This is a genomic window from Lacrimispora sphenoides (assembly GCF_900105215.1).
Taxonomy (GTDB): Bacteria; Bacillota; Clostridia; order Lachnospirales; family Lachnospiraceae; genus Lacrimispora; species Lacrimispora sphenoides_A.
Genome location: NZ_FOIP01000001.1, coordinates 1,949,325 through 2,180,010 on the forward strand (window position 1 = coordinate 1,949,325; position 230,686 = coordinate 2,180,010).

The following is a 230,686-nucleotide window of genomic DNA, read 5'->3' on the forward strand; positions in this document are numbered from 1 at the left end:
GGGGCGGATTTAATAACAGGATTTTTCTGGAATATGTGGATGAGTAAATGAAAAGTGCTTACATGATATGCAAAAGTATACATTCCAAAAAAAGGAGGAATGCGTTATCAGGCGTAAATACGCAATATTTCTATCCACAATTATCAGCATTATCTGCGCTGTCATGGTTTGCTTTTATTTATTTTCTATTGCCAAGGTCGGCGATATTTATATTGAAAAGTCAGAAGAAGCAATCTATAACATTAAGAAAGATTTTCTAAAGGATACGGTCAATAACCTGATTTCTGAAATTGAATTAGGGCGGGCGGCTAAATCGTCACACATGGAATCCTTTATATCCAGAACATCTGATATCATTAATATGAAAAAGGATCTTCCGGACTCTGAATTCAATGATTTCTTTATCGGTTTTTTTCGGGATAATCCGGATTATAAATTTCTGACCGTGTTCGTATGGGATAATGCGGCAAATAAAGTAACTTATGACCCGGGAAATCTGGCAGGAACCACCTGGAAGGATACTCTTAAGGCCAATACCTCCGGTTTATCCTCTTACCGGGTTTTCATTCACGGAGATTATTCCTTCCTCTTTGGGATCACCAAGAACTACGTGGATGAGCTTGTTCAGGCGGACATTGCCAATGTGATCAGGAATTCTAAATTTGACGGAAATTCCTACATCTGGGTTAATGAGATACAGAATTATCAGGGAGGTAAAAATTATGCCATCCGAAGGATCCATCCCAATATGTCGGAAACAGAAGGAATCTATCTTTCGACGGATATGACTGATATCGCAGGAAATCATCCATATTTGACCGAGCTTCAGGGAATTAATACGGATGGAGAGCTGTTTTTCTCTTACTATTTCAAGGAACCAGGCAGTGATAAGATATCCAGGAAGCTGGCTTATGCCAAGCTATATAAGGATTATAACTGGGTGGTTGCCATGGGAGTGTATCTTGATGATCTTCAGCCCTATGTTGACCAGACGAATAAGGAAAGCAAAGAGCTGGTATCCAGGATTACCCTTCTTTTGGTTTTACTGCTCATTGTTATATTAATCGTCAGCCTGTTTTCTGTTTCCTTATTGGAAAAGATATATTACCGCCATGCGAAAAAGGCAATGGAATCTGAGCTTAACCAGGATGCTCTTACAAAGGCGGGGAGCAGGAGAAGCGGGACCAATGATTTGACCAATGCTTTTAAGGAATTTAAACGGACAGGCTTAAGCCCCGGAATTATGATGTGCGATGTAGATCATTTTAAAGGGATCAATGATAGATACGGCCATTCCACAGGGGATATGGCTTTGGCGGAATTTGTTAATGTAATGAAAGGGATCTTAAGAAGCACGGACAAGATCATCCGCTGGGGCGGAGATGAATTTATCATCATTCTTTATGGCATGGAAGAGAAGCATGTACTGGATTTTGGAAACAAGTTTTTGACTTCCGTTTCTTCTTTAAAAATCCTGGATCACCATGAGGAGATAGGGATCACCGTATCCATCGGCTTTTCCTTCTTTAAGGAAGGAGATGAAGATTTTCATGATGCATTAAATCGGGCGGATGAGGCCCTTTATAAGTCAAAGTCAGAAGGGCGGAATCAGGCCAATATTATTTTATAGAAAATAAGACGGGGAAAGGGGAAGACTGCATGATGACCATTTATACCGCACTGCTCCGGGGAATTAATGTGGGCGGAAAGAACAAGATAAAAATGGCTGAGTTAAGGCAGCTGCTGGAAGAGGCGGGCCTGACCCGGGTAGAGACTTATATTCAAAGCGGCAATGTTATATTTGAGACAGAGGATGGGGAAGAGGAACTAAAGGAGGAACTTGAGAATAAAATCAGGGAAAGGTTCGGTTTTTCCGTGAGCGTGATTTTAAGAACCTCCGGCCAGTTGGAACAACTGATAAGAAACTGTCCTTATAAGGAGAGTGAAAGGAAGGAAGCGGAGGCTCTAAATTCAGAAGGAGAGAGCTTTTATATCTGTCTTTTTCATCAGGCGCCGAAGGAGGCAGAAACGGAACGATTAAAGTCCTTTGCAGGGGAGCTTGATGATTACCGGATGCAGGGCAGGGATATTTATCTCCTGCTTCGTCACAGCATCCGCAATTCCAAACTTGCCGCCAATCTATCCCTCGCTGGTGGACCGGCAACGGTACGGAACTGGAAAACCATGGAAAAGCTTTATTCTCTGGTGATGGCCAGGATCTCTGGGGAGCAGCCTGGCTGCTAAAGTAATGGCTTATGTATTGTTTTTTATAGTTGGGGCAGGATCAGGCAGGGCGGCGGCAGTTTCCATATTTAAAAGATACATATGGTTAAACTTTTCAATGGCCGCCTTTTTTTGTTCCATAAGGGAATGGGAATACACATTAAGGGTGATGGACACGCTGGAATGGCCCAATAGCTCGCTGATGGTTTTCACATCCACCCCCAGCTCAAGGGCCCGGGTGGCAAAGGTATGGCGGATGGCATGAAACTTTCGGTCCTGCACGTGAGCTTCTTTTAATAGTTTCTTATAAAGCTTTTGAAAGCAGCGGGGATCTAAGGGATTATCCCCTTCAGAAAAAATATAATGGTCCGGGCTTGCATGAGAAAATCCCTGCTCCTCTGACATTTTTAACAGAAAATCCGGCAGGGGAATTTTTCTTAAAGATTTGCGGCTTTTCGGAGCACCTACCTGCAGAGATGTTTTGTTTTCACCCTCTTCAAAACGTTTGATTCTGGATACGGTCCTTGCAATGGACAGGGTGCCGGCCTCCGTATCAATATCTCCCCATCTAAGGGAACACAATTCTCCAAGGCGGATGCCTGTATAAAATGACAGGATGATCCCTGCTGCACGCTTGTCTTTGGAATTCAGTGCCGCATTTTCTATGAGCCTCTGCTCTTTTAAGGAAAAGACTTTAACCTCCTTGTCCTCCGGTTTCGGGACTTTAACCTGTTCAATTATGGAAAAACCATCTGGCGCCCCCTTTAAGATTTCTTTTAAAGCTATTTTAAAGATGGTAAGATTTTTCTTTTTCGATGAATCTGCCAGACAGGTATTTTCTCTTATGGTTTTTACAAAACAAAGGACAGAATCTTCTGTAATTTTCCGATTCTTTTCCTCTTCAAAAAAAGGAATGACATATTTATTCATGCATCGGTAATAGCTTTCATAAGTGGAGGGCTTTACCCGAATGGCGGCATCCTCCAGCCATGCCTCAAATAAGCAGCAGACATCGCCTCCATTCCAGGAAGGTTTCTCTCCAACGGATTCCTGGATTTCCTGGTGATTTTTCATCTTTTCTTTTACGCCTTTGTAGGTTCGGGAGTAGAAATACCGATACGTTCCATCAGATTTTAAACTCCTGCCTTCCCAGCGGCCGTCCTTGCGTTTGTAAATATTTTCTCCTCTTCGCGGCATAGTACAATACTCCTTTGCTTATCATATAATTATTATATGACGTTTCTAATAATGGCATATAATCCAAATATTACCAGATAATAGTTATAAAATCTTTAGATGCATCTGCATCGGCAGATATTGGCAAGTATGGTTGACTTTTCCTCTAACATCAGATAAACTGAAATTAAGAAATAAGATTATGAAAAGGAAGTGAAACAATGGATGGCAATCCTCGAAGTCCGATATGCGGCTTCAACCCCCGGTATGAAAATAAAAACCAATATACCGGCGCTTTAAGCATGCGCCCGTCCATTGTTGTTGAAACAAATGGGCTTCCTTAGCTTGTGCTTTTAACGCCGTCTATTGGGACGGCTTTTTTTATTGCTATTTTATTTTCATTGGGGAATCATAATAAAGAAAGGATGATTCCAATGAAATTCATGAGAAAGAAAATAATCAGCACTCAGATCCAGAAAAACAGAAACGACACGGAAAAAAAGCTCAGAGCATATGCGTTTCTTGAGAAAAAAAATCTCCTGTCATCCCTTTCTGCCTCAATAACAGGCCTTTCCAATGAGGAGGCCTTAGAAAGGCAGAATGAATTCGGAGCAAATGTAATCACGGCAGGAAATAAAGATACAACGCTCCACAGGCTTAGAGAGGCAGTTATTAATCCCTTTAACGTGATTTTACTTGTCATTGCGGCTGTTAATTATTTTACAGATGTCATTGCTTCCTCAAGGCCTGATTATCTTACTGTTTCCATCATCATTTTTCTGGTGATTGTCTCAAGTCTGATTGCCTTTGTCCAGAGTCAGCGATCTAGTGCCGCTGCGGAAAAGCTTTCGGAGATGATTTCCAACAAAGCAGATGTGTGGAGAGACGGAAAACTTACTGAGATCCCCATGGATGAAGTGGTCCCGGGAGACATCGTAAAGCTTTCGGCAGGTCACATGCTTCCGGCAGATGTGCGTTTCCTGACCACCAAAGACACCTTTTTGGCTCAGGCGGCTCTCACTGGTGAGTCTGCTCCTGTGGAGAAATTCGCAGATGGGGACAATAATCCCGGTGATGCTTTGACGGATTTAAAAAATATCGGCTTTATGGGCTCTAATGTGGTAAGCGGAAGCGCCACAGCAGTGGTTTTGGAGACCGGTAATAACACGTATTTCGGTTCCATGGCTCAATCTCTGTCAGGTGACAGAGCCAAGACCAGCTTTGAACGGGGGGTGGAATCTGTCAGCGGGCTTCTGGTCAGAAGGATGCTGGTCATGATCCCGGTGGTATTTTTAATTAACGGCATTGCAAAAGGAGACTGGGCCGGGGCCCTTCTTTTTGCCATCAGTATCGCAGTAGGACTAACGCCGGAAATGCTGCCCATGATTATGACCTCCACCCTGGCAAAGGGAGCGGTTTCCATGTCCAGGCATAAAGTGATCGTCCGCACTCTTGGAGCGATACAGACCTTTGGGGAGATGGATGTGCTCTGCACCGATAAGACAGGAACCCTTACCGAAGATAAGGTGGTTCTGGAAAGATACATGAATCTAAAAGGGGATGTGGATACCAGGATCCTGCGTCATGCTTACTTAAACAGCTATTATCAAACTGGCCTTAAGAACCTTATTGATCTGGCGATCATAAACCGTGCAGAGCAGAACGGACTGGAGTCTGTTTTAAGTTCTTACAGCCGCATTGATGAAATTCCTTTTGATTTTACGCGGCGCCGGATGAGCGTGGTTTTGACCGACCAAAAGGGAAAACTCCAGCTGATCACAAAGGGAGCGGTGGAAGAAATCCTGGAGATCTCATCCTTTGTGGAGATGAACGGGAGCGTTTTGCCAATGGATGAGGAAACCCGGCGCATCGCCTTGGCGACCTATGAAAAGTATAATAACGATGGTCTTCGGATCATTGCTGTTGCCCAGAAGAACGAGGTTCCTGGCATAGGGGTATTCAGCGTGGACGATGAGCAGGATATGGTTTTAATAGGCTTTATCGGCTTTCTTGACCCGCCAAAGGAGAGTGCAGGCACCGCAATTGCCGCCCTTTACGACCATGGGGTGAGAACGGTCGTCCTCACCGGAGACAGCGAGGGCGTGGCAGCAAAGGTATGCAGCAAAGTGGGCGTTGATGCCTCCAACATGATGACAGGCCGGGATGTGGAGCGGATGAATGACAAAGAGCTTTTACATGCAGTAGGCATATGTAATTTATTTGCAAAGTTATCACCCTCCCAGAAGGAACGGGTAGTAAAAGCATTCCAGAGTGCAGGCCATACGGTAGGGTATATGGGAGACGGCATTAATGATGCGCCGCCCCTGCACCAGGCCGATGTGGGGATTTCCATTGACAGCGCCGTGGATATTGCCAAGGAAACCGCCGATATCATTCTTCTGGAAAAGGATCTGATGGTCTTGGAGGAAGGCGTCATAGAAGGACGCCGCACGTTTGGAAATATCATCAAATACATTAAGATGGCGGCAAGCGGCAATTTCGGAAACATGATATCCGTTATCGCTGCCAGTCTGCTCCTGCCGTTTCTTCCTATGCTGCCGGTGCAGATATTGACTCAGAACCTGCTGTGCGATTTTTCCCAGATGGGCATACCCTTTGATGATGTGGATAAGGAATATCTAAAAAAGCCCCATAAATGGGAAACTAAGTCCATCAAATCCTTTATGACCTTTTTTGGTCCTCTTAGCTCAATTTTTGATATCTTGTGCTATGCCGTTATATGGTGGGTTATTGGCGCCAATAAAGTGGAGCTTTCCCCGCTCTTTCATTGCGGCTGGTTTGTATTCGGAACCATATCACAGGTACTGGTCATCCACCTGATCCGTACTGAGAAACTGCCCTTTGTGCAAAGCAGGCCTTCCATGCCCCTGTTCCTTTCAACATTTATTATTGCGGTCCTTGCACTGGTCATTGGATTTACAGATCTTTCCGTAGGCCTTGATATGTACCGCCTGCCGGTACAGTTTGTTCCATGGCTTGCTTTGATTCTGATCGGCTATCTTGCAGCCGTGCAGATGATGAAAAAGGTATATATTCAACGATATAAGGAATGGATGTAACGATCCTCCAATCATAGAAAGAGCAGCCGGCTTATTTTGGCCTGACTGCTCTTTTTGCTTTCTTTTTTATACTTCTCCTTCACCATTCACGTGAGCTTTAATGGCTGCAAAGCTTTCCGCGCTTATTACGTGCTCGACCCGGCAGGCATCCTCCAGTGCGGTCTTAGGAGTCACCCCAAGGGCAATCAGCCACTCCGAAAGCAAGGTGTGGCGTTCGTATATCTTTTCTGCGATTTCAAGACCTTTTTCCTGCAATGTGATGTGACCGTTTTCGTCTATCCCGATGTACCCGTTTTCCCGGAGATTTTTCATTGCCACGCTGACGCTTGGTTTGGAAAAGTCCAGTTCTTCGGCAATGTCTATGGAGCGCACATAGCCGTTGCGCTTCTTAAGCATCAGGATCGTTTCCAGATAATTTTCTGCAGATTCCTGTATCCTCATATCATCACCCTCTTTCCTGCTTTCATTGGATATTCCTTTATTTTAACATGGACCGGCACAACTTTTCAAGATGACTTCTCCTTATATTATTTTGTTACCTGATTATTTCGGTTACAAAAAAACCATGTTACCATTTTTTTTGTTGAAATATGTCAAAATTTTTATTATAATGTATTATGGTTGACTTTATCATTTTGCAGATGCCTTAAGGCGAAGCAATCGGGCTATGCAGACAAAGATATGGGGGGAGGCATATGTTCAATGTTTTTCATATAGGAGAAGAGAAGGATTTTTCCTGGAGTATGATAGGGAATATAGCAGAAGGGAGAAGGAATCTGGGGGAAGGGATGCCAGTCATGATGTACCGGCTGTTCCAGTATTCCTTAAGAAGCGAATTATCACGGAGATTCAGTGAAGATATGGCAAAAGAGCTTTTCCGAAAGGCAGGAGAGCTTTCCGGAAGAGAATTTGCTTTACATATGCTTGATTTAACTCTTCCTCTCAATGACTTTCTGGCGTCCCTGCAAAACAGCCTGGAGGTACATAAGATAGGCATTCTACGAATTGAAAAGTTTGATCCCCACACTGGAGATGTGGTCCTGACTGTTGGGGAAGACCTGGATTGTTCCGGACTCCCTGTAACGGGAGATCAAGTGTGTAATTATGACGAAGGATTTCTTTCCGGCGTTTTAAAGGAATACACGGGAAAGGATTATCTTGTAAAAGAGGTTGATTGCTGGGCCAGCGGAGCACGTGTATGCAGATTTGAGGCTAATGTCGATCAACAGGCGAAGGTGTAGTGGATGACAGAAAAAGATGCGTCTGTACTTTTGGAGCAGATTCGCAATATCATTTTAAATAAGCCGGTTTTCGGGGAGCTGGAGGAGAAGGCACAGGTATATTCAGATCTGGAGCAGGCAGTTTTCTATCTTTCTCACTGTCTTATGGAATCCAATGAGCTTCTTAAGAACCTGGCGGAAGGGAACTTAAATGTTCCTCTGCCTGATCGCCACAATTTTCAGGCAGGTGAATTAAAACAGCTTCATGCTGCTTTAAAGCATCTGGAGTGGCAGACCGAACAGGTGATCAAGGGAGATTATAAGCAGCGGGTGAATTTCATGGGGGATTTTTCCCAGGCATTTAATGAAATGGTAGTCCAGCTGGAAATAAGGGAAAATGAGTTGAAAGAGCAGGCAGATAAGATCAAAAGGTTTAATAGGCTGCTGATATTCATTATGGACAGTCTGAAGGAATGGGTTGTTGTTATAGAAGAAGAGAACGGGACGGTATTATATACCAATGATTCAGCCAGAAAGAGGTTTTATGACCCCGGAACAAGGCAATTTGCCTGCGGGGGAGAAGATTGTCCCTTAATGGCCCGCTTAAAGTCCCATACCGGCCTGGAACAGGAATTGCGGTATGAATTCAAATGCTCCCGCAATAAGACCTTCCAGGTAAGGTCCTATTCTTTGTTATGGGAGGAGAAAAAAGCGGTGGTCCATCTCATGACGGATGTTACATATCAGAGGGAAAATGAAGCCTTCTTAGAGGTCATGGCCTATAAGGATGAACTGACCGGGCTGGATAACCGGCGCAGCGGCCTGCGTACCATTGACTCTTGTATTCAAAAGGGCATTCCTTTTTCCCTTTGCATGATTGATATGGACGGGCTTAAAAATATCAATGACCTGTACGGGCATTTATATGGAGATGAATATATAAAGTCTGTTTCGCAAGTGCTGAAGGACTCTGCCCGGGATATAGACATTACATGCCGGTTCGGAGGCGATGAGTTTATCATGCTGTTTAGGGGGTGCGATGAACAGACGGCAGAGGAGAGGATGGACCTGATCGATAAGAAGCTGTCTGAACTTGCGGAGGTTTATCCGATGTCCATCAGCTATGGAGTGGTTTATGTTGAAGAGGGGGCGGAACTGTCTCCGGAAGCCGCTTTAAATATAGCAGATGAAAGAATGTACCGCTTTAAAAGGCAGCGAAAGAAGAAAAATAACGGGTTAGGCAGCAAAGGAATTTAGAAAGCTCAACTTTTCTTGTGTTTTTTATGATTTTACATTATAATGATAGGCAGGTTAAAACGAAATAGGAGCAAGAAAAGAATGAGATTTATTGGAAGCAAGACATTGCTGCTGGACCAGATTAAGCATGTGATTGATGAAAAGGCGCCGGGAGCGGAGAGCTTTTGTGATATATTTTCTGGAACCGCAGCGGTTGCCAGATATTTTAAACAGTGGTACCAGGTCTGTTCCAATGACCTGCTGTACTTTTCCTATGTGCTGCAAAGGGCTACCGTTGAGAATGACAGTGTGCCGGAATTTACCCGTTTGCAGGAAGAAACCGGGATCATGGATCCGGTAGATTATTTTAACGGCAGGGAAAAAAAGGATTTAGAAGAGCTGCCAAAGGAGCGCCGGTTTTTTCAAAATACCTATGCTCCCACAGGCGGCCGCATGTATTTAAATGACGAGAATGCTCTGCGCATTGACTTTGCCAGATGCACCGTGGAAGACTGGAAGGCTGCCGGACTGCTTAGTGAGGACGAGTATTATTATCTGGTCGCCTGCATTGTGGAGGGGATCCCTTTTGTTTCCAATACCTCAGGAACCTATGGTGCATTCCATAAAGCCTGGGAGAGGCGAAGCTACAAGCGGTATGAGCTGTATCAGCTGGGTGTGACACACAATGGAAAGCAGAACCGCTCTTTTAATGAAAACGGAGTGGATCTTTTAACACGCCTTAAGGGGGACATCCTCTATATTGATCCTCCCTATAATGCGCGCCAGTATCTTTCCAATTACCATGTCCTTGAGACAGCTGCCAGATATGATTATCCTATGGTTCGGGGAGTCACCGGGCAGCGGCCTGACGAAGGGCAGAAATCGGAGTTCTGTATGAAGAATAAGGTGGTTCCGGCGTTTGAGGAATTGCTTAAGAATGCGCAGTTTAAGCATATTATCTTAAGCTACAGCACGGACGGGCTTATGACGGTAGATGAAATTGAGAAGGCCATGAAAAAGTACGGGAAGCCGGAAACCTTCCAGATCTATGAGATCCCATACCGGAGATATAAGAGCCGGAAGGTGAAGGAAACAGAACGGTTACGGGAGCTTTTGTTCTATATGGAAAAGCAGGTGCCGCCATGTACATAAAAAGTCCTCTAAACTATACTGGGGGGAAATTTAAGATCCTGGAACCCATTTTCGAGGCGTTTCCAAAGAATATCCGCACATTTGTGGATGTCTTTGCCGGGGGCTTCAACGTAGGGATCAACGTGGATGCCAGGCAGATCGTCTGCAATGACCAGATCATGTATCTCATCGAACTGTACCAGATGTTCCGTTCCACTGACATTAAGGAAATTCTGGAGAGGATTCAGGGCCTGATCTCAAAATATGAACTGACACAGCAGAACAGGGAAGGATATTATGCTCTTCGGTCAGACTATAACAAAACGAAGGATTTAACGGAGCTGTTTGTCCTGGCCTGCTATGCGTTTAACCATCAGATTCGCTTTAATAACAGTCATGAATTCAATTCACCTTTTGGAAGGAACAGAAGCTCCTTTAATGGTAACATTGAAAAGAATTTAACGGAGTTCTGCCAGGCTCTTCACGAGAAAAACATTGAGTTTTCAAACCTGGACTTTATGGAACTGGATTATACTGGCCTGGGGCCGGAAGACCTGGTTTACTGCGATCCGCCTTATCTGATCTCAACGGGGAATTATAACGATGGGAACCGGGGATTCAAGGACTGGAAGGAACGGGAGGAGCAGGCGCTTTTAGAGCTTTTGGACCGTCTTCATAAACAAGGTACCCGGTTTGCCCTGTCCAATGTTCTTTATCATAAGGGATTGTCCAATGACCTTCTCATTGAGTGGAGCAAGGGGTATCAGGTTCATTATATTGATCATACCTATTCCAACTGCAGCTATCAGTTTAAAGAGCGGGATGCGGTTACGGTAGAAGTGCTGATCACCAATTATTAATTAAGACAATATGTTAAGACAAATTAATTATATATGTTTAAGGGAAGTCGTTATAAGACTTCCCTTTATTTGGCATGTTTTATGAAGCAATTGCCTTATGGGCAAGAGCATTGCTTTTCAATTTACTAAGCATCACCTTTACAAAATCAAGCAGGCAGATAAAGGCGATGGTAATCCCTGTAAGGACTGCAAAGTCTGTTAACGGCAAAGGTACAAACCCCATTAATCCGGCAGTAAAAGGAATATATACGAGGGCTATGGAAACAGCTATGAACAGCGCAATAGTGCCAAGCAGCAAGCGGGATGGCTTTGCTCCCTGCCAAAAAAAGTGATCTTTGCTTCTCACGGAAATAATAACCAGAAGCTGCGTGAAGTTATAAAATAAAAATAGTGTAGTTTGTGTCAAAGGTGTTGATTCTGTACCGGTAAACAGGAAGAAAAATAAATAATAAACAGCTGTAAAAGCACCCAGACCCAAAGAAGTATTTATTATTGATCTAATCTGACTTGCAGCCTGGGGGCTGCGTACTTCTTCCGGATCAACAAGATCAGAAAACACTGTCATTAAAGGCATATCCTGAATAATATTTCCAATTAAAAGCTGTATTGCCAGCATCGGTATATCCGCAGCAAAAAACACATAAAAGAATATCATGGAAAAGAAGTTGCCTAAATTTCCGATCATAGCATGCTTAATATATTTATTGATATTTACAAATATGCTCCGGCCATATTGAATCCCATCTAAAATGACCCCTAAATCATCTTCAAGCAGAACAATGTCCGCGCTGTCCTTTGCTACGTCGGTCGCGTTATGGACAGCAATAGCTACATCTGCCAGTTTAAGGGAGGGTGCGTCGTTAATACCATCTCCCTGATATCCTACGACATGGTGTTTCTTAAGGTGATTGATAATATTGTATTTTTGCTCCGGCGTAACTCTTGCAAAAACAGCGCATTCCCTTAATGCTGTTTCATATTGTACATCCGACATTCGTTCAAGATCATCTCCTGTGTAGATTTTATCGCCATCTTTTGAAAGCCCCAGTTCTCTGCTTACATATTCCGCTATTTCAATACTGTCGCCTGTTAAGATTTTAACATCTACTCCTAGTTGCCTTGCTTTGTCTATTGTGGATTTGGCTGTTAAACGAAGAGGATCGAGCAATTCCGCGAAGCCTAAAAAGATTAAATCCATTTCGTCCGTAAGAATGTCATAATCCGGATTATAATCGATCTCTTTGTAAGCAATAGCCAATTGGCGCATACCTTTTTTTCCGGATTCTGCCGCTAGCTGTTTGTAACGTAAATTTTTATTATGATTTGAAAGTTCAATAAGAGTTTCAGGTGCGCCGATAACCACTAAATATGATTTGTTATCCTCTGGATTCTGGACAACGACTCTTCTTCTTCTCTCTGCAGGGTTAAAGGGAATGCTATTAAGCTGAATCCAGCACCCTGCCTGTGCCATGATTTCTTCCGGTACATATTGTAAGAACGCCCGGTCAAAGGAACTCATATATTTTTTGTTTTCTACTTGTAAGTCTTCAATAGAGACATAGGCTAATGTTTGAAATAGCGTTTCATCTTCTGATAAGACATTGGAAACAGTAAGGCAGTCATTGGTCAGTGTACCGGTCTTATCTGAACAAAGAAGATTTATCCTGCCTAACCCTTCAATAACTGCCAGCCTTTTGACGATTACTTTTTGTTTCGCCAATTGCAATGCCCCATAGGAAAGGTTGATTGTGGTGATCATCGGCAGAGCTTCCGGCACGACGGTCATTGCCAAAGCAACAGCGAAAATTAATACTTCCCCAAAATCATTGACATTGTGAATCGTAACAGCTTTGATTGCCAGCATAAGAACAATTGTAGCGCCAATCATACGCAGCAAAGTAACACTGAATTCCGCAAGGGATTTTTGATACGGTGTTACTTTCTTTGTATCATTGGATAACTGTGCGATTTTACCCAGTTCGCTTTGATTGCCTGTGGCAAAAACTACGCACTTACAGTGGCCTCTTTCAATAACACTGCCGGTGAACAGCAGACTGTCATTTGCATCAATGGAATTATTCCCCTTACTTACAGGAATCGATTCACCTGTCAGCTGAGATTCATCCACTGAAAGGTTGTAAGAATCAATGATTATTAAATCTGCCGGAACCACATCGCCTCCCCGCAATATTACAATGTCTCCCGGTACAAGCTGGCTGGCATCTATTACGATCTGCTCATGATTCCTGATGACTAATACGTTGCGTTTAATTAACTGTGAAAGTCTTTCAATCGCTTTGCTTGAACGATATTCCTGAATAAAGCTTAAAAACGAGTTTAAAGAAACAATAACCATAATAACAGCAGCATCCGAGTGCTCCCCCATAATAACCGAAAGTCCGGCCGCAAACATTAGTATAAAACTTAATGGATTGATAAACTGCCTGCAAAAAATAATAAAGCCATTTATTTTTTCTTTTTTAAAGGTATTTTCACCGAATTGATCTAATTTTGCCTTGACCTGCATGGAATTCAGGCCACCTTCAGAAAAGTTTTCAAGTGGCATTCCAGATGCAGTGGCATTGATTTGCTCCATTTTACTACACTCCTTATTGCATTTATACCAGCACTATATTCTTTATTCCGCAACATTGTTACTGGCAGCCTAAAATGATTTATTAAATAGCAACAGCTGTTGCAATTACAGCACGTGATGTTGCAAATCCGGAACATATGCATCGTCAAAGTTTGTTAAGAATCAATAAAAAAGGCCGGTATAAAATACCGGCCAAACGGAACTATTATAAGGTTATATGGAACTCATTTAAAAGGCGGCTTACAGTCAGGGAAACCGCGATTGCATCATCTAAATAACCAATCGGAAAAACATAATCAGGGATCACATCAGGAGTAAGGATTAAGTATAATAATGCACTGCCAATAATTGGGTGAATACAGGGATCAATATCAGCGGAGCAAAACAATTCATAAAGCCTTTTTAATTGTTCAATAATAATACCCTCTCCATTCAACTCCTTAATCTTAGAATTAAAGCCAGAATGTATCAACTCTTTTCCGGCTTCTGTCTTTGCGTACTGCTCATATTTCTTTAATTCTTTTTGCATATCAACAATAACATCATCCAATTCAATGCTATATGATTGAAGAATATCCTGAATGATTTTAATGATAAATTCTGAATTTGGAGAAATATTACTGCCTACTTTAACGCCCACAGCCCGTAATAACTGTTCAATAGGCACATCTAAATACTTGGAAAATTGCTGCAGGTGATGCATGTTTGCAGCTTGTTTTCCGCTTATTATTCTTGATATACTCGACGCAGAAATTCCGCTTAGTGCACTTAATTTCCGTAAAGAGAGGGACTGTTTTGCAGCTGCTGCATTTACGATGGCTCCTAATTGTGATGTGCCTTCGTCTGGTACTCCATTTAAATCCAGATATTCTTTGATACATATCCCTCCTCTTTTATTTCATATTATATCTATATTCACGGAGAGATCGATTAATGGCTATTAATAAGATTTAATATCTTATTCACGGACACTCCGCTTCAGCCAACCGGCAGTTTTTAAGATATGAAATGCCTCAACCGCCTTACGGCAGATATTACCCAGAAAGCTATGAACATGATAGCTGAAATACACAAGCGGCATATAAAAAAATACGTTCCGGCTGAATAAACTGGATAACATAAATAAATTGCCTAATAGCGCGAAGCATAGGACAAAGCTGCAAACCAGTCCAATCAACAGCCATCGAATGCGCTGCGTATATGGTTTTGCCAACTTTGCCAGCTGGTAAAAGCCCATTATCCCTATTAGGAAGACGACCATGGTTGAAGATTCCGTTGTGGGGATATGAAAGAGAATGCTCGCTAATTGTATATAAAGTGAATTAAAAACAACTGTTATTGCAGCAGGAATTGTGTGCTCTAAAATATTAGTAAGCAGCTTTCCTTCTGGTCTGGAGTAATTTGCCTGCAGCGCCAAAAAGAATGACGGAATGCCAATCGTAAGTTCATTAATCGGCATCATTTGCAGCGGTGCTATCGGATAGGGATATGGGATAAAAATATAAATCAGGGTAAGCAGCACAGAGTAGACGGTCTTTAAAAGAAAAATCGCTGCCACTTTTTCTATGTTGTTGATCACCCTTCGACCTTCCTTTAAAACGTCAATCATGACACTGAAATCGTCAGTTATTAATACGAAATCAGAGGCGGAGCGGGCAGCATCGCTGCCGCCGACCATTGCAACGCTGCAATCGGCTTCGCGCATTGCCAGAATATCGTTTACGCCGTCTCCGGTCATACATGCGGTATGGCCATTTTTTTTAAGGCCACGGATTAACTCCCGCTTTTGCTGCGGTGTTACATGACCGAATATGGTATATTCTTCTACGATAGCTGCGTAATCAGCTTCACGTTCCACTTGGCTCATATCAATGCTTTTTTCTGACCCTGAGATTCCAGCCTTCTCTGCAACTGCTTGGACAGTGCGGGGATTATCTCCGGAAATTACTTTTAAAATCACGCCTTCCTGTGAGAAATACCGAAAGGTCTCATTGGCATTCTCCCGAAGATGATCAGAAAGAATCAAAAGAGCATGGCAGCTTAGTTCCTCTGGAAGCTTCTCTTTCGTGATAGATAGAGGAGAGTGTGCAAGGCACAGTACTCTGAACCCCAAGGCGGCCTTTGTATTGGCCTGTTCTAAAAAATCTTTATTACTGCCCTTAAATACGATATTTGGCGCTCCAATGATATAACTGCCCTTTTCTTTAAAAGTAGCACCGCTCCACTTGCGCTCTGAGGAGAAAGGTAAAATGATGTCGGAAACCCAATTTTCAGTTTTCCCAAATACTTTGGTCAATGCTGCGGCTGTTGCATTTTTGTCTTCCAAAGTCCCCATTAGTTCAGAAACGGCTAATCCTGCCTCTTTTTCAGAAACATCGGAATATGGTTCCAGCCTCTCAAACTGCAGTGATCCGTCTGTTATGGTTCCTGTTTTATCCAAACACAGCACATCCGTACGGGCTAAAGTTTCTATACTGTATAATTCCTGGACTAACGCCTTTCTTTTTGCCAGTTTAAGCGCACCAACAGTCATAGTGACACCGGTTAATAAGATCAGTCCTGCCGGTATCATGCCCAATACAGATGCTGACGAGCCAAGAACGGCAGTCTCCAGCGAATCTCCAAACAGAAAGTATTTCATATAGAATAAGGTGGTGCCAAGCGGCAGTATCACAATGGTCAAAATCAAGATAATGCGGTTTAATGTACGCAGAAGTGGAGGGACCTGCTTTTTACTTTTTTTGGCTTCCACAGTCAGAGAGTGGGCATAACTATCTTCCCCTATGGCAGTTATTTGGGCATAGCCATGTCCACTTGCCACATAACTGCCGGATAGAAGAGTATCGCCCTTTGATTTTTGAATTCGATCCGTCTCTCCGGTCAGAAGGGATTCATCTACTTCAAGCCGCTCCGAAGAAACAACCACGGCATCTGCACATACCTGGTTACCGATAGCCAGTATCACAATATCGTCGAGTACAATCTCATCTTGTGCTACTGTATATTCAGCCCCATCCCGGATTACGGTTACATGTGCCTTGGCTAATACAGATAGTTTATCTAATCCTCGTTTTGCCCTCAATTCTTGAAAAATACCCATACACGTATTGCTTATGGCGATTCCAAGAAAAAGTATGTTTTCCGGATGTCCGACAATTACAAGAATCACCGCCAGGAAAACATTGATGAAGTTGAACAGTGTAAAAATGTTCTTAGATATAATACTGGAGATTGTCGGGGTCAGACCCGTTCTTTGTATATTCACAGCCCCTGCATCGATACGATTGCGGACTTGTTCTGCAGTTAGTCCTGTACTGATATCAGGATTGCATCGCTTTAAAGATTTATTTATTATTAACCCTTTGCCTTTTCTGTCTTTCATAAGATGATCACCATTATAATTCCTATATAATTCCGTCGTTAACTGGTCCATAAGTCTTCCAAATAGGTTTCCCGTTTTTTCTGCGTGTTAAACAAACGATCCTATATAGATGTATATTACAGTTATTGTCAGGTCAATCAAAAAGCCGGCTGAATTCTATCATTCAGCCGGCATAGACAGCTCTGAAACTAATATCACTGACACCATTCTGTCCACAATATAGCGTATTCGAATGTATCCAGCCATACCGGTTCCCCGTTGCTGTTGGTTTTAAAATATATGTTTTGTAAAAGATGTCCTTCCCGTCTCATATGTAAACGTTCAAGCAGCCTCCAGGAATGGTCATTCTTTGGGTTACACATGGCTATAATACGCCTTGCCCCTAACTGTGTAAAGGCATGGTCAAGGAGAGCCTTAGCGCTCTCTGTGGCATAGCCCTGGCCCTGGTACTTTCTGTTAAACACATATCCCAATTCCCATGTATTAAAATCCTCTTTGCCCAGATACAGGTTCCCTATTAATTTTTCGGTTCCTTTCAGGCAGACCGCATAGAAAGATTCATCATTTGATCTTCTGATTACTTCTTTTTTTGCCTGGGCTTCTGAGTAAATATCATATGGTTCGAAGGCTACGGTTTCCTTGTCAGATAAGTACTCATACATATCCTGCCAATCGCTTGGCTGAAACTTCCTGATAATCAGTCTGTCTGTAACGATGTTTTCCAATTTGCCTCCCCTTTCTTTCTCTAAAATCAGCTATTATATATATTAATTATTATAGCATATCCGCAAATATATATGAAGATTTTCAACATGAATGGAAGGCATAGTTGTCCTTACCTTTCCCGTTGTACGGGTAGCCGGGCACCACATTTATTAGGGGTTACATACCGGCAAAAACAACGGGAAAACAGTTGCTCAATTATACTTAACATCATGCTTGTTCTGTGGTATTCTTGATGTATGAGGTTTACAAAATATAATACATGGAGGCGTTTTAATGAAAAGGAGAAGATGTGTTTCGATTGGCTTATTTATTGCTGTATTTTTAAGTGGTGCTAAGCCTGTTTACACCATGGCTTTTGAAAATGCAAGTGTAATACAAGAGTCGCAAAACCAGTTGTCCGTTAAGGTTTCGAAAGTGCATGAAAAGTATGGCAATGTTTATATTGGTATTAAAAACCCCGATTTTCTGAAATTATTCCAGTATGGTGACATCGTGGCTGTGACAATTGGAGGACAGTTCTTAGAGGTTCCGGTATGTTCTTCCTATAGTGATGTGGACAGTAAGAAAGTCGTAATCGTTGCATCGTCAGCGGAGGATAAAGCGAATGAGGATATCATCTTGGCAATAAATCTCGGTAGCTTTGCAGATACATACGGGACGGCTGTTAATGATAATGTAACGATCACCCTTTCAAAAAAGGGAGGATACTTAGATGAATACGAAATTCGTCAACTGAAACGTACGAACAACAGAGAGGACTATAGCAGTGATGAGGTATTTGCCAATTTCCGTGAAGTAACTTATGGCAGTATAGCTCCAGGTAGGCTATACAGGTCATCCAACCCGATCAATCCGGAAATTGGAAGAAATCAATACGCTATGCGGCTTACGGAGGCGGCGGGAGTTAAGGTTATATTTAATCTTTCAGAAACAGCCGAGGAGGTCACGGCTCATTTGGGAGCCGATACCAACGGTAATCTTGTATATTACAAGGGACTGAATGATATCGGTAATGTGTACGCGATGGGTATGGGACTTGATTCACAATCAGAAGATTTCAAACAGAAACTTGCAGTTATTTTGAGAGAAATGAGCGAAAAAAAAGGTCCTTACCTTATCCATTGCGTAGAGGGAAAAGACAGGACCGGTTTCGTTGCCGCATTGCTTGAATCCCTAATGGGCGCGAAATATTGGGAGATTAAAGATGACTATATGGACAGTTTCGTTAATTTCTTTCATGTGCCTGTCGCACCCGGTCAATATGACCGGATTGGGAACAATAACATCCTGGAGAGTATGAGACAGATGGCTGGTATTCCCAAGGGAGGCAGTCTTAAAGTGGTAGATTTGTCCAAAGCAGCAGAGAATTATATCAAGTCAATCGGTTTAACCGACGATGAAATAGAACAAATAAAAGTCAATCTTTCTAACTGAGTCAGACGAGCAGACAGGTTTAAATGAGAGCAAAAAAGGCAGGTGAATAAAGGGTATCGTACATGTCTCTCTGAGACACCCTTTAAGCATCTGCCTTTTTTGTTAATTTATAATCATGCGGTAATATGATGTCTCGAGCCCTTTAATGCTTGAGACCATTTTAATTGGATTTTACTTCTTTCCAGGCTTCATTGTAACGGGAATCCACTTCATCCCCAAGATACTTATACACTTCACTGTTCTTCAAAGAGTCCACGTCCGGGAAAACGGCTTTGTTGTTCTGCAGTTCAGGATCAAGTAAATCAAAGGCACCCTTATTTGGAGTAGGATAGGTGATGTATTCAAAATTCTTTTTGGCAATTTCAGGACGGCAGAGGAAGTCGATCCATTTCTCTGCGTTTTCCTTGTTAGGTGCATTGGCAGGAATGACCCAGGAATCCAGCCAAAGGTTGGTTCCTTCCTCAGGGATCACGTATTCTAAGGAGTAGTCGAGACCAAGGTCCTTTACTTCATTCTGGATGTAAAGCATTTCGCCGGAATAGATGACGCCTACTGCAGCCTCGCCGCCGATCATCTTATCCCTGACCTGGTCGATGACATATGCCTGAACCAGAGGTTTTTGCTTTATCAGCAGTTCCTTTGCTTCCTTGATTTCTTCCTCATTGGTGGTGTTAGAAGAGTAGCCGAGGGATTTTAATGCCACCATAAAGGCATCCCGGACGCTGTCCTGCATGAGGATGTTGTCTTTAAATTTAACATCCCAAAGGTCAGACCATTTGGTTGGAACGTCTTTCGGGTCCACCATGCTTGTGTTGTAAAGAATTCCTACGGTTCCCCAGCAGTACGGAACGGAGTATTTATTTTCCGGGTCAAAGCTCTTTGACATCTCCTGGTATCTGGGGTCAATCTCCTTTACATTTGGAACATTGTCAAAATTGATTTCAGCCAGAAGATTGTTTTCGATCATTTTCTGGATCATATAATCGGAAGGGCATACCGCGTCATATTTTACGCCTCCTGCCTCGATGACAGGATACATCTCTTCATTGGTTTCAAACATGTCATAAACGACCTTAATACCGGTTTCTTTTTCAAATTCCTGGATAACGGATTCGTCAATGTACTCCCCCCAGTTGTAAACGTAAACCTCTCCGGCGCTTCCAGACTTGGGGGCGGATTTTCCGCAGCCGCTTAAAACGGAGAGGGTAAGAGCACACAGGGAGCCGACTGCCATGATCTTAGATAAAGTTTTTTTCATGTGAATATTCTCCTATTATTTTTTTCGCTTTGGTGCAAAGTTGGTGATGAGCAACAGCACCAGCACCGTGATAAAGATGATACTTGACAGCGCGTACATGGAGGGCTTGATCCCCCGGCGCACCTCGCTGTAAATTAGGGTAGAAAGAGTATTGATGCCGGCTCCCCTTGTAAAGTGTGTGATGATAAAATCATCTAAGGACATGGTGAATGCAAGGAGAAAACCGGAAAGTACACCCGGAAGGATATCCGGGAACACCACTTTGAAAAATGCGGAGACCGATGTGGCTCCCAGATCCAAGGCGGCTTCATAAGTGCTTTTATCTGTTTGCTTTAACTTTGGCATGACGCTTAAAATGACATACGGGATGTTAAAGGTAATATGTGAAATTAAAATGGTTTTAAAGCCCAGGGAAATCCCAAAGGCGATAAATGCCAGCATAAGGGAGATTCCTGTAACAATATCCGCGTTCAGCATGGGGATGTTGGTAACGCCCATGAGAAGGGAGCGGGGGACCCGCTTCATGCCGTTAATGGCAATTGCCGCAGCGGTGCCGATAATGACCGCTATCAGAGAAGACAGGAATGCGATCAGCAGCGTATTGTAAAGGGCTGTCATAATGGTACTGCTTGAGAACAGCTCTGTATACCATCTGGTGGTAAAGCCGCCCCACTGGGTACGGGATTTGGAGCTGTTAAAGGACAGTACTGCCATGGTGGCAATAGGGGCATATAAAAACACCAGAATGATCACCAGGTAAAAATCCTGGATCATTCGTTTAATAAAAGTCTTTCCGTTCATCAGAATGCCGTTCCCTCCCCGTTCTTATCATATTTGGCAATAAGCGCCATGCTGATCAGAATGAAAATCATCAAAACCAGGGAAAGGCCGGAGCCTAAATTCCAGTTGCTTCCCCTGGTAAACTCCTGCTCGATCACATTTCCAATCAGAAGGATCTTGCTTCCCCCCAAAAGGTTTGAGATAACAAATGTGGTAAGAGCCGGTACGAATACCATGGTGATCCCGCTTACAATGCCGGGGATGCTTAAGGGAAAAAGGATCCGGAACAAAATCTGAACCGTGTTGGCCCCCAAGTCTCTGGCAGCGTTTATCACATTGTCATCAATTTTCATCAGTACGTTGTAAATCGGAAGAACCATAAACGGCAGAAAGTTGTAAACCATGCCGAGGATAATGGCTCCCGATGTATTGATCAGATTCTGGTTCGGCAGGTGGAGTGCGGTCAGAACGCCGTTTATAACACCGTTCTTTTCCAGTAATGTCTGCCATGCCAGGGTCCGGAGAAGAAAATTCATCCACATGGGTAGGATGAAGATAAAAACAATAAAGCTTCCCTGACCCATCCCTCTGGAACGCAGAACCATGGCCAGAGGATAAGCTAGGATCAGACAGAGGACTGTGCTGATAAAGGAAAGTCCCAGAGAAAGCCAAAGGGCCTTTGCATGTTCTGCCGATGTTACGGAGAGGACATTTGCCAGGGTAAAGGCCCCGGACCGGTCCGTGAGCCCGTAATACACAATCAGCGCCAGCGGAATCAGGATGAAGCCGATCATCCACATGATGTATGGGCCGGATAATAATTTTTTATTCATTGATTCCCACGGCCTCCTCATCCTCAGAAGCCGGCTTGTTCATGATCTGAATGTCGAATGGGTTCACGTGAATGCCCACCTCCTGTCCGACCGGGAACATATCCGTGCTGTGTACCAGCCATTCAAAGCCGTCGGGAGTGGTCACTTCCATCTCATAGTGGACGCCCTTGAAAATTAAATGGGTGACAATGCCTGTGAGGATCCCTTCCTCAGGAGCTACCAGGTCGATATCCTCCGGACGGATCACCACGTCAACCGGCTTATGGGATCCAAAGCCCTTATCCACACAGACAAATTTGGCATTAAAAATTTCCACCAGTTCATCCCGGACCATAATTCCGGGCACTATGTTGCTTTCTCCAATAAAGTCGGCCACAAAGGCATTTTCCGGCTCATTGTAGATGTTTTCCGGGGAGCCCATTTGCTGGATATAACCCTGGTTCATGACAACGATGGTATCAGACATGGTCAGGGCTTCCTCCTGGTCATGGGTAACATAGATAAAGGTGATGCCCAGCTCATTTTTCAGACGAATCAGCTCATACTGCATATCCTGGCGGAGCTTTAAGTCCAAAGCTCCCAAAGGCTCGTCAAGGAGAAGGACCCTTGGTTCGTTTACGATTGCCCTGGCGATGGCGATCCGCTGCTGCTGGCCGCCGCTTAAGGAGCTTACCGTGCGGTTTTCAAAGCCGTCTAAGTTGACCAGCTTTAAGGCATATTTAATCTTATCCTTTATATAGGCTTTCGGTTTATTTTTGATTTTCAGGCCAAAGGCGATATTTTCTGAAATGGACATGTGGTTAAACAAAGCGTATTTCTGGAATACAGTATTCAGCTGCCGCTTGTTGGGAGGCAGGCTGGTGATGTCCTGTCCGTCAAAAATTACCTGCCCTTTGTCAGGGCTTTCAAAGCCGCCGATGATCCGAAGGGTTGTAGTCTTGCCGCATCCGCTGGGTCCTAGCAGGGTAACAAATGCGTTCTCTTTTACCGAGAGGTTTAAATCATCCAGTACCATGGTACCGTCAAAGCTTTTTGTAATATTCCTTAAATCAATTAATGGCTGACCCATCTCCCTTTATCCTCCTGTTAAAAGCTTGGCGGGGAGCTTACCCATATGAGAGTAGCGCCGGCCTTGCTGCTTAAGTAATGTTTTTTGTCTGATACAAAGTAAAAGGATTCCCCTTTTTTAGCTTTATATGTTTTGTTTCCTATATGGATGGAAATATTACCCTGCAGTACATAGCCGAATTCCTCTCCCTCATGAGGATTGTCAGGATAAGTTTCTCCGCCGGCTTCCAGGGTGAGAAGGATCGGCTCCATCATGTTTTTCTGCGCATTGGGAATGATCCATTTGATTTCATTCTTAAGCTCTGCATCGTGTTTCTCAAAGTAATCAGATTTTCCGAAAACGATCTGTTCTTCCGGGCTCTCATTGAAGAACTCGCCGACAGAGGTTCCAAGGCATTGTAAAATATCCAAAAGGGTAGCAATGGAGGGGGACGTCAAATCCCTTTCCAGCTGGGATATGAACCCCTTTGACAGCTCTGCGCGGTCAGCCAGTTCTTCCTGCGTAAGCCCCTTTAAGACCCGAAGCTCTTTTAGTTTTGTACCGATATCCATATGCTCCTCCTTTATGTTTATGTTAAGCTGAAAGTTTACCTATACTAACTGACGATAAATATAACTAAAAAGTTTAGTAATGATAAACAAGCAGCAAAATACATTATACTGTTTTTTCATTGTATGTCAATAGTTTTTAAGGAACTTTTTCCTTAACAAACTATGAAATTTATGATATGATAGTTTTAGTTTGTACAACGAAGTTCGATTCGCCAAACAGCGCGTCGAACGGCCGATTTTCTGGATTCAGGCAGCGCATAAATTTGCCTTTATTCAGAGGATCATGCCAAGGAAGATTTCAGGAGGATATGTGTGATGAAGGGCAAGTATATGGCTTATGTAGGTTCTTATTCCTACAACGGACAGGCAAAGGGGATTACTGTATACGATGTTGATGTGGAAGAGGGCCGTTTTATTCCAAGATGCGAGGTGGAAGTTGATAATTCTTCCTATGTAATTGCTTCTAATGATGGGAAGACGCTGTACTCCATCGCGGATGAAGGAATCGTATCCTTCCGCATTCATGAGAATGGGGCGATAACAAGACTTAATTCAGCGAATATTAAGGGAATGAGAGGCTGCCATCTGTCTACCGATGCAGAGGACAGGTATATCTTTGTATCTGGATACCATGATGGAAAGTCCACGGTGCTTCGGCTGAATAAGGATGGCTCCGTAGGTGAGATCGTAACCGGAGTGTACCATAAGGGCCTTGGCAGTGTGGCAGAAAGAAACTTCCGTCCCCACGTGAGCTGTTCCAGAAGAACTCCTGACGGAAAATTTATCATGGTGGCTGATCTGGGAATAGATCAGGTTAAGATTTACCGTTTTAATGAGAACGATGAAGAAATGCTACTGGTGGATGTCCTGCACTGCGATCTGGAATCCGCTCCCAAATGCTTTCGTTTCAGTTCTGACGGAAGATTTTTCTATCTTATTTCAGAGTTAAAGAATGTGATCGATGTGTTCACCTATGAAACAGGAGAACGGCAGCCAAAGATTGAGAAGATCCAGACGGTTTTCACTGCCGGACCAAAGCAGAGCCAGCTTACTGCGGCATGCTCCATGCGCATATCCAATGATGAAAGACATTTATTCTGCGGCAACGCGGGGGACAATTCTGTTACGGTTTATGAACGGGACAAGGAAACAGGGCTTTTAGAAGCCTTATGCTGTCTTCCCATAAGCGGCAGCTTTCCCAAGGATATCTGCGTTTTTCCGGATGATAAGCATATCGCTTCCATCAACCATGAGACCGGCAGTATCACATTTTTCACGGTTGATTATAAGAAAGGGCTTCTTGTCATGAACGGTAAGGAACTGAAGGTCAATGAACCAAACAGCTGCGTGATCGTAAAAGTAGACAATTAAAACACCTTGAAGGCATACCTTAGCCCCCATAAAGCGGGTGGAATCTGCACGGAAAGCACAGGCAGGAAAGAGGCATGGCAATTGAGAGGAAACACCTTATAGGCATACCTCTATGCCCGGAAAACATGGGCAGGGAAGAGGAAAGGAGAGACATACATGGCAGGATCAACACTGGGGACAATATGGAAGGTAACAACCTGGGGGGAATCTCATGGAAAGGCCATCGGCGTTGTGCTAGATGGCTGTCCGGCAGGTCTTAAACTGGAGGAGGCGGATATCCAGGAATACTTGGACCGGAGAAAACCGGGGCAGAGCAAATTCACCACAAAGCGCCAGGAGGCCGATCAAGTGGAGATCCTGTCCGGAGTTTTTGAGGGAAAGACAACGGGAACTCCTATTTCCATGGTGATCTGGAATACAGACCAGCGCTCCAGGGATTACGGAAAATTAATGGAGGTTTACCGTCCGGGCCATGCAGATTTTTCCTTTGATGAAAAATACGGAATCAGGGATTACCGGGGAGGCGGCCGTTCCTCCGGAAGGGAGACCATTGGAAGGGTGGCGGCCGGTGCTGTTGCTGCCTGCTTTTTAAAGAGTCTTGGAATTACTGTGACCGCTTATACCAGATCCGTCGGGCCTTATGAGGTAAAGGCAGAGCAGTTCAGTATAAAGGAGCGGGATAATAACCAACTTTTCATGCCTGATAAGGAAACAGCGGCTCTTGCCTGCGAATACTTAGAAGAGATGATGGGAAAGCTGGACTCTGTGGGAGGCGTGGTGGAATGCGTCATTGACGGTGTTCCGGCCGGAATCGGCGATCCGGTATTTGAAAAGTATGATGCGGCTCTTGCAAAGGCGGTCATGTCCATCGGAGCAGTCAAGGGCTTTGAGATCGGAGACGGCTTTGGGGCTGCACGCGCCCTGGGATCCCAGAATAACGATGGATTTTGTAAGGGACTTAATAAGGGAGTGGAGAAGATCACCAACCATGCAGGGGGAATTCTTGGAGGGATCAGCGATGGTTCCCAGGTGGTTCTCCGTGCTGCATTTAAGCCTACACCGTCTGTGGCACAGTCCCAGAAAACCGTGACGCGACTGGGTGAGGAAACAGAGATCCAAATCAAGGGGCGCCATGACCCTATCGTTGTTCCTCGCGCAGTGGTAGTAGTGGAGGCCATGGCAGCACTTACCACGGCAGACTTACTGCTTGCCAACATGGCATCCAGAATGGACAGGATCCTTACCTTTTATGGCCGGCAGACTGCAGGAGAAGGAAGCTTAGAAACTTGATAAAATCCGGCATTTATGATATGTTAAATGCCGGATATATTTTACACGGGCAATGAGCCGGACGAACATGTCTGTATGTTCAGCCGGCAATGACAGAATGACAGGAGAATGATGATGAAGATTGCAATGGGAAATGACCATACGGCCATAGAAATGAAAAATTACATCAAGGAATTTGTAGAGAGCAAGGGATATGAAGTGATCGACTTTGGAACCAATTCCACAGAAAGCTGCGATTATCCGGAATATGGAGAAAAGGTTGGACGCGCGGTTGCAGACGGAGAGGCTGATCTGGGAATCGCTATCTGCGGAACAGGAGTGGGAATCTCCCTTGCCTGCAACAAGGTCAGGGGAATCCGGGCCTGTGTCTGCAGCGAACCTTATACTGCAAAGCTTTCCAGAATGCACAACGATTCCAATGTGCTCTGCTTTGGAGCCCGTGTCATTGGCCAGGAAATGGCAAAGATGATCACAGAAGAATGGCTGGATGCAAAGTATGAGGGCGGAAGACACCAGCGCCGTGTGGATATGGTAATGGATATCGAAAAAAGAAACGAATAAAATGTATTGAGAAGGGGGAAAACATATGAAAAAAATTGGATTTATCGGAATTGGTATTATGGGAAAGTCCATGGTACGCAATCTGATGAAGGCTGGATATGAGGTGGCGGTGTATTCAAGAACCAAAAGCAAGGCAGAAGATATCCTTTCTGAAGGTGCCATATGGTGCGAAGATGTGAAGGCCTGCTCCAAAGGAAGAGATGGGGTCATCACAATCGTTGGATATCCGCAGGATGTGGAAGAGGTCTATTTCGGGGAAAATGGGATTATCGCTAACGCAGACAAGGGAACCTGCTTGATTGACATGACCACTACCAGTCCCAAGCTTGCGGTGCGGATTTATGACGAAGCAAAACAGGCAGATCTAAAAGCCCTGGATGCCCCGGTGACAGGAGGAGATACTGGCGCAAGGGAAGGAACCCTTACCATACTGGCAGGAGGAGACAGAGACACTTATGACCGCTGCCTCCCTGTTTTTGAGGCAATGGGAAAGGCCATCCGGTATGAAGGAAAGGCCGGAAACGGACAGCACACCAAAATGTGCAACCAGATCGCCATTGCAGGAGCCCTCTCAGGCGTCTGTGAGGCAATGGTTTATGCAAAGGCCAATGGTCTTGACGTAGATACCATGGTGGATTCCATCGCTACCGGTGCGGCAGGAAGCGCCCAGTTAAATGCAATGGCTCCCAGGATCCTTTCCGGAGACTTTGCACCAGGATTCTTTATCAAGCATTTTATTAAAGACATGAAACTTGCGGCCGAAGAGGCGGAGGGTGCAGGTATCCGGCTTGGAGTGCTTGACCACGTGCTTTCCATGTATGAATCCATGGCTGCTTCTGGTCATGAAGAGGAAGGAACACAGGCTCTGGTCAAATATTACCAGTGGTAAAAAATATAAAAGCGCAGGCGGGGTAGCAGCTCCAGCCTGCGTTTTTACTTATTCAATATTTTTTATGGAAGGGAAATACCGGAACAGGACCTTTGCGATGATCTTGTCCTTTTCCACGAATTTATGTTTCCACCTTCTTGCATCTGCGGAGAAATTCCGGTTGTCTCCAAGCATGAAGTAACAGTCTTCCGGCACTTCATAATGAGCATCAGGCTCCGGTTCCATTGGCTCCGGAAGATAAGGCTCTTCAAGAGGCGTCTCGGAATTATTGATATAAACTTTTCCGTCCCGGATATCAATGATGTCGCCTGGAAGGCCGATGACACGTTTTACGTAATAGGTTTTTCCGGTAGGGTCATCAGGGAAATGGAAGATGGCGATATCTCCCCGCTTCGGATCGCCAAAATAATAGGACAGCCTGGAGCCAATGACCCGGTCTCCTGTCATAATGGTCTTTTCCATGGATCCGCTGGGTACCCTGCTGTTTGCGATGATGAAATTATTGAGCAAAAATGCAATGACAGCGGCGGTTATGATGATCTTGATCCAACTGATGATTTCTTCCCTCCAGCTGAACGGTTCCCGTTCTTTTGGCATGTTATCGTTCTTTTTCATATGATCTCTCTTCTTTTCCTTCATGATGGTTCCATTACAGAGTTTAAATGAGATTGATTTATAACGCAAGGGGTTTTACAAAATGGTAAGAAAATATTCACAAATACTCTATGGATTGTCCATAAAATCATGATAACATGATTCTAAGATAAAAAATTACACCAGGGGGAGCCGGATCATGGGAGGGAAATGCCGGAATCAGGATAGAACGCTTATTGCAGCTTCTGCGTTAATGTTTGCAGTTTCAACGCTGTTTCAGATACTGGCAAGAAAGGTTCCGGGATTTGGGGACTGGTATGCCAGGCGTGTTTACCGGTTTATGGTAGGAAGCATTGGAAGGCTGTCCGGGGTATTTCCCTTTGCCCTTGTGGAGGTTTGCACCTACCTGCTTATTTTGTACGCTGTTTTCTACGTCTTCGTCCACCGAAAGGAGAGGAAGAAGATTCTCATAAGAGCCGTGTTTCTCGTTACCGGCCTATTTTTACTGTTTACATTTAACTGTGGTATCAATTATTACCGGAAGCCGTTTTCCAGCTATTCAGGGCTGGATATGAGAAAGTCTTCCGTTGAGGAACTGGAACGTCTCTGCCGAGAGCTTACAGATGAAGTTAACCGTATGTGCGGAGATATAGCAAAAGATATAGACTTAAAAAGCCTGGAAAAGGAAAGCGTAAAAGCCATGAAAAGACTGGGAGAGGCTTATCCTGAGCTGGCAGGCTATTACCCGCCTCCCAAGCCCCTCCTATGGTCTTACTTCTTTTCCGTCCAGCAGCTTTGCGGCCAGTATTCCCCTTTTACTGTGGAGGCCACTTATAACCGGTCCATGCCGGATTACAACATTCCCCATACGGTCTGCCATGAGCTGTCCCACCTAAGAGGGTTCATGAGAGAAGATGAGGCCAACTTCATCGGCTATCTGGCCTGCATTGGATCTGAGGTTGATGCATTCCGCTACAGTGGGTACTTAACCGGCTGGGTTTACGCTACCAATGCCCTGGCAAAAGCAGACCTGGAAGCATACGCAGAAATCTGCGGACAGCTTAGTGAAAAGGCATGGGATGATTTAAGAAACAACAATGAATTCTGGGGGAAATACGAGGGAAAGACTGCCGAGGTTTCCAACCGGATGAATGATACTTATTTAAAGCTCAACAGCCAGACCGATGGTGTTAACAGCTATGGCAGAATGGTTGATTTAATGCTGGCTTATGCAAGGCTCAAATAAGCCCCAATTCCTGGCAGACTCTTGAAAATTACAAGACCTGGTGATAAAATATTTCCATAACGAGGGACCAGGAGGAGTCATGTATGGATGGTAAATTGTATGATTTGATGGATTGGGCCGGCATTGAAGAGATTGTATATTCAGAAGCAGCGAATCCCCACGAGATTCTGGGCCCGCACGTAACAGAGCAGGGGCTGCTTATCCAGGCATTTATTCCTACGGCTGAATCGGTGATCGTCCGGTTTAGGGAAAGCAGTAAGGAATACCCTATGGAGCTAGTGGATGAAGCCGGTTTTTTTGCGGCTCTTATACCACGCAAAATCACAGAAGCTTATACCCTGTTGGTTACTTACGATAATGGGACATCAGAAGAATGTTTGGATCCCTATTCCTTTTCAGCCTTTTATAAGTCGGAAGACATCAAAAAGTTTGAATCCGGAATTCACTACAGCATCTATGAAAAAATGGGGGCGCACCCCATGTCTGCAGGCGGAGCAGAAGGGGTATACTTTTCTGTGTGGGCTCCCTGTGCCATGCGTGTCAGCGTGGTTGGAGACTTTAACCTGTGGGATGGCAGGCGTCATCAGATGAGGAGGCTGGGTGATTCCGGCATTTTTGAATTGTTTATACCCGGCTTAAAGACAGGAGCGATATATAAGTATGAGATAAAGCATAAAAACGGGACACCCCAGCTCAAAAGCGATCCCTACGCCAATTACTGTGAGCTGCGCCCTGACAATGCTTCCGTGGTCTGGGATATTAACCAGTATTCCTGGAGTGATCAGGAATGGATGAAAAAGCGGGCAGCGTCTGATTCCAAACAAAGTCCCATGTCCATTTATGAGGTGCACTTAGGTTCCTGGCTCCGGAAGGAAGTGGAGCTTGATGAAAGCGGAGCTGCCATTGTTGGTTCCGAATTCTATCATTATCGTGAAATAGCAGAAAAGCTGGCGGAATATGTAAAGGATATGGGGTACACTCATGTGGAACTTCTTCCTATCATGGAACATCCCCTGGATGCCTCCTGGGGATATCAGGTGACCGGGTATTATGCGCCCACCAGCCGTTACGGAACGCCGGATGATTTTATGTATTTCATGGATTACATGCATAAGCAGGGCATCGGTGTGATTTTAGACTGGGTTCCGGCTCATTTCCCCAGAGACAGCTTTGGGCTTGCCAGCTTTGACGGAACCTGTGTTTATGAGCATAAGGACCCAAGACAAGGGGCGCATCCCCATTGGGGAACTTTGATTTATAATTACGGCAGGCCAGGCGTCAGCAACTTTCTTATCGCCAATGCTCTTTTCTGGGCGGACAAGTACCATGCGGATGGAATCCGTATGGATGCGGTGGCTTCCATGCTGTACTTAGATTACGGAAAAAACCCGGGGGAATGGATTCCCAATATTTACGGAGGCCATGAAAACCTGGAAGCTGTCGAGTTCCTGAAACATCTGAATTCCATATTTAAGGGCCGGAAAGATGGGGCGGCAATGATTGCGGAGGAATCCACGGCATGGCCCCGGATCACGGCTGATGTAAAGAGCGAAGGCCTGGGCTTTGACTATAAATGGAACATGGGCTGGATGAATGATTTCACCGGATATATGCAATATGATCCTTACTTCAGAAAACACCATTATGGAGAGATGACCTCCAGCATGCTTTATGCATACAGCGAAAATTTTATCCTTGTATTTTCCCACGATGAAGTGGTTCATGGAAAAGGTTCCATGTTGGGCAAGATGCCGGGAGAAACCCTGGAGGAAAAGGCGGCGAATTTAAAAGCTGCCTATGGTTTTATGATAGGACATCCCGGTAAAAAGCTTTTGTTCATGGGCCAGGATTTTGCACAGGTGAGTGAATGGAATGAAAATAAAAGTCTAGACTGGGAGATCCTAAAATATCCCCTTCATAAGCAGACGCAGGATTACGTAAAGGCTTTGAACCATCTTTATAAGAGCCAGCCGGCCCTGTACCAGATGGATTATGATCCGGACGGCTTTGAGTGGGTGGAATGCACGGATTCGAAAGACAGCATTGTATGCTTTTTAAGAAAGACAAAGAAAAAGGAGGAGACTCTTCTCTTCCTATGTAATTTTGATACAATGCACCACGAGAAATACCCGGTAGGGGTTCCCTTTGAGGGAATATATAAGGAAATATTAAACAGTGATGACAAGGCCTTCGGAGGACAGGGCCGGGTAAATCCAAGGGCAAAAACCTCTAAGAAAAAGGAGGCGGATGAAAGGCCGGATTCTATGGAAATAACCGTGGCTCCCTTAAGCATCATGGTCTTTACCTGTACCCCTGAAAAAAAGAAGCCTGCTTTGGCAGGGAAGAAGACCAGGAAGCCTGCATATACTGAAAAAGCAAAGGCTAAAAGAAAATAACTTAATTTATTCGTACATAATAAAGGATCAGGAGGTTATGAAATGATATTCTATATGGTTTCCAGTGTACTTCCGGGAGAGTCCCTGGCGGATTTACAGCAGGAGGTACAGGAAAACTTAAACCAGTTAAGGCCCAATGTCGTACTGGAAACCTTAAAGAGCTGGGCTCCGGGGCTGATTGCATTCGGGATAAAGCTTCTCATTGCTCTGTTGATTTTTTTCGTTGGCTCCAGGATCATTAAGTTCCTCAATCATATGCTGAACCGCTCTTTTAAGAGAGTGGATATGGAGGTAAGCTTAAGAAAGTTCCTGCTGTCCGTTTTAAACGCCACCATGTACTGTCTGCTTGCTTTTATCGTAGCAGGGCAGATAGGAGTGAATTCGGCTTCTATCGTGGCTTTGCTGGGGTCTGCAAGTATTGCTGTAGGTCTGGCAGTCCAGGGAAGCCTGGCTAATTTTGCAGGCGGTGTGCTGATCCTTCTTATGAAGCCGTTCCGTGTAGGGGATTATATCGTATCCAGGGATGGGGAAGGCACAGTCCATACCATTGGACTTGTGTACACGGTTTTAAACACAGGAGATAATAAGCAGGTGGTTATTCCCAACGGGACCCTGTCTAATTCTCCCCTTACCAATGTGACTGCCATGGATAAGAGGCGGCTGGATGTCCTGGTGGGGATCGGATATCATTCGGATTTAAAGAAAGCCAAGGAAGTTTTGGATAGAATTTTTCGTAATCAGAAGGGGATCTTAAAAGAGGAACCCATAGATATTTTCGTCAGCGATTTAACAGAAAATGCCGTTACCATCGGAGGGCGGGGCTGGACCTCCTTAGATGATTACTGGCCGGCCAGATGGGAAATCCTTGAAAAGGTAAAGCTTGAATTTGAAGCGGCAGGGATTGAGATTCCCTATAGCCGGATGGAAGTGCAGGTAGAAAACCGCCATTCCTGATAAAAAGGATAACCTCAAAATAATCCTTGAAAAACGTGAGGTGCACCGTATGCCAGATATTATTTTATCTGACATACGGTGCACTTTTTTTAGACTGTTCCGAAAGATTGGGACGCCTCTACTTTTTTTATTTTACCCGGTAGGTCACGGTTACCTGGGCTTCCACTCCGATCTGTCCTGGTTCCACAACCACGGATTTGGCTCCGGCTGCGGCATCTTCTTTTGCCGCAGATGTGGAGTAGCGGATATTCGGGTAGGTATTCATCTCTTCGATGTGAGCGATTCCATCCAGGGTGACTCCGCTGGCGGCAGCAATTGCCTCTGCTTTGACTTTAGCGGCTTCAACAGCCTTTTTAAGGGCATCCCTGTAGTTTTCATCGTATTTACTGGAAAGATAGTTTACGCTGTCAATGCAGTTAATGCCTGCTTCTACGCTGGAAGAAAGCATGGTACCCACCTGGTCAATGGGAAGGTCAGAAACGGTAATGCTTGTGCGCATCTGATATCCGGTGATCTGCTGGCCGGAATTATTCCAGTCATACATCGGCTCAAGGCCGTAGCTGGAGGTCTGAATGGATTTTTCATCAATTCCGGATTTCTTTAAAAATTCAATGACATTGCTTGTATCCCCGCTGTTTTTCTCCTGGCAGGCCTTGGGATCCGCGGCCTGAGAGAGCACTGCAAAATTGACCTGTGCCATATCGGGAACTACTTTTACTCCCTCTGTGCTACTTACCTGTATGGTATTGGTATCCTTATTGCTAATGGTAGTTACATTGGCTCCCGGTACGGAAGCGGTCCCTGTCTGGGCACATGCAGTCATGCTCAGCACGGCTGCGGCAATAAGAGCGGCAGCCAGCGGCTTATTCATTTTTCTCATAATTATTTCCTCCTTTTCATATTTTATATTCTACAGGAAAAATTTAGGAATTAGTATTTCTTTTCCCTTAACATTTAAGTCAAATTTCATAGGTTTTATTTACGAAAATCTGACTATGGAAAAAAGTGGGCATAAGGGATAAAAAACGATGGAAGAAAGCAAATTGTGTAGAGTAAATTGTGGAAATTGCCTAACAAAATAAATGAAAATGCAATGGTTTGACGAAAAAAGAAATTTTGGCTAAATCTATTGCATTTTTTTGTGCAATGTGTTATCTTATAGCCATAAGGTTATTGGAAACGTTACCGATATCGTTACCAAAAAGTTGGTATCCAATGATCAGGAAAGATAAAGCCTGGGAACAAGCAGGTGAAACAAGTTTCTGTATGGAAGGTATGCAGGAAAATATTGGGGGTTGAGTGGACGGATCCATCAACCGGAAGGTGCAAATGCACGGAAGGAGGATATTATGAAACTAAAAAAACTGGCAGTACTTACTCTGGCTGCGGCAATGGCAGCGGGAACACTGGTAGGCTGTGCTTCCAACAAGAAAACGGAGACATCAGGGGCAGAGCAGAACACTCAGGCAGCGGAAACCACTGCAGCAAAGGGTGATAATACGGCAGAGGCCAAAGGACAGATCTATTATCTGAATTTTAAGCCAGAAGTTGCAGACACATGGGTGGAGCTTGCCGGCAAGTATACAGAGGAAACCGGTATGCCTATGAAGGTGCAGACCGCGGCAGCAGGTACCTATGAGCAGACCTTAAAATCTGAGGTGGCTAAGAAGGAACCGCCTACACTGTTTCAGATCAACGGTCCTATTGGGTATAAGTCCTGGGCAAAATATTGCAGGGATTTAAAGGATTCCACAATCTACGGACATCTGGTTGATAAGGATATGGCTGTAAAGGACGGAGATGGAGTTTACGGCATTCCTTACGTAGTGGAAGGCTATGGAATTATTTATAATGATGCCATCATGAAGAAGTATTTTGCTCTTGACGGCGCAAAAGCAAAATCCATGGAAGAGATCAATACCTTTGATTCTCTCAAAGCAGTTGTAGAAGATATGCAGGCAAGAAAGGCAGACCTTGGAATCGAAGGCGTGTTTGCTTCCACTTCCTTTGCTCCTGGCGAAGACTGGAGATGGCAGACCCATCTGGCAAACCTTCCGGTTTATTATGAATATAAGGATGACAGCGTATCCGATAAAGATGCCCTTGACTTTAAGTATGCAGACAACTACAAAAACATTTTTGACTTATATATTCACAACTCCTGTACGGATCCCAAGATGGTAGGCGCAAAGACTGTTGAGGATTCCATGGCAGAATTTGCTCTTGGCAAGGTTGCCATGGTCCAGAACGGAAACTGGGGCTGGGGACAGGTGTCCGGCGTTGACGGAAACACAGTTAAGGAAGAAGATGTGAAATTCCTTCCTATCTACACCGGAGTAAACGGTGAGGAAAAGCAGGGACTTTGCATTGGAACAGAAAACTTCTTCTCCATTAACAGCCAGGCAAAAGAAGAGGATCAGCAGGCATCTCTTGACTTCCTGGAGTGGCTCTTCACTTCTGATACAGGTAAAGATTATGTAACCAACAAGCTGGGCTTTATCGCTCCTTTTGATACCTTTGCAGCAGATGAAAAACCAACCGATCCTCTGGCAAAAGAGATCGACCGCTATATGAACAACAAGGACTTATATTCTGTGTCCTGGAACTTTACCTCCTTCCCAAGCCAGACCTTTAAGGATAACTTCGGAGCATCCCTTCTTGAGTACGCTCAGGGCGGCAAAGACTGGAAAGCAGTAGTCGATGACATGAAGGCCGATTGGGCAAATGAAAAAGCTATGACAAAATAAGAATATAAAGTAGTTTTAAGGGAAATGGGTGAGCGCGGGGGAGATGCCTCACCCATTTTCATACAAGAAATCGATCAGCCTCAGCTCATCGAGGAGTTTTATAGAATACCCTACGGGTATACCTATGAGCCCGATAAAGAGTGGCGGGCCCTGTCCCAAAAGCATGGACAGTAAAAAAGAAAGGAGAACTGCTATGCAAAAGTCAATGAAACGGTACTTTCCAATATTTGTTCTGCCAACACTGGCTGCATTTACCGTTGCATTCCTGTACCCGTTTATCATAGGTATTTATTTATCCTTTACGGAATTCACCACAGTAAAGGATGCCTCATGGGTAGGGATTTCAAATTATAAAAAGATATTTATGGACCGGAATTTTATCAATGCACTGATATTTACCGTGAAGTTTACCATTGTGTCGGTAGTGAGCATCAATACCCTGGGGTTTTTACTGGCCTATGTCCTCACAAGAGGAATTAAAGGGACCAACCTGTTCCGGACCGTATTTTTCATGCCAAACTTAATCGGCGGCATTGTGTTAGGTTATGTCTGGCAGCTTCTGTTAAACGGTATTCTTGCAAGATTTGGGGTTACCCTCTCTTTTAACGCCAAGTACGGCTTTTGGGGTCTGGTGATCCTGATGAACTGGCAGTTGATCGGATATATGATGATTATCTACATTGCCGGGCTTCAAAATGTTCCAGGAGAACTGATTGAGGCGGCAAGGATCGACGGAGCGACCGGATTCCAGATCTTAAAGCGCATCATGATCCCTATGGTTATGCCATCCTTTACCATCTGTTTGTTTCTGACCCTGACAAATTCCTTTAAGCTGTTTGACCAGAACCTTGCACTGACCGCAGGCGGACCGGGAAGGCAGACCAGCATGCTGGCCCTTGATATTTACAATACCTTTTACGGCAGAGTGGGCTGGGAAGGGGTGGGCCAGGCAAAGGCTACGGTGTTCTTTCTTATGGTTGCGGTCATATCCCTGACCCAGCTTACATTAACGCGTCGTAAGGAGGTGGAGAGCTGATGAGCAGAAAGAGAAGAAATATAGAAGCTCAGCAAATGGAAGTGGGAAAAACCACGGGAGCGTTTTTAACGGCTGTATTATCAGTCCTTTCCCTGACATTTTTATTTCCGATTGTCCTGGTTTTCATGAACTCCTTTAAGAGCAAGCTGTTTATCAGCGATGCGCCGTTTCAGCTTCCTAAGGCGGGAACCTATGTAGGGTTTACCAATTATGTGGAAGGCATACGGAAAACAGGGCTGTTCCCGGCTTTTGGCAGATCCTTGTTTATTACGGTAGCTTCTGTGGCAGCGATTATCCTGTTCACTTCCATGACAGCCTGGTTTTTAACCAGAGTGAAATCCGTATTTACGAACGTCTTATATTACGTTTTTGTATTTGCCATGATCGTACCGTTCCAGATGGTCATGTTCACCATGTCAAAGACAGCAAATGACTTGTATTTAAACTCCATGTACGGCCTTGTGCTTCTTTACCTGGGCTTTGGTGCCGGGCAGGCGGTATTTTTATTCTGCGGTTTTGTTAAGGCTATTCCCCTTGAAATCGAAGAAGCGGCTATGATCGACGGCTGTTCCCCCATTCAGACTTATTTTCATGTGGTATTCCCCATGTTAAGGCCTACGGCAGTGACCGTCGCCATCTTAAATGCCATGTGGATTTGGAACGATTATTTGCTTCCAAGCTTGATTCTTCCCCAGGAAAAAGGTACAATACCAATGGTTATTCAGAACTTAAAAGGCGGATATGGTTCCATTGATATGGGAGCCATGATGGCAATGCTGGTTCTGGCGATTTTACCTATCATTGTATTTTATTTAAGTTGTCAGAAATATATCATAAAGGGCGTAGCTGCAGGTGCGGTAAAAGGCTAGAAAGTCTGCGATTGGCTCATTGTTTGCAGTATTAACAGAAAAAGGAGACTGATTATGCGGGAATGTGGTATGTTGCTCCCAGTTGCAAGCCTTCCGTCAAAATACGGGATCGGGGCATTTTCAAAAGAGGCATATGAATTTATAGATTTATTAAAAAAAGCAGGTCAGCAGTACTGGCAGATACTCCCGCTGGGGCCCACCGGTTATGGGGACTCTCCTTACCAGTCATTCTCCGCATTTGCGGGAAATCCGTACTTTATTGATTTAGATGAACTGGCTGCAGAGGGACTGCTTACCATAGCGGAATGCGAAGCCGTGGACTTTGGAGATGATCCGAGAGATATTGACTATGAGAAAATGTATTATAACCGTTTTCCCTTGTTGAGAAAGGCTTATGGACGGTGGAAGGAGCAGGGACATACGCCAGATGAGCCTGAGAGACATCTTGGAGAGGAAACGGCCGGTTACTGCTTTTACATGGCGGTTAAGGATCATTTTAAAGGAAAGAGCTGGATCTCTTGGGATGAGGATATCCGTCTTAGAAAAGAAGAGGCAGTTTCCCGGTATGAAAAGGAACTGTCAGATGAGATTGGATTTTATGGCTTCCTTCAGATGAAATTTGAAGAACAGTGGAGCCGGTTAAAGTCCTATGCAGGAGAACAGGGGATCAGGATCATCGGTGACATCCCCATATATGTGGCATTTGACAGCGCGGATTCCTGGTTTCATCCGGAACTGTTCCAGTTTGATGAAACCTGCGAACCTGTTGCGGTAGCAGGCTGTCCGCCGGACGGATTTTCCGCCACTGGACAGTTATGGGGAAATCCCCTTTACCGCTGGGATTACCATGGAAAAACAGGTTACGAATGGTGGATGAAGCGAATGGAATACAGCTTCCGCCTTTACGATGTGGTGAGGGTAGATCATTTCCGTGGCTTTGATGAGTATTATTCCATTCCGGCGGGAAGTGAGAATGCCGTTCACGGTACCTGGGAAAAAGGGCCTGGAATTGATATTTTCAATAAGATGCGGGAACGATTTGGGACACTGGATATCATAGCGGAAGACCTTGGCTTTTTGACTCCATCGGTTTTAAAGCTTGTAAAGGATACGGGCTTCCCAGGTATGAAGGTTCTGGAGTTTGCGTTTGATTCCAGAGAAGAAAGCGATTATCTGCCTCATAACTACACACAGAACTGCGTGGTATATACGGGAACCCATGATAATAATACCATTAGGGGCTGGTATGAAGAATTGTCCCAGGAGGACCGTCAGCTTTCCATTGACTATATGAATAACGGAAGAACGCCGGGAGAAGAGATCCATTGGGATTTTGTCCGTCTGGCTCTGGCAAGTGTGGCCAAGCTGGCGGTGGTACCGGTGCAGGATTATCTGGGCCTTAGCGCGGAGGCCAGGATCAATGTGCCTTCCACCCTGGGGAAAAACTGGAGATGGCGTATGGTTTCTGGGGAAATAACAGAAGAGATTGTGGAAAAATGCAGAAAAATTGCCAGGCTATACGGCAGGGCATGAGGAAAGGAGATGAGTATTTCTGATGGACTCCATTAATATAAAGGATATAGCCAGATTGTGCGGGGTGGGGGTGAGTACCGTATCCCGGGCCATCAATAACCATCCGGATATCAATCCAGAGACAAAGAATATGATCATGCAGGTGATTAAGGAAAACAACTATATTCCCAATAACAGCGCGCGGAATTTAAAACGTACCGATTCCAGGGCCATCGCGGTGCTGATCAAAGGGATCGGCAATCCCTTTTTCAGCAAGATGATCCGTATCTTCGAGGAGGAGATCCAGAAAAAGAAATACTCATTCATCCTGCAGAGGGTCGATGAGCAGGAGGATGAGGTTGATGTGGCTTTGGAACTGATCAAGGAAAAGAAGCCAAGGGGAATCGTGTTCCTTGGAGGATACTTTTCCCACAGCAGAGAAGAGCTGGAACAGCTAACCGTTCCTTATGTGTTAAGTACCATCGGAATGACAGAGTACTTAGGTGAATCTCCTGATTTTTCCTGCGTATCCGTAGATGACTACGCGGAAAGCTACAAAATGACGGATTACTTATGTAAACTAGGACATGAAAAAATCCTTATCCTGACTGCTCCTTCTGATGATGAGAGCATCGGCCGCCTTCGTTTGGAAGGATACAAAAAGGCTCTTTTAGATAACGGCATCACCCCTTCCCCGTCTCTGATCATATTTTCAGAGGAATGCGAGGAATGCTATACCATGGAAAACGGGTACCGGATGATGAACCGTATTTTGAATGAAAAACCGGAATTTACCGCTGTTTATGCGATCTCAGACAGCATTGCCATCGGCGCCTGCAAAGCCATCTTTGAGCATGGCATGCGGATACCGGAAGATTATTGTATAGCCGGCTATGACGGCCTTGATATTGCCCGCTATTATAACCCGTCCATCACCACCATCCGCCAGCCGGTGGAAGAGATGGCAAAGGCTACTATAAAGATCTTATTCGATGTGATTAAGAACAAGGCAGAGCATCAGAAAAAGGTTTTTAAGGCCGAACTGGTAGAAGGAGAGTCTACAAGAAAAGTTAAATAATTTCCCATGTCAATAAGCAGTCCCTCTGGATCAAATGCAAGATTATGAGTAAATCTGTCAATTGTGCTGCATTTTTACTTATTATTTGATATAATTTTATTATATCTCACATTTGATCAAGGAGGGATTTTCCATGCCTGATACCATGTTTTTCAGTCTCCTGTTAAATATTGGCCTCCTGGTGCTCATTGCCACTATGCTGACCAAAATACCCATCGTACGCAGCATGCTTTTGTACGATAAAAATTCTGCCGGCTGCACAGTATCCCTGGCAGTTATATTCGGTCTCGTCAGCATTATTTCCACCTATACGGGTGTGCACGAACAGGGAGCCATCGTTAACACCCGTGTGATCGGCGTATTAGCGGCCGGCCTGTTAGGAGGCCCATGGGTCGGTATGGGGGCGGCCCTGATCGGAGGGCTGCACCGTTATTTTTTTGATATCGGCGGCTTTACTGCCGTATCCTGTGCCGTATCTACCTTCATGGAAGGCCTTGCAGGGTGTATTTTCTCCCGCCGTTTCAAAATGGGAAAAATAGACAGCTCCGGAATCTTTCTGCTTACCGCGATTGTCGAAACGGGACAAATGGCAATTATTCTCCTGATCTCAAGGCCTTTTCCGGCGGCCATACAGCTGGTGAAGGTGATCGCATTTCCAATGATCATCATGAATGCACTGGGCATGATCATCTTTTTAGGAACCTTTAACATGGTATTTATGGAGGAAGACAGCCAGTTTGCCGAAAAAATGCGCCTTGCACTGGGAATTGTGGAGCAGAGCCTGCCCCATCTGCGTAAGGGCTTATACAGCAAAGAGGATATGGAGGCTGCTGCGGAAATCATTTACTGCTCCACGTCCTGTGCCGCCATATTGATCACGGATACCCGGAAGATTCTGGCTATGAAATCCGATACAGGGTTATGCGCCTTAAAAGGAGATTCCATCCTGGCTCCTATTCTCGCCTCTTTACATGACCGGAATTCTACTATTTTTGATTATGCAGAAAAAGATGATCCTTTTTATCCCATAGTAAAAAACCACATGATTGTGGCCGCTCCCCTGATCGAAATGGACCATATCATCGGCAGCCTGACCATGGTGGTCAAAAAGCATTGGCACAGTTCACGATCTGACTTAAGTTTTGCTTCTGAACTGGCCAGGCTTTTCTCCACTCAGCTGGAGCTTTCTTATCTGGAATACCAGAAAAAGCTGCGGCGCAAAGCGGAGTTTAAGGCATTACAGTCCCAGGTTAACCCACATTTTTTATACAATGCGCTCAATACAATTTCTTACGTCAGCCGGGAGAACGCGGACAGGGCAAGGGAACTTCTCCGCTCCCTCTCTACCTACTACCGGCAGACTCTGGAAAATGACCAGTATATGCTGAACCTGCATACGGAACTTTATCACATATCAAGCTATCTGGATCTTGAAAAAGCCAGATTTGAAGAAAAGCTATGTGTGGAAATCAACATTGAGGAGGATTTAAACTGTATGGTTCCCGCCTTTATTCTCCAGCCTCTGGTGGAAAATGCCATCCGTTACGGAGCCGATCAAATGGGAATCCGTCTGGTGTCCATTCATGCCCATGCAGACAGCGACCGGATCGAAATAGCGGTTTCCGACAATGGAACTGGATTTCCCCAGGAGATTCTTACGCGGCTGTATGCAGGGCAGAGCTATGGAGGTGTGGGACTGGAAAATGTCCATAAGCGGTTAATGAGCATCTACGGACAGGAGAACGGACTTCACATTCAAAGCTCAGAAAATGGCTCCAAGGTTTATTTTCTGATCCCCGTGGCAGTTTCAGAATTTAAGTATGTGGAAGAGCTTGCCGCAACCATAAGTCAGAAAAACAATGGAATGGAGGTATCATCATGAAAATTGCAGTGATCGATGACGAGCGTCCTGCCAGAAAAGAGCTGATCCATCAGATTTTGTCCATTCTGCCGGACAGCCTGATTAAAGAGGCCGGCAGCGGAGCATCCGCCCTGGAACTTCTTGAGGACCAGTCCTTTGATCTTCTGTTTTTGGACATTAACTTAAATGACATGGAAGGAACTACCCTGGCATCGGCGGTAAAGCGCATGCTGCCGGAGGCACAGATTGTTTTCGCTACGGCCTACTCCCAATATGCGGTGAAGGCATTTGAACTGGGGGTAAGTAATTATATCCTGAAACCCTTTGATCCGGAAAGGGTACGGCTGGTCCTAGAAAAATGCAGCCGGGATCTGGCCAGTCTGCAAAAAGAAAAGATACCGGCGGAAGACAGGTTCCCGCCTTTTCCAGCCAACCGGATGCCAATCTGCGTGAACCGTACCATCACACTGCTGGACATCAGCCAGATCGTTTATATTGAAACCTGCCTAAGAAGCTGTATCATACATACTGTTTCAAAGGATTACACGGAAAACCAGCTGCTGGGAGAATACGAAAAACGTCTGGTGCCTTACAGCTTCTGCCGTATCCATAAGAGCTATCTGGTCAATTTAAACTACATCGCAGAAATGTTTCCCTGGGCCGGCAACAGTATGGCGGTTAAGATGCAGGGATTTGAACAAAACATCCTTCCTGTAGGCAGAGAAAAAGTCAAACATTTAAGACGGCTCATCGGTATTTAAAATGCTTCCCTCCGGTTTATGACAGCCATTCTGCTTTTTGTGCATTTAGCACTTACGTTCATACAAATATCATTTATTTTTGTACATATTACTGTATAATCGTTGATAGAAATGGTTTTCATAATAGTTTACAGGAGGTATGAATATGATAAGTTTCTTTGTATGTCTGGCATTGCTGATCATCGGATTCTTAACCTACAGCAAGGTGGCCGAAAAGGTTTTCGGCCCGGATGACAGAAAAACCCCTGCTCTGACCATGACAGATGGGAGTGATTATGTACCAATGGGTACACCCAGGATTTTTCTGATCCAGCTTTTAAACATTGCAGGTCTGGGGCCAATTTTCGGTGCTCTGGCCGGAGCATGCTGGGGGCCCAGCGTATTCCTGTGGATCACCCTTGGCACCCTTTTTGGAGGAGGCATCCATGATTATATGGTGGGCATGATGTCCATGCGCCATAAAGGAGCCAGTGTTTCTGAGCTTACGGGTACATACTTGGGAAATACCATGAAGCAGGTCATGCGGGTGTTCTCCGTGATCCTTCTGGTTCTGGTCGGGGTTGCCTTTTCAACCGGTCCCGCAAATCTTTTAGCCATGCTGACACCGGATATACTTGATTCCCGGTTTTGGCTTGCTGTAGTATTGATTTATTATTTTATTGCGACATTTGTCCCTATCGACAAGGTCATCGGCAAGATTTACCCGTTTTTCGGCATTTGTCTGATTGTTATGGCGCTGGGGGTAGGAGGTGCCATTCTTTTTAAAGGTTACCATATTCCTGAAATCACCTTGTCAAACCTTCATCCGTCAGAAACTCCCATCTGGCCGACCATGTTCATATCTGTTGCATGCGGTGCTATTTCCGGCTTTCATGCAACCCAGTCTTCGCTTATGGCACGCTGCCTTACCAATGAAAATGATGGCCGTAAGGTATTTTACGGTGCAATGGTGGCAGAAGGTGTGATCGCCCTGATCTGGGCGGCTGCAGGTGTTGCATTTTACGACGGTACCGGTGGTCTTTTAACTGCACTGGGAAACGGACAATCCAGCGTGGTCTATGAAATCTGCTTCAAACTTTTGGGGCCTGTGGGTGCGGTCATCGCCATGATCGGAGTCATTGCCTGTCCCATTTCTTCAGCAGATACCGCTTATAGAAGTGCCAGGCTGACGCTGGCCGACTGGTTCCAGATGGACCAGAAGCCTGTTAAAAACCGGCTGATTCTTACCATTCCTCTTCTGGCAGTCGGCTCCGTTCTTACTCAGTTTGATGTACAGATTGTATGGAGGTACTTCTCCTGGAGCAACCAGACCCTGGCCATGATTGCGCTCTGGTCCGCAAGCGTATATTTATACCAGAGGAAACGTTTTTACTGGATCACAGTACTTCCGGCAACTTTTATGTCCGCAGTATCCTTCACTTACATTCTGATCGCGAAAGAAGGGTTCCAGCTTTCCACCGGCATTGCTTATCCGGCAGGCATCCTGTTTGCAGCGGTATGCTTTGGAGTATTCGTTTATACCTGTATTCTTGGCAAAGGCAAAGATACTTCCAATGCCTCAGAAGAGGAAAAGGCCACGGCATAATCTTTTAAGGGGTTAGAGAATTAAAAATTCCATATGAGCTTATTTAAGAGCAGAGAAATTTGCATCTTGAATAAGCTCTCTTTTTAATGTTAAGTAGAAAGACGCCAGATAGCCCTCTTATAACGTACCCTTTCTTCTGTTGATTTATAAATTTTAAACATTATCATAAAATAATTAAATTATACATACATGTGTTTTTATGGTACATTAAAGTTACTTAGAAATCCGTACCTATTGGTATACGTTTTCCGGAAGATCAATGATATTGCAGAAAGGACTTAACGTTAGTATGGAAAAGGCAAATATAAAATATGGTGCCTTTGTGCAGATATTGAGAGAAGAGCTTATTCCTGCCATGGGCTGTACCGAACCGATCGCTTTGGCCTATGCTGCTGCCGTGGCAAGGAGAACGCTGGGGGAAATGCCAGACAGAGTGGTAGTAGGGGTAAGTGGAAGCATCATCAAAAATGTGAAATCTGTGATTGTTCCTAACACAGGCCATTTAAAGGGAATTCCTGCTGCAGTGACAGCGGGTATCGTAGCAGGGAAGCCAGAGAAAGAGCTGGAGGTCATTGGGGCAGTAACGCAGGAACAGATCATGCAGATGAAAGAATTTATGGAAAGAACGGAGGTCAGGATAGAACACATTAAAAGCGGATTTACCTTTGACATTATAGTCACTCTGTATAAAGACTCTTCTTACAGTAAAGTTCGCATTGCCAATTTCCATACCAATATCGTTCTCATTGAGAAAGACGGAAACATATTGAAACAACGGGAAGCATTGATGGAAGAACAGCCATTGACCGACCGGGGTTTACTCAATATGGAGGATATCTGGGACTTTATCAATACAGTAGACATCTCGGATATCAAAGAAATCCTGGACCGGCAGATTCAATATAACTGGGCCATTGCCGAGGAAGGGCTTAGGTGCAGTTATGGGGCCAACATCGGCAAGGTTCTTCTATGGTCGTCCGGGAATGATGTTGCTGTAAAGGCAAAGGCTATGGCGGCAGCTGGTTCGGATGCCCGTATGAATGGCTGTGAATTGCCGGTCATAATTAATTCAGGAAGCGGTAATCAGGGGATTACAGTTTCCGTGCCTGTCATTGTATATGCAAAAGAACGAAAAGTCAGCGCGGAAAAAATGTACCGGGCCCTGGCTTTATCCAATCTGGCCGCAATACATCAGAAAACGCCCATCGGCAGATTATCCGCTTATTGCGGGGCGGTTAATGCAGGGGCGGGGGCAGGAGCAGGTATTGCTTATTTATGCGGAGGGGGCTATAAGGAAGTCATACATACGATGGTTAATGCACTTGCAATTATATCAGGTATTGTATGCGATGGGGCAAAGGCCTCCTGTGCAGCAAAGATCGCTTCTTCCATTGATGCCGGTATTTTCGGTTACAGCATGTACATGCAGGGGCAGCAGTTTCTTGATGGTGACGGCATCGTTACCAAAGGTGTGGAGGCCACACTTAAAAATGTTGGTAGATTGGCGAAAGAGGGTATGAAGGAAACCAACGAGGAAATTATTAAAATCATGATAGGAGAATAGGTATGAAAAAAATAATAAGTAGTTTACCTTTTAAATTACTTTTTGGGGTAGTTCTGGGGATTCTGATTGGACAGGTAGCAGGCGAACATGTCATGAATTTTGTCGTGACAGTGAAATACATATTAAATCAGGTTATTACATTCTGTGTTCCTCTCATTATCATTGGCTTTATCGCTCCTTCGATCACAAGGCTGGGTAATAATGCTTCCAAAATGCTGGGCGTAGCAGTTACCGTTGCATATATATCTTCCATTGGGGCGGCATTTTTCGCAATGACGGCCGGCTATATCATGATTCCCCATCTGTCCATCGCTACCGATGTAGACGGACTCAAGGAACTTCCTGGAATCGTGTTCCAGCTGGATATTCCGCAGATCATGCCGGTAATGAGCGCATTGGTATTTTCCCTGCTCCTGGGCCTGGCCGCAACCTGGACAAAGGCAAAGGTGATTACCGAAGCATTGGAAGAATTTCAGGAAATCGTGCTTTCCATTGTAACAAAAATTGTTATCCCTATGCTGCCTGTATTCATCGCATTTACCTTTTGTGCCCTCTCCTACGAGGGAACCATTACCAAGCAGCTTCCAGTATTCTTTCAGGTTGTCCTTATCGTCATGATAGGCCATTTTATCTGGCTGGCACTGCTTTATGCAATCGGCGGTATTTATTCCGGGAAGAATCCTATGGATGTCATCAGAAATTACGGACCTGCTTATATCACCGCCGTAGGTACTATGTCATCGGCCGCTACCCTGGCCGTGGCACTCCGCTGTGCAAAAAAGTCTCAGCCTACTTTACGTGATGATATGGTGGATTTCGGCATTCCGCTGTTTGCCAACATTCATCTGTGCGGCTCCGTTTTAACAGAGGTATTCTTTGTAATGACTGTCTCAAAAATACTTTACGGAGCCTTTCCATCCTACGGAACCATGGTGTTGTTCTGCGTTTTATTAGGTGTATTTGCCATTGGTGCCCCGGGCGTTCCAGGAGGAACAGTAATGGCATCTCTTGGTCTTATAACAGGAGTTTTAGGCTTCAGTGAAACAGGAACAGCCCTTATGCTGACCATTTTCGCATTGCAGGACAGCTTCGGCACAGCTTGCAACGTAACCGGTGACGGTGCATTGACCATGATTCTGACTGGATTCGCTGAAAAGCATGGAATAAAAAGAGAAAAAATAGAATCAGGAATTTCATAAAAACAATTCATAAAATACCCCCTTCAGCCTGATATGTACCCCCTTTACTGGACAGCACCAGTAAAGGGGGTTTTTACGTGAAATATGATTTTGTATTTAAATTAAATTGTGTCGAGCTATACAGAAATGGCCAATGGCCTGAAATACCAGCAGGAATTGGTCAAAAGAATTTTAGAAAACGAATTGTTACTTGGTCAAGAATTGCAGATATTTATGGAATTGATGCTTTAAAGCATCCTTCAACATGTAAAGAACGTACAGCTGAAGAAAGGTATTCTCTTGTAGCTAGAGTTCTAGCTGGAGAATCACAAAAAAGTGTTGCAATAATTGCTGGAATTGATTCAGGCCTATTGTCTAAATGGGTACAGATATATAAAATAAAAGGGTACGATGGTCTGTATTTAAAGAAAGGTAGACATGGTAAGGAGCCCTTCATGAAAAAAGACAATAAACCAAAAGAACTTTCACCTTCTGAAAGAGAAGAATTAATTAGATTAAGGGCAGAGACAGAGTACCTTAAAGCAGAAAATGAATCAATAAAAAAATCTATCGCCTTGAGACGAGAAAAAGAAGCTGCGCAACTCAAGGCGAAAAAGCAGCAATCATTAAGGAACTCCGAGAAAAAGGATATGCCTTAAAGCATTTATTGAAAGCTGTAGGATTATCAAAATCTACATACTATTATGAATTAAATCATGTGTGTTTTGACGTAATCAAAAATAAGAAACTTATGGATGAAATCAATAAGATTTTTGAAGACAATAAGCAACGATATGGTGTTCGCAGAGTTCATCAGGAATTATTAAATAAAGGATATTCCATAAACCACAAAAGAGTACAACGATTAATGCATAAGATGATGTTGGCCGGCAAACGACCTAAAGAGAAATACCATTCATATAGGGGCGAAGTTGGCAGAATAGCTGACAACTTAATTAATAGAGATTTTTGTACAACTGCTCCACTTCAAAAATGGACAACAGATGTATCTCAATTTAACCTGCCATGGGGAAAATGTTATCTTTCGCCTATTTTAGATATGAATACAAATGAAGTTATCTCATACGATTTGTCAAAAAGTCCAAATATGGAGCAAATATCTAACATGTTAGAAAGAGCATTTCGGAAATTTAGTAATACTGAAGGAATCATCTTTCATTCCGATCAAGGTTGGCAGTACCAACATGCGTACTATCGTAATGAATTAAAGAAATATGGAATAATTCAATCTATGTCTCGTAAAGGAAACTGTTACGATAATTGCATTATGGAGACTTTTTTCGGAAGACTAAAGACCGAAATGTTTTATGGACATGAAAAGGATTTTGGATCCTTCGATGAATTTAAGAAAGCAATAGATGAATATATAGATTATTATAATAACAGGAGAATTCAATCAAAAACAAAATGGATGCCTCCTGTAATATACAGGAAGACATCCATCAAGAGTGCCTAATCATCCAGTTGAATAATGATGTGTCCAGAAAACTGGGTACATATCAGCCGTTTCCTGGCTGCAGGGGGTATTTGAACTATTTTACAGCATAATTAACAAGGCTCATTTTTATAGCACCAGAACCAATCAATACAATTTAGTTCCGATGTTCCGGTTTCATTGAGCCGCTCCAACGATTGACTATAAGTACCAGGCGGAGGAACCATTACAGAATTGCCAGGCATCCAGTTTGCAGGAGTTACTACACCGCATTTGTCTGTTGTCTGAAGAGCAGTTAACAGACGCAGTATTTCAGAAATGTTTCTGCCGTTTGTTAGAGGATAAACCAGGATTGCGCGTATGATCTGATTCGGGTCAATGAAAAAAACATTTCGAACGGTTTCCTGCTTATTAACATCCGGGGCAATCATTCCATAAAGGTTTGCAACTTCAGCCATACGGTCGGCGATGACTGGAAACGGAATTTGAACGCCGGTTAATAAACGGATCTGATTTACCCATGCCAGATGGGAAGGGTTACTGTCTATGCTTAAACCTAACAGTTTTGCATTTAATGCTTCAAACTGGTCGTTCGCCTGTGCAAAAGCGATAAATTCGGTCGTGCATACAGGCGTAAATACATTGCTTACGGATGGAAAATATAGAAAAGAGTGAAAGAGACCTAAAAAAATGTTAGGTCTCTTTTTTATGTTTGCCCGCCATGGGCGGGCTCTAATGGGTGAAAGTCCCAAGTGCGCCTAGGCAACGAGGAAGCACATAGCTAAACAGCAAGGGTGTTCATTGTGAGGTGGAATCCGAAGGAAGCTGTAGGCAAACTCTTGGTCCGACGGACAGAAATCACATATTAGGCTCTGAAATACGGATAAGTCTGCATAAAGAGACGAAGTCCAAAAGTTGCTGGAAGTAGGAGTAAATGTGGCGGATAGATGAGAGGAAAGAGCTCGTACCTTAATCGGGGAGGTCTCACAGCGGTATCATTTGCCGAGTAACAACGAACTGTGAGAAGTCAGCATAGTCCATAGTAGTGAGGAAGTTACTGTAATGGAAATGGAGCGAAGGGACGAACAATCAATCAGTTGAAGTAGGTTCCGGCTTGTAATCAAAGCAACACCTGTCGATAACGTCAAAGGTGGCCTAGAGGAACGGGACAGAAAGGAAACAACGCATGGACACAAATAGTCTAATGGAGCAGATAGTAAGTAAAGATAATCTCAATGCGGCATATCTGCAAGTCATACGAAACAAAGGAGCCGCAGGAGTGGACGGAATGGAGTACACAGAACTGGGCGAATACCTTTCGAAAAATGGCGAAACAATTAAGGAACAGCTGAGGACAAGAAAATATAAACCTCAGCCAGTAAGACGTGTGGAGATACCAAAACCAGATGGTGGAATCAGAAATCTTGGAGTTCCAACAGTAACTGACAGATTTATCCAACAAGCAGTAGCGCAGGTGTTAACACCGATCTATGAGGAACAATTCCATGACCAAAGTTACGGATTTAGGCCAAACAGAGGGGCACAGCAAGCAGTCCTGAAAGCATTAGAAATGATGAACGATGGACATAGTTGGATAGTAGATATTGACCTTGAAAAGTTCTTTGACACAGTAAATCATGACAAACTGATGACCATAATCGGAAGAACTATCAAAGATGGAGATGTAATCTCCATAATTAGAAAGTTCTTAGTCAGTGGAATTATGATAGACGATGAATATAAAGAATCCATAATCGGAACACCACAAGGCGGAAATATATCGCCATTGATGGCAAATATCATGCTGAATGAACTGGACAAGGAAATGGAACAAAGAGGACTGGACTTTGTCAGATATGCAGACGACTGTATCATAATGGTCGGAAGTGAACTGGCTGCAAATCGAGTAATGAAGAGCATTTCGAAGTTTATAGAAGAAAAGCTTGGATTAAAAGTGAATGTCAGCAAAAGTAAAGTGGATACCCCCAAAGGAATTAAATATCTCGGATTTGGATTTTACTATGACTCATTTGCCAAACAATATAAAGCTAAGCCACACGCCAAATCAGTAGCAAAGTTCAAGGCAAGAATGAAAGAACTAACATGCCGAAGCTGGGGTGTCAGTAACTCATATAAGATTGAGAAGCTAAACCAGTTGATACGTGGCTGGATAAACTATTTCAAAATCGGAAGTATGAAAGTGCTATGCAAGAAGTTTGATAGTAACATCAGATATAGACTTCGCATGTGTATCTGGAAACACTGGAAGACACCACAAAACAGAGCAAAGAACCTTATGAAGTTAGGGATAGACAGAAGAACTGCATTTAGAACGGCATATGCAGGAGCAAGGATAGCCTATATATGTAATAAGGGTGCAGTGAACGTGGCTATAAATAATGAGAGACTAACCCGATTCGGATTAGTCTCCATGTTGGACTATTACACCGCAAGGAGTGTTTAATGTTAAGTTGATTGAACCGCCGTGTACCGAACGGTACGCACGGTGGTGTGAGAGGTCGGGGAATTTACAAAATTCCCCTCCTACTCGATACCTAACATTTCGGATAGATAAAAGCACAGTCCATCAAACAAGTGCTGGTAACACTTGGGGAGCGAATCTGGCTCATATAACAAGTGTAAAAAAATATGAAGTCATAGAGAATTATCATTTATCTAGGTAACGTTCATGAATGGATCGGCCCTATCGAAGGGAGGGAAGCGTGTGAGCAGAACTGAGTTCCGTTCATGAGTGGGATCGGCCTTATCGAAGAGAGAAGGAAACGAATTAGTGGAACTGAGTTCCGTTCATGAAAGGGATCTGTCTTATCGAAGAGAGAGGGAATGCATATATTAATATATAAAGAGAGGAAAAGCTCTTTATATTTATACCTTAAATTTATACTTTAAATTTATACAGATGGTTTATAAGTATAAAAGTATAATTTGCACCATTATAGGAGGATATTTTAATGAGTAATTTTTGTAATTGTAGGAATCATAATGAAAATTGCTGTTTTGATAAATCGCAAGGCTGCAGATGCTGCGTGGGACCAACAGGACCACAAGGTGTACCAGGGCCTACCGGACCTACTGGACCAACCGGAGCAACTGGCGCTCAAGGACCGATGGGACTACAAGGACCTGTTGGACCGATGGGACCAATGGGACCACGGGGATTTATTGGTCCGACTGGCCCGACTGGTGCCCGGGGACCGATGGGACTACAAGGACCTACTGGATCAACTGGACCAACTGGTGCAACTGGTGCCCAAGGATCTCAGGGCCCGACTGGTCCGACCGGTCCCATAGGACTTACCGGAGCAACTGGCCCGACTGGCCCGACTGGAGCTGCCGGAGCAACCGGCCCGACTGGACCTAGTGGTCTTGCCGGAGCAACTGGCCCGACTGGCCCGACCGGAGCTGCCGGGGCAACCGGCCCGACCGGCCCCATAGGACTTACCGGAGCAACTGGTCCGACTGGCCCGACTGGAGCTGCCGGAGCAACCGGCCCGACTGGACCTAGTGGTCTTGCCGGAGCAACTGGCCCGACTGGCCCGACCGGAGCTGCCGGGGCAACCGGCCCGACCGGACCTAGTGGTCTTACAGGAGCAACCGGCCCGACTGGCCCCACCGGGCTCACCGGAGCAACTGGTCCGACTGGCCCGACCGGACCTACTGGCCCGACCGGACCTACTGGCCCGACCGGACCTACTGGCCCGACCGGAATCACCGGAGCAACTGGCCCGACTGGTCCCACCGGACTTACCGGAGCAACTGGCCCAACCGGACCACAGGGAATAGAAGGACCAACAGGACCAACCGGACCGGCTGGAGGCACTGCCGTAAATAATGAACCATCAAACGCCAACCTCTATACGGTCAACCAATGCAATGGCACAATTGATATTTGGAGTGGAGCCTCCGGAAAAGAACTGGGTTCCATTCAACTGAGCTCAACACCACAGAAGATAACGATCAATCAAGTTACTAAAACTGCATATGTCACAGAACAAAATGGCTCAATTCAGGTGATTGATCTTTTCACTAACCAAATTATTGCTACCATACCGGGAACCTTCGAAGGCTCTCCTGCGATAAATACCGATACAAACCTCGTTTATGTCGGAGATAGCGGTGACGTTCTAAATGTCATCAACGGCGCCACCAATCAGTTAATCACACAAATCCCATTGGCGTCGCCGGCGACCAGCATAGCAGTGAATCCGACTACCAATCTGGTCTATGTTGCCGAAGCAGCCTCAGGCGATGTACAGGTAATTGACGCTTCCACAAACCAGATAGTTCAAACACTTACTGGATTTACGGAACTGCAAAAAGTAGCGGTAGACCCAGTCACAAACAGAGTCTATATCCTGAGCCATAATCCTAATTCTACTGAGCCAAGCAACCTGGGACTGTTGACCACTTTGGACGGAAACACCAACACAATTTTAACTCAACAGGCTTTTCCGGCAACGAGCCTGTATAATGCTGATTTAACCGTAGATCCTGTCAATCATCAAGTTACTGTAAACGGAAGCAATTACAGCGGATCTTCGATGCTATTTGATGAGAACGGAAACCTGCTTAATCTTTTTGGTCCGTTCCAATATAACGGAGGGCTTCCGGGCGGGGCAACGGTCAACCCTGAGACCGGCAATGTATATGAATCAACCTATAGCAATGGAGTACTAATCTTAAATCCAAATGGAACATCGATACAGGTCATTCCCGCTCCCTGCGTCGGAGCTATGGACATGACAAATCTTTAGCGGCAAACAAAGCGGGAGGCATCTCCCAAACGCTTTGCCAAAGGATTTATTAAAGGCTTCATCAATGACTTCATCAAAGACTTTGTTAAAGTTCTGCTAATCATGAGGTTAAACAAATAATAAATAAAACACGTCTTGAAACGAGCTTTGAAAGTCCATTCAAGACGTGTTTTTCCCATTCTTTTGGCAAATTGCTTTTGCTGCTTCCCTCTCACAACGTATCAGGTTGGAAAACAGTTCCTCTGTTTTCTCCAGCACTGCGGCATTGTCCCTGAGGACGGAAGCCTTGAGCAGGCCGTTTTTCACCGCCTGCCAACGGTTGAAATAGTCGGCGTTAAAAATTGTAAGCTCATTTAAAAGGAAGAGCTTCCGATTTTGGAGGTAATATTCATAAAGCAGTCGGCTGTGAATCAGACAATCCACATATCTGGCCGCTTTTTCGGCAACCCTGCGGTCAGTGTTTGGTTTGTTTCCGCTAGGAGGTGCAATGGAATATGTTGGTATTTTACCCGCTTCCATTTGGGAAAGCAACTGCCAAAATGAGAGAGTATCTCCCTCTGCAACATTTAAAAGCTCGGCCAAATCATCTGTTTCCAAAGAATTCTTCTGGGAACGACAAAAGCTAGTAATGTCAAATGCGTGTGTAACAATTACCTCCTGTGTCATTGGTTCTTTCTGGTTTCCGTAAGTCGGATCATAGCACAAAAAGTCATTGCCGCCCGCAGGCTTGGCAAGAAAATAGTGATAGCCGTTGAACCTGCCAAAAGACGGGGTCCAATGAATGTGAAACGGGTCCATTCCAATGATAAAATACATTTCTTTGTCACATTGTAGGAAACTGCTTTTGTTTTCTTTTGGCATACCGCAGGCAAAAACTTCCGAATGTGCGCCCAGATGGTTCAGGTTTGTAAGTAGGCGTTTGGAAGAAAACGACTTACTACAGGGATTAAAATCAAAATCGGTTTCCGAAAACAACGTTGCAAATGCGTCAATAATAGGAATACCAAAGGCATTTGCTGCACTTACAACACTGCTGTAATAGCAATTCAAGCCTGGAAAGTTGAAAAGCTTCATAGAACAGCACCTCGTGCTCTTTCTGGTAATAGTATTTAATTATATGTATATTGGCAATGGCTTGGAATTATACAACATTACTTTTTGCTGAACGAACTAAGACAATACAATTTCTCCACACTTCTAAAAGCAGTCTCTTACCCACATGCCCACAATGCCGATGACGGTTTCCACCCCGCTTCCTCACCCGACAAGGTACAGCCTTCTCTTGACCCTACCACAAATTCTATGAATTTATGGCTAGGGATTCACCCTCACGCTTCGCTCACCCGACAAGGGACGCCTTCCCTTGCTACCATAAACCCTTGCAGAATTTATGGCAGGAATAGGGCGTTACACGTCGTACCGCAGATTGCAGGCAAAGTCTGCAACTATCAAAGATTTTCGTATGTAACAAACGAAGTTTTCTATATGCCTGAGTGTTACAAAGAATGTCCATTATTAGGGAAATCCTTATTCTAGCTGGATTTTATTGTGTTACAATCTAATTTTTAAAGTATAAAAAATTAGTGGCTGTAACTAACGTGAGCAATATTATTGGGGAGGGATATCGGATAGAAGGGGGAGGCTTAATATATTTGCAAATATTAGCTTTCATGTTATAATATTAAGTGAAATATTGGGTTTTGGAGGTATAATTTGGCAAAACAATATACAAAAAAGATGATTCGGGATATGTGCATTAAAATGCTGAATGAGCGTCCCTTGAATAAAATCACAGTAAAAGATATTGTTAAAGCCTGTGATATTAACAGAAATACTTTTTATTACCATTATCCAGATATATATGCAATTTTATCGGAAATTTTCCAGTCGGAGCTTCAAAATGCCATTGATGAATATAATGATACCCTTTCATGGGAGGAAGGCTTTCTTGTTGCGGCTAAATTTGCAATGGAAAACAGAAGAGCCGTTTATCATGTATATAATTCCATGCAGAGAGAGGAATTGGAAAATTATATTTTCAGCGTTGCCGGAAATGTTATGTACCGTTATGTTGAAAGAGAAAGCGAAAGCGAAGGGATTCAAGCCTCCACCAAAGATAAAAAACTCATAGCCTCTTTCTATCAATGCGCTCTTACTGAAATGGTGCTGCGCTGGATAGGCTCAGGAATGAAAGAAGATCCCAATGTAATCATCAGACGCATCGGCGAGCTTTTTGACGGTCATATCACACTGTCCCTTAAAAGGAGTGGAAAACTTGATTTTTAAAATATTGCCAAATCAAATGGATAAAGTAAACGAACTTAAGAATAAGCAAATAGGCCGGAAAGTTAGGGTAATATTTCAAGCTGATTTTTCTGAAGCATTTGCCGCTTATGGAATTTGATTATTTTAAGGTCTAAATGCTAGACAAATAAGCCCCAGTGTTCGATTTTTGAACACTGGGGCTTATTTGTCTAATGAAAAGTTGTGAAAAAAGTTATATGATGTAGGAAATAAGGTTGCCGGCGTTCATAAAATTGAAGGGGTATTGCCTATTGTTAATACCAGGTGAACGCTCAAAACTCTAATTACAGCAAAATAACATGAAGGGAGTAACAAAAGCCTGTTTTTCATAAACGGCTTAAATATATAAAACCTCTATATTTTAGTCATTAAAATATACGGATTTTGTTGCTGTTATTATTCTAATTTTGCTATACATTACTTCAGTTAACATTTAAAATAAAAATCTTGAAAGAGGGGCTAAGAATGAAAATTAAAACTCATGATGAAAGACTTACTCTTACAAACGGCACATATCATGCTTTGGTTCATGCAAGAAAGCCGAAAGGAATCGATGATAAGAAAGCCTATTTAATCGGTACAGGCATCGGTGCCTTGGCTGCAGGCTGCTTTTTGATTCGGGACGCTCATATGGACGGCAGCAAAATTGTTTTTTTAGAGCAGCTTGATATTCCCGGAGGTTCTTTAGACGGTGCAGTTATGCAAAACACAGGTTATGTAGCACGCGGCGGCCGTGAAATGGGCCAGTGCTTCGAGGTCCTTTGGAACTTGTTCAGCTCTTTACCATCCACAGAGGATCCGAATATGACTGTATTGGATCATCTGTATTATACAAACCTGGAAGACCCCAACTACAGCAATTGCCGTATTACGAAAGAACGCGGCGTTCGCTATGACAACGGTAAATTCAATTTAGGCCAGGAGCTTGCAAAAGAACTTGCTATGTTTGTAGCAACATCCGATGAAGAGCTTGAAAACAAAACCATAGAAGACGTATTCTCCGATGAGCTTCTTGACAGTGATTTCTGGACATATTGGAGAACTATGTTTGCCTTTGAAAACTGGCACAGCGCACTTGAAATGAAGCTCTACATGAACCGTTTCATACATCATGTGGGCGGTTTGCCTAACCTTTCAGCTTTGCAGTTCTCACGCCATGACCAGTATACTTCCTTCGTAATGCCTATGGTTAAATATTTGAAGGAAAATGGAGCAACATTCAGATATGGAGTTACCGTAAACAATGTAGAGTTTGCAATTTCTCAAGAAAAGAAGGTTGCTAAAAAGATTGTTGCAGTAGATAAAGAAGGAACAGACATTTCTATGGACTTGTCGGAAAATGATTTAGTATTTATTACAAACGGTTCCATGACAGAAGGCTCCGGATACGGTGATGACAATACGCCTGCTCCTTTCAATAAAGAGCTTGGCGGATGCTGGACACTTTGGAAAAATATCGCTGATCAATGCGATGAATTCGGAAGACCAGATAAATTCTGCGGAGAGCCTGAAAAATCTAATTGGGAATCCTGTACTGTAACATGCCATGACGAAAGCGTGCCCAAATATATTGAAAAGATTACAAAACGCTCACCTTACACAGGCCGTACAGTAACAGGCGGTATAGTTACCGCATTGGATTCTTCATGGCTTATGAGCTGGACAATAAACCGTCAGGAACAGTACTACGGACAGCCTGAAAAAGACGTTGTAGTTTGGGTATACGGTTTATTCTCCGATGTTCCGGGAGACTATATTAAAAAGCCCATGAGAGACTGTACCGGCAAGGAAATCACAAAAGAATGGTTGTATCATATAGGAGTGCCTGTTGATGAAATAGAGGAGTTAGCCAATACATGTACAGCTATCCCAGTAATGATGCCGTTCATAACTTCTCAATTTATGCCACGTGAATCTGGTGACCGTCCTTATGTAGTGCCTAAGAATGCAGTAAACTTTGCTTTCCTTGGACAGTTCGCTGAAACATTGGATGATCCCGGCCGCGATACAGTATTTACCATTGAATATTCCGGACGTACAGCTATGGAAGCCGTATATGTTTTAACCGGAGTCGAAAAGGGTGTTCCCGAAGTATTTGCTTCCCGTTACGATATTCGTTATCTTCTCAGCGCAGGCGTATGTCTTCTTGACGGAGAAAAACTGGAAATAGACTTGCCCCCTCTTAAAAAAAGCAAGATTATGAAGCAATTAGCAGGAACGGACATTGAGGTAATGCTGAAAGATTGTGGGGTTTTATAAAATAACCAAAGTTGTGAAATTAGATAAAAAGGTTAAAATCCCGGTTTTTAAAAGCCGGGATTTTAATTTATAGCCAGTCAAGTTAAAAAATGTACAGATTCCGTGTAAGAAAGGTTCTAAAAGTCCTATAACGGTTTTCAATTTCGTTTACTGTACAAATAAAAGTAACAGGAGCCTTTATCAAAACGGACCTTTCCCAAGGAACCGGGATGATGAACTGTGGAAAACAGGCTTTTGTTACTTATTTGAATTTATTTGACTATTAATATAGTGCAAAGGGGAATTTTCCATGAAGGACAAACACGACATTGAACCGCGCTGTATTCCCTCAATTGAAGCCATCCAGGAGCAGTATGAAAACCATCTGAGAAAGGAAGCTTCACAGTTATTAGAGGATGAGCACAATAAAATTACAGACGGGCAAGAAAGCTTTTTCAAGGCCTTTAGAAGATTTGAACAAATAAGCGAAAGCTCTGTGGCAGATGAAATTACAGACATTGAATATTTTGAAAAATACAGGGCATATGTTGAAAAGGAAACAGCAAATCAGGGTCTGACAATAGAGGAAATTGAAACTCTTATTGAGTACGAGACTTTTTTTCTTAAATGGGAAAGGCGAGTTAGCTATGAGAGCAATAATTATTCCCATCACAGAAGTAATTCCGCTACGAGATACAGGGTTGACCGTATAGAGCGTTTAAAAAAAGAGATAGAAAAGCTTTTGGACAGCTCTGCCGAAGCATGGGAATTTTATCATACCCGTCAATTGCTGAGTGATATAAAAACTCAGCATCAGCAGGGCTTAGTAACGGTTCCTTATGTAATGGAAGCAAAGGAAAAGGTAATAGATTCTTTAAACCTTGGAATGCCGGTTTATATTGTAGGGCATTTAGGAAGCGGAAAGACCCAGCTTGCCACGGAAGCCGCCATGGACTTTTCAATACAGAATAAAATTCAGGCAGAACTTGAAGATCAATTGGAGAAATGGTATTGTGCCAATCCAAAGGCCGGGGAAAAAGAGGCTATTGAAAAATTCAAGGAGATATATAAACAGCGAAAGCAGTATTATAAGGAAATATTGACAAATGGAACGCAAGAAGAAATAGAATCTTTGCAGCCGCTCTTTATATCCGGTTCTCACAATCTGACCTATGAAGATATGTTTGTGGAGAAGACACTGACGCTCAAACATAGCTTTTCTCAAAAATCCTATAATGATTATCTGGATATGATCATCGGAGACTTTTATCAGTGGCTGCATGAAAACGAAGATAAGCTTCAGCAGATGACGGAAGAAGAAAAGCTTCAGCTTAAAATACAGATATGGAACAGCTTCTCCGATTTATTGGTTGCAAGCAACAGTGCCTTCGGTACGGAAATCAAGAAAATTGAGAAGGAAATATTAATCGCGGTAAAAGAAGGCCGGCCTGTAATTATTGACGAGATTAACACCATCGCAATGCAGAATCTCATTGGATTAAACGATATACTGCAGCACCATGCAGGGCAGACGGCTTATATTACAGGGGTAGGCCCTGTATTGATTAAGCCTGGGTTTGCATTTATAGGAACAGGAAATCTGTCTACCCAGATGGTTAATTACGAAGGCACAAACGAGCTTAACCCTGCGTTTAAATCCCGGTTTGTAACTATAGAATATAATTACGTTTCCCAGAATACCAAAGGCTCTATGGAAGAACAGGCAGACCCGGAAAAAAATGAACTTTTCAGAGTTATTATTGCAAGGCTTTCGAATGCCAACGGAACAATTCAAATTCCTAATTCCAAACGAACTCTTGAAGAGCTGTTTCGTTTTTCTCAGCTTTGCCGTGTTACCCAAAATGTATTTATGGGCAAATGGAAGGATGAAGAGCAGAAGGATTTTTCCGGCGGGGAGCTGGAGCTTAGAGAATCCGTATTGTCCATAAGAAATATTCTGCACGTTTTGGACAATTGGAATCAAGGAGAAGAAAAGGATTTAAGCAAGGCCCTGTGGGACGGATTTATAAGCTCTATCACTTATTCCGACGATCAGAATTATATTCTTTCTCAGGCGGTGCGCTTTGGCTTTTTTCCAGCCGAGGAAGGTTGGAAGATTGAAACCAAAGGCATAGGAGAATCAACCACCACTTACGACGAAATCAGAACCCGCCCTTATCGCTATGTTCGCCCCAAAACCCAGACCTTGAGCCATTTGGATGTAGTTCATATGCTTTTTGGAAAGGGGACCCAAAGAAAAAATATACCGGAAGAATTAAAGAATATTTTTCAATCGGACCTGGAAGAAACGCTGAGGATTGATGCAAAAAAATATCAGCTGCTGGATCAGAAATTATCCCATTTAGAACATTCAAAAGCTCTCATTGAGCATTTGGAGAACAAGGGAGGCTAAAATGAAGCTGAATTTATCGGTTGATGAGGAAGAATTTAAAAAGCAGGTAAAAGACCTAAGGCAAAAACTAAATAAAACTCGGGAAACAGGCATTTTAGAAGATGATTTTGAAAAATGTCTTGAAGTGCTTTCAGTTAAGGAGGAAAAGCTTCTTACGGAGATGATTCCCCATTACAGAGCATATGTAGGAAATTCAAAAGACGCCATAAAAACAGAATTTATAACAAGGCTGGGAGCCTGTGGCTTTGAAGGATTTTTACAAAGTGTTTTTAGGTTTTCCGAGGAAATGTTTATTACTGGAAGCACAGATTGTGCATTGCGGTTTTTTCAGATAAGCAAAAGAACGGAACCTTCCGGCAAGGAAAGGATTCAGGTGGAATGGAGTCCGCCTTTTAAAGATATTAAAGAAAAAATCTCGGCCTTTCACAGGCTTAATAAGAATGAAATTCTGCTTTTGGGAAGCAAAGGCGGCGGCTATTTATTATCATGCAGCAATTTTAAACAAATCCCCAATGGAAGCGGGGAAATTCATATAAAAAAGTTAGAGACAGAAACAGGAATGAGCTGGTTTGGCCAATGCCTGTCCGTAAGCAATAATTTGATAGCCGCGGAAAGAGAGCAGGAAGAGCTGGTTTTGCTGGAAGTAGTTAAAGAAAAAGAAGAATACCGCCTGATACTCCATAAAGACGCTTCTCTTCCTATTTCGAACATAATCGGAATGGAGAAAACAGGAGCTGATGATTTTGCCGTCGGCACCAAATCAGGAGAAATATATTTTATAAAACGGAACTATAATAATCTTTCTATAGTAAATAAAATTAAAATTCCAGATTGCGAAATACGCAAAATCCATAGTCTTGAAAATGAAAAGGGGCAGAAGGATACTCTTTTGTCCATAGGGAATAATGGTAAGCTTTATATCATTTCTCTTGACGGGACGGATATAAATATTCTTGATGAAGGAGATTTTCTTAAAGGGAATCTTTTTGATGCAGAGTCTTCAAAAGGAGCAGCCGTAATATTAAGCGAAGACGGAATTATATATTTGCTGGAAGAAAATTTCGGAAAATGGCATATCAATAAGGAGTCAATTATGGAAGGGGCCTTTTTTACCGATGTGCTGAAGCTTTATCCATCAAAGTATTTGCTGATGGGGGTAGAAGGCGAATTATGCACACTAAATATTAACAGAATCGATACCCCAGAAGCTTTGTGGGATTTGCCGTTATATCTGTAGGAGGGGAAGGGGCTTGCCTAATTATGATGAACAGAAGCTGATAGAAGAGTCAACAAAACATGTGGAATCCTTTTTGCAGAGAGAGCAGCGTACGTTAGCTACATTTACAGGGGATTCCAGCCTGATGTATATACCTGATCCAAAGCTTGAAAGATTTTTGTTAAATCCGTCCAAGGGCATATTATATCTTCCACTGGCTGCTTTTTTGGATAGGGGCTTAGATGAAAATAAGATTCTATGGCATATTTATTATGAGCTTGCCATGTACCCCGATTGGAAAAAACAAACGAAAGCCTATCTGTACAGAGGTAAAGCGTGGAAAAAAGAAAGAGATAGAATGACCGGATATATCCTTCATCGCATTGAGAAAGAAGGCCTTGGAGAAGATCGCGCATATCAGCCGGATATTATAACCGGATATGTTAAAAAGGAAATACTTGATGCTCTGCACAGGCTGGATAAGCTGACTTCCTTTTTAAGGGTACTGCAAATGTGCCCAGTTTACAGAGATGAAGCTAATTTTAAAAAGATAGCTGCATATATGGAGCAGACAGGCAATAAAAGGAAGGCTATTGATGAAATGCCGAAACACAGGGCATTTATCAATAGTTTTATCCTTAAGGAAATTTATAAAACAACGCCTGAGATGAAAGGATGTGGTGAGAATCCATTCAGCAAAAGGATATTGAATCAGCCTTTTTTGGATTTCATTCATTCTCAATTAGTAAGGCAGATAAACAGCGAAGAAGGTGTTTTAGAAAGAGATTCCCTGATTCGTTCTTTTATTTATCCTGTATTTGAGCAATTATGGAAAGAAGAAATAGATGCAATGGACTTTATTAAATCCCAAGGCGCATCTCAGGAACAGGTAAGTGAAAGAAAAAGCCCCTTTGAACAATCAAAAGAAGAAAAAAGGGATACATTGGAATCCACTGAGGAAGAAGTAAAAAAAATCCTTGAAGAGATGCTGGACCAGCAGGAGAAAAACAATGAAATAGTTCAAAATATAATGACTGGTAAGGTCGACTTAACATCTTACGGCATCAACCAGAATGATCAGCAGCTTTTTCAGTATTATTCAAATAAAATGAAGTCAGAAAGAGAGCAGATGCGTCAATTCTGGAGTAAACTTATTGGAGATGCCAAAAAAGAAATCAGCGTAAAAAAAGACGGGCAAATAAAAGGCAAGCTGGACGTTAACAGCTTTATTGCCGCCTATCCGGATTTTGTAGAAGCGGAGAGAAAAGGAAACTATAAAAATCTTCCCGTATTCAGCAGATACTTGCTGGAAACCCAAGCAGATAAATTGCCGGAGCGAATCGAAATTTCTTTTGTTATAGATAATTCAGGCTCCATGAATGCTGCAAAGATTGAATCTGCAAGAGAAGCGCTGGCCGTAACATTGCTGTCAATTGATGATCTGAACAGATATATTAAGCGAAATGCTGAACAATTAAACCAGAAAATAGAAGTCTTAAGTGAAACATGGTTTTTCGGAAGTCAATATTATCATATGAAAGAATTTAACGACACGACCTCCGAAGAGAAAGAATCGGCGGATATTATCCGTTCCATCGTAAGGCTTAATTCCACCGATGGCGCTACAGACGATGCAAGCTGCTTGAAAGAAATATCCGGAAGCATAACTCCTGAAGAAGAAAGGCAGCTTAAAATGGGAAAGCATATAAAGATAGTTTTTGAAATTACTGACGGAGCCTCTAGTTTTCCCGGCCTGACTAAGGATGCTGTCCAAGAGCTTTTATCGAAAGATGTTGCCCTTTACGCTTTTCAAATCGGAAAGAACAGTACAGCAAGCGAAAGAACATTTAATTTTGTATGGAATGACGGCTACAAGGAGCCTCACGGCATAATTTTAGGAGAACAAGTGGAGAAGCTTCCTAAAGAACTGCTAAAAGTCGTAAAAAAGAATATGCAGACTATTTTCAAGGGCATTGGATAAGTGAATATGAAGAATACGAAGAAAGTGCGTTTCCAGGACATGGGACCGCGCTTTCTTCGTATCAGTATGAAATCAAAAATAAAGCCGCATTGTAGGTTTTTTAAATAAAATTGCAGAAATGCTGAGATACGGCTTGTCCTGGCAGATTAAATATCAATACAAATCATATATTTAAACAAAATATAGTGTCTAAAGGTGTGAAAGTGTATTCTATGAGAGTAGTAAATGTGTATCCAGACTATAAAGATGCCCTTGAAAGAGAGAAAAGCATACAAGATACATATACAGAGCTTCAATTAATTTTCTATTATAAAGAGAGGGAGGGTAAAAAAGACAGCCCTATTTCTGACAATGGGCAGGTCATTAATTCTAAGAAGGAAGGGAATTAATTGAAAAGATATGGATGCTATTTATGCCAGACAGTCAATTGACAAGAAAGATAGTTTATCCATCGAAACGCAATTGAATTTTGCCAGGAGCATTGCAGTGGGTGAACCGGGAATATATATTGATAGAGGAATATCAGGAAAGGATGTCATTCACAGACCTGAATTTAAGAGACTTTTAAGTGACATAAAAAAGGGACTTATAAGCAGAGTATTGGTATATAAGCTGGATCGATTTACCAGGTCACTTCTGGATTTTGCAAATATCTGGGACTATATGTGCAAGTATGGAGTAGAATTCGTTTCTGTCACGGAGAATTTCGACACTTCAACCCCTATTGGAAAAGCAATGATTTTTATTATGGCAATCTTTGCACAGTTGGAGAGAGAACAGATATCAAAAAGAGTGTGCGATAATTACTATGATAGAATTGAATTAGGCCGTTGGCCTGGCGGTCCGGCCCCATATGGGTATAGTAACGCCATAATTGTGCAGGAAAATAAAAATGTATCCTCTTTGAAGCTGGACGATACTATAAATATACTGGAAGAAATCATGAAAATGCATACCTATCCTACAACAAGCCTTGGTGATATACGACGTAAGCTAACCAAGAAGAATTGCCCTGGACCAAACAGTAAAAACTGGTCCTCCACCGCCATTGCGCGTATACTACGGAATCCGGTTAGTGTAAAATGTGACCATGCCGTTTATACCTACTTTAAAAAGCTGGGTGTAAGCATTTTGAATCCATTAGAAGAATTTGACGGTAAACAAGGTGGCATGTTGGTTGGTAAACAGGGAGCTGCCAATAGGGATACTTTAAAGCCACAGGAGACTACATTCGCTATTGGTAACTGGCCTGGTTTTATAGATTCAGAATTATGGTTAAAATGCCAGCAGAAGCTTGATACTAACCAGCAAGTGGTCCCTAATGATGGACCACGTACCAGCTGGTTGACTGGATTATTAAGATGCGGAGATTGCGGGCGTGCGATTATGGTTAGAAGATATAACCGAAAGTCAGATGGTGAGACAGTCCGCCACTTACGATGTAGGGGAAAGGATTATTTGGATTGCAATATAGCTCTTGAAATGAGGATTGAAGATATTGAACAATCTGTACAAAAAGAGCTGGAGGCTCTTTTTCATAGGTGTAAGCCGACACCAATCGAAGCAGTTCATGGTACAAATGAAATCGAACTTGAACTCATCAGGATTGATGAAGCCATATCCAATCTTCTGCAAGTGCTTAAAACAAAAACGGTCAGTGCATTGACGATGGAATACGTCAATAAAGAACTGGAAGAGCTTACTGAAAAAAAGAATAAGCTAATGGATCAAAAGGCTAAGGTGATCCAGGAGTTAGTAACGCCGCAAAAAATCATATTTTCGGAACTAAACAAAGATGATAAGAGAGCAGTAGCATTCTCCTACATTGAGACAGTTGTTACATATAATGACTATATTAAGCTGGTATGGAAGAAGTAGGTGAAGATGTAACTATGGCGCACCAAGGAAAAGTTAGAAGGATCAGTAAACACCTATCCATTACCTAGATAACTGGATAGGTGCTTATTGAGGTCGTTGGCGCCATTATCTTACTTATTTTGTTATTGATCACTCAACGGCGAATAGAGTTTCCTTTGTATGACACTCAAAAAAATCGTATTCCTATTTGGGTCTATATAGGAGGTATATTTGGAATATTTATTCTAACAGGTAACATAATCATATTACCAGTCCTTGGATCGGTTTTAACTACTATGATTTTTATATTAGGACAAATGATTATGGCATTAACAATCGATCAGTTTGGAATGTTTAATTTACAAAAAAGGAAAATTGATAGTAGAAGAATTGCCGCTCTTGTGTTGACTATTATTGGAATAGTGTTTATTAAGTTCTAGTAATCTAATTCGAATTAACAGTAAGCAATTTAAAAAAATTAATACAGCAATAAAATTTAAAAAGGCAAGATTGCCATAAGGGGCATTTTAAATGGGGGCAGCCATTCAGACTGTCCCTTGTTTCGCTATTTATGTGGTTCATTAGCTTTATGATATTTTCCTCATTATAATAGTCCATGCGGATATGAATATGGTTCTATTCAACCATGTTTTTCTGCCAGGCTGTAAGATAATTATAATCCCCATTCTACTAAATACTGGTAAGCTGCCTGAATAAATTAGTAACATTTACCTGGCCGTATCCCCATATGTTATTCGGATAGGTGTATGAGCTGGACCGTGTAGCTCCTCTCATCATCAGCCGGCTGACATTGAGTCCGTTCATCGTGCTGTAATTTCCCCTCACAATGGACCACTCAAAGACCATAGAAATAATGCCGGCTGTATGGGCAGCGGCTGCCCCTGTTCCTGTTACAGAACCATATCCGCCTCCGGGAATCGCACATGTTAGCTGATAACCGGGAGCAGCAATATTCGGCTTGACAAGGCCCATTCTCGTATAACCCCTGCTTGATTCGCCAAGAATTGAGTTATTAAGGTGATTGTAAGCAGTCACAGTCAGTTGGCGCATACCGTTTCCAGGTGATGTGATGGTGGTATCCGGGGAGGAGTTAGAAAAATAGGTCTGGTTGGATATGAGACCGTTTGAAGGAAGCCAGGCATGAAAGGACAAGGGTCCATCTTTAACGCTCCTGATCCGTATATGCCAGATTCCGGGTGTTGCGTTCTGAAAACGCACAAGGATCAACTGGTCTCCAGTTTCCTCTTCAAACAAATAGTTGTTGACATAAAGGGTAGTAGGGATGAACACAAAGTTGAATATTCTGCAATTGCCGATCGCAGGATAAATCTGTTGTGTTGATTCTCCGTTTGGTGAGGATATGCTAATGGAAGCCCGTCCTAGAGAATGTGACCAGATTTCCATGGCAAACATTTTATCATTTTCCCCTATTCTTAATTCGAAGTCATTGTAATAAGGCTCTTCTGGAGTGGAATTAAAATAATGCCTTTGGCTGTTTCCCTCGTTACCGGCTGAGACGGATATGCCGATTCCGGGCTGCAATGCCAAATCATTTAGGTAACCGCTTAGAGCGCCTCTCCCATCATGGCCTCCCTGGTTGCTTCCAACGGCGAAGCAGGTAACTACTGGGCGGTTAAACCTTTTCTGTATGGTAAGGGAATAACGGAAGCCAAGCATAAGATCGGATTCCTGAAAGCATAAATCATCATCGGGAACAAAATAAAAACTTTTTAGATTCTGTTTTGCTTCCTTCAGTTTCACAATCACCAGATCAGATTGCGGGACGACTCCGCTAAAAGCCTCCAGAACGTTGGGTGTACCGGCGATAACACTTGCAATGGCCGTTCCGTGTCCTTTGATGTCCGTTGATGGAACAACGGATAGGGGGTCTTCAGAATTCAATGCGGCATTGATTGTCTCACGGCTGTACTCCGTACCAAAGGTAAACGTATCGGGAGGAGTTCCCTCCTGCTGGGTCTGGTCCCATATGGTGAGGATACGGGTCGAACCGTCGCTATTGCGGAAAGCAGGATGCTGATAATCAATACCTGTATCAATAACTACAACGATTACGCCCTGCCCAAACAGGGCTAATGCAGGATTCCGCTGCACCTCCCCTACACCGGTCTGTTCGAGATTGGCCGTAGAATTGAGAGTATATAAGGACGGAAAGGTGTGAGCAGGATACCTTGATTCACAAATGTCTATGTTGACAGTCGGGATATGCAGTAAGGAATGCCGGTTGTTCAAATATGTAATGTTATCATTGCCGAGATCTGAAGTTATTGGATTGGTTAAGATTAAATCAAAATAATTGTTATCCAAAATTTTTTTCATAGTTAAGTCTCCTGGTTATTACTTGCAGCGCAATCATGTAATAGACATAGCAGTCTAAAAAAAATGGGTTGTCTCGGCATCGATACCGGGCTGATATGCATGTTAAATGATATGGCAGAAGAGGGGAAAATATGAGTTCAAAAGTAACTGATGATACTAAATGAAATTTTAAAAAATAAGGTACGGCCAGACTTATTATGAAAATGATTAAATTGACATTAATATGATCTAGAGCGTTTCTATTTCCTGCGAAGTATAATCGATTAAGAAAAAGGGATTACTCCCTTTCCCTCATCTAAGAACCGTACATAAAGATCCCGTTTATACAAAGTGAACTGTACTCTTTATAAATGTTGGCATTCTAAGAAAATAGTGGAAAAACCAAATAAAGAATATTTGATTAAAACTCTACATTCAATTTGTATAGACAAAAATACTCCAGAATGGTATTGAATAGTTAAGTACATGTTTGCTATAATAGGAGCAACAGAATGATAAGTGAGAGTGATTTCATTGAATAAATATTATGATATATATTTGGATTTGGTAAAGGATATAAAAGAAAAGAAATATTTGCCAGGAGATTTTTTGCCTGTTGAGATGAAGTTAGTTGAGAAATATCACGTTTCAAGAGAGACGGTGAGAAAAGCTCAGGCGCTTTTGATGGAGAATGGCCTTATTCAAAAAAAACAAGGTCGCGGGGCCATTGTTCTGGATATTAATAAGCTCAAATTTGCCGGTTCCGGCCTGGTCAGCTTTAATGAAATGCAAAAACAGCAGAATTTAAAAAGTGAAACAGCCATCTTAAAAAATAAAAGGGAAAAAATTTCAGGAGAATTAGCGAAAAAACTTAATTTAAATAAAAAGACTGAAGTGCTTTCCCTTGAAAGATTGCGAAAGATAAATGGAGAAGCTGTTATTTTAGATAAGGATTACTTAATAGCTGGAATTATTCCGGAGATTCCATTATCTGCTGCACAACTTTCCATCTATAATTATATTGAAAATGTTCTGGGCCTGAATATTGGATACGCTAATAAAGAAATTAACATTGAACCTGTAACAGAAGAAGACAGAATACTGCTTGATATTCATAATGATACCCATGTGGCGGTTGTCAGAAGTGAAGTTTATTTGGAAGATACAAGGTTTTTCCAATACCATGAATCAAGGCAGCGTGTGGATACATTCCGGTTTGTAGACTTTGCAAGAAGAAAAAATATAGTGGATTTTTAAATGAAATGAGGCTATGAAAAAAATAATTATTTTTTTCATAGCCTCATTTCATTTGCTGAGCATAATATTATTCATCTTGTAATTGCTTCTCAAAAATTTTCATTTTAGAAAATACAAAGGTAAGAACAATTGTAATTGTAATGGAAGTTCCCATTGCCAGGAAATATACACCCCAATATTCCGTAAAGATAGAAAGGAAGGCAGGTAATCCGGAAATTCCGATTGATCCGGCTTTTACTCCGGCAAGTGAAACAATTCCTCCTGCAACTCCGGCACCAATCATTGATGCAATGAATGGGAAACGGTAACGTAAATTCACCCCGAAGATGGCAGGTTCTGTAATACCAAGCCATGCTGAAATAGCGGCAGATACTGCAACGCCTTTCATTTTTTTATTTTTGCAAATGAAGAATATTGCCAAAGCTGCTGCACCCTGTCCAAGGCTGGCCATTACCTGGATTGGCCAAAGTGTTGCATAACCAAGAGCCCCGATCATTTGTAAATTAACTCCTAAGAATAAATGATGCATTCCGGTAACAACAAGCGGAGACACAAGCGCTCCAAATATAACTCCGGCTATTACAGGTGAAATATCAAATAAACCAACAACTCCGTTTGTAATTAAGTTTGCAAACCACATGGTAACAGGTCCGATAATTGTAAAGGTAAAGAATCCGGTGATTAACAGTGTCAGAGGAGCAACAAAAATCAGCTGAACCATATCCGGAATTTTCTTTGATAAAAACTGCTCAGTTTTCGCTAAAAGGTAAGATGAGAATAAAATAGGAATTACTTGCCCCTGATATCCGATTTTCGCAATATTCAGCCCCAAAATTTTCCAATATTGAACGTCCTCAGGTGTTCTCGCATATTGTGCACCTGGCATTAATGCAGGGTTTATTAAAATAAGTCCAAGAACAATACCTAAAACAGGATTTCCACCAAACTTTTTAACAGATGACCAGCCAACTAATGCAGGTAAAAATGAAAATGATGTGCTGGCAATAATATTTATCATATTGGAAATGCCGGCCCAACCAGGATGAACTTCTAAAACGGGCTTCTCATAAAAAATCCCTGGATTGGCAAGAAGGTTATTTAATCCCATCAATATACCGGCGGCAACAATGGCCGGTAAAATTGGGATGAAGATATCAGCCAGGACTTTTACACCTTTTTGAATAGGGTGTAATTTTTCATTACTCGCCTGTTTGATCTCTTCCTTGCTAGCTTCCTTTAACCCTGTTTCTTTGATAAGCGCAGCATATGCTTTGTTAACCAACCCTGGGCCAACAATGACCTGAAATTGTCCATTGGCAGAAAAGCTGCCTTTTACAATTTCTATTTTTTCCAATTCTTTTGTGTCAACCGTTTTCTCATCTTTTAAAATGAACCTTAACCGGGTGACACAGTGGGTTGCGGATGTTATGTTGGAAAGTCCGCCCACCGCATTAATAATTTGTTTGACTTGCTCATTTAAATTCATAGAACAACCTCCTCCTTATTCACATACCTTTTTGAATTTGACTAGACAAATTATAAATATAATTTAACATGGCAGAATCATGTATGTCAAGAAATACTTTCAAAAAAACCATGATGTATCTAGAGTCTATTTGGTTAATTTTTCATTTTGCATAAAAGTATTGCTTTTTTGATAAATAGTGAATATAATCGTAGTTATAGATTTGTCTAGTCAAATTTAGGACGTATTGGTCTGAAAAAAATGTTTTAATTTAAGTTAAGAATAAAGGTTAAAAAAGGAGAACTGCAATGAAACCAAATATTCTATTTATGATTTCTCATGATAGCGGAAGGAAATTCAGCAATTACGGATACAAAGTAGATACTCCTGCGATTCAAAAAATGTCGGAGGAGGGAATTCAGTTTAATCAGTATTTCTGCCCAGCTCCCCAGTGTAGTCCCAGCAGAGCCAGTATCTTAACGGGCCTATATCCCCACAATAATGGAATGATGGGGCTGGCGCACTTAGGTTTCTGTATTGACGGAAGTCATACAACATTACCTAAAGAGATGCAGAAAAACGGATATGAAACAACATTGATTGGATTAAGCCATGAAACAATCAATGTGGCTCCGCCTATTGAAGAACGGGTATTTTCTTCAACTTATGATTTAGGATATGACAACTTTATTCCTGTTCCAGGTGACAGAGCTCCGAGGGTTGCAGATGAAGTGATTGCGTTCTTAGAAAAGCATAAGGGCAATCCGGAACAGCCATTTTATCTGAATGTGGGCTTTTTTGAAACTCACAGGAGCTTTGATGAGTATGCACCATATGCAGACAAACAGGAAGAAGTTAAGGTGTTTGATTTTTTACCGGATACGCCTAACGTAAGAAAAGATATTACGCTATTTAACGCTTCTGCCAAAGTGCTGGATGCTGCCATTGGAAAAATAAATCATACATTGTCAGAAACAGGATTAGACAAAAATACAATTGTTATTCTTACAACAGATCATGGAGTGGATTTTCCGGGAGCAAAAGGAACTTTAAAGGAAGCAGGTTTGGAAACAGGGTTAATCATTGTTCTGCCTGATAGGGAACAAAAAAATACTCAAAAAGAAGCACTGCTGTGTAACGTTGATTTGTTGCCAACGATTTTAGATTTAATTGGAGCCGAAATTCCTGATAATCTGGATGGAAAAAGCTTTGCCCATTTGTTGAAATCAATGGAGGATGCAGGAAGAGAATCATTTTTTACAGAGCTGACCTGGCATGACAGATATCACCCAATGAGAGGAATCAGAACCAGGGAATATAGTTATGTAAAAAACTTCGCAGACGGTCCGAAAGTATACTTGCCCATAGATTCCCATTTAAGTTTATCTGGTGTTGATATCAGAGATCAATATTATGTTCCAAATGATGAGGAAGAATTATATGATTTACAAAAAGATCCATTAGAGGAAAATAACGTGATCAATCATCCGGATTATCAGCATATTGCTGTTGAACTTAGAGAGAAAGTAAAGGATTGGATGGTTAAGACAAAGGATCCTCTTTTAAAAGGTCCTATTGCCGGTACAGGATCAAAAAGATGGGAGAAAGAGATAGAAGAGGGACGGGCATACCCTGGAAGAAAGAAGTATTATGAGCTGCACCCGGAAGAATAAGGAGTTCAATTATGAAAGATTTCAAAAAAAGTGTCGTGTATCAAATCTATCCAAAATCATTTAACGATTCAAATGGGGATGGACTTGGGGATTTAAAAGGTATAACAGAAAAATTAGATTACTTGCAGGAGTTGGGTGTAGATTATATATGGTTGACTCCATTCTATGTATCACCGCAAAATGACAACGGTTATGATGTTGCCGATTATCGAAATATTGATCCTGCTTTCGGGACGATGGAAGAATTTGAAGAAATGGTAGCTGCTGCCAGGGAAAAAAATATCGACATAATGCTTGATATGGTATTTAATCATACATCTTCTGAACATGCATGGTTTAAAAAAGCAATTGCAGGAGAGAAGAAATACCGGGATTACTATATTTTTAAAAAGAGTATAGGCGGTAAGGAGCCAACCAACTGGGTATCTAAGTTCGGCGGTTCTGTTTGGGAGCCTGTTGAAGGAACCGATGAATTTTACCTGCATCTATTTGACAAGAGTCAACCGGACTTAAACTGGGAGAATGAAGAAGTAAGAAAAGAAATCTTTGATATTGTAAACTTCTGGATTGAAAAGGGCATTAAAGGATTCCGCTTGGATGTAATTAATCTGATTTCCAAGTCTGGTGATTGGAAGGACGATCATAGGGGAGACGGAAGACGTTTCTACACAGACGGTCCAAGGATTCATGAATATTTAAAGGAATTGAACAAAGAAACATTTGGAAAATATAATGATATTATCACAGTAGGGGAGATGTCATCTACAACCATAGATCATTGTATTCGCTACTCCAATCAAGAGGAAAAAGAATTATCAATGGTGTTTAATTTCCATCATTTAAAAATTGACTATAAAGATGGAGAAAAGTGGTCTTTAAAGGATTTTGATTTTGGGGAGCTTAAAAATATCCTTGATACATGGCAAAAAGGAATGGCAGAAGGTAAGGGATGGAATGCTGTATTTTGGTGCAACCACGATCAGCCCCGTATTGTTTCACGAATTGGGAATGATAAGGAATACCATAAGCAATCTGCAAAAATGCTTGCCACTGCCATTCATATGCTCAGAGGAACTCCGTATATTTATCAAGGCGAGGAGATTGGAATGAAAAATCCTTATTTTGATTCTATTGATCAATATAAAGATGTGGAAAGCTTAAATTATCATGACATTTTATGCGCTCAGGGTGTACCAAGAGAAGAAGTTTTAAATATTTTAAGCGTAAAATCCAGAGATAACTCCCGTACACCAATGCAATGGAATAATAAAGAAAATGGTGGTTTTACAACAGGAACTCCATGGTTGTCCGTTGGGGAAAGCTATCGTTCAATCAACGTCGAAGCGGCTTTACGTGACAAGGATTCTGTGTTTTATCACTATAAGAAACTTATTAAACTTCGCAAAGAATATGATTTGATTGCATACGGAAAATATGAATCGTTATCAAAAAAGCATCCGCAGGTATATGCATATATGAGAAGTTTTAAGGAGCAGAAATTAATCGTTCTAAATAACTTCTACGGAGAAAATACCCAATTTCTATTACCGAAAGAAATAAATATAGAAGGATATGAATCTAAAATTTTATTATCCAACTATGAAGATTCTCCTAAACTTAATCGTTCTACTTCCCTGCGTCCGTATGAATCGATCTGTTATCTGCTTGACCGTTACTGCTCCAATGGGGCTTGCATGGATTCTGACTACCAAACTTAAGAAAGCATTGGCTGACAAAACTCTGGAAGTCTGGGCTCCCTCTTAAATGGTAGGCCGGGAGAGTTCTGCTGCTAATATTTGAAAAACAACTAAACCCGAAAAACGACAAAGCTAATTAATTTGGTTTTGTCGTTTATTTACTTTCAAAATATATTACCTAAAAGCGGTTCAGCATATAAACGCGACAAAACTGCTCCATGAAGCCATTCTATTTCTACGGCGGTTTTGAGTAATCAAAGCTGCCAAGAAATATAAAACACATAATAAGTAGGTAAAGCCAAAGTAATTAAATATTCACTTTTAACTTACGCCATTTTAGTTCCAAAAGGGGAGGAACATAATTTTTCATTATATTCACAAGTTCATTTGAGGCATCAAATACTATGAGAAGTTTCAGATTTGGAGTAGGTATTGTACAAGGTGCAAGGACTAAGAATTGTCCGCCATACAATGAATTGGTTTTAATGGTACAATAGTGGTGATATAATCACAGATACATATATTGTGCATTGAAGGAGAGTATCCAAGCATTATGGACGAAAGGGCGAGAAGAAGCAGAAAAAGAACGAAGGACTGTAGCATCCATCAGAAACTGGAAGTGCGTAGATCCAGCATGCCAAAACACCGAAAAAAAAGAAAATTACCATATGTAGTTCTGCTGGGACTTTTGATAGTTCTGCTGGGAGTTTATTTTGCGATCAGCTTAAAATATAAGAATGTTTTTCTGCCGAATACGACCATCGGTGGCATTCCTATTTCTGGAATGACAGTAGAAGAGGTGAAAGCAGATATTGTAGAAGACATCAGACAGTATCAATTGGTTATAGAAGAACGAGGAGGAGGGCATGAGGTGATTCTAGGCAGGGATATCAGCCTGCAGCCAATTTTTGATGGATTTTTAGAAGAGATTTTAAACGCTCAAAATTCACTGTTATGGGGAATCCGGTTAATAAAAGGAGAAAGTTATCAGTATAGCTACATGGTGTGTTATGATAAAGCAAAGTTGGAAATGGTAATCAGTATGCTGGATTGTATGAATCCGGAGCAGATTACAGAACCTGCGAATGCATATCTCTTTTTCAAAAAAGAAGAAGGATTGCAGATTGCTCCGCAGGATGAGGGGAATGCCCCGATTCCGGAACAGCTCTCTGTGGAAGTTGAGAAGGCGGTTTCCAGACTGGCAGAGCAAATCATTCTAGAGGAACTGAATATTTATAAAAAACCGGATATTTTAGCAAACAGTCCACAACTGGTCAGCCAAAAGAAAAAATGGGAGACCTATACGAACGTAACGGTTATTTACCACTTTGGAAGCAGTATAGAATTGTTGGAAGGAGATACTATCCTCCAGTGGTTAGATATGGATGATGTAGGAAATGTCATAGTTGATCGGGGGAAAGTAGAAGAGTATGTGCAGGAAATGTCTGTAAAATACAATACCGCCTATTGTGCCAAAAAACTAAAAACTTCTTACGGTCAGGTTGTTACCATTACAAAAGGACACTATGGATGGATGATTGATATGGAGTCAGAAACTGATGCATTGATGGAAATTATAAAGTCAGGAGAGAGCCGGGAACGCGAACCAATTTATAAGCAGTCAGCAGCCAGCCATGATGGACCAGACTTCGGGAATACTTATGTGGAGATGAACCTCACGGCTCAGCATCTGTTTTTTTATAAGAATGGCAAACTGCTAATCGAATCGGATTTTGTATCTGGAGATGAGACCAAAGGCTGGAACACTCCAGCCGGAGCATATGAAGTAACCTACAAGCAGATGAATGCAACTTTAAAGGGAAAGAATTATAGGACACCAGTTAGATACTGGATGCCTTTTAACGGCAACATTGGTATGCACGATGGATACTGGCGTACCAGTTTTGGCGGAACTATCTATAAGAAAAACGGTTCTCATGGCTGTATTAATCTTCCTCCGGCTGTAGCAAAAATCATTTATGAAAATATAGAAGCAGGAACGCCTGTACTTTGCTATCATCTCAAGAATACAGAAACCCAAGAGATAACTACAGATTTTACTAAAAAAACAACGGGTTCTTCTAAAAGGAAAAATGAGACGGCACCACCAGTAAAAACGAAGCCTAAGACTGCGGTCGAAATAGTTCCTTCTTCTGAAACCACACAAACTGAAAGTGCCGCGGAACAAACATCTGTGCCAGAGACGTCGGTGGTGGAGTCTGCGCCGGCAGAAACAACTGCTAGTCGGAATGAAACCATATCCTCTGATTGGATGTCAGAGGAATCTGGGAATGCAATTTTGCAAGGGCCTGGAGATGTGCAATAGGATTCCACAAACGGAGCAGGCAGCAACAGGGCCGTTGATATACGAAACAATAATAAGTCATAATATAGGAGACGACAATGCCGATTAATTCATTTGAAAACTATCCGATGTCCTGGACTCCGGACAAGCAGAAGCTGACCTTCCCGTTCTATTACTGTCTCGCAGATATGTTGGAGCAGGAGATTAAAAGCGGAAAACTGACCGCAAACACGAAGCTGCCTCCACAGCGAGAACTGGCTGACTATATGGACTTGAATTTGAGTACGATTACTAAAGCATACAAGCTTTGCGAAATGCGAGGATTGATTCATGCTATTACGGGAAAAGGAACTTTTGTCACACCTTATGCGAATGTCTCCACCTCAACCGTAGAAAAAATTGCCAAATCAAAAATCGAACTTGCAGTCATCCACCCCTTTTATGAATCCAATACCACAATCCGGGACCTAACCATTGAGATTTTGAAAAAACCGTTTTCTGAGCAGCTTTTTGAATATTCACATCCCCTGGGTGACCGGGGGCAGATTCTGACGGCTGCCCGGTGGCTTAAGCGGTCAGGTTTAGAGGCGGATGAACATAATACCATGATTGCTGCCGGAGCACAGAATGCCCTTGCAACCATCCTGTCTTCTTTATTTGAGGCAGGAGATTGCGTTGCAGTGGATATTTATACTTATCCTAACTTTATCAGCCTGGCCAATCTCCTTTATCTTCAGTTGGTTCCCATTGAAAATGATGGGGCAGGGATGTTACCGGACCGACTGGAGAATGCCTGTACGTTACGCAAAATCAAAGGCATCTACATGATGCCCGCAGGAGGAAATCCAACTAATATTGCATTTTCTGAATCTAGAAAGCGTGAAATTGGAGAAATTATCAGAAAGAAAAATTTGATTGCCATAGAGGATGATAACTATGCTGTTTTACTTGAGGAACCTTATACTCCGTTGGCACTTGAAGCACCGGAACATTGTATTTATATCAGCGGGTTGTCAAAGCCTCTTTGCCCAGGACTCCGGATTGCTTATATGCATCTTCCAGACCAATTCATTGAAATAATGGAGCAGGGAATGTTTAGCCAGAATTTGAAAATTTCATCTTTAAACATGGAAATTGCAGCAGAAATTATCCGAAGTGGCCTGGACAGGAAAATTATACAAAAAAAGCGTAAGGCAACAGTGAAAAGAAATCAAATATATGCTTCTTATTTTCCGGAAAGTAGAACCTACATGGAATCCTACTATCAGTGGTTGTATCTTCCGGAACACCGTACTGGAAGAATCTGTGAGATGGAACTTTCACGGCAAGGAATCAGCGTGTTTGGGGCAGAACGTTTTTTATGTGGAAATCAGGGAAAGACAAATGCAGTACGGGTAGCAACCTGTTCTGCCGAGAGTGACGGACAACTCCGGAAAGGACTGGAGGGGCTGAAGAACTTCATACAGAACGACCGGCTAAGGGAGGAGCCTCTCTTTATTGTATGATATAAAATGATAAGACCTGACACCGACTAAAAAGAGAGACTAGAAACGGCAACCGCTGGTTTTTAACTGATTTTTAATAATTATTTATATTAGATAGCGAACCCGCAGTAAAGACTGAAATGCTTGCCTTCACAACGTTTCCGCTATCTTAGGTTCAATTATTCAAGGCATTATATCAGAATTATGTCTGCCACATTTACACAAAAATTTGGAAAGACCCAAATGAAATACCATAAAATGGATGCTATCCTTAAAACATTATTTCTAGAACATTTTTTAAATCACTCTCATTTCGAGATATATTTTCCAACTATATGCAATGTGAAATCGCCTGGGTGAGAAAATAAAATAACCCATTGTCCTTTGAAATCGGACAGCTTAAGCGGTCCGAATGTTGTCATAGCAGTAAAATCAGGGGCATGCATGCCAATGTTAACGTTCATAACTGATCCTTGAAATTAGCTCATGTTATTATATGACAATATCAATGAGGTGTTTCGAGATTATTATCGCTTATTCCCAAGTAAGGGAAATATGGTATTCCTTTTTCCCCTCCACATAAGGGATTTCCGTTCCTTCCACAGGTTTCCCATCCACCAGCATGGAACGGGTTCCATGATCACTCTCTTTGGTATGATCCACATGGATATAATAATCCGCTCCCCTAAATTTCCGGATGGCGGAAAATTCCCCGATGGAATCCGGCAGGCATGGGTCTACGATTAATCCGTTGAAACCAGGTCGGATCCCTAAGATATACTGGGAAATACATGCAAATGACCATGCAGCCGTTCCGGTCAGCCAGCTGTTCTTGGCTTCTCCGAAATGAGCCGCATCCTTACCGGCAATCATCTGTGCATAAACATAAGGTTCTGCTTTATAGGTTTCACTGTTTTCTTCCATATAGGCCGGAGAAGTGCGCCGATAGATTTCAAATGCCCGGTTACCCCTTCCGATCATGGTTTCTGCAATGGAGATCCAGGGATTGTTGTGACAGAAAATGCCTGCGTTTTCCTTGTAGCCAGGAGGATAAGAGGAGATCTCTCCAAGGCTTTCCTGGTAACCGGTGTATGACGGCTGCAGCAGAACGATTCCACAGGCCGTATCCAGCTTCTCTTTTACACTGTCCAAAGCTTTTTTTGCATGGCCTTCTTTAATACCGATACCACCCATGACGCAAAACCCTTGTGGTTCAATAAAGATCTGTCCTTCCCTGCATTCTCTGGATCCTACCTTCTGGCCAAATGCATCATAGGCGCGTAAAAACCAGCTGCCATCCCAGCCATGTTGAATCACGGCATCGTATACTTCCTGTACAGAATTCTCTGCTTCCCCAGCTTCATTTTTTAATCCCATCAAGCGGCAAACTTCAACGTACTCTTTTCCGTATTTTACAAACATCCCTGCGATCATTAAGGATTCTGCTACTGGTCCTTCCGAGGGGCCGGTGGTTTGAAAGGATTCTCCGGGCTCCGTGGAAAAGCAGTTTAAATTCAGACAGTCATTCCAGTCAGCCCGCCCAATAAGAGGCAGACCATGGGGGCCCAGGTGGGTCCTGGTAAATTGGAAGGACCGTCTCAAATGCTCCATAAGCGGCTGGCTTTTCTCCAGGTCATTATCAAAGGGTACGGATTCCTCTAAAATACTTAAGTCCCCGGTTTCCCTGATATAAGCCGATACACCGGCAATGAGCCACAAAGGATCGTCGTTGAATCCGCTTCCGATGTCCATATTCCCCTTTTTTGTAAGAGGCTGATACTGGTGATAGGCGCTTCCATCCTCAAACTGGGTGGAAGCAATGTCGATGATTCGTTCCCTGGCCCTTTCCGGGATCATATGTACGAACCCAAGAAGATCCTGGCAGGAATCCCGAAAACCCATACCGCGGCCGGTACCTGATTCGTAATAGGAGGCGGAGCGGGACATATTAAAGGTCACCATGCACTGATACTGGTTCCAGATGTTTACCATGCGGGCTGTTTTCTCATCGGCCATGGTAACGGAGTAGTTGGAAAGCAGCTCTTCCCAGTAGTGCTTTAATGCGGCGAGAGCCTCATCAACCTGTTGGTCCGTCTTATATTTTGACAGAACAGCCATGGCAGGTTCTTTGTTGATGACATTAGGAGCAATCCATTTTTGTTCCTTAGGATTCTCTGCATAGCCCAGCACAAAGATGAAACTGGTCTCTTCTCCAGGCTCTAAATGGAGCTTTAAGCGGTGGGAGCCGATGGGAGACCAGCCGCTTGCCATGGAATTCCCTGAGGTGTTATTTTTCACCATAAGCGGCAGCTGGTTGGAGCCATATACACCGACAAATGAGTTTCTGTCCGTATCAAAGCCCTGAATATCTGAATTGACAGCGTAATAAGCGTAATGGTTGCGCCGCTCTCTGTACTCTGTCTTGTGATAAATGACCGAGCCTTCTACCTCTACTTCTCCGGTGCTAAAATTCCGCTGAAAATTGGTCATGTCATCCACAGCATTCCATAAACAGAATTCCACATAGGAGAACAGGGTAAAATCTTTTGATTCTTTGCTTTCGTTTTTCAGGATAACCTTATGGATCTCACAGGTGTCATGTAGGGGCACAAAGGCTGTAACAGTGGCAGATAAGCCATTTTTTATTCCCTGGTAGCGGGTAACTCCCAGTCCGTGCCGGCATTCATAAAAATCCAGGGGTGTCTGGGTGGGCTGCCATCCAGGATTCCAGATGGTACCATTATCATTGATATAATAGTAGTGTCCGTTGCTGTCCAGAGGGACGTTGTTATAGCGGTACCGGGTCAGCCTTAACAGCTTTGCATCTTTATAGAAGCTGTAGCCGCCTCCGGTGTTGGAAACCAGGGAGAAGAAATCCTGGCTGCCCAGATAATTGATCCAAGGAAGGGGAGTATCTGGGGTTGTAATAACATACTCTTTTTCCTGGTCGTCGAAATATCCATATTTCATAATCGAATAACCCCTTTCTGATTAGGTGATAAATTTACTTAATTCGACATTTTACGAAAACGATTAAGAACAGAATTAGTGAGATATAGGGCCATAATAACTCATTAATTTTTAAATTACAATAGGTATTTATAAAAATTAATCGTCCAATGTTTGTATATTGGCAATATTGCATAAATTAGATTGATTAAAACTATATAAATTAGATGAAAAAACAAAAATATATTGCTTTTTCTTTCTGAAAGGAGTATATTGAGCTTACGAAAACGATTAAGTAAAAGGAAGAGACATATGATTTCAATGAAGGAACTGGCACAGCACTGTGGAGTCTCTGTTGCCACAGTAAGCAAAGCACTTAATGACCAGAGTGACATCGGGGAGAGTACAAAAACCAGGATCAAAGAAGCTGCGGTAGAGCTGGGATATTATCCCAACGCAGCTGCAAGGTCTTTAAAGACAAACAGAAGCTACAACATTGGCGTTTTATTTGTTGATGAGGCCAACAGCGGCCTGACTCATGAGTATTTTGCAGCGGTACTGGAAGCCTTTAAGGTGGAGGCGGAGAAACAGGGGTATGATATCACGTTTATCAATAGTCAGATAGGAACAAAGAAAGTCTCCTATTATGATCATTGTAAATACAGAAATGTGGATGGCGTGGTAATCGCCTGTGTAAATTTTGATAACCCGGAGGTGATCGACCTTTTGGGGGGCGACATTCCCGTAGTTACCATTGACCATATCCACGAAAACTGTTCCTCGGTTTTGTCCGATAACATTAAGGGAATCCAATCCCTGATGCAATATATTTATGAAAATGGTCACAGAAAGATTGCATACATCCACGGACAGATTAATACGGCCGTTACAAAGGCAAGACTTACAAGCTTTTACCGGTTTATGGAGAGCCACGATCTGTATATTCCGGACAATTATGTATTGGAAGCAGATTATCTGGATGTCAGCCAGGCGATGGCATACACCAGGGAACTGCTGGACAGAAAGGATCCCCCCACCTGTATTTTATACCCGGATGATACGGCATTAATCGGCGGGTTAAATGAAATACGGTCGAGAAGCTTAAAGGTTCCGGAGGATATCTCCATAGCGGGATATGATGGCAACCGGATCTCGCAGCTGTTGAATCCCAAACTGACCACCATACACCAGGATACGGTCGCCATTGGTATGCAGGCCGCTAAAAAATTAATTAGCTCCATCGAGAAGTCCAAGACAACTTTTACAGAACAGATCATTGTGGAAGGAGAGCTGTTAAAAGGGGAATCGGTTGGAAAAGCAACTATATAATGATAGTTCATATCAGAAAAGGAGAGGGTAATATGAGGAAGAAAGTAGTAAGCGGATTGCTGTGTGCTGCAATGGCAGCAACACTGATTGGAGGCTGCAGTTCCAAGAGCGCTCAAAGTACTCAGAGCGGTAGTGGAACTACTGAGGCCACCAGTAAGGAGGCAACAGAAGAAAAGGGGGCTGACAGTACAGAGGGGAAAGTTGTCAATATCTATGTCTGGAATGATGAATTCAAGGCAAGATATGAGGATTATTATGCTTCCAAGCTGCCTGAAGGGTATACGGTGAACTTTATAACAACCCCCAGTGAAAACAATGCATATCAGAATGCTCTTGATGAGGCTCTGTTAAATCAGGCTGATGCAAAAGCGGATGACAAAGTTGATATGTTTCTGGTAGAGGCGGATTATATTTTGAAATATGTGAATTCCGACAGTACCACTGATTTAAAGGATATCGGCATCACGGATCAGGATATGTCCAAACAATATAACTATACCAAGGAGATCGCCCAGGATGCAAACGGTGCGCAGAAGGGGATTTCCTGGCAGGGCTGTCCTGGACTCTATATTTACCGCCGTTCCATTGCAAAGGCTGTGCTTGGAACAGACGATCCGGCAGAAGTCCAGAAGGCAATCAATGATTGGGATTCCTTTGACAAGACTGCGGAAAAGGTGAAAGAAAAAGGGTATTATATGGTATCCGGTTTTGATGATACCTATCGTACCTTTTCCAATAATGTTTCCGCTCCCTGGGTTGATGGGACTAAGGTTGTCATTGATCCTAACATGGAAAAATGGGTGGAGCAGACAAAAGATTATACGGATAAGGGATATAACCAGAAGACCATCCTTTGGGCAGCAGAATGGGCTGCCGGCCAGGGACCGGAAGGAAAAGTATTCGGCTATTTCATGCCTGCATGGGGTGTGGACTTCGTTATGGCAGGAAACTCCCTTGAAAAAGCAGAAGCGGATGGAGGAAAACAGGAAGTAGGAAATGGCTGTTATGGTGACTGGGCGGCAACCATTGGTCCGGAGTCCTATAACTGGGGCGGAACCTGGATTTGTGCTGCTAACGGAACTGATAATGCGGATATTGTAGCGGATATTATGAGAACCATTTGCTGTGATGATGCAACGATGAAAAAGATCGTAGAAGAAAAGAATGACTTTGTCAATAACAAGACAGTTATGGAAGAATTGGCAAAGAGTGATTATAAGTCCCAATTCCTCGGAGGGCAGAATCCGCTTCAGATGTACTGCGATGCGGCTGAAAAAATTGATATGAGTAAAATTTCTCCTTATGACCAGGGCCTTAATGAAGAATTCCAGACTGCAATGCATGATTACTTTAATGGGGCTGTTGACAAAGATACTGCACTGAAGAATTTTTACACCGCAATTACTGAAAAGTACCCGGAATTAAAGACAGAATAGTTATGAGCTGCAGGGCGGGGATATCCCGCCCTGTATAAAACAGGAGGTTTTGCAATGGTAAAAGAAAAGAAGGCAAAGACCAGAAAAAAAATCAGCTATGCGAAATGGGGATATATTTTTCTGATACCGTTTTTTGCCACTTATTTGATTTTCTCCTTTATCCCCCTGGTGAATACTTTTTATAACAGCCTATTTGAAAATTATCGTTCCGGATTGTCGCAGATCGGTCCTAACTTTGTAGGACTGCAAAATTACGTATCTATTTTTCAAAGTGACTTACTTAAGTATCTGGGCAATACCATGATTCTTTGGATCATCGGCTTTATTCCCCAGATTATCATTTCTTTGATTCTGGCAGTCTGGTTTTCGGATTTTAAGTTAAGGTTAAAAGGAAGCACTTTCTTTAAGACCATAATCTATATGCCAAATGTCATAATGGCGGCTTCTTTTGCCATGCTGTTTTTTGCTTTGTTCTCCGATGACGGCCCTATGAATAACCTGCTTATAAACCTGGGGATTTTAAACAGCCCTTTCCGCTTTCTGGCAACCGTTTGGGGAACCAGGGGTCTGATCGGGCTCATGAACTTTATGATGTGGTTCGGAAATACAACGATTCTTTTGATGGCTGCGATTCTTGGTGTGGATGCATCTTTATTTGAAGCGGCTTCCATTGACGGAGCAAAATCTCTGCAGATATTCACAAAGATAACCATGCCCACCATTAAGCCTATTTTTATTTATGTCCTGATCACTTCCCTGATCGGCGGTCTGCAGATGTTTGATGTGCCTCAGGTACTGACGAATGCAAAGGGGAGTCCGGACAGAACCAGTACTACCCTGATTATGTTTTTGAATAACCATCTCTACAGTAAGAATTATGGCATGGCAGGTGCCTTATCGGTAATACTTTTTGTCATTACGGCAGCACTCAGTCTGGTGGTATTCTTTGTACTGACCGGTGCAGGGAAAAAGAGAGGAGGAAAGTAATGGGCAAGTCGATGAATATAAAGAAGGCTGTTGCGTATGTATTTTTGTCACTTTTGGCGTTTTTATGCCTCTTCTTCTTTTATTGCCTGATCATAAATGCAACCAGGTCTCATCCAGAGATTTCAAAGGGATTTTCCTTTATTCCGGGTAAGTCCTTTGGTTCCAATTTGTATAACGTACTTCATAATAAGAATCTTCCGGTTGTATACGGGATCGTCAACAGTCTTCTGATAGCCGGAAGCTCTGCAGCGCTTGCGGTATATGTTTCTGCTCTGACTGCTTATGCCATTCATGCTTATGAATTCCGGCTGCGAAATGTGGCTTATCTGTTTATCGTTTTGATTATGATGATCCCCAATCAGGTAACGACCCTTGGTTTTTTAAGGATGATCAGCAAAATGGGGCTTATGGACAGTTTTGTCCCTCTTATCCTTCCTTCCATGGCTGCTCCGGTGGTGTTTTATTTCATGGTTTCCTATTTTGAGAGCAATCTTCCCCTTGAGATCATCGAATCGGCAAGAATCGATGGATCCCATGAATTCTACACCTTTAATACGATTGTAATTCCCATTGTCAAGCCGGCACTTGCGGTACAGGGGATCTTTGCATTCGTGGCTTCCTGGAATAATTACTTTGTACCCTCTTTGGTGCTGAAATCCAATGCCAAAAAGACATTGCCGATTCTGATTGCACAGCTTCGGAGTGCCGATTTCCTGAAGTTTGATATGGGGCAGGTTTATATGCTGATTACCATAGCAATTGTACCGGTAGCGATTATTTATTTATGCTTATCTAAATTTATTATCGGCGGTGTGACTGCCGGCAGTGTGAAAGGATAAAGAGATGAATTTCAAAAAAGACTTTATATGGGGGACTGCGACTTCATCGTACCAGATCGAGGGAGGCGCACAGGAAGATGGCAAAGGTAAGTCCATCTGGGATGTATTTGCCCGGGAGGAGGGAAGGATCTTTGAAGGACATACCGGAGAATTGGCATGTGATCATTACCACCGCATGAAAGAGGATGTAGCTCTGCTTGGAGAATTGGGAGTAAAAGCGTATAGGTTCTCTATTTCCTGGCCCAGAATTTTTCCAAAGGGCTGTGGTTCGTTAAATAAAAAAGGATTAAAGTTTTATTCCGATTTAGTGGATGAATTGCTGAAATACGGAATCACTCCTTATGTAACCCTGTATCACTGGGATTATCCCAATGAACTGGAGATGCAGGGCGGCTGGCTGAATCCGGAAAGTCCGGAATGGTTTGCCACTTATACGGAAGCCGTGGCAAAAGCATTGGGAGACCGTGTAAAGCATTTCTTTACGTTCAATGAACCGCAGATATTTACCTGGCTTGGATATGATAAATGCATTCATGCTCCCGGGATCAAATACCCGGTGGAAAGATTGCTTATCATGTGCCGTCATATTGCGCTGGCTCATGGAAGGGCGGTACAGGAGATAAGGAAATTGATACCGGACAGCAGGGTTGGTTATGCGCCTACCTGCGGTAATGCCTATTGGCCTGTTGATGAAACGGATGAACTGATCGATGCCGCCAGAAGGCTTCAGAATTCCTTTGGGAAAGAAGATTGGATTTACTCCTCCGCATTCTGGAATGAACTGTTTTTAAAAGGAGCATTTCATGACAGATGTAAAGAGTTGTTTGGGCCTCTGCTTCCGGTTATAACGGAAGAAGAACAAAAACTCATTAGCCAGCCTCTGGATTTTTGCGGGATGAACCTGTATCAGGGAACCTCAGTCAACCATGATAATCAGGGAAAGCTTTTGCTTGGAAAGCTCCCGGTCGGACATGGAAAGACCGGAATGGGTTGGCCGATTACGCCAAAGGCCATGTACTGGGCGGTCCGCAATTTTTATGAGACCTATCGGCTTCCTGTGATTATTACGGAAAATGGTATGTCTGCTCTTGATGTGATTTCCCTGGATGGGGGCGTTCATGACCCTGGCCGGATTGATTACCTAAAGCGTTATCTGACAGAGCTGGAGCGGGCAATTACTGATGGTGCGGATGTCACCGGGTATTTCCTTTGGAGTTTTTTAGATAACTTTGAATGGGAAAAGGGGTATGACGACAGATTCGGAATTGTTTTTGTAGATTATGAAAGCCAGACCAGGATTCCTAAGGACAGTTTTTATTGGTACCAGGATTTAATAAAGGAAACAATTCAATAATGATACGAATAAAGTGCGGTTCCAAATATTCAGGAACCGCACTTTATCTATTTTCTTCCTATTTACCTATCATACGGTATAGCTTAAGATCCTGTCTGAACCTCAGCCTGTCCGTCTGGTGCTTCCTCTTCTTCAATGCTTTCGCCCTGGGGGGTGATGGTTACATGAAGCTCATTGCCGATATTGTCTTTAGCAGTGATGTTTAAATTGTCCTTTATAAGCTCAAAGGTTACACGGCCTGTACTCCGGTCTATGGACATGGGAGCAATATCCTGGTTGTCCTCATCACAGGCAGAAATAGAGGAATAATCCACGCCGGACTGGCTGTCTTCCAAACGGAAGTAAAGAATTCCGTTTTCAACTACCTTATCCTTAATGACTGGAGGTGTGTCATCTAAAACATCCACCTGTTCATCTATAACGGTCTTCATTTTGTTAAAGCATGTAAGCTTTACTGTAAGCGTTCCGTTACTTTTAAGGACTGCAGAATAGGTCTTAAGGCCTGTTTTCGTTATCTCAACGGGTGAACCGTTTAAAGACACCTCCATGCTATTCACGGGAAGCAGGGATTTGATCTTAAGCTCCATGGTTGTGGATATATAATCGCTGCTTTCACCGATTGTAATCTCGCCCTTTGGTCTGGAAGTTACCAGAAAAAAGATCAGGCCATTAATAACGATGAAAGGAAGCACATAAAACAGAAGGACCGATAGAAAACCGTTTTTCCCCGTATCATTTCTATTGCCGGAGCGCGTTTTTCTGTGGTTTGGTCTGATTTGATTGTTATATTGGTTCATACTGATTCCTTTTCCTCCTGATGGTTTTTACGCCTATAAGCATATCAGAAAATGATGGATCTTACAAGATTATCTATTAAATCGTAATAATTTAATTTATTCTTACAGAATGCTGAGTTTATGCGTGTTTCAGCGGTATTTCCCCGGAAGATCTACCGGGGAAACCTCAAACACCATCAATAGAAGGTTAGAATTTAATCCTTAAATACAATTGTATAATAAAGAATTATTTGTTTGTTACCACAAGGGCATGTACAGCCTAAAAAAACTGTACTTTCCTGGTTAAAACAAAAACCAAAAATGTGTCCAAAAAGGTTGATTAAAAACAAGAAAAAATTCAGTTCTTTCTCTAATTCGCATGTGCTGCAATAAGTGAAAACTTGAGCATACCACATTTTACATGGTCTACGATCACAACATCTGGGGATGTCCCAATCAATTTTAAATTTATTTCTGAGTAATTCAATTTTTTCATCATCTGATTTTCCTTCTATGGCTTCTAATACTTCTTCTTTCAATTCTTCTAATGCCATTTCCTGTGATTTCATAATAATATTGCGCCCCCTTTTATATTTACTTACAATATAATAATATTCGATATAAATCTTTTTGACACAAGCCCTGCTTATACCCTTTGGATTGCGGTGATCGTATAAGGACTGTGAGGGTATTTATACATGCCTGAAGGCTATTATCTGCTCCTCTGCCTGTCCAATACCTGTGCTGGTTTACATTGAAGCAGAGCCGGCAAGATTGGGGAAATCCTGCCGGCTGTGTGAAAAAATTGTTTAAGAGTTGTTCTGTGAGGTGGGTTCAGAAGCTCTTGTCCTCTGAACCGTGTTCCATGCATAATTAGGAGGGGCATAGAACGATGATATTTTAAGTGGGACATTGCCGATATTAATGATGTTATGCCATATACCGGCAGGTACTAATATAACATAATTAGAAAATGCGAGATACTGTCCGTACAATGAGAGTTGAGTTTCCCCTAGCTGAACTAAGCCTAGACCATCTTCTATTCGTAAAATCTGGTCGTGATCAGTGTGGACTTCCATACCAATGCTCCCATGGACAGGAATGCTCATGAGAGTGACCTGTAAATAGGTTGCCGTCCATAAAGTCGAACGGAAATTATCGTTTTGCTGTGCTGCCTTATTGAGATCAATAACTAAAGAGTTCGGTCCATAGTCATAGGGGAAAGTTGGCGTATTTGCAGCATCACGATTTGAGTTTTCTGAATTAGACATGCACTTAGTCACCTTTTATATATTCTATACTAATATATGTGACATAAATATCACTGCTATTAAAAATCAGGAATTTCAGAAAAAAGAATATACGGATTTACCTGGAACCGCCAATATTATTCCTACGTACCAGGAAACAGTACCGTCATGACTGCTGATTTATATTGATGATGCAATTAGCTTCATGGTAGAATTAAGGAAATAAAGGCAATTAAGGCAATTTGGGCTTAGGAATTAGTATGCAGGGGGGATTTTATGAAATTCAAAGCTATGGAAAAGAAATATAATAATGGATATTCAGGTTTGATAGGTACTGATCGATGGCTATATTCTTTTGATAATTATATTAGCCTATATGAAATAAAAGAATTAAAGGAAATGAATGAGCCGATAAAAGGAAATGAACTCACCTTTTTTTCTTATCCTGATGGCTATAGCTACACTCCATATGAATTAGAATATGGAATTTATTATGAGCATATAATTTTTATTGAAGGTATTATATATTTCATAAGGGCGGATTTTAATATAGATCAGGTTTATATAATCAAATATATACCGGATAAGAATGTTTTAACGGAAATTGCTAATTTTGATATGAAAGATCTGAATTTATATAATATAAGGCTTGCTAAATACCCATTGATGCTTATTAGTGTTGATCATGAGTGTATCGTGTATTATCCTGAAAAATTAACAATAAAAATGGATGCCAGGGATAGCTTTATTGTTAGAGATGGGGATGTTTTTTATTTTAATCGATGGGTAGAAGAAGGCATTGATGAAAATGATAATGTAACATCAGACTATAAATATTATGACAATATAGTGAGAGTCAGTAAATCAGGAGAAGTTTTATCAATAGAAAAAGGTAACTTAAGTGAAATGCCAAATGGAGAAATGTGGATTTTATAAAAGGGGAGGCCTAATCATATGAGAAATCAGTTGAAGTTAGTTGCAGAGTCTTATGACAAAGCTATTGATTTAGGACGAAGAGGCATTGACTTGTACAAAGAACTTCCAGAATACATTACAAGTGATCCTAATTATCTTTTATTTCAAAAAATGCAGATGGATGGAATGCTTTCTGATAGTGACCGGCAAGAAATTATAGATTATTTATCGCCAGCTATAGATATGAAATTTATTGATCTTGGGTGTTGCCTAAACTTAATGTTTCGCGGCTATGATAATTGGCCATCCACATATTATGGGGTTGATATAAGCAGCAAAACCATTCAGTTACTAAACGGGTTTGTTGAAAAGCATCATTTGACCATTGGTTCTTTATATTGCGGCAGTATGCATGAAACGCCATATGATACAAACTTTTTTGACATAGGATCATGTATTGGTTCCCTCGAATATTTTAAAAAAGACTTTATTGAAAAAGCTATTACGGAAGCCCATCGTATCCTGAAGCCTTATGGGAAGTTTGTCCTTGATGTTCCGGACCTTGGAAGTCCTGAGTTTCAAATTACAATGATGATAGAGGATTACTTAGGTAGAACAGATCAATATGATATGCCATCTCAGGAATTTGAAGATATGTTGAGTAATTACTTTGTAATCGTGAATAAAGAAAAAGTAGGGCCTATGTTTCAATATTTCTTGAGTTGTAAAAAGTAATAGAGAGGTTTGCAATATCTAGTAAAACGACACTTATCCACAATATTGTGGAAACAATTGTGGATTGAGTGTTAATGTCTGAAAATACGACACTAAACTGCAAATTATTACATGCTGAAGCTTTTAGTTATACACAGTTTGGAAAGTGAGACAGTAGAAAGTGATCTGGCGCATTAACCAGATAGGTCATAAGTAAAAGGCGAGTATCCAAATAGCACGGATTCACTCGCCATTTTTTATTATTTATTAATGGGAATTTTCTTATTATTTACATGCACGATCAACAATGACAGCAGCAAGAGATGAATTGTTAATAGTGGTTATACCTATTGTAGCTGCGCCAACTGGAGTAACTACTACACGATAGTTACAGCATTCATCACAGGTTGTATCACAATCACATACAGAGAATGAGAAGGTATTAGTAAAGCCACCACCTTCAGAAAATTCAACAGGGGGTGAAAATGTCCAGATTGGTCCTACTGGAATAGGTGCCATTTGATTGCCGCATTGTTTAAAAATCTGGAAGTTAAGAACTAAAGTTGCAGAGATAGCAATGATGTTACTTGTAAATTCTAATTGAATACATGGGTGGTTCATGCATTTTGTATCCACATTTACAGTAGCTAATGTAAATGTAACTCCGGCAGAGGTATCGACAGGAATTGTTACAGTTCCTGTTGATGTACCGCATCTTAAGGATGTTCTATTAGGTTTTAAAGCTCTTTGGATTCTCTCAGATTTACAAACGCATTTTCGTTCGCTGCATTTTTGATCACAATCACAACATATTACTCTATTATCAAATCCATCACTATATTCATTGGCATTCATAAATAATCCTCCTTATCCTAATCTTACATTTTAAAGAATTTATCTATATCTTTATAGTCTATTATATTCCAAAGCCGATTCTTAGTGATTTTAGCCCTGAGGCTGATGATGAATATACAGATATGGGAAAAGGGCAGCCTAGTGAATTATGCTCTGTTAAATCGGAATTATTTGTGTTAATATAGTAAGGAGGTTTTAGAAAGATCAAAAGGAGACTCAGTATGGTCGAGAAGGCTGTTGCATTTGCAACCAAGTCCCACGAGGGGACCTTTCGGAAAGGGACGAAGATTCCCTACATCGTCCATCCCTTAGAGACGGCAGTCATCGTTGCGCTGATGGTAACGGATGAAGAGCTGATCTGCGCCGCACTATTACATGATGTGGTGGAGGATACGGGTGTTACGGAGGAAGAGCTTAAAGAAAAGTTCGGACTTCGGGTGGCTGAACTGGTTATGGAAGAAACAGAAGACAAAACTAAGTGCTGGAAGGAACGCAAATGCGCGACACTTGATCATTTAGAAAATGCTTCCAGAGAAAGCAAGATCCTTGTTTTGGCGGACAAGCTGAGCAATTTAAGAACCACTGCAAGAGACTATTTTTTAGTGGGAGATGACCTTTGGCAGCGCTTTAACGAAAAAAACAAGTCAGAACACGCCTGGTATTACAAGGGGGTCGCAAAACGCCTTACAGGTCTTGAGGAGTTTCCTGCTTATCAGGAATATATAAAATTGTGTGAAAGAGTTTTTGAATAAAATATGGACAAATACAGAAAAAAGGCAGGGCTTAATTTAAAAAAAGCTCTGCCTTCTGTTGATCCTTACGTCAGGACCCTTAAAGGGTTTTCGCCCGGTCCGCAATGTTTTTGTGAAAGTTGATGACCTGATGCTCGTAGGTCTCTTCCATGAGCGGCGAGGTGATGATGAAATCTGCGGTTGCCCTGGTGTTGGCAATGGGTATATCGTAAACCTGGGCAATACGTAAAAGTGCTTTCACATCCGGGTCGTGAGGCTGTGCGGTGAGAGGGTCGGAAAAGAAGATGACCAGGTCGACTCTTCCTTCCACAATCTTTGCGCCGATCTGCTGGTCACCACCTAAGGGGCCGCTGTTGTAGCCCTTTACGGGAAGTCCTGTCTGATCCGTGATCATCCGTGCCGTTGTTCCGGTGCCGCAGAGAGTATGCTTTTCCAGAGCCGATTTATGCTCCTTGCACCATTCGATCAATGCGTGCTTTTCGTTGTCATGAGCAATTAGTGCGATGCTTTTTTTCTTTTCCAGTGTGAATGTAATAAAGTCATTTGATAACATCCGGTTCCTCCTGTGAGCAGCAGCTTCCTGTATGTAGCTTTAGCCATAAGGCTTAGTTTGGAATGATACTCTGCAATGAATAAGTAATGGAAAGATCTTTTCTTGAATATTCTTTTTTGAAGTTCTGAATAATGCGCTTTAACACCAGCTCGCCGTTTTCATAGGTTGCCGTGGGCAGAAGCAATAGGTATTGGCTTACGCTGTAGCGGCAAAAGATATCTCCTCTGCGCAGGGATTTACGGATAGATTCTCCAAGCTCATCCATCGCCCTTGTCTGGACAGCAGGCTTTAAAAGCTCTCCCTTTAGATTGCTGATGGTCAGAAGGCATAAGAAGATGGAGTCACCGGTTCGCTGGATCGCCCTTGTTTCCAGCTGATAGATGTCCCGGAACACAGAGGGTTCACAACTAAAGGCCCCGCTGTTCGTGCCGCCCTCTGAAAGAATCTCCTGTATGGTGCTAAGATCCATGGTAATTCCATGCTTCTTATCACTGATAAGCTTGTATAGGTCCTTAAATCGAATGGACGGAGTGATGGCAAATTCGTTATAGAACATGTCAGTCACATGATGGTAATGTTCCATAGCCATTAGCTGGTTGCCGCTTTGGTACAGTGCATAGACCAGGTAATAATGAGCTTCTTCGCTATAGGAATCGATGGCAATGGCCTGTTGGCATACATCGATGATGGTGGGATAATCCTTTCTTTTCTCCAGAAGGAATAAAGTTTTTTGGATCAGTTTTTGATAAAGGGTGTGATAATAAGTGTGGATCGGTACCACCCAGGATTCCCACTCTGATTTTGGAAGAAAGTTTCCCTTGTACAGGGCAAAGGCCTCTAGACAAAGGGCTAAACGGTCATCCTCGGAAAGACCGTGGGCCTCTAATTGGGCGCACAAGTCCTCAAACTGGTCGGTATCGCAGACCGTGATAAGGTCTTTCGTCCAGCCGTAGGCTTTACGGTTCTGGAAAACCAGCTCCTGTGTGGGATATCCCAGAGGCTCTAAAAGTTTGCGTACACGGAACATTAAGGTCTTTAAGGCTCCTGCCGGGTTATTGCTGGCTTCATCTTTCCAAAACAGATCAATAAGTTCTTCTACCGGAATATCCCGACCTCGAAACGTAATAAGATATTCTAAAAGGCTCCAGGGTTTTTTTGCTTGATTATTCTGGTCTACGATCGTCCTGTCCCCCATGGATATGGAGAATCCTCCCAGCATATTTACATGAACGATAGATTCTTGGTTTTTCATATAATGTCTCCATATTAACATTTTCTTTTTTTAGTATATAGAAAAAAAGTGGAAAAGTCTAGCATTGCTTATAAAAGATTGTGATTTTTGTTAAAATACGGTATACTTAGGGAGGAAAAAAATCATTTGAGAAAGCAGGAATGAGCATGAAAAGCAAAAAATTGGCCTTTGGCGTTCTTATCATAGCCGTTATTTTTCTGGCTGTGGGTGTAGGAAAGCTCTATTCTGATTTTAAAACAAGAGATCATGCCGAACAGCAGTATGAAAGCCTTGCGGAGCTTGCAAGGGAGACTACGGCCGGGGAAACTAAGGCCAGTATCCCGGAAGCAGAAACAAGCGCTGTTTATGTTTCCCCCATTGATTTTGAGAAACTGGGAAAAATCAATCCGGATATCGTGGGCTGGATCAGGATTGAAGGCACGGTCATCGACTACCCCATTGTGCAGACGGATAACAATGAAACTTATCTGGATACGGATTTTGAGGGCAAGAAGAGCGTAGCCGGAGCCATTTACCTTGATTATGAAAGCGAACCTGACTTTTCCGGCCGGCATAACATAATATACGGGCATCACATGAAGAACGGATCGATGTTTAAGGACATCATAAAGTACAAGGATGAGGCTTTTTTTAAGGAACATCAGGATATTTATATTTATACGCCGGAGAGGGAATACCATTTGAGGCCCATCACCGCACTTTATACGGATGCCTCCCCCATCCGCAGGAAGACCGTGTTTGAAACAGACGAAAGCTTTCAGGCATATGTGGAGGAGATGACAAAGGACGGCCTGTTTCTTAAAAAGCCGGAAGAGCCGGTGAGACAGCTTTGGTCTTTTGTAACCTGCAGCTATGAGTTTAATGATGCAAGAACCATTCTATACGCCTGTGAGGTACCTAAGGGCGAAGATTAGAGGGTTATAGGCATACATACTGTTCTGTATGATCTGCAGACTGATGAAAGGAAGATATTATTATATGGGAAAATATTTTGGAACAGATGGCTTCCGCGGGGAAGCCAATGTAACGCTTACAGTGGAGGATGCCTATAAGGTGGGCCGTTTCTTAGGCTGGTACTATGGGCAGAAGAATCCGGATGAAGTATGCAGGATTGTCATAGGAAAAGATACGAGACGCAGCAGCTACATGTTTGAATACTCTCTGGTGGCGGGCCTTACCGCATCCGGAGCCGATGCATACCTGCTTCATGTTACTACAACTCCTAGCGTATCTTATGTAGTGCGCACCGAAGGATTTTCCTGCGGCATCATGATTTCCGCCAGCCATAATCCTTACTATGATAACGGAATAAAAGTAATTAACGAAAAGGGTGAGAAGCTGGAAGAGAGCGTGACCCTGGAAATAGAAAAGTATCTGGATGGAGAGACGGTCGAACTACCTATGGCTAAACGCGATAAAATCGGCCGTACCATAGATTTTGCTGCAGGAAGAAACCGTTATATCGGCTATTTGATTTCAACAGCTACCAGATCCTTTAAGAATAAAAAGGTGGCTCTGGACTGTGCAAACGGCAGCGCTTCCGCCATTGCCAAGAATGTTTTTGATGCCTTGGGAGCTGAAACCCATGTGATCAGCAATGAACCCAACGGCTTAAACATCAATACAGGATGCGGTTCCACTCACATCGGGCAGCTTATGAAATTTGTTAAAGAAGTGGGAGCCGATGTGGGCTTTGCCTATGACGGGGATGCGGACCGGTGTATTGCGGTGGATGAGAACGGTGAAGTGGTGGATGGAGATGCCATTCTGTACATTTGCGGCAAGTATATGAAGGAACAGGGAACCCTTAAGAATAATAAGGTGGTGACCACCATCATGTCAAACTTCGGTCTATACAAGGCCTTTGAGCGGGAAGGCATTGAGTTTGAGAAAACGGCGGTAGGCGATAAGTATGTTTATGAAAATATGTCGGCAAACGGAAATTGTCTGGGCGGAGAGCAGTCCGGCCATATAATTTTCAGTAAGCATGCTACCACGGGAGACGGTATCTTGACTTCCTTAAAGGTAATGGAAGTCATTCTGGAAAAGAAGGAGAGCCTTGGGAAACTAGTTTCCGAGCTTGAGATCTATCCCCAGGTACTTAAAAATGTCCGTGTCCACGATAAGACGGCGGCCCAGGATGATGAGGCGGTTAAGGCTGAAGTGGAAAAAGTTGCGGAAAGCCTTGGAAACAGTGGAAGGATCCTTCTTCGCCAGTCAGGAACAGAGCCTGTGGTACGGGTCATGGTAGAGGCCGCTGATCTGGATACCTGTGAGAAATATGTGGATCAGGTCATAGAAGTAATGAAAGAAAAAGGCCATCTGCTTTCCTAGAAGCTTGTTAAAAGAATAGAAAGTGATCCAAAGTCCGGAGAAGCTTCCGGTTTTGGTAGCTTTCTATTTTTTTGCAGGTATGCGTAATTGTAAATCAGGACAATTCATGATATGATTAAGGTCTGATGCAACAAATTGTTTTTGGGAGACCAGGAAATATGGATAATAGAGAATTTTCAAATTTAGGAGACCAGATCAGGGATTCGGTGCAGAATGCTATTGATTCCATGGATTTTAACCAGCTGAACAGAACCATATCCGATACGGTTAATTCTGCCCTGGAGGAAGCCAGGAGCCAGCTGATTAAGGGGACGGAGTTTAGGAAGAACATACCGCCCGGAAGCTTTAGCAGCCAAAGAACTGAAAAAACAGAGACATACCAGAAAACGGAGTGGAGCGGAGCATCGGTACAAAGAGAGAGCCGTGAAGACGGACCTGGATACCGGGCGTTTCAGACCAGCCGGGATGTTTTAAAAAGAACCGGTGACGGACAAGGGGAACTGGCGCAGTTAAACCAGACAGGCCGTGTATCAGGTGTTTTGTATACGGTGTTTGGGAGCATTGGTATTGGTATAATACTGATTCTTCTTTTAGTTGTCTGGATTGTGGCTCTGGTGGTGAAGCCGGTTATCTGGGCTGTGGCAGGTGCAACCTTAATCTTACTTCTGTTAGGCGGCGTATCCGGTTTTATGCTTCGCGCAGGAATCGGCATCCGGGACAGGTTAAAGAGAGCCAGAATTTATGCGAAACAGTCAGGTAAGCGGATGTACTGCAGCATTGAGGAACTGGCAGGAAACATTGGAAGATCCCGTGATTTTGTATTAAAGGACGTCCAAAAGATGATCAAGCTTGGAATTTTTAAGCAGGCATATCTGGATGAACAAAAGACCTGCCTGATCTTAAGCGAAAACACCTACAGGCAGTATCTGGAATGCCAAAAGGCACTTAAGGAAAGGGAACTGGAAGAAGCCAGAGAAAAAGAAAAGGAAGAGATTCCTTCAGAGGAAATAAAGCAGATGATGGCCGACGGCCAGAACTATTTAAGGATATTACGGGAGGCCAATGATGCCATACCGGGGGAAGTGATTTCCCAGAAGATTTCAAACCTTGAACATGTGATCCGTAGGATATTTGAATCGGTTTCCAAACATCCCGGGCGGATCGGAGAGATGGAGCGCTTTATGGAATATTACCTTCCCACAACGGTAAAACTGGTAAATGCGTACCGGGATTTTGACAGCGTGGGAACCCAGGGGGCCAATATTTCTTCCGCAAAGGCGGAGATAGAGAGAACTCTTGACACAATAAACCAGGCCTTTGAGCGGCTGCTTGATGATCTTTATCAGGCTGCTGCCTTGGATGTTTCTACAGATGCATCGGTGATCCAGACGATGTTAAAAAAGGATGGCTGGGCGGAAAGTGATTTTACAGGAGGTATGAAGAATGAGTAAGGATATTGAAGATATGTTAAAGGAAGCTCCGGAACTGACCCTGTCTCCTCTTGGGCCCGGCGGTATGGAAGAAACCCAGCTGGTGCAGACAGAAAGCGTTCTTAAAGTGGTGGAGGAAGCACCGGCAGCTGATTTAACGCCGGAAGAAGAAAGACGAGTGGCTGACTTTGCGGAAAAGATCGATTTAAAGGATTCCAATCTGATTCTTCAGTATGGAGCCGGAGCCCAGAAGAAGATTGCCGATTTTTCGGAAGCAGCTCTTGATAATGTAAAGTCCAAGGATCTGGGGGAAGTGGGTCAGATCCTGTCAGAGGTGGTTGTCGAGCTTAAGAGCATCGAGGTGGAGGAAGAAGAAAAGGGCCTTTTCGGCTTTTTCAAAAAGAGCGTAAACCGGGTGGAAGGCATTAAGGCAAAGTATGCAAAGGCAGAAACCAATATAAACCAGATCTGCAAGGTCCTTCAAAACCATCAGATCCAGCTGTTAAAGGACATTGCCCTTCTGGATAAAATGTATGATTTAAATACCACGTATTTTAAAGAACTTACCATGTATATTATGGCCGGAAAGCGGAAGCTTGCCAGGGTGCAGCAGGAAGAGCTGCCGGCACTTTTAGAGAGGGCTGCAAAAAGCGGACTTCCGGAAGATGCCCAGGCAGCCAATGACTTGTCTTCCATGCTGAACCGTTTTGAGAAGAAGCTTCATGACCTGGAGCTTACCCGCATGATATCCATTCAGATGGCGCCTCAGATCCGTCTGGTCCAGAACAATGACACCTTAATGACGGAAAAGATACAGTCGACCCTGGTGAATACCATTCCTCTTTGGAAGAGCCAGATGGTACTAGCCATCGGAATCAGCCATTCCGAGCAGGCGGCAAAGGCCCAGCGGGAAGTGACAGATATGACCAATGATCTTTTAAAGAAGAATGCAGAGGTATTAAAAACCGCAACCATTCAGACGGCAAAGGAATCAGAACGGGGAATCGTGGACATGGAGACACTTAAGAAGACCAATGAATCCCTGATAACAACTTTGGATGAAGTAGTCCGGATCCAGGCGGATGGCAGGACAAAACGCCGGGAAGCAGAAGTGGAGTTAAGCCGGATGGAAGGGGAGCTTAAGTCCAAGCTTTTACAGCTTAGCAAATAACAGGCAAAAAGACTTACAATAGAAAATTAATTTTTCTGTTGTAAGTCTTTTTTAGTCGTGCTATAATAACATAACACTTTACCGTGACACACTGTCAGAGCACGGTATGTGATTTTAATGCAAAGGAATGATGATAGATGGGGTTAGACCTGTAAAAACCACGTTGTTCATTGTCAAAAGATACAGCGTGATTTATCGACTCCAAAGCCTGTGTTAAGTTTTTTCTGTTTCAAGAACAGATTCGGCAATCCGCCGGACAAAGCAGACGATTACATAATTATGGAGGAGATAAAATATGTTGAATTATCAAAGATATAAAAGAATACCGGTAGTCACCTATCCGGAAAGACAATGGCCGTGCAATGAGATTAAGAAAGCGCCGATCTGGTGCAGCGTTGATTTAAGGGATGGAAACCAGGCCCTTACGGAGCCCATGGTTGTGGAAGAGAAGATCGAGATGTTTGATCTCCTGATCCGGTTGGGTTTTAAGGAGATTGAGGTCGGTTTTCCAGCAGCTTCCCAGATTGAATATGATTTCTTAAGGCAGCTTGTGGAACGTAAGCTGATTCCTGATGATGTGGTCATTCAGGTTCTGGTTCAGTGCAGGGAGCATTTGATCAAGAGGACCTTTGAAGCCCTTCAGGGAGTTAAGAAGGCAATTGTGCATATCTACAATTCCACTTCAACTCTTCAGCGGGATGTAGTTTTTGGCAAGGGCCGGGAAGAAATCAGGGAGATCGCCGTAAAGGGTACGGAATGGGTGAAGCAGTATATGCAGGACTTTGATGGAGAAGTGGTTCTTGAATATTCTCCAGAGAGCTTTACAGGAACAGAGCTGGATTTTGCTTTGGATATTTGTGCGGCTGTCCAGGAAACCTGGGGCGCAACACCGGATAAGAAAATTATCTTCAACCTTCCTTCTACTGTGGAGATGAATACTCCTAACGTTTATGCGGATCAGATCGAATGGATGAATACTCATTTCAAGGACCGTGACAGCATTATTTTAAGCGTTCACCCCCACAATGACCGGGGAACCGGAATCGCAGCCACGGAGCTTGCTCTGCTGGCAGGAGCCGACCGGGTGGAAGGTACGCTTTTAGGAAACGGCGAACGGACCGGGAATGTAGATATTTTAACAGTCGCATACAACATGTTCTCTCACGGGATCAATCCGGAGCTTCACATTGAGAATATTCGTGAGATCGTTGACATATATGAGCGATGCACCAAGATGGAAGTGGAGCCAAGACATCCATATGCAGGTAAGCTTGTCTTTACCGCCTTTTCCGGCTCCCACCAGGATGCCATCAACAAAGGCATGCAGGCCATGCGGGATAGAAAGAATACTTACTGGGAGGTTCCTTACCTGCCCATTGATCCATCAGATATCGGCAGGCAGTATGAGCCTATCGTGCGGATCAACAGCCAGTCCGGCAAGGGCGGCGTAGCCTTTGTCATGGATACCTTCTATGGTTTCAAGCTTCCCAAGGGTATGCATAAGGAGTTTGCAGATGTGATCCAGGCGATTTCTGAAAAGCAGGGTGAGGTTGCTCCTGAGCAGATTATGGATGAGTTTAAGAGCAATTACACGGAGAAGAAAGAACCGATCCATTTCCGCAAATCACAGATTACGGAAGCAGAAGATGATACACCGTTCTCAACAGCTGCAAAAGTCCGCTATACCGATCATGGCGTAGAGAAAATCTTCGAGGGTGTTGGAAACGGACCTATTGATGCGGTACAGAAGGGGCTTGAAAAAGAACTTGGCATTGAGATCCGAGTTCTTGACTACTACGAGCATGCCCTTGCTTCCGGTTCCGGAGCACAGGCGGCCTCCTATATTCACCTCTTAGATGTGAAGACAGGAAAAGCTACCTATGGTGTGGGAATCAGCTCCAACATTACAAGAGCGTCTATCCGCGGAATCTTCAGCGCAGTCAACCGGTTATTCTATTCATAAATAAAAGGGCCAGCCTTTGAGAAAAGGCTGGTCTTATTTTTATGTTTTGGCGGAAAACTTAAATCAGATTTTTGCAGTTGATTCCCGGATCACCAGTTCTGCGTCCAGGATCAGTGATTTTGGGGAGCTGGAGGGATTTTCCATCATTTCCAGAAGCATCTCACAGGCAGTATACCCAAGCTGCAGGCAGGGCTGGTTGACCGTTGTGATGGAAGGACAGGTCATAGTTGAAAATTCGATGTTATCAAAGCCCACCACCATGATGTCCTTTGGTACATTGAGTTTAAAACGCTTTGCCGCCCGGATGACAGCAGCTGCAAATATATCGGAGACCACAAAGAAGGCGTTGGGCCTTGGCTCACTGTTTAATAAACGGCATATGGCAGCGTAGGCCATCTGGTAGTTGATCTCCGGAAGCTGTATGATCCAGTTTTGAGGGACAGAGATTTCCGCCTTTTTTAAGGCGCTCAAATATCCCTCCTGCCGCTTTACCGCATACTTAAAGCTTAAAGGCCCATTGATGAGGGCGATCTTATTGCAGCCGCAATGATAGAGATATCCGGTGGCCGCCTCTGCAGCGGAAAAATCGTCAATGCTGACATAGGGATATCCTGCGGCGTCCTCGTTGTATTCACAGCACTGCACCAGAGGGGTGATGGCGCGTATCTGTTTTAAGTGTTCTTCCGATGCCCGGTTCAAAAGAATAGAACCGGCAGCATTGACCCGGTGGAGCAGATTGCAGAAATTGCGGATGGAACTCCGGTCCAAAGGTGATTCATTAATGAGCAGATGACAGCCATGGGCTTTTGCCGAGACTCTGGCCCCTTTTATAACCTCCTGATAGAAAACATTTTCAATTCCAGGAATATTCAGAACGATCAGCGGTTGATCTTCAATGGAGGGCGGAGCGGTGGATTCAAAGGCATATCCAAGAGCGGCCATAGTGCTTTCTACCCGTTTGGCGGTATCTGCCTTGACCTGCTCCCTGTGATTTAACACGCGGGAGACGGTGGCCGGTGAAACTCCCGCCTGTCTTGCAATTTCTTCTATTGTAATTTTTTCCTGTTTCATTCCCATGTTCTTCCTTTGCTTAGTTCTTTCTTTTGTTTATATCATGAGAGAGGCTTATTGTAAATATAAAATTTTCATAGTTATGAAAAGTTTTCAGAAAATCAAGAGTGCAATTGTGCAGATTGATTATATTATCACAATAGAATCTGGATATAACATGGAAAAACTATTAATAACGACCAAAAACTTGAAAATAAAGCAAGAAAATGTTAAAATCACCTTGAAAAAATGAAAGAAATGAAAAGCAATATGAAAGCCAATCGGAAGAGGAAGGAACATGCTATGAAGGTAGGAATCATTGGGTGCGGAAGGGTCGCACAGACAAGACACATCCCTGAATACGGGGCGCATCCCGGAGTCCAGATTGCAGGCTATTATGATTTCAACGAGGAACGGGCAAGGGAGCTGGCTGCAGTTTACGGCGGAAAGGTATATGATTCTGCAGATGCTTTGCTGGCTGACCGGGGAATCGATGCAGTGAGTATCTGTACGGCCAATCATACACATGCGGAAATTACAATCAAGGCCCTTCGGTCGGGAAAGCATGTACTTTGTGAAAAGCCCATGGCTGTAAGCCTTGAGGAATGTAAAGCAATGGTACACGCGGCGGCAGAGAACAACCGGCAGCTGATGATCGGACAAAATCAGAGATTTGCCAAAGCTCATGTACGGGCAAAGGGGCTTCTTTTAGTAGATACGATCGGAAAGGTCCTCACATTTAAGACCACATTCGGGCATGGCGGGCCGGAAACCTGGAGCATCGATGGGGCTAACAGTTGGTTTTTTGATAAAGATAGGGCTTCCATGGGAGCCATGGCTGATCTGGGGGTTCATAAGACGGATTTAATTCAATATCTTCTGGGCCAGAAAGTCGCAGCTGTGACTGCCCAGCTGCTGACGCTGGATAAGAGATACGAGTCAGGAGAGCTGATCGGTGTGGATGACAATGCCATCTGCATCTATGAGATGGAAAATGGTGCCATAGGTACCATGACAGCCAGCTGGACTTATTATGGCAGGGAAGATAATTCTACAGTCCTTTATGGGACTAAGGGGATCATGAAGATCTATGATGATCCGGAACATTCCATTTCCGTGGTTTTGAAAAATGGGGAGCAAATATTATACGATATTGATAAGATACAGACCAATGACAATCAGACAAAATCCGGGATTATTGATGCATTTGTGGATGCTCTGGAGGTGGGGGCAGAGGTGCCGGTCAGCGGGGCTGATGTATTAAGCGCCATGGAAGCTGTGTTTGCCTGCCTGAAGTCTGGCAGGGAAAAACGAAGGATCGTTATCAGGAAAAAGGGGGAAAGATAGCATGAAACTGGGATTTGTCAGTGCAATTCTTGCTGAATGGACTTTTGAGGAAATGATCGATACGGCGGCAGCTATGGGTTTCCAGTGCGTGGAAGTGGCTTGCTGGCCCCAGGGAAAAGCAGAACGCAGGTATGCGGGAGTCAGCCACATTGACGTGGCCGGTTTAACAGAGGAAAAGGCGGAGTACATAAGAAACTACTGCATAGAACGTAATGTGGATATTTCCGCCCTTGCTTTTTATCCCAACGTAATGGAAGAGGATAAGGAAAAAAGGCAGGACAATATTTCCCATCTTAAGAAGGTGATCGATGCCAGCGATGTCCTGGGCGTTCGTCTGGTGACCACTTTTATCGGCAGGGACCAGACAAAGACCGTAGAAGAGAACTTAGAGCTGGTGAAAGAAATATGGCCGCCCATTCTTGCCCATGCAGAGGAAAAAAATGTGCGGATCGCCATTGAGAACTGCCCCATGCTGTTTGGCAGGGAGCAGTGGCCCGGCGGGCAGAACCTGATGACATCTCCGGCGAACTGGGAAAAGATATTTGAGATCCTGCCCAATGAAAATCTTGGGATCAATTATGATCCTTCCCATTTTGTCTGGCAGATGATGGATTATATTAAGCCTCTTTACCAGTTCCGGGATAAGATTTTTCACGTCCATTATAAGGACATTAAATTGTATGAGGATGAGTTAAAAAAGGTGGGGACCATGGCATATCCTCTGGATTATATGTCGCCAAAGCTTCCCGGCCTTGGGGATGTGAACTGGGGAAAATATGTCAGCGCATTAACGGATATCGGTTACAACGGTTTCACTTGCATTGAAGTTGAGGACAGGGCGTTTGAGGGCTCCAGGGAAAAGATCCTTGACAGTCTGAAACTGTCTAAGAAATATATGGACCAGTTTATCATTTAGGTTAAAGCAGCAAAAATGCTTTGATAGAGAAGGAAAATGTAAAAGGAGGATCAGCAATATGAAAAAAGCAGCAGCAATTATTTTGGCGGCATTGGTGGCGGCAGCAGGAACTGCATGTTCCCAGGTAAAACCGGCAGACACCACAACAGCGGCAGCAAAGACAGAGTCAACATCAGCGGAAACTGTGAAAGAAACAGAGGCCGTAAAAGAAGGTACTCATATTTATGTTCTGACCGTACCAGAAGATCATGGCTGGACCGGTTCTGTAGCTACCTTTGCAAAACAGAAGATCCAGGAAGTAAATGAAAACGGCACTTACACCTCGGAACTCATCACCTCAGCCAATGCGGCAGAGCAGATCCGGAACATCGAGGATATCGTTTCCAAAGGAGAAAAGAACATTGCAATGGTCATCCAGCCCATTGATGATACGGTACAGTCTGCGATTCAGGGCGTGATCGATGCAAGAATTCCCTATGTGGCATTTGACCGGATCATTGACGGCGTTGCCGGTAAGGCCGTGTCCAATGTAAAAGGCGACAATTCCGGCATCGGCGCAGGTGCTGCCGCTTATTTTGTTTCCCTGGGACTTACACCGGGAGAGCCGATCTACGTTTATGAAGGCGACACTTCTTCCGTTACCACACTGCGGGATGAAGGCTTCACCAAATACTTAACAGGGGAACTGGAATTTGGCGGAGAAGTCATTAATGCAGATAAGAAATGGAGCCAGGATGACATAAAATCCATTACATATTCCGGAGCAATGAACTGGAGCCGCTCAGACACAAAAACATCCTTTGAATCCCTGATGGGAGACAGCAAAAACGCCAAGATCAAATGGTTTTATGCAGAAGATGATGAGCTTGCCATGGGAATCTTAGAGGCTCTTTCCGGAGGCGGAATTGATGAGGCAACCAAGGATACCTTCCTTTCCGGCAAACCCGTTATCACCGGCTGCGGCGGACTTGACGAACTGTACGAAGTACTTCGGGGAAAATCCTATGAGGATATCGCATCAAAATGCGGAGGCATCATGTCAGTAACCTACAGCCCATCTATGATTCAGACAGCGATTGAAGATATGGTGGATTACTTAGATGAAAAACAGGTGACCCAGGATCATGTGATCGCCTGCGAAAATGTAACATCAGAAAATGTAAATGAGTACCCATCCTTTTAGAAATAATGGTCTGAGGGACAAAAGGGGCCGTTCGTCGCTTTCGGAACGGCCCCTTTTATAAAACCGGAGGTTGAGAGATGAGTTTATTGGAAATGAGTGGGATCAGCAAGGCATTTAACGGAGTCCAGGTACTAAAGGGAGTCCGCTTAACCGTCGAACAGGGGGAGGTTCATGCCCTGCTTGGAGAAAATGGGGCAGGGAAGTCGACTTTGATGAACGTGCTGACAGGAGTATTTTCCAAAGACAGCGGAACCATTGCATTTGACGGAAAAGAGATCGATACCATCACCATCAGACAATCGGAGGAACTTGGAATTGCCTTTGTCCATCAGGAACTGAATCTGTTTAACGATTTAAAGGTCTATGAAAATATTTTTCTGGGGAAAGAGTATCAGAACAGGCTTGGAAAACTGAACAAACGAAAGATGATGGAAGAAACGGAGAGGTTATTCCTTGAACTGGGAGTTGACATAAATTCAGGTGAGCTGGTGGCGAATTTAAAGACCAGCCAGAAGCAGATGCTGGAGATTGCAAAGGCGCTGTTTTTTAAGGCAAAGCTGCTGATCTTAGATGAACCTACCACTTCCTTAAATAACGAAGAAGTAAAGCATTTGTTCAGCATAGTCAATCATTTAAAAAAGACAGGAACCTCCTTTATTTTTATTTCCCACAAAATGCCGGAGATTTTTGAACTGGCTGACCGGTATACTGTATTCCGTAATGGTGAGTTTATAGGAGACGGCGCCATTGATAAAACGACTCCGGAAGAGGTAACAGGGCTCATGGTAGGAGAGAATTATTCTGCCGGTGAGGTCTATGAAAAGAGAAAACCCGGTGAAGTGGTTCTGGAGCTTCATGATTTTTCAGGGCCTGGATTTGAACAAGTGTCCTTGCAGGTCAAAAAAGGCCAGATCATCGGACTCACCGGACTTCAAGGCTCCGGAAGCAGCGAGCTGATGCAGTGCATGTTTGGGGTTACTGAGGCTATATCAGGAGAAATGAAGGTCAGGGGAAAACGGGTGCCCTCCCATTCGATCCATAAAGCCATGGAAGCAAACATCGCCATGCTGGCATCCAACCGAAAAGAAAATTCCGTCATCCCGGACATGAATCTGCTGGAAAACATGTACCTGGCGGAGCATACCTTATCGGCACGCAGGCCTCACATTCAAAAACGGAAGGAAGAAGAGCGGTTTGAAGCGTTTAAGACCCTGTTAAATATCAAGGCAAGAAGCAGCTCAGATTCCATTCTATCCTTAAGCGGCGGAAACCAGCAGAAGGTATTTATTGCCCGATGGCTGAATACGGATGCGGATATTCTGCTGTTTGATAATCCTACTCAAGGCATCGACGTAGGAGCCAAGGCTGAGATTTATAAGCTGATACTGGAAATGGCAAAAAAGGGAAAGACCATACTCATCAATACTCTGGAAATACCGGAGATCCAGAAGGTAGCAGATTTCTGTGCTGTTTTTTACAACGGAAGAATGATCAAAATTCTGGAGCACGATGAAATCAATGATACTACGGTCATGCTGTATTCTACAAATGCTGTGAACCAGGAAATAGGAGGATAAAGAAATGAAGGCAGGAGAAAAGAAAAACGGAGTGTCCCTTGGGGTTCTGTCCAAATGGTGCGGGGAATTCAGTTTTATTATCGTATTTGTACTGATCTTTTTGGTATATGCCCTCACCAGCAACGGGCTGACCTGGAGCGGCACCATGAATATTTTCCGTCATTCGGCAGTGGTGGGAATCATTGGTCTGGGAATGGGACTGGTATGTATGACCGGGGAAATCGATTTATCGGTAGGTTCCATGCTGGCATTAAACAGCGGGCTGTCGGTCATCATGTTTAATATCACAGATCATATACTGATGACATTATTGTTTGCCCTTTTATTTGGTGCGGTCTGCGGCTTAATCAACGGCCTGCTGGTGGGATACATAAAAATGCCGGCCTTTATTGTTACTTTAGCGACCATGCTGATCTTCCGTTCCTTTGCCCAATATATCTGCCAGCATATCGATAAGGCTCTGGCAGGAGGCGGAAGCAGCGTATACCGGATGATCAAAGAACTGTCCTCTTATCAGCCGTTTTACGGCCTTGGAAACGGAAAGATCCTTACCGTTCCCATTGTGGGACTGATCCTGATTTTAATGACGGCATTATTTGTTTATATAACGACTAGCACCAAGTATGGAAAAAAGGTATATGCGGTGGGAAGCAATGCGAAGGGAGCACAGATGGCGGGGATCAATGTGAGTCTCATGAAGGTTTCCGTATTTGTTCTTGCAGGAATCCTGACAGGGCTTGCCTCCTTTTTATGGGTGGCCATGAACGCTTCTTCTGACCCGGCCACAACCGGAAGCAGCTATGAAATGTATGCCATTGCGGCAGTTGTATTAGGCGGCATCAGCATGTCCGGAGGAAAGGGCAAATGCCTGGGAATCTTATTTGGAGCCATGTCTTATACGATCATTGACAAGATCATCGTTGCACTTAAGATGGATTCTCTCATCAACGATGCAATCAAGGGTATCATCCTGATTCTGGTGATCGTGGTTCAGATCATAGGGCCGAGGATCAAGGAAAGGCTGACTAGGCATAATGAAAAGGTCTCATAAGCATTATTAACAATGATAAGAGCAAAGGAAGGGGATTTGTTGATCATACCAGTGGGGAAACTGGTATCATCAACAAATTCCCTTTTTCCATCCGGCAATTTTGCCTGGACGTTCCTACAAAAAACCGGGAGTTCGAAAGAAGAATTTGTTTTTCCCGGTGACTTTATCATAATATAACAGAAATATAGCTGGTGAAACTTTGTTAAAAAATATATAAGTATAAAAGAATGGTTTATTTTTTAAAATTATGTGATTAAAAAAGGGTTCCCAAAAGTAAACTACTTTTGGGAATCATGTTCATCTCTCAATTTTCTTCTTTGTTTTTCTATGAATATTGCAATCGCCGAAATTACAATTCCACAAATCAACATTTTGCCGATATAATCTTTATTTAATCCCCAAACTCCCCCTATTAATACACCAAGAACTATGATAACCACTCTGGTCTTTTTTTTGTAATATTCTATTTCTGACCGGCTCATGATTTTTCCTTCGTTATCGATAGGAGCATTGAAGTAGATAATGATAGAAGCAGCCAGCCAACATATAATATAAACCTTATCGCTAAAGTTTTGCCTGTAAAACAACAAGCCAGAAAAAACCGTCAAACATGATACAAAGTAGCAGCCTATTCTCGTCCTGGCATGATAGCCGCCTGCATTAACCCGTATGGGATAAAAGGCGCATGCCATTACAAACAAATCAAAGACTTGCTGCATCATGACTGCAATGGTTATATAAGAAATGTAGTGTATTAATTTTAAAAGCAAACATTCTATTCCGAAATCATAGATATCCTGCTCTGATTCTAAAATTATACCATCTTTGACCATGCTTTTTGATATGTAACCAACTATTCTTCTCATTATTTCGTCGACTTATTACACATGAAATTTAACTAAATGTTCTTTTTGAACTTTGTAACGCTCTCAGGCATTTTAGGCTGATACCCAATGCAAATACATGCTGAGTTTGCCTCCTTCTTAGATGTGGATAATGCGGCCTTTGAAAGTAAAGTTAAAGCTGTTTCTTTGAAATTTTTCTTCATTTTAATCTTCCTTTCTTGTGTAATTTATAGTTATGTTTTAATTATAGTCAAATACCATTTGCTTTCAATATGTGAAGCACGAAAGACGATTTTTTTGCACGAAGTAGGCACTTCAACTGAAAACGTTCCGTCCGCTCATTCCTACATATTTATCAATACATTACACTGGAATATTCCATTTTCACTGCTCAGATTCATAGAACCATCGTACTTTTCTACCGCGCGCTCAACATTGCTTAATCCGATTCCGTGATTTGCCCCCTTTTGAGACACCGGTCTGCCCTCATTCCATCTGTCGATGCTATTTGAAGTATTTTCAACTTTTATTGCTATCATTTCATAATAAGGGCTGATTTTTAACTTTATCCATGGAGATCCGTTCACTTGTGCACAGGCTTCTATGGCATTATCCAATAAATTACCAAAGATTGTAGTGATATCCATCGGATTCATGAAGCTTAAATCAACATTTCCTATTTCATATTGCAAATCGATATGTAGTTTTTCTGTGTTTTGTATTTTGTCATTTAAAAGAATATTTAAAATACCATTATTGGTTAGCTGTTGTGGGAGCAAAGGCTTTAAGATTGTATTGATCTCTTTAATGTAATTAATTGTCCCTTCTTTGTCATCTCCATGATACAGCCCTTCCATAACCGCTATGTGTTTGTCAACATCATGAAGTATACTAAGAGATTCCTGATGCTTCTTTTCCTGATGCAAATAATATTTATACTGCATAGTCGCCTGCTGTTCCAATAACTCCAGTTTTACCTTTAATTGATAATTATCTTCCATAAATCGTATGAAATATAAAAAATACATATCTGCAAATATAATGAATCCCATGTTGATTAACAGAATAAGACCCATACCTTCTCCCCTTATTTTCCCGAAGGAAACGCCTATTACAACCATATTCATAAAACTGTAAATGGCAATAATAAAATGAAGTACATACTGTGATTTGGTAAATTTGACTTTTTCATTTCTCCCCCATATTGGAGAAATAAAAGTATAATACATAAACAGCAAAACAAACATGGAAAATGTCATATTAAGAAAGGTTTCCACCTCCGGCTCCAATGGAGGCATACGCATTTTCCAGAACATAAAATCAAGTAAGGCTACTCCTGCGGCTTCGCACACTGCAAATACCAATACCATAATTTCCGCTTCTAAAACCCTTCGCATCGGTTTATCAAAATCATCAAAATATAAGAAATAGCTTACTAAACCATATGAAATGACCCAACTCAGCATATTTACCAATGGCCGCTGCAATAAATTGATGCCCATTAAAAATATACTGACGCCTATTTGAACGAGAAAGTAGAACTGTTTATTATGAAATGCCTTTTTATGCCTGCTGCCCATAAATTGAAATATGACGATAGTTGTAACCAGACACGAGACTATGATACCGGATAAAAATAATATATTATTTTCCATAGTTAAATACTCCTGTGAACATAATTATTTAACTGCTCTTTAAAGGCAATTACCCGCTTTTGTGATAAGGGTAATCTTTCTCCCGTATTTAAATAGACCATATCTCCTTTAACTTTTGCCACATGTTCAAAATTTACAATCACTCCGCGGTAGCAGGTTCCAAAGCCATATATTTCCATTCTCTGCTCCACATCTGTCATTGTCCCAATATATTCATACGTTTTTTTAATTGTTTTCACTCTGATTTTACGTGCGGTTTTTACATATTCAAAATAAAGAATCTTTGAAACCGATACATTAACTGCCGGATATTCTTTTTCGCCGCTTTCACTTATTTCTGTTACATTTGACAATACAATCTCGATATCATTTCCTCGGTCCAATCCTATGACCTGTACCAGCTCACTGATATGATCTATTAATTGTTCCTTTTTAACAGGCTTTGGCAAATAGGCAAATGCATGTGCACGATTAATTGCATCACTGCAGTATCCGTTAAACCCTGTAATATAAATGATCCTGACCTTTCTGTTTTTCTGGTATAGCTTCATTCCCGCTTCAATCCCATTCATTCCTCCCATAGAAATATCCAGAAAGACGAAATCAAAGCTTACAGAGGAGGCTGTCAGTTCCTCACCAGAATGAAACATTTGAATGCTGTAAAGAATTCCATGATCTTTCATAAATTCTTCTACAAGCTGTTTAATTACCGCAGCTTCAATCTGTTCATCATCGCAAATTGCTACTTTAAACATTTATCCATCCCCCTAAAGCTTTATTCTTTTGTATATAGCAAGTATATCGGTATTTTACCTCCAATAAGTTAGGTTTGGCAATTAAATCACTTATATATTTATCCTCTTGAAGGAAATAAGCACATACATTTACTTTTCTAAATGGTTTTAGTATAATGTAGACAGTTTATAAACAAGACAGGAGAAGGAAACCATGAAAAAATATGATTATGTGCTGGTAGGCGGCGGCCTTTATTCCGGTGTCTTTGCATATTTGGCAAGGCAAAAAGGGAAAAAGTGCCTTGTGGTAGAGAAGAGGGACCACATGGGCGGCAACATTTTCTGCGAGGAAACAGAAGGAATCCACGTACACCGTTACGGAGCCCATATTTTCCATACCAGCAACAAGAAGGTATGGCAATTTGTCAATGAGCTGGCAGAGTTCAATCGCTATACCAACAGCCCGGTAGCAAATTTCAAGGGTGAAATGTATAACATGCCCTTTAATATGAACACCTTCAGTAAGATGTGGGGAATATCTACCCCTGCGGAAGCAAAGGCAAAAATCGAAGAGCAAAAAGCTTCTGTAACCGGAGAACCCAGGAACTTAGAGGAGCAGGCGATCAGCCTTGTGGGCAGGGATATTTATGAAAAGCTGGTGAAAGGCTATACGGAGAAACAGTGGGGCAGAGACTGCAAGGATCTTCCTGCCTTTATCATCAAACGCCTTCCCGTTCGCTTTACCTATGATAACAACTACTTCAATGACTTATACCAGGGAATTCCCATAGGCGGATATAATGTGATCATTGAAAAGCTGTTTGAAGGCTGCGACGTGGAAATGGGAGTCGATTATCTGGAAAATAAGGAATATTATGATGGGTTAGGAGAACGGGTGATTTATACTGGAACCATTGATGCTTATTACGGATATCAGTTTGGAAAGCTGGAATACCGGAGCTTGCGGTTTGAAACCCAGGTAGTGGATACGGACAACTACCAGGGAGTGGCAGTCGTTAACTACACGGACCGGGAAACTCCTTATACCAGGATCATTGAGCATAAGCATTTTGAATTCGGAACTCAGCCTAAATCTGTTATAACCCGGGAATATTCCGTAGACTGGACCGAGGGCATGGAGCCCTATTATCCGGTAAACGATGAAAAAAATCAGGGATTATTCTTAAAATATGCGGCTTTGGCTGAAACGGAAGATCATGTGATTTTCGGGGGACGGTTAGGAGAATATAAATACTACGATATGGACAAGGTTATTGAATCAGCCATGAACCGGGCAGAAAAGGAATTGGGCTAATCCTGCATACAGGCATAGCTGTTTACTTTTTATGGCAGATATAGTACAATACTACGGAACCAGGGCTGGATTTTCCATGCCCTGAAACGTACGTAAACTGGAGGAATCTATGAACGTTGTATACGCTTCCAACGATAATTATGCCAGGCATCTGGCCGTATCCCTTTATTCCCTTTTGGATCATAACAGGGACATGGGTGACATCCATATCTTTGTTTTGTCCATGAGCCTGTCCAAAAAGACGAAAGAACGGCTTAAGTCCGTGGCAGATGGGTTTGGTCAGGAACTGACGGTCGTGGAGCTGGGAGATTTAAAGGAGCGCTTTTCCTATGAAGTTGATACGGGCGGTTTTGATTTAAGCATTATGGCCCGCCTGTTTATGGGAGAGGTTCTCCCGGAGGTAACGGACCGCGTGCTGTATTTAGACTGTGATACGGTAGTGCTGTCTTCCCTAAAAAAACTGTGGGAAAAGGATCTGGGATCCTTCCTATTAGGAGCGGTCATGGAACCTACCATATACCCTTCCATTAAGGAAGAAATCGGCCTTTTACCCGAAGCTCCTTATTTTAATTCCGGTGTTCTCCTCATTGATATGACCCGCTGGAGAGAGGAAAACGCCCAGAAGCAGCTTCTGGACTTTTACTGTTCCATGGGCGGGAAGCTGTTTGCTGGAGACCAGGATACCATTAACGGGGCGTTAAAGGGAAGGATAAAACCCTTATCTCCCCGATATAACTTTTTTACCAATTACCGATATTACCGGTACAGTCATCTGGTAAGGCTGTCTCCTGTGTATGGAAAGCTTGGGCAAAATGGGTTCCGGGAGGCAAAAAAACATCCTGCGATCCTACACTTTATGGGGGATGAAAGACCCTGGAAAGAGGGGAATTTAAACCATTACCGCAGGGCTTATGATCATTATCTATCACTTACGCCATGGGCCGGAACACCTAAGGAAAAGGGAAGCCGTCTTTATATGGCTGCTTATCACCTGATGGATTACGCCACCTTTTTATGTCCTGCCGTGAGAGATTTTGTAAGCTCCAGGTTTGGGATGCGGGTAATCAATTCCAGAAAAGGTTCTTAAAGAGGAGCGGATATGAACATTAGCTGTATCATTCTTAATTATAATGATCCGGAAACCACCATAAGCCTGGTAACCTCCATAGTAAATTATAAAACCCTGGATTCTATCGTGATCGTGGACAACTGCTCCACCGATGATTCCGTATCAAGGCTTCAGGCGGTTGCGGGCGGAAAGGTCCATCTTATCTCCACGGAAAGGAACGGGGGATACGGATACGGCAATAATCAGGGGATCCGGTATGCACATGGGACGCTTCACGCTTCCCATGTGCTCATCGCAAATCCTGATGTTAAGGTTACAGAAGGATGTATACAGGCCATGAAGGATTCCTTTTTAAAGATAAGCCGGCTGGGGGTTGCGGCAGCAGTCACCAGGGCTGGAACGGGAGAGGTGGCGCTGTCAAGCTGGCGTATTAACGGCCTGATAGGCGATCTTCTGGATACCGGTCTTATTACAAGGCGTATTTTTGCCCGCTGGCTGAATGACCGGCCGGAACTTAAGGCAGATTTTGAAAAGGAGCGGTACGTTTATGTAGATGCTGTGCTTGGTTCCCTTTTTATGGCGGATATTAATGCTCTGATGGAATGCGGTCTTTATGATGAAGATGTCTTTCTTTACTATGAGGAAAAGATACTTGGATTTCAGCTTAAGAAAAAGGGATACGGGACGGTACTTCTTTTAAACCAGACCTATGTACACCTTCATTCCGTGTCTATTAATAAGAATGTGAAATCTATATTAAAGAAGCAGGCAATTCTTCATGAGAGCAAGCTTCACTATTATAAAAACTATCTGGGGATCAACCGGTTCCAGGAATGTCTGGTAAAGGCTTTCCTGGCATTTCTCATGGCTGAAATCTGGTTTTTGACAAAGATCGTGGGATTATCCTGGTAGATAGAAACGTGGAAAGGGGGAAAATATATGGTTTCGGTGCTGCTTGCATCCTTTAACGGAGAAAAATATATACGGGAGCAGCTGGAATCTATATTAAACCAGACGTTTTCCGATCTGTCCATCGTGATTTCCGACGATCTTTCTACAGACGGCACCCCTGCCATTATCCGGGAATATGAAGAACGATATCCGGGACGGGTGAGGGGCCTTAGGAATAGCGAAAGATCCGGCAGTGCCCAGAATAATTTCTTCCGCCTGCTTAAGGTGGTAAATGATGAGTATATCATGCTGTGTGACCAGGATGACGTATGGCTGCCGGATAAGGCAGAGGTCACCTTAAGGGAAATGAAGAAGCTGGAAGCGGAATGGGGGAAAGCGATCCCCCTTCTGGTCCATGGTGACTTATCGGTAACCGATAAGGAGGGCAGCATTCTTCACGAATCCATGGCGGAATACCAGAAAATCGCAGTTCATGATAACCGGTTCAGCCATTATCTGGTTGAGAATAATATCACAGGGAATACAGTCATGATCAACAAGGCATTTTTGGGGTTCCTGACCGATGTTCCCAGGGAATGCGTTATGCATGACTGGTGGCTGGGGCTTTTGGCAAGCTGTTTTGGAAGGATATCCTACATTGACCGTCCCCTGGTCTTATACCGGCAGCATGGAGAAAATCAGATGGGATCCAAAAGCGGCAAGGAGCAGTATGCGGAGCGGATCCGGAATCAGGATGCGGTCCGGGAAAATTACAGGAAAATGTTTGTGCAGGCACAGATGTTTTTAAAACTCTATGGAAATGAGATGTCCAGAGAGCAAAGAGCGGTTCTGGAGCATTTTATCGGACTGCCCGAAAAAAACAGGGCGGTAAAGATATATACGATTTGGAAATACAAATTAATGAAAAGCACCCTTATACGGACGCTGGGCCAGATGTTTTCCATCTGACCGGGAAATGGAGGATAACGCATGGACAACAAAGAGGACATATTAGTGACGAGGGCTTCCATGCCTTCCTATGAAGAATTTATAGAAGAGATTAAGCCGATCTGGGAAACTGCCTGGATGACGAATATGGGAGAATTTCATGAAAAACTGATGGAGCAGTTAAAGGAGTATTTAAAGGTACAGAAGCTTCTTTTGTTTGTCAATGGACATATGGCTCTTGAAATGGCGCTCCAGGCCATGAATCTATCCGGCGAGGTGATCACCACCCCATTTTCTTTCGCTTCCACCACCCATGCCATTGTAAGAAATAACTTAACTCCCGTGTTCTGCGATATCCGGGAGGAGGATTATACCATTGATCCGGATAAGATTGAAGCGATGATTACGGAAAAGACGACCGCCATTTTACCGGTTCATGTTTATGGAAATATCTGTGATGTAGATAAAATTGAAAAGATCGCGAAAAAACATAATTTAAAGGTAATTTATGATGCTGCCCATGCCTTTGGTGTAGATGTAAATGGGAGAGGGATCGGGACCTACGGAGACGCTTCCATGTTCAGCTTCCATGCCACAAAGGTGTTTAATACCATTGAAGGCGGTGCTGTGACCTTTCAGGATCCATCCCTGGAGATCTTGTTCAATTATTTAAAGAATTTCGGTATCACTGGCAAGGAAACCGTAGAATATATCGGCGGTAATGCAAAAATGAATGAGTTTCAGGCGGCTATGGGTATCTGCAACCTCCGCCATGTGAATGATAACATCGAAAAGCGCAGGCTTGTGGCAGAACGGTACCGGGAACATCTGGCGGGAGTACCGGGAATCCGCCTGATGAATCCCAAAGAAGGGATCCGCCAGAATTATGCTTATTTTCCTGTAGCCTTTGATGGCTTCTCTTTAACACGAAATGAGGTATATGACCTGCTGGCCACTCACCATATCTTTGCGAGAAAGTATTTTTATCCTCTGATCACTGATTTTGAATGCTATCGGGAACGGTTTTCAAATGTACATCTTCCTGTGGCAAAAAAAGCGGCAGACAGCGTACTGACCCTGCCTTTATATGCAGAACTTTCCCTGGATCAGGTCGACCGCATCTGCGCCATTATTTTAGGTGCCAGATAGGAGGAAAGGTAAGGAAAGAGGAAACTCCTTACAGGGATACTAATATGCCCTGGGTAACAGAGCGGAAAAGAGGAAATCATGAATACAGCACTGGTGACTGCGATTGGGTCGTTTTCAGCAGATATCGTTATAAAAAACTTAAAAAAAGGCGGTTACCGTGTAGTTGGCTGTGATATTTATCCGGCAGAATGGATTGCGGATTCCGGGAATGTGGCGTCCTTTTACCAGGTTCCCCTTGCAACGGACGAGAAACGGTATGTAAACACCATCCTGAAGATATGCAGGGAGGAACAGGTAAAAGTGCTGATGGTTCTCACAGATGTGGAGGTAGATGTGTGGAACCGCTACAGGGATGAACTGGCCCTTGCTTCGGTGACATTATGTCTGTCATCGGAGGAAACCCTTCTTCTGTGCAGGGATAAAAGGGAGCTGTACCGTTTTCTTAAGGAAAAGGGCATAGGCAACCCCATTCCCACGCTGGAGCTTATGGAGGCTGAAGCAGAGCGCCTTTCCTATCCTGCGGTTATCAAACCCTTTAACGGAAGAAGTAGTCAAGGGCTTCGCTATATACAATCCCTTGACGAGATGAAAGGCTTTCTGGAATGTGGGGACTCTGAGGGGCTGATCGTACAGCCCTATTATCAGGGAAGCATCATTACCGTTGACGTGGTAAGGCAGGCGGAAACAGGAGAGAGCGTTGCCGTATGCCGGAAGGAGCTTTTGCGGACCCCGAACGGAGCAGGAACCTCGGTGCTGGTGTTTCTGGATCCGGTTCTGGAAGCAACGTGCAGGGATATAGCCAATGCCCTTGGTATCAACGGATGCGTGAACTTTGAATTCATTCAGACAGAGGATGGATCGTATCATATGCTGGAGTGTAATCCCCGTTTTTCCGGTGGCGTAGAGTTTTCCTGCCTGGCAGGATACGACTGTGTCACCAACCATTTAAGATGTTTTATCGGAGAGGCCATAGAACCCTTAAAAGGAATTATGGGCATGTATATTGCGAGAAAATATGAGGAATATATTATGGGAAGTTAAAAGCAATTGCAAGTGAAGATAAGTTATATTACAAAAGCAGATGCAGGAAAGGGTGGAGAGGAATGAGCGGCAGTTCCGAATCAAACATAATGGCCAGCATTAATTGTGTGACCTTTAACCATGGGGCTTATATCAGGCAGGCCTTGGACAGCTTTCTCATGCAGAAGACAGATTTTGAATTTGAGATTCTGGTCCATGACGATGCATCCACCGATGGTACGGGGGATATCATAAGAGAATATGCTGAAAAATATCCGGATAAGGTGAAACCACTTATACAGACAGAGAACCAGTATTCTCAGGGAATCGACAATATCAGCGGAGCGTTTAATTTCCCCCGGGCCAGAGGAAAATACATTTTCATGTGCGATGGAGATGATTACTGGACGACACCGGATAAGATGCAAAAGCAGGTGGATTACATGGAGGCTCATCCGGACTGTACCCTTTGTATACACAGTGCCAAAATCGAACTGGTGGGAAAGGCTCTGACAGAAAAACAGATGCGTCCTTACAGGGAGAGCCGGGTGATCACGCCGGAGGAGATTGTAGATAAGCCTTCCGGTTATGCCATGTCCTCCATGGCATTTCCCTCCCGCCTTGTGAAAGAACTTCCGGATTATTACGTGGATTGCCCGGTGGGAGATACTCCCCTGCAGATGATGGCGGCTGAAAAAGGGTACGGCTATTACATGGATGAACCTATGAGTGCCTACCGGGTGGGAGTAGCAGGCTCCTGGACCGTGGAAGGAAAAAGCGGGAATTACGCCCAAAAGCAGAAGATTTACTGGGAGCGGATGAAAACGGTGTATGAGGAATTTAACGTTGCCACAGAGGGGCGTTTAAAGGAAGCTGCAGATAGTGCGGCAAAACGGACTTATTATCATACCATGGTTAATACCAGGCAGTTTAAGGAGATCGTGAACCCGGAGTACGCCAGGTATTATAAAGAATTGACACCAAGAACCAGGTTCTTTATTCAGACTGAGTACAGGGCTCCTGGAGCTTATAGGCTGTTAAGGAAGATATTCCTGGGAAAGAAACGGTAAAGCGGCAAAAATATGGGCAGGATCCGGTATAATCCGTTTCCTGCCCATGCATTTTATTATTATAAAGTTATCTGCCCAGGTTATCTTGCAATATTAGGGTCCGTAGGATCCCAGGTCTGGGTTTCGGGTATGATCTGTTCAATGGCCGGTCTCTCGTAGGGGCCTGGAACCGGTGATTCGTAAATCGTAACGGTGGTTCCGATAGCACAGTGATCATATACCCACTTGGCGTCTCCGGAGAGGAGCCGGACGCATCCCGCTGACTGAGCAATGCTCATATAATTATAAGTCATCGGATCCAGCGTCATATTGTTAGGTTTGCTGTACAGAATGGAATGAATTAAGAAGCCCTTCCAGATACGGGTTGCGTACTGGGTAAAGATTCCGTGATTCATATCCCTCCAGCGGTACTTTTCCGGAGTCTGGTATGTCCCAAGAGGGGTATCCGGTCCGGTGGAGGTCAAAAAGGATTTCACCGGAATAATATAGCCGTTGTTCCCATCTTTGGCAAAGATGGTCATGCAGTTCATGGATTTGTTGATGCTGATGAGGAATGGTCCCTTAGCGCCGATAATTGGCTCTAAGTCAGTGAGCATTTTTCCGGATTCGTCGAAATAATATTTGTAGCCGTCAAGATACTGCCAGCCAGTCACCGGATAGGAATCCTGGAAATAGTAACGTTCATTGCCTGCCCATGCCCAGCCGGTGAAGGACGTACCATCTCCGTTAAAGTAACGGAGGCCGCCATCGATCAGCCGCATTCCGTCTGCAACGGCGGAAATCAGAGGCTTCTCCGTGGCATAAGGGAACTGGGAATTCTTGGTGTAAAAGGCCATTCTCAGCCCTGTTATGTAATGTCCGGTTCCCATGGTTCCTGTAGTGGTCCCATTCTTCGCCCAGTCCATGGTGGTCCCGTCTTCCAACTGTGCGGTATAGTAGAGGTCGAACTGGTTATTCACATAACCGGAAAACCTCATCTGTACTGCTTCGATGTTTATGTCATTGGCATAGTTGGTAGTCTGCTGTCCGTTTAAAACCCATGGAGACCAGCCGGTGCTGGAGGTATAGGTCCGGTAAAGCACGTTTCCAACAATGTTGGTAAGAAAGGTGGACATTCCGTGAAAGCCCTGTCCGTTATTTGTGATCCATGCATCATTAACAAATGGCTGTGACCAGTTGCTGTCACCGACCATAACGGTAGTCTGGAGACGTGGGAAATTGGCCTTTAACGCTTCCTGAGCAGCTCTGGTAGCTTCATCTACCTCGCCGTCTTCGCCGCCGCCTTCCCCTTCTTTTCCAATGTCTATACCGGCATTTGCCAAAGCGTTTTCCGCTTCATCTGTAGTTACGCCTTCCTGCGTCTGGGTGTTCGTCTGGTTCTGATCTTCAGACTGCCCGTCGCTCTGACTGATGGGGACACCATTCTTAAATCCCGGTCCATATGCTTCATCTGCCCATGCAAGGGTGGCCTGTCCGGAAACAAGAGCAGCCGTCAGGCAGAGAAGCGTCAGGCTTCGTGTCAGTTTACGCATAATTTAAAACCTCCTGAATTCTAAAAATGAAAATTATATTCCTTTATACTCTAACACAAGTAAGTTCAAAATGCTATATACGATTTACATTTAATGGGGAATATAGTACAATAAGGCGTAAATGTAAATTGGTAAAGCAAGGAGAAAAGCCAGTATGTACCAGGAAAATATGAAAAAAAAGGTCCTTTCCGGTCTGTTCTGGAAAGTGATGGAAAACGGGGGTACACAGGGGATTCAGTTCCTTGTTTCGGTTCTGCTTGCCAGGATGCTGACACCGGCAGAGTCCGGGGAAGTCATGCTCATCATGATATTTATCACCATTGGAAATGTGTTTGTCCAAAGTGGTTTTAATACCTCCCTGATCCAGAAACAGACGGTGGATGAGGCCGATTATTCCTCTGCATTTTATATCAGCGGAGCCATTGCTTTTGTTTTATATGTAATTCTCTTTTTCTCAGCTCCGGCCATAGCTTCTTTTTACGGACAGCCTGTTTTTACTCCGGTGCTCCGGGTCCTTTCTGTGACCCTGTTTTTTGGTGCCGTTACCTCCGTGCAGTCTGCTGTGATCGCCAGGAATATGGAGTTTCGAAAGCTTTGTCTGGCAAGCCTTTTTGCCGCCCTTTGCTCCGGTATCATCGGTGTATTTCTGGCATACAGGGGACAGGGTCTGTGGGCTCTTGCCATGCAGCAGTTTTTCTACAGCTTTTTCTTAATGGTCATGCTGGTATTTCTGGTGAAGTGGAGGCCAAGGCTTCTGTTTTCCGTTAAGAAGGCGAAGGAATTGTTCTCTTATGGCTGGAAGATACTTTGTTCCGGACTTATTGATACAGTATTTAATAATGTTTACGGGCTAGTCATCGGGAAATTATATAATTCCGCCATGATGGGGCAATACTCAAGAGGAAACCAGTTTCCTGCTCTGATTGCAAATAATCTTGGAGCGGCGATCCAGTCGGTCATGCTCCCGGCTTTTTCGGCTTGCCAGGAGGACAAGGAGACGCTAAAGCGAATGGTGAGAAGGTCCATTGTCACCAGCTCTTACCTGGTGTTTCCCATGATGGCCGGATTGATTGCCGTGGCTGAGCCTATGGTTAAGCTGCTTTTGACGGACCGGTATTTACCCTGTGTCCCCATGCTTCGGCTGTTATGCATCGCCTATGCAACCTGGCCCCTTCATGTGGCGAATTTGCAGGCCATCAATGCCATGGGAAAAAGCGAGATATTCCTCAAACTGGAAATAATAAAGAAGGCAGTCAGCATGACTGCACTTCTGATCAGCATTCCCTTTGGGATTTATACCATGGTTGCTTTAAGGGCAGTAACCGATTTCATCTGCACCTTTATCAATGCCTATCCCAATAAAAAGCTTTTAAACTACAGCTTTCTTGAGCAGTGGAAGGATGTACTTCCTTCTCTTCTTTTATCAGCGGTGATGTGCCTCTTCGCATACGGAGTACAATATGTAATAGAAGGAACACTCTTAACCCTGGTTGTACAGATTCTGGTAGGAGTCGTTGTTTATGCAGGGCTTTCCTGGCTGTTCCGGCTGGAGGCTTTTTTGTACCTGTGCCGTATTTCCGGGATTACAAAAGAGTAGCGGGGTGGTTTTAAGTTTACTTTTAAAGCCGGATATTGTAGAATAAAGGGACATTGTGAGGAAATAACCGGTGGGTATATGATTATGCCTCAAAACCGTGGACAAATAAGAGGAAAATAAATGGAACGAAAAAATGTGGCCTGGAATATGATCGGAAGCCTGGTTTATGCCGGTTCCAGTATGATACTCACGGCCCTGGTCAACCATCTCATAGGAACGGAACAGGGAGGGATCTTTGGCTTTGCATTCAGCACATTTGGGCAGCAGATGTTTTTGGTGGCCTATTTTGGCATGAGGCCTTTGCAGAGTACGGATACAAGTCAAAGTTATACGTTTTCCGAATATCGTCTGGCCCGGTTCGCTACCTGTTCCATGGCAGTTATTTTTGGAATCTGTTATATCATTTTTAATACCCTGTCTCCGTCAGCAGGCTATACGGCTCAAAAAGCACTGGTAGTATTTTTGATGGTGCTTTATAAGGTGCTAGACGGGTTTGCAGATGTGTATGAATCGGAATTTCAGAGAAACGGGCGGCTGTATCTAACAGGACAGGCCATGGCATTTAGAACCCTGTTGTCAGTGTTTTGTTTTTTAGGGACCCTTGCTGTTACAAGGGAGCTTGTATTTTCCTGCGTGGTTGCGGTCCTGTCCCAGGGAGCAGGGATCCTGCTGTTTGATAAAAGAATGGCGGAGAGTGTCCCCGGAATGGTGTTTACCAGAACACCCGGCAGGCAGTGGAAGCTTTTGCAGGACAGTTTTTTACTGTTTTTATCCGTTTTTCTGGACGGGCTTATTTTTGCCATGGCAAAATATGCGGTGGATGCCCGGATGACTTCCACGGACAACGCTGTTTTTGTGGCTATTTTTATGCCGACCTCGGTCATTAACCTGGCTGCTAACTTTGTGATCCGACCCTTTTTGACCAGGATGTCTTATCAGTGGGAGGAACGGAACTTTGTGGAATTGGGGACCGGCCTAAAGAAGCTTTCCGGAATCATATTCCTTCTTACGGTCATTGCCCTGGCAGGAGCCTGGGCGATTGGGGTTCCTGTACTGGGAGCCATTTCCAATGTGGAGCTTAAACCGTATAAATCCGGGCTTCTTTTCATCGTGCTGGGCGGCGGTTTCTTTGCGGTTATGAATCTGTTTTATTATGTGCTTGTTATCATGAAAAAGCAGAAGGGAATCTTTTTTGGCTATGTACCGGTCTGCATCCTTTCCTTCTTTCTCTCTTTTTGGCTGGTAGGAGTGGGAGGAATCAACGGAGCGGCCTTCTCTTATATGCTGGAAATGCTGATTCTCATGCTTTGCTTTATGGGACAGGCGATCCATATTTTTATTACGGAGGAACGTCATTCAGGCATACCGTTACGCCCCGGAAACATGGACGGTGCAGAGGTAAAAGAGAGAATGGAGCGGAAGAAATGATGGATAAGGTACTGGTAGTAATACCTGCATACAATGAGGCTCTAAATATTGAGCGCGTGGTAGGAGATGTCATTACGAACTATCCCATGTTTGATTATGTGATCATTAATGACGGATCTACCGATCAAACAGCAGATATCTGCAGAAAGCATGGCTGGAAGATCATTGACCTGCCCATGAATCTGGGACTTGCCGGAGCGTTCCAGACCGGGCTTAAATATGCTCACAGGCGCGGTTACCGGTATGCCATACAGTTTGACGGGGACGGGCAGCACCGGCCGGAATATATCCTTCCCATGAAAGAGAAGATGGACGAGGGCTATGATATTGTTATCGGCTCCAGATTTATGACAGGGAAGAAACCCCATACCATGCGGATGCTTGGGAGCAGGCTCTTAAGCGGCTCCATCTGGTTCACCACTGGGGTAAAGGTCAGTGACCCTACCTCTGGTATGCGCATGTTCAGCAGGAAGATGATCAAGGAATTTGCTGATGGGTTAAATTACGGTCCGGAACCGGATACGATCTCCTATTTGATCAGCCAGGGGGCAAAGGTCGCGGAAATCCCTGTGATCATGGATGAACGGATTCTGGGAGAGAGCTATTTAAATCCGGTCAATGCGGCCAGGTATATGGGAAAGATGCTGTTTTCCATATTGCTGGTACAGAGTTTCCGCATTAGGGACAGGAGATAAAGGAAGGGAGAACGAACATGACAGTTTTGCTTCGCTGCGTACTGATATGCGTTTCCATATTACTTACATTTTATGTACTTAGAAGAATACGCCATTCTAAGATGAAGATAGAGGATTCTATCTTTTGGGTGATGTTTGCCCTGCTTTTGGTGGTATTCAGCTTATTCCCTCCATTGGCTGATTTCATTTCCCGGATGGTGGGGACCTATTCCACCGCTAATTTTATCTTTACCTTCATGATATTTATCTTGCTGGTAAAGGTTTTCTTCCAGTCTGTCAAAATATCCCAGCTGGAGCGGAAGATGACGGAGCTGATCCAGATGCTTGCTCTGGACCGGGAAGATGCCAGGGAAAAGGAGGAAGGTCATCATGAAGCTCATTCTGAATAAAAAGGGATTGTGGCTTACGGCGGGAACTTGTTTATTTCTCGCCTTTCTCTTTATAAAAACCTATGAGGAAACCATTGTGGGAATCCCCTCACCGGAATTTGAAGCAGTCCGCCGCTTTTACTGGTGGATCATCGTGTTCGGATGTGGATTTCTGGCGTGTTTGGGAGCAGCTTTGTGGATAGTTAAGACTCCAGCCTTCTTATTGTTTCCGGGGACTGTGGTAATTCTTGGACTGTTTTATATGCTGGTTCTGACCCCCTTTTCAACGCCCGATGAGGCGGCCCATTTTACCAGCGCTTACCGGCTCTCCAGCCAGCTTATGGGAAAACCGGCGGTGGCAGATGACTCTTTTTTTTCCCATGCAACAGAGGAGGAAAAGGAGAGGATCAGCCGGGGAGCCAATGTTTTAGTGCGGAGTGGTGATGATGCCCCCGGACTTTATACCAATGTGGGACGGGCCACATACAACCTGGTCCTTAAGGAGATGTTTTCCCTTGATAACAGCCAGGGAATGACGGTCCGCTATGAAATACCGGTGAACACTACGCCTGTGGTATACCTACCCCAGGCCCTTGGGATTTGCCTTGCCAGGCTGCTCCATCTGGGATACATCCCTTTGGTATATCTTGGCAGGCTGTTCAATCTTCTTGCTTTTGCAGGTATGGCAGCCCTGGCTGTGAGGATCATGCCATTTAAAAAAGAGCTTCTCATGGCGGTATCGTGTCTTCCCATGACCCTTCATCTGGCAGCTTCCTTTTCCTATGATACGGCCTTTATCGGTCTGTCCATGCTTTTTCTGGCCTGGTGCTTTTACTTAGCCTTTGAGAAAGAGAAAGTGACCGTAAAGGATACGGTTCTTCTGGCTCTTTTGCTGATCATTCTGGAGCCTGGAAAGATCGTTTATCTGCCGGTCGCCGGGATCTGCCTGTTTATTCCTTCTTCTAAGTTTAAGTCAAAAAGGAATTACTGGATCTCCGTCATAAGTGTTATAACTGCAGTCGTTCTGGCGGTGTTTTTGGTAAACCGTCTGGTCCTATCTGCGTGGGCGACCACAACGGAAAGCTATGTGGGCTGGAGTGAAGCGGCAGGATATACGCTGCAGGATGTATGGGAACACCCCTATCGCATCTTTAAAGTATATTATGAAACTCTGGTGACCCAGTTTGATTATTATCTGACTACCATGCTTGGAGGATTTCTGGGCAATTTGGACCCTAACCTGACCGTGCCCCCCTTCTGTCTCATGATTTTGTGGTATGTGCTCTTTGTCAGCGTGATAAGGAGAGAAGGGGAAGAAGCTCCGATGTCTGGCGGCCAGAAGCTTTGGATGGTCATTCTGGTGTTTTTAAGTGCCTGTCTGGTTCTTGCCTCCATGCTATTAGGCTGGACGCCACGGGAGCTTACCTATATAACGGGTGTCCAGGGAAGGTATTTTATCCCCCTGCTGCCCCTCGTGCTGTTAGTTGTATTTGATAAACGCCTGGTTATAAACATGGATTTAAGGAAAAGTGCATGGTATCTGGAATGCTTTGTGAGCATCTATGCCCTGATACGCATCTGTTCCACGGCGTGTCTGCGCTATTGATTCATACGAAGGCAACGAGCCGGATTAAATCTCGCTTGATCTTGGTGGCTGCTTGCGGAGTATTTTACTGGAAGGTAGGAAATTGCAATGGAAGAAAAAAGGCAGGAAAAATCGGTAGATGTGATTATTCCCGTATATAGACCTGATGAAAAGCTGCAGCTTTTGCTGGAACGCCTTGGGGAACAGTCATATCCTATCCGGCGGATCATCATCATGAACACGGAACGGTCCTATTGGAAGGAAGAGGAATATGGCTGGGTCCCCAATCTGGAAGTACACCATGTGACAAAAGAGGAATTTGACCATGGCGGCACCAGAAACCAGGGAGCCGGTTGTTCTGAGGCAGATATTATGGTATTTATGACCGATGATGCAGTTCCGGCCGATGAGAATTTAATAGGAGCGCTGGTAAGAGGTCTTGACCAGAGAGGAAAAGGCGGAGAAAAGGTGGTCATGGCTTATGGAAGGCAACTGCCGAATCCTGACTGTGCCCTGGCGGAGCAGTATACCCGTTCCTTTAATTATCCGGAACAAAGCCGGGTGAAAACAGGCGGAGACCTAAAGGAGCTGGGAATCAAGACCTTTTTTGCCTCCAATGTCTGTTGTTCCTATGACCGGGCTGCATTTATGGAGGCCGGCGGATTTATTAAGCGGACTATTTTTAATGAGGATATGATTTATGCGGGAAATGCAGTAAGACACCGGGGGCAGGCGGTAGCCTATGCAGCCGATGCAAACGTGTATCATTCCCATAATTACGGCTGCATCGCCCAGTTTAAGCGGAATTTTGATCTTGCGGTATCCCAGGCCGACCACCCGGAGGTGTTTGAGGGAATCCGCTCGGAAGGCGAGGGAATCCGTCTTGTGAAAAAGACCTGCGCCTGGCTTTTAAAGGTAAAAAAGCCATGGCTCATTCCCGGTGTAATTGTAAAGAGTGGTTTTAAATACATGGGATATCTTATGGGAAAACGGTATCGCAGCCTGCCCAAGGGGCTGGTTTTAAGCTTTACTATGAACAAGGAATATTGGAAAAAAGAAAGATAAACACTGAGAAATGCAGCCTGGTTAAAAGCCAGACTGCAATGCTGTTAAAAAATAGGCTCAAGATATACTTTGAGCCTATTTTTTATTATATGGTTATTTCGGTAGGGAACAGTTACACCTTGTACTCTACATTTAGGTTATCATGCTGAGCATGGGGGCTCGTTATACTCAGTCCTCAAATATTGGTTCAATACACTCCATAATTAGCCCTATCCTGTCCTTAGCGTCCGGCATAAAAAGAGAAGCGATAGAAACAACCATCTTTTTCTTTGTATTGATGTAAATTACATTTCCTCCGTCTCCCAAAGCTGCATAGATAAGTTCTTTATTATCAAATATCCACCACAGGTAGCCATAAGACAGCCGATCCAATCTGATATGCTCCTTTGTGCTTTCTTCTATCCATTTTTCTGATATGATTTGTTTGTTTTCCCATTTTCCACCGTTTAGATACAATTGACCTATTTTTGCCATATCCTCAGGCGTCAGGAAAAGCCCCCAGCTTGCCGTGTTTATCCCTTGTGGATCAACGACCCAGCCGCTGGTGTTCTTATCATTCATAACAGCGATATGCTCTTCTTTATTGCGCAGTACCACATTGTGCGTAACCTTGATTCCCAGTGGAGAGAATAAATGTTCCGCAGCAAAAGCAAGTACCGGCTGCCCTGTCGCTTTTACAAGAATGCCTGACAAGATATGTGTTCCTATGATAGGAGAATACATAAATTCTCCGGTATGTTTCTCGCCTCCCAATAAATCAAGGGCGGAATTTACCCAGTTATCGCTTGCGAAAAACTCTTCGTATGGCTCAGACTTATATTAATATGGGGCTGTCATGGTAAGTAAATTCTTAAGCGTAATGCCCTGTATTGTTTTTTCTCCTGCTTTAACCGCGTAATCAGGGAAAAAGTCTAATACCTTCTGGTCTGCACTTTTGATGAAGCCCTTATCAATGGCGATACCAATCAATGCAGAAAATACGCTCTTTGTCACCGAAAACACATGTACTGCGTTATCGGCGGTATATCCATTAAAATAGTTTTCATATAGTTTTATGCCATTTTTTTGTACAAGTATGCCTACGATATTGCTATAGTCACTGTTACTCGTCTTTTCAAGCTCTTTCATTTTTTCTTGATTCATATTATTTCCTCCTTTAAGTTATAAAGGATATCCTTAAGATAAAGATAAGTTAATTAAAAATTAATTGCAAGACCTATTTTTAAATAATTAAAAAATTAACAATTTATGATAACTTTTCTGTCAGTCCGGTAAAAATCCGGACTGTTTTCCATTTATTTTTTCCCTGTGATTTAGTATAATGGTTCTAGTGCTATATGAAAAAGGGGATAACCATGGATAACAGAAAGAAAAGCCTGCTGCTGCTGGTTCTGGGGGGATTGTCCAGTATCGTATTTCTTACGCTTTTGACCACCTCCTTTTACGGATTCGTGTTAAAGAGAATCGGGGTTGAACATGCGGAAAATACCAGAACCTACCGATACCATTATGTCATGATCATTAATGACCTGGATTCTCAGTTCTGGAATGACGTGTACCAGAGTGTACGGAAAGAAGCGGCCTTATACGATGCTTATGTGGAGCTGAAGGGAAGAAATCAGTCATCGGAGTATAATGCAGTGGATTTTATGGACATGAGCATAGCTGCAAAGGTAGATGGGATCCTGCTGGAATTTACGGGAGAAGAGAAGCTGGAAGAGCGGATCAATGAAGCGGCTGCAAAAGGAATACCTGTGGTAACGATATTAAACGATGCACCTGCTACGGACCGAAAAAGCTATGTTGGAATTAATTCCTATGAGCTGGGGCAGGAATACGGAAATCAAATTTTAAAGATATTACCCCAGGATTCCCGGAAGGCCAGAGTGATGATGCTCCTTCATGACAATTCCATTGACAGCAACCAGTCCCAGATTTTTAATCAGATCAACAACCGGATGGTCACTTCAAAGGAAACTGCGGACCGGATTAAGGTAGAAGAGATCAAGATCCCGTCCGGACGGGCATTTGAAGCTGAGGAAATTGTGCGCAATTTGTTTCAGAACCCCCAGGGTCCCCCGGATATTATTGTTTGCATGGATGAGGTGGATACGGAGGCTGTGTATCAGGCGGTCATTGACTATAACAGCGTAGGTAAGACTCAGGTCATCGGCTATTATAAATCAAAAGCAGCCTTAGAGGCGGTGAGAAAGGGAACGATGGCCATGACACTTTACATTGACACCGACCAGATGGGGAAATTCAGCGTGCAGGCTCTTACCGAATCCATACATGACGGGAGGACCAATTCCTTTTACAGTGTGGATCTGCAGTTTGTTACAAAGGAAAATACGTCAGATTTCATGAGTAATTAGTGGAGCGGCTATGAAAAATAAATGGGAACACCTATGGGAAAACTTACCGATTGCCCGCAAGCTGTTTTTGGAAGTTGCGGTAACGGCAGCCACGCTTTTTGCCAGCAATTTATTCATCTACGCCCAGATCAACCAGATGGTAGAGCGTATGAATTCTGTATACATAAGCAATGTGAATCTCAATGAGCTGTCGGATGTTTTTTCCGATGTACAGAATTTCATGTACAAATACTTACAGGTAAAGGATTCCGAGTCCTTAACAGATTATTACCGGGCGGAACAGGATTACAGGAAGCTGTTAGAGGGGCTTAATGTTACGGTAACGGATAATCAGATTCAGATCCTGGAAAAAAATATCCGCAACATGTCGGACAGCTATCTGGCTATCACGGATGAGACAGTACAGGCCAAGAGGGGGCAGAATGTAGAAAAATACAAAAGCTCCTACGAATCGGCTTTAAAGCTTTACCAGTTTATCAACCGTGACATTTCAGTCTTAAACAGCCGGCAGTTTAAAAACAATTCCGCCAGCTATCAGACTCTGCAGGCAGCCCTTCAGTATCTGGAGGTTATAAGTACTGTGATCTTAATGATCGTAATGGTCATAAGCCTGACGGTCATGATGATGATGACAAAGGATATCGTTACACCGCTCACCAATTTAGCCCATACGGCAAAGCTTGTAGGGCAGGGGAATTTCCACGTAAAGGTACCGTCCTTAGGTACCGGAGATGAACTGGGGATCGTAACAGGAACCTTTAATCAAATGGTGGACAGTTTGGACGAGTATGTGAATAAAATTAAGGAGAGCGCGGAAAAAGAGCAGGAGATGAAGGAGCGGGAGCTTTTAATGGAAAACCACTTAAAGGAAGCCCAGTTAAAGTATCTTCAGTCCCAAATAAATCCCCACTTTCTTTTTAATTCCTTGAACGCCGGGGTCCAGTTAGCCATGATGGAGGATGCAGAGAAGACTTCGGTATTTATGGAAAAAATGGCGGACTTTTTCCGCTATAATGTAAAAAAGGGTTCAAGGGATGCCACCATCCGTGAAGAGGTGGAGGCGGTGGAGAACTATGTTTATATATTGAATGTCCGTTTTGCAGGGGATATCCGGTATCATTCAAAGATCGATGAGGAGGCAATGGATTTTTCCATTCCTAGCATGATCTTACAGCCCCTGGTGGAGAATGCGGTGAACCATGGGATCCGGAATATCGAACGGCCGGGAGAAATTTATCTGACCGTGGAGAATCATGAGGAGAAAATAGAAATCCGCATCAGGGATAATGGTGCCGGATTGGAAATGGAAACTCTTGAGAGGATCCTGGCCGGTGGACAAGCCGCAGAAGGGGAGAATTCTACCGGGATCGGTATTCGCAATGTTATATCCCGGCTGGAGCTTTATTATAATGATGACGGTATTTTCCATATGTTCAGTGATGGGAAGGATAAAGGAACCACTGTGGTATTAAGGATTCCAAAAAGAGGGGGAGATGTACATGTTTCGCATACTGGTAGCTGATGATGAGGGGATCATGCTGGAATCCATCAGTCATATCATAAAGTCCAATTTCGGCAGCGATTGTGAGATCGTCTGTGTCAAAACAGGCAGGGCGGTCATTGAACAGGCCGGCTCCTTCCGGCCGGATATTGCATTCGTGGATATTCAGATGCCTGGATTAAACGGGATCCAGGCAATCAGGGAGGTACGTAAATTCAACCCTTCCGTTGTATTCATTATCATAACAGCTTATGATAAATTTTCTTATGCCCAGGAAGCGGTGAACTTAGGGGTCATGGAGTTTATCATGAAGCCGGTCAATAAAAAGAAGATCCTGGATGTGTGCGTAAAGGCCATGCACCAGGTGGAGGAGGCCAGACAAAAGTTAAGCGATGATTTAAAGATCAGGGAAAAGCTTGAGATCGTAATTCCCATGATCGAAAGCGGGTTCATCTATAGTGTGCTTCAAGAGGACTTAGAGCTTTCTAAGAGCGGATACATTGAAATGCTGGACATAAAAAGCCCTTATGGCTTTATGATTATTCTGGAATTCGGGGACAGCATTGAGGGAGGGACCATGACCAATGCCATAGGGGTCAGCGTCCGGGTGAACAAGTATTATCCCATGGTCAGAGAGATTGTTAAGGATTATTTTGATTGTGTCATGGGGCCTGCCATGGGAAACCGGCTGGTGCTTTTCCTATCCTTCGAACAGGAAAAAGTACGGTATGAGGAGCGGGTGGAAATCATTACAAGGACCCGGAATATGATCCATAAGCTGGAAAGCACCACGGATATCAAATGCAGGGGAGGGATCGGTTCTGTAAAACCTCTGGAAGGGATTAGAGACTCCTATAAAGAGGCCTTAAAATCCCTGCGGGACAGTGACAGCCATGTAGTGCATATCACGGATATCCCGGCGGTGGCTGATTATGACGGAGAATATCCCCTGGACTTAGAAAACCAGTACCTTCAAAGGGGGACAAAGGCGGACCGGGAAGGAGCATTGTCCTGTGCCGGTGAATTTTTTGACTGGATGCTGGCTCATGATGAAAATGTGAGGTCCAATATTGAGGTAAAGATACTGGAGCTGGTCATGAGACTTGAGAGACGGGCTTTTGAGGCAGGGAATGTCCGTTATGGTTTCCGTTATCGGGAGAACTACTTAGAAGAACTGATGGAAGCCCCCGATACGGACGCGCTAAGGCGCTGGTTTTTAAATAAGACAAGGGAGATATGCGAAAACATCAGCACTTCCAGGGAGAAGGAGTATGAAAATGTGGTTTCCAGGGTCAAGAGTTATATTGATGAGAATTATGCTAAGGACATTTCTCTTGACGATGCTTCCCGAATGGTTGACATAAGTCCTTATTATTTCAGTAAATTATTTAAGCAGGAGGTGGGAGAGAACTTTATCGAGTATGTAACCAGAACCAGGATTAAAAACGCCAGGCGTCTTCTGGAAGATTCCAGATACAGCATTAAGGAGGTATGTATCATGTCCGGCTACAGCGATCCCAATTATTTCAGCCGGATATTCAAAAAGTATGAAGGGATGACGCCAAGCGAATATAGGGAGAGGTAAGTGTTATGAAAATGGGTCGAGGGAGATTGTTACTGGTGGTGATACTCTGTTGTGCCTTGACGGCAGGCTGTGTAAATACCAAGGCAGAGGCAGAGACCGAGGTATCTGTAAAGGCCGGGGATAGGCCCTTACAGATCGGGTTAAGCATTGATTCCTTTGTGATTGAGCGGTGGATCAGGGACCGGGATGTTTTTGTATCAACCGCAAAGGAACTTGGGGCAGAGGTTAATGTACAAAACGCAAACGGGGATGTAAACGAACAGATCGAACAGATAAAGTACTTCATAAAAAAGCAGATGGACGTAATTGTAGTGGTGGCAGGAGACTGTGAAGCTTTATCCGATGTCATGAAAAAGGCAAAGGAGGCGGGGATTAAGACCATGAGCTATGACCGGCTGATTCGGAATGCGGACAGCGATATGTACATATCTTTTGATAATAAAGAGGTCGGAATACTCATGGCGGAAAGCCTGGTGAGAGACATTCCTGAGGGAGGTAAGATTTTCATGATCCAGGGCCCAGAAACGGATCATAATGTGGCAATGGTCCGGGAGGGTTTTGATTCGGTAATAAAGGGGAAAAATCTGGAAGTGGTTTATAAAAGCAACTGTGAGGGCTGGCTTTCCGAGCATGCCTTTGACTATGCCAAAGAAGCGCTGGAAGAGCATCCGGATGTAAAGGGGATCATGTGCGGAAACGACGATCTGGCAACCCAGGTTTTCCGTGCCTTATCTGAGGACAGGATGGCAGGAAGGGTCTGTCTGGTGGGCCAGGATGGGGATCTGATGGCCTGTCAGAGGATTGTGGAAGGAACCCAGAATATGACGGCTTTTAAATCCGTAGAGGAAGAGGCCAGAATCGCAGCGGAGTACGCGGTGAAGCTTGGGAAGGGAGAGCCTTTGGAAGGAATTGTGACAACCATTGACGATGGAACTTATGATGTTCCAAGTCTTGAATTAAGGCCGGTTGCAGTTACCAGGGAAAATATGGATTCCGTTATCATTCAGGGTGGATTCCATGGTAAGGAAGATGTATACCTGAATGTGAAACAGCAGTAGTGTTTTCTTGTCGTGAAAAAGTCCTGAGTATTCAGGGCTTTTTTATTTTAATCCCTCATGGGTATCTCCTGTGATGTACTTTAAGTATCTGATCGAGTGAATATCTTGGATATATATCATAATAAAATTGTTGTTATGCCATACTTTTTAGTCATTTTACAAACGTATTGAATTGTAATAAAATAAAATCATATCAAATATATACAAAAAAACAAAAGGAGAGAAAACAATTATGGCTGTAAAGTATATTCCGGAACCATTCAGAATTAAAATGGTAGAGCGAATTAAAATGTTAACTCGAGAGGAACGTATTGAAAAGATCAAAGAGGCTAAGTATAATATGTTTGGGTTAAGGGGCGAAGATGTTTATATTGACCTTTTAACCGATAGCGGAACCAATGCTATGAGTGATGACCAATGGTCAGGCGTTATGAAGGGTGATGAAGCATACGCCGGTTCATCCAGTTACTATAAATTATTTGATGCCGGTAAAGATATATTCGGTTATGATTTTATACAGCCGGTTCACCAGGGCCGCGCTGGAGAGAAGGTACTTTTTCCTGTTTTCCTTTCCAAGGGCAAATATGCTATTTCCAATATGTTCTTTGATACAACAAGAGCTCATGTAGAATTGGCAGGAGCCAGAGCCATCGACTGCGTGGTAGAAGAAGCAAAAAATCCTTCTGTAAGAGCTCCCTTTAAAGGCAACATGGATGTTGTTAAATTAGAAAAGCTGATCAATGAACTGGGTGCTGAAAATGTTGGTCTTGTTGTAATGACGATTACGAACAACTCAGCAGGCGGTCAGCCTGTATCCATGGCAAATATGAGAGAGGTATCAGAAATCTGTAAGAAGTATCATATTCCTCTAAATATTGATGCTGCCAGATACGCTGAAAATGCTTTTTTCTTAAAGCAACGGGAAGAAGAATGCAAAGATATGTCCATTAAAGAAATTGTCAATAAAATCTTCAGCTATGGCGATATGTTTACGATGTCTGCCAAAAAGGATACCATCGTAAATATCGGCGGACTGATTGGAATAAAAGATGGCAATTCACCAATTATATTAAAAGTAAAAGCTAACTGTATTTCTTTCGAAGGATTTTTTACTTATGGTGGACTTTCCGGACGTGATCTTGAAGCCCTAGCAATTGGACTTTACGAAGGAATTGATGAAGACTTCTTAAGATACCGCATCGGCCAGATGGAATACCTGGCAGCTAAATTAGATGATGCAGGAATCGCTTACCAAGCCCCGGTTGGAGGCCATGGAGTCTTTGTAGATGCGGCAGAATTTTTTCCGCATATTCCATATAATGAATTCCCTGCACAGGTGCTGGCAATAGAGCTTTACAAAGAGGCTGGAATCCGTACCTGTGACATCGGTTCTTTTATGCTGGGTAACGATCCTGATACCGGAGTGCAGCTTCATTCCGAGTTTGAATTTACTCGCTTTGCGATTCCGCGCCGTGTTTATACACAGGCACATATTGACATTATGGCTGATGCATTAATCGCAATCAAGCAAAGAGCTTCCGAAATTGAGCGAGGATACCGCATCACCTGGGAGCCGCCGATTTTACGTCACTTCCAGGCATCTTTGGAACCCATCGAATATTAGATTATATCCGACATCAGGGGGTATTTACTATGCGTGATCAATGGAATAGCAGAACAGGATTTTTATTTGCAGCAATTGGGGCTGCGGTAGGATTAGGTAATTTATGGAGATTTCCGTTTCAAGCTTATAAAAATGGTGGAGGAGCATTTTTCCTTCCATACTTTGTAGCTATTATTACATGTGCCGTTCCCCTAATGATCATGGAATACACCTATGGTCGGAGAATACGTGGCGGTTCCACAAAGGCATTTGCCAAACTGAAAAAGAAGTTTGAGATTATTGGCTGGGTACAGGTTATGGTACCGATCGTAGTCATGATGTTCTACAGCACCATTATTTCCATATCCGTCGTCTTTATGATCTATTGTATCGGTCATACCTTCGGTATGGTAAACTGGATGAGTAATCCAGGCCCTTTGCTAGGTGCTATTACCGGGCAAGCCCAGAATGCCTTCGACTTTGCAAGCGGATTCAGTCTTTATATGCTGGGCGCAGTGGTTGTCGTATGGTTTGCCAACTGGGCCATCGTCCGGCAGGGAATTTCCGGAGGAATTGAAAAAGCCTCAAAGATATTTACTCCCCTGCTCATGATTCTAATGATAATATTTATGATTAATTCCATGAGGTTAGAGGGGGCCAGTATCGGGTTAAATGCATTATTTACACCGGACTTCTCTAAAATTTTAAACCCCAGTATATGGGTTGCAGCATATGCACAGGTATTTTTCTCCACCACACTAGCTGTGGGTGTTATGATTGCATACGGCTCTTATCTGGGAGAAAAACAGGATATCGTAAACAACTCGTTTATCACGGTGCTTTCAAACAGCTCGTTTGATATTATTGCAGGGATTACCGTATTTTCAACCCTGGGATTTCTGGTCAATAAGCAGGGAGTTTCTTTTGACTCGTTTGGAAACGGAGCTGGAGTTGCTTTTATCGCATTTCCTATTGCAATTTCAACCATGTCTTCTAATATTGTGGTTCAGGGCATTTTAGGATTTTTATTCTTCTTCTGCTTATTTATTGCAGGTATTTCCTCCAGTATTTCTATGCTTGAGGCATTCAATACCGCAGCCCTGGATAAATTTAAGATTTCACGTAAAAAGTTAACAGGCATCATATCCATTGTCGGTTTTATTGGAAGTGCCACCTTCGCTACATACTGCGGATTCAATTTTATTCTGGATCTTGTGGATTCTTACGTGGCAAACTATGTAATTGCTACTCTTGGCCTGGTGGAAGTTATTGCGATTAGTCACATTTATGGTACGGAGAAACTCCGGGAAGATGCAAACCAATATTCTGACTTCAAGGTCGGTAAATGGTGGGATTACCTACTAAAATATTTTACGCCAATATTGCTTGGAATTACCGTTATTACAAACTTTGTATCCGGTATTATGAAGATGTTTGGTATGGATTCTGTAACCTTGCTGTCAAATGTTGTGTTCGGCTGGGGAACTGTTGTACTCATGATCGGTGTTGCCATTGTGTTCTGCAAACGCCCATGGCAAGTTGAAATTGAATAACTAAGGGGGAATTACGATGAATCCATTTGCATTGGTTATGATGATTGTTGGCTGTTCCGTTGTATGGGGTGGACTGTTACTATGTGTTGGCATAGCCCTGACTAAAAAAACGGAGAATAAATAAGACATAAAAATCAAAAGGGGATATTGCAAAACTAACCAGGTTAGTCGGGCAATATCCCTTTGTACATTTATTAACTGTCTTTTAATGAAGCCGATTCAAGAAATATTTTAATAAAAGGATTCTCATTGGACTTCTGGAACATGGCAACAAAATTCCCGGGATCAAAATCCTTTAAATTAATAGCTTTCACATTCGGTGTTAAATGCTTGGTACAAATACTCGGTAAGAATGCCACACCTAGCCCGGATTCCACCATTAATATCTGTGATTCCAAGCTGTTTGCATTAATAATATCTTTGATATTAAGACCGGCCGTCATCGTAAATTGTCTTAAAATATCCAGGGAGCAGGGACCTGAATCTTCACTTAATGTAATTAATGTACAATCATTAAGTAAATCAGCTGATATGGTATCGTACTGAGCAAGGGGATGCTTTTTATTTACAATGATATACATGGTAGAAGGAAAAACCTGCTTTACAACCGTCTCATCCTGTGATACAAAAGCAGGACTAAACGGAAGAGTGAAGACGATATCTAATTTTCCTGCCTGTAAGTATGTTATAAGGTCGTTATAGCTATACTTAGCAACCAGGACATCAATATCCGGATAAAGGGTTCGAAACTCAGAAACTACCTGCGCTATTAAAATATGCTCATAATGACCAAAGCCAATCTCTAATACCCTAGGCTGCAGCTTGGCCGTCTTTTGGGTTTCAGAGATCATTTCGTTGTACAGTTCTATTATCTTTAAAGCTTTGTTATAAAAAACTTCCCCGGCAGATGTAAGCAAAACAGACCTATTATTACGTTTTAACAAAACGACTCCCAGCTCTTCTTCGATCGATGCAATCTGGCGGCTCATTGCTGTTTGCACCATGTGGTGTTCCTGGGCAGCTTTTGTAAAATTCTTATGTTTTACAACTGAGACAAAATAAGATAATTTTCTGATTTCCATATAATCACCATATCTTTTCAATGAGATATAATATGCCTGATTGAGATACATTATAAGAAAAACTTATACCATTCCTATTTTAGCAAGATGTCTGAAAAATTGCAACCTTAAGTCTTAATTTCCTCTCTTCTGGCAGCAATTGCTATGATAGCTTCAGTAGCATTTTCTTGACGCGAAAAAGTCCTGTGTATTCAGGGCATTTTTTTTCTGGATTAATCAGTGCTAATGATTCGCAAACAAGTCCTGTTCTATTCGTGCTAAGATAAAACTGTCAGCAAAAACAAAAATTGGAGGAGGAAAAGAAACATGAAACGAAAATTTTTAGCGGCTGCAATGGCCCTTGCCTTAACGGCAGGAATGCTTTCCGGATGCGGAAGCTCTAAAAGTTCTGCACCGGAGAACAAAGAGACACAGACAACTGCGGCAGCCACCACAGAAGCTGCCAAAGCGGCTGAGACCAAAGCAGAGGAAACAAAAGCAACGAAGGGGAGTGGAACCTTAGTCGGAGTCGCCATGCCCACCAAGGATCTGCAGAGATGGAACCAGGATGGATCTAATATGAAGAAGGAACTGGAAGATGCCGGCTATAAGGTAGATTTACAGTATGCCAGCAATGATGTCCAAACCCAGGTATCCCAGGTGGAGAACATGATTTCCAATGGCTGCCAGATATTAGTTATTGCCTCTATTGACGGAAGCTCTTTGGGAGAGCCTTTAAGCCAGGCCAAAGCCATGGGGATCCCGGTTATTTCCTACGACCGTCTGATCATGAACTCTGATGCGGTTACATATTATGCTACCTTTGATAACTATAAAGTCGGACAAAAGCAGGGTGAGTATCTGGTAGAGGCTCTGGATCTTGAGAAGGCAACGGAACCTAAGAACATCGAGCTGTTTACCGGTGATCCGGCGGATAATAACTGTAACTTCTTCTTTGGCGGAGCCATGGATGTCCTTAAAAAGTATATTGACAGCGGAAAGCTTGTAGTAAAATCCGGCCAGACTGCTTTTGAACAGGTAGCAACCGCTAACTGGGATTCAGAGAAATCTCAGAACCGTATGGATACCATTATCGCAGGTAACTATTCCGACGGAACCGTATTGGATGCGGTCCTCTGCTCCAATGACTCCACCGCTCTTGGCGTTGAGAATGCTCTTGCTTCATCCTATACCGGAAAATACCCGGTCATCACCGGGCAGGACTGTGATATCGCCAATGTAAAGAACATGCTTTTAGGAAAACAGGCCATGAGTATCTTTAAGGATACCCGTACTCTTGCTTCTCAGGTAGTAAAAATGGTGGATTCCGTTATGCAGGGCGGAGAAGCTGAGATCAATGATACCAAATCCTATGATAACGGAACCGGAATTATCCCAACTTATCTGTGTGATCCAGTGGTTGTAACGGTTGACAACTATAAAGATATGTTAATTACTTCCGGATATTACACGGAAGACCAGTTAAAGTAATAGAAATTATTTTCTTATGAGGACGGCTTCTTACAGATAGAGAGGCCGTCCTTAAGAAATGACGGCAAGGGAGGGATATTCTTGGCAAAAATACTTTTGGAAATGAAGAGCATAACCAAGACATTTCCAGGCGTTAAGGCTCTGGATAATGTAAACCTTCAGGTAGAGGAAGGTGAGATCCATGCCCTGGTGGGTGAAAATGGAGCTGGCAAATCTACCTTGATGAACGTGCTCAGCGGCATTTATCCCTATGGCACCTATGAGGGAGATATTATTTATAACGGAGAGATCTGCAAATTTAACCGTATCAGTGACAGTGAACAAAAGGGAATCGTCATCATTCATCAGGAGCTGGCTCTTGTCCCCTATATGACGATTGCAGAAAACATGTATCTGGGAAATGAAAAGGGGAAAAGGTACGCGATCAACTGGAATGAAACCTATGGAGAGGCGGACCGGTACTTAAATACAGTGGGACTTATGGAATCTTCTCATACTTTAATTAAGGATATCAGCGTAGGAAAGCAGCAGCTGGTGGAAATTGCAAAGGCACTTGCAAAGAATGCCAGGCTTTTGATCCTGGATGAGCCTACCGCATCCTTAAATGAAGATGATTCCAAAGCGCTTCTGGAGCTTTTGTTGAAATTTAAATCAGAGGGATTAACCTCCATCATTATTTCTCATAAACTGAATGAAATTGCCTATGTGTCGGATAAGATCACAGTCATCCGCGACGGCTCAACCATAGAAACACTGGACAGGAAAAAAGATGCCATTACCGAGGACCGTATTATCAAAGGCATGGTAGGGCGGGAACTGGTGGACCGTTTTCCCAAACGGGATGACGTGGAAATCGGTGAAAGGGCCATGGAGGTAGAGCACTGGAATGCCTGCCATCCTCTGTATTCGGACCGGAAGGTAGTAAATGATGTCTCCTTTTATGTGAGGAAAGGAGAGGTCGTGGGAATCTGCGGCCTGATGGGCGCCGGAAGAACAGAGCTTGCCATGAGCATTTTCGGAAAGAGCTATGGCGTCAATATTTCGGGAAAGGTCCGTATCAAAGGGCAGGAAGTAGCGTTAAACTCCGTCCGGGAAGCCATACGCCATAAACTTGCCTATGTTACCGAAGACCGGAAAGGCAATGGCCTGATCCTTGGAAATCCTATTAAGATCAACACGACCCTTGCAAATATGCAGGCAATCAGCCGCCGCTCCATTATTGATAAGGATAAGGAATTTGCAGTTGCAGAGGATTACCGGGATAAGTTAAAGACCAAGTGCCCCTCTGTGGAACAGAATGTAGGGAACTTAAGCGGCGGAAACCAGCAGAAGGTCCTCCTTTCAAAATGGATGTTTGCAGAGCCGGATATTCTGATTTTAGATGAACCCACCAGAGGAATCGATGTGGGCGCAAAATACGAAATATACTGTATCATCAACCGCCTGGCTGCGGAAGGCAAATCTGTCATCATGATATCATCGGAGCTTCCTGAGGTACTTGGAATGTCCGACCGCATTTATATCATGAATGAGGGCCGTATGGTGGGAGAGGTCAGTGCGGCCGAGGCAACTCAGGAGAAGATTATGGCCTGTATTTTAAAATCAGATAAAGGAGAGTAGAAGATGGAGAATAAGATGAAATTATCTGAGGGATTAAAAAAATATACGATGGTGATCGTTCTGGCCGTTGTAATCTTTCTTTTCACGGTCAATACCGGAGGGAAGATGCTCCTGCCTCAGAATGTGAACAACTTGATTGCCCAAAACGCCTACGTATTTATTCTGGCAACCGGCATGCTTTTTTGCATTCTTACGGGAGGTAACATTGACTTATCCGTAGGCTCTGTGGTCTGTTTTGTAGGAGCAGTAGGCGGAAGCATGATGATCACCATGGGGATCAACCCCTATCTGACCCTTCTTGCAATGCTGATTATTGGTATGCTGGTAGGCGCCTGGCAGGGCTTCTGGATCGCCTATGTACGGATCCCTCCCTTTATCGTGACTCTGGCCGGCATGCTCATGTTCCGCGGGTTATCCAATGTGGTTTTGCAGGGAATGACCTTGTCCCCCATTCCTGATCCGTTTTTAAGTCTGTTTAATACCTATGTTCCGGATCTATTCGGGATGCAGGGCTTTAACCTGACCTGTTTTTTAGTGGGAATCATTGCCTGCCTGGTTTTTGTGGCACTGGAACTTTTAAACCGCAGAAGAAAGCTTCAAAAGGGATACCGGGTGGATCCAATTGGAGGCATGGCAATCAAGGTGACTCTTATCAGTTTTGTGGTCCTGTTTGTTATGTATAAGCTGGCAAGATATAAAGGCATTCCCAATGCCCTGATCTGGGTGACTGCGATCATCGGGATTTACAGCTATATTTCTTCCAAAACTACCACAGGGCGGTATTTTTACGCTGTGGGGGGAAATGAGAAGGCCACCAGACTGTCCGGTATTGATACCAATAAGGTGTATTTCCTCGCTTATTTAAATATGGGACTGCTGGCAGCAGTGGCAGGCATGGTGACGGTTGCCCGCTTAAATTCCGCCAATCCCACAGCAGGAAACAGCTATGAAATGGATGCCATCGGTGCCTGCTTTATCGGAGGCGCTTCCGCATACGGCGGTACCGGAACTGTACCGGGAGTAATCGTGGGTGCGACCCTGATGGGCGTGCTTAACTTAGGCATGAGCATCATGGGTGTGGACCAGAACCTTCAGAAGGTGGTAAAGGGTGCGGTTCTTATGGCAGCGGTTATTTTCGATGTGGTAAGTAAGAGAAAGTCATTTATTGTCAAGCAGTAAATTGAGAAAAATTTCTCCCGAATCATTAGATTGTTGATCAGATATGGAAATATGAGTCCATAAAGAATTAAAATGCTGTTTTCTTGTACAGATGTATGAGATGCAGCATTTTTTTTCTTTAATAAAAGACATTTTTCGCATTTCATTCTACCTGGATTCTCCTGAGAATGAGTGGCTTATTTTAATAAAAATCCCCCTATATATAGAAATCTGGTCAAACTTGTGGTAGAATGCTACAAGTAAAAGAATGTTTTTAAAAGATAAATACCTTAGAGGTATACGATTATGTCAAAAAAATAGACAGAAAGTGGAAAGGAACATAAATTATGGGAAAGATAAAGGTATCAACATGCGGAATAGAAGGACTTTTTGTCATTGAGCCTGCGGTATTTCACGATACCAGAGGATATTTCATGGAAACCTATAATCAGAATGATTTTAAAGAAGCCGGACTTGATATGGTTTTTGTACAGGACAACCAGTCCATGTCTACAAAAGGCGTACTGCGGGGGCTTCATTTCCAGAAGCAGTTCCCCCAGGGAAAGCTGGTACGGGTCGTAAGAGGAAAAGTATTTGACGTTGCGGTGGATCTGCGTTCCGCTTCTGAAACTTATGGTAAATGGTTCGGGGTGGAGCTGTCTGCAGAAAACAAAAAGCAGTTCTACATTCCGGAAGGCTTTGCCCATGGATTTTTAGTTTTATCCGATGAGGCAGAATTCGCATATAAATGTACCGATTTCTATCACCCGGGTGATGAGGGCGGTATTTTATGGAGTGACCCGTCAATTGGCATTGACTGGCCGATTGAAGAAGGTATGGAGCTGATCATTTCTGAGAAGGATCAGAAATGGAGCGGAATCCGGGATACCTTCAAATTTTAGTGAGAGGAGAAAACCATGAATTATCTGGTTTCCTTAATAAAAGAAATTATTACAAAAAGAAAGCTCATTCTGGATCTGTCAAAGGCAGATTTTAAAAAACGGTTTGTAGGTTCCTATTTTGGGATTGCCTGGATGTTTTTGCAGCCCATGGCAACTGTTCTGGTATATTTCTTCGTATTCCAGATGGGCTTTAAAAGTGTACCTCCGGTCCCGGATTATCCTTACGTGCTTTGGCTGATTCCAGGCATTGTGCCATGGTTTTATTTCAGCGAGGTACTGAATATGGGGACGGGCTGTCTTCAGGAATATAATTATCTGGTGAAAAAGGTGGTATTCCGGGTAGAGATCCTTCCGGTCATTAAGATGATTTCCTGTCTGATGGTACATGGTATATTTGCAATCATCATGATCCTGGTATTTTTCTGCTACGGCTTCCTTCCAAAGGCAAGCTGGATCCAGATTTTGTATTATTCCTTTGCAAGCTCCATGCTGTCACTGGCCATTGCTTATTTTACCAGTGCCATTCATGTATTTTTCAAGGATATGGCCCAGATCATAGGGATTTTTCTGCAGTTTGGAATGTGGATGGTGCCGATAATGTGGGCGCCGGAGATGTTTCCGGCAATTCCAACCTGGCTGCCGGTACTGCTTAAGCTAAATCCTTTCTATTATATCGTAGCCGGATACCGTGACAGCATGCTGACCGGAAACTGGCTGACAGAACGGCCGACCCTGGGACTTTATTTCTGGACAGTGACCATTGTCCTGATGCTTATAGGGCTGAAAGTATTTAAAAAACTGCGCCCACACTTTTCTGATGTGCTATAACCTTCAAGAAAGCAATGAGTAGTGCGAAATATGGCAGAAAAAGATTTTCGTTGTGCTCGCACATAAGAAAATCTTTTCCTGACATATTTCATAGGGCGAATGCCCGTGAGCTTGGGAAACTGAAAGTTTCCCAAGCTGCACTACGGACCAGTGGGATTAATTTTATGTAACATGGAGGATTCAATGTCCGTAGAATGGAACAACAAAGTAATATCTGTTAACAACGTAACAAAAATCTACAAATTATACGAAAAGCCCTCCGACCGATTAAAGGAGGCTTTAAGCATAACCCACAAAAACTACCATAGAGATTTCTATGCCCTAAACGGCATTTCTTTTGATGTAGAAAAAGGACAAACCGTAGGAATCATCGGAACCAATGGATCAGGCAAGTCCACCATACTAAAGATCATTACCGGAGTCCTCACCCCTACCTCAGGCAGTTTAGAGGTAAACGGTGTGATTTCCGCTCTTTTAGAGCTGGGGGCCGGATTTAATATGGATTATACCGGAATCGAAAACATTTACATGAATGGCACCATGATGGGCTTCTCCAAAAAAGAAATGGATGGAAAGCTTCAGGACATTTTAGACTTCGCAGACATCGGTGACTTCGTTTATCAGCCAGTAAAAACCTACTCAAGCGGCATGTTCGTCCGCCTGGCGTTTGCGCTGGCAATCAACGTGGAGCCAGAAATCCTGATCGTTGACGAGGCCCTGTCCGTTGGAGACGTGTTTTTCCAGGCCAAATGCTACCGCCGAATGGAAGATATCCGCCAGAATGGAACCACGATATTAATGGTCACTCATGATATGGGTGCAATCATCAAATACTGTGACCGTGTGGTAGTATTAAACAAAGGCAACTTTATCGCCGAAGGAGAGCCCGGAAAGATGGTGGATCTCTATAAAAAGATCCTGGCAAATCAAATGGACGATCTTGGAGAAGAACTGGAAGAAATAAGAAGCGGCATATTAAACGATTTTTCCGGAGACCAGGCTGCAATTCTGGCACAGTCCAAAAACTCCCGCCAGGAAGGCCTTATGAAGGAAAAACTGACGATCAACCCGACCCGTACCGAATACGGCGATAAGAGAGCAGAGATCGTGGATTTCGGACTTCTGGATGAAAGAGGAAATGTAACCAACCTCCTCCTTAAAGGAGAACGCTTTACCATTAAAGAGCGGATCCATTTCCATACCCAAATCGAAACGCCCATCTTTACCTACACCATCAAAGATAAACGGGGAGCTGATTTAACCGGCACCAACACCATGTACGAGGCCTCTGATGTGCAGGCCGTGGGAAAAGGCGATGAATATGAGGTGGAATTTAACCAGAAAATGACCCTTCAGGGAGGAGAGTATCTTCTTTCCATGAGCTGCACCGGATTTGAAAACGGGGAGCATGTGGTTTACCACCGTCTGTATGACATCGCAAATATTACGGTCATTTCCAATAAAAATACAGTAGGTATTTATGATATGGAACCGGAAGTAAGCGTAAAGCTTCACCGGGCAGGAGAGTGAGGAGGAAACGTCCATGAATGATTTAAGCCCTGAACTTAAGAAGCTGTTTTTAAAATATAATGGAGATACGAAAAAGCTGCTGCAGGAGAATCCTAACCTGGATTACCTCTATGCATTATCAGATATACGTGAGAACCTTCTGGAGTGGTATGAATTTGATGAGGAGAGCTCTCTGCTTCAGGTAGGATCCGATTACGGCGCCCTGACCGGCCTATACAGCAGGCGGGTCAGAGAGGTAACCGTCCTTGACCCTGACAGTAATAATCTGTCATTCAATCGTTTGCGCAATGAAAAACAGGGAAACATCCGATATATAACAGGAGATTTAGACACCATTGATGAGGAAGGCTTCGACTATGTGGTGATTGTGGGTTCCTTAAGGCCGCCATATGACAAACACATAAGAAAAGCAAAATCCCTTTTAAAGCCGGAAGGAAAGCTGATCCTTTCCATATGCAACCGCCTGGGCCTTAAATATCAGGCCGGTGCGGTTCCAGATAAGGACCGGCTTTCAAGGGCAGAGGTCCTGGAACTTTTGTGCGGAGAGGACGGAAGATCGGGTAATGCCGAATTCCATTATCCCATGCCCGACTACCGCCTGCCCATCACCCTGTATTCCGATCAATATCTGCCAGGCAAGGGAGATTTAACTCACGCCATACTGGCCTATGACTATCCGAAATATCTGAAGTTTGATTTAGGAAAGATGTTCGACGAGGTATGTGAGGGAAAACAGTTTGAGACATTTGCCAATTCATTTTTAACCATTTGGAGCCGTCATGAAGAAAATTAACTTTGTAAAATACAACAAGACCCGCAGGGAAGCGTTCCAGATCCGCACCAGTCTGGTGGAAGAGGAAGGCTGTCCATTTGTGGAGAAGACAGCCTTAAGGCCTGAGGGGGCTGCACATATAAAATCCCTTGGTGAAAAATATAAAAGCCTTGCGGCGCAAAGCCAAAAGCTTAAGGTTGCCGGGGTTTCCATAAGTCCGGATGAAAAAACCGCCCGTTTCGATTTCCTTAAAGGTCAGACCCTTTCCGAGCTGCTTGGAAGGGAGATCCGTAACGGAAAGGTTTCCGTATCCCATATGGAAGACGGGCTTTCCCTGATCCTGGGCGTGAAAGAAAACTGCATCATCCCCTTCACCGTTACGGCTGAATTTGAAGAGGTGTTTGGAAAACTCGCTAAGGCAGATGAAAAAGACTGGGCGTTTAAAACCTCCAACATTGACTGCCTATTTGAGAACATCATGATGACAGAGGACGGTCCTTATCTCCTGGACTATGAATGGGTATTTTCCTTCCCGGTTCCAGTCACTTTTATAAAGTTCAGGGTTCTTTATTATTTTTACGAGCAGTATAAAAGCCTTTTGTCCTATGGTTCCATGGAAGCCTTTATGGAAGAGTTCGGCGTGGAGGCAGAGCGTATTGCAACGTATGAGGAGATGGAACGCTGTTTCCAGGAATATGTCCACGGAGAGAACCAGCAGATCTATCTGGTCAATTATATGCAGGAAACCCATGCCCTGCCTGAGGATATGTATGGCCTATCCCAGGTGATCGATGAGACAAAGGAACGCCTTTCCCAGATGGAAATGGAGATACGGGAAAAGGATGTGCTCATCACCAGGCAGCAGGAAGAAAAGCGTCTGACTGACAACCATGTGACCAACCAGGAGATGATCATTCAGACCCTGCGGACAGATTGTGACGATATGAGAGAGATGATCACCTGGCTTCAGGGGCACGAGGCATTAACCTTCCGTGCCAGGAGAAAGCTAGGAAGAATCTTTAACGAAAGGTTCCCCAAAGGGACCAGAAAGCGGAAGCTGCTGTTTTATGCCAAGGACACGGTATTTCATCCGCTGAAATCTTTCCGCCTCTATACAACAGAGGAAGGGAGGAATCTGATCGAAGGAGATATGAAGATAGGAGATGCCTACCGTACCCATGGAAAGCTCCGTTTTATTAAAGAGGGCCATCCCATGGTATCCATCGTCATTCCGGTCTACAATCAGATCCATTATACCTATGCCTGTCTTGCATCTATTCTGGAACATACCAGGGACGTGGTGTATGAGGTTATCATAGCAGACGATGTTTCTACAGATGCAACGGCTGAACTTTCAAAATTTACGGAAAACGTGATCATATGCCGCAATGAAACCAATCAGGGATTTTTGCGGAACTGCAACCAGGCGGCCAAAGCTGCTAGAGGAAAATATGTCATGTTCCTTAACAATGACACCCAGGTAACAGAAGGGTGGCTAAGCAGCCTGGTGAACTTAATCGAATCAGACCCAACCATCGGCATGGTAGGGTCCAAGCTGGTCTATCCAGATGGACGCCTGCAGGAAGCAGGGGGGATCATCTTCTGTGACGGTTCCGGCTGGAATTACGGACGCCTTGATGATCCGGACAAGCCGGAATACAACTATGTAAAAGATGTGGACTATATATCCGGAGCCGCCATCCTTCTCACCAATGACTTATGGAAGCGGATCGGCGGATTTGACGACCGGTTTGCCCCTGCCTATTGTGAGGATTCTGACCTTGCCTTTGAGGTGCGCAAAGCGGGCCTTCGGGTGGTTTACCAGCCTTTATCCAAGGTCATACATTTTGAGGGCATTTCCAACGGAACGGATGTCAATGGCTCAGGCCTTAAACGGTACCAGGTGGAAAATGGCCTTAAGTTAAGGGAAAAATGGGCAGCTGAATTCAAACTGCAAAGTGAAAATGACGGGAATCCCGATGTATTCCGGGCCAGGGAGAGAAGCCAGGGCAAAGACATCATTCTGGTAGTGGATCATTATGTTCCCACCTATGACCGGGATGCCGGTTCCAAGACCACCTTCCAGTATTTGAAGATGTTTTTGGAAAAGGGCTACGTTGTAAAGTTCCTGGGAGATAATTTCCTCCATGAGGAACCTTATTCCACCGCTTTGCAGCAGATGGGAATTGAGATTCTTTACGGCAAGGAATTCCAGGTGAAAATCTGGGACTGGCTAAAGGAGCATGGAGACGATATCAAGGTAGCTTATTTGAACCGTCCCCATATTGCTACAAAGTATGTAGATTTTATCAAAGATAAGACAAACATTAAGATGATCTATTATGGGCATGATCTGCACTTCTTAAGGGAAGGCCGGGAGTATGAACTGACCGGAGATCCTAAGAAAAGGGAGTCCTCTGAATACTGGAGGTCCGTGGAGCTTCGCCTGATGAGAAAGGCTGCGGTATCCTATTATCCATCCTATGTGGAACGGGAGGCCATTCATGAGATAGAGCCGACCATCCATGTAAAAGCCATTGTGGCCTATGTTTACGAAAAGTTCTTAAACCACATTCCTGATAACTTTGAAAAGAGGGAAGGGCTCTTGTTTGTAGGAGGATTTGCCCATCCGCCTAACGCAGATGCAGTTTTGTGGTTTGCACAGGAAATATTCCCTCTGATCCGGGAACAGCTTCCCATTGATTTCTATATCGTGGGTTCCAAGGTAACGGATGAAATCAAGGCTTTGGAGCAGCCGGGCAGCGGAATCATTGTAAAGGGATTCGTATCAGAAGAGGAACTGACAAGACTTTATTCAAGCTGCCGGGTAGTCGTAGTGCCTTTGCGTTACGGCGCAGGAGTTAAGGGAAAAGTCATCGAAGCCTTATATAACGGCGCTCCGGTGGTCACCACCTCCATTGGTGCAGAGGGAATCCCGGAGGCAGAAAAGGTTATGGTTGTGAGAGATGAGCCGGCTGCCTTTGCAGGGGATGTTATTTCCCTGTATCAGGATACGGAACGATGCAGGCAGATGAGTATGGAAACCCAGAATTATATCCGCAGCTATCATAGTATAGATGCTGCCTGGAACGTAATTGGAGAAGATTTTTAAACGGCAAACAGGTAAACCCGTCCCGGTATGACCGGGCGCGGTGCCATGCCGTTTTAAGCCTGTGGCTGTGCCGGACGGCAGATTGCAAGGGCGTACTTGAATGAAGAGAAAGGAACTATGGAGAAAGTAAGGGGAAAGGAAGAGGATCGCATGGAAGAGAAAAAAATAGACCGGCTTCTGTTCTGGGATATTTTAAAGGGGATCGGAATCGTATCCATTGTGTTTGGTCATTCACAGAACCTGGGGATTGCCATTCGGACGGTGTATTATTACCATCTGGCTATATTCTTTTTCATTTCAGGATACTTCTATAATGAAGAGCGCTACGGGGATGCCCCCTTTGACTTTTTTGCAAGGCGGTTAAAGAATATGTGGGTGCCCTATTTCTGTTATGGAGGCCTGTTCGTTTTACTACATAACCTGCTTTCAAAGTATCTGCTTTTTCTGTCTGATGCGCACTACGGCAAAAAGGAGATGATCCTTGCCATGGCAAATACCCTGTTCTTACGATGCCCGGAAGGACCGTCAGGAGCGATGTGGTTCGTGCCTCTTATGCTGGGGGCAGGAACAGGCTTTTCGGTCATTCTCTGGTTCTGCAGGAACTATCTCCCGGATTCTTTCCGGCCATGGGCAGCAGCGGCTCTCTGTGTTGGAGCAGGGCTTTTTGGTGTAGTCCTCATCCGGAGAGAGATTTTCTTAAACTACCACCTTCAGACAGCCCTATTGGTGATTCCGGTTTACTATGGCGGATATGCTGTGCGGACATGGAAGATTTCCATTGAAAAATATGTAACATGGTATGGTGCTGCTTTGTGCGCAGGGCTTTTCTATTATTTCCTGATGTTTACAGAGGAAAGTGTGGAGCTGTCCGCCAATCAGATACCAGGAGGGATCAACTTTTATATCATTTCTGCAGCCGGTATTTATCTCTGCTGCTATGCAGCTAAGTGTTTGCAGAAGGCTCCGATCGCAGGGAAGACTGCGGCCTTGCTTGGAAAATATTCCTTTGACATCATGGCTCTGCATTTTCTGGCATTTAAGGTCTGCGACTGGATTTATGCCCAGATGATACTGGAGCCCGCAGAAAATCAGGGAGGCTTCCCTCATTCCTATCCAGAACTTCATGTTCTGTATTTTGTTATGGGAATTGTCCTTCCGGTCTTATTTGCAATTGGGGCAAGAAAGGTCATTCATGGCCTGGGAGGCATGCTTCGGTCCCGGTCAGGGAATCCGGGGAAATGATCTTCCTGGATTGTTCTAAAGGATATATGATATACTAACCACGAAAGCAATGAGCAGTGCGAAATAAGGCTGGGAAAGATTATTTTTGTACTTGTACATAATAAAAAATCTCATGGCTTACTTCATAGGGCGTAAGCCGTAAGTACGTATACCGTAAGTATGTATACCGCAGGTTTTATGTTCTGCACTGTGGACTTATGTTATAATAACCATAAGAAATAATATCAGGAGGGTACAGTTATGCAGGCAGTTTTACTGGCAGGCGGCCTAGGCACACGGCTCCGTTCCGTAGTAAGCGACAGACCAAAGCCTATGGCCCTGATCGGAGACAAGCCATTTATGGAATATGTAGTATTGGAGCTGGTCCGCTATGGAGTGACGGAGATAATTTTCGCCGTGGGCTATAAAGGCTCGATGGTAGAAGAATATTTTAAAGACGGATCTAAATGGGGGATACGGGTTTCTTATGCTTATGAAGAAGAGTTGTTAGGAACCGCAGGAGCCATTAAAAATGCAGGATCTCAAATACATTCAGACCGATTCTTAGTACTAAATGCTGATACTTTTTACCGGATTGATTACAACAAGCTTATGGAACTTGGCAAAGAACGGGATTTAGACATGGCCCTGGTACTCCGGGAGGTGCCAGATGTGTCCCGTTACGGACAGGCAGTTTTAGAAGACGGCTGGCTTACTGCCTTTAATGAGAAGATGGAAGAAAAACGCCGGGGAACCATAAACGGCGGCATTTATTTACTCAGGCGCGATCTGCTTGATGAGATCCCTGAAGGAAAGGTGTCCCTGGAACAGGTAATGATTCCAAAGTGGCTTTCAGAAGGGAAAAAGCTGGGCGGCCTTGTAAGCAGCGGGTATTTCATTGATATAGGAATTCCGGAGGATTATTACCGGTTTGCAGAAGATGTAGGGAAACACCTTACAGGTATACCTTTACACCCGATGAAGCGGGGTGCGCTGTGCCCGGAGAGCATGGGCGGAGAGGGGAAAGGAGAGGTGAACTTATGGTAATCAGAGGACGTGCTCCCCTGCGGGTGAGCTTTGGCGGAGGAGGAACCGATGTAGCTCCCTTCTGTGTGGAACAGGGAGGAGCCATCATCGGCAGCACCATCAATAAGTACGCATACTGCTCCATCGTACCAAGGGATGATGATCAGATCATCGTTCATTCTCTGGACTTTGATATGACGGTCAAGTACAACACGAATGAAAATTATGTATATGACGGACGCCTGGATCTGGTGACGGCGGCATTAAAGGCAATGGATATCAAGCAGGGCTGTGAGGTGTACTTACAGTGCGATGCCCCTCCCGGATCAGGCCTTGGTACATCCTCCACCGTTATGGTGGCCTTATTAACGGCCATGGCCAAATGGAAAGGCGTGGAAATGGACAGCTATGCCATGGCAGACTTAGCCTATCAGGTGGAGAGAGAGGATTTAAAGATCGACGGCGGCTACCAGGACCAGTATGCTGCTACCTTTGGAGGCTTTAACTTCATCGAGTTCCACGGCCGCAACAATGTGGTGGTTAACCCTCTCCGCATAAAAAAAGAGATTATCCATGAGCTGCAGTACAATCTGCTTCTTTGCTATACAGGAAACATCCATGTATCCGCCAACATCATAAAAGACCAGGTGAAAAACTACGAAAAGAAGGATCCATTCGATGCTATGTGTGAGGTAAAAGCGCTTTCTTATGCCATGAAGGATGAACTGTTAAAAGGTAACCTTTACAGCTTTGGAAAGCTTCTGGATTATGGCTGGAAGAGCAAGAAGCGCATGAGCAGCAAGATCTCCACTCCCCATATTGACGAGCTTTACGAGGAGGCATTAAAGGCTGGTGCTCTGGGCGGAAAGCTTTTAGGAGCCGGAGGAGGAGGTTTCCTTCTGGTGTACTGTCCCTATAACGTCCGTCATAAGGTGGCTGCACGTATGGAAGCAGCCGGAGGACAGCTTACGGACTGGAACTTTGAACTTCGGGGCGCCCAGGCGTGGGTCACAGACGAAAAACGCTGGGATTACCAAGAGGTCCGGGTTGCTATACCAGGAGGCGAATATCACTTTCAAGTGTAGATATAAAAAGTCTTAATGCAGATTCTCGCGCCGGAGCACGGCTGCTACGGCAATCCTACTACATTTATGGGCTACACGCATTTATAGCGGAGCGCCTGTCAGTTAAAAAGAGCAGAAAAAGGAGGGGGGAAACCATGGACAGAATCGTATTTTTAGACCGGGATGGAACCATCAACGAAGAAGTAGAATACCTGCACCGGCCTAATGACCTGGTGATCCTTCCAGGAGTGCCGGAAGCCTTAAGGCGGCTTAGGGAGCAGGGATTTAAGCTTGTGGTAGTCACCAATCAGGCCGGTGTGGCAAGAGGATATTATGGGGAAGAGGATGTGAGAGCTCTCCATGAATATTTAAACAGCCTTCTTACAAAAGAAGGAGCCCAGATAGACCGCTTTTATTACTGCCCCCACCATCCGGTTCATGGGATCGGAAAATACCGGGTGGAATGTCACTGCCGGAAGCCAGAAACAGGGATGTTTGAAATGGCAGAGACAAGCTTTCAGGTGGACAAGTCCCATTCATATATGATCGGAGATAAGCTTCTGGATACAGAAGCTGGAAAAAGATATGGAGTGAACACAATATTAGTAGGGACCGGATATGGAAAAGAATTATACGGCAATCTGACCCAGTCAGAGAAAAGGAATTCTTTTGACTTCTATGCCCCTGCCATGAAAGAAGCTGCAGACTGGATACTGAACAGAGAAGGAGTGTGAGAAACATGGAACCTATGAACTATTTAGAAGAGCTGATCGAACGTTATCCTGTGCTGGCTGGCGTAAAGCCTCAGATCAGGGAAGCTTACGAGATCCTGGAATCATGTTATGAAAACGGCGGAAAGCTGCTGATCGCAGGAAACGGGGGTAGCTGTGCGGATGCAGAGCACATTGTAGGAGAATTGATGAAGGGTTTTGTAAAGCGCCGTCCTGTATCAGAAGATTTTGCTGCAAAGCTCTTAGAGGCAGACCAAGCGCTTGGTAAGGAGCTAGGAGATAAGCTTCAGGGAGGTCTTCCGGCCATTGCCTTAACCGGCCATCCCAGCCTTTCCACAGCATTTTTAAACGATGTGGACGGGGAAATGATCTACGCCCAGCAGACGTATGGATACGGAAAGAAGGGGGATGTATTTTTAGGAATATCCACCTCCGGTAATGCGAAGAATGTTATGTATGCCGTAACAGCAGCAAAGGCTATTGGCATGAAAACCATCGGTCTTTCCGGGAAAGACGGAGGGCTTTTAAAGATGGGAGCGGATGTGACAGTAGTGGTTCCGGAAACAGAGACATTTAAAATTCAGGAACTCCACCTACCGGTTTACCATGCCCTCTGCCTGATGTTAGAGGAACGATTCTTTTAAGCGTGAATTAAAATAAGAAAGGGGCTAAAGATGAAAGATAAAAAGTGGAAAGCTGAGTGGAAGGAAGAGATCATCGCAGCCGCGCTTTTGCTGGGATTTGCTTTTTTCATAAACAGAGGAATAGAGATAAAAGGGCTTTATATGGATGATTTATATCTTTGGTCCTGTTACGGAGAGCAGTCTTTCCGTGAATTTGTATTCCCTCTGGGAAGCACCCGGTTCCGTTTTGTCTATTATCTGGCGGCCTGGCTGGAACTGATGGTCTTCGGAAACCACATCGGCTGGTTCGTACCTTTTAATATCCTTTTAAACAGCTGTATCGCCTATACGGTTTACCGGTTTGGAAAGCGTTTGTCAGGCAGGCGGATCATTGGCTTTTTGTGCGGGATTTTATACCTGCTCTCCCGGATGTCTTATTACCAGATCAGCCAGGTATACGGACTGATGGAAAGCATGGCGCTGTGGGCAGCTATCGGCATTTTCTACTGTCTCTACCGTTATCTCTCCGATGAAGAGGAGAGAAGGTGGCTTGTACCGGCTGCAACGGTAATGTATTTCTCTGTCTGCTTCATTCATGAACGCTATATGGTGCTTCTGCCCTTATTTTATGCCGCGTTTCTCATGAAAAAGGAGAGGAGTCTAAAGCCGTGGCTGAGCATTACCGGGGCATTCCTGGCGGTTCAGGTGATCCGCTTTCTTACCATCGGAAGTATTTCTCCGGCAGGGACAGGTGGAACGGATGTGGCGGATACCTTCCATCTTTCGGAAACTATCCGGTATGCCTTAAGCCAGGTGCTTTACTTATTTGGAATCAATGCAGGCCCTGATCATTTAAATGGACTTAGCTGGGGAAGATCACCTTACTGGGTTCATGTTCTTGTAGTGTTTGCAGATTTCTTTCTCCTTATTATGACCGTGATTTTTCTTGTAACAGTTATACGGGAACGGAAGCAGCTTAAAAAACGTCTTCCTGTAATCTGCTTGTTTCTTTTATTTATCGCCCTGTGCATCGGCTCTTCAAGCGTCACCATAAGGGTGGAGACCCGGTGGATCTATGTTTCCATGACAGCGGCGTGGTTATTCGCAGCTTACATGTGCGGTGTGGTAAAGCGTACCAGGCCTCTGATATACTGCGGTCTGTTTCTGCTTTACGGCATTCTCATGCTTCCGGTAGAAAGTTTTTACCGGGGTAAATATGAGAATCTTTATTACTGGTCTTCCCAGCTGCGGTACAATTCCCTGGCAGAAGAGACTTTCGGGAAATATAAGGCTGAGATATTCGGAAAGAAAATTTACATCATCGGCAATTCCTACGAGATGAGCGATTTTACTGCCAGGACCTTTTTCAAAACCTTTGATAAAGAACGGCTGGCAGAAGGAACCGAAGTTACTTTTATTGAATCCATCCACGATATCGGCCTGGTAACTCCAAACATGCTGATACTGAGGGAAGATCCGGCCCATAACGCATTTCAGGATGTAACGGAATTTGTCCGGAACTTAAAATTTGAGTCGGTCTATGGCTGTTATGAGGACGGTTGGCTGGATGAAAGCGCCAAAGTCCGGATCATGGCAGGGAAAGAAGGCAAGATCGGATTTAAATTCTATTATCCTGGCGTTATTACCGGTCTGGAACAGATTACTGTGACCATAAATGGAACAGAAAACCAGGTCATCCCCATCACTTCCAATACGGTAACAGCTGAAATTGACACGACAGCCTTTCAGGTTACGGAGCTTACTTTTGAAAGCAACTTTTACTACGAAAATGCATCGGAGCAAAGAGGAGAAAAGCACCTCTCCGTCGTTGCTTCCATAACCGCAAATTAAGGGCATAGGAGAAACGCATGAATAGAAAGTATCTGTACGGCCTGTTTCCCCTTTTGGGGACTGTTTTTGGCCTCTGGTATATCTTTACGGCAACCTGTGACGGAATCTATACCGATTACGTCCGCCTTGTGAACAGTTATCTGCCTGACGTATGGAATCCGGCTAAGTTTTTTGTGCCGGATGTCCTGACCAGGATTCCGGCCAATTATCTGGGAAGGATCCTTAATGTATCACTTTTCGGATACAACACCATGTTTGACCGTGTGTTAGGCGTCCTGGCCCTCGGACTTTCCGGCCTTGCCCTGGGAAGCTACTGCAGCCGCAGGAAGGTTTCTCCTGGCTGGTTTGGGGCTTTAATGATCGTACTTTTCAGCCTTAATAAGTGGGAAATGCTGACCAATGGAAGTGGTTGGGCCCATTTCCTGTCTTTTGCCTGTTTCTATTACCATTATGAGGTGATGGACCGGGTATGGAGCGGACAGGAAAAGAAATATGACAGAGTAAAGCTCATGCTTCTTCCGCTTTTTACAACACTTCTGGTGGCAGGCCCCTACTGTGCAATCTATTCGGTGACGGTAATAATAGCCTGCGGTCTCATGTTCCTGTTAAAAAAGGGCAATTCGAGAAAGGGCTGGGGGTTATACGGCCTCTGTGCACTGATTCCTCTTCTCCTTTATTTGTGGAGCAATGCCTATGCGGTGGAAGACCATGCGGCCCCGGCGACCGTGCCTCTTCTTGTCCAGTTGAGAGATACGCCCGGTTTTTTTGTCCGTTTTTTCGTAAAGTCTTTTTCCTCCATGGTAATAGAAGGGGAGCAGGCAGAGTACATCTTTCGGACCAATACACCGTTTCTGATCCTTGGTTTTCTGGTTATCCTGCTGTATCTGTTTGCGCTATGGTTAAATTTGCGGTACCGTCTGTATGAGAAGACGGTTCTGCCTGCCATTCTCATAGTATCGGGTGGACTGAACCACGTGCTCATTCTATTGTCCAGGTGGATATTCCTTCAGGAAAATTATGGCTTAAGCTCAAGATATGCCCTTCAGTTCCAGTCCGGGATCCTTGGGATCTTGCTGACCTTTGCCTTATTATCGAAGCAGTGGAAGAGTATGGGTAAGACTTTCCTTAGAATCGCTGCCTGCGGGGCTTGTGTGATGTTTCTGGCAGGAAACTGCTATACCACATATACAGAGATAAAAAAGGCCCCTAACCGCAGAGACAGCTTTGAAAGAATGGCGGTGTTAGCCCTAAACTTTGAAGCAGTTACGGATGATGAACTGCGGGAGGGTTTTGAATACAGGCGCAACCTGCCTGACAGTGGGGCCAAGGTGCGGAGTGCGCTTACGATATTAAAGGAAAACGGATACAGTGTATTCCGAAATGATTTTAAACGATAACTGATCCGGTAGCTACATCAGTATACAAAATGACAGACGGGGGTTTTTATGGGTCGATTGCAGAAACATAAATATGGAGTCCTGCTGTTTATGGTTTTTTCAGCGGCAGGGATCCTGTATTCTCTGAATCAGATTTTAAACCAGGAAGTTTTTCAGTGGATTATGAACCAGAGGGAATATAAGACCATGATGGCAGAGACGGCAGAGCTGTTTGCTGCCTTCTGTTTGTCAGGATTTTTATTCCCTAAGAGCAGACAGAAACTTGTGGCGGTGGTCCTTATTACGGCCGTCTTTTTGTGGGCGCATGTGGCCTTTGTTCCGGTACTTGTATCCGGTCTTTATCTGGCATATATCCTGTTTTTTGGACGTTTTCTCCGGGTATCCTTATGGAGACTTCCAAAGGATGACGGGGTGGCTTCTGACTTTCTCACCGGCGCTGTCTTTCTCATCGGTATATTTTGCTTAATGTCAGCTGTTGGCATAGGCTCCATCGGCCACCTGACCGTGTTTGTCTTTATCAGCGGCGGGATCCTGCTTCTTTTCGGAAGGTCCTGTCTGGGAGGCGAAGGGAATGGGTCTGGTTTGGCTTTCAGCGGCAAAGAGATTTTTTTACTGGCATTTCTCCTGACCATGGTGTGCCTCCAGGCGGGGCGGCTTAACATTGCCGTGGATTACGACAGCCTGTGGTATGGGGTCAGGTCCCGGTATATCCTGGACAATGGACATGGGATTTACGAAAATCTGGGAACCATAGGGATCGTCTACACCTATTCCAAAGGTTTTGAGGTTTTGACCCTGCCCCTGTCCCAGCTTCCCTCCTATAGCTTTGTGACCTCAATCAATCTGTGGCTGTCTCTGGGAGTCCTTTTTATGGGTTACAAAATCGGACGGTTTTATATGAAGCGGGATCAGGCGGTCTTTTTGGCGGCCCTGCTGTCAGGTGTTCCAGGCATAATGAATATGGCAGTCACAGCCAAAAGCGATATCATTACGCTGTTTGTCCAGGAGATCATGTTGTATTACCTGCTGTGCTATATAAAAGCGGGGCAAAAGTCCTGGCGTTATCTGTGCTACGGCACTGCAGCCTTTTTTCTCAGTCTGACTTTAAAACCAACAGCTCTGATCTTTTCCACCGCTGTCTTTGGAATGGGATTTTTATATCTGTTAGGGAAGTTTTTGCTTCCCAGATTCGGAGCGGAAGGGGGAAATATCGGTGGGTTGGCAGTTGTGGCAGGCGCACTTTTGGCTTTAGGAGGTATCTGGGCAAGAACTCAGGTATTAACAGGTCTTCCCCTTACCTCGGTGTTCTCCTCCTTTCTTACAAGGATAGGATTTCATTTGAAATATCCGTTCATGGTTAATACCATACCCAATTCCGGCTCCGGAATGTCTCTAGAGGAAAGGACCGTACACCTGGCAAACCGACTACATGGATTTTTCTTTTGCCCTGTAGGAGAGGATATGGATCATGTGATCCTCGCCTGGGGTGGATTTCTGCTGTACTTTCTTCTCTTATTGTGGATTGTAAGCTGTTTTTACGGCAAGAATGTGGATAGAGGGAAAAAATCTCACCTGTCCGTTTTCTTGAAAGTCATCTATGTACCGTTTTTGGTGGTCAATCTTATCAGTTTAGGTATGCTGACCCAGGTTGACGGGAATTATTTCATGCTGTTCTATGTACTTACAGCGGTCTATGTCTTAAAGGCAGCGGTAGAAACAGGGGAAAAGACTGTCTGGCGGGGAGGCGTAGGAGCCGGAGTCTGGGTGCTTATGTTTGCTGTGTTTTTTACAGCCATGACCAGCTGGAATTGGAGCCTTGGCTTTACACCTGTGTCATTTCGTCATAAAGGCTATTATAACCATCAGGAAGCCGCCAGACAGGACATGGTATCAAAGGGAAATGGAGATATATGGGATATCCTTGCTGCCGACCCGGAGACCCGTCTTATTGCCATTGGAGACCATCCGGATGTACTGGCATTCCCATGTAACGTTCAGTCTTATGATGATATAACCGGGGTATGGGGAAATGTGGCCCTGGTAAAGAAAATGGATTATTTCGTGGAATTTATGGATTATGCAAAATCAGATTATGTTTATGTCCAGGCAGGCTATACGGGAGAAGAGAACCGTTCCTATACCCTGGTTAGGGATTTGATCGAATGGGGAAAACTGGTACCTGTGTGTTATGATAATGGAAACCTTTTGGCCGCGGTAGAGGTGAATGGGGATTACAGCGAAAAATCAACACGGGCATTGACAGAATTTGAACAATGTTATATAAAAAAGAAAGCGAATGATAATCAATAGCATATCCACTTGATTCATTAGGAGGCACATATGGGAAAAACAATATCGGTCGTGGTATCATGCTACAACGAGGAACTGGCTCTTGACCAGTTCTATCAGGAAACGGCCAGAATTTTAAATAAACTTAACTGGGACTATGAACTGATTTTTGTCAATGACGGAAGCCAGGATGGCACCATGAAGATTCTGGACGGCTTGTCCAGGAAAGATAAAAAGGTAAAGGTCATCAGCTTTTCCAGAAACTTCGGACATGAGGCAGCTATGATTGCCGGTCTGGATTACAGCAGCGGGGATGGGATCGTCTGCATGGATGCGGATTTACAGCATCCTCCCCAGTATTTGCCGGAAATCGTCAGGAAGCTTGAGGAAGGCTATGATGTCATCAATATGGTGCGAACGAAAAATGAGTCCGCAGGCTGGTTTAAGAATTTTGCCTCCTCTGCCTTTTACCATTTGATCAACGTACTTTCCGATGTAAAATTTGAACCAAACGCTTCTGACTTTTTTGTGATTTCCAGGCGGGCTGGTGAGGTGCTTCGGGATAATTACAGGGAAAAGGTACGTTTTTTGCGGGGATATGTGCAAAACATCGGGTTTAACCGGACTACCATTGAATATGAGGCAGGAACAAGGGTAGCAGGAGAAAGCAAATACAGCATTAAAAAGCTGATGGCCTTTTCACTGAATACCATCATGTGCTTTTCTAATCTGCCTCTAAAGCTTGGGATCTATGCCGGGGGCGGTGCAGGCATCCTGGGAATCATCATGATGATTTACACCATATGGAGCTGGGCAAGGGTAGGGACGCCAAACGGGTATGCTACCACCATTGTGCTGATCTGCTTTATGTTTTCGGTGCTGTTCCTGATTGTGGGGATTATTGGTAATTACATTGCCATCCTGTTCGCGGAGCTTAAGGACAGGCCTATTTATATTGTTGGAGAGACGAAGAATTTTTCGGAGTAGATAAAGATTTTGAGATAAAGATTTTGGGATAAAGATTTTGGGATAAAGACTTTGTGATAAAGACTTTGTGATAAAGACTTTGGGATAAAGACTTTGGGATAAAGACTTTGTGATAAAGATTTTGAGATAAAGACTTTGAGATGAAGATTTTGAGATAAAGACTTTGAGATGAAGATTTTGGGATAAAGATTTAAGATAAGAAATGCGCTTTGAATCGGGCTTAAAAAGCCGTTTTTCAAAGCGCATTCTCTTGTTTATCGAACTTTATAGTGCTATTTTTTTGTATGAGATGTCATTGCGGATCTGCTTTGCAACAGGCAACCTACTCATCTGCAGTCTATTAATGTATTCCAGGACCGATTTCTTTTGTTTGGTTAGTGGCAGAATCGGTAGGAGCTGTTTCTGTCCCCGTTTGACCGGCCTGGCTTTCTGTAGTGTTATTTCCTTCTGTCTGCTGGGTGGTTGCCTGAGGAGTCATAGTACATACTCCGTTAGCATCAGCGGTATAGGAAACTCCATCAAGTACAAAGGTAGCAGAGGCAGCCATCTTTCCGTCAGCTGGATTTAAGTAATACTGCTGTCCGCCTACCTGTGTCATACCGGTTGCCATGGCGCCGCTTCCGCCAAAGTAATACCAATACCCATCGACTTGTCTCCAGCCTACGGTCATCTTACCGGAAGAAGCGCTTAAATAGTACTTGGCTCCCCGTTCCTCAAGCCATCCGGACTGCATCTTTCCGTCATTTCCAATGTAGTACCAGCTTCCATCAGGATTGATCCAGCCTGTAGTCATGGCTCCGCTCTGGTTAAAGAAATACCAGCTGTTATCAATGAGCTGCCATCCGGTTGAGACTGCACCGTTTCCTGCCAGATAATACTTGGAGGAGCCGTCGGTATGCCAGCCCGTTGCCATGGAACCGTCGTTATTTAAGTAATAGCGGGCGCCGTTGTTATCCAGCCATCCGGTGGACATCACACCGCTTTCCTGCAAGAAGTACCACTTGTTGTTTAAGTTCTTCCATCCGGTAGCCATTTTGCCGGAAGAAGGATCCAGATAGTAATACTGGCCGTTTAATTCCTGCCATCCGGTGGCCATGGTACCATCGGAACCAAGGTAATATCGTGACCCGTTGTCAGTAAGCCATCCGGTGTTCATGGAACCGCTTTGATTGAAGAAATACCATTTGTCGGTAAGCTGCTTCCAACCGGTGTTCATCCGTCCGGAAGTTTCGTCAAGATAATAACGCAGGCCATCCTTATCAAACCATCCGGTGGCAGTCAGTCCTTCTTCGTTCATAAAGAACCAACCGGAGCCATCGTTGACCCAGGTGTTTTTCTGGATCGAATAATTCTGGTAGTAATGTGTCTTTCCTCCTATGGTTCTCCACATATTTCCCGGAAGCTTTGGAGTTAAGTCCTTATAGAGGAAGTCAATGTCAACGTTTCCATTGATTCCGTTAATCGAGCCGGTGCTGGTGACCTGCCACATGATGGGGTTGGCATAAACGTGTTTTGCCTCATAACGGGCAACCCAAACGTCATAGGGCATATTGGATAAATCGATTTTATTTGATAACCAGTAATCATTGGCATACACAATGGGATAATATCCAGCATCTGCAATTCGCTGGCAGAATGCATTGATTATTTCGCTCACCTGTGCCGGCGGGAGGGTACCAAGGGTGGCACTGTCTTCTGCGTCAAAAGCGATGGGAAAGGAGATTGGATAATCCTTTACCAGGCTGAGTACAAAATCCGCTTCCTCTCTGGCCATATCTGGAGTGGTAGCCAGAGAATAGATATAAGCACCGACTTTCAGACCTGCCGCTGATGCACCCTGTACATTGGTATGGAAATAAGGGTCAACAATACCCTTGGATCTGGTGCCCAGCATGACAAAGCTTACATCATCTTCTGCTACTGCCGCCCAGTTTACGTTTCCCTGCCATCTGGAAACGTCGATTCCTCTGGCAATTACCTGTTCAATTACCGTACCGTTTGCAAGCTGATAATAGCCATTGACCTTTTCATAGCCTGCTGCCCAGGAATTCATAGCCGGGCCAAACCCCGCAGACATTCCCATAAAGGCACATAATGCTGCTGCTGCAAACCGTATGCCTAATTTCTTGTGTCTCAATGTGATACCTCCTTATCATTCGAGTACTATGTAATGCTGCACGCTTTTTTGCTTCCGGAATGAAAACGTAGGCGCACAAAAACAGAAGAAACTTACTTTGCAAGTTTCCAGGTAATTACGGCGGCACCATGCAAAATATTTTTATTTGTCTGGTCCGTTATCCGCGTAAATAAAAGGGTATCCGCGCCGAGGTGCAGATACCCACACAGATACTAATTCCTATGAGATCAGCCGGGGCCTGACGTAAGCCCTGGTGATAGCTGATATACGCCATTGCTCGAAGAATTGGAGGAACCGCCAGGAGTATCGTTAGAAGAACTTCCCGGTGCTCCGCTTAAGGAATTGCTGTCGGAAGAGGAGCTTCCTCCCGGCCCGCCGGAGCCTGATGGAGTCGAGGTAGACCCGCCTGGCGCATTGGAGGTGCCTGTTGATGAGCCTCCGGGGGTGTTTCCGCCAGTTGAACCAGAAGGAGAACCGGAAGCATTCCCCTGGTAAGCTCCATTGGAACCAAATGTGTAACTTGTTCCGTCAATGGTAAGGGTAGTGTTGGCCGCCATCTTACCGGTAGATGGATCAAGATAATAATAAACACCGGAAAGCTGTACCCAGCCGGTCATCATATGACCTGAATCATTAAAATAATAATAGGAACCGTCAATCTGCAGCCAGCCGTGGGCCATCTTTCCGCTGCTGGTATCCATGTAATACTTGTTGGTTCCATCACTGAGCCAGCCGGTCATCATACGTCCCAGCACAGACTTGTTATCAACATTCAGATAGTAGTAGGCATTATCAATCTGTTTCCAGCCGGTTACCATCTTGCCGTCAGAACCAAAATAAAACCAGTCGCTTCCAATCTGTCCCCATCCAATGGTGCATTTTCCGTTTTCTTTGAAATAATACCAGCCGCCGTCCATTTCACGCCAACCGGTGGACATGGATCCGTCGCCCTTCATATAGTAGTAGTCATTGCCTATTTTTAACCAGCCCTTAACAAGGACACCTGTATCATCCATTAGGTAATAGTATTTACCGCCGTTCTGTATCCATTTGGTAGCCATGGCGCCGTTGGAATGAAAATAGTACCAGTTACCGTTGATCTGTTTCCAACCAGTAGCCATAAAGCCTGTGGAGAGATCAAGAAAATAAAAGGTTCCGTCAGATGTTTTTACCCAGCCTTTATGAGTGGAACCATCCTGGTCTATGTACTTCCACTGGGAGCCTTCTGAAACCCAGCCGGTGGCCCCCCAGGCCGTGCCTGCCGGTATCAGAGTAGAGGTTCCTACAAGCCCTGCTATAAGCAGTGCTGTCATTTTCTTTCTGTATTGCATACCGTCCTTCCTCCTGTCTAGCCGTTTTATTCATATGCTATAGTCCGCAGTGCAGCGAGTAAAACCGTAGGTTTTACTCGCTCACGGGCTTTCGCCCTATGAAATAAGACGGATAAAGATTTTCTTATGTGCGGGGCACAACGAAAATCTTTATCCGTCTTATTTCGCACTGCTCATCGCTTTCGTGAACATTATACCACAGTACCGACAGAAATACCTAAACATTTTATTACGATTTGCGGACAATTTCCAAAAATCTCATTATTTGGAGATTTTGGAGCATTTTTTGTAATAGTTTTTTGCATACCGATACATGATTATGGTATATTCACCAAATTCATCTCCTAAGGCTGCCTTATATACTGCCCATAGGCTCCATAGAAAACCGCCAAGTGCGATATAAGCGTAAATGGTGAAACGCTCTTCTTCAGAAGGCTCCCGTTCCAGGTAGATCCTTATGAGGTCATCTGCTTCTTCTTCATTGTAGTAGGAGTAGATTGCACTCATGCTGATATCTATAAGGGGATCACACATTCCTGAATATTCCCAATCGATTAAGCGCACGTTACCATCGGGCATCATTAAAAAGTTATCGACCACTGTATCAATATGGGAAAGGACTTTCTCATGCTTTAGGTTGTCCAACTGGTCTAATAGCTCAGTCATCTGCCTGCGGACAGCGGCGTAATCGTCAAACGGGATACCACCGTGGGCCATGCAAAGCTTTTCGTAGAAGTCGATCCGTTCGCGAATGTCAAAGGAATGGTCCACCTTAAGCCCGGATTTGTGGAGCCTTCGGACAACCGCCATGCAGTGCTCCATTTCTTCCCGGCTGGAAGGGTTGGCATTGTGAGTACCTTCATAAAATTCCGCAATCTTATATCCGGTTTCCCCATTAAAGTAAATGACCTTTTCCGTGATATCCAGTCCGCTTAAGGCATCATAAACTGCTTTTTCCTGCTGACGGTTGATCAGAAGCTCTGTTCCAGCTCCCGGGATGCGGCAGATATAATGGCGGTCTTTTATTTTAAATAGGAAGGATTTGTTGGTCATACCTGATTTTAAGCACCGTATTTCTGTGATTTCTGACTCCGGTACCTGGAATACGGTCGATACTAATTCCATTGCTTCATTATCAGAATGGTGCTGGTATTTCAAATCAAAACGGCGAAGCTCTTCCAGGTTCTCAAATTCATATACTTCATCGGCCGGCCTTCGGTTGACGAACAGATCAATGTCCTGTTTTGCTTCCGGAATATGAGGAAGCCTTTTGGCAGCTTCTCCGGACAGCATTTCCATATAAACATTTTCCCAGTAAAACTGCTCGGTTCCAGGAAGGTTGTAATAATGTTCCAGTACGGTTAAAAATTGATCTGAGAATAATTTTGAGAAAAAAACCGGTCCATACATCACCCATTTGTCCTGGCCACCTACGGATACATTTAAAATGCGTCCCTTCTTATTATAATCAAGGCACCATTCGGAGGTTTCTCCTTCCATATATGAAGCAGAGTACCATGCACCGCTTTCATAAGCATGGTACATATTGTGGCGCATCCAGTTGTCGGAAGAAAGAACATACATATTTCTGCCCCGGAGGAGTTTGCGGGCATGATAAATGGTGGTCAGGGTGTTTTTCTGGGAATACTCGGGATTATATAGAAGCTTAACCTGATATTTGTCTATAAGGTATTCAAACTTTTCCTTTAAATATCCGACCACTATGGTAATGTCTTTAATTCCTGCTTCATGAAGCTGGCGGATCTGCCGTTCGATCATTCGCTCTCCGAACACTTCAAGCAGGCCTTTGGGGGTCTCGAAAGTTAAGGGAACGAAACGGGAGCCGAAGCCGGCGGCGATGATGACGGCGCCGTCTACTTTATTTTCATTTAGAAGGGCTTGGCCGGCTGGGAGTAATTCGTATAGGTCATTGCCGTTTCCAATCTCAATGTATTTTTTTTCTATGCATTCCTTTATTAAGTTATTAACGGTTCCCAGGGAAACGCTAAGCTCCTTTGATAAATCTCTCTGTGTGACTGCCGGGTTTTCCAGAATGGAACGGCAGATGATGACGTTACGATCCATAGTCGTGTGACCTCCGTATAGTTAATAAATTGGTAAATTGCGAAAGGTGTTCAGAATTTGATGTTATTATAGATATATGAACATTATACCATTGAAATGGCAAATTGCAATAGGGATTGCGATTGGATGTTGATAGGGATTGCAATTGGATAGTTATAGGGACTGCGATTGGATTGTGAAAGTAGATAGTATTTGGAGATTGCGATAGAAGATTGTCGGTATGGCATGGGCTAAGGTGCTTGAGAATAATTATGAATTGATTATGATATGTGGTTTAATCTTGTACTGTTTTGCTCTGTGACAAACTAGGTTTGTTGTGTTTAGCAGGAAAAAAGATGACTTTTTGATCAGGATGGAGCTCTGTTTTTCGCTTTTGAAACAACAGATATTATAAGGTTTATCAAGAAAAAACAGAAGAATAAGTCCATAAAAACAGGATTGTACTAATAAAAATACAATCCTTCCCCCGTATTGCATTTTCGTAAAGATTATGTAAGAAAATACACAGAGAAATGTTATAGCATTTTCCAAAAAATTGTATTATACTATACCATGTGATGGAGGAATTGATAGCTTCTGCCGGAAATGTAAATATTTTTTTGTTTTTGCAAAAAATGCAAAAAAAGTAAAAAAGGTATTGATAATTTCCATTATAGGAAGTATAATTACCTCGTAATGCAATTAGGAATTTCGAAGAGTATTTCAAAAAGAAAAAAGGAGAGTGCATTAATTATGAGAAAGCAGACCAAATTAGTTGCTGTATTATCAACAGCAGCACTGCTTGCATTAGGCGCTTCCATGTCCTCTTTCGCAGCAACTGGCTGGCAGGAAGAAAATGGTTCATGGGTGTACTATGACAAGAACGGCGACTTAGAGACAGAGAAATGGGAGAAATCAGGAGATAACTGGTTCTACTTAAACGAAGATGGCGAGATGGCTACCGATGTTGTTGTTGAATACAACGATAACTACTACTATGTAGATGAGAACGGTGCTATGGCTACCAATAAGTGGGCTTCTGTTGAGAATGAAGACTATGATGGAGACAGCGATGAAGAACCATTAAATAACTGGTACTACTTCGGTTCCAATGGTAAGGCTTTTAAGTCCTCTTCAACCAGCAACACTGCTAACTTTAAGATCATCAATGGCAAGAAGTATATCTTTAATGATGAAGGCAAGATGTTATATGGCTGGATTGATACCAATGGTGAAAGAAAAACCGGTGATGACGCTTGGGAAGAAGGAAATGGTCTTTATTACTGTGGAGACGAGAACGATGGTGCTCAGGCAACAGGCTGGTTATCTCTTGATATCGTAGATCCTAATTATGAAGCCACTAATGAAGACGGATTTTCCAGCAAAAACGTATTTGATGATGAGAATCAGACACGTTGGTTCTATTTCAAGAGCAATGGTAAGAAGTTAGCTGGTAAGAACGGTGAGACTATCAATGGCAAAAAATATAGCTTTGATAAACATGGCCGTATGAATGCAGAGTGGGTATTCTATGGTACACCATCTACTCCAACCGATGTAAAAAATGAGCAGGGTACTCCTTCTTATAGCGATAAGTTCAAATACTATGGCTCTCCAGAAGATGGCGCAAGAGTTACCAAAGGTTGGTTCCAGGTAGTTGCAGATGAGAACCTGAATAAGGGTAACTATGATGATAGCTCAGATGCATGGTATTATTCTGATAGAAACGGTAATTTAGTTGCCTCTAAGATTGAAACTGTCAATGGTAAGAAGTATGCATTTGACGGATATGGCAGAATGAGAGCTGGAATGAGATTTATCAAGTTTGAAGCTGGCAGCACAACTAAGATTGATGAGATCTTAGCAGATGATAATGATGATTATCCATTCGATACAGAAGCTAACTTTAAGAAGTATTCTGAAGATCTGTTAAAATTGGGTTATAACTGCTATTACTTTGGCAGTGGTTCTGACGGTGCAATGAAGACAAATAAGCAGACTGTTGATATTGATGGAGATAATTTCAACTTCTTATTCAATAAGTCTGGCAGCTATAAGGGCACAGGTAAGAATGGCGAAGATAACAAAAAATATTACTCTGCAGGTATGCTTTTATCAGCAGACAAAGATGATAAGTATGCTGTAGTCAAGATTGAAGAAACAAAAGATGAAAATGATAAGGATATCACAATTTACTCCTTATTAACAACTGATGATTTCATTAAAGACTATACAATCTCAAATAATACTGATGCTGAGAAGTATTCCGAGTATTACGAAGTTAAGACTGTTGCTAATACTAAATTTAAATTAGTAAATACTTCTGGTGCTGTTCAGAAAAATAAGACAAAAGCTAAAGATGGCAATGATCGTTGCTACAAGCAGAGCGTTGAGAACATCGTAGCAGTTTTTGTAGAAAGCTAATTAGTTAGATCAAAAAGTTTGTCTTAAAAGTGGGTAATAGGTTATCTATTACACACCCAAACTGTAGACAAATCGGTGCTAGGACTTATGTCCTAGCACCGATTTTCTTATATCACAAAAAAATACCCCCTTGCAGGGGAGGTGGGCAGACTACCGGAGCGCTTTTCGAGCAAGCAGGTAAAAACCCTTATAGGGGTGGTTAAAGCCACCGGCTAAGCCAGTAGTCTTGACTTATACATAATGATACTTGGTCTCAACAAAGAAAAGCCTCTTTTAGATGTCCTGATTTTCTTGCCAGTTTTTATAGATTCATGCATACAAACGAAAGCCCGGCCATTTTTTCCAATCGGCCTTTACTTTCATCTGTTTATATCGAAATCATGGTTTTCTTTCGCTCTTCCAAAGAGATGTTCTATAGTTTCATTTCCGCTGGGAATACAGTTCCTTCACTGTCTACGTATAACGGATATTTTTTTTACATCTCCATATATGGTTCCTAGATATGACGTGTGACCTTTTTACATATTCCTTACTTTCTATACATTCTTTAGATAAAGGCAACTTTCACATATATATCCCTTGGCTATTGTATTCACAGTATCCCTATCGATTAATTGTACTCTATTTCAATACCTTATTATTCAGACATATATTGCATACTAATCATGAGCATGCTCCTTCTTTCGTTATGGGATGTTTATACGGAAACAGAGGTTTATGGTAAAAAATTAAAGTTTTGTCAATATAATATTAAGGTTGTCAAGTTGCGCAATCTACCATTCAATGATATACTAGTGAAAGCAATTATGTTCTGTGATACCAAGTTATACATTAAATATGGATACGAGGAGAATATTTTATGGATGATAAGATAAATTTAGAAAAACATTTTTACACTGAATCAGTAGAAAATAAACCTCGGGTTTTACAGGTGATAACTGCCATCTATGTGGCTATTATTTTGGGGATTTTTCCTATAGTATTTCATGACTATTATTTTGATATTTTAATATTTAAATATCGTTTTTATTTTGTGACTTCACTTGTTTTTTTCGTTGTAATGTTTATTATGAATATTGTTTCAAAAAAATACAATCGAGAAAATTTGAGATTTTTTTTAGAAAAGAGAAAATCATTAACACCTTCAGAAATTTCATTGCTAATGTTTATGGTGATTGCTATTGTATCAACTATTCAGTCCGATTATAGATTTGAATCTTTTTGGGGTAATGAGGGGAGATATATAGGATGTTTTCTTTTGTTGATTTGTGGAATTAGTATTCTTATTGTAAGCAGGACATTTAAATTTAATAAATGGATATTAGATCTATTTTTATTCACTGGAATATTGATTTGTCTGTTTGGAATTACAGACTATTTTAAACTTGATATATTAAAGTTTAAAGTTAACATGAATCCTGGTCAGCGTAATATATTTGTTTCAACCATAGGCAATATTAATAGTTATACCTCCTATATTGCTATGATAATGGCTGTTTCTTCCGTTCTTTTTTCAAAAGAGCGTATTTTTTGGAAGGTGATTTTATATTATATAAGTATGATTATCTCATTCTTTGCAATTATCATGGGTATAAGTGATAATTCATATCTTGCATTAGGAGCTCTTTTTGCCTTTTTACCTCTATATATCTTTAGTACAAGGACTGGCGTAAAACGATATATTTTAATGATTGCTTCATTTTCTGTTGTCATCTTTGTGATGGATTTTATAAATAAAACTATACCAGACTATGTATTGGAAATGGATGGGATTTTACAGAAATTATCTGGCTATGGTAAATTGGAATATATTGTAGTTAGTGTAGTTGCATTAAGTATACTGGTATATATTGTCGGACATTTTAGAAGGGGTAAGGAAGATAACCTGGGACACAAATGGCAGATTGCGTGGCTTGTGTTTCTATTTATGGCTACTGCTTTTTTAGCATATGTTTTATATGAAGTAAATATTTTAAAATTGAATCGATATGGTGAGTTGAACTCTTATTTGTTGTTTAACGATGATTGGGGAACTCATAGGGGATATATTTGGAGAATCGGTCTTGAGAATTATAGCAGGTTTCCCATGATTCATAAAATATTTGGATATGGACCGGATACCTATGGTCTTTTAACTCATTTTAATAATTATAATGACATGGTTCATAAATACCAGGAAGTTTTTGATAGTGTGCATAATGAATATTTACAATATTTTATTACCATGGGACCATTCAGCTTGATTTCGTATATAGCATTTTTGATATCATCGGGAGTTAGTATGTTTAGAAGATCAAAGGGAGATGCTCACATTATGGCCATTTTCTTTGCTGTTATCTGTTATGCAGTTCAAGCAACAGTCAATATAAGTGTGCCTATTGTTACTCCAATTATGTTTACTCTTTTAGCAATAGGGCTCGCGGGAGTAAGAGAAGATACAAAATTGTGTTTAGATTAAAATTCTATATTCCAGAGAACGGGGGTGGACTTTCGTATTCTGCACATTTTATTAATTGGCCAATATTTTACTAACTGAAATTATAAAGCTTAGATAACATGAACTCCAAAAACTGTTGATTTTGTATAAAATAACCAGTTTTTGGAGTTTATTCATAAAATCTTAAATATTAACAGTGCTTTTTGTAATGGAGAAGATTGTACTAATTTCGGGTAATATGTTATACTAATAAGGCATTAGGCAAATTAACAATTAGATTAATAAAGATAAAGGTGCATTTAAATGAAAGTTGATCAAAAATATAAACGACTCTTTAAGTTGATTTTCACTTTTGGGATTGCGTCAATGCTAATTGTGATGTATGGTTGGACGTGGATCGGTTATTATAACAAGATTCTAGAATTTCCGTTTTATCGCCGTGGGAACTGGATGATGATTTTTCTATATGGGATTATTCTAGTCCTTTTCATGAATACATATGGCGGATTTAAAGTTGGATATTTAAAAAAGGGGATTTTAATCTATTCACAAATATTAGCAGTCATTTTTACCAATGTTTTTACGTACTTGCAGATTGCTGCTTTGGATAAACATTTCTTAAATCCTTTGCAATTAATAAGGATGACTGGATTAGATTTCCTGGTTATAGTAATTTGGACATTAGCCTATCAATGGATTTATGGAAAGATGTTTCCACCGAGAAAAATGTTATTGATATCTGGAAAAAGGTCAGATTATCACCTTGTAGAAAAGATTAATTCAAGAGAGGATAAATATGAAATATGCCAAATCATTAACATCGAGCAGGGCATTCCCCTCTTACAACAGGAGATATTAAAGTATGATGGAGTCATAGTCGGTGATATATCCTCCCATGAACGGAATCTAATATTAAAATATTGTTTTTCTAATTCTATTCGTACTTATAACGTTCCTAAGATTTCAGATATATTATTAAAAAGCACAGTAGAGCTAAATCTTTTCGATTCACCACTATATCTTTCCAGAAATGAGGGCTTAACTATTGAGCAGTTATTTGTAAAACGCTTTGTAGATATTATAGGGGCCTTGTCAGGAATTGTAATAACAAGCCCTCTTTTTTTAATTATAGGCCTCTTCATTAAGTTTACAGATAAAGGCCCTATTTTTTTTAAACAAGCCAGATTAACAATAGATGATAGAGTATTTAATATTTATAAGTTTCGAACTATGATTCAGGGCGCCGAAAAAGATGGGGTAGCACGTTTGGCTGCAGAGGGAGATAGCAGAATATTGCCAATTGGGCATCTTCTCCGGAGAACAAGATTAGACGAGCTTCCTCAGCTTTTTAATATATTGATGGGTGATATGTCTCTTGTGGGCCCTAGGCCGGAGCGCCCCGAACTTGTTAAAGAAATACTAGAGGATATACCGGAATTCTCTTATCGGACAAGGGTCAAAGCAGGTCTTACAGGTTATGCGCAAATTTACGGGAAATATAATACAACATCGTATGATAAGCTAAAGTTGGATTTAACATATATTAGGAATTATTCGTTGCTTTTGGACTTAAGGCTAATTTTTATGACACCTAAAATTATGTTTATGAAAGAAGCTACGGAAGGGGTACAGTCAGATGAAGGGAAATGAAAAAGTAAAAGTTTTAACAATTGCTATACCAACTTATAATGTGGAAAAGTATTTAAACCAATGTTTAGCCTCTTTTTTGGTGCCAGATGTCATGGAAGACCTGGAGGTTTTGATTGTTAATGATGGATCAACAGATTCCAGCGCAGAAATTGGAAAACATTATGTGAATAAATATCCCCAGACCTTTCGAATGATTACGAAAGAAAATGGAGGTCATGGCTCAACTATTAATAAAGGGATAGAGGAAGCAAAGGGTAAATATTTTAAAGTGGTTGATGGCGATGACTGGGTATTAGAGGAAGGCCTTAAAAAATTGGTTGATCTTTTGCGCAATACTGATGCTGATTTGGTTCTTAGTAATTATTATTGGGTTGATGACGCTACAGAAAAGGTGACTACAGAAGTAAAGCAAGTATGTCCGGGTATCGAATATGGTCGTAAAGTGTCCTTTACAAGCGTCGTGGATAAAATATTTTTTAAGATGCATGCGATTACGTACCGGACGGAAGTCCTAAGGCAGATCCCTGATAAGATTGATGAACATTGCTATTATGTGGATATGGAATATATTACATTTCCGCTTCCATATATAAATTCTGTAGCAGCTATTCCAGATTGTGTATATATGTATAGGATCGGACAGCCAACACAGAGTGTAAGTTTAGAGAATATGCGAAAAAGATGCCTGCAGCATGAACGGGTATTGAGGCGTCTGCTTGAATACTATAATGCTTTTAAAAATGAACCATGTTGCAATTGCATGACTGTGATAATTGGAAGAATGGTTACCAGTCAATATAAGATATACCTTAGTTTTGGTTTGAATCATAAAGAAAAGTTGATGAAGATGGAGAAGGAGATACAAAGCAACTATAGGGAAATTTATCAAGCTGTTAAAAATCCTGCAATAATTATTTTAAGAAAAAGCAATTATTGTCTTTATAGTTTGATCTCTAAGATGGTAAATTATAAACGTGGGGGGAATTAATGAGATTACAATCAATAGTGTTTCCGTCTTCTGTAAAAACTTCTGTTAAAGAACTATATGTTGTATCCAACGAGGACGTTCGGATTATGGAGTATAATAAGGCTCAAATAATAAAAGGCGGAGTTCTTGATGCAGGAACTTATTTTAATAGTATATCCATAAAAAAATGGAAAGAGTATACAACGGTTAATAAAATAAATTTTTCTGGACAAATAAAAGGTCATTACATTCTGGAAATTTTTGAAAGGATTGTATTAAAAGATACTGTATATGATCAATGCATTTACAGCGGTGAACAAAATTACCCTGTTGAAACATCAATCAGTGTAGCACTATTGCCGAAGCATCAGGATAGTATGTGTTTTGTAAAAATAAGAGCTATTTCAGACGTGTTTCTGGAAGACTTGCATTATTCGGGGGATGAGGCCGCAGTCGATGATGTCCGGATTGCAGTCGCTATATGTACTTACAAGAGAGAAGGTTATATACAAGATAACATAGAACAAATTCGAAAGAGAATATTGCAAAACAATAAGTCACTTTTACATAGCCGTTTAGATATCATAGTTATAGATAATGGACAAACTCTAAACTTTGATTTTAAAGATATACAGCTATACCCTAATCGTAATACTGGTGGAACAGGAGGCTTTACAAGAGGTCTTATTGAAGCGCTTCATCAGAGGGAAGAAAAATCCTATACCCATGTCCTTTTGATGGATGATGATGTCGATATTGAGCCGGAAGCATTTGAAAGAACGTATTCCATGCTATGTCTGCTGAAACATACTTACAAGCATTCTTTTATAGGAGGTGCGATGTTAAGACGTGATGAGCCGAACATTCAGGAAGAATCAGGCGCAAACTGGGATGGTATATCACGCTCCCATGGAAAAGGATACGATTTAAGGAACGCGGAATGTATTATGAAAAATGACGAAATATATTCTGCAGATTATAATGGCTGGTGGTATAGCTGTATTCCGTTATCTGAGATTGGCCTGAATAATCTACCTTTTCCTTTCTTTATTCATTGCGATGATGTGGAATATGGTCTACGCAATGCAAAGAACTGGATATTTCTTAACGGTATTTGTGTATGGCATGAGATTGCTTCTGTTAGGAAAAACCTGATAAGGGATTACTATGATGTTAGAAATTTTATGGTGATGAATATTCTTTATGACAAAAAAGGGTATTCAAAGTGGGCACTAACAGCCGCGTTGATTTGCCGATTAGCAGCTGGGGTGTTAATACCTAAGCTGAGTTTTCATACACGAATAAATGCAATGAAGGACTTTTTTGAAGGAGTGGAATGGTGGGAAGGGCTGGAAATTGATAATTTTCACCAGAAGGTAAGCTCTGAAAAAGTAAATGCATCTATTAAAGATATTATTATTGTGTGCTTTCGGGTTATATTTTTCCCGTTATTTTATGATAAGTATTACGATAATTACCAAAAGCATTGGAAGGAACTAACCTCAGAAAAATATTGGAATAAATATAGGTCCCTTTTGCCAAGATCATAAACAGGGGGAGAGTGAAAAATATGAAAAATAAAAAAGCACTTTTGGTTACGACGGTCAGTGGCTTTGTTCCCCAGTTCGAAATGGCGAATGTTCGTATACTGCAAGAGATGGGTTATGAGATTCATTATGCTGCTAACTATAATTACCCTTCTTATGGAAATGATAACCATAGATTAGATGGCACTGGTATTATCCAGCATCAAGTAGATTTCGCCCGAAGCCCGTTTAAGTCTCAAAATGTAAAGGCATATAAGCAGTTGAAGCGCCTTATGACGACAGAAGATTTTGGACTAATCCATTGCCATACACCTATGGGAGGCGTATTATCCCGACTAGCGGCTCATAAAACGAAAACGGCACCGGTAGTTTATACCGCTCATGGTTTTCATTTCTATTCGGGAGCACCACTTGTTAACTGGCTACTATACTATCCCGTTGAGAAACTTCTCTCATTTTTTACTGATGAGTTAATCTGTATTAATAAGGAGGATTATAAAAGGGCAAAGAAAAAATTTCATGCCAGGAATGTAGACTATATTCCTGGTGTGGGAATAAATCTAGAAAGAGTTCAAAAAACTGTCGAAGTTTTAAGGAAGAGAGAAGAACTTGGAATACCTGAAGGTAAGGTTATTCTTTTGTCTTCGGGAGAATTGATAAAGCGTAAAAATCATGAAGCAATCATATGGGCAATTGCACAATTGAAAAATAGTACAATGGACTTTCATTACGTTATTTGTGGGCATGGGGTATTAGAAAAACACCTTCATCAATTGGCTAAGGAACTTCAGGTATTGGAACTAGTTTCTTTTTTGGGATATCGGGAAGATATGTCAGAAATATTACAGATAGCTGATGTGTTCCTTTTTCCATCAATTCAAGAAGGGCTTCCCATGGCTATGCTGGAGGCGATGGCATATGGACTTCCTGTCATATGCTCTGATATTCGCGGTAGCAGAGACTTGATGGGAAAGTATGCTGAACATGCGCTGGATTACTGTGCAGGAGGTATTGTGGTGAAATCTGCAAGTGATGTTCTCTCTTACGGTCAAGCCATTAGGATCTTGATGGAAGATAGGAAAATGAGGGAAGAGATGGGGGAGAAGAATCGCCTCTGTGCAAAGGAATTCAGTGACCAGTATGTAAAGAAAGATATGTGCAGAATATACAGTAGATTATTGCTTTAATAAAACTGGTTCTGCATTTAATAATGAATGCATATTTATTGATTCACTATTAATATACAGAACCGGCCTGGGCTATACTATAAGGTGTTAAAGTTTATAGTGTAAAATCAGTGCTATAAAAAGTATATAGACTCCAAAGAAAACGGAAGAAGTAAGCAGAAGATCTATAAATATTGATCCTGTGTTTATGTTTCTTATAAAAATCATGATGAAGCTGGCGGTCAGCGATGAAAATAGAATTTTGTAAAGTTGTAAATTTTTCGATACTTGACTGAAGTCATTACGAATGAAAAAAAGCTGTATCATTAGAACTACAAACTCAGCAATCAGTGTACCTATAGCGGCACCAGATGCTCCCAGCTGGGGTATTAATAATACATTTAATATAATATCAACAAGTGCTCCAACGCAGGTAGAGTAAAGAACCAGATGTTCCTTGCCGTGAGGTACGAGAAGCTGAATCCCTATTATATTTGTTATTCCTATAAATATTATGGTTGGCATAATGATCTGCATAGGCTGTACGGACCCTAAAAAGGCAGTGCCAGAAAGAAGTAATATACTTTTTTCTGCCATAAATGAAAAATAAACACATAAAGGCAGGGAGATTAAAATTACAAATTGAAGAGCCTTTTCTGTTAAAACCATAATTTCTTTTTTAAGATTTTTTTCAACATAATAGGATACTCTTGGAAGTAAGACCGTACTGAGAGAAGTGACTAAAGTGACTAATATAGCTTTAATCTTTATTGCAGAGTTATAGTATCCTACTTCCAAATTACCTTTCATAAATCCTAACATAATAATATCCATATTGGTATATATAGTAGTGGTAACAGTGAGGGCGAAAAATGTAAAAATGGGTTTTAAATGCTGTGTAAAATTGTAAGGCCCAATATAACCAAATTTTATATATTTTCTGACATTAATAAAGTTTACAAAATTAGAACCTACGCTGGCAAATATAGTAATAGCTCCATAAATAACATAGTCTTTTTGATTGTGTACCAAAGCGAACATTAATACGACGGATAAGAATTTAAACAATATAGAGCGCGTGGTAATATATTGATATTCCTCCAGTGCCTTATATAACCACTCCATTCCTAGAAGGTTAAATAATATACTGGAGCTACAAATAATGTAGAGAAGTTTTTCTTGCTTGAATTGAGGGATTTTAAATAAACATATAAAAAAGATGGTATACACAAAAACAGTCATTATGAAATTAATGAAAAATATTTCGTGAACAGTTCTAGATAATTCTATGGAATTATCTCTGACTCGTGAACAAGCACGTATACCATATGTGGGGATACCAAGCATTGCTGCCATGGAAAAATAGGCAGCAATAGAAGTGGTGAGAGTTATCTTGCCCATACCGACTGGCAGAAGGATTCTTGATACGTATGGAAAAGTTATGAGAGGGAAAATAAATGAAGAGGCAGTTAAGACCGCATTCATGATAAAGTTTGTTTTTAATGATTTCTTACTGAGCATTAGACACCTCGATTCTTTGACTTTTATGAGTATATCATAATTACAGGAAGAAGTTCAAGCCTGTCAGTCTGATTTATCTGGATGCGGTATAAAGAACGAAATGGAAATATAAGGAGGCTAATTTTGAGGCAAATTAAATCCATCTATCTCAGAAATATATATGTAGAAATAATGAAAAGAAAAAAGCTGCTGTTTACTTTTGTACTGTTATTTACTGCGGTATTTGCGGTTAGCGGATATAAAAAGGGAATAAGCAGTGCGCAGCTTTCGCAAGAACAGGAAAAGAAAGTTCAGAACTATCAGAATACAGTTGCTGATTATGATAATGCAATATCGGAGCTGGACCGAGGCCTAGAGTTGGTTCAAAAGCAAATTAACCAGCTGCAGGATTATATGGACCAATCGATCTATATGAAATTAGATTCCCAGAATATTTATGCAGCTTCTGTTCAGTTTGCCATATCCAATACAAGCAATACGGGTAATGTTCTGAACTCATTTACCTATTTTATTAATGAAGGAGGCCTGTTAAGTGATTTATCTAAAGAGTATGGTGATCTGGATACCAAGTATTTGAAAGAAATAATAATGAGTTCAACAGGAAGCAATATCTTGAATATTTCGATTTATCATCACGAAAAAGAGCAGGCCCAAAAACTTTTGGAATCAATTGAAAATCATATTAATGGGCAAGTGCCTGTAATTGCCAAGGCCCAGAACACGTTTACGATTCAGAAGATAAGCTCCTCAAGTTTTACAAAGGCTGATGTTAATGTTGCGAATACACAAAATAATAATATCAATAATTTAAAAAACTTTTTGACCTATAAGGTTGATTTGGAGAATAAAAGAATTTCTCAGGAAAGCAGCAAGAGTTCATACATTGAGAAAAATGAATCAAAGGTTGCGGCTATGGCCCAGGTCAATCCATTAAAAGAAGTAATAAAATTTGCAGGAACAGGTGCAGTCTTTGGAATTTTGCTTTTATGGTGTTTTTATTCAATTAAATTTATTCTGGGAAATTATTTGAAATCAAAGGAAGATCTGCTTAGTGCCAATCTGCCAGTAATTGCCACTTATAGTTCTGCAAGAGGTTATCTGCCATCCATAGACCGGACTGTCTTGGATATACAGCTCTGGTCTGAGCAGTATCAGATGTCCGGGGTATTTATTAATGCATTAAGCGAAGATGAATTGACAAAAATAGTGGTCGTGGATTATATAGACAAGATTAGCCAGCTGGATTTGTCGGTTGATACTGGGTATCATGTGAACGATGATGCCGAAGAATTACGGAATATGATTAATGCGAAATATAGTATTGCGATTGTACAGGTAGGTAAGACTTTATATTCACAGATAAGTGAACAGATTGCTGTGTGTGAAAAGTTTGGAGTGAAAATTTTGGGGTATGTGGTTGTAGAGTAGAGCAGGCAGGAGTTTATAATGAAACATAAAATAGCAGATTTTAAACAATACATCAATGCAATCTGTTCGGCAGAAGGACTCTTTTTTACAGGGTTTATTATCTATCTTTGCAGAGGAATGTGGGAAACCACCATGCTTCCTCTTAATACCAGTATCAGTCAGTTGTGTTTATTACTAACTATATTTTTCATAACAATGAAAATTCTTTTTTTTGACACATATTCTGTGGGTGGATATCTGGGGATGGCAGCGGGGGTTGGGTGTACCATCTTAATTTATTTGAATAGTGGATATACGAATCCATTTTTCTGGCTTTTACTACTTGTGGGATGTAGGAATATTCCGTTTGAAAAAATTTTAAAAGTTTATTTGGTGATAATCGGTTCCATAATGATTTTAGCATTTTGTGCGGCTTTTTTTGGGGTGATTGAAAATCTGGTTTACAAAACTTCTGGGAGGGGAGTACGAATTGCCTTTGGCAGTATTTATGTGACGGACTTTGCCTCCCATATTTTCTATATGATTCTGACCTACTGTTATCTAAAGGCAGATCAGTTGAAAACGTATCATTTTGTTGGTATTCTTATTATAGCAGGTGTGGTATACCATTTTTGCAAAACACGTTTGGACTGTTTAAGTATGGTATTGGTTGTGGTTGTATTTGGTATCAACCACTGGTTGCAGAAACTGTCATATAATGGAAAAGGGCTATTGAAGAAGTGGAGATACTTTTGGAGACGGTTTGGGATGGTGAGCATGCCTCTTTTTGCACTAATCTCTTTTGTTTGCACTAAGTATTATAATGAGGAAAATAAGGTACTTAAGTTAGTTAATAAAGTAATATCAAATAGGCTGAGTTTAGGAAAACAGGGTTTAGATACTTATCCGGTTACACTATGGGGACAAGTAGTTGATATGGTTGGAGCAGGTGGCTCGGATCAATGGCCTACGGATTATTTCTTTATTGATAATTCCTACATCCATATACTTCTTAGATTTGGATTTGTGTTCGTTGGCGCACTGTTGGTAGTTTATGTCTTATGCTGCTATAGACACAAAGGCGATATATATTTTCTTTTTGCAGTTGCTTTGATTGCAATTAATTGTGTAATTGCACATCATATTTTGGATGCGACTTATAATCCGTTAGTGAATATATTTTTAGCGTATTGTGTAAAAGGTGAAAAGAAGTTGGTAAGTGGCCCTAAAGTTATGTGAGAGATAAAGATGGTATAGAGTAGGCATTGATTACATTTGAGATGAAAGCGTATTATTAATTCGATAGAAAACGCATGCAGGCGCCTTAAATGACGTTTGTAATAGATTATATAAATGAATTCTGGACTTAGAGAGACAATTTGAGAAATACCATATCTTTTCAGAATTGCTAATATATTATTCTTAATTTAATCTTAAGTGGTTGAGGTTTATATGGTATGATGATAATATTATGTGGAGGATAGATGCTTTTGGTGGACTGGAGATTTTCTCTATGGTTATTTTAGAGCATAGAAGTTTTAAAATAAAATGCTTCGAATTGAATTATACAATGAGTACATTTATGTACAACAATTAGGAGTGGAGAGTAAAAAATGTAAAACGTACTTAAACATTGAGAAATATATTCACGAGAGTTATGATGACAAAGGCATTAATAGTGCCAATCCCAAAACAACCTTTATTGCTTATGGTTCGGAGACTAGAAAAAGCAAAATTGCAGATGATGATAAACAATTACTTATAAACAAAAAGGGATATCAGCTAAAGATTACTTGCTTGCGGCATAATTGGGAGAAGGTTAGCAAAGATATGAAAAATCTACTCTGAGGTTTAAATTATCTTACCTGGAGAAATGAACAGAAAGCCTTTTTTTAAAGGCATTCCGGCACATTGGAAGAAGGGTAAAAGAGATGCCGCAGCGAATGGAAAAAACTTTTGCTGTTTGCTGTGTTCTGACGGTGAAAAAATCAAAAGCCAGTTTTCGACACATTAAGATGTTGCTTCTTAAATTTATATTTTCATTATGGCATTAAATCCATGAGTGTCATCATGAATTTAATGGTGTGAGGAAAAAACATACCGAATTATTGCATTGATATGGAATAGTCTATGCAATGTCAAATAGACAGAAGCATGTGGAAAGAAATCTTAGAAGAATTCCTTATGCTTATGTTGGTGAACAAGAGCATAAAGAAATTCATGTTTATGAGTATAATGCAAGACTAGGAATAAGTCAATTAAACAAAAAAGGTTTAACGTAATTGAGGAGAAAACATTATCTTATGGAAGACAATAAAAAGATTGCAAACTGCTTTGTGGCAGGAGCAAAATCTCTCGGAAAATATGGTGGATATGAGTCATTTTTAAAGAAGCTTGTAGAATACCATAAAGATAATAAAGGTATAAAGTATTACATTGCATGCAAAGCAAATGGTGATGGTAAGATGATACCTTCTGAATTGGAAGGAACATCAGAAGTAAAAAACGGAGCATTTACATATTGCAATGCAACTTGCTATATGATCAATATTCCAGAGTGGATGGGTGCAGCTCAGGCAATTTATTATGATATAGCAGCATTAAAGCTATTTTGTAAGATTATTGAAGAGGAACATATAGAAAATCCAATAGTTTATATCCTTGCCTGCAGAATCGGACCTTTTATGAATAAATACATTAAAAAGATACATGCTCTAGGTGGTAAAGTCTATGTCAATCCAGATGGCCATGAGTGGAAACGTGCTAAATGGTCAACTCCTGTAAGAAAATACTGGAAAGAATCTGAGCGACTGATGGTGAAATATGCTGATCTTTTGATATGTGATAGCGTGAATATTGAGAAATACATTCAGGAAGAGTATAAGAAATACAATCCCAAGACTACATATATCGCATATGGTGCAGAGACATCTGCAAGCCCATTAAATGCTGATGATCCTAAATATGTTGAGTGGTTGAACAAACATGAGATAAATACACCATTTTATACAGTTATTGGTAGATGTGTACCAGAGAATAACTATGAAACAATCACCAGGGAATTCATGAAAAGCCATACAGATAAGTGCTTGGTAATCATCACAACCAATAATCCAGAGATGCTGAGTGATCTAGATAATAAGCTCCATTATAAAAATGACAAGAGAATAAAGTTTGTAGGTACAGTATACAATCCAGAACTACTTACAAAGATAAGAGAAAAATCATTCGCTTATATCCACGGCCATTCAGTAGGTGGAACAAACCCATCCCTGCTCGAAGCACTGGGAAGTACTAAGCTTAATCTTCTATTTGATGTAGGGTTTAATAAGGAAGTTGCAGAAGATGCAGCTTTGTATTGGACACTTGAAGACCAGAATCTTGCAAATCTCATAGATAGATCAGATAAATTGTCAGATGATAAAATTGAAACAATGAGCAAGAAGGCAAAACAGAGAATAACAGATGCCTATAGTTGGCAGTTTATTGCAGAAGAATATAAAGATATCTTTAAAATAAAGTAAATTTGGTTAGTCTGATTGTTGCCTTGAAAGGATTATAATAATTTATGGATATAGATAAAATCGACATTGTAATTACATGGGTTGATGGGAATGATAATGTATGGCTAAAACAAAAATCAGAATATGAAATGAAGATAAAAGGAATAGATACTTCAAGTAATAATAATGCAAGATACAGAGACTGGGATAATATTCAATATATTTTTAGAGGAATTGAAAAGTTCATGCCATGGATAAATAAAGTCCATTTTGTTACGTGGGGCCATATTCCGAAGTGGTTAAATGAAGATTGTCCAAAATTAAATATAGTTAATCATAAGGGTTTCATTCCTGAAGCTTATCTTCCGACATTTAATTCAAATACAATAGACTTAAATTTACATAGGATACCTGGCCTATCAGAAGAGTTTCTTAATTTTAATGATGATATGTTTGTAATAGGTGATACGAAGCCTACTGATTTTTTCCATGATGGACTACCAAAGGATATAGCAGTGATTTCTCCAGCACCATGCTTCAGAGATGTTATGTGTTGTACTGAAGCCAATAATTTTGGGATAATAAATGATTATTTTTCGGTTGAAGACATTAAGAAAAATAATCGTAAATGGTATACTTTGAAATATGGTAAATTTCTTGTTAGAACTTTTATTTTTAGTAAGTTTAAGTCAATATTAGGATTGTTTGAACCACATATACCTTTTTCACATTTAAAAACAACCATGACAGAATTATGGGAAAAGGAATATACAGTATTAGACAATACATGCAAAAATAAATTCAGAACAAGGGATGATGTAAATGAGTGGTTATTTAGACACTGGCAATTAATGTCTGGAAAGTTTGAACCTAGAAGATGGAATTTTGGAATTTTAATGGATGTTGCAACACAGGAAGATGCAATAATTGAACTTTTACGTAATCCTGGAAAAATAAAAATGGTATGTATAAATGATACTTCAAGAGTAGAGGATTTTGATGTATGTAAGTCAAGAATAAACGACGCTCTACAGAATTTATTGCCACAAAAATCACAGTTTGAAAAATAGACCAATAGGAGTTATGTGTCATGAACAACAATCCTAGAAATAAAGAAACACCAATAAAAGTATTACATATAGGAGCAGATAATATTGGGCGAGGTGGCCGTTCAGTTATCGTTTTTAATTTAACACAACACATGAATCCAAAACTGGTTTGCAATGACTTTTTATGTTTTAAGAAGGTGGAAGCAGAACTTGAAAACCTAATTAATGATAAGGGTGGACATTTACAATATATATTAAATCTACCTAAGAGAAACAAGAGATTAACATATGAATATGCAAGGACAAAAGCTATTTTAGATACTATTAAAAATAATAAATATGATATTATTCACATACATGCAGATCATGCGTATGAAGTCATAAAAAGTGCAATCATTTCTAAAATGGCTGGATGTAGAGTAGTATTTGCACATGCACATGCTACAGGTATTTCAGAAAATAGTAATAGAGCATTACCATTTATTATTGGTTTATGTAAAAAAAATATTCCGTTATTTTGCGATAGGACTTTTGCATGTAGTAATGAAGCTGCAAAATTCATGTTTGGAAGAATTCCGAATGATTTAGTGATTATAAATAACGGTATAGAGCTTGATTCATATACATTTAATCCAGAACTACGAAAAAGGATTAGAGAAGGTTTACATATTAGCGATAAATATGTGATAGGTTGTATCGGCAGATTAACAGAACCAAAAAATCATCAGTTTTTAATAAAGGTCTTTTATGAGTATCAAAAAACGGATAAAAATTCAATTTTAATGTTAGTTGGGGATGGCGAATTAAGAGCTGAAATTGAGAAGTTGTCACAAGATTTTGGAATAAGAGATTCTGTGATGTTTATGGGGAATTGTAATAATGTAAAAGAGCTGCTCCAAGGAATGGATATTTTTGTTTTAACGTCAAAAAGGGAAGGTTTTGGAATAGTAAATATTGAGGCGCAGGCAGCTGGGTTGCAATGTGTTGTAAGTGATGTTGTTCCTAAAACGGCAAAAGTTGAAGACAATTTTCAATTTCTTAGTATCAATGAACCTGCTATAATATGGGCGAACTGCATACGTAACAGTAAAAAGATAAATGCTAAAAGAGAGTCAAACATCGATTTATTAAAAGAAAAAGGATATGATATTGCAGACAATTCAATAGTTCTGCAAGAGATTTATGTGAATATTATGCGTTGATGCTTGAGGCTGATTTATGAGAGAGGAAATATAGACATTGAAGTATATACAGCAAAAAAATAATATTACTGTGAAAAATCCCATAAATAGTAGAATAATAATAGATAATAATAAGTTTTTTATGATTTTATATTTTATATATCTTGTAAAAGATTTTATTTTCTATGGGACGACTATAAATGAATGGATAGGAGCCTCTATCTCTAAATTTATTACATTAACGCTACACATACTAATCATATTATTGAGTTTATGGCTGATTTTCTTTAAAAATAGAATTACTAAGAAAAGAATCATAGAATTCATTATTGCTGTAGGTATAGGTAGTATGATAGCAATTCAAACGGGATCAACTTCATTTTTTGATTTTACTCTAATCATATTCTGTATGAGAGGTATGGATTTTAATGCGATACTAAAAAAAGTCCTAAATATGCTAACTTTAATGACTTTGATTATTGTTGGTTTAGCATATTCCGGGGTCACAGAAATGATAATAGATACGACAAATAAAAACATGGGTATGCGATATGCAATGGGGTTCACACATCCAAACAGAGTTGGAATAATTTCATTTGAAATAATTTGTTTGATTTTATACTGTTATAAGGAAAAGAGTAAATATAAATACTTTATTTCGTTAGTATTATCATTTTTAGTTTACTCAATTGCAAAATCAAGAACTGCCTTTTTATTATCGATATTTGTAATAATCGTATTTTTTGTATTTGAAGTAGTTATGAAAAAGATGAAAATCCGTAATATGAAATTATTAGCTAAATTTGTAATTGCTTTGGCTTGTATTGCTACAGTGGTATTTGTTTGGTATCTATACAAAAATCAGAAACTATATTATGAAAGCACATTGATATCGAGAATACGAATGGCAATAATATATTATGACGCATATCCTGTGAATTTATTTGGAAACACAATATTATCAGGAGCAAATACTAGATTACCAGGAACAGCAATGGGATACTATTATCTTGATAATGCTCCTTTAGAATACCTTTTGAGAAACGGAATTCTGGCATTTGTTTTTTTTATAGGAATTTATTGCTGGAGTATAAGTAAATTAATAAAAAACAGGTGTTGGAGCTTGCTGATAATCCTTATATGCTATGCTATGTATGGTATGGTAGAGACAAATCCATTCTCACTAGTATGTAATGCTTTTTTATTGATATTCGGATATGTTATTCAAAATAAAGATGAAAGAATGAAATTACTGAAATGAGGATATTGAAATGAAGCTATATAGTGGCAGTTGGTCAGTTGCATATAGAAAAAAAGGAGAATCACTGTATAATATAGTAAAAAATCCATCATGGGGTTATGCTGCGGATCCGTTTTTAGTTGAAGAAAATGGTAAGGTATACATATTTGCGGAGTTGTTTGATCAAAGAGAAGGAAAAGCAAGCTTAGGGTATTGTACTATTAATAATAATATGTGTTCTAAATGGAAAGTGATTTTAAAAGAAAATTTTCATATGTCTTATCCTCATATATTTAAAATGGATGGTAACTGGGTCATTTGTCCTGAGAGTTGTGAGGACAAGACGGTATTTTTATATAAATGCAAGGAATTCCCAGATAAATGGGAGAAAACAAATCCTTTCATTAATGATATGGACTGTAGTGATACCACTTTTTTGTGCCAAGATGGAATATTTTATGGAGTTACTTGCTTATTTCATGAAAACCCGATGAAATTGCTATTGTTTAAATATGAAGATGGAAAACTAACGTTTTCTGAAAAGAACCCATTAATTAAAGGTGGAGAATTAGCCAGATCCGGTGGAGCTTATTTTAATGATGGAAATAAAACGTATAGGGTCTCACAGGATTGTTCTAGTGAGTATGGAAAATCTTTAGTTTTTACTGAATTTCAGTTAAATTGGCCATCATTTAGTGAAAAGGTAGTAAAAAGAATACATTTTGATGAATTATTATTTGATAAAAAAGTGAATGGAATAGGTATTCATACATACAACTGTTCGGACAATTATGAAACAATTGATATTAAAACTAGGGGCATAAATTTAATTCCTAGAATTTGGAAAAATATATATAAATTTATGAAATAAATATTATGGAAGTTAATGTATTATTTAGTATTTTAATACCGGTTTACAATGCACAAGAATATATATCGGAGTGCATAGAAAGCGTTTTAAAGCAAAAATATAGGAATTGGGAATTAATAATCATTGATGATGGTTCAAGTGATGATACTCTCAAGATTTGCCAAGATTTTTCTAGGCAAAATAATCGCATAGTTGTAATACATCAGGATAATAGTGGAGTATCAACAACTAGGAATTCTTTAGTTGAAAAAGCTAAAGGTGAGTATCTGATTTTTTTGGATGCAGATGATTATTGGATTTCTGATGATTTTTTATATAAGATAAGTATGGTTATTCATGATGTAAGTCCAGAGATAGTCTGTTGGTGGGCAGAAATTGAAGATGTTCAGAATTCAATTATAAAAAGGTATAACAACAATATTAACTTTACCAAAAAAAAAATCAGCGGAAATCAATTTCTATATGAAGTATTAAATGGTGGGAATTTTAATTGGTGGTTATGGCTATATGCAATAAAAAAAGATTTATGGTTAAATCCAAGAATCTCCTTTAATCCTCAACGTAAAATCTGTGAGGATGAAGAGGTTTTATTTAAGATAATTACTAGAGCACATTCTATTTGGAATTTGGAAGAGTATGCATATTGTTATAGGATTGGAAACGCTTCTTCTGCTATGGGCACAATTAGTAAGACTCAATTTCAAGATATGCTAGAAGTTGCTGAAAAAAATGTGATATATGTTATTAACAGTGATTTTTTTGATAAAAATCTAAAAACTAATTTGATAAGGAATTTTTCAAGTGTTTATTTAAAATTGGGATTAAGACTTCGAGATATATTGTTACCAATTGAAAGAAATTCATACTATGATTTGTTACGGAAATACAGATGGATGCTAAAAAAATCATTAGGATATTTGTCATTCTCATTTGATGTCAAGGTAATTATTGTGATGTTATTTGGCAATAGAGTGGGATTTGGTATATTACATTGTATTGATAAGATATTACATAAAGAGAATGGCTAGAAATGGAGAGCTAAAAAGTGAAACATGTGCTATTGGTAACTTTGTTTGATGATAATTATGGAAATCGACTTCAAAATTATGCACTTCAAACAGTTATAGAAAATCAAGGTTTTGAAGTAACTAATGCTATACAACCAAGACCAACAGATACAAATTCAAAGCTAAGTAGAGTGAAAAATCTAGCAGTAGATTTTTTAGCATTATGTGGATTAGAACAATATAAAAAAAAGCGAAACATAAGAGTAATCAGAGGGATAAGATCAGATAACTTTTATGAGTTTAATCGTAAATATATAAAAAAAATGATACCAATACAATATAATAACTATGCAGCGCTTGATCTAGAGAAATTTGATTATGCGATCACTGGGAGTGATCAAGTATGGCATAACTGGGATCATGCAGATGGAGAATTGGATTACTTCTATTTACGATTTATTGATAAAGAAAAAAGAATTGCTTATGCACCATCATTTGGATTTTCCATATTTCCGGATGAAGATAAAAATACACATATTAAAGGAATAAGTGGAATTAATAAATTGTCTGTAAGGGAGCATAAAGGTGCACAATTAATACATGATTATACTGGTCGAGAAGCTACATTAGTTTTAGATCCTACGATGCTTCTAAGATCAACAGACTGGGATGAAATCACCAAAAGACCAAAGGAAAAATTACCAAACAAATATTTGTTTTTATATTTTTTAGGCGAACGAACATCATCAGTAATTGAGGGATATAAGAAAGTTTGTCATGAGAATAATTTAGAATTAATAGACATATTCGATAAAGAATCACCTTTTTATTCGATGGGTCCATCAGAATTCATCTGGATAATAAAAAATGCTGATTATGTGTGTACGGACTCCTTTCATGCGACTGTTTTTTCAATAATATATCATAAGGAATTTACAGTTTTTAAGAGAGCAGGAAAAGGATACGAAGATATGTTTAATCGTATCGAGAATTTATTAAATGAATTTGATTTGATGAACAGAGTATTTAAGGATAATAATGATCATACGAATGTATTAAAAACACAATCAACAATCGATTGGGTGGAGATAGAAGAGATATTAAATTCAAGAAAAAGGGATAGTATGAGCTACTTATTAGCTGCACTAGAGCGATAATGTGATAGTATATTTGTAGAAGCTTATGGAAGGTGTTAAATTGAAAATAGAAAGAATAAATAATGCCAGTAGAAACATAGTTTTTGGTGGACTTTTGAAAATATATCAAATAGTAATCCCATTTTTAATGCGAACAATCATGATATATTTCATGGGTGTACAATATTTGGGACTAAATAGTCTATTTGCTTCAGTTTTGCAGGTGTTAAACCTTGCGGAACTGGGCGTTGGAAGTGCAATGGTGTTTAGCATGTATAAACCTATAGCAGATGATGATGAAGTCACTATTTGTGCATTAATGAAACTATACCGAAGATACTACAATATTATTGGACTCATTATTGCAATATTAGGTACATTACTTACACCATTTATCCCTAAAATAATCAATGGTGATGTCCCAGTAGATACAAATATATATATATTATATTTATTAAATCTGGGAGCTACAGTACTTTCATATTGGCTTCTTGCATATAAGAATAGCATTTTACAGGCGCATCAAAGAATAGATGTAATAAGTAAAATAAATTTAGTGACAAATACAATTCAATATGCACTTCAAATTATGGTGCTAATTTTTTTAAGAAATTACTACATATATGTATTAATTATGTTAACGACTCAGATATTAACCAACATATTAACAGCAATTATTGCAACAAAAAAGTATCCTGATTATAAGCCTATTGGTACGTTGCCTGATGAGTTGATTAAAGGTATAAATCAGAAAATTAAAGATTTATTTACATCAAAAATAGGTGCAATTATTGTAAACTCAGCAGATACTATAGTTATTTCAGCATTTCTTGGATTAACGGTATTAGCAATTTACCAAAATTATTATTTTATATTAACTGCGGTCATAGGAATTGTTGAAGTGGTTTTTACGGCATGCACAGCGGGAATTGGAAACAGCCTTATAGTTGAGCCAAAAGAAAAGAATTTTAATGATCTAAATAAATTTACATTTATGATAGCATGGGTAGCTGGCTTTTGTGCTTGTTGCTTTTTGAATCTTTATCAGCCATTCATGGAAATATGGGTGGGTAGAGATTTAATGTTACAATATTCTGCAGTTGTATGTCTTTGTATTTATTTTTTTATTTATGAAATTAATAGATTATTAAATACATATAAAGATGCAGGTGGCATTTGGCACCAGGATAGATTTAGACCCTTAGTAACTGCTATTGCAAATCTTGGAATGAATTTAATTATGGTTCAGTTTTGGGGAATTTATGGAATTATACTTTCAACAGTTCTTTCAATGCTATTTATTGGGATGCCATGGATTCTATATAACTTATTCACGTCTTTGTTTGAGAAGAGACAGCTACCATTGTATTTGCGTAAACTTGGACTATATGTGATAATTACATTTCTAAATTGTGGCGTAGCGTATTTTATATGCAGTTATATAAATTATGAAAAATGGGTGACGTTTGCAATAAGAATGATTGTTTGTGCAATTTTACCTAATGTAGTATTCTTTCTAGCGTATCGTAAACTGCCTGAATTTAATGAAAGTATATCTTTATTAGAAAAAATATCCAAAGGGAAAATAAAACTTAGTAAGCTGGTGAGATAATGATATTAGCATGTTATAATAAAAAAGAAAGTATTAGAATGCAAAGTTCTTCTGGTGGAATCTATTATACTATTGCAAAGAATGTGCTAGATAATTCAGGAATTGTTTATGCTGTATTATATGATAATCTTTCGGTAGTGCATACAAGAATTGATTCTGTTCATTTATTAGAAAAAAGCTGCGGATCAAAATATGCTCAATCTAATATGAAAGATTGTTTTTCATTAGTAAAGGAAGATTTACAAAATGGGCGTAAAGTGCTTTTTGTAGGAACTCCATGCCAATGTGCTGGTTTAAAGGCATATTTAAGTAAAGATTATATTAATCTACTTGCTATTGATTTTATTTGTCATGGGGTACCAAGCAAGAAGGTATTAAACAGATATCTTAATGAGCAACAATATCTTCAACCTATAGATACAATTAATATGCGAGATAAAACAAGTGGTTGGACAAATTATCAATATTCATGGAAATTTAGTAATGCTAATGAAACTAAAGTATTATCTCAGTCAAATATTGCTTTTATGAAAGGTTTTACTGGGGATCTCTTTCTCAGACCTTCTTGCTATGAGTGTTGCTTTAAAGGCCTCGAAAGAAAAACAGACATTACACTGGGAGATTACTGGGGGGTATGGAATATACAGCCAGGAATGGATGATAACAAAGGTACATCTTTGGCTATTATTCATTCAGAAAATGGGAAAAAAGCTTTTGAAATAGTTGCAAACGAATTTGTTTATGAGGAGATTACGGATTATAATAAAGTGATAAATTATAATCCAAGTATATGTAAAAGAGCGGAGAAAACAGTTAAGAGAGAAAAGTTTTTTGAACGATTTAACTCAGGTGATACAGTTGAAGGTATTGTTAATGATTTACTTAGATCAAACGAACAATTTGGGATGAAATCTAGATTAATAAGAAAAATCAAAGGATTTTTAAGTAATTAAGGAGCTGGAGGTACATATATAGTGAAAAAAATCCCTATTTTATTTGAAAAAAAAGAGGATTGCTGTGGTTGCACAGCATGTTATGCGATATGCGCAAAGAAAGCTATTGTTATGTTAGATGATGATGAAGAATTCAAATATCCACATATAGATGAAGAAAAATGCGTAAGATGCTATGCCTGTGTGAAAGTATGTCCAATAAAACAACAAAAAAGCAGGGGGTGATAATTGACTGTAAATGAAAGTTTGTCACTAATGATCTCGTTAGGATTATTGTTGTGCAAAAAATGATAGATGTCTAAGACAAATAATGATAATTTGTATTTGGATGATCATAATATATAAGAGAATTTCCATCAACAAATGGAAATGTTTTTTATCAATGAAAAGTGGATTGTAACGAATAAGGAGGATATAGATGTCTCGTCCGATTAAGAAACCAGATTTTGATCCGGATAAACTAAAGGAAGGTTTGATCGCTGCAGTATGTCACTCTTATCTGAATCCATCTATAGGAGAAACACCGGATAAAGATCCTTCTCATAAACAGCTTAAATTTCTTGCTGAGGAGTTTAATATGACACCGCATAAGGTGCGTAAGTTGCTGGTTACGGAAGGTGTATATTCTACAGATACTAGTAAGCTTGTGCAGAGACTGTATGCTTCATGTGATTCTATCCCGGAAATCATGCGTAAACTACAACTGAGCAGGTCATCTGTACATAGTTATTTGCCATATACTAAGGTAGTGTATAAGCAGAGCAAGATCAGTACTGATGCAGAACGTATCAAGCTTTTCAGAATGAGACAGGAAGCTGCTAAGAAATTGCATGATATGCCAGGTACTGACAATCTGTGGTATGCAATTACACTGTATTCGGGATATCCATTTCAGACAGTTAAGGGAGTAAAGTTTAAATATTCAGTATTCGGTAATGAACTCTTTGTAAACCGTAAGGAGAAGTCGATTACCAGAGCAAGTGTTGAAGTGGAATATCAGAAGGTTATAAAGCACGAATGTAAAGTTACAGGACCGAAGAAACTAGGAACTTATCTCTATCCGATGTTCTTGAAATTTGGTATTATAGAAAATAAAGAATTAAAAAAGAAGGACGCTCAGTTAGATGGCAGAAACGACGAATAATAACAAGATGAGGCTTCTTCGCCTTTTCAGATATCTCTATGTATGTACGGATGAAGAACAGAAAGTCACGACTCAGCAGCTTCATGATATCCTGACAGAGAATGGATATCATGGAAACCGCATGACTGTAAAGAATTACGTGGATATGTTAATCGATGCTGGTTTTGATATCATCGTCAGTAAAGAAGCAACAAATACATTCTATTATGGAACAAGGATTTTTGAGATACCTGAGATTAAGCTTATGATCGATGCGGTACCTTCTTCCAGATTTATTACAGCAGATAATAGTGAGAAATTGATAGGAAAGCTTGCACATCTAGCAGGTCCCAGTGTAGAAAAGAAGCTTATTGCATGAATCTTTACTTCTGAATGAGTAAAGTCTGATGATCGTATGACTTATATATTTATCGACCACATCATGGCTGCGGTTGATCAGGGAAAGAAGATACAGTTCCAGTAGGATATATGTCCATGTCAGACTATTATCTAAAAATCTGTGAAAACTAGAGAAGTACCGTATACAGAACGGTACGTACGGTGCTGTGAGAGGTCGGTAGGTATAAAAATTATCTACCTCCTACTCGAAGAGTCACAGACTGATAGTGAACCACTTACAACACTGAGAGTGGATGAACCGAAATTTTCTGTTGATAACTATCAGAACTTCATGAAAGCATTAACATAAGTATCACCGGTTCCTGTAGAATTTGCATATATTGATACAGGAGCAAAAGGATATTTCAGCCCGTCAGAGCAGAAGATTGTAATCAACGAAGGTATTTCAGGAGCTCAGATTGTAAAGATATTTATCCATTAGATAGGACATGCCATGATACATGATAAGGATAACGTTTGTGTAGATGGTCTGGACACATCAGTTGAGCAGAGCAGAAATTAAAAGAGGTGATCGCAGAAAGCTTGCTTTTATTGAAGCTGATAGATTTTCTGTAGATACATTTGAGTACAATTTAGATATATTGCAGGTAAAGATATGAAGGAGCTGAAATCCTCACTTGAGAATATTGAGCTTGTTGCATCTAAACTGATCACAGGAATAGAGGACAAGTTTAAAGAAATCCAGCGGGAGTACAGTGTAGATAAAGACCAGTATTATTAGGTCTGTAAGAGGTGTCTGGCAAAAAAGACATTGCTATTTAAATGAAGGTCTAATAAAATGATAGAAGAATAAAAAATTTTAAGGATGTGATAATAAATGCGTATCATGCATTATTTTTTAGGCTATCCTCCATATAGAACAGGAGGTTTAACTAAATATGCCATGGATCTTATGAAATCTCAGGTTTCAGACGGACATGTAGTTATGGCTTTATGGCCAGGAGAAATCAAATTATTAAATAAGAAAACATGTGTTAAACAAAGAGAGTCTATTGAAGGGATTAATAATTACGAGCTGATCAATCCATTACCAGTTTCACTTGATGAAGGTATAAAAGATTTCGAAGAATACATGAAATCCTGCGATGAATCAGTTTACACGAAATTTCTTTCAGAGACAAAACCTGATGTTATTCATATACACACATTAATGGGACTCCATAAGGAGTTTATTGATGCAACAGAGGCAGTTGGAATTAAGACAATATTTACGACACATGATTATTTTGGAATTTGCCCGAAAGTAACTCTATATCATTGTGGAGCGGCTTGTGAAAATGATCATGGGTGTGATGACTGTATGCTATGTAATGAAACGGCATTATCTATGAAAAAGATATTTGTAATGCAGTCTTCACTGTATAGGATGTTGAAAAACAGCAGAATAGTGAAAGCTTTGAGAAAGAAGCATAGATCAGATTTCTTTGCAGAAGATAAATTGTCAGATTCAGAAACCGAGAATGTAAAAGGAAGCGCTGAATCATATAAATGTTTAAGAGCATATTATATCAATATGCTTGAAAGGATAGGTACTATCCATTTTAATTCATCAGTATCAGAGGAAGTTTATAAGCGATATTTAAAACCTAAAAATGGTAAGCGGATATCTATTACTCATAAAGACATTGCTGACAATAGAAAGGAAAATTCATGGCAGTTAAATGAAAAATTAAGAATAACATGTCTTGCCCCGGCAAAGCCTTTCAAAGGATTTGAAGTATTGAAAAAAGCGCTGGATGAGATATGGAATAGTGGCAATCACAAGTTCGAATTGAAGTTATATAGCCTGGTTCAAAATGCATCAGAATATATGAATATAAAAGAGGATGGATTTACTTATTCAGAACTTAAAGACATTATGGTAGAAACTGATATTCTGGTAGCTCCAAGTATATGGTATGAAACATTTGGTTTTACAGTACTGGAAGCAATAAGCTATGGAGTGCCTGCAATTGTCAGTGACCATGTAGGAGCTAAAGATGTTATTGGAACAGGTGGGATTATTGTAAAGGCAGGTAGCGTTGAACAGTTGGAACAGGCCATTATTTCTCTTGATAATGAAAAACTGCTTAGTCTAAGAAGAGAGATAAAAGAAAATGTTCCGATAAAGCTTTGGCCAGAATTGGTAGAAGAAACATATCAGCTATATAAGGTCTAATTAAGAAAGACGTGCAAACATAATGACTGCTCGTCTTCTTTTTTGAAGTGTGCTGTATTGGTGTATCGATAATAGTATGGATATTTACAGAAACTGTCTTGTGCTCTATACGTTTTGATAGTGCATAGGAGTAGTCTTCATACTGCTTATTCTTTACAGCTGTAAGGTAAGCGTCAAATAAGTTGGTGTATAGAAAAACAGACAACCTCTGTTTATAATTGAAGGTTGTCTGTTAGCGACAAAGTTTTTGAACCATTGGATCCCATGGCATATATTCTTCCAGATATTCTGGATATTCAAGAAATGCAGTTCCGGGAATATCGCTGAGAATGAATTGGATATACTTCCATGGATTTAATCCATTGGCTTTGGCGGTTTCAATTAAAGTATAAATACCTGCACTTGCTTCTGCCCCTTTGGGACTTCCTGAGAACAGCCAGTTCTTGCGGCCGATTGTAAATGGCCGGATGCTGTTCTCCGCCAGATTGTTTGATATGCTGCAGTTACCATCAAGAAGATAATTCAACAGTCCATCTTTTTGGTTATTCGCGTACTGAAAGGCTTTGCCCAGTTTGGAACTCGGAAGTACTTTAGGTGAGATTTCTTTTACCCATGACCAAAAGGCATCCAGTACAGGTTTTTCCTGTAGTAGACGCTGTTCTTTCCGCCCTACGGGGGATAGGATTTCCAGTTTTTTCTCAATCTCAAAAAGTTGGTTGATATATTTGACTGCCTGAGCTGGAATGGTTGCTTCTGGGCTGTCTACATCTTTGGGGAGAGTTTCAACAAAGTATCTCCGTAGATGGGTCCAGCAGATGCACCGGATAATACCAGATACTTTTTCATATCCTTTGTAAGCATCGGTATGAATGAATCCATGGTATCCCTCCAGATATTCCTGAGGATATTTTCCGCTTCGCCCTGGTTGATATACGAACTGGCGAATTGGCTGCTCAAAGCCTTTGATAGAGCAGTATACCCACATATAAGAATCCGTTGTATTCTTTCGATTTGGTTCATTCATGACCTGTACGGGTGTTTCATCTATGTGAAGGTATTGCTGCTCTAATAGTTTTTTATGAAGGAGTCCAACAACCGGGGAAAGCCAGTCCCGATAACTGGTAAGAATCCAGTTTGACATCGTTGCACGGCTTAAGGCTACTCCGAGGCTTTCCCATTCCTTTTCCTGACGGTATAAAGGAACAGCAAGTTCATACTTTTGATGAATGACCCATGCAACCGCTCCGGGGGAAGCATAAGAGTGTTGGATTACCGGATAAGGCATTGGAGATTTCTCCATGTATTCTTTTCCCTCCTTACGGCACTTTCTGCATTCAAAGGTCTCACGGTAATAATCGATGACACGCACTTTAGCAGGAATAAATTCAATTTCAGTACGGACGAATTCCTCCCCAACAGATTCAAGTGGAGTGCCGCAGGTTTCGCAGAAGCGGTCTTCTTCCGCAAGAGTACAAAGTTTCTTTTCATGGGGGAGATCCTTCAACAGTTCTTCTTTTTGCCCTTTGTGTTTGCGGCGGCGATAAGACGCAACATCTTTCAAATCTGGCTCTGCCGCCTTCGGGTCCGAGGAGGTTTCAGCTTCATCAAAAAGAGACATCTGTCCCTCGAGTCCAAGAGATGATGTCTGCTCCGTAGTCCTGCCATAAAGTTTTCTGGTCAGAAAAACAACCTTTTCGTGAAGAAGAAGGTTTTCTTTTTCTAACTCAGCGATGCGGTTTTCGAGATTTTCAACCTGATTGTTATGCGCCATTGATGACAGTCCCTTTGCTTTTTAACTGTCATAATTATACCATAAAAGCGCCGTAAAATCCAGTAAATACGGCACTTTTCGGCACTTTATATAATCATTTCTGGATAGGATTTTTTCACTGCTTTTGGTTGGTTGATGGACAGCCCTTCCATGAGCCACCGGAACTCCTGCCCCGATATTAGCCTCACTTCAGCCTGTGTCCTGGGCCACTGGAAAGTTCCATTCTCAAGTCTCTTATAAAGTAAGACAAAACCATCGCCCTCCCAGAAGAGAGCTTTGATGCGGTTGCATTTACGGCCACAGAACAAAAACAGGCTGTTGGAAAAAGGATCAAGTTTGAAGTTCTGTTGTACAATGGCGGACAGGCTATCAATGGATTTGCGCATATCCGTATAACCGCAGGCAAGATAGATATGTTCTGCCTTTGAAATGTCGCCTAACATAGATGCCTAATGGTACGAAGAGTATTTTCGATTGTTTCCTGGTTTGCCCCATTTTGAATTTCCAGAGTCATATTTCCAAGTCTGATGATGACAGCGGTTGATGAGCTGGATTTGGCAACTGCATACGGAACTTCAGCAAACATGGAGGGATGGGAGACAACTGTTGAAACTTTAGGTTTTCTTTCAGCAGGAATCGTATCAAACGCTTCATGCTTGATTTTGCGAAGCCAGTAATAATAGGATTTTATACTGACATCATGAGCGGTACACCAATCAGACACTTTCTGATTGCTTGCCCTGCATTTTTGAATCCGCTCTATCCAAAGGCTAAGTTTTTGGGAATGAGTCGCTACTGTTAAGCTATCCATAGATAAATCTCCAATCCCTTAAGGTACTTAAGTTCCTTAAGACTTTTAGAATTAGAGCTATTATCTCACAACTAAAAGTAAAAAAATACACACCGACTTATTTGACGCTTACGCTGTAAGTTTTCCTTTTTCAGTTCGCAGCTGTTTAATGGAAGGACATTTATTTTACCATCTGTTTTTTTCGACAACCAGTTTCCGCAGTTAATTGATATGTGTCCATCAGGTTGTGCACTGATGATTGTCTGGTGTCCGGGAAGTTTTTCTTCGCAAAGGAGACTGTAAGTTTCTGTGCTTTTTACAGAGTAAGACCATTCTCATCTTTGTCTCTTGGGTCGAAACTTATGATACGTAGTTGACTGTTTTCTAGCACCTGCAAGCATTCGCATTATTGTGATAGAAGATGGATTTGACAGTTTGTATGATGATATCAAACAGTACATAAGATACCAGCAGAACTTATGGAGTTCCTTTTGTGCAAGACAGGTGAAAATACAGTCCCACAGGGCCTTAAAAATTATGTCCGACTACACTGTAAGAATCTAGCCTTAGGCGTAAAACCGAATTTTAATGTTTTTTAGCGGAGAAATGAGCAGGGTAAAAAGCAGCCAGAACGCACCTACAACCTTGAATTATACCACTCTGCAACCAGCAACCTGATATTGGCTGTATGTATTTCCCAATTTAGTTACTGATGTTGCAGCATAATGAATCTCGTATATTGGGAGCGCCTTACTACATTTCCTGAGTCACTTATCCACCATATCAGTTTATCAAGATGAGTTTTATTTTGACAAATGGCCAATTATAACTATTATACATCTAACCTCCTGACAATCCAAAGTGAAGAATAGTGCTTGCATTTTCTGTAGATAATTATAGCGCATTTCCATGAGACGGGCTATTCGTTGAATTAGTGTGCGCTTGTGATAAAAGCTTAACAAATTCGAAAAGAATTAATAAAGCTTATAAAAATTGTAATTGTTTATTATTGGTGTTCATGTTAAAATAAATATAAATTGTTTAAATTATCTTTAACATTATTGAACAATTGGAATGTGCAAATGTTCTCTAAGTAAAATAAAAACAGATTAGGAAAAAAGAGGAATTTGATTATGTACCAAAAGAAAAAGGCAATGGAAAACTTTCTAATCTTAATAATAGATATATTGGCAGTATGGATCAGCATTGGTATAGCATTTGGCATCAGATATGGCATGCTTTATGGCAGATATAATCACATTGACCAATTATGGCAGATTCTATTGATCAGTCTGCTATATGGATTAATTAATTCTCTCACTGATTTCAACAATCATTTTTTCAGAAGAGGATATTTTGAAGAGTTTGCTGCAGTTATTCGTAATCAGGCCATATTCTCTGTATCATGGGTCGTCATATTATTTCTCATCCATCGAAGCAGTGAATTATCTCGTCTAGTTTTTGGCTATTTTATAATAATAAATGTTGGTTTGACCTTCGCTTTTCGAACGATATTTAAACAGTTTATGACTAAAGTCTATAAAGCGAGCAAGTATAGTAACCGTTTATTGATTGTAACTACCTCCAGCCAAATTGAGACTATTATTGAGAATTTGGTCGAGTATAATGAATGGAATCGTACATTAGTAGGGATAGTCCTGACAGATAAATCACAGGTGGGCGAAGCAGTATGTGGTTTGCCGATTGTAGCAGATATGGATTCTTTGTTGGATTACGTGGTTCATCATGATGTGGATGAGGTATTTATTAACGATAGCACTGTCGTTCAGAAAGATACGCTCCAGGGATGGATAACGAATCTTGAAATTATGGGAGTAATCGTAGATTTAAATATTGATATTTTTAATATACCATCTAGCGGAAAGAAGATATTAAACCGTGTCGGAAAATATGCGGTAGTTACTTTTGCAAGAAATATATTTTCTACAAGGCAGATTGTGGCGAAGAGAATGCTGGATATTGCAGGAAGTCTTGTAGGGATGATTGTACTTGCCATAGCAACAGTCTTTGTAGCACCGGCTATCAAGCTGAATTCTTCAGGTCCCGTTTTTTTTGGCCAGACACGAGTTGGCAAAAATGGAAGGAAGTTTACCTTTTACAAATTTCGCTCTATGTATCAGGATGCGGAACAAAGAAAAAAAGAGCTGATGAAGAAGAATGAAGTAAAAGGTCTCATGTTTAAGATGGAAGATGATCCCCGAATAACGAAGGTAGGAAAATTCCTGCGGAACACCAGCATTGATGAACTGCCTCAGTTCTGGAATGTCTTGCGTGGCGACATGAGTCTTGTAGGGACTAGGCCGCCGACCGTGGATGAGTTTGAGCGTTATGAGGTAAAGCACAAATGTCGGCTGAGTATGACGCCGGGACTTACCGGCTTATGGCAGATCAGTGGACGCAGTAACATCAAGGACTTTGATGAGGTCGTAAAATTGGATATGCAGTACATAGATAATTGGTCAATATTGAAAGATATTAAGATATTGATTTTAACAGTCTGGGTAGTCTTAACAAGAAAGGGGTCCAGATGATTGATATTTATTAAATGAATCAGGAGATGCTAAGAGGAGAAGACATGGAAAACAATATGTATGAGCAGGAAATTGACTTAAAGGATTTGATATTCGCTGTATTCAGAAAGTGGAGACTGATTTTATTTATAGCAATCATTCTCGCTTTCTTATCAGGTGGATATAAATGTGTCAAAGAGCTCATGAATCATCAGGACGAAGAGTATAGTTCGGAATTGAAAGCGCGGTATGACAGCGATGTGGAGCAGTATGAGCAAGCCAAAAGCGGATATGAATGGAATATCGAGAAGCTTACTGCGAGTATAGATTATCAGGAGCAATATAGGGAAAATTCCATTCTCATGAAAGTGGACCCATACAATGAAGCGGCTGCTGCGGTAGATATTTTCATTCAGGTACCGGAACTTCCTCAAGAGAATGGAATCACTATAATGCCTGTTGACCCTGCAGATGGAATTGTTAAGGCGTATGCATCTGGGATTGTGCAAGGGACGGTTTTGAAGAGTGTGTCAAAACAGACCGGAATAGATTTGCTGTATTTAAAAGAAATGGTTAAGGTCACAACGGATTATGACGGCAATATGCTGAATGTTAGTGTTATCTATACTGACGAAGAAGGTGCGGAAGAGATATTAGAGGGATTGCTGGACTTAATTGAATCTTCATATACGGAAATCCAGACTAATCTTGGTCAGCATACTATTGCAATTATGAATCAGGATATTGGTACTGTAGTAGATCAGTCTCTGGTCGATTACCAGAAGAAAAAATTGACTGATTTAACAGAAACAAAGGAAAATCTTGATGAGGCGGAAAAGGCACTAAAAGAGTTAAAGGAACCGGAACAGCCTGTAGCCTTGTCTAAACGATCTACGCTGAAGGCGGGAATAAAATATGGTGTTTTTGGCGGATTCCTTGGAGCTTTCTTGATAGTATTTGGTGTTTGTGTGGTATTCGTAATGAGCGGAAGGCTAAATGTGGATGGCGATTTAAAAGGGCGTTTCCGTTTGAGATTTTTAGGTGGTTTTACAGATAAGAAAGAAAAGAAAGTCTTTTCTGGAGTTGATGCCTGGCTGGACAGGTTGGAAGGAAAGGAGTATGTAACTGACGAAGTTGTCTTTGATATGCTTGCTGCTAACCTGGGGAATATGGCGAATAAAGGGACTTCCGTAATATTTACCGGAACTGTATCGGACGAGGCTTTAAGTGATCTGGTAGAAAAACTTCGAGATAGGCTGCCTGAACTTCGCTTAGAATATGCTGCGGATATGACCAGGAATGCGTCGACTTTGCTCAAAATTCCTGAAATCGATGAAATCATTCTGGTAGAGATGCGGAAAGTATCCCGCTACAGAGAGATTGAAAAGGAAATTGAAATGGTTTCAAATCTGAAAAGAGATTTTATGGGGTATATTGTACTGGCTTCTGATGCTGGGGTTGAGAGAGGTTAGTGGTTGTACATAAATCCTGACAGTTATAAGGTTATTTATGACATAGGTCATAGACAAGTGGTATTGTCTGTGGCCTATGATAAATTTATCATAAAAATTATAATGACCTGGGCGGTATGCGCTCCCGCCAAATATAATGAAAGTCATGATTGTCCATTGCTTGACATAAGCGCTCAACAATGATCTGAATTCAATTGTTTTGCTTGGAGCTGTTAAGGTTTTGTAGACACGAAATTAAACGGAATATTTTGATCTTTAAATTGAGCCGGAGTTATATATCAGAGCAGAATGAATTCACTTAGTATTATGATATAATTCAATGTATTTAAAAATATCATATTGAGCTTGTTCAGGAGTCTCATAACGAGCACCTTGAATAAGCTCTCTTTTTATGGTTCTATAAAACGATTCCATGAGAGCATTATCATAGGGATACGGAAATACAACAAAGAATAGTATAAAAAAGTATCCCTTTGAGGGAGGGAGTTTTATGATCGAATCTAGAAGATTATCTTACATTGATATAGCAAAAGGAATTGGAATGATATGCGTTATTCTTGGACATATGGAAATAGATAAGATAAATACAATAGTATTTAGTTTTCATATGCCTTTATTTTATATAATAAATGGGTACTTTATAAAGAAAAGCGATTATAGCGTATTTATATTGAAAAAGGCTAAAACCTTATTAGTACCGTATTTGTTTACAGGTTTGTGCATCGTTGTGTTTGAGGTTTTTAAAGATTTATGTCGTTGTATATATGATAGGATTCCGTTTGACATATCAAGTTGGATTTACGCTATATTATATGGTAGTGGAAGTAATTATAGTTCGCCTTTTTTTATAAAGTCAATTGGTGCTTTATGGTTCTTACTGGCTTTGTTTTTAGCATTTATCATTTATAATTACATAATTGATAAGAAATACTTTTGGATTTATGTATTCTTTTTATTATGGGGTATATGACCACAAAGTATATTTATCTACCATGGAGTATTCAATCAACTATCGTAGCGGTTATCTTTATCTATTTAGGGAGTTTAGCCAAACAAAAGGATATCTTTGTTAATAATTTTATTGTTATTATTGAATTTAATAGCATGGTGTATTTGCATATATCTTGATAAAGGAAGGTTTTATTTAGTAGGAAATTATTTTACAAATATACCTATTGACAGTGGAAAGTATTCACTTGTGGTCTTGTACTTTATTTGATTGAATTAAATACATTTCCATGGGAGAGACTTTTAAATGTCTTAAATATATATAACATTTATTTAAGGACCATAATATTGTTTGGGATGAAATTGGGCTGGAGTATTATGGAGGGATTATACTAGTCTTGAATGTTCCATCATTAAAGAAAATCTTTAACATTAATGAAAAGACTACTAACAAGATTGGTCGCTTACAGAGCAATCGCAGGCACAACCATATACACTAAGATTAAGATGGCCAAAGCGTATACTTTTAACATTCATAAATATTTGATCATAGGATAAATATAATGTGATCGGTGATCAGTTAACACTTCTGGCACTATATTGCCATAGTGTAATAGATTATTGCATAGGTGAATAGAAAAAATGCCTACCTTCTCGTATTGAAATGCAAACTTTTTTTAGAATGAATTATTAGGCGGCCTTGTAAATACACACACCAAATTAGGAAGAATGTCTGTGCAATCCTGGTATGAACTGTTTAGTTGAGTAATAAGGTTTAATTAATAGGAAATAATAAAAGCTCAAGCACATGATTAGGTTTGAGTTTTTATTTATAGGCAGATCTACTGTTTTGATTGGTACAGGTTCTATTTCATGAATAAAATCGTTGATCTGTTCCTTGAAGTTTGCTTACCATGAACAGATCAAAAAATAAAAAAATACCTCTTGCAATTTACCTCTACATAGAGTAATATATAACTACATAGAGATAATATAGGAGAAGCAATGGCAAAGACAGAGTTAAAAATCCTAATAGGCCTCCATCGGGCCGTAAACTACATTGACCGCCAATCAACCAAAATTTTTTCAGAGTACAATCTTACCATGGGACAATTTGCCGTTTTAGAGGCACTATACCACAAAGGAGACATGACCATCGGTCAGGTACAAGAAAAAATTCTAAGTTCCAGCGGAACCATTCCTCTTATTATAAATAACCTTGAGAAAAGAGGGTATCTTATAAGGAAAGCGGACAGCAAGGATAAGAGGCGATGCATTCTCCATATCACAGCTCAGGGAAAAGAGTTGATTGGTCAGGTTTACCCAAGAAATGAAGCCAGGATTATTGAGTTAATGGCTCATTGGACTGATGAAGAAAAAGAACAATTGGCAATGTTATTAAAAAAGTATGGAGATGAGATTAATGGAGAGAAAGATTAAAAGACAGGTTAGAGGCTTTAGAACCCAAGACGGTGCCGGTGTAAACCTGGTCAGGGTATTAGGTCATGAAACAATGGAAGAATACGATCCCATTTTGATGCTGGATTCCTTTGACAGCACAAATCCCGATGATTACACAGCTGGGTTCCCTATGCACCCGCATAGGGGCATTGAAACAATCAGTTATGTATACCGCGGGCAGATGGTTCATAGGGACAGTTTAGGAAATGAAGATTCTATTTCCGACGGAGAAGTCCAGTGGATGACAGCAGGTTCCGGAATCCTGCATGAAGAGAAACTACCTGCATCAGAACGAATGCTTGGAGTACAGCTGTGGCTGAATTTACCATCAAAGGATAAGATGACCGCTCCTTCCTACCACAGCATAAAAAATGAAGAGATTGAAGAGATTAATCTTGAAAATGGAAAGCTGAGACTACTTGCCGGACAATATAAGGACAGTAACGGATACATGGGCAGATATCTTCCTCTGGATTACTACGATATCCATCTTGATCCCAACGCTTCCATTTCCATAGATACGGATCCAAACCGCTCGGTTATGATCTTTACCCTGTCCGGAGAGGTTTCTGTCGGAGGAGAACTGGTGAGAGAGAAGACTGCAGCAAAGCTTACCTCTGGAGACAAGGTCGAGTTAAAAAGCACTGAGAAGAATGTCCAGGTATTATTTATAAGCTCAACGCCTCTGGGAGAGCCTATCGCCTGGGGAGGTCCCATCGTAATGAATACGAAAGCTGAATTACAAAAAGCTTTTACAGATCTGGATCAGGGAACGTTCTTACAAAAGAAAATGTCATATGATAACTAATAAAATATTATAATTAGATCAGGAGGAATTAAAATGGGCATTATTGAATCATTAGAAAAGAGAAGAAGCTATTATAGCATTAATAAAGAACTTCCCGTTGATACCGGAGAAGTCATTGAACAGATTGAAAAATTAACAGAATTGGTACCTGATGCTTTTAACATGAAAAGCTCCCGCGTTGTTGTGGCGTTAGGAGAAAAGCAGGATTTATTATGGGACGCTATCTATGACGCTTTCGGAGGCCAGGTCCCAAGAGAAAAAATCGACAGCTTTAAAGCTGGGGCAGGAACAATTCTTTATTACTACGATCAGGAGGTCGTAAAAGGATTACAGGGACAGTTTCCACTGTATGCGGACAATTTTCCAGCCTGGGCGATGCAGTCCAGTGCAATGCTTCAAATAAGCATCTGGAGCGGGCTGAGAGAATTAGGGATCGGCGCCTCCTTACAGCACTATAACCCGGTTATAGATCAGAAGGTCCGCGAACTGTTTGATTTGCCGGAAAGCTATCTGCTGATTGCCCAAATGCCTTTCGGAGGGATTATAAAAGAGCCTGATTCTAAAGAGAAGGAAGACATTTCCAAAAGGGTTCAAATTGAAAAATAATAATTAATTTCCATTTCTAAATTGGAAAATAGGGATTAACGGTACCCAGATAGCAGAACATAAAAAGAGACTCTCTCTCTTTTAATGTTCTTGATTAGGGGTACCGTTTATCTCTTTTTTTCCACCTTTTCATGCTAACTTTTAAAGTTCATCATAGCGGCACGTCACATTATTATCTAAAATATTCTCAAAAAATATACTATAGCATAACTACCTTCCCCCTCATCCTTAAAAGCAGGGCATTTTCGGGCACATTCCGGCAGACAGAAATATTGAAAGACAAAGCAGCAATGGATTCCACACCACAGATGTACTTAACAGCAAAACAGCATAACAGCATAACGGCATAACAGCATAACAACATAACAGCATAACAGCATAACAGCATAACAGCATAACAGCATAACAGCATAACAGCATAACATATCTTATTGGCTATGTTGATTTGTATTCCATTTAGACTTTGATAAACAACATAACATTATGCTCACCGTAATAGGAACTGCTTACCAGATGGGAGCCAATGGGGATGACGTAAAGGTCTAGAAGGCAGACATGATTTTATGCTGACAGAAGCATCTTAGGAACCTCATATGAGAATACAGAGAGTTAAAAACAATTATATAGAAAGTGAAGGCGATTGTATGTACTGCACAAGTAATGCAATTAAAATTAGAATATTTTGTACAAAAATATTAATACAAGTTGACAAAAGTAATCATAATTGCTATAATTAGAGTTAAGTTAATTAATAAAGTTTATAAAGTAAGTACAAGGTGGACTAAATTATGGGCGAGATGGTTGGAAAACCAGGTGTAATAAAATTATTAAATAAAGATGTGGTAGAAGGAATTATTCGAAGCAGTGGTCCAATCACAAAACCAGAGATAGCCAAACGGTCACAGCTAAGTCTGGTTACTGTAAATAAAACAGTTGCTATACTGATTCAGGAGGAAAAAGTAAGAGTCAGTGGAGCCAGCGAATCCACCGGTGGCAGGAGAGCAATGTTCTTTGAAATTAATAATGAAGCAAATTATTATATCGGTCTTTATTATTATAAGAATCATTATATTGGAGCCATTTCAGATTCCATAGGTGAATTAATTTATGTGCAGGAATTTCCTACCAGAGTGGATGTATATGAAGAGGTCATGGAAGATACATATGCAGCACTGGACAGTCTCATTGAAAAGTGCGGTGATCATAAAATAAAAGCAATAGGAATCGGTGTTCCTGGAGTTGTAAAGGAAGGTACCATTACCAATATTCCCAATATCCCTTCCTGGGAAGGGAAAGATATTTCTGGTATTTTATCAGATAAATATCTGCTTCCGGTTCTGCTTGAGAATGATATTAATCTGACTACATTAGGAATTTATAATACAGATTATCAGAATAATAAAGTCAGAAACATGGCTTTGATTTACTTGGATCAGGGAATCGGATCAGGATTTATTATTAACCAGTCGCTGTTTAAAGGTTCCAGTAACTTTGCTGGGGAGTTAAGCTACATACCGGTAAAGCAGCATTTTCCTATAAAAGGAAAGGTTACCAGATATACAGGTAACTTTGAAACACAAATATCATTAATCACTGAGGCAATTGAACAATCCTCCGGATTGTCAGAGCAAGGGCTGTATAAAGATATGCTGATTCGTACAATTGTTGAAGGCCTATTAAGTGTTATCTGCGTTTTGAACCCTGAAATCATCGTGATGAAGCATAGCTGTCTGACAGAACATGATTGTCAAAAGATAGAGCGGGAGCTGGCAGAATGGGTGGATGAAAGCAATGTTCCCTCCATTATAAATGCGGCAGATTTAAGCAAAAGCAGTATTCAAGGAGTAATTCGTATGTGCATTAGGGAAAGTACTTCTTCCTATTCATTATCTAATAAAAAGCGAGGTTAATAAAATGAAATATTTATTATCAGTAGATGGGGGAGGAACTAAAACAGAATTTTATATCAGTGATCTGCAAGGGAATATGATAGATACCTTTACAACTGGATCCACAAGCATCAAGTCAGTAGGCGGGGATAAATCTTATGACCAGCTAAAGGCAGGGATTGAACGGCTTAAAGAGACATATAAAATTACGCCTGATGATATTTTGATGGGAGTATTTGGAATGTCAGGATGTGATTCGGATAATGATTATCAGATGATTCTTGATCGGATTTTAAGTCTGGGATTTACAAAAGACAATGTTCATTTATGCAACGATGGGGTACTGGCATTTTATGCACAGACGCAGGGCCCGGGAATTGTAGTGATTGCAGGAACTGGTTCAATCGTAATCGGAATAGATAAACAGGGGGAGGTCAGACGTTCAGGAGGATGGGGTTACCATTTCAGTGATATTGGATCCGGTTATTGGATCGGATGTGAGTTATTAAAGAGAACTCTTCTGTATTGTGATAACTGTTATCCATATGTACCTGTATTTGAACAGGTCAAAGGCTATTTCCAGATGGAGAGTTATACAGATCTTCCATATACTGTGACAGAAATTAAGGATATTAATCAAATTGCAGGTCTGGCTTATGAAGTGGTAAAAGCAGCCGAAGAGCAGGATGAATTATCCATTAACATTTTAAAAGACGGAGCCAGACAATTGGCTGATCAGGTTGCGGGTATGGTAAAACAAATGGATTTATCAGAGGCCTCAAAGATTGTTTTTTCAGGCGGAGTATTAAAAAGCAAGATTTATCAAGACATGCTTGCGTCAGAAATCAGACAATTAATTCCTAATCAGGATTTTCAGTTTTATATCCAGAAGAATAGGCCATCCTTTGGAGGGATAAAGTTAGCACAGCGGCTGCTGGAGAAGAAAAAAGAAATTGTCCTGCAGGTATTTACCGGAGGATATTTGAATAAAGAGACTACATATGAAGAAGTGGAAAGCAAATTAAAACCAATACTGGAAAAAATAAGAGTGACAAAGGTAATTATCGGTTGGTCTGTTGATGAGGAACTATATAAAAAGATAAAACTACTGGTACATAAATATCAGGCGGAATTATATCTATGGATGCCAGTTTTTTCAGAGACAGGATTGCTGGAACCGATAAGTTTCTTACAGGATTTTCGGGGTGAGGAAGTAAAAAGTTATCGACTGAAAGCCGGAGAAAATTTCGAGTTTTATTGTCCTAATATAAAACAAAACAGAGAGAGCGTCAAACATATTTATGAAAAATATTTTAGTAAAATAGGATTTGATGGAATATTTTTAGATAAAATCAGGTATTCTTCCTTTTCCAATAAAATCACCGGTGTGTTTAGCTGCTTCTGCCCAGAGTGTATGAAAAAGTATCAGGAAAGACAACTGGACGTTGATGAATTACGTATGGAGATGGACAAAGTTATTGAGGGACTGGAGGGTTATGACAGACACCCGTTAAAATGCTTAGCTTATGAAGATGGAAGCTATCGGTTTGACAATCCGATCTGGGAAAAATTTTTCGACTGTAAAGCAGACTTTATCTATGATTCGCTAAAAGAAATTACAGGTTATTTCAGGGAACAGGGCCTAAAGATCGGCATGGATGTATTATCACCTTTTTTAACCCGTTTTACCGGACAGGATCTGTCTAGACTTAACGGATTAACAGATTTTATGAAGCCTATGATGTATCGGATTACCTGCGCTCCGGCAGGACTTCCATTTGAATATGACAGCTTCCTTTCAGGAACTACCAGCATTAATATCGATACGGTTAGGAGGAAGTTTAATCAACTGCTAGGAATTAAGTCAGACGAGGATAACCGGTTTGATCTCGATTTTGTAAAATCTGAACTTGATGTTATGGAGCGACTAAATATACCGGTATATTGCGGGATTGAAGTCAACAGAATTAAGGATGTTGTACCGGCAGATCCGGAATATATAAAAGATACTATTAATAGTCTGTCTCAAACCAATATTAAAGGCTTTGTGTTATCCTGGGATATTCTATCGGCACCTGAAGAAAATATTGAGGCAGTCTACCATTGCTTTGGAGGCAGGGGTGAAATGTAAATGAATCGGATATTAGAGATGAAGCACATATATAAAGATTTTGGGGCTGTTAAAGTGTTGAATGATATTGACTTCTCACTGGGAAAAGGTGAGGTCAGAGCTCTTTTAGGTGCCAATGGCGCAGGAAAATCTACATTGATTAAAATACTGGGCGGTGTACATGCACCGACCAAAGGTGAAATTTACTTAAGAGGAGATAAGATAAATTTTAAGGACAGCTATCATTCAAAGCAATCAGGCATTAGTGTGATCTATCAAGAACTAAGCCTGGTGCCAACACTATCGGTAATTGACAATATCTTTCTTGGCAGAGAAATGGTTTCCGGCATCTTTTTAAAAAAAGAGGAGATGAAAAAAGAGTATGAAGATATTTGCCGGCGGTTTTCATTTGATATTCCTGCAAATGTGATTGTGTCTAAGCTGAGCATTGCCAAACAGCAGATGGTAGAGATTATGAAAGCAGTATCCTGTGATACTGAGATCATTATCATGGATGAGCCTACCACTTCACTTACTAATAATGAGAAAACAAGTCTTTTTGAAATTATAGCAAAGCTAAAAGCAGTTGGTAAAAGCATAATTTACATATCACATATTTTAGATGAGATCTTTTTGAATTGTGACAGCGCCAGCATTATGAGAAATGGCATTATGGTTGGAAGCTATGATGTAAAGGATCTTACAAAAGAAAAGATCACTCAGTTAATGACGGGTGTTGACAGCAGCAATATTGCAGGAAAAAAACAGACCTTTCATGCAGATTATACCAGCGAACCTGTTTTGGAAGTCAGAAATCTTGGTCGGGGAAATGTGGTTAAAGATGTATCCTTTAAAGTTCATAGAGGTGAAGTGGTAGGATTTGCCGGTCTGGTAGGTTCTAAACGAACGGAAATCATTAATCTGATTTATGGGGTGGACCATTGTGACCGCGGTGAAATTTTAATGAATGGAACAGCTGTAAAGGTAAGATCGCCTAAACAGGCGATCCACCATAAGATCGGTTTTATTCCGGAAGACAGAAAACATCTTGGTCTGATACTGGGACAGGAAATATATAAAAATTCTACAGCCGTTCAGATTGATAAGTTTAAGACGTCAGGATTCTTAAATAAAGCAAAAGAAATAGAATTCGCTGAATTTGCAGAAAAGAAACTGGGCATAAAAATCAGCAACGTAAAACAAAAGGTAAAAGAACTTAGCGGCGGCAATCAACAGAAGGTTGTGGTATCCAAATGGCTGAATCAGGATATGGATTTGATTATTTATGACGAACCTACCAAAGGAATTGATATTGCGGCGAAGGAAGACATTTTTCATTCGATAGAGGAATTCTCAGGACAGGGAATAGGGGTCATATTTATATCGTCCGATTTAGAGGAAGTGATCCGTGTTGCAGACCGGGTACTGGTAGTCAGAGATGGAACGATTGTTAGTGAGTTGAAAAATGACAATCTTACAGTTCAGGAAATTATGAATAAGATATTTGATGTATAGAGGAGAAAGGTGATATGAAGAATAAAATGGGTGTACTGAAAAAGATGAATTTTCGGGAATATGGTGTTGTAATAGGTTTTATTCTGCTGTGTGTGGTCATCTCATTTGCAACTCCGGCATTTGCAACTCAAAAGAATATCTTAAACCTGTTACGGCAGTCTTCCATCATCGGCATTATCGCAACGGGAATGACATTTGTAATTATATCAGGAAGCTTCGATATCTCAGTTGGGGCGGTAGCTGCTTTGTCAGGTGCGGTAACGATGAAACTGATAACAATGGGGAATGGGGTTCCGGTAGCAATCGCTGTTTTGGCAGCACTTGGGATTGGTGCAGTGGTAGGACTTATTAATGGTATTGCAGTTGCCAAAATTAATGTTCCTTCCCTGATTGCAACCATGGCAATGGTAAGTGTGGTGAAAGGTTCCATGCTGATGTTTACCGGAGGGTATCCCATTACAAAAACAATTCCGGTACTGGACACCATCGGAAATGGATATGTGGCTGGGATTCCGATTCCTGTCATCATATTTGCAGCAGCAGTTGCCATAGCTTTTATCATTCTTACAAAAACACGATTTGGAAGATATGTCTATTCTGTTGGGGGCAATGAAGAAGCCAGTAAATTAAATGGAATCAATGTAGACTCTTATAAAATAAAGGTATTTGTAATCAACGCAGTTTTAGCGGCATTGGCCGGGATAGTACTGGTAGGCAGAATGGGTACAGCCAGTCCGGCAGCGGGAGATGGCTATGATATGGATGCAATTGCATCGGTAGTAATTGGCGGTACTTCTGTTGCAGGCGGATCAGGATCTGTATTGAAAACAGTCATCGGAGTGCTGCTTATGAGCGTAATCAATAATAGTTTTAACTTACTCGGTGTAGATATGTATTTTCAATATATATTTAAAGGATTAATTATATTAATCGCAGTGGGAGCAGATTCATTTAGTAAAAAACGGCTGGCTTCAAGTTAAGCCCCAAAAAGAGAAGGAGAGAATATTATGAAGAAGCAAATGAAAAAAGTATTGGCACTTGGGTTAGTAACGGCGATGGCAGCGGGTATAACTGCTTGTTCTGCCCCGGCCAAAGAAGAAACAGCAGCAGCTACGAAGGCTGCAGAAACACAGGCAGCAGGTGAGGTAAAAGACGAGTATAAAATTGCAGTTTTACTTCCGGGTCCGACAGGTTATTTTGTAGCAACAAAAGAAGGAATTGATGCAGCAGCAAAAGAGAATAACGTGAAAATTGAATATGCAGATGCACAGTGGGATGCTTCGAAACAGCTTGCTCAGGCAGAAGATTTTATTGTAAAAGGTGTGGATTTAATTGCAATATGTTCTGTTGATTCAGGATCAGGCGAGAAGATTGTAAAATCTGCAAATGAATCAAACATTCCAATTCTGGCATTTACCAATGCTATCGGTGGAGAGGAAAGTGGACAATATGATGGTCTTGTATCATATGTAGGCCAAAATGAAGTAAATACAGGTGCAGTAACCGGTGAGCTTGCAAAACAGCTGTTAGGTAAAGATGGAGGAAAGGCAATTCTAATTGAAGGCGTTCCGGGAACAACACCACAGATTAATAGAAAAAAAGGATTAGAACGGGCTCTGGAAGGCAGCAATATTGAAGTTATATTTAATCAGACATCTAACTGGGAAAAAGAACAGGCACTTAAAATTGTAGAAGACATGATTCAGAAAAAAACGGAGTTTAATATTGTAATCTGTCAGGATGATAACTCAGCAACCGGGGCAGGACAGGCTTTAAAAGAATCAGGATTAAAAGATACTGTAAAAGTTATCGGCCTGGGCGGAAGTATTGATGGTCTTCAGGCAGTTAAAGATGGTTTAATTGATGGTACCACCTATATGTCAGCAGTTGAAGAAGGGCATGTAGCGATTGAAACAGCAGTTAAATTCTTAAAAGGTGAAACAGTTGCACCTGTTACAGAAATTAAGCAGGTTGAAGTAAATAAAGATAATGTAGATACTTTTAAAGGAGAGTGGTAAGGCTGCAGAGCTATGGAGTAATATATACCTGCCTGCCAGTTAGCGAAAAGGCCTTACAGATTACAAAGTACCTCCATCACATAAGCTTCAACTGATGTAAAAATCCATGAATATCAGAATATACAATGAAATGTAATATTTAGTCGTTAAAATGTTATCAAAAGTGACCAATTTTTCACGAATTTTATCGACAATCTCTTACAGCACATATTGTACCCTGATTTATTAGTATAAATAGATGTTGTATTTTTACCTCTTTTTAGAAAAAATTATGGCTAAATTATTAAAGAATGACAAAAAAATGTCGAATATTGCGATTTGTTTCGCTTTTCAAACAATCGAAAACGGCTTATAGTGATTACAAGAAAAGCAAAAAAAGGAGGGTTTTCTATATGACAGACGCTGAGAAGCTAAGGATTATAGAGATTGAGAATGAAAGGCTTATGGAAGAGAATGAAAAACTCCATAAAGTGATTAAAAGGTTAAATCAGACGCTTAACAGATTGATAGGTCGTTACATATGCGCTGACGAGGTTGCCTGATTAGGGATAGCCGGGGAGTGCGGGGGCACTCCCGGGAGTATCCCAATCAGGGATCGATCCCGGTTTTGGAAGTGTCCTCGTTACCGGGATCTAATCCTTTGGTCTTGCGCATCAGTTCCCATATTGTTTGGTGCATCCATTCAATAGTTTTATTCAGCTTTTCATTTTCTATTTCTAATTCAGTAATGCGATCCCCCATACGGGCGATGATCTCCCGGTTGTTATTGACTTTGTGTGGCGCCAGCAGTCGTCGGACATAGGGAGAGGATGTGGCAATAATATGGGTGGAAAGCAATTCGTCCCTTGCTTCGCAGGAGAGATCCATAAAATCTTGATAACTGATGGATAAGGTTATCATATCCTCCCTGCACTTGGGGCAAACTGCGTTCCGCTGAAGCTGATAATATCCATAGTAGCCGCATTTGGGACAATAGTACACGGACAGTTCTCTCATCGGTCTCCTCCTTTTTTTTACCATAAAACAATCTACCTCTATAATATATAACGTAAAATAATTTTAATTATAACGCGAAAAGATACAAATTATATAAAAAATTGTAAGTTTATAGAAGGTATACAAAAACCCCCGGATAATTGGTGCAGAATGCATAAAAGAGGCCCGCACGCGGCAAACGTGCGGACCTCTTTATGTTTGAACGGATGAATCTTTTGTAATTTGTTTTTACTTTACTGGATAATGCCGTTTACATCGACAACCCATACTTTGTCATTGGAATCCTTATAATCCTTATATCCTGCTCCAAGTTCTGGTTTGGTAGCAGACTTGGAAGAGGAAGTTGCTTTTTGGAGGGAACCACTGGCATTTACCAGATACTGATTGCCTTCAAAGGAAATAGGAGCAACCTTTAAGTCGGCATCAGCTTCTTTTCTTAAGCCATATTCATACAGGACGTTATCACGGACACCGTGAACTCCCTGTCCTTTGTTAGTACCTTCTGTCTGGAAGAACCATACCTGATCCTCATCCAGATCTTCATTGTAAACTGTCTGCTTTCCGGTAGTCATAGCACCGTCAGTTCCAAAGTAGAAATTGGCGATTCCGCCGTCTTCTAAGTTGATAACTTTCAGTCCGGTCTGCATTTCTCCCTTAGTATTGAATGCATATTTTTTGGAATCAATGGTAAACAATTCAAGACCATTTGCTGCGCAGGTAGGAGCACCGTTCTTGAAATAGAAATTATAGGTCTCTCCCTCTTCGCTAAGTCCTTCAATACCTTCGATTACCTTCCAACCGTTAACCCGTGCACCATTCTCTGGATCATAGTACTGGTATCCGGCTGCTGTAGTTGCGTCAGCGGTTGCTTCGGATTCGGTTGCAGTGACAGGAAGCTTGTACCAGCCTTTCTGCATGATTCCGTTAACAAAGGTATAATAGTTTCCATCGATCTTTTTGTCGACCTGGCTTTCTACCATACGGCCGCTCTTATCAAAATAGTACCAAGATTGGGTTTCATCAAGATCATCAGAGTCATTTGCAAGCTCGATCCAGCCTGTTTTCATAACGCCGTCATTCTCTTGTCCTAAATAATAAATACTTCCTTCAATTTCAATCTTTCCGGTCTGCATTTCACCCTGGTCATTGAAGTAGTACAAATTATCGTTGATTTTCTGCCACTTGGAAACAACTTCCTTACCGTTTTTTCCATAGTAGTGCCATAAAAACTCAGGGGCATCAGCTGAATCCCAGAAGTTTTCATTGGTCATGGAAATCCATTTGTCAGAAACCCTTTTCCCGCTTTCATCTACGTAATATTCATCGATTTGTGAATTAATGGCGACATTGCCGTCCTCGTTTAAGTAGTACCAGTCTTCGCCGCGCTTTTTCCAGGAATCGGTTACGTAGCTGTCATTATCTTCATAAAATTTCCAGCTTCCGTTTTCCTCAACCCAGCCGAGTACTTTAGCATAGGCGGTGGCTGCTGTGCTGATTAAGCCCAGCTCTGGAGCTGCGACGGTTAAAACGCCGGCAGCGGATAATACAGCCATCAATTTTAAATGCTTTTTCATAAATATGTTCTCTCCTTTTTTGCAATAAGTTTTATCGTGGCCGAAAATCCATAGTTGCATTACCCTGCGATTATACCGTATTCCGGAGGCCTTTAGATAGTGTGGTTTGATGGCAGATATGGAAGGAGATAACATAAAAAGAAAAAAGAAGATAAAACCAAGGGGTTAGGAGTAACCAAAAAGAAATTAAAGTAAGAAAACTTTAAATAGGAAAAAGGGGGGGTGTGTGGTATAATCTACACGAAAGCAATGAGCAGTGCGAATTAGAACACGGAAAATTTTTCGTCGTGCTGGCACGTAAGAAAAAATTTCCGTGTTCTAATTCATAGGGCGAATGCCCGTGAGCCTGTGAAGCCGCAGGATTCACAGGCTGCAGTGCGGACTAGAAGCAACGCTACAGTCTACAGTTCTGCACAACGCACTAAATAAACATCTCAAAAAGAGGAGAGAAGATCCATGAGAATGAAAGTATCCAATTATATCTCCCAGAAGTTGGTTGATTCCGGGATTACACAGGTGTTTACGGTTACAGGCGGAGGAGCCATGCATTTAAACGACGCCCTGGGGCATCAGGAGGGAATGCACTGCTTATATAACCATCATGAGCAGGCATGTGCCATAGCGGCCGAATCCTATGCCAGAATCAAGGACCGCATAGCTGCTGTCTGTGTAACCACGGGCCCTGGGGGCACCAATGCCATTACCGGAGTGCTAGGAGGTTTTCTGGATTCTATTCCCATGTTAATTATGTCCGGTCAGGTGCGCTATGACACAACGGCCAGATGGTCAGGAGTCGGAATCAGAGCCATGGGAGATCAGGAATTTGATATAACAAAGGCCATTGACTGTATGACAAAATACAGCGAGATGGTAATTGACCCCATGAGGATCCGCTACACTTTAGAAAAAGCCATTTACCTCGCCCTATCCGGCCGCCCAGGCCCCACCTGGCTGGACATCCCCTTAAATGTCCAGGGCGCCTATATAGAAACAGAAGAGCTAATCGGCTTTTCCCCAGAAAATTACGAGAATGGCGGAGATGGCTGGTCCTCTGAAACCAACGCAAAAATAAAACAGGATGACCCTGGCTGCGGAGAAAAACGTCAGATCCTTCCGGAAAAGGTAACCGCAGATGTTGCCCGGGCCATTTTAGAAAAAATAAAATCATCTTCCCGTCCGGTAATCAATGCAGGCAACGGAATCCGCATTGGACAGGCCCATGAGGTATTCATGCGGGTAGCAGGCAAGCTGGGAATTCCTGTAGTAACCGGCTGGAACAGCCAGGACTGCATAGAAGATGAGCATCCGCTTTACACAGGGCGAGGCGGTGGTATGGGAGACCGTGCAGGTAACTTCGCTATTCAAAACAGCGACTTAGTCCTTTCTCTAGGAAGCCGCTTAAGCATCCGTCAGGTGGGGTACAATTATACTACATGGGCCAGAGAAGCCTATGTGATCGTCAATGATATCGACCCAGAAGAGCTGAAGAAACCATCCATTCACGCCGATATGAAGATCCAGGCCAATGTAAAGGATCTGCTTACAGCCTTAGAGGAACTACTAGACTCAGAATACAAAACTTCCATTAATCACCCACTCTTTTCCGGCGGAAAGGGCCTTGATGGCATGACCTGGAATGAGACCTGCCGTATGTGGAAGGAAAAATACCCGGTCGTGCTTCAGAAGCACTACAGAAGCGGAGAAGATGAGGAAGCCAATGTTTATGCATTAATAAAGGAACTAAGTATCCGAGTCCCTGAGAACAGGGTCACTGTGGTGGGCAATGGATCCGCCTGTGTTGTGGGAGGACATGCCTATATCATTAAGAAGGGGCAGCGTTTTATATCCAACTCAGCAGTTGCTTCCATGGGCTATGATCTTCCGGCAGCCATTGGAGCAAGCGTCGCTGAACAGGGAGAGGACGTTATCCTTGTTACAGGTGACGGAAGCATTCAGATGAACTTACAGGAGCTGCAGACCATCATCCATCACCATATGCCAGTTAAAATATTCCTTATTAATAACGGAGGCTACCATTCCATCCGCCAGACCCAGAAGAATTTCTTCGGAGAGCCATTAGTGGGAATCGGGGTAGACAGCCGGGATTTAAGCTTCCCTGACATGGAAAAGCTTTCAGCAGCTTATGGCTATCCTTATGTCCGTGCATGCCATAACAGCCAGCTGAAACATGCGATTGAAACGACTCTGGCCATGAAGGGACCAGTCATCTGCGAGGTATTTGTAAGCCAGGACCAGAACTTTGAACCAAAGTCCTCTGCGAAACGCCTGCCTGATGGAACCCTTATTTCGCCGCCGTTAGAGGATTTGTCTCCATTCCTTTCCGATGAAGAGATGGACCGGAATATGATCATCCCGAGGATCAGGGAATAGCAGGGGGAGGAAAAGCGTTGAACGTTGTTGTAACAGGGGCCACCAGTTTTCTTGGGAGAGCATTGGTTGACCAGCTTTTAATAGAGAAAAACCAGGTATTTGCCGTAATCCGTCCCGGTTCAAAGAATATGGGAAGCCTTGCGGCCGAGCGGGAGGGTCTTGTACGGATCGAAGGTCACTTAGAAGAGCTTCATGAGCTGGATCAGGTAATTCACGAGCCATGCCAGGCATTTTACCATTTTGGCTGGGATGGCTCCGGAAGTGAAAACCGGATGAAACGAGAGGTCCAGCAAAAGAACGTGGAAGATTCCTTAAAGGCTTTGGAAGGAGCCCGACGCCTTGGCTGTAAACGCTTTCTTTTCAGCGGTTCCCAGGCGGAATATGGAATTCATAAGGATACGATGACAGAGGAGATGCCGTGTAAGCCTGTCTCTGAATATGGCAGAGCCAAGCTGGAATTTTTAAACAGGGCATTGGAATTGACAGAGAACTGGAGAAAATCAGGTGTTTCAGAGATGGAATACATCCATACAAGGATATTCAGCGTGTACGGTCCAGGAGATCATCCCTGGTCACTGGTGGAAAGCTGCCTTAAGGCGTTTCGCAGAGGAGAGTATATCTCCCTGGGGGAATGTACGCAAATATGGAACTTTTTATATCTTGATGACTGCATCCGGGCGCTGATACTTTTGATGGAACAGGAGAAAGAATCAGTTTCCGGAACTTATAATGTAGCGGGACCGGAAGGTGAAAACAGGCCTTTAAGAGAATACATCCGGACGATGTATGAGGTTTTAGGCTTTCACGGAAGCTACAGCTACGGAAGAAGAGCGCCTAATGCAGAAGGACTCACAAACCTTATTCCTGATATAAAAAAGCTGGAAAAAGCAACGGGATGGCAGCCTCTTGTGGACTTTCCAGAGGGGATCCGGCGGACGATCCGCTAAAATCATTCGATTACAAAATATTGACATGGAGGAATTTTTGTGGTATGAGAGATAGGATTTGTATTGTGTGCGGCAGACCTCTTGGGGAAACGCCTTTGATGACCCTTGCGGATATGCCAGCTTCGGCTCAGGATATTCCGGTCAAGGAAGAACTGGGAGAGGAGCAGGGGATCACCCTTTCCCTCCATCAGTGCCAGGCATGCGGTCTGGTACAGTTTGATTGTGAACCTGTGGCATACTACAAGGACGTGATCCGCTCCGGCGGCTTTACCACCACCATGGTAAACTTAAGAAAGAGCCAGTACCGGCATTTTATTGATAGATATCATCTGGAAGGAAAAAAGCTGATTGAGGCAGGCTGCGGCCAGGGGGAATTTCTTGGACTGCTGTCAGACTTTCCTGTGAAGGCTTATGGAATTGAAAACAGGGAAAGTCTTGTCCGTCTTGCGAAAGAAAAGGGTCTTGCAGTCTGGAAGCAGTTTGCAGCGGAAGGGGAAGTCCTTGCAGCCGATGACGGCAGTGCTTGCGGCCCCTTTGACGGATTTTTATCCTTCAATTTCCTGGAACATCAGCCAGACCCGGTGGGAATGCTCCGCTGCATAGCTGACAACCTATCAGAGGAGGGCGTGGGCTTAATTACAGTTCCAAGCCTGGAATATATTCTGCAGTATGACGGATATTATGAACTGATCCGGGACCATCTTGCTTATTATACCTTTGACACCCTGCGCTATGCAGTAGAAAGAGCCGGGTTTCAGGTATTAGAAGAGGAAATGATAAACCGGGATACCCTTTCTGTCATCGTGAAGAAAAGTCCGGCCAGCCAGCCGGAAGACAGAAGAACACATACGCCGGTAGACATATCCGGTCTTAAAGAAAGCCTCGATACCATTGGCAGGGAACTGGAAGAGCTGACAGATGATCTTAAGTGCCAGGGAAAAACCTTAGGCATATGGGGCGCCAGTCATCAGGGCTTTACTCTGGCTTCTACAACGGTCATCGGACGGTTTGCAAGATACATCATTGATTCCGCACCCTTTAAGCAGGGAAAATACGCTCCTGCCTCCCATCTTCCCATTGTACCCCCGGATCATTATCATATGGACCCGGTAGATGCCATTTTAATTGTAGCTCCTGGTTATACGGATGAGATTGCGGGAATCATACAGGAAAGATTTGGCGGGAATGTAGAGATATTGGCGTTAAAATCCAATCATTTGGAAAGGATATAAGAAAAACCTATGAAAGCTTTTGTTTTGATCGAACCTGGCAAGGTCGGCTGGTATGATGCGCCGGAACCTGTCATAACTCCCTATGGGGCCATCCTACGCCCGATCGCGGTGACCCCCTGTTCCTCCGATGTCCATACGGTATATGGCGGAGGTTCCAGGAAGGCTCCAAACCTGATCCTGGGACATGAATGTGTGGCGGAAGTCCTGGAAACCGGAGAACTGGTCTGTGACTTTAAGGCTGGAGATCTTGTAGCTGTTCCTGCCATCACGCCGGACTGGAGAGCCTGTGGAATCCAGGAAGGAAATTTTAAGCATGCGACCGCCCCATTTTCCGGTCATCAGCTTGGAAGGACGGCTCCGGGAGTATTTGCGGAAAAATTTTTAGTACCTGATGCAGATACTACTTTGGCAAAGATTCCAGAGGGAATCACTTTGGAGCAGGCACTCATGTGCGTGGATGTTGTTACTACAGGTTTTACTGGAGCGGAATTTGCGGATATTAAAATCGGCGATACCGTAGTGGTCCTGGGAATCGGCCCCATTGGGCTTATGGCGATTGAAGGAGCGCGCCATCTGGGCGCTGCGAGGATCCTGGCAGTAGGCAGCAGGCCCATTTGCGTAAAGCTTGCCAGAGAGTTCGGAGCCACAGAGGTCTTAAGCTATAAAGATGGAAACGTAACGGAACAGGTCATGGAACGGACAGGAGGTCTGGGAGCTGACGGTGTCATCATCTGCGGAGGCGGGGATGAGGTCTTTGCCCAGGCGGTAGATATGGCAAAATACGGGATCGGAACCATATCCAATGTGAATTACTATGGCGGAACCGGTAACCTTCCGTTCCCCAAGTTTTCAGGCGGACGGGGCATGGCGGGAAAGACGATCCACACGGAGCTTGCAAAGGGTGGCAGAGTGAGAATTGAACGCCTTTTAAAAATGGTCCAGTATGGAAGGATCAATCCCGAAAAACTTGTGACTCACCATCTTAGTGGCTTAGAGCAGGTGGAAGCAGCTCTGCAGCTTATGAAAGAAAAGCCGGAAGATTTGATTAAAGTAATGGTTCGGATAGATTGGAAGTGAACATATGAAAACAATTAGCATCGTGGTTCCCTGCTACAATGAAGAAGAAAATATAAATGCCTTGTATCAGGCGATTGACCATATATTTAATACTGAATTGCCAAGATACACCTATGAACTGATTTTTATTGATAATGATTCCAAGGACCGGACCAGGGAGATCATCCGGGGATTGTGCGTCCAGGAGAAAAGAGTAAAAGGGATTTTTAACGCCAAGAATTTCGGGCAGTTCAACTCTCCTTATTATGCTATGCTCCAGTCAACGGGAGACTGTACCATTCTTATGGCAGCGGATTTTCAGGATCCGGTGGAAATGATTCCAAAGTATGTAAAGGAATGGGAAAAAGGCTATAAGATCGTTATAGGAATAAAGAAATCCAGCAAAGAGAATAAGATCATGTACTGGCTGAGAAGCTGTTACTATAAAACCATTAAAAGGCTTTCTGATGTAGAGCAGATCGAGCACTTCACCGGCTTTGGCTTATACGATCAAAGATTTATAAAGGTTCTTAGGGAACTGGATGACCCTACGCCCTTTCTCCGTGGAATTGTGGCGGAGCTTGGCTTTCGGCGCAAGGAGGTTCCATATGAGCAGCCGAAAAGGCGGGCAGGAAAGACCAGCAATAATTTTTACCGTCTGTATGATGCTGCCATGTTAAGCGTTACTTCTTACACCAAGGTAGGGCTTCGCCTTGCCACCATATTCGGGAGCATCTGTTCCTTTGCCAGCATGATGGTGGCACTTGTCTATCTGGTCATGAAACTGGTGTACTGGGACCGTTTTCCGGCAGGTATGGCACCTCTTTTGATCGGCATGTGTTTTCTTGGCTCCGTACAGATATTTTTTATTGGACTTGTAGGAGAATATGTTCTGTCCATCAATGCCCGCGTTATGAAACGGCCTCTTGTAATTGAGGAGGAACGGATCAACTTTACGGAAAAAGAGGAAAACAATCCGGAAGATGAGATACTTTTAATGTCGGCATCCGTGGAGAATGGGGAACAGAGATGAAATATAAGATAGATGTAGCGAGAATCCGTGAAAATTCAATCGTTTTAAACGGATGGGTCATTGGAAAGAGCCTTGACTCAGAGGCAGAGTTTGAGGTTTTGGACGGGCAGGAAAAAAATGTGGAATTTAAGTACGTTCCGGTACGCAGAGATGATGTGTGTCAGATCTACTTTAAGAAAACAGCCGACAGGGATTTAGGGTTTGACATCCGAATTCCCTATATCCGGGAGAAAAACGAGGACAGGATCCTGGTGATCCGGTGCGACGGTAAAACTGCCAGAGTGAAGCTGAATGCCCAGATAATCGAAAGACAGAACAGCTCTGCCCATAAAAAAAGCACAAAGCTGAAAAGCATGATGAATGTGCAGACCCTTCGGTCCGCTGCAGATTTCTGGAGAGATAACGGCTTTAAGGCTTTTGTATTAAAATCCAGGCACAAGCTTCAGGGAATTGACAGTGATTATGATTATCCGGAATGGTATGCCCTTACGAAAACCACGGATGAAGAGCTGGAAGCCCAGAGAAAGACTGTTTTTGACTATAGACCTAAGATGTCTGTGGTAATACCTGCCTATAAAACACCGGAGCGTTATCTGGCGGCTATGCTGGATTCCCTGCTGGCTCAGACCTATGGGAACTGGGAAGTGTGCATTGCAGACGGAAGCCCAAAGGGAGAGGGCGTGGAACGGGTATTAAAGCGCTATGCCATAAAGGATGAACGGATCCGCTATGTGATCCTTGGCGAGAATAAAGGAATCGCGGGAAATACCAATGCTGCCATTGAAATGGCAACAGGAGATTTTATTGTCCTTGCGGACCATGACGATACCCTTGCACCCGATGCATTGTTTGAGTGTGTGAAAACAATTAATTCCGATCCGGAAATTGATGTGGTTTATACCGATGAAGATAAGCTTGACATTGACGGTGGAGAATTATTTGAACCGCATTTTAAACCGGATTTTAACCCGGATCTTTTAACAAGCGTTAATTATATCTGTCACCTGTTTGTGGTAAACCATGAACTGCTGTTGGAGGTGGGAGGCTTCCGGGAAGAATATGACGGGGCCCAGGATTATGATTTTATTTTCCGCTGCACGGAAAAAGCCAGAAAGATCTCCCATATCCCCAAGGCTCTGTATCACTGGCGCTGCCATCAGAATTCCACCGCAAGCAATCCGGAAAGTAAATTATATGCTTTTGAGGCAGGGGCAAGGGCCATTAAGGCCCACTATGACCGGGTCGGCATAGAGGCGCTTTCTGTTGAAAAAGGCATTGATTACGGAATCTATCATACGATGTTTAAGATAGCAGGAGATCCCCTGGTTTCCGTTATCATTCCAAGCAAGGATCACAGTAGTGACCTGGATTTATGTATTCGTTCCGTCATAGATAAATCCACGTATCAAAATCTGGAATTCATTATTGTGGAAAATAACAGCACGGACCCGGAAACCTTTGCGTATTATGAAAGGATCCAGAAAGAGTTTTCTTTTGTCCATGTGGTTACGTGGGAGCGGGAATTTAATTATTCTGCCATCAATAACTTTGGCGTTGCCCATGCAAAGGGCGATTACCTTCTGTTTTTAAATAATGATACGGAAATGGTAGGTCCGGAAAGCATCCATGAGATGTTAGGCTTCTGCCAGAGAGAAGATGTGGGTGTTGTCGGGGTCAGGCTTCTTTATTCCGATGATACCATTCAGCATGCCGGTGTAGTGGTTGGCTTTGGTGGCATTGCAGGGCATACCTTTATCGGCCTTCATAAAGCAGAAAGCAGCTATTTCAATCAGGCGATGTGCGCCCGGAATTACAGCGCCGTAACAGCTGCCTGCATGATGAGCAAACGATCCTTGTTTGAAGAAGCGGGAGGTTTTTCAGAGGACCTTGCCGTTGCCTTTAACGATATTGATTTCTGCATGAAGATCCGGTCCTTGAATAAATTGGTGGTTTACGCTCCATATGCCCTGTTCTATCATTACGAGTCAAAATCAAGAGGGCTTGAAGATACGCCGGAGAAAGTGGCCCGCTTTAATGAGGAAATCAAAAAGTTTTCCCGGAAATGGCCGGAGATTTTAAGAGACGGGGATCCTTATTACAATCCCAATCTGACTCTGCGAAAATCCAATTTTGCCCTGCGGGACCTTCGAAAGGAAAAAATCGGGGAACCCTATCAGCTTGAGGTGTGAGATGGAGAAGAAAGTAACGGTTATTATACCTAATTATAACGGACTAAAATTTATGGAACCTTGTTTTAAGGCCCTGGAAGCTCAGAGTGATAAGAACTTTGAGCTTCTTGTGGTGGATAACGGTTCTACGGATGGAAGTGTGGAGTGGCTGAAGGATAGAAATATTCCTTCTGTCTTTCTGGAAAAGAATACAGGCTTTTCCGGGGCAGTGAATGTGGGGATCCGCCATGCGAAAACCCCTTATGTCATTTTGTTAAACAATGACACGGAACCGGAACCTGATTATATAAAGGAACTGGTACTTGCCATGGACCGGTCGCCTAGGATATTTTCCGTCAGCAGTAAGATGATCCAGCTATACCACAAGGAGCTCATGGATGATGCAGGGGATATGTACAGCATATTAGGCTGGGCTTATCAGAGAGGCGTAGGACAAAGCATCAGGGGCTACCAAAAGCCCCGAACCGTTTTTGCTGCATGCGCGGGAGCTGCCATCTACAGACGGGAAGTATTTGAAGAGATTGGGGGCTTTGACGAGGCCCATTTCGCCTATCTGGAAGATATAGATGTGGGATACCGGGCAAAGATCTATGGGTATGAAAACGTATACTGTCCCACAGCCGTAGTTTATCATGTGGGCAGCGGAACCAGCGGTTCCAAATATAATTCCTTTAAGGTCCGTCTGGCTGCCAGGAATAATGTTTATTTAAATTATAAGAATATGCCGGTTTTGCAGCTCTTAGTGAATCTGCTTCCCATTTTAGCCGGAACCTTTGTAAAATATCTGTTTTTTAAGAAGATCGGTTTTGCTTCTGATTATATGGAAGGGTTAACAGAAGGGCTAAGAACAGCAAAGAATACCAGAAAGGTACCGTTCCGGATGTCCCATCTTGGCAATTATTTTCGGATTGAAGGAGAGCTGATCTTTGGTACGTTCCTCTATATATGGGAATTTTTACGAAGAAAGTTAAAAATTTTCAGGTCATATTAAGAATATTTTAATGGCATCATATTGACATATCATGTATAATATACGGGAATTATGGTGGAGAAATATGGTGCAATGCACGAATGGAAGGTTTTGCTGCTATGATTAAGGATAATCAGAAAAAATTAAATGGGTTTCATGTAGTACTGGATGGACTGGTCATTGTAATATCCTATGTATTTGCCTGGCTGCTTCTTTTACTGGGAAACCGGTTGTTCAGCCCTTATAAACAGGTTTTAAAGCCACAGTACTATTTTGCGGCGCTTCTTATCATATTACCGGCTTATCTGCTGCTTTACGGCCTATTCCATTTGTATGCCCCAAAAAGAGTTCAGGAGAGGCGGTATGAGTTCGCCAATATCTGCAAGGCCAATCTCCTGGGAGTTCTGCTTTTTGCTCTGATCCTGTTCCTGGCTAAAAAGAATCCTTATTTAAGTCAGTTCTCTACCAGGATGGTATTTTATTTTTTTGCTATCAATATAACCCTGGAGACAGCCGTTCGGAATATGCTCCGTTCGATGCTCCGCTCCATGCGCTCCAAGGGCTACAATCAGAAGCACATCCTTTTGATTGGTTACAGCCGTGCGGCGGAAGGCTTCATAGACAGAGTTCGGGTGAATCCTGAATGGGGCTATCAGGTCAAGGGGATCCTTGACGACACTAAGGAATGGGGAACCGGATACAAGGGAATCAATGTCATCGGCAAGGTTCGTGATTTAGATGAGATCCTTGCGTTAAATTCTCTTGATGAAATCGCCATTACTTTAAGTATCAAAGAATATGCGAATTTGGAAGGAATCGTGGCTTCCTGTGAAAAATCAGGTGTCCATACAAAATTTATACCGGACTATAATAACATGATACCTACAAGGCCCTTTATCGAGGACTTACAGGGCCTGCCAGTAGTTAACATCCGCCGGGTACCCCTTACGGATACGGTAAATGCCCTGGTGAAACGGATGGTGGACATTTTTGGAGCCTCCGTTGCTCTGGTCTTATTTTCTCCTGTCATGCTTATTACAGCAGTTCTTATCAAGCTGACTGCTCCGGGACCGCTTATTTACAAACAGGAGAGAGTGGGTCTTCATAACAGATCGTTTCCTATGTATAAATTCCGTTCCATGGTAGTGCAGACCGCCACAGAGGAAAAAACAAAATGGACGACACCCCATGATTCCCGTGTGACGCCTGTAGGGCGTTTTATCAGGAAAACAAGCATTGATGAAATGCCCCAGTTCATTAATGTCCTTCGTGGAGACATGAGCCTGGTGGGGCCAAGGCCGGAAAGGCCTCTCTTTGTTGAGAAGTTTAAAGAGGAGATCCCCCGCTATATGATCAAGCATCAGGTCCGTCCAGGTATCACCGGCTGGGCCCAGGTGAACGGTTACCGGGGCGACACATCCATCACAAAAAGAATTGAACACGATTTGTATTACATCGAAAACTGGACCCTGGGATTTGATTTTAAGATTTTGTTTCTTACCATATTCAAAGGGTTTATCAATAAAAATGCGTATTGATACTGGATACGACACGATTAGGATGAGGTTAAATAAATGAGAAATGAATTTGACGATGAAGTAGGCCGCGAGGATATTAGGAAAAGAAAGCGCGGTTTCAACTCAAAACCAGATCCGTCTGATGAAGATTACTACCTGGATGATGATTATGAAAATTATCAGGAACAGAAATACGACAGGTCAAATCAGGCAGCAGACGGTCATGATTTACCAAAAAAGGCTGATGATGCGTCTGTAAGGAGAGGCGGGACTGGGGAAAGAACCAGGAGCGCTGACCGGTTCAGACAATCATCCGGTGACGGCCAGGCAGCCTTTCGAGGACAGTCCTCATCGGTCGCCGGTCCAGGTAAAAGTCATGGAGCAGCGGGAAAACGAGCTGCTTCAGGAGATAGCCAAAGAGCAGCGGGAGGCCGTGCTGCTTCAGGAGATGGCCAAAGAGCAGCGGGAGGCCGTGCTGCTTCAGGAGATAGCCAAAGAGCAGCGGGAAACCGTGTTTCTTCAGGAGATGGCCAGAGAGCAGCGGCAAACCGTGCTGCCGCAAGTATTAGCCAGGGAGCGACGGTAAGCCGGACTGCTTCAGGAAATAGCCAGAGAACATCAGGAGGCAGGGCTGCCTTAGAAAACGGCCAGGGAACTGCCGGAAGCCGGACTTCTTCGGGAAATAGCCAGAGTTCATCAAGAGGCCAGATTGTCATTGGAGACGGCGGCACAAAGCAGCAGCAGAGAGTGCCGGGACAGGATAAAAATGTGGCAGCCAGCCGGTCAGCGGCTCAGGCTGGAAAAAAGAGAAAAATCAGACGTATCATTCTTATGGTGGTTCTTGAAATCTTTACACTGGCAGGAATTTTCGCCTATGCTTATGTAGCCAGACTGATGGGATCCATCCAAAGACCAGATGATTTTAATAAAAACCAGGTAAGCAATGATATCCTGTCTCCTATACAGAAACAGCATATGACCGGTTATCGCACCATCGCCATATTTGGTCTTGACGGCCGTGATGGGAATATCAATAAAGGAAGTAACTCTGATTTAATTATGATTTGTAATATTAACAGAGATACGGGTGAGATCAGGCTTGTATCCGTCTACCGTGATACATACATGAGTATTGGAGAAGGATATTCTTATAATAAGATAAATGCCGCCTATGCCAATGGGGGAGCCGCACAGGCTCTGGCTGCCCTCAACCGGGATCTGGATCTGGATATCACGGAATTCGTTACCTTTAACTGGAAATCGGTAGCTGACGGAATCAATATGCTTGGCGGTGTAGACATTGAAATTACCAAACCAGAATTTCGTTACATCAATTCCTTTATCACAGAAACTGTGAAAGAAACAGGTGTGCCTTCGGTTCATTTAAAGTCAGCAGGAATGAATCATTTAGATGGTGTGCAGGCAGTTGCCTATGCCAGACTGAGAAAAATGGATACTGACTTTCAAAGAACAGAGCGCCAGCGCCTTGTCATTGAAAAAACCTTTGAAAAAGCAAAGAAGGCCGACCTTGGACTGCTTAACAGGATCTTGTTGATGGAGGTAGATCAGATAGGATCAAACCTTACCTTTAGCGACTTTACGGAGCTGCTTTTGGATATCGGCAAGTATCATATCGGCAAAACAGGTGGTTTTCCATTTACCCGCGGTGATATGACGGTAGGAAAAAGAGGAGACTGCGTAATTCCTCAGACCTTGGAATCCAATGTTACCGAACTCCATAAACTTCTTTTTGATAAGGAAAACTATGAGCCTTCGGATATGGTTAAAAAAATAAGCGCTAAAATTGCCGCTGATACCGGCATGTATAAACAAGGGAGCACCTCAACCAACGGCACGAAAGACGATGATACAAAGAAGCCCACAGAAACGACGAAACCGGAGAAAACCACTGCTGCAGAAGAATCTTCCGCACAAGAAGATTCAACAGGAGCTACGGATGGAAGCGGAAAACCAGGAAAGCCTACGGACTCCTCAGAAAGCAGTACGGGTGAGACCAAGGAAACCAGGCCTGGGGAATCAAAGCCTTCAGAAACCACGACAGGATCAACGAAGCCAGGGGAAACAAAGCCTTTACCTTCAACCAGTGAACAGGAGACTACATCTCCTCATGGACCAGGACCAGGCCAGACAACAGCACCTAACGAGACAACGGCTCCGCAGACAACCTCAGCAGGACCGGGCGGAGGACCGGGAGAAACAACTGCATCCCATCCTTCCAACCCGACGACTGGCGGGAATTCGGATGTTCCGATTGTGGTTCAGCCCCCAACCAATAATTGATTAAGTAAATAAAAGATGAATACCCCGCAGACAGGGCTTTGACGATAAAAAAGGCCGCTGATGCGGGGATTTTTTTCTTTTCACATATTCAATATAATTTTATCACAAAATGGTCACAATTCATTGATAGACTCTGATTATCAAAAGAAATAACAGGTATACATGAAAGGAGATAGATTCTATGTATGACGAAGATGAGAAAAAAGACACAGGCCGCATGAATCCTGAAGAGCATAAAGAAGAAGCTGTTACCACAAATTTTATTATGAGGGATCCGGATTTAGAAAAAACCAGTGCCCAGGATTCCGAAAGCAGCAGCCAGCCTCAGCCCCAGCCCCAGACTCACAGCTCTTATGAAGCGCAGCAGGATATTCCTCATTATCAGGAATACCAGTACCACAGGGCAGCAGGGCAAAATGAATTCCAGGAGGAAGCAATGCCTAAGAAAAAAGGCGGCTTTGCAAAGAAGGCAGCCGGCCTTGTTGGAGGAGCACTTGTCTTTGGTGTGGTTGCCGGAAGCACCATGGTTGGGATCAACTGGGCAGCCGGAGCTTATGGAAGTAAAAACCCTGTGGAGATCAGCCAGGCGGAAACCATTCCCTCTTCCACCAGCGATTCAGGAGTCCAGGCGTCAAACACTTCCAGCATTACCGCCGCTAATGATGTTTCAGCCATCGTAGACAAAGCCATGCCATCCGTAGTTGCAATTACCAGCAAGATGGTTTATGAAAGCCAGACTTGGTTCGGCCCTATGCAGAGAGAAGGGGTTGGCAGCGGCTCCGGTATCGTTGTCGGCAAGAACGACGATGAACTTTTAATCGTAACGAATAACCATGTCGTACAGGGAGCAGAGGAATTAAAGGTTACATTTATTGACGAGGTAGCCGTAGATGCTTCCATTAAGGGTACAGATGCAGACAGTGACTTAGCAGTGATCGCAGTTCCGTTAAAAAATATTTCTTCAGATACATTATCAAAGATTGCGATTGCCTCTCTTGGAACTTCCGATAACTTAAAGGTAGGTCAGGGAGTTGTCGCCATCGGCAATGCTCTTGGTTATGGACAGTCCGTAACCGTTGGTTATGTCAGCGCACTTGACCGCTCCGTACAGACAGAGGATGGCACAAGCCGTGATCTGCTTCAGACCGATGCAGCCATTAATCCCGGTAACAGCGGCGGCGCTCTGTTAAATATGCGCGGCGAGGTGGTCGGTATTAATTCAGCCAAATATTCTTCTACTGAAGTAGAGGGTATGGGCTATGCGATCCCCATTTCCAAGGCTCAGGATATCATTGATAACTTGATGACCAGAAAGACCAGAACTCAGGTCACCGATGCAAACCAGGGATATTTAGGTATCCAGTGCAAGAATATTGATGCAGTCACAAGCCAGCAGCTTGGTATGCCTCAGGGCGTGTTCATCTATAAGATCGTAGAAGGCGGAGCTGCTTCCAAGTCTGAACTGCGGGAAAAAGATATTATTACCAAGTTTGACGGCCAGGGAATTAAGACTTACGATGACCTGACAAACATGCTTAAATATTATGAAGGAGGAACCACCGTGACTCTTACTGTCCAGTCTGTTGAAAACGGACAGTATGTGGAAAGGAATGTAGATATTACGCTCGGCAACAGGCCGGCAGAGGTTCCGCAGCAGGGTTAAGAAGAATAAAGTCTCTCCAGGTTCATTGATTGGGCCTGGGGAGAATTTTTTGTACTTAAAAATGGGCCGGCTCAATGTATTTTATAATAGCTTATAAAAAAGATGGCTATTTTTTCAAATATGCTTGACAAATGCAGGTGTTTCCAGTATTGTAATATGTAGTTAGTTATTGCTAACCACACACAAAACCAGCGGCCCTTCT

At 42.1% G+C, this 230,686-nt stretch carries 183 protein-coding genes and 2 pseudogenes (1 of these 185 running past the window's edge); 142 read left to right on the top strand and 43 right to left on the bottom strand.

Features of this window, described 5'->3' with window-relative positions:
* The 3 genes in view from BMW45_RS08960 to BMW45_RS08970 are tightly spaced (at most 29 nt apart) and all read left to right on the top strand, a layout consistent with a single transcriptional unit that may run on beyond the window.
* Nucleotides 1-47: the final stretch of a nucleoside triphosphate pyrophosphohydrolase gene (locus tag BMW45_RS08960; RefSeq protein WP_330390717.1), read on the top strand. Its footprint begins 166 nt before the window's first position; only the last 47 of its 213 coding nucleotides appear in the window; the start codon falls outside the window, past its left edge; its stop codon occupies nt 45-47.
* Nucleotides 48-67: 20 nt separating this feature from the next.
* Nucleotides 68-1,630, top strand: coding sequence for a sensor domain-containing diguanylate cyclase (locus tag BMW45_RS08965; RefSeq protein WP_092242436.1), 1,563 nt, complete (start codon nt 68-70; stop codon nt 1,628-1,630).
* Nucleotides 1,631-1,659: 29 nt separating this feature from the next.
* Complete coding sequence (locus BMW45_RS08970; RefSeq protein WP_330390718.1) at nt 1,660-2,244, top strand: DUF1697 domain-containing protein; 585 nt, start codon at nt 1,660-1,662, stop codon at nt 2,242-2,244.
* Nucleotides 2,245-2,253: 9 nt separating this feature from the next.
* Here the strand turns inward: BMW45_RS08970 and BMW45_RS08975 are convergent, their stop codons facing one another.
* Nucleotides 2,254-3,420, bottom strand: coding sequence for a tyrosine-type recombinase/integrase (locus BMW45_RS08975; protein ID WP_092242439.1), 1,167 nt, complete (start codon nt 3,418-3,420; stop codon nt 2,254-2,256).
* Nucleotides 3,421-3,833: 413 nt separating this feature from the next.
* Here BMW45_RS08975 and mgtA point away from each other — a divergent pair, with 413 nt between their 5' ends.
* The gene (mgtA, locus tag BMW45_RS08980) at nt 3,834-6,479 is read left to right on the top strand and encodes a magnesium-translocating P-type ATPase (protein WP_242882964.1); all 2,646 of its coding nucleotides are present in this window, start codon (nt 3,834-3,836) and stop codon (nt 6,477-6,479) included.
* 66 nt (nt 6,480-6,545) lie between these two features.
* Here the strand turns inward: mgtA and BMW45_RS08985 are convergent, their stop codons facing one another.
* On the bottom strand, nt 6,546-6,920 hold the full coding sequence (locus tag BMW45_RS08985; protein ID WP_025230170.1) for a metal-dependent transcriptional regulator: 375 nt from the start codon (nt 6,918-6,920) through the stop codon (nt 6,546-6,548).
* 254 nt (nt 6,921-7,174) lie between these two features.
* On the opposite strand from BMW45_RS08985, the gene BMW45_RS08990 reads away from it, so the two are divergent.
* The 4 genes from BMW45_RS08990 to BMW45_RS09005 all read left to right on the top strand — a co-directional run bounded on the left by BMW45_RS08990 (nt 7,175) and on the right by BMW45_RS09005 (nt 10,926).
* Entirely contained in the window at nt 7,175-7,720 is a 546-nt protein-coding gene (locus tag BMW45_RS08990) for a V4R domain-containing protein (RefSeq protein ID WP_092242450.1), read from the top strand.
* Nucleotides 7,721-7,723: 3 nt separating this feature from the next.
* A complete protein-coding gene (locus BMW45_RS08995; protein WP_092242453.1) occupies nt 7,724-8,956 on the top strand; it encodes a sensor domain-containing diguanylate cyclase in 1,233 nt (410 codons plus the stop codon).
* Between the two features lie 81 nt (nt 8,957-9,037).
* On the top strand, nt 9,038-10,087 hold the full coding sequence (locus tag BMW45_RS09000) for a DNA adenine methylase (RefSeq protein WP_025230167.1): 1,050 nt from the start codon (nt 9,038-9,040) through the stop codon (nt 10,085-10,087).
* A complete protein-coding gene (locus BMW45_RS09005; RefSeq protein ID WP_092242456.1) occupies nt 10,078-10,926 on the top strand; it encodes a DNA adenine methylase in 849 nt (282 codons plus the stop codon). Before BMW45_RS09000 ends, BMW45_RS09005 begins: the two co-directional genes overlap by 10 nt.
* A gap of 79 nt (nt 10,927-11,005) precedes the next feature.
* Here the strand turns inward: BMW45_RS09005 and BMW45_RS09010 are convergent, their stop codons facing one another.
* The 4 genes from BMW45_RS09010 to BMW45_RS09025 form a co-directional block, all read right to left on the bottom strand.
* Nucleotides 11,006-13,522, bottom strand: coding sequence for a cation-translocating P-type ATPase (locus BMW45_RS09010; protein WP_092242459.1), 2,517 nt, complete (start codon nt 13,520-13,522; stop codon nt 11,006-11,008).
* Nucleotides 13,523-13,727: 205 nt separating this feature from the next.
* Nucleotides 13,728-14,405, bottom strand: a complete 678-nt coding sequence (locus tag BMW45_RS09015) for a YkvA family protein (RefSeq protein ID WP_330390779.1) — start codon at nt 14,403-14,405, stop codon at nt 13,728-13,730.
* A gap of 75 nt (nt 14,406-14,480) precedes the next feature.
* Entirely contained in the window at nt 14,481-16,904 is a 2,424-nt protein-coding gene (locus tag BMW45_RS09020) for an HAD-IC family P-type ATPase (protein ID WP_166433308.1), read from the bottom strand.
* Nucleotides 16,905-17,098: 194 nt separating this feature from the next.
* On the bottom strand, nt 17,099-17,629 hold the full coding sequence (locus BMW45_RS09025; protein ID WP_092242469.1) for a GNAT family N-acetyltransferase: 531 nt from the start codon (nt 17,627-17,629) through the stop codon (nt 17,099-17,101).
* 274 nt (nt 17,630-17,903) lie between these two features.
* Between BMW45_RS09025 and BMW45_RS09030 the strand changes: the two genes are divergently transcribed.
* Nucleotides 17,904-19,064, top strand: coding sequence for a tyrosine-protein phosphatase (locus BMW45_RS09030; RefSeq protein WP_092242472.1), 1,161 nt, complete (start codon nt 17,904-17,906; stop codon nt 19,062-19,064).
* Between the two features lie 160 nt (nt 19,065-19,224).
* On the opposite strand, the gene BMW45_RS28400 is transcribed toward BMW45_RS09030, so the two are convergent.
* Genes BMW45_RS28400 through BMW45_RS09050 form a run of 5 tightly spaced genes read right to left on the bottom strand, consistent with a single transcriptional unit; the run spans nt 19,225 to nt 23,555 of the window.
* Entirely contained in the window at nt 19,225-20,322 is a 1,098-nt protein-coding gene (locus tag BMW45_RS28400; protein ID WP_242882966.1) for an ABC transporter substrate-binding protein, read from the bottom strand.
* A 15-nt stretch (nt 20,323-20,337) separates the two neighbouring features.
* A complete protein-coding gene (locus BMW45_RS28405; protein ID WP_242882968.1) occupies nt 20,338-21,123 on the bottom strand; it encodes an ABC transporter permease in 786 nt (261 codons plus the stop codon).
* Entirely contained in the window at nt 21,123-21,935 is an 813-nt protein-coding gene (locus BMW45_RS09040; RefSeq protein ID WP_029701251.1) for an ABC transporter permease, read from the bottom strand. The genes BMW45_RS28405 and BMW45_RS09040 overlap by 1 nt, the downstream gene beginning before the upstream one ends.
* Nucleotides 21,928-23,004 carry a spermidine/putrescine ABC transporter ATP-binding protein gene (potA, locus tag BMW45_RS09045; protein ID WP_092242475.1) on the bottom strand — a complete coding sequence of 359 codons (1,077 nt, stop codon included), beginning with the start codon at nt 23,002-23,004 and terminating at the stop codon, nt 21,928-21,930. Before potA ends, BMW45_RS09040 begins: the two co-directional genes overlap by 8 nt.
* Before the next feature lie 17 nt (nt 23,005-23,021).
* A complete protein-coding gene (locus tag BMW45_RS09050) occupies nt 23,022-23,555 on the bottom strand; it encodes a helix-turn-helix domain-containing protein (RefSeq protein ID WP_092242480.1) in 534 nt (177 codons plus the stop codon).
* A 315-nt stretch (nt 23,556-23,870) separates the two neighbouring features.
* Here BMW45_RS09050 and BMW45_RS09055 point away from each other — a divergent pair, with 315 nt between their 5' ends.
* From BMW45_RS09055 to BMW45_RS09070, 4 genes are all read left to right on the top strand, one after another.
* On the top strand, nt 23,871-24,926 hold the full coding sequence (locus BMW45_RS09055; RefSeq protein ID WP_092242482.1) for a lactonase family protein: 1,056 nt from the start codon (nt 23,871-23,873) through the stop codon (nt 24,924-24,926).
* A 156-nt stretch (nt 24,927-25,082) separates the two neighbouring features.
* The gene (gene aroC / locus BMW45_RS09060; protein ID WP_092242485.1) at nt 25,083-26,216 is read left to right on the top strand and encodes a chorismate synthase; all 1,134 of its coding nucleotides are present in this window, start codon (nt 25,083-25,085) and stop codon (nt 26,214-26,216) included.
* Between the two features lie 114 nt (nt 26,217-26,330).
* On the top strand, nt 26,331-26,777 hold the full coding sequence (gene rpiB, locus BMW45_RS09065) for a ribose 5-phosphate isomerase B (RefSeq protein WP_025230152.1): 447 nt from the start codon (nt 26,331-26,333) through the stop codon (nt 26,775-26,777).
* Nucleotides 26,778-26,802: 25 nt separating this feature from the next.
* Entirely contained in the window at nt 26,803-27,666 is an 864-nt protein-coding gene (locus BMW45_RS09070) for an NAD(P)-dependent oxidoreductase (protein WP_092242487.1), read from the top strand.
* 48 nt (nt 27,667-27,714) lie between these two features.
* On the opposite strand, the gene lepB is transcribed toward BMW45_RS09070, so the two are convergent.
* The gene (gene lepB / locus BMW45_RS09075) at nt 27,715-28,281 is read right to left on the bottom strand and encodes a signal peptidase I (RefSeq protein WP_025230150.1); all 567 of its coding nucleotides are present in this window, start codon (nt 28,279-28,281) and stop codon (nt 27,715-27,717) included.
* 178 nt (nt 28,282-28,459) lie between these two features.
* Between lepB and BMW45_RS09080 the strand changes: the two genes are divergently transcribed.
* From BMW45_RS09080 to BMW45_RS09090, 3 genes are all read left to right on the top strand, one after another.
* A complete protein-coding gene (locus BMW45_RS09080; RefSeq protein WP_092242489.1) occupies nt 28,460-29,506 on the top strand; it encodes a DUF3810 domain-containing protein in 1,047 nt (348 codons plus the stop codon).
* 83 nt (nt 29,507-29,589) lie between these two features.
* The gene (gene glgB / locus BMW45_RS09085) at nt 29,590-31,902 is read left to right on the top strand and encodes a 1,4-alpha-glucan branching protein GlgB (RefSeq protein ID WP_092242491.1); all 2,313 of its coding nucleotides are present in this window, start codon (nt 29,590-29,592) and stop codon (nt 31,900-31,902) included.
* Between the two features lie 42 nt (nt 31,903-31,944).
* Entirely contained in the window at nt 31,945-32,856 is a 912-nt protein-coding gene (locus BMW45_RS09090) for a mechanosensitive ion channel family protein (protein WP_092242494.1), read from the top strand.
* 127 nt (nt 32,857-32,983) lie between these two features.
* On the opposite strand, the gene BMW45_RS09095 is transcribed toward BMW45_RS09090, so the two are convergent.
* On the bottom strand, nt 32,984-33,736 hold the full coding sequence (locus BMW45_RS09095) for an SIMPL domain-containing protein (protein ID WP_092242496.1): 753 nt from the start codon (nt 33,734-33,736) through the stop codon (nt 32,984-32,986).
* 469 nt (nt 33,737-34,205) lie between these two features.
* Between BMW45_RS09095 and BMW45_RS09100 the strand changes: the two genes are divergently transcribed.
* The 12 genes from BMW45_RS09100 (at nt 34,206) to BMW45_RS09155 (ending at nt 48,524) form a co-directional block, all read left to right on the top strand.
* A complete protein-coding gene (locus BMW45_RS09100) occupies nt 34,206-35,603 on the top strand; it encodes an ABC transporter substrate-binding protein (RefSeq protein ID WP_092242498.1) in 1,398 nt (465 codons plus the stop codon).
* A 193-nt stretch (nt 35,604-35,796) separates the two neighbouring features.
* Entirely contained in the window at nt 35,797-36,639 is an 843-nt protein-coding gene (locus BMW45_RS09105) for a carbohydrate ABC transporter permease (protein WP_092242501.1), read from the top strand.
* Nucleotides 36,639-37,508 (top strand): carbohydrate ABC transporter permease, encoded by an 870-nt coding sequence (locus tag BMW45_RS09110; protein ID WP_092242504.1) that lies wholly within the window; start codon nt 36,639-36,641, stop codon nt 37,506-37,508. The genes BMW45_RS09105 and BMW45_RS09110 overlap by 1 nt, the downstream gene beginning before the upstream one ends.
* Nucleotides 37,509-37,562: 54 nt before the next feature.
* On the top strand, nt 37,563-39,041 hold the full coding sequence (malQ, locus tag BMW45_RS09115) for a 4-alpha-glucanotransferase (protein ID WP_092242507.1): 1,479 nt from the start codon (nt 37,563-37,565) through the stop codon (nt 39,039-39,041).
* A 22-nt stretch (nt 39,042-39,063) separates the two neighbouring features.
* Entirely contained in the window at nt 39,064-40,098 is a 1,035-nt protein-coding gene (locus tag BMW45_RS09120) for a LacI family DNA-binding transcriptional regulator (RefSeq protein WP_092242510.1), read from the top strand.
* A gap of 133 nt (nt 40,099-40,231) precedes the next feature.
* Nucleotides 40,232-41,980: a LytS/YhcK type 5TM receptor domain-containing protein gene (locus BMW45_RS09125; protein ID WP_092242513.1), complete on the top strand. Its 1,749-nt coding sequence runs from the start codon at nt 40,232-40,234 to the stop codon at nt 41,978-41,980.
* Nucleotides 41,977-42,720, top strand: coding sequence for a LytR/AlgR family response regulator transcription factor (locus BMW45_RS09130; protein WP_092242516.1), 744 nt, complete (start codon nt 41,977-41,979; stop codon nt 42,718-42,720). Before BMW45_RS09125 ends, BMW45_RS09130 begins: the two co-directional genes overlap by 4 nt.
* Nucleotides 42,721-42,865: 145 nt before the next feature.
* On the top strand, nt 42,866-44,305 hold the full coding sequence (locus tag BMW45_RS09135) for a carbon starvation CstA family protein (protein WP_092242518.1): 1,440 nt from the start codon (nt 42,866-42,868) through the stop codon (nt 44,303-44,305).
* A 289-nt stretch (nt 44,306-44,594) separates the two neighbouring features.
* The gene (locus BMW45_RS09140) at nt 44,595-45,869 is read left to right on the top strand and encodes an L-cysteine desulfidase family protein (RefSeq protein WP_092246305.1); all 1,275 of its coding nucleotides are present in this window, start codon (nt 44,595-44,597) and stop codon (nt 45,867-45,869) included.
* 2 nt (nt 45,870-45,871) lie between these two features.
* Complete coding sequence (locus BMW45_RS09145; RefSeq protein ID WP_092242520.1) at nt 45,872-47,068, top strand: dicarboxylate/amino acid:cation symporter; 1,197 nt, start codon at nt 45,872-45,874, stop codon at nt 47,066-47,068.
* A 77-nt stretch (nt 47,069-47,145) separates the two neighbouring features.
* Nucleotides 47,146-47,706 carry a COG3415 family protein gene (locus BMW45_RS09150; RefSeq protein ID WP_092242523.1) on the top strand — a complete coding sequence of 187 codons (561 nt, stop codon included), beginning with the start codon at nt 47,146-47,148 and terminating at the stop codon, nt 47,704-47,706.
* Complete coding sequence (locus BMW45_RS09155; RefSeq protein WP_242883106.1) at nt 47,673-48,524, top strand: IS3 family transposase; 852 nt, start codon at nt 47,673-47,675, stop codon at nt 48,522-48,524. Before BMW45_RS09150 ends, BMW45_RS09155 begins: the two co-directional genes overlap by 34 nt.
* A gap of 92 nt (nt 48,525-48,616) precedes the next feature.
* Here BMW45_RS09155 and BMW45_RS09160 read toward each other — a convergent pair whose 3' ends face one another.
* A complete protein-coding gene (locus BMW45_RS09160; RefSeq protein ID WP_092242528.1) occupies nt 48,617-49,255 on the bottom strand; it encodes a peroxiredoxin in 639 nt (212 codons plus the stop codon).
* A 434-nt stretch (nt 49,256-49,689) separates the two neighbouring features.
* Here BMW45_RS09160 and ltrA point away from each other — a divergent pair, with 434 nt between their 5' ends.
* Both ltrA and BMW45_RS28720 read left to right on the top strand, forming a co-directional pair.
* On the top strand, nt 49,690-50,967 hold the full coding sequence (gene ltrA, locus BMW45_RS09165) for a group II intron reverse transcriptase/maturase (protein WP_092242531.1): 1,278 nt from the start codon (nt 49,690-49,692) through the stop codon (nt 50,965-50,967).
* Between the two features lie 508 nt (nt 50,968-51,475).
* Complete coding sequence (locus tag BMW45_RS28720) at nt 51,476-53,278, top strand: hypothetical protein (RefSeq protein ID WP_092242534.1); 1,803 nt, start codon at nt 51,476-51,478, stop codon at nt 53,276-53,278.
* A 159-nt stretch (nt 53,279-53,437) separates the two neighbouring features.
* On the opposite strand, the gene BMW45_RS09175 is transcribed toward BMW45_RS28720, so the two are convergent.
* Nucleotides 53,438-54,352, bottom strand: coding sequence for a hypothetical protein (locus BMW45_RS09175; protein WP_092242537.1), 915 nt, complete (start codon nt 54,350-54,352; stop codon nt 53,438-53,440).
* A gap of 639 nt (nt 54,353-54,991) precedes the next feature.
* On the opposite strand from BMW45_RS09175, the gene BMW45_RS09180 reads away from it, so the two are divergent.
* From BMW45_RS09180 to BMW45_RS29080, 8 genes are all read left to right on the top strand, one after another.
* A complete protein-coding gene (locus BMW45_RS09180) occupies nt 54,992-55,564 on the top strand; it encodes a TetR-like C-terminal domain-containing protein (protein ID WP_025230132.1) in 573 nt (190 codons plus the stop codon).
* A 483-nt stretch (nt 55,565-56,047) separates the two neighbouring features.
* Entirely contained in the window at nt 56,048-57,841 is a 1,794-nt protein-coding gene (locus tag BMW45_RS09185) for an oleate hydratase (RefSeq protein ID WP_092242540.1), read from the top strand.
* A gap of 289 nt (nt 57,842-58,130) precedes the next feature.
* On the top strand, nt 58,131-60,233 hold the full coding sequence (locus BMW45_RS09190; RefSeq protein WP_092242543.1) for a P-loop NTPase family protein: 2,103 nt from the start codon (nt 58,131-58,133) through the stop codon (nt 60,231-60,233).
* A gap of 1 nt (nt 60,234) precedes the next feature.
* Nucleotides 60,235-61,470 (top strand): hypothetical protein, encoded by a 1,236-nt coding sequence (locus tag BMW45_RS09195; RefSeq protein ID WP_092242546.1) that lies wholly within the window; start codon nt 60,235-60,237, stop codon nt 61,468-61,470.
* Between the two features lie 13 nt (nt 61,471-61,483).
* Complete coding sequence (locus BMW45_RS09200; RefSeq protein ID WP_092242549.1) at nt 61,484-63,430, top strand: vWA domain-containing protein; 1,947 nt, start codon at nt 61,484-61,486, stop codon at nt 63,428-63,430.
* 212 nt (nt 63,431-63,642) lie between these two features.
* Entirely contained in the window at nt 63,643-63,819 is a 177-nt protein-coding gene (locus BMW45_RS27785) for a hypothetical protein (protein WP_166433309.1), read from the top strand.
* Nucleotides 63,820-63,829: 10 nt separating this feature from the next.
* The gene (locus tag BMW45_RS09205; protein WP_092242552.1) at nt 63,830-65,308 is read left to right on the top strand and encodes a recombinase family protein; all 1,479 of its coding nucleotides are present in this window, start codon (nt 63,830-63,832) and stop codon (nt 65,306-65,308) included.
* A gap of 80 nt (nt 65,309-65,388) precedes the next feature.
* Nucleotides 65,389-65,727 carry a DMT family transporter gene (locus tag BMW45_RS29080; RefSeq protein WP_242882969.1) on the top strand — a complete coding sequence of 113 codons (339 nt, stop codon included), beginning with the start codon at nt 65,389-65,391 and terminating at the stop codon, nt 65,725-65,727.
* A 250-nt stretch (nt 65,728-65,977) separates the two neighbouring features.
* On the opposite strand, the gene BMW45_RS09215 is transcribed toward BMW45_RS29080, so the two are convergent.
* Nucleotides 65,978-67,645: a S8 family peptidase gene (locus tag BMW45_RS09215; RefSeq protein WP_092242554.1), complete on the bottom strand. Its 1,668-nt coding sequence runs from the start codon at nt 67,643-67,645 to the stop codon at nt 65,978-65,980.
* A gap of 513 nt (nt 67,646-68,158) precedes the next feature.
* Here BMW45_RS09215 and treR point away from each other — a divergent pair.
* Entirely contained in the window at nt 68,159-68,881 is a 723-nt protein-coding gene (treR, locus tag BMW45_RS09220) for a trehalose operon repressor (RefSeq protein ID WP_092246308.1), read from the top strand.
* Between the two features lie 67 nt (nt 68,882-68,948).
* On the opposite strand, the gene treB is transcribed toward treR, so the two are convergent.
* Nucleotides 68,949-70,367, bottom strand: a complete 1,419-nt coding sequence (gene treB / locus BMW45_RS09225) for a PTS trehalose transporter subunit IIBC (protein ID WP_092242557.1) — start codon at nt 70,365-70,367, stop codon at nt 68,949-68,951.
* 287 nt (nt 70,368-70,654) lie between these two features.
* On the opposite strand from treB, the gene BMW45_RS09230 reads away from it, so the two are divergent.
* The 4 genes from BMW45_RS09230 to BMW45_RS09245 all read left to right on the top strand — a co-directional run bounded on the left by BMW45_RS09230 (nt 70,655) and on the right by BMW45_RS09245 (nt 77,526).
* Complete coding sequence (locus BMW45_RS09230) at nt 70,655-72,019, top strand: sulfatase family protein (protein ID WP_092242560.1); 1,365 nt, start codon at nt 70,655-70,657, stop codon at nt 72,017-72,019.
* A gap of 11 nt (nt 72,020-72,030) precedes the next feature.
* Complete coding sequence (gene treC / locus BMW45_RS09235) at nt 72,031-73,737, top strand: alpha,alpha-phosphotrehalase (protein WP_092242563.1); 1,707 nt, start codon at nt 72,031-72,033, stop codon at nt 73,735-73,737.
* 532 nt (nt 73,738-74,269) lie between these two features.
* Nucleotides 74,270-76,042, top strand: a complete 1,773-nt coding sequence (locus BMW45_RS09240) for a L,D-transpeptidase family protein (protein WP_092242565.1) — start codon at nt 74,270-74,272, stop codon at nt 76,040-76,042.
* Between the two features lie 77 nt (nt 76,043-76,119).
* Nucleotides 76,120-77,526: an aminotransferase-like domain-containing protein gene (locus tag BMW45_RS09245; RefSeq protein ID WP_092242567.1), complete on the top strand. Its 1,407-nt coding sequence runs from the start codon at nt 76,120-76,122 to the stop codon at nt 77,524-77,526.
* Between the two features lie 287 nt (nt 77,527-77,813).
* Here BMW45_RS09245 and BMW45_RS09250 read toward each other — a convergent pair whose 3' ends face one another.
* Together BMW45_RS09250 and BMW45_RS09255 are read right to left on the bottom strand one after the other, a co-directional pair.
* Nucleotides 77,814-77,969, bottom strand: coding sequence for a redoxin domain-containing protein (locus BMW45_RS09250; protein ID WP_092242569.1), 156 nt, complete (start codon nt 77,967-77,969; stop codon nt 77,814-77,816).
* Nucleotides 77,970-78,039: 70 nt separating this feature from the next.
* The gene (locus BMW45_RS09255) at nt 78,040-80,475 is read right to left on the bottom strand and encodes a glycoside hydrolase family 94 protein (protein ID WP_092242571.1); all 2,436 of its coding nucleotides are present in this window, start codon (nt 80,473-80,475) and stop codon (nt 78,040-78,042) included.
* 291 nt (nt 80,476-80,766) lie between these two features.
* Here BMW45_RS09255 and BMW45_RS09260 point away from each other — a divergent pair, with 291 nt between their 5' ends.
* From BMW45_RS09260 to BMW45_RS09280, 5 genes are read left to right on the top strand one after another with little or no spacing between them, the layout of a single operon-like run.
* Nucleotides 80,767-81,783 (top strand): LacI family DNA-binding transcriptional regulator, encoded by a 1,017-nt coding sequence (locus tag BMW45_RS09260; protein ID WP_092242574.1) that lies wholly within the window; start codon nt 80,767-80,769, stop codon nt 81,781-81,783.
* A gap of 32 nt (nt 81,784-81,815) precedes the next feature.
* Entirely contained in the window at nt 81,816-83,219 is a 1,404-nt protein-coding gene (locus tag BMW45_RS09265) for a type 2 periplasmic-binding domain-containing protein (protein ID WP_092242576.1), read from the top strand.
* 54 nt (nt 83,220-83,273) lie between these two features.
* On the top strand, nt 83,274-84,206 hold the full coding sequence (locus tag BMW45_RS09270) for a carbohydrate ABC transporter permease (RefSeq protein ID WP_025230088.1): 933 nt from the start codon (nt 83,274-83,276) through the stop codon (nt 84,204-84,206).
* Entirely contained in the window at nt 84,206-85,045 is an 840-nt protein-coding gene (locus tag BMW45_RS09275; RefSeq protein ID WP_025230087.1) for a carbohydrate ABC transporter permease, read from the top strand. Before BMW45_RS09270 ends, BMW45_RS09275 begins: the two co-directional genes overlap by 1 nt.
* Before the next feature lie 4 nt (nt 85,046-85,049).
* Nucleotides 85,050-86,399 carry a GH1 family beta-glucosidase gene (locus BMW45_RS09280; protein ID WP_092242579.1) on the top strand — a complete coding sequence of 450 codons (1,350 nt, stop codon included), beginning with the start codon at nt 85,050-85,052 and terminating at the stop codon, nt 86,397-86,399.
* 83 nt (nt 86,400-86,482) lie between these two features.
* Here BMW45_RS09280 and BMW45_RS09285 read toward each other — a convergent pair whose 3' ends face one another.
* From BMW45_RS09285 to BMW45_RS09295, 3 genes are all read right to left on the bottom strand, one after another.
* Nucleotides 86,483-87,196 (bottom strand): hypothetical protein, encoded by a 714-nt coding sequence (locus BMW45_RS09285; RefSeq protein ID WP_092242582.1) that lies wholly within the window; start codon nt 87,194-87,196, stop codon nt 86,483-86,485.
* A gap of 194 nt (nt 87,197-87,390) precedes the next feature.
* Entirely contained in the window at nt 87,391-87,744 is a 354-nt protein-coding gene (locus tag BMW45_RS09290) for a hypothetical protein (protein WP_092242585.1), read from the bottom strand.
* 240 nt (nt 87,745-87,984) lie between these two features.
* A complete protein-coding gene (locus BMW45_RS09295) occupies nt 87,985-88,446 on the bottom strand; it encodes a cupin domain-containing protein (RefSeq protein WP_092242589.1) in 462 nt (153 codons plus the stop codon).
* 255 nt (nt 88,447-88,701) lie between these two features.
* Between BMW45_RS09295 and BMW45_RS09300 the strand changes: the two genes are divergently transcribed.
* Together BMW45_RS09300 and BMW45_RS09305 are read left to right on the top strand one after the other, a co-directional pair.
* Entirely contained in the window at nt 88,702-89,361 is a 660-nt protein-coding gene (locus BMW45_RS09300) for a hypothetical protein (RefSeq protein WP_092242592.1), read from the top strand.
* Nucleotides 89,362-89,379: 18 nt separating this feature from the next.
* A complete protein-coding gene (locus BMW45_RS09305; protein WP_092242595.1) occupies nt 89,380-90,075 on the top strand; it encodes a class I SAM-dependent methyltransferase in 696 nt (231 codons plus the stop codon).
* 264 nt (nt 90,076-90,339) lie between these two features.
* Here BMW45_RS09305 and BMW45_RS09310 read toward each other — a convergent pair whose 3' ends face one another.
* Nucleotides 90,340-90,909, bottom strand: coding sequence for a DUF4489 domain-containing protein (locus tag BMW45_RS09310; RefSeq protein ID WP_092242598.1), 570 nt, complete (start codon nt 90,907-90,909; stop codon nt 90,340-90,342).
* A gap of 221 nt (nt 90,910-91,130) precedes the next feature.
* Between BMW45_RS09310 and BMW45_RS09315 the strand changes: the two genes are divergently transcribed.
* Nucleotides 91,131-91,661, top strand: coding sequence for an HD domain-containing protein (locus tag BMW45_RS09315; protein WP_092242601.1), 531 nt, complete (start codon nt 91,131-91,133; stop codon nt 91,659-91,661).
* Between the two features lie 79 nt (nt 91,662-91,740).
* Here BMW45_RS09315 and BMW45_RS09320 read toward each other — a convergent pair whose 3' ends face one another.
* Both BMW45_RS09320 and BMW45_RS09325 read right to left on the bottom strand, forming a co-directional pair.
* Nucleotides 91,741-92,214, bottom strand: a complete 474-nt coding sequence (locus BMW45_RS09320; RefSeq protein ID WP_025230079.1) for a methylglyoxal synthase — start codon at nt 92,212-92,214, stop codon at nt 91,741-91,743.
* 52 nt (nt 92,215-92,266) lie between these two features.
* The gene (locus tag BMW45_RS09325; RefSeq protein ID WP_025230078.1) at nt 92,267-93,466 is read right to left on the bottom strand and encodes a BTAD domain-containing putative transcriptional regulator; all 1,200 of its coding nucleotides are present in this window, start codon (nt 93,464-93,466) and stop codon (nt 92,267-92,269) included.
* 146 nt (nt 93,467-93,612) lie between these two features.
* Here BMW45_RS09325 and srtB point away from each other — a divergent pair, with 146 nt between their 5' ends.
* From srtB to leuA, 5 genes are all read left to right on the top strand, one after another.
* The gene (srtB, locus tag BMW45_RS09330; RefSeq protein ID WP_092242604.1) at nt 93,613-94,380 is read left to right on the top strand and encodes a class B sortase; all 768 of its coding nucleotides are present in this window, start codon (nt 93,613-93,615) and stop codon (nt 94,378-94,380) included.
* A gap of 64 nt (nt 94,381-94,444) precedes the next feature.
* Nucleotides 94,445-95,800 (top strand): phosphoglucosamine mutase, encoded by a 1,356-nt coding sequence (gene glmM / locus BMW45_RS09335; RefSeq protein WP_092246311.1) that lies wholly within the window; start codon nt 94,445-94,447, stop codon nt 95,798-95,800.
* Nucleotides 95,801-95,958: 158 nt separating this feature from the next.
* The gene (locus tag BMW45_RS09340; RefSeq protein WP_092242609.1) at nt 95,959-97,251 is read left to right on the top strand and encodes a 5-bromo-4-chloroindolyl phosphate hydrolysis family protein; all 1,293 of its coding nucleotides are present in this window, start codon (nt 95,959-95,961) and stop codon (nt 97,249-97,251) included.
* A complete protein-coding gene (locus tag BMW45_RS09345) occupies nt 97,244-98,401 on the top strand; it encodes a toxic anion resistance protein (protein ID WP_092242612.1) in 1,158 nt (385 codons plus the stop codon). Before BMW45_RS09340 ends, BMW45_RS09345 begins: the two co-directional genes overlap by 8 nt.
* A 295-nt stretch (nt 98,402-98,696) precedes the next feature.
* Nucleotides 98,697-100,364 carry a 2-isopropylmalate synthase gene (leuA, locus tag BMW45_RS09350; protein ID WP_092242615.1) on the top strand — a complete coding sequence of 556 codons (1,668 nt, stop codon included), beginning with the start codon at nt 98,697-98,699 and terminating at the stop codon, nt 100,362-100,364.
* 63 nt (nt 100,365-100,427) lie between these two features.
* On the opposite strand, the gene BMW45_RS09355 is transcribed toward leuA, so the two are convergent.
* Nucleotides 100,428-101,435 (bottom strand): LacI family DNA-binding transcriptional regulator, encoded by a 1,008-nt coding sequence (locus BMW45_RS09355; protein ID WP_025230072.1) that lies wholly within the window; start codon nt 101,433-101,435, stop codon nt 100,428-100,430.
* Between the two features lie 282 nt (nt 101,436-101,717).
* On the opposite strand from BMW45_RS09355, the gene BMW45_RS09360 reads away from it, so the two are divergent.
* From BMW45_RS09360 to BMW45_RS09380, 5 genes are all read left to right on the top strand, one after another.
* The gene (locus tag BMW45_RS09360; RefSeq protein ID WP_092242618.1) at nt 101,718-102,761 is read left to right on the top strand and encodes a Gfo/Idh/MocA family protein; all 1,044 of its coding nucleotides are present in this window, start codon (nt 101,718-101,720) and stop codon (nt 102,759-102,761) included.
* 1 nt (nt 102,762) lies between these two features.
* Complete coding sequence (locus tag BMW45_RS09365; protein ID WP_092242623.1) at nt 102,763-103,677, top strand: sugar phosphate isomerase/epimerase family protein; 915 nt, start codon at nt 102,763-102,765, stop codon at nt 103,675-103,677.
* Between the two features lie 58 nt (nt 103,678-103,735).
* Nucleotides 103,736-104,860: a substrate-binding domain-containing protein gene (locus BMW45_RS09370; protein ID WP_092242625.1), complete on the top strand. Its 1,125-nt coding sequence runs from the start codon at nt 103,736-103,738 to the stop codon at nt 104,858-104,860.
* A 77-nt stretch (nt 104,861-104,937) separates the two neighbouring features.
* Complete coding sequence (locus BMW45_RS09375; RefSeq protein WP_092242627.1) at nt 104,938-106,437, top strand: sugar ABC transporter ATP-binding protein; 1,500 nt, start codon at nt 104,938-104,940, stop codon at nt 106,435-106,437.
* Between the two features lie 4 nt (nt 106,438-106,441).
* Nucleotides 106,442-107,488, top strand: a complete 1,047-nt coding sequence (locus BMW45_RS09380) for an ABC transporter permease (protein ID WP_092242630.1) — start codon at nt 106,442-106,444, stop codon at nt 107,486-107,488.
* Nucleotides 107,489-107,766: 278 nt separating this feature from the next.
* Here the strand turns inward: BMW45_RS09380 and BMW45_RS09385 are convergent, their stop codons facing one another.
* From BMW45_RS09385 to BMW45_RS09400, 4 genes are all read right to left on the bottom strand, one after another.
* Nucleotides 107,767-108,354, bottom strand: a complete 588-nt coding sequence (locus BMW45_RS09385) for an accessory gene regulator B family protein (RefSeq protein ID WP_092242635.1) — start codon at nt 108,352-108,354, stop codon at nt 107,767-107,769.
* 32 nt (nt 108,355-108,386) lie between these two features.
* Complete coding sequence (locus BMW45_RS09390) at nt 108,387-108,536, bottom strand: cyclic lactone autoinducer peptide (protein WP_054790204.1); 150 nt, start codon at nt 108,534-108,536, stop codon at nt 108,387-108,389.
* Nucleotides 108,537-108,677: 141 nt separating this feature from the next.
* Nucleotides 108,678-109,988: an ATP-binding protein gene (locus BMW45_RS09395; RefSeq protein ID WP_092242638.1), complete on the bottom strand. Its 1,311-nt coding sequence runs from the start codon at nt 109,986-109,988 to the stop codon at nt 108,678-108,680.
* Nucleotides 109,989-109,990: 2 nt separating this feature from the next.
* The gene (locus BMW45_RS09400) at nt 109,991-110,743 is read right to left on the bottom strand and encodes a LytR/AlgR family response regulator transcription factor (protein WP_092242641.1); all 753 of its coding nucleotides are present in this window, start codon (nt 110,741-110,743) and stop codon (nt 109,991-109,993) included.
* 193 nt (nt 110,744-110,936) lie between these two features.
* Between BMW45_RS09400 and glf the strand changes: the two genes are divergently transcribed.
* From glf to BMW45_RS09435, 7 genes are all read left to right on the top strand, one after another.
* Nucleotides 110,937-112,037, top strand: coding sequence for a UDP-galactopyranose mutase (gene glf / locus BMW45_RS09405; RefSeq protein WP_025230065.1), 1,101 nt, complete (start codon nt 110,937-110,939; stop codon nt 112,035-112,037).
* 109 nt (nt 112,038-112,146) lie between these two features.
* Nucleotides 112,147-113,124, top strand: coding sequence for a glycosyltransferase family 8 protein (locus BMW45_RS09410; protein WP_092242644.1), 978 nt, complete (start codon nt 112,147-112,149; stop codon nt 113,122-113,124).
* A gap of 12 nt (nt 113,125-113,136) precedes the next feature.
* Entirely contained in the window at nt 113,137-114,018 is an 882-nt protein-coding gene (locus tag BMW45_RS09415; RefSeq protein ID WP_092242647.1) for a glycosyltransferase family 2 protein, read from the top strand.
* A gap of 27 nt (nt 114,019-114,045) precedes the next feature.
* A complete protein-coding gene (locus tag BMW45_RS09420; protein WP_092242650.1) occupies nt 114,046-114,966 on the top strand; it encodes a glycosyltransferase family 2 protein in 921 nt (306 codons plus the stop codon).
* Between the two features lie 21 nt (nt 114,967-114,987).
* Nucleotides 114,988-116,094 (top strand): DegT/DnrJ/EryC1/StrS family aminotransferase, encoded by a 1,107-nt coding sequence (locus BMW45_RS09425; protein WP_092242653.1) that lies wholly within the window; start codon nt 114,988-114,990, stop codon nt 116,092-116,094.
* Between the two features lie 78 nt (nt 116,095-116,172).
* Nucleotides 116,173-117,135, top strand: coding sequence for an ATP-grasp domain-containing protein (locus BMW45_RS09430; protein ID WP_092242656.1), 963 nt, complete (start codon nt 116,173-116,175; stop codon nt 117,133-117,135).
* A gap of 62 nt (nt 117,136-117,197) precedes the next feature.
* Complete coding sequence (locus BMW45_RS09435; protein ID WP_092242659.1) at nt 117,198-118,184, top strand: glycosyltransferase family 2 protein; 987 nt, start codon at nt 117,198-117,200, stop codon at nt 118,182-118,184.
* An 80-nt stretch (nt 118,185-118,264) separates the two neighbouring features.
* Here BMW45_RS09435 and BMW45_RS09440 read toward each other — a convergent pair whose 3' ends face one another.
* On the bottom strand, nt 118,265-119,716 hold the full coding sequence (locus tag BMW45_RS09440) for a L,D-transpeptidase (RefSeq protein ID WP_092242661.1): 1,452 nt from the start codon (nt 119,714-119,716) through the stop codon (nt 118,265-118,267).
* Nucleotides 119,717-119,870: 154 nt separating this feature from the next.
* Here BMW45_RS09440 and BMW45_RS09445 point away from each other — a divergent pair, with 154 nt between their 5' ends.
* From BMW45_RS09445 to BMW45_RS09470, 6 genes are all read left to right on the top strand, one after another.
* Complete coding sequence (locus tag BMW45_RS09445; RefSeq protein WP_092242664.1) at nt 119,871-121,313, top strand: lipopolysaccharide biosynthesis protein; 1,443 nt, start codon at nt 119,871-119,873, stop codon at nt 121,311-121,313.
* Between the two features lie 120 nt (nt 121,314-121,433).
* Nucleotides 121,434-122,741 carry a lipopolysaccharide biosynthesis protein gene (locus tag BMW45_RS09450; RefSeq protein ID WP_242882970.1) on the top strand — a complete coding sequence of 436 codons (1,308 nt, stop codon included), beginning with the start codon at nt 121,434-121,436 and terminating at the stop codon, nt 122,739-122,741.
* Nucleotides 122,741-123,436: a glycosyltransferase family 2 protein gene (locus BMW45_RS09455; protein WP_025230056.1), complete on the top strand. Its 696-nt coding sequence runs from the start codon at nt 122,741-122,743 to the stop codon at nt 123,434-123,436. The genes BMW45_RS09450 and BMW45_RS09455 overlap by 1 nt, the downstream gene beginning before the upstream one ends.
* Nucleotides 123,437-123,453: 17 nt before the next feature.
* A complete protein-coding gene (locus BMW45_RS09460) occupies nt 123,454-123,825 on the top strand; it encodes a DUF2304 domain-containing protein (RefSeq protein ID WP_038277537.1) in 372 nt (123 codons plus the stop codon).
* The gene (locus BMW45_RS09465) at nt 123,806-125,410 is read left to right on the top strand and encodes a DUF2142 domain-containing protein (RefSeq protein ID WP_092242666.1); all 1,605 of its coding nucleotides are present in this window, start codon (nt 123,806-123,808) and stop codon (nt 125,408-125,410) included. Before BMW45_RS09460 ends, BMW45_RS09465 begins: the two co-directional genes overlap by 20 nt.
* Before the next feature lie 87 nt (nt 125,411-125,497).
* A complete protein-coding gene (locus BMW45_RS09470; RefSeq protein ID WP_092242668.1) occupies nt 125,498-126,454 on the top strand; it encodes a glycosyltransferase family 2 protein in 957 nt (318 codons plus the stop codon).
* A 168-nt stretch (nt 126,455-126,622) separates the two neighbouring features.
* Here the strand turns inward: BMW45_RS09470 and BMW45_RS09475 are convergent.
* A pseudogene (locus BMW45_RS09475) lies at nt 126,623-127,597 on the bottom strand (serine hydrolase domain-containing protein).
* A 212-nt stretch (nt 127,598-127,809) separates the two neighbouring features.
* Here BMW45_RS09475 and BMW45_RS09480 point away from each other — a divergent pair.
* The 7 genes from BMW45_RS09480 (at nt 127,810) to BMW45_RS28940 (ending at nt 136,253) form a co-directional block, all read left to right on the top strand.
* Complete coding sequence (locus BMW45_RS09480; RefSeq protein WP_092242670.1) at nt 127,810-128,829, top strand: substrate-binding domain-containing protein; 1,020 nt, start codon at nt 127,810-127,812, stop codon at nt 128,827-128,829.
* A gap of 10 nt (nt 128,830-128,839) precedes the next feature.
* Nucleotides 128,840-130,351 carry a sensor histidine kinase gene (locus BMW45_RS09485; RefSeq protein WP_092242673.1) on the top strand — a complete coding sequence of 504 codons (1,512 nt, stop codon included), beginning with the start codon at nt 128,840-128,842 and terminating at the stop codon, nt 130,349-130,351.
* On the top strand, nt 130,329-131,915 hold the full coding sequence (locus BMW45_RS09490) for a response regulator transcription factor (RefSeq protein ID WP_092242677.1): 1,587 nt from the start codon (nt 130,329-130,331) through the stop codon (nt 131,913-131,915). The genes BMW45_RS09485 and BMW45_RS09490 overlap by 23 nt, the downstream gene beginning before the upstream one ends.
* Nucleotides 131,916-131,920: 5 nt before the next feature.
* On the top strand, nt 131,921-132,973 hold the full coding sequence (locus tag BMW45_RS09495; protein WP_092242680.1) for a sugar ABC transporter substrate-binding protein: 1,053 nt from the start codon (nt 131,921-131,923) through the stop codon (nt 132,971-132,973).
* 232 nt (nt 132,974-133,205) lie between these two features.
* Entirely contained in the window at nt 133,206-134,597 is a 1,392-nt protein-coding gene (locus tag BMW45_RS09500) for a tryptophanase (protein WP_092242682.1), read from the top strand.
* A 29-nt stretch (nt 134,598-134,626) separates the two neighbouring features.
* Complete coding sequence (locus tag BMW45_RS09505) at nt 134,627-136,129, top strand: sodium-dependent transporter (protein ID WP_092242685.1); 1,503 nt, start codon at nt 134,627-134,629, stop codon at nt 136,127-136,129.
* 16 nt (nt 136,130-136,145) lie between these two features.
* Complete coding sequence (locus tag BMW45_RS28940; protein ID WP_143057021.1) at nt 136,146-136,253, top strand: MetS family NSS transporter small subunit; 108 nt, start codon at nt 136,146-136,148, stop codon at nt 136,251-136,253.
* Nucleotides 136,254-136,323: 70 nt separating this feature from the next.
* On the opposite strand, the gene BMW45_RS09510 is transcribed toward BMW45_RS28940, so the two are convergent.
* Nucleotides 136,324-137,211 (bottom strand): LysR family transcriptional regulator, encoded by an 888-nt coding sequence (locus BMW45_RS09510; RefSeq protein ID WP_166433310.1) that lies wholly within the window; start codon nt 137,209-137,211, stop codon nt 136,324-136,326.
* A 306-nt stretch (nt 137,212-137,517) separates the two neighbouring features.
* On the opposite strand from BMW45_RS09510, the gene chvE reads away from it, so the two are divergent.
* The 17 genes from chvE (at nt 137,518) to BMW45_RS09595 (ending at nt 159,792) form a co-directional block, all read left to right on the top strand.
* Nucleotides 137,518-138,681: a multiple monosaccharide ABC transporter substrate-binding protein gene (gene chvE / locus BMW45_RS09515; protein WP_092242690.1), complete on the top strand. Its 1,164-nt coding sequence runs from the start codon at nt 137,518-137,520 to the stop codon at nt 138,679-138,681.
* Nucleotides 138,682-138,762: 81 nt separating this feature from the next.
* Nucleotides 138,763-140,301, top strand: a complete 1,539-nt coding sequence (gene mmsA / locus BMW45_RS09520) for a multiple monosaccharide ABC transporter ATP-binding protein (RefSeq protein WP_092242693.1) — start codon at nt 138,763-138,765, stop codon at nt 140,299-140,301.
* A gap of 3 nt (nt 140,302-140,304) precedes the next feature.
* A complete protein-coding gene (mmsB, locus tag BMW45_RS09525; RefSeq protein WP_092242696.1) occupies nt 140,305-141,480 on the top strand; it encodes a multiple monosaccharide ABC transporter permease in 1,176 nt (391 codons plus the stop codon).
* Nucleotides 141,481-141,806: 326 nt separating this feature from the next.
* Complete coding sequence (gene rfbC, locus BMW45_RS09530; RefSeq protein WP_092242699.1) at nt 141,807-142,361, top strand: dTDP-4-dehydrorhamnose 3,5-epimerase; 555 nt, start codon at nt 141,807-141,809, stop codon at nt 142,359-142,361.
* 15 nt (nt 142,362-142,376) lie between these two features.
* Nucleotides 142,377-143,189, top strand: coding sequence for an ABC transporter permease (locus BMW45_RS09535; RefSeq protein WP_092242701.1), 813 nt, complete (start codon nt 142,377-142,379; stop codon nt 143,187-143,189).
* A gap of 183 nt (nt 143,190-143,372) precedes the next feature.
* Nucleotides 143,373-144,719 (top strand): ABC transporter ATP-binding protein, encoded by a 1,347-nt coding sequence (locus tag BMW45_RS09540; protein WP_092242703.1) that lies wholly within the window; start codon nt 143,373-143,375, stop codon nt 144,717-144,719.
* Nucleotides 144,720-144,732: 13 nt separating this feature from the next.
* Entirely contained in the window at nt 144,733-145,512 is a 780-nt protein-coding gene (locus tag BMW45_RS09545; protein WP_092242704.1) for a class I SAM-dependent methyltransferase, read from the top strand.
* Nucleotides 145,499-148,603: a glycosyltransferase gene (locus BMW45_RS09550; protein ID WP_092242705.1), complete on the top strand. Its 3,105-nt coding sequence runs from the start codon at nt 145,499-145,501 to the stop codon at nt 148,601-148,603. The genes BMW45_RS09545 and BMW45_RS09550 overlap by 14 nt, the downstream gene beginning before the upstream one ends.
* 117 nt (nt 148,604-148,720) lie before the next feature.
* Nucleotides 148,721-149,845, top strand: a complete 1,125-nt coding sequence (locus BMW45_RS09555; RefSeq protein ID WP_092242706.1) for an acyltransferase family protein — start codon at nt 148,721-148,723, stop codon at nt 149,843-149,845.
* A gap of 240 nt (nt 149,846-150,085) precedes the next feature.
* Nucleotides 150,086-150,871, top strand: coding sequence for a nucleotidyltransferase family protein (locus tag BMW45_RS09560; protein WP_092242711.1), 786 nt, complete (start codon nt 150,086-150,088; stop codon nt 150,869-150,871).
* Nucleotides 150,865-151,935, top strand: coding sequence for a GHMP family kinase ATP-binding protein (locus BMW45_RS09565; protein WP_025230036.1), 1,071 nt, complete (start codon nt 150,865-150,867; stop codon nt 151,933-151,935). Before BMW45_RS09560 ends, BMW45_RS09565 begins: the two co-directional genes overlap by 7 nt.
* A 134-nt stretch (nt 151,936-152,069) precedes the next feature.
* Nucleotides 152,070-152,648 (top strand): D-glycero-alpha-D-manno-heptose-1,7-bisphosphate 7-phosphatase, encoded by a 579-nt coding sequence (locus BMW45_RS09570; RefSeq protein ID WP_092242714.1) that lies wholly within the window; start codon nt 152,070-152,072, stop codon nt 152,646-152,648.
* A gap of 5 nt (nt 152,649-152,653) precedes the next feature.
* Nucleotides 152,654-153,289 carry a D-sedoheptulose-7-phosphate isomerase gene (locus BMW45_RS09575; protein ID WP_092242717.1) on the top strand — a complete coding sequence of 212 codons (636 nt, stop codon included), beginning with the start codon at nt 152,654-152,656 and terminating at the stop codon, nt 153,287-153,289.
* 30 nt (nt 153,290-153,319) lie between these two features.
* The gene (locus BMW45_RS09580; protein WP_092242719.1) at nt 153,320-155,119 is read left to right on the top strand and encodes a hypothetical protein; all 1,800 of its coding nucleotides are present in this window, start codon (nt 153,320-153,322) and stop codon (nt 155,117-155,119) included.
* A 17-nt stretch (nt 155,120-155,136) separates the two neighbouring features.
* Nucleotides 155,137-156,516 carry a hypothetical protein gene (locus BMW45_RS09585; RefSeq protein ID WP_092242722.1) on the top strand — a complete coding sequence of 460 codons (1,380 nt, stop codon included), beginning with the start codon at nt 155,137-155,139 and terminating at the stop codon, nt 156,514-156,516.
* 48 nt (nt 156,517-156,564) lie between these two features.
* Nucleotides 156,565-158,826, top strand: coding sequence for a sodium:solute symporter (locus BMW45_RS09590; protein WP_092242725.1), 2,262 nt, complete (start codon nt 156,565-156,567; stop codon nt 158,824-158,826).
* A gap of 30 nt (nt 158,827-158,856) precedes the next feature.
* Nucleotides 158,857-159,792 carry a glycosyltransferase family 2 protein gene (locus BMW45_RS09595; RefSeq protein WP_092242728.1) on the top strand — a complete coding sequence of 312 codons (936 nt, stop codon included), beginning with the start codon at nt 158,857-158,859 and terminating at the stop codon, nt 159,790-159,792.
* A gap of 340 nt (nt 159,793-160,132) precedes the next feature.
* Here the strand turns inward: BMW45_RS09595 and BMW45_RS29085 are convergent, their stop codons facing one another.
* The 3 genes from BMW45_RS29085 to BMW45_RS09610 all read right to left on the bottom strand — a co-directional run bounded on the left by BMW45_RS29085 (nt 160,133) and on the right by BMW45_RS09610 (nt 165,345).
* Entirely contained in the window at nt 160,133-161,929 is a 1,797-nt protein-coding gene (locus tag BMW45_RS29085) for a GH25 family lysozyme (RefSeq protein WP_092242731.1), read from the bottom strand.
* Nucleotides 161,930-162,156: 227 nt separating this feature from the next.
* A complete protein-coding gene (locus BMW45_RS09605; RefSeq protein WP_092242734.1) occupies nt 162,157-163,260 on the bottom strand; it encodes a PspC-like choline-binding domain-containing protein in 1,104 nt (367 codons plus the stop codon).
* A gap of 261 nt (nt 163,261-163,521) precedes the next feature.
* A complete protein-coding gene (locus BMW45_RS09610; RefSeq protein ID WP_092242737.1) occupies nt 163,522-165,345 on the bottom strand; it encodes a sugar phosphate nucleotidyltransferase in 1,824 nt (607 codons plus the stop codon).
* A 732-nt stretch (nt 165,346-166,077) separates the two neighbouring features.
* Between BMW45_RS09610 and BMW45_RS09615 the strand changes: the two genes are divergently transcribed.
* The 6 genes from BMW45_RS09615 (at nt 166,078) to BMW45_RS09640 (ending at nt 175,536) form a co-directional block, all read left to right on the top strand.
* Nucleotides 166,078-167,748 (top strand): PspC-like choline-binding domain-containing protein, encoded by a 1,671-nt coding sequence (locus BMW45_RS09615; protein WP_092242740.1) that lies wholly within the window; start codon nt 166,078-166,080, stop codon nt 167,746-167,748.
* Between the two features lie 859 nt (nt 167,749-168,607).
* Entirely contained in the window at nt 168,608-170,206 is a 1,599-nt protein-coding gene (locus BMW45_RS09620) for an O-antigen ligase family protein (RefSeq protein WP_092242743.1), read from the top strand.
* A gap of 282 nt (nt 170,207-170,488) precedes the next feature.
* Complete coding sequence (locus BMW45_RS09625) at nt 170,489-171,835, top strand: exopolysaccharide biosynthesis polyprenyl glycosylphosphotransferase (RefSeq protein WP_092242748.1); 1,347 nt, start codon at nt 170,489-170,491, stop codon at nt 171,833-171,835.
* Nucleotides 171,822-172,823, top strand: a complete 1,002-nt coding sequence (locus BMW45_RS09630) for a glycosyltransferase family 2 protein (RefSeq protein ID WP_092242751.1) — start codon at nt 171,822-171,824, stop codon at nt 172,821-172,823. Before BMW45_RS09625 ends, BMW45_RS09630 begins: the two co-directional genes overlap by 14 nt.
* 86 nt (nt 172,824-172,909) lie before the next feature.
* Nucleotides 172,910-174,352 carry a glycosyltransferase family 2 protein gene (locus tag BMW45_RS09635; protein ID WP_166433311.1) on the top strand — a complete coding sequence of 481 codons (1,443 nt, stop codon included), beginning with the start codon at nt 172,910-172,912 and terminating at the stop codon, nt 174,350-174,352.
* A 20-nt stretch (nt 174,353-174,372) separates the two neighbouring features.
* On the top strand, nt 174,373-175,536 hold the full coding sequence (locus BMW45_RS09640; RefSeq protein ID WP_092242764.1) for a glycosyltransferase family 4 protein: 1,164 nt from the start codon (nt 174,373-174,375) through the stop codon (nt 175,534-175,536).
* Between the two features lie 87 nt (nt 175,537-175,623).
* Here BMW45_RS09640 and BMW45_RS09645 read toward each other — a convergent pair whose 3' ends face one another.
* A complete protein-coding gene (locus BMW45_RS09645) occupies nt 175,624-177,036 on the bottom strand; it encodes an oligosaccharide flippase family protein (protein ID WP_092242774.1) in 1,413 nt (470 codons plus the stop codon).
* Nucleotides 177,037-177,159: 123 nt separating this feature from the next.
* Here BMW45_RS09645 and BMW45_RS09650 point away from each other — a divergent pair, with 123 nt between their 5' ends.
* From BMW45_RS09650 to BMW45_RS09725, 16 genes are all read left to right on the top strand, one after another.
* On the top strand, nt 177,160-178,464 hold the full coding sequence (locus BMW45_RS09650; RefSeq protein ID WP_092242778.1) for a hypothetical protein: 1,305 nt from the start codon (nt 177,160-177,162) through the stop codon (nt 178,462-178,464).
* Nucleotides 178,465-178,482: 18 nt separating this feature from the next.
* A complete protein-coding gene (locus BMW45_RS09655; protein WP_092242780.1) occupies nt 178,483-179,682 on the top strand; it encodes a hypothetical protein in 1,200 nt (399 codons plus the stop codon).
* Nucleotides 179,683-180,746: 1,064 nt separating this feature from the next.
* Nucleotides 180,747-181,967 (top strand): beta 1-4 rhamnosyltransferase Cps2T, encoded by a 1,221-nt coding sequence (gene cps2T, locus BMW45_RS09665; protein WP_092242790.1) that lies wholly within the window; start codon nt 180,747-180,749, stop codon nt 181,965-181,967.
* A gap of 44 nt (nt 181,968-182,011) precedes the next feature.
* The gene (locus BMW45_RS09670; RefSeq protein WP_092246314.1) at nt 182,012-183,016 is read left to right on the top strand and encodes a Stealth CR1 domain-containing protein; all 1,005 of its coding nucleotides are present in this window, start codon (nt 182,012-182,014) and stop codon (nt 183,014-183,016) included.
* A 20-nt stretch (nt 183,017-183,036) separates the two neighbouring features.
* The gene (locus BMW45_RS09675) at nt 183,037-184,197 is read left to right on the top strand and encodes a glycosyltransferase (protein ID WP_092242793.1); all 1,161 of its coding nucleotides are present in this window, start codon (nt 183,037-183,039) and stop codon (nt 184,195-184,197) included.
* A 37-nt stretch (nt 184,198-184,234) separates the two neighbouring features.
* Nucleotides 184,235-185,437, top strand: coding sequence for a hypothetical protein (locus tag BMW45_RS09680; RefSeq protein ID WP_092242795.1), 1,203 nt, complete (start codon nt 184,235-184,237; stop codon nt 185,435-185,437).
* Between the two features lie 10 nt (nt 185,438-185,447).
* Entirely contained in the window at nt 185,448-186,287 is an 840-nt protein-coding gene (locus tag BMW45_RS09685; RefSeq protein WP_092242798.1) for a glucosamine inositolphosphorylceramide transferase family protein, read from the top strand.
* 5 nt (nt 186,288-186,292) lie between these two features.
* Nucleotides 186,293-187,315: a glycosyltransferase family 2 protein gene (locus tag BMW45_RS09690; protein WP_092242801.1), complete on the top strand. Its 1,023-nt coding sequence runs from the start codon at nt 186,293-186,295 to the stop codon at nt 187,313-187,315.
* Nucleotides 187,316-187,332: 17 nt separating this feature from the next.
* A complete protein-coding gene (locus tag BMW45_RS09695) occupies nt 187,333-188,451 on the top strand; it encodes a polysaccharide pyruvyl transferase family protein (protein WP_092242804.1) in 1,119 nt (372 codons plus the stop codon).
* Between the two features lie 40 nt (nt 188,452-188,491).
* Complete coding sequence (locus BMW45_RS09700) at nt 188,492-190,042, top strand: lipopolysaccharide biosynthesis protein (protein WP_143057022.1); 1,551 nt, start codon at nt 188,492-188,494, stop codon at nt 190,040-190,042.
* Nucleotides 190,042-190,995: a Coenzyme F420 hydrogenase/dehydrogenase, beta subunit C-terminal domain gene (locus tag BMW45_RS09705; protein WP_092242807.1), complete on the top strand. Its 954-nt coding sequence runs from the start codon at nt 190,042-190,044 to the stop codon at nt 190,993-190,995. The genes BMW45_RS09700 and BMW45_RS09705 overlap by 1 nt, the downstream gene beginning before the upstream one ends.
* Nucleotides 190,996-191,016: 21 nt before the next feature.
* Complete coding sequence (locus BMW45_RS09710) at nt 191,017-191,220, top strand: 4Fe-4S dicluster domain-containing protein (protein ID WP_242882971.1); 204 nt, start codon at nt 191,017-191,019, stop codon at nt 191,218-191,220.
* Between the two features lie 193 nt (nt 191,221-191,413).
* A complete protein-coding gene (locus tag BMW45_RS28430) occupies nt 191,414-192,139 on the top strand; it encodes a hypothetical protein (RefSeq protein WP_242882972.1) in 726 nt (241 codons plus the stop codon).
* Nucleotides 192,120-192,497, top strand: coding sequence for a hypothetical protein (locus tag BMW45_RS09720; protein ID WP_092242813.1), 378 nt, complete (start codon nt 192,120-192,122; stop codon nt 192,495-192,497). Before BMW45_RS28430 ends, BMW45_RS09720 begins: the two co-directional genes overlap by 20 nt.
* 636 nt (nt 192,498-193,133) lie before the next feature.
* Nucleotides 193,134-193,259, top strand: a complete 126-nt coding sequence (locus tag BMW45_RS28725; RefSeq protein WP_278320785.1) for a hypothetical protein — start codon at nt 193,134-193,136, stop codon at nt 193,257-193,259.
* A gap of 96 nt (nt 193,260-193,355) precedes the next feature.
* Entirely contained in the window at nt 193,356-194,696 is a 1,341-nt protein-coding gene (locus tag BMW45_RS09725) for a glycosyltransferase (protein ID WP_092242816.1), read from the top strand.
* Nucleotides 194,697-194,928: 232 nt separating this feature from the next.
* On the opposite strand, the gene tnpC is transcribed toward BMW45_RS09725, so the two are convergent.
* From tnpC to tnpA, 3 genes are all read right to left on the bottom strand, one after another.
* Nucleotides 194,929-196,467, bottom strand: coding sequence for an IS66 family transposase (gene tnpC, locus BMW45_RS09730; protein WP_092242818.1), 1,539 nt, complete (start codon nt 196,465-196,467; stop codon nt 194,929-194,931).
* A gap of 86 nt (nt 196,468-196,553) precedes the next feature.
* Nucleotides 196,554-196,910 carry an IS66 family insertion sequence element accessory protein TnpB gene (gene tnpB / locus BMW45_RS09735; RefSeq protein WP_092241062.1) on the bottom strand — a complete coding sequence of 119 codons (357 nt, stop codon included), beginning with the start codon at nt 196,908-196,910 and terminating at the stop codon, nt 196,554-196,556.
* Nucleotides 196,904-197,278 (bottom strand): IS66 family insertion sequence element accessory protein TnpA, encoded by a 375-nt coding sequence (tnpA, locus tag BMW45_RS09740; RefSeq protein ID WP_092242820.1) that lies wholly within the window; start codon nt 197,276-197,278, stop codon nt 196,904-196,906. Before tnpA ends, tnpB begins: the two co-directional genes overlap by 7 nt.
* Nucleotides 197,279-198,390: 1,112 nt before the next feature.
* Here tnpA and BMW45_RS09745 point away from each other — a divergent pair.
* Together BMW45_RS09745 and BMW45_RS09750 are read left to right on the top strand one after the other, a co-directional pair.
* Entirely contained in the window at nt 198,391-199,809 is a 1,419-nt protein-coding gene (locus BMW45_RS09745) for a sugar transferase (RefSeq protein ID WP_092242822.1), read from the top strand.
* A gap of 44 nt (nt 199,810-199,853) precedes the next feature.
* Nucleotides 199,854-201,260, top strand: coding sequence for a hypothetical protein (locus BMW45_RS09750; protein ID WP_092242825.1), 1,407 nt, complete (start codon nt 199,854-199,856; stop codon nt 201,258-201,260).
* A 294-nt stretch (nt 201,261-201,554) separates the two neighbouring features.
* Here the strand turns inward: BMW45_RS09750 and BMW45_RS09755 are convergent.
* Nucleotides 201,555-201,692: pseudogene (locus BMW45_RS09755) on the bottom strand (IS3 family transposase); the annotation flags it as partial.
* A 58-nt stretch (nt 201,693-201,750) separates the two neighbouring features.
* On the opposite strand from BMW45_RS09755, the gene BMW45_RS09760 reads away from it, so the two are divergent.
* From BMW45_RS09760 to BMW45_RS27790, 10 genes are all read left to right on the top strand, one after another.
* Entirely contained in the window at nt 201,751-202,230 is a 480-nt protein-coding gene (locus tag BMW45_RS09760) for an acyltransferase family protein (RefSeq protein WP_092242833.1), read from the top strand.
* Between the two features lie 983 nt (nt 202,231-203,213).
* The gene (locus tag BMW45_RS09765) at nt 203,214-203,648 is read left to right on the top strand and encodes a MarR family winged helix-turn-helix transcriptional regulator (protein WP_092242836.1); all 435 of its coding nucleotides are present in this window, start codon (nt 203,214-203,216) and stop codon (nt 203,646-203,648) included.
* Entirely contained in the window at nt 203,632-204,477 is an 846-nt protein-coding gene (locus BMW45_RS09770; RefSeq protein WP_092242839.1) for a pirin family protein, read from the top strand. Before BMW45_RS09765 ends, BMW45_RS09770 begins: the two co-directional genes overlap by 17 nt.
* A gap of 33 nt (nt 204,478-204,510) precedes the next feature.
* Nucleotides 204,511-205,083, top strand: coding sequence for a nitroreductase family protein (locus tag BMW45_RS09775; protein WP_092242842.1), 573 nt, complete (start codon nt 204,511-204,513; stop codon nt 205,081-205,083).
* A 788-nt stretch (nt 205,084-205,871) separates the two neighbouring features.
* Nucleotides 205,872-206,993 carry an ROK family protein gene (locus BMW45_RS09785; protein WP_092242848.1) on the top strand — a complete coding sequence of 374 codons (1,122 nt, stop codon included), beginning with the start codon at nt 205,872-205,874 and terminating at the stop codon, nt 206,991-206,993.
* A 4-nt stretch (nt 206,994-206,997) separates the two neighbouring features.
* Nucleotides 206,998-209,103, top strand: a complete 2,106-nt coding sequence (locus BMW45_RS09790) for a BadF/BadG/BcrA/BcrD ATPase family protein (RefSeq protein WP_092242851.1) — start codon at nt 206,998-207,000, stop codon at nt 209,101-209,103.
* Nucleotides 209,104-210,597 carry a sugar ABC transporter ATP-binding protein gene (locus BMW45_RS09795; RefSeq protein WP_092242853.1) on the top strand — a complete coding sequence of 498 codons (1,494 nt, stop codon included), beginning with the start codon at nt 209,104-209,106 and terminating at the stop codon, nt 210,595-210,597.
* A 14-nt stretch (nt 210,598-210,611) separates the two neighbouring features.
* Complete coding sequence (locus BMW45_RS09800; RefSeq protein WP_166433312.1) at nt 210,612-211,577, top strand: ABC transporter permease; 966 nt, start codon at nt 210,612-210,614, stop codon at nt 211,575-211,577.
* Between the two features lie 27 nt (nt 211,578-211,604).
* Complete coding sequence (locus tag BMW45_RS09805) at nt 211,605-212,615, top strand: sugar ABC transporter substrate-binding protein (protein ID WP_092242856.1); 1,011 nt, start codon at nt 211,605-211,607, stop codon at nt 212,613-212,615.
* Between the two features lie 392 nt (nt 212,616-213,007).
* Nucleotides 213,008-213,157 (top strand): hypothetical protein, encoded by a 150-nt coding sequence (locus tag BMW45_RS27790; RefSeq protein WP_166433203.1) that lies wholly within the window; start codon nt 213,008-213,010, stop codon nt 213,155-213,157.
* Between the two features lie 46 nt (nt 213,158-213,203).
* Here BMW45_RS27790 and BMW45_RS09810 read toward each other — a convergent pair whose 3' ends face one another.
* The gene (locus tag BMW45_RS09810) at nt 213,204-213,611 is read right to left on the bottom strand and encodes a hypothetical protein (RefSeq protein WP_054790255.1); all 408 of its coding nucleotides are present in this window, start codon (nt 213,609-213,611) and stop codon (nt 213,204-213,206) included.
* A 233-nt stretch (nt 213,612-213,844) separates the two neighbouring features.
* Nucleotides 213,845-215,185, bottom strand: a complete 1,341-nt coding sequence (locus BMW45_RS09815; RefSeq protein WP_092242858.1) for a PspC-like choline-binding domain-containing protein — start codon at nt 215,183-215,185, stop codon at nt 213,845-213,847.
* A 456-nt stretch (nt 215,186-215,641) separates the two neighbouring features.
* On the opposite strand from BMW45_RS09815, the gene BMW45_RS09820 reads away from it, so the two are divergent.
* The 10 genes from BMW45_RS09820 to BMW45_RS09865 all read left to right on the top strand — a co-directional run bounded on the left by BMW45_RS09820 (nt 215,642) and on the right by BMW45_RS09865 (nt 230,484).
* Nucleotides 215,642-217,576 (top strand): thiamine pyrophosphate-binding protein, encoded by a 1,935-nt coding sequence (locus BMW45_RS09820; RefSeq protein WP_092242860.1) that lies wholly within the window; start codon nt 215,642-215,644, stop codon nt 217,574-217,576.
* A 17-nt stretch (nt 217,577-217,593) separates the two neighbouring features.
* Nucleotides 217,594-218,523 carry an NAD-dependent epimerase/dehydratase family protein gene (locus BMW45_RS09825; protein ID WP_025229998.1) on the top strand — a complete coding sequence of 310 codons (930 nt, stop codon included), beginning with the start codon at nt 217,594-217,596 and terminating at the stop codon, nt 218,521-218,523.
* Nucleotides 218,524-218,567: 44 nt separating this feature from the next.
* Nucleotides 218,568-219,755: a class I SAM-dependent methyltransferase gene (locus BMW45_RS09830; protein WP_092242863.1), complete on the top strand. Its 1,188-nt coding sequence runs from the start codon at nt 218,568-218,570 to the stop codon at nt 219,753-219,755.
* Nucleotides 219,756-219,764: 9 nt separating this feature from the next.
* On the top strand, nt 219,765-220,832 hold the full coding sequence (locus BMW45_RS09835; RefSeq protein WP_092242865.1) for a zinc-binding dehydrogenase: 1,068 nt from the start codon (nt 219,765-219,767) through the stop codon (nt 220,830-220,832).
* A gap of 4 nt (nt 220,833-220,836) precedes the next feature.
* Nucleotides 220,837-221,844: a glycosyltransferase family 2 protein gene (locus BMW45_RS09840; RefSeq protein WP_025229995.1), complete on the top strand. Its 1,008-nt coding sequence runs from the start codon at nt 220,837-220,839 to the stop codon at nt 221,842-221,844.
* Complete coding sequence (locus tag BMW45_RS09845) at nt 221,841-224,033, top strand: glycosyltransferase family 2 protein (RefSeq protein ID WP_092242868.1); 2,193 nt, start codon at nt 221,841-221,843, stop codon at nt 224,031-224,033. Before BMW45_RS09840 ends, BMW45_RS09845 begins: the two co-directional genes overlap by 4 nt.
* Before the next feature lies 1 nt (nt 224,034).
* Nucleotides 224,035-225,024 carry a glycosyltransferase family 2 protein gene (locus BMW45_RS09850; protein ID WP_092242871.1) on the top strand — a complete coding sequence of 330 codons (990 nt, stop codon included), beginning with the start codon at nt 224,035-224,037 and terminating at the stop codon, nt 225,022-225,024.
* Between the two features lie 98 nt (nt 225,025-225,122).
* Nucleotides 225,123-226,541, top strand: coding sequence for an undecaprenyl-phosphate glucose phosphotransferase (locus BMW45_RS09855; protein WP_092246326.1), 1,419 nt, complete (start codon nt 225,123-225,125; stop codon nt 226,539-226,541).
* 36 nt (nt 226,542-226,577) lie between these two features.
* Complete coding sequence (locus BMW45_RS09860; RefSeq protein ID WP_092242873.1) at nt 226,578-228,821, top strand: LCP family protein; 2,244 nt, start codon at nt 226,578-226,580, stop codon at nt 228,819-228,821.
* A 181-nt stretch (nt 228,822-229,002) separates the two neighbouring features.
* Nucleotides 229,003-230,484, top strand: a complete 1,482-nt coding sequence (locus BMW45_RS09865) for a S1C family serine protease (RefSeq protein ID WP_092242876.1) — start codon at nt 229,003-229,005, stop codon at nt 230,482-230,484.
* Nucleotides 230,485-230,686 lie beyond the last annotated feature (202 nt).

Excerpts from the sequence above, each read along its gene's own strand:
- BMW45_RS08965 (WP_092242436.1), top strand. The coding sequence starts at position 68 with ATGCAAAAGTATACATTCCAAAAAAAGGAGGAATGCGTTATCAGGCGT.
- BMW45_RS08970 (WP_330390718.1), top strand. The coding sequence starts at position 1,660 with ATGATGACCATTTATACCGCACTGCTCCGGGGAATTAATGTGGGCGGA.
- BMW45_RS08975 (WP_092242439.1), bottom strand. The coding sequence starts at position 3,420 with ATGCCGCGAAGAGGAGAAAATATTTACAAACGCAAGGACGGCCGCTGG.
- mgtA (WP_242882964.1), top strand. The coding sequence starts at position 3,834 with ATGAAATTCATGAGAAAGAAAATAATCAGCACTCAGATCCAGAAAAAC.
- BMW45_RS08985 (WP_025230170.1), bottom strand. The coding sequence starts at position 6,920 with ATGAGGATACAGGAATCTGCAGAAAATTATCTGGAAACGATCCTGATG.
- BMW45_RS08990 (WP_092242450.1), top strand. The coding sequence starts at position 7,175 with ATGTTCAATGTTTTTCATATAGGAGAAGAGAAGGATTTTTCCTGGAGT.
- BMW45_RS08995 (WP_092242453.1), top strand. The coding sequence starts at position 7,724 with ATGACAGAAAAAGATGCGTCTGTACTTTTGGAGCAGATTCGCAATATC.
- BMW45_RS09000 (WP_025230167.1), top strand. The coding sequence starts at position 9,038 with ATGAGATTTATTGGAAGCAAGACATTGCTGCTGGACCAGATTAAGCAT.
- BMW45_RS09005 (WP_092242456.1), top strand. The coding sequence starts at position 10,078 with ATGTACATAAAAAGTCCTCTAAACTATACTGGGGGGAAATTTAAGATC.
- BMW45_RS09010 (WP_092242459.1), bottom strand. The coding sequence starts at position 13,522 with ATGGAGCAAATCAATGCCACTGCATCTGGAATGCCACTTGAAAACTTT.
- BMW45_RS09020 (WP_166433308.1), bottom strand. The coding sequence starts at position 16,904 with ATGAAAGACAGAAAAGGCAAAGGGTTAATAATAAATAAATCTTTAAAG.
- BMW45_RS09030 (WP_092242472.1), top strand. The coding sequence starts at position 17,904 with ATGAAAAGGAGAAGATGTGTTTCGATTGGCTTATTTATTGCTGTATTT.
- BMW45_RS28400 (WP_242882966.1), bottom strand. The coding sequence starts at position 20,322 with ATGAAAAAAACTTTATCTAAGATCATGGCAGTCGGCTCCCTGTGTGCT.
- BMW45_RS28405 (WP_242882968.1), bottom strand. The coding sequence starts at position 21,123 with ATGAACGGAAAGACTTTTATTAAACGAATGATCCAGGATTTTTACCTG.
- BMW45_RS09040 (WP_029701251.1), bottom strand. The coding sequence starts at position 21,935 with ATGAATAAAAAATTATTATCCGGCCCATACATCATGTGGATGATCGGC.
- potA (WP_092242475.1), bottom strand. The coding sequence starts at position 23,004 with ATGGGTCAGCCATTAATTGATTTAAGGAATATTACAAAAAGCTTTGAC.
- BMW45_RS09050 (WP_092242480.1), bottom strand. The coding sequence starts at position 23,555 with ATGGATATCGGTACAAAACTAAAAGAGCTTCGGGTCTTAAAGGGGCTT.
- BMW45_RS09055 (WP_092242482.1), top strand. The coding sequence starts at position 23,871 with ATGAAGGGCAAGTATATGGCTTATGTAGGTTCTTATTCCTACAACGGA.
- aroC (WP_092242485.1), top strand. The coding sequence starts at position 25,083 with ATGGCAGGATCAACACTGGGGACAATATGGAAGGTAACAACCTGGGGG.
- rpiB (WP_025230152.1), top strand. The coding sequence starts at position 26,331 with ATGAAGATTGCAATGGGAAATGACCATACGGCCATAGAAATGAAAAAT.
- BMW45_RS09070 (WP_092242487.1), top strand. The coding sequence starts at position 26,803 with ATGAAAAAAATTGGATTTATCGGAATTGGTATTATGGGAAAGTCCATG.
- lepB (WP_025230150.1), bottom strand. The coding sequence starts at position 28,281 with ATGAAAAAGAACGATAACATGCCAAAAGAACGGGAACCGTTCAGCTGG.
- BMW45_RS09080 (WP_092242489.1), top strand. The coding sequence starts at position 28,460 with ATGGGAGGGAAATGCCGGAATCAGGATAGAACGCTTATTGCAGCTTCT.
- glgB (WP_092242491.1), top strand. The coding sequence starts at position 29,590 with ATGGATGGTAAATTGTATGATTTGATGGATTGGGCCGGCATTGAAGAG.
- BMW45_RS09090 (WP_092242494.1), top strand. The coding sequence starts at position 31,945 with ATGATATTCTATATGGTTTCCAGTGTACTTCCGGGAGAGTCCCTGGCG.
- BMW45_RS09095 (WP_092242496.1), bottom strand. The coding sequence starts at position 33,736 with ATGAGAAAAATGAATAAGCCGCTGGCTGCCGCTCTTATTGCCGCAGCC.
- BMW45_RS09100 (WP_092242498.1), top strand. The coding sequence starts at position 34,206 with ATGAAACTAAAAAAACTGGCAGTACTTACTCTGGCTGCGGCAATGGCA.
- BMW45_RS09105 (WP_092242501.1), top strand. The coding sequence starts at position 35,797 with ATGCAAAAGTCAATGAAACGGTACTTTCCAATATTTGTTCTGCCAACA.
- BMW45_RS09110 (WP_092242504.1), top strand. The coding sequence starts at position 36,639 with ATGAGCAGAAAGAGAAGAAATATAGAAGCTCAGCAAATGGAAGTGGGA.
- malQ (WP_092242507.1), top strand. The coding sequence starts at position 37,563 with ATGCGGGAATGTGGTATGTTGCTCCCAGTTGCAAGCCTTCCGTCAAAA.
- BMW45_RS09120 (WP_092242510.1), top strand. The coding sequence starts at position 39,064 with ATGGACTCCATTAATATAAAGGATATAGCCAGATTGTGCGGGGTGGGG.
- BMW45_RS09125 (WP_092242513.1), top strand. The coding sequence starts at position 40,232 with ATGCCTGATACCATGTTTTTCAGTCTCCTGTTAAATATTGGCCTCCTG.
- BMW45_RS09130 (WP_092242516.1), top strand. The coding sequence starts at position 41,977 with ATGAAAATTGCAGTGATCGATGACGAGCGTCCTGCCAGAAAAGAGCTG.
- BMW45_RS09135 (WP_092242518.1), top strand. The coding sequence starts at position 42,866 with ATGATAAGTTTCTTTGTATGTCTGGCATTGCTGATCATCGGATTCTTA.
- BMW45_RS09140 (WP_092246305.1), top strand. The coding sequence starts at position 44,595 with ATGGAAAAGGCAAATATAAAATATGGTGCCTTTGTGCAGATATTGAGA.
- BMW45_RS09145 (WP_092242520.1), top strand. The coding sequence starts at position 45,872 with ATGAAAAAAATAATAAGTAGTTTACCTTTTAAATTACTTTTTGGGGTA.
- ltrA (WP_092242531.1), top strand. The coding sequence starts at position 49,690 with ATGGACACAAATAGTCTAATGGAGCAGATAGTAAGTAAAGATAATCTC.
- BMW45_RS28720 (WP_092242534.1), top strand. The coding sequence starts at position 51,476 with ATGAGTAATTTTTGTAATTGTAGGAATCATAATGAAAATTGCTGTTTT.
- BMW45_RS09175 (WP_092242537.1), bottom strand. The coding sequence starts at position 54,352 with ATGAAGCTTTTCAACTTTCCAGGCTTGAATTGCTATTACAGCAGTGTT.
- BMW45_RS09185 (WP_092242540.1), top strand. The coding sequence starts at position 56,048 with ATGAAAATTAAAACTCATGATGAAAGACTTACTCTTACAAACGGCACA.
- BMW45_RS09190 (WP_092242543.1), top strand. The coding sequence starts at position 58,131 with ATGAAGGACAAACACGACATTGAACCGCGCTGTATTCCCTCAATTGAA.
- BMW45_RS09195 (WP_092242546.1), top strand. The coding sequence starts at position 60,235 with ATGAAGCTGAATTTATCGGTTGATGAGGAAGAATTTAAAAAGCAGGTA.
- BMW45_RS27785 (WP_166433309.1), top strand. The coding sequence starts at position 63,643 with ATGAGAGTAGTAAATGTGTATCCAGACTATAAAGATGCCCTTGAAAGA.
- BMW45_RS09205 (WP_092242552.1), top strand. The coding sequence starts at position 63,830 with ATGGATGCTATTTATGCCAGACAGTCAATTGACAAGAAAGATAGTTTA.
- BMW45_RS09215 (WP_092242554.1), bottom strand. The coding sequence starts at position 67,645 with ATGAAAAAAATTTTGGATAACAATTATTTTGATTTAATCTTAACCAAT.
- treB (WP_092242557.1), bottom strand. The coding sequence starts at position 70,367 with ATGAATTTAAATGAGCAAGTCAAACAAATTATTAATGCGGTGGGCGGA.
- BMW45_RS09230 (WP_092242560.1), top strand. The coding sequence starts at position 70,655 with ATGAAACCAAATATTCTATTTATGATTTCTCATGATAGCGGAAGGAAA.
- treC (WP_092242563.1), top strand. The coding sequence starts at position 72,031 with ATGAAAGATTTCAAAAAAAGTGTCGTGTATCAAATCTATCCAAAATCA.
- BMW45_RS09240 (WP_092242565.1), top strand. The coding sequence starts at position 74,270 with ATGGACGAAAGGGCGAGAAGAAGCAGAAAAAGAACGAAGGACTGTAGC.
- BMW45_RS09245 (WP_092242567.1), top strand. The coding sequence starts at position 76,120 with ATGCCGATTAATTCATTTGAAAACTATCCGATGTCCTGGACTCCGGAC.
- BMW45_RS09250 (WP_092242569.1), bottom strand. The coding sequence starts at position 77,969 with ATGAACGTTAACATTGGCATGCATGCCCCTGATTTTACTGCTATGACA.
- BMW45_RS09255 (WP_092242571.1), bottom strand. The coding sequence starts at position 80,475 with ATGAAATATGGATATTTCGACGACCAGGAAAAAGAGTATGTTATTACA.
- BMW45_RS09260 (WP_092242574.1), top strand. The coding sequence starts at position 80,767 with ATGATTTCAATGAAGGAACTGGCACAGCACTGTGGAGTCTCTGTTGCC.
- BMW45_RS09265 (WP_092242576.1), top strand. The coding sequence starts at position 81,816 with ATGAGGAAGAAAGTAGTAAGCGGATTGCTGTGTGCTGCAATGGCAGCA.
- BMW45_RS09270 (WP_025230088.1), top strand. The coding sequence starts at position 83,274 with ATGGTAAAAGAAAAGAAGGCAAAGACCAGAAAAAAAATCAGCTATGCG.
- BMW45_RS09275 (WP_025230087.1), top strand. The coding sequence starts at position 84,206 with ATGGGCAAGTCGATGAATATAAAGAAGGCTGTTGCGTATGTATTTTTG.
- BMW45_RS09280 (WP_092242579.1), top strand. The coding sequence starts at position 85,050 with ATGAATTTCAAAAAAGACTTTATATGGGGGACTGCGACTTCATCGTAC.
- BMW45_RS09285 (WP_092242582.1), bottom strand. The coding sequence starts at position 87,196 with ATGAACCAATATAACAATCAAATCAGACCAAACCACAGAAAAACGCGC.
- BMW45_RS09290 (WP_092242585.1), bottom strand. The coding sequence starts at position 87,744 with ATGAAATCACAGGAAATGGCATTAGAAGAATTGAAAGAAGAAGTATTA.
- BMW45_RS09295 (WP_092242589.1), bottom strand. The coding sequence starts at position 88,446 with ATGTCTAATTCAGAAAACTCAAATCGTGATGCTGCAAATACGCCAACT.
- BMW45_RS09300 (WP_092242592.1), top strand. The coding sequence starts at position 88,702 with ATGAAATTCAAAGCTATGGAAAAGAAATATAATAATGGATATTCAGGT.
- BMW45_RS09305 (WP_092242595.1), top strand. The coding sequence starts at position 89,380 with ATGAGAAATCAGTTGAAGTTAGTTGCAGAGTCTTATGACAAAGCTATT.
- BMW45_RS09310 (WP_092242598.1), bottom strand. The coding sequence starts at position 90,909 with ATGAATGCCAATGAATATAGTGATGGATTTGATAATAGAGTAATATGT.
- BMW45_RS09315 (WP_092242601.1), top strand. The coding sequence starts at position 91,131 with ATGGTCGAGAAGGCTGTTGCATTTGCAACCAAGTCCCACGAGGGGACC.
- BMW45_RS09320 (WP_025230079.1), bottom strand. The coding sequence starts at position 92,214 with ATGTTATCAAATGACTTTATTACATTCACACTGGAAAAGAAAAAAAGC.
- BMW45_RS09325 (WP_025230078.1), bottom strand. The coding sequence starts at position 93,466 with ATGAAAAACCAAGAATCTATCGTTCATGTAAATATGCTGGGAGGATTC.
- srtB (WP_092242604.1), top strand. The coding sequence starts at position 93,613 with ATGAAAAGCAAAAAATTGGCCTTTGGCGTTCTTATCATAGCCGTTATT.
- glmM (WP_092246311.1), top strand. The coding sequence starts at position 94,445 with ATGGGAAAATATTTTGGAACAGATGGCTTCCGCGGGGAAGCCAATGTA.
- BMW45_RS09340 (WP_092242609.1), top strand. The coding sequence starts at position 95,959 with ATGGATAATAGAGAATTTTCAAATTTAGGAGACCAGATCAGGGATTCG.
- BMW45_RS09345 (WP_092242612.1), top strand. The coding sequence starts at position 97,244 with ATGAGTAAGGATATTGAAGATATGTTAAAGGAAGCTCCGGAACTGACC.
- leuA (WP_092242615.1), top strand. The coding sequence starts at position 98,697 with ATGTTGAATTATCAAAGATATAAAAGAATACCGGTAGTCACCTATCCG.
- BMW45_RS09355 (WP_025230072.1), bottom strand. The coding sequence starts at position 101,435 with ATGAAACAGGAAAAAATTACAATAGAAGAAATTGCAAGACAGGCGGGA.
- BMW45_RS09360 (WP_092242618.1), top strand. The coding sequence starts at position 101,718 with ATGAAGGTAGGAATCATTGGGTGCGGAAGGGTCGCACAGACAAGACAC.
- BMW45_RS09365 (WP_092242623.1), top strand. The coding sequence starts at position 102,763 with ATGAAACTGGGATTTGTCAGTGCAATTCTTGCTGAATGGACTTTTGAG.
- BMW45_RS09370 (WP_092242625.1), top strand. The coding sequence starts at position 103,736 with ATGAAAAAAGCAGCAGCAATTATTTTGGCGGCATTGGTGGCGGCAGCA.
- BMW45_RS09375 (WP_092242627.1), top strand. The coding sequence starts at position 104,938 with ATGAGTTTATTGGAAATGAGTGGGATCAGCAAGGCATTTAACGGAGTC.
- BMW45_RS09380 (WP_092242630.1), top strand. The coding sequence starts at position 106,442 with ATGAAGGCAGGAGAAAAGAAAAACGGAGTGTCCCTTGGGGTTCTGTCC.
- BMW45_RS09385 (WP_092242635.1), bottom strand. The coding sequence starts at position 108,354 with ATGAGAAGAATAGTTGGTTACATATCAAAAAGCATGGTCAAAGATGGT.
- BMW45_RS09390 (WP_054790204.1), bottom strand. The coding sequence starts at position 108,536 with ATGAAGAAAAATTTCAAAGAAACAGCTTTAACTTTACTTTCAAAGGCC.
- BMW45_RS09395 (WP_092242638.1), bottom strand. The coding sequence starts at position 109,988 with ATGGAAAATAATATATTATTTTTATCCGGTATCATAGTCTCGTGTCTG.
- BMW45_RS09400 (WP_092242641.1), bottom strand. The coding sequence starts at position 110,743 with ATGTTTAAAGTAGCAATTTGCGATGATGAACAGATTGAAGCTGCGGTA.
- glf (WP_025230065.1), top strand. The coding sequence starts at position 110,937 with ATGAAAAAATATGATTATGTGCTGGTAGGCGGCGGCCTTTATTCCGGT.
- BMW45_RS09410 (WP_092242644.1), top strand. The coding sequence starts at position 112,147 with ATGAACGTTGTATACGCTTCCAACGATAATTATGCCAGGCATCTGGCC.
- BMW45_RS09415 (WP_092242647.1), top strand. The coding sequence starts at position 113,137 with ATGAACATTAGCTGTATCATTCTTAATTATAATGATCCGGAAACCACC.
- BMW45_RS09420 (WP_092242650.1), top strand. The coding sequence starts at position 114,046 with ATGGTTTCGGTGCTGCTTGCATCCTTTAACGGAGAAAAATATATACGG.
- BMW45_RS09425 (WP_092242653.1), top strand. The coding sequence starts at position 114,988 with ATGGACAACAAAGAGGACATATTAGTGACGAGGGCTTCCATGCCTTCC.
- BMW45_RS09430 (WP_092242656.1), top strand. The coding sequence starts at position 116,173 with ATGAATACAGCACTGGTGACTGCGATTGGGTCGTTTTCAGCAGATATC.
- BMW45_RS09435 (WP_092242659.1), top strand. The coding sequence starts at position 117,198 with ATGAGCGGCAGTTCCGAATCAAACATAATGGCCAGCATTAATTGTGTG.
- BMW45_RS09440 (WP_092242661.1), bottom strand. The coding sequence starts at position 119,716 with ATGCGTAAACTGACACGAAGCCTGACGCTTCTCTGCCTGACGGCTGCT.
- BMW45_RS09445 (WP_092242664.1), top strand. The coding sequence starts at position 119,871 with ATGTACCAGGAAAATATGAAAAAAAAGGTCCTTTCCGGTCTGTTCTGG.
- BMW45_RS09450 (WP_242882970.1), top strand. The coding sequence starts at position 121,434 with ATGGAACGAAAAAATGTGGCCTGGAATATGATCGGAAGCCTGGTTTAT.
- BMW45_RS09455 (WP_025230056.1), top strand. The coding sequence starts at position 122,741 with ATGGATAAGGTACTGGTAGTAATACCTGCATACAATGAGGCTCTAAAT.
- BMW45_RS09460 (WP_038277537.1), top strand. The coding sequence starts at position 123,454 with ATGACAGTTTTGCTTCGCTGCGTACTGATATGCGTTTCCATATTACTT.
- BMW45_RS09465 (WP_092242666.1), top strand. The coding sequence starts at position 123,806 with ATGAAGCTCATTCTGAATAAAAAGGGATTGTGGCTTACGGCGGGAACT.
- BMW45_RS09470 (WP_092242668.1), top strand. The coding sequence starts at position 125,498 with ATGGAAGAAAAAAGGCAGGAAAAATCGGTAGATGTGATTATTCCCGTA.
- BMW45_RS09480 (WP_092242670.1), top strand. The coding sequence starts at position 127,810 with ATGGATAACAGAAAGAAAAGCCTGCTGCTGCTGGTTCTGGGGGGATTG.
- BMW45_RS09485 (WP_092242673.1), top strand. The coding sequence starts at position 128,840 with ATGAAAAATAAATGGGAACACCTATGGGAAAACTTACCGATTGCCCGC.
- BMW45_RS09490 (WP_092242677.1), top strand. The coding sequence starts at position 130,329 with ATGTTTCGCATACTGGTAGCTGATGATGAGGGGATCATGCTGGAATCC.
- BMW45_RS09495 (WP_092242680.1), top strand. The coding sequence starts at position 131,921 with ATGAAAATGGGTCGAGGGAGATTGTTACTGGTGGTGATACTCTGTTGT.
- BMW45_RS09500 (WP_092242682.1), top strand. The coding sequence starts at position 133,206 with ATGGCTGTAAAGTATATTCCGGAACCATTCAGAATTAAAATGGTAGAG.
- BMW45_RS09505 (WP_092242685.1), top strand. The coding sequence starts at position 134,627 with ATGCGTGATCAATGGAATAGCAGAACAGGATTTTTATTTGCAGCAATT.
- BMW45_RS28940 (WP_143057021.1), top strand. The coding sequence starts at position 136,146 with ATGAATCCATTTGCATTGGTTATGATGATTGTTGGCTGTTCCGTTGTA.
- BMW45_RS09510 (WP_166433310.1), bottom strand. The coding sequence starts at position 137,211 with ATGGAAATCAGAAAATTATCTTATTTTGTCTCAGTTGTAAAACATAAG.
- chvE (WP_092242690.1), top strand. The coding sequence starts at position 137,518 with ATGAAACGAAAATTTTTAGCGGCTGCAATGGCCCTTGCCTTAACGGCA.
- mmsB (WP_092242696.1), top strand. The coding sequence starts at position 140,305 with ATGGAGAATAAGATGAAATTATCTGAGGGATTAAAAAAATATACGATG.
- rfbC (WP_092242699.1), top strand. The coding sequence starts at position 141,807 with ATGGGAAAGATAAAGGTATCAACATGCGGAATAGAAGGACTTTTTGTC.
- BMW45_RS09535 (WP_092242701.1), top strand. The coding sequence starts at position 142,377 with ATGAATTATCTGGTTTCCTTAATAAAAGAAATTATTACAAAAAGAAAG.
- BMW45_RS09540 (WP_092242703.1), top strand. The coding sequence starts at position 143,373 with ATGTCCGTAGAATGGAACAACAAAGTAATATCTGTTAACAACGTAACA.
- BMW45_RS09545 (WP_092242704.1), top strand. The coding sequence starts at position 144,733 with ATGAATGATTTAAGCCCTGAACTTAAGAAGCTGTTTTTAAAATATAAT.
- BMW45_RS09550 (WP_092242705.1), top strand. The coding sequence starts at position 145,499 with ATGAAGAAAATTAACTTTGTAAAATACAACAAGACCCGCAGGGAAGCG.
- BMW45_RS09555 (WP_092242706.1), top strand. The coding sequence starts at position 148,721 with ATGGAGAAAGTAAGGGGAAAGGAAGAGGATCGCATGGAAGAGAAAAAA.
- BMW45_RS09560 (WP_092242711.1), top strand. The coding sequence starts at position 150,086 with ATGCAGGCAGTTTTACTGGCAGGCGGCCTAGGCACACGGCTCCGTTCC.
- BMW45_RS09565 (WP_025230036.1), top strand. The coding sequence starts at position 150,865 with ATGGTAATCAGAGGACGTGCTCCCCTGCGGGTGAGCTTTGGCGGAGGA.
- BMW45_RS09570 (WP_092242714.1), top strand. The coding sequence starts at position 152,070 with ATGGACAGAATCGTATTTTTAGACCGGGATGGAACCATCAACGAAGAA.
- BMW45_RS09575 (WP_092242717.1), top strand. The coding sequence starts at position 152,654 with ATGGAACCTATGAACTATTTAGAAGAGCTGATCGAACGTTATCCTGTG.
- BMW45_RS09580 (WP_092242719.1), top strand. The coding sequence starts at position 153,320 with ATGAAAGATAAAAAGTGGAAAGCTGAGTGGAAGGAAGAGATCATCGCA.
- BMW45_RS09585 (WP_092242722.1), top strand. The coding sequence starts at position 155,137 with ATGAATAGAAAGTATCTGTACGGCCTGTTTCCCCTTTTGGGGACTGTT.
- BMW45_RS09590 (WP_092242725.1), top strand. The coding sequence starts at position 156,565 with ATGGGTCGATTGCAGAAACATAAATATGGAGTCCTGCTGTTTATGGTT.
- BMW45_RS09595 (WP_092242728.1), top strand. The coding sequence starts at position 158,857 with ATGGGAAAAACAATATCGGTCGTGGTATCATGCTACAACGAGGAACTG.
- BMW45_RS09605 (WP_092242734.1), bottom strand. The coding sequence starts at position 163,260 with ATGCAATACAGAAAGAAAATGACAGCACTGCTTATAGCAGGGCTTGTA.
- BMW45_RS09610 (WP_092242737.1), bottom strand. The coding sequence starts at position 165,345 with ATGGATCGTAACGTCATCATCTGCCGTTCCATTCTGGAAAACCCGGCA.
- BMW45_RS09615 (WP_092242740.1), top strand. The coding sequence starts at position 166,078 with ATGAGAAAGCAGACCAAATTAGTTGCTGTATTATCAACAGCAGCACTG.
- BMW45_RS09620 (WP_092242743.1), top strand. The coding sequence starts at position 168,608 with ATGGATGATAAGATAAATTTAGAAAAACATTTTTACACTGAATCAGTA.
- BMW45_RS09625 (WP_092242748.1), top strand. The coding sequence starts at position 170,489 with ATGAAAGTTGATCAAAAATATAAACGACTCTTTAAGTTGATTTTCACT.
- BMW45_RS09630 (WP_092242751.1), top strand. The coding sequence starts at position 171,822 with ATGAAGGGAAATGAAAAAGTAAAAGTTTTAACAATTGCTATACCAACT.
- BMW45_RS09635 (WP_166433311.1), top strand. The coding sequence starts at position 172,910 with ATGGAGTATAATAAGGCTCAAATAATAAAAGGCGGAGTTCTTGATGCA.
- BMW45_RS09640 (WP_092242764.1), top strand. The coding sequence starts at position 174,373 with ATGAAAAATAAAAAAGCACTTTTGGTTACGACGGTCAGTGGCTTTGTT.
- BMW45_RS09645 (WP_092242774.1), bottom strand. The coding sequence starts at position 177,036 with ATGCTCAGTAAGAAATCATTAAAAACAAACTTTATCATGAATGCGGTC.
- BMW45_RS09655 (WP_092242780.1), top strand. The coding sequence starts at position 178,483 with ATGAAACATAAAATAGCAGATTTTAAACAATACATCAATGCAATCTGT.
- cps2T (WP_092242790.1), top strand. The coding sequence starts at position 180,747 with ATGGAAGACAATAAAAAGATTGCAAACTGCTTTGTGGCAGGAGCAAAA.
- BMW45_RS09670 (WP_092246314.1), top strand. The coding sequence starts at position 182,012 with ATGGATATAGATAAAATCGACATTGTAATTACATGGGTTGATGGGAAT.
- BMW45_RS09675 (WP_092242793.1), top strand. The coding sequence starts at position 183,037 with ATGAACAACAATCCTAGAAATAAAGAAACACCAATAAAAGTATTACAT.
- BMW45_RS09685 (WP_092242798.1), top strand. The coding sequence starts at position 185,448 with ATGAAGCTATATAGTGGCAGTTGGTCAGTTGCATATAGAAAAAAAGGA.
- BMW45_RS09690 (WP_092242801.1), top strand. The coding sequence starts at position 186,293 with ATGGAAGTTAATGTATTATTTAGTATTTTAATACCGGTTTACAATGCA.
- BMW45_RS09705 (WP_092242807.1), top strand. The coding sequence starts at position 190,042 with ATGATATTAGCATGTTATAATAAAAAAGAAAGTATTAGAATGCAAAGT.
- BMW45_RS28430 (WP_242882972.1), top strand. The coding sequence starts at position 191,414 with ATGTCTCGTCCGATTAAGAAACCAGATTTTGATCCGGATAAACTAAAG.
- BMW45_RS09720 (WP_092242813.1), top strand. The coding sequence starts at position 192,120 with ATGGCAGAAACGACGAATAATAACAAGATGAGGCTTCTTCGCCTTTTC.
- BMW45_RS28725 (WP_278320785.1), top strand. The coding sequence starts at position 193,134 with ATGAAGGAGCTGAAATCCTCACTTGAGAATATTGAGCTTGTTGCATCT.
- BMW45_RS09725 (WP_092242816.1), top strand. The coding sequence starts at position 193,356 with ATGCGTATCATGCATTATTTTTTAGGCTATCCTCCATATAGAACAGGA.
- tnpC (WP_092242818.1), bottom strand. The coding sequence starts at position 196,467 with ATGGCGCATAACAATCAGGTTGAAAATCTCGAAAACCGCATCGCTGAG.
- tnpB (WP_092241062.1), bottom strand. The coding sequence starts at position 196,910 with ATGTTAGGCGACATTTCAAAGGCAGAACATATCTATCTTGCCTGCGGT.
- tnpA (WP_092242820.1), bottom strand. The coding sequence starts at position 197,278 with ATGGATAGCTTAACAGTAGCGACTCATTCCCAAAAACTTAGCCTTTGG.
- BMW45_RS09745 (WP_092242822.1), top strand. The coding sequence starts at position 198,391 with ATGTACCAAAAGAAAAAGGCAATGGAAAACTTTCTAATCTTAATAATA.
- BMW45_RS09750 (WP_092242825.1), top strand. The coding sequence starts at position 199,854 with ATGGAAAACAATATGTATGAGCAGGAAATTGACTTAAAGGATTTGATA.
- BMW45_RS09760 (WP_092242833.1), top strand. The coding sequence starts at position 201,751 with ATGATCGAATCTAGAAGATTATCTTACATTGATATAGCAAAAGGAATT.
- BMW45_RS09765 (WP_092242836.1), top strand. The coding sequence starts at position 203,214 with ATGGCAAAGACAGAGTTAAAAATCCTAATAGGCCTCCATCGGGCCGTA.
- BMW45_RS09770 (WP_092242839.1), top strand. The coding sequence starts at position 203,632 with ATGGAGAGAAAGATTAAAAGACAGGTTAGAGGCTTTAGAACCCAAGAC.
- BMW45_RS09775 (WP_092242842.1), top strand. The coding sequence starts at position 204,511 with ATGGGCATTATTGAATCATTAGAAAAGAGAAGAAGCTATTATAGCATT.
- BMW45_RS09785 (WP_092242848.1), top strand. The coding sequence starts at position 205,872 with ATGGGCGAGATGGTTGGAAAACCAGGTGTAATAAAATTATTAAATAAA.
- BMW45_RS09790 (WP_092242851.1), top strand. The coding sequence starts at position 206,998 with ATGAAATATTTATTATCAGTAGATGGGGGAGGAACTAAAACAGAATTT.
- BMW45_RS09795 (WP_092242853.1), top strand. The coding sequence starts at position 209,104 with ATGAATCGGATATTAGAGATGAAGCACATATATAAAGATTTTGGGGCT.
- BMW45_RS09800 (WP_166433312.1), top strand. The coding sequence starts at position 210,612 with ATGAAGAATAAAATGGGTGTACTGAAAAAGATGAATTTTCGGGAATAT.
- BMW45_RS09805 (WP_092242856.1), top strand. The coding sequence starts at position 211,605 with ATGAAGAAGCAAATGAAAAAAGTATTGGCACTTGGGTTAGTAACGGCG.
- BMW45_RS27790 (WP_166433203.1), top strand. The coding sequence starts at position 213,008 with ATGACAGACGCTGAGAAGCTAAGGATTATAGAGATTGAGAATGAAAGG.
- BMW45_RS09810 (WP_054790255.1), bottom strand. The coding sequence starts at position 213,611 with ATGAGAGAACTGTCCGTGTACTATTGTCCCAAATGCGGCTACTATGGA.
- BMW45_RS09815 (WP_092242858.1), bottom strand. The coding sequence starts at position 215,185 with ATGAAAAAGCATTTAAAATTGATGGCTGTATTATCCGCTGCCGGCGTT.
- BMW45_RS09820 (WP_092242860.1), top strand. The coding sequence starts at position 215,642 with ATGAGAATGAAAGTATCCAATTATATCTCCCAGAAGTTGGTTGATTCC.
- BMW45_RS09830 (WP_092242863.1), top strand. The coding sequence starts at position 218,568 with ATGAGAGATAGGATTTGTATTGTGTGCGGCAGACCTCTTGGGGAAACG.
- BMW45_RS09835 (WP_092242865.1), top strand. The coding sequence starts at position 219,765 with ATGAAAGCTTTTGTTTTGATCGAACCTGGCAAGGTCGGCTGGTATGAT.
- BMW45_RS09840 (WP_025229995.1), top strand. The coding sequence starts at position 220,837 with ATGAAAACAATTAGCATCGTGGTTCCCTGCTACAATGAAGAAGAAAAT.
- BMW45_RS09845 (WP_092242868.1), top strand. The coding sequence starts at position 221,841 with ATGAAATATAAGATAGATGTAGCGAGAATCCGTGAAAATTCAATCGTT.
- BMW45_RS09850 (WP_092242871.1), top strand. The coding sequence starts at position 224,035 with ATGGAGAAGAAAGTAACGGTTATTATACCTAATTATAACGGACTAAAA.
- BMW45_RS09855 (WP_092246326.1), top strand. The coding sequence starts at position 225,123 with ATGATTAAGGATAATCAGAAAAAATTAAATGGGTTTCATGTAGTACTG.
- BMW45_RS09860 (WP_092242873.1), top strand. The coding sequence starts at position 226,578 with ATGAGAAATGAATTTGACGATGAAGTAGGCCGCGAGGATATTAGGAAA.
- BMW45_RS09865 (WP_092242876.1), top strand. The coding sequence starts at position 229,003 with ATGTATGACGAAGATGAGAAAAAAGACACAGGCCGCATGAATCCTGAA.